General features: G+C 48.5%; 232 protein-coding genes, 2 tRNA genes, 1 other RNA gene, 3 pseudogenes and 1 riboswitch. Of the genes and pseudogenes, 190 read left to right on the forward strand and 48 right to left on the reverse strand.

Annotated elements, in window-relative coordinates; genetic code table 11:
- Nucleotides 1-49: 49 nt before the first annotated feature.
- Nucleotides 50-583, reverse strand: coding sequence for a 3'-5' exonuclease (locus AC2JF8_RS00870; RefSeq protein WP_500760317.1), 534 nt, complete (start codon nt 581-583; stop codon nt 50-52).
- 101 nt (nt 584-684) lie between these two features.
- Between AC2JF8_RS00870 and murB the strand changes: the two genes are divergently transcribed.
- From murB to AC2JF8_RS00910, 8 genes are all read left to right on the forward strand, one after another.
- Nucleotides 685-1,596: a UDP-N-acetylmuramate dehydrogenase gene (gene murB, locus AC2JF8_RS00875; protein WP_500760319.1), complete on the forward strand. Its 912-nt coding sequence runs from the start codon at nt 685-687 to the stop codon at nt 1,594-1,596.
- 5 nt (nt 1,597-1,601) lie between these two features.
- A complete protein-coding gene (gene cdaA, locus AC2JF8_RS00880) occupies nt 1,602-2,462 on the forward strand; it encodes a diadenylate cyclase CdaA (protein WP_500760321.1) in 861 nt (286 codons plus the stop codon).
- A complete protein-coding gene (locus AC2JF8_RS00885; RefSeq protein WP_500760324.1) occupies nt 2,459-3,439 on the forward strand; it encodes a CdaR family protein in 981 nt (326 codons plus the stop codon). Before cdaA ends, AC2JF8_RS00885 begins: the two co-directional genes overlap by 4 nt.
- Nucleotides 3,440-3,461: 22 nt before the next feature.
- Nucleotides 3,462-4,814: a phosphoglucosamine mutase gene (gene glmM / locus AC2JF8_RS00890; protein WP_500760327.1), complete on the forward strand. Its 1,353-nt coding sequence runs from the start codon at nt 3,462-3,464 to the stop codon at nt 4,812-4,814.
- A 636-nt stretch (nt 4,815-5,450) separates the two neighbouring features.
- The gene (locus AC2JF8_RS00895) at nt 5,451-5,627 is read left to right on the forward strand and encodes a hypothetical protein (protein ID WP_500760329.1); all 177 of its coding nucleotides are present in this window, start codon (nt 5,451-5,453) and stop codon (nt 5,625-5,627) included.
- Nucleotides 5,624-6,253 carry an ATPase gene (locus AC2JF8_RS00900; RefSeq protein ID WP_500760331.1) on the forward strand — a complete coding sequence of 210 codons (630 nt, stop codon included), beginning with the start codon at nt 5,624-5,626 and terminating at the stop codon, nt 6,251-6,253. The genes AC2JF8_RS00895 and AC2JF8_RS00900 overlap by 4 nt, the downstream gene beginning before the upstream one ends.
- A gap of 503 nt (nt 6,254-6,756) precedes the next feature.
- Entirely contained in the window at nt 6,757-8,187 is a 1,431-nt protein-coding gene (locus AC2JF8_RS00905; RefSeq protein ID WP_500760334.1) for an SLAP domain-containing protein, read from the forward strand.
- 174 nt (nt 8,188-8,361) lie between these two features.
- Nucleotides 8,362-9,321, forward strand: a complete 960-nt coding sequence (locus AC2JF8_RS00910; RefSeq protein WP_500760337.1) for a helveticin J family class III bacteriocin — start codon at nt 8,362-8,364, stop codon at nt 9,319-9,321.
- Nucleotides 9,322-9,494: 173 nt separating this feature from the next.
- Here the strand turns inward: AC2JF8_RS00910 and AC2JF8_RS00915 are convergent.
- Nucleotides 9,495-9,779 (reverse strand): annotated as a pseudogene (locus AC2JF8_RS00915) (IS3 family transposase); the annotation flags it as partial.
- A gap of 3 nt (nt 9,780-9,782) precedes the next feature.
- Nucleotides 9,783-10,001, reverse strand: a complete 219-nt coding sequence (locus tag AC2JF8_RS00920) for a hypothetical protein (RefSeq protein ID WP_500760339.1) — start codon at nt 9,999-10,001, stop codon at nt 9,783-9,785.
- 307 nt (nt 10,002-10,308) lie between these two features.
- Here AC2JF8_RS00920 and AC2JF8_RS00925 point away from each other — a divergent pair, with 307 nt between their 5' ends.
- A complete protein-coding gene (locus tag AC2JF8_RS00925) occupies nt 10,309-10,890 on the forward strand; it encodes an aggregation-promoting factor C-terminal-like domain-containing protein (RefSeq protein WP_500760342.1) in 582 nt (193 codons plus the stop codon).
- A gap of 3 nt (nt 10,891-10,893) precedes the next feature.
- Nucleotides 10,894-11,562 (forward strand): hypothetical protein, encoded by a 669-nt coding sequence (locus AC2JF8_RS00930; RefSeq protein ID WP_500760344.1) that lies wholly within the window; start codon nt 10,894-10,896, stop codon nt 11,560-11,562.
- 858 nt (nt 11,563-12,420) lie between these two features.
- Here AC2JF8_RS00930 and AC2JF8_RS00935 read toward each other — a convergent pair.
- Complete coding sequence (locus AC2JF8_RS00935) at nt 12,421-13,395, reverse strand: helveticin J family class III bacteriocin (RefSeq protein ID WP_500760345.1); 975 nt, start codon at nt 13,393-13,395, stop codon at nt 12,421-12,423.
- A 164-nt stretch (nt 13,396-13,559) separates the two neighbouring features.
- Nucleotides 13,560-14,855, reverse strand: coding sequence for an SLAP domain-containing protein (locus tag AC2JF8_RS00940; protein ID WP_500760348.1), 1,296 nt, complete (start codon nt 14,853-14,855; stop codon nt 13,560-13,562).
- A 333-nt stretch (nt 14,856-15,188) separates the two neighbouring features.
- On the opposite strand from AC2JF8_RS00940, the gene AC2JF8_RS00945 reads away from it, so the two are divergent.
- The 4 genes from AC2JF8_RS00945 to AC2JF8_RS00960 all read left to right on the forward strand — a co-directional run bounded on the left by AC2JF8_RS00945 (nt 15,189) and on the right by AC2JF8_RS00960 (nt 17,162).
- Nucleotides 15,189-15,380 carry a hypothetical protein gene (locus AC2JF8_RS00945; protein ID WP_500760350.1) on the forward strand — a complete coding sequence of 64 codons (192 nt, stop codon included), beginning with the start codon at nt 15,189-15,191 and terminating at the stop codon, nt 15,378-15,380.
- 350 nt (nt 15,381-15,730) lie between these two features.
- Nucleotides 15,731-16,342, forward strand: a complete 612-nt coding sequence (locus tag AC2JF8_RS00950; RefSeq protein ID WP_500760353.1) for a tyrosine-type recombinase/integrase — start codon at nt 15,731-15,733, stop codon at nt 16,340-16,342.
- A 200-nt stretch (nt 16,343-16,542) separates the two neighbouring features.
- Entirely contained in the window at nt 16,543-16,800 is a 258-nt protein-coding gene (locus AC2JF8_RS00955; protein ID WP_500760356.1) for a hypothetical protein, read from the forward strand.
- Nucleotides 16,794-17,162 carry a type II toxin-antitoxin system PemK/MazF family toxin gene (locus AC2JF8_RS00960; protein WP_500760359.1) on the forward strand — a complete coding sequence of 123 codons (369 nt, stop codon included), beginning with the start codon at nt 16,794-16,796 and terminating at the stop codon, nt 17,160-17,162. Before AC2JF8_RS00955 ends, AC2JF8_RS00960 begins: the two co-directional genes overlap by 7 nt.
- 137 nt (nt 17,163-17,299) lie before the next feature.
- On the opposite strand, the gene AC2JF8_RS00965 is transcribed toward AC2JF8_RS00960, so the two are convergent.
- Both AC2JF8_RS00965 and AC2JF8_RS00970 read right to left on the reverse strand, forming a co-directional pair.
- Nucleotides 17,300-17,512 carry a type II toxin-antitoxin system RelB/DinJ family antitoxin gene (locus tag AC2JF8_RS00965; protein WP_500760841.1) on the reverse strand — a complete coding sequence of 71 codons (213 nt, stop codon included), beginning with the start codon at nt 17,510-17,512 and terminating at the stop codon, nt 17,300-17,302.
- A gap of 2 nt (nt 17,513-17,514) precedes the next feature.
- Complete coding sequence (locus AC2JF8_RS00970) at nt 17,515-17,898, reverse strand: hypothetical protein (protein ID WP_500760361.1); 384 nt, start codon at nt 17,896-17,898, stop codon at nt 17,515-17,517.
- 152 nt (nt 17,899-18,050) lie between these two features.
- Between AC2JF8_RS00970 and AC2JF8_RS00975 the strand changes: the two are divergent.
- The 14 genes and pseudogenes from AC2JF8_RS00975 (at nt 18,051) to AC2JF8_RS01040 (ending at nt 29,177) form a co-directional block, all read left to right on the forward strand.
- Nucleotides 18,051-18,670: pseudogene (locus tag AC2JF8_RS00975) on the forward strand (helveticin J family class III bacteriocin).
- Nucleotides 18,671-18,829: 159 nt separating this feature from the next.
- On the forward strand, nt 18,830-19,519 hold the full coding sequence (locus AC2JF8_RS00980) for a CPBP family intramembrane glutamic endopeptidase (RefSeq protein WP_500760364.1): 690 nt from the start codon (nt 18,830-18,832) through the stop codon (nt 19,517-19,519).
- Nucleotides 19,520-19,990: 471 nt separating this feature from the next.
- Nucleotides 19,991-20,749, forward strand: coding sequence for a hypothetical protein (locus AC2JF8_RS00985; RefSeq protein WP_500729363.1), 759 nt, complete (start codon nt 19,991-19,993; stop codon nt 20,747-20,749).
- A 15-nt stretch (nt 20,750-20,764) separates the two neighbouring features.
- Nucleotides 20,765-21,460 carry an ATP-binding cassette domain-containing protein gene (locus AC2JF8_RS00990; RefSeq protein WP_500729364.1) on the forward strand — a complete coding sequence of 232 codons (696 nt, stop codon included), beginning with the start codon at nt 20,765-20,767 and terminating at the stop codon, nt 21,458-21,460.
- Nucleotides 21,461-21,562: 102 nt separating this feature from the next.
- The gene (locus AC2JF8_RS00995) at nt 21,563-21,829 is read left to right on the forward strand and encodes a type II toxin-antitoxin system RelB/DinJ family antitoxin (protein WP_500729365.1); all 267 of its coding nucleotides are present in this window, start codon (nt 21,563-21,565) and stop codon (nt 21,827-21,829) included.
- Between the two features lie 17 nt (nt 21,830-21,846).
- A complete protein-coding gene (locus tag AC2JF8_RS01000) occupies nt 21,847-22,086 on the forward strand; it encodes a type II toxin-antitoxin system RelE/ParE family toxin (RefSeq protein ID WP_500729366.1) in 240 nt (79 codons plus the stop codon).
- Nucleotides 22,087-22,542: 456 nt separating this feature from the next.
- Nucleotides 22,543-24,354, forward strand: a complete 1,812-nt coding sequence (gene glmS / locus AC2JF8_RS01005; protein ID WP_500729367.1) for a glutamine--fructose-6-phosphate transaminase (isomerizing) — start codon at nt 22,543-22,545, stop codon at nt 24,352-24,354.
- Nucleotides 24,347-24,496: a hypothetical protein gene (locus tag AC2JF8_RS01010; protein ID WP_500729368.1), complete on the forward strand. Its 150-nt coding sequence runs from the start codon at nt 24,347-24,349 to the stop codon at nt 24,494-24,496. Before glmS ends, AC2JF8_RS01010 begins: the two co-directional genes overlap by 8 nt.
- Before the next feature lie 20 nt (nt 24,497-24,516).
- Nucleotides 24,517-25,332 carry a Cof-type HAD-IIB family hydrolase gene (locus AC2JF8_RS01015; protein ID WP_500729369.1) on the forward strand — a complete coding sequence of 272 codons (816 nt, stop codon included), beginning with the start codon at nt 24,517-24,519 and terminating at the stop codon, nt 25,330-25,332.
- A gap of 18 nt (nt 25,333-25,350) precedes the next feature.
- Nucleotides 25,351-25,791: a CopY/TcrY family copper transport repressor gene (locus AC2JF8_RS01020; protein ID WP_500729370.1), complete on the forward strand. Its 441-nt coding sequence runs from the start codon at nt 25,351-25,353 to the stop codon at nt 25,789-25,791.
- Between the two features lie 21 nt (nt 25,792-25,812).
- Nucleotides 25,813-26,526: a hypothetical protein gene (locus AC2JF8_RS01025; RefSeq protein ID WP_500729371.1), complete on the forward strand. Its 714-nt coding sequence runs from the start codon at nt 25,813-25,815 to the stop codon at nt 26,524-26,526.
- A gap of 373 nt (nt 26,527-26,899) precedes the next feature.
- Nucleotides 26,900-27,164: pseudogene (locus AC2JF8_RS01030) on the forward strand (IS3 family transposase); the annotation flags it as partial.
- A 186-nt stretch (nt 27,165-27,350) separates the two neighbouring features.
- Complete coding sequence (locus tag AC2JF8_RS01035) at nt 27,351-28,748, forward strand: DHA2 family efflux MFS transporter permease subunit (RefSeq protein ID WP_500729372.1); 1,398 nt, start codon at nt 27,351-27,353, stop codon at nt 28,746-28,748.
- A 3-nt stretch (nt 28,749-28,751) separates the two neighbouring features.
- Entirely contained in the window at nt 28,752-29,177 is a 426-nt protein-coding gene (locus AC2JF8_RS01040; RefSeq protein WP_500729373.1) for a MarR family winged helix-turn-helix transcriptional regulator, read from the forward strand.
- Between the two features lie 66 nt (nt 29,178-29,243).
- Here the strand turns inward: AC2JF8_RS01040 and guaB are convergent, their stop codons facing one another.
- Nucleotides 29,244-30,389 (reverse strand): IMP dehydrogenase, encoded by a 1,146-nt coding sequence (gene guaB / locus AC2JF8_RS01045; RefSeq protein WP_500729374.1) that lies wholly within the window; start codon nt 30,387-30,389, stop codon nt 29,244-29,246.
- A 338-nt stretch (nt 30,390-30,727) separates the two neighbouring features.
- Between guaB and AC2JF8_RS01050 the strand changes: the two genes are divergently transcribed.
- The 3 genes from AC2JF8_RS01050 (at nt 30,728) to AC2JF8_RS01060 (ending at nt 34,078) form a co-directional block, all read left to right on the forward strand.
- On the forward strand, nt 30,728-31,597 hold the full coding sequence (locus tag AC2JF8_RS01050; RefSeq protein WP_500760367.1) for an adenosine deaminase family protein: 870 nt from the start codon (nt 30,728-30,730) through the stop codon (nt 31,595-31,597).
- Between the two features lie 166 nt (nt 31,598-31,763).
- A complete protein-coding gene (locus AC2JF8_RS01055; protein WP_500760370.1) occupies nt 31,764-32,135 on the forward strand; it encodes a cupredoxin domain-containing protein in 372 nt (123 codons plus the stop codon).
- Nucleotides 32,136-32,167: 32 nt separating this feature from the next.
- Entirely contained in the window at nt 32,168-34,078 is a 1,911-nt protein-coding gene (locus tag AC2JF8_RS01060) for a copper-translocating P-type ATPase (RefSeq protein ID WP_500760372.1), read from the forward strand.
- Nucleotides 34,079-34,308: 230 nt separating this feature from the next.
- Here AC2JF8_RS01060 and AC2JF8_RS01065 read toward each other — a convergent pair whose 3' ends face one another.
- Genes AC2JF8_RS01065 through AC2JF8_RS01075 form a run of 3 tightly spaced genes read right to left on the reverse strand, consistent with a single transcriptional unit; the run spans nt 34,309 to nt 36,532 of the window.
- The gene (locus AC2JF8_RS01065; protein WP_500729379.1) at nt 34,309-35,031 is read right to left on the reverse strand and encodes an antibiotic transporter permease; all 723 of its coding nucleotides are present in this window, start codon (nt 35,029-35,031) and stop codon (nt 34,309-34,311) included.
- On the reverse strand, nt 35,031-35,765 hold the full coding sequence (locus AC2JF8_RS01070) for a multidrug ABC transporter permease (RefSeq protein ID WP_500760375.1): 735 nt from the start codon (nt 35,763-35,765) through the stop codon (nt 35,031-35,033). Before AC2JF8_RS01070 ends, AC2JF8_RS01065 begins: the two co-directional genes overlap by 1 nt.
- Before the next feature lie 2 nt (nt 35,766-35,767).
- A complete protein-coding gene (locus AC2JF8_RS01075) occupies nt 35,768-36,532 on the reverse strand; it encodes an ABC transporter ATP-binding protein (protein ID WP_500760378.1) in 765 nt (254 codons plus the stop codon).
- Between the two features lie 188 nt (nt 36,533-36,720).
- Here AC2JF8_RS01075 and AC2JF8_RS01080 point away from each other — a divergent pair, with 188 nt between their 5' ends.
- From AC2JF8_RS01080 to AC2JF8_RS01090, 3 genes are all read left to right on the forward strand, one after another.
- The gene (locus AC2JF8_RS01080) at nt 36,721-37,287 is read left to right on the forward strand and encodes a GrpB family protein (protein WP_500760380.1); all 567 of its coding nucleotides are present in this window, start codon (nt 36,721-36,723) and stop codon (nt 37,285-37,287) included.
- 96 nt (nt 37,288-37,383) lie between these two features.
- Nucleotides 37,384-37,596: a hypothetical protein gene (locus AC2JF8_RS01085; protein ID WP_500760382.1), complete on the forward strand. Its 213-nt coding sequence runs from the start codon at nt 37,384-37,386 to the stop codon at nt 37,594-37,596.
- Between the two features lie 198 nt (nt 37,597-37,794).
- Nucleotides 37,795-37,977: a hypothetical protein gene (locus AC2JF8_RS01090; RefSeq protein ID WP_500760384.1), complete on the forward strand. Its 183-nt coding sequence runs from the start codon at nt 37,795-37,797 to the stop codon at nt 37,975-37,977.
- Between the two features lie 122 nt (nt 37,978-38,099).
- Here the strand turns inward: AC2JF8_RS01090 and AC2JF8_RS01095 are convergent, their stop codons facing one another.
- The 4 genes from AC2JF8_RS01095 to AC2JF8_RS01110 form a co-directional block, all read right to left on the reverse strand.
- Nucleotides 38,100-40,877, reverse strand: a complete 2,778-nt coding sequence (locus tag AC2JF8_RS01095; RefSeq protein ID WP_500760386.1) for an FtsX-like permease family protein — start codon at nt 40,875-40,877, stop codon at nt 38,100-38,102.
- 14 nt (nt 40,878-40,891) lie between these two features.
- Nucleotides 40,892-41,593 carry an ABC transporter ATP-binding protein gene (locus AC2JF8_RS01100; RefSeq protein WP_500729387.1) on the reverse strand — a complete coding sequence of 234 codons (702 nt, stop codon included), beginning with the start codon at nt 41,591-41,593 and terminating at the stop codon, nt 40,892-40,894.
- A gap of 37 nt (nt 41,594-41,630) precedes the next feature.
- The gene (locus tag AC2JF8_RS01105; RefSeq protein WP_500729388.1) at nt 41,631-42,443 is read right to left on the reverse strand and encodes a Cof-type HAD-IIB family hydrolase; all 813 of its coding nucleotides are present in this window, start codon (nt 42,441-42,443) and stop codon (nt 41,631-41,633) included.
- Nucleotides 42,444-42,552: 109 nt separating this feature from the next.
- On the reverse strand, nt 42,553-44,214 hold the full coding sequence (locus AC2JF8_RS01110; protein WP_500760389.1) for an APC family permease: 1,662 nt from the start codon (nt 44,212-44,214) through the stop codon (nt 42,553-42,555).
- A 218-nt stretch (nt 44,215-44,432) separates the two neighbouring features.
- Here AC2JF8_RS01110 and AC2JF8_RS01115 point away from each other — a divergent pair, with 218 nt between their 5' ends.
- The 14 genes from AC2JF8_RS01115 to ssrA all read left to right on the forward strand — a co-directional run bounded on the left by AC2JF8_RS01115 (nt 44,433) and on the right by ssrA (nt 52,944).
- On the forward strand, nt 44,433-45,161 hold the full coding sequence (locus tag AC2JF8_RS01115; RefSeq protein ID WP_500729390.1) for a YebC/PmpR family DNA-binding transcriptional regulator: 729 nt from the start codon (nt 44,433-44,435) through the stop codon (nt 45,159-45,161).
- Nucleotides 45,162-45,353: 192 nt separating this feature from the next.
- The gene (gene comGA, locus AC2JF8_RS01120) at nt 45,354-46,328 is read left to right on the forward strand and encodes a competence type IV pilus ATPase ComGA (protein ID WP_500760391.1); all 975 of its coding nucleotides are present in this window, start codon (nt 45,354-45,356) and stop codon (nt 46,326-46,328) included.
- A complete protein-coding gene (locus AC2JF8_RS01125) occupies nt 46,294-47,298 on the forward strand; it encodes a type II secretion system F family protein (RefSeq protein ID WP_500760393.1) in 1,005 nt (334 codons plus the stop codon). Before comGA ends, AC2JF8_RS01125 begins: the two co-directional genes overlap by 35 nt.
- Before the next feature lie 29 nt (nt 47,299-47,327).
- Complete coding sequence (gene comGC / locus AC2JF8_RS01130; protein WP_500760396.1) at nt 47,328-47,678, forward strand: competence type IV pilus major pilin ComGC; 351 nt, start codon at nt 47,328-47,330, stop codon at nt 47,676-47,678.
- Nucleotides 47,659-48,090, forward strand: coding sequence for a Prepilin-type cleavage/methylation protein (locus AC2JF8_RS01135; protein ID WP_500729394.1), 432 nt, complete (start codon nt 47,659-47,661; stop codon nt 48,088-48,090). The genes comGC and AC2JF8_RS01135 overlap by 20 nt, the downstream gene beginning before the upstream one ends.
- Nucleotides 48,080-48,355, forward strand: a complete 276-nt coding sequence (locus AC2JF8_RS01140) for a hypothetical protein (protein WP_500760398.1) — start codon at nt 48,080-48,082, stop codon at nt 48,353-48,355. Before AC2JF8_RS01135 ends, AC2JF8_RS01140 begins: the two co-directional genes overlap by 11 nt.
- Entirely contained in the window at nt 48,315-48,839 is a 525-nt protein-coding gene (locus AC2JF8_RS01145) for a competence type IV pilus minor pilin ComGF (RefSeq protein WP_500760399.1), read from the forward strand. Before AC2JF8_RS01140 ends, AC2JF8_RS01145 begins: the two co-directional genes overlap by 41 nt.
- A complete protein-coding gene (locus AC2JF8_RS01150) occupies nt 48,805-48,963 on the forward strand; it encodes a hypothetical protein (protein ID WP_500729397.1) in 159 nt (52 codons plus the stop codon). Before AC2JF8_RS01145 ends, AC2JF8_RS01150 begins: the two co-directional genes overlap by 35 nt.
- Before the next feature lie 61 nt (nt 48,964-49,024).
- Nucleotides 49,025-50,026, forward strand: a complete 1,002-nt coding sequence (locus tag AC2JF8_RS01155; protein WP_500760401.1) for a class I SAM-dependent methyltransferase — start codon at nt 49,025-49,027, stop codon at nt 50,024-50,026.
- Nucleotides 50,027-50,069: 43 nt separating this feature from the next.
- A complete protein-coding gene (locus tag AC2JF8_RS01160; RefSeq protein ID WP_500729399.1) occupies nt 50,070-51,254 on the forward strand; it encodes an acetate/propionate family kinase in 1,185 nt (394 codons plus the stop codon).
- A gap of 72 nt (nt 51,255-51,326) precedes the next feature.
- Nucleotides 51,327-51,785, forward strand: a complete 459-nt coding sequence (locus AC2JF8_RS01165) for an HIT family protein (protein ID WP_500760403.1) — start codon at nt 51,327-51,329, stop codon at nt 51,783-51,785.
- A gap of 146 nt (nt 51,786-51,931) precedes the next feature.
- Nucleotides 51,932-52,192, forward strand: coding sequence for a hypothetical protein (locus AC2JF8_RS01170; RefSeq protein WP_500760407.1), 261 nt, complete (start codon nt 51,932-51,934; stop codon nt 52,190-52,192).
- Nucleotides 52,193-52,345: 153 nt separating this feature from the next.
- Entirely contained in the window at nt 52,346-52,510 is a 165-nt protein-coding gene (locus AC2JF8_RS01175; RefSeq protein ID WP_500729402.1) for an HAD hydrolase family protein, read from the forward strand.
- Between the two features lie 68 nt (nt 52,511-52,578).
- Nucleotides 52,579-52,944, forward strand: a transfer-messenger RNA (tmRNA) gene (gene ssrA / locus AC2JF8_RS01180).
- Nucleotides 52,945-53,469: 525 nt separating this feature from the next.
- Here ssrA and AC2JF8_RS01185 read toward each other — a convergent pair.
- Entirely contained in the window at nt 53,470-54,312 is an 843-nt protein-coding gene (locus AC2JF8_RS01185) for a LysR family transcriptional regulator (RefSeq protein WP_500760409.1), read from the reverse strand.
- Nucleotides 54,313-54,492: 180 nt separating this feature from the next.
- Here AC2JF8_RS01185 and glpK point away from each other — a divergent pair, with 180 nt between their 5' ends.
- From glpK to AC2JF8_RS01205, 4 genes are all read left to right on the forward strand, one after another.
- A complete protein-coding gene (gene glpK, locus AC2JF8_RS01190; RefSeq protein WP_500760412.1) occupies nt 54,493-56,004 on the forward strand; it encodes a glycerol kinase GlpK in 1,512 nt (503 codons plus the stop codon).
- Between the two features lie 28 nt (nt 56,005-56,032).
- Complete coding sequence (locus AC2JF8_RS01195; protein WP_500760414.1) at nt 56,033-57,775, forward strand: FAD-dependent oxidoreductase; 1,743 nt, start codon at nt 56,033-56,035, stop codon at nt 57,773-57,775.
- 198 nt (nt 57,776-57,973) lie between these two features.
- A complete protein-coding gene (gene manA / locus AC2JF8_RS01200; protein ID WP_500760416.1) occupies nt 57,974-58,942 on the forward strand; it encodes a mannose-6-phosphate isomerase, class I in 969 nt (322 codons plus the stop codon).
- 23 nt (nt 58,943-58,965) lie between these two features.
- Nucleotides 58,966-59,361: an SdpI family protein gene (locus AC2JF8_RS01205; protein WP_500729462.1), complete on the forward strand. Its 396-nt coding sequence runs from the start codon at nt 58,966-58,968 to the stop codon at nt 59,359-59,361.
- Between the two features lie 83 nt (nt 59,362-59,444).
- Here AC2JF8_RS01205 and AC2JF8_RS01210 read toward each other — a convergent pair whose 3' ends face one another.
- Complete coding sequence (locus AC2JF8_RS01210; RefSeq protein ID WP_500760419.1) at nt 59,445-60,311, reverse strand: SPFH domain-containing protein; 867 nt, start codon at nt 60,309-60,311, stop codon at nt 59,445-59,447.
- 46 nt (nt 60,312-60,357) lie between these two features.
- Nucleotides 60,358-62,550 carry an LTA synthase family protein gene (locus AC2JF8_RS01215; protein WP_500760422.1) on the reverse strand — a complete coding sequence of 731 codons (2,193 nt, stop codon included), beginning with the start codon at nt 62,548-62,550 and terminating at the stop codon, nt 60,358-60,360.
- Between the two features lie 142 nt (nt 62,551-62,692).
- Between AC2JF8_RS01215 and AC2JF8_RS01220 the strand changes: the two genes are divergently transcribed.
- From AC2JF8_RS01220 to AC2JF8_RS01235, 4 genes are all read left to right on the forward strand, one after another.
- Complete coding sequence (locus tag AC2JF8_RS01220; RefSeq protein WP_500760424.1) at nt 62,693-63,307, forward strand: VanZ family protein; 615 nt, start codon at nt 62,693-62,695, stop codon at nt 63,305-63,307.
- A gap of 90 nt (nt 63,308-63,397) precedes the next feature.
- Nucleotides 63,398-64,741 (forward strand): glucose-6-phosphate isomerase, encoded by a 1,344-nt coding sequence (locus tag AC2JF8_RS01225; protein ID WP_500760427.1) that lies wholly within the window; start codon nt 63,398-63,400, stop codon nt 64,739-64,741.
- Nucleotides 64,742-64,920: 179 nt separating this feature from the next.
- Nucleotides 64,921-66,318, forward strand: coding sequence for an MFS transporter (locus tag AC2JF8_RS01230; RefSeq protein ID WP_500729467.1), 1,398 nt, complete (start codon nt 64,921-64,923; stop codon nt 66,316-66,318).
- Between the two features lie 229 nt (nt 66,319-66,547).
- A complete protein-coding gene (locus AC2JF8_RS01235; RefSeq protein ID WP_500760429.1) occupies nt 66,548-66,724 on the forward strand; it encodes a hypothetical protein in 177 nt (58 codons plus the stop codon).
- A gap of 29 nt (nt 66,725-66,753) precedes the next feature.
- On the opposite strand, the gene AC2JF8_RS01240 is transcribed toward AC2JF8_RS01235, so the two are convergent.
- The 3 genes from AC2JF8_RS01240 to AC2JF8_RS01250 form a co-directional block, all read right to left on the reverse strand.
- A complete protein-coding gene (locus AC2JF8_RS01240; RefSeq protein ID WP_500760431.1) occupies nt 66,754-67,764 on the reverse strand; it encodes a serine hydrolase domain-containing protein in 1,011 nt (336 codons plus the stop codon).
- Between the two features lie 162 nt (nt 67,765-67,926).
- Nucleotides 67,927-68,382 carry a DUF3021 domain-containing protein gene (locus AC2JF8_RS01245; RefSeq protein WP_500760433.1) on the reverse strand — a complete coding sequence of 152 codons (456 nt, stop codon included), beginning with the start codon at nt 68,380-68,382 and terminating at the stop codon, nt 67,927-67,929.
- Complete coding sequence (locus AC2JF8_RS01250; RefSeq protein ID WP_500760436.1) at nt 68,379-68,822, reverse strand: LytTR family DNA-binding domain-containing protein; 444 nt, start codon at nt 68,820-68,822, stop codon at nt 68,379-68,381. The genes AC2JF8_RS01245 and AC2JF8_RS01250 overlap by 4 nt, the downstream gene beginning before the upstream one ends.
- Before the next feature lie 273 nt (nt 68,823-69,095).
- On the opposite strand from AC2JF8_RS01250, the gene AC2JF8_RS01255 reads away from it, so the two are divergent.
- The 12 genes from AC2JF8_RS01255 (at nt 69,096) to AC2JF8_RS01310 (ending at nt 78,183) form a co-directional block, all read left to right on the forward strand.
- Nucleotides 69,096-69,167: transfer RNA gene (locus AC2JF8_RS01255), tRNA-Glu, on the forward strand.
- 10 nt (nt 69,168-69,177) lie between these two features.
- A tRNA-Gln gene (locus AC2JF8_RS01260) sits at nt 69,178-69,249 on the forward strand.
- A 567-nt stretch (nt 69,250-69,816) separates the two neighbouring features.
- A complete protein-coding gene (locus AC2JF8_RS01265) occupies nt 69,817-70,113 on the forward strand; it encodes a type II toxin-antitoxin system HicB family antitoxin (protein WP_500729474.1) in 297 nt (98 codons plus the stop codon).
- A gap of 366 nt (nt 70,114-70,479) precedes the next feature.
- Nucleotides 70,480-71,100, forward strand: a complete 621-nt coding sequence (locus tag AC2JF8_RS01270; protein WP_500729476.1) for a TetR/AcrR family transcriptional regulator — start codon at nt 70,480-70,482, stop codon at nt 71,098-71,100.
- Nucleotides 71,101-71,140: 40 nt separating this feature from the next.
- On the forward strand, nt 71,141-71,485 hold the full coding sequence (locus tag AC2JF8_RS01275) for a DUF2568 domain-containing protein (RefSeq protein ID WP_500760438.1): 345 nt from the start codon (nt 71,141-71,143) through the stop codon (nt 71,483-71,485).
- Between the two features lie 607 nt (nt 71,486-72,092).
- A complete protein-coding gene (locus AC2JF8_RS01280; RefSeq protein ID WP_500760441.1) occupies nt 72,093-74,144 on the forward strand; it encodes a BglG family transcription antiterminator in 2,052 nt (683 codons plus the stop codon).
- Nucleotides 74,135-74,596, forward strand: coding sequence for a PTS sugar transporter subunit IIA (locus AC2JF8_RS01285; RefSeq protein ID WP_500760445.1), 462 nt, complete (start codon nt 74,135-74,137; stop codon nt 74,594-74,596). Before AC2JF8_RS01280 ends, AC2JF8_RS01285 begins: the two co-directional genes overlap by 10 nt.
- 20 nt (nt 74,597-74,616) lie before the next feature.
- Nucleotides 74,617-74,925: a PTS sugar transporter subunit IIB gene (locus tag AC2JF8_RS01290; protein ID WP_500760448.1), complete on the forward strand. Its 309-nt coding sequence runs from the start codon at nt 74,617-74,619 to the stop codon at nt 74,923-74,925.
- A 4-nt stretch (nt 74,926-74,929) separates the two neighbouring features.
- A complete protein-coding gene (locus AC2JF8_RS01295; RefSeq protein WP_500760451.1) occupies nt 74,930-76,180 on the forward strand; it encodes a PTS transporter subunit IIC in 1,251 nt (416 codons plus the stop codon).
- Between the two features lie 23 nt (nt 76,181-76,203).
- Complete coding sequence (gene rpe, locus AC2JF8_RS01300) at nt 76,204-76,851, forward strand: ribulose-phosphate 3-epimerase (RefSeq protein WP_500760453.1); 648 nt, start codon at nt 76,204-76,206, stop codon at nt 76,849-76,851.
- A gap of 18 nt (nt 76,852-76,869) precedes the next feature.
- A complete protein-coding gene (gene hxlB / locus AC2JF8_RS01305; RefSeq protein WP_500760456.1) occupies nt 76,870-77,421 on the forward strand; it encodes a 6-phospho-3-hexuloisomerase in 552 nt (183 codons plus the stop codon).
- Between the two features lie 12 nt (nt 77,422-77,433).
- Complete coding sequence (locus tag AC2JF8_RS01310) at nt 77,434-78,183, forward strand: SDR family NAD(P)-dependent oxidoreductase (protein ID WP_500760458.1); 750 nt, start codon at nt 77,434-77,436, stop codon at nt 78,181-78,183.
- A gap of 184 nt (nt 78,184-78,367) precedes the next feature.
- Here AC2JF8_RS01310 and AC2JF8_RS01315 read toward each other — a convergent pair whose 3' ends face one another.
- A complete protein-coding gene (locus AC2JF8_RS01315) occupies nt 78,368-78,667 on the reverse strand; it encodes a bacteriocin immunity family protein (protein WP_500760460.1) in 300 nt (99 codons plus the stop codon).
- A 263-nt stretch (nt 78,668-78,930) separates the two neighbouring features.
- Between AC2JF8_RS01315 and AC2JF8_RS01320 the strand changes: the two genes are divergently transcribed.
- From AC2JF8_RS01320 to AC2JF8_RS01330, 3 genes are read left to right on the forward strand one after another with little or no spacing between them, the layout of a single operon-like run.
- On the forward strand, nt 78,931-79,899 hold the full coding sequence (locus AC2JF8_RS01320) for an ABC transporter ATP-binding protein (RefSeq protein ID WP_500760462.1): 969 nt from the start codon (nt 78,931-78,933) through the stop codon (nt 79,897-79,899).
- 2 nt (nt 79,900-79,901) lie between these two features.
- On the forward strand, nt 79,902-80,696 hold the full coding sequence (locus AC2JF8_RS01325; RefSeq protein ID WP_500729480.1) for an ABC transporter permease: 795 nt from the start codon (nt 79,902-79,904) through the stop codon (nt 80,694-80,696).
- Nucleotides 80,697-80,704: 8 nt separating this feature from the next.
- On the forward strand, nt 80,705-81,484 hold the full coding sequence (locus AC2JF8_RS01330) for an ABC transporter permease (RefSeq protein ID WP_500729481.1): 780 nt from the start codon (nt 80,705-80,707) through the stop codon (nt 81,482-81,484).
- Nucleotides 81,485-81,552: 68 nt separating this feature from the next.
- Here AC2JF8_RS01330 and AC2JF8_RS01335 read toward each other — a convergent pair whose 3' ends face one another.
- Nucleotides 81,553-82,905: a MurT ligase domain-containing protein gene (locus AC2JF8_RS01335; protein ID WP_500729482.1), complete on the reverse strand. Its 1,353-nt coding sequence runs from the start codon at nt 82,903-82,905 to the stop codon at nt 81,553-81,555.
- Between the two features lie 146 nt (nt 82,906-83,051).
- Here AC2JF8_RS01335 and AC2JF8_RS01340 point away from each other — a divergent pair, with 146 nt between their 5' ends.
- The 18 genes from AC2JF8_RS01340 (at nt 83,052) to AC2JF8_RS01425 (ending at nt 97,033) form a co-directional block, all read left to right on the forward strand.
- Entirely contained in the window at nt 83,052-83,651 is a 600-nt protein-coding gene (locus tag AC2JF8_RS01340; RefSeq protein ID WP_500760465.1) for a thymidine kinase, read from the forward strand.
- A 17-nt stretch (nt 83,652-83,668) separates the two neighbouring features.
- Complete coding sequence (gene prfA, locus AC2JF8_RS01345; protein ID WP_500760467.1) at nt 83,669-84,757, forward strand: peptide chain release factor 1; 1,089 nt, start codon at nt 83,669-83,671, stop codon at nt 84,755-84,757.
- Nucleotides 84,750-85,598: a peptide chain release factor N(5)-glutamine methyltransferase gene (gene prmC, locus AC2JF8_RS01350; protein ID WP_500729485.1), complete on the forward strand. Its 849-nt coding sequence runs from the start codon at nt 84,750-84,752 to the stop codon at nt 85,596-85,598. The genes prfA and prmC overlap by 8 nt, the downstream gene beginning before the upstream one ends.
- Nucleotides 85,598-86,602 carry an L-threonylcarbamoyladenylate synthase gene (locus tag AC2JF8_RS01355; protein WP_500760470.1) on the forward strand — a complete coding sequence of 335 codons (1,005 nt, stop codon included), beginning with the start codon at nt 85,598-85,600 and terminating at the stop codon, nt 86,600-86,602. Before prmC ends, AC2JF8_RS01355 begins: the two co-directional genes overlap by 1 nt.
- 81 nt (nt 86,603-86,683) lie before the next feature.
- Complete coding sequence (gene upp, locus AC2JF8_RS01360) at nt 86,684-87,313, forward strand: uracil phosphoribosyltransferase (protein WP_500729487.1); 630 nt, start codon at nt 86,684-86,686, stop codon at nt 87,311-87,313.
- A gap of 115 nt (nt 87,314-87,428) precedes the next feature.
- Entirely contained in the window at nt 87,429-88,142 is a 714-nt protein-coding gene (gene atpB / locus AC2JF8_RS01365) for a F0F1 ATP synthase subunit A (protein WP_500729488.1), read from the forward strand.
- A gap of 19 nt (nt 88,143-88,161) precedes the next feature.
- Nucleotides 88,162-88,389 (forward strand): F0F1 ATP synthase subunit C, encoded by a 228-nt coding sequence (gene atpE / locus AC2JF8_RS01370; RefSeq protein ID WP_500729489.1) that lies wholly within the window; start codon nt 88,162-88,164, stop codon nt 88,387-88,389.
- 40 nt (nt 88,390-88,429) lie between these two features.
- Nucleotides 88,430-88,942 (forward strand): F0F1 ATP synthase subunit B, encoded by a 513-nt coding sequence (gene atpF / locus AC2JF8_RS01375; protein ID WP_500729490.1) that lies wholly within the window; start codon nt 88,430-88,432, stop codon nt 88,940-88,942.
- Entirely contained in the window at nt 88,942-89,490 is a 549-nt protein-coding gene (atpH, locus tag AC2JF8_RS01380; protein ID WP_500729491.1) for an ATP synthase F1 subunit delta, read from the forward strand. The genes atpF and atpH overlap by 1 nt, the downstream gene beginning before the upstream one ends.
- Before the next feature lie 14 nt (nt 89,491-89,504).
- Nucleotides 89,505-91,016 carry a F0F1 ATP synthase subunit alpha gene (atpA, locus tag AC2JF8_RS01385; protein WP_500760472.1) on the forward strand — a complete coding sequence of 504 codons (1,512 nt, stop codon included), beginning with the start codon at nt 89,505-89,507 and terminating at the stop codon, nt 91,014-91,016.
- A gap of 10 nt (nt 91,017-91,026) precedes the next feature.
- Complete coding sequence (locus AC2JF8_RS01390; protein WP_500729493.1) at nt 91,027-91,989, forward strand: F0F1 ATP synthase subunit gamma; 963 nt, start codon at nt 91,027-91,029, stop codon at nt 91,987-91,989.
- A 23-nt stretch (nt 91,990-92,012) separates the two neighbouring features.
- Nucleotides 92,013-93,452: a F0F1 ATP synthase subunit beta gene (gene atpD, locus AC2JF8_RS01395; protein ID WP_500760843.1), complete on the forward strand. Its 1,440-nt coding sequence runs from the start codon at nt 92,013-92,015 to the stop codon at nt 93,450-93,452.
- Between the two features lie 11 nt (nt 93,453-93,463).
- On the forward strand, nt 93,464-93,901 hold the full coding sequence (locus AC2JF8_RS01400) for a F0F1 ATP synthase subunit epsilon (RefSeq protein ID WP_500729495.1): 438 nt from the start codon (nt 93,464-93,466) through the stop codon (nt 93,899-93,901).
- Between the two features lie 72 nt (nt 93,902-93,973).
- Complete coding sequence (locus AC2JF8_RS01405; RefSeq protein ID WP_500760475.1) at nt 93,974-94,204, forward strand: DUF1146 family protein; 231 nt, start codon at nt 93,974-93,976, stop codon at nt 94,202-94,204.
- An 83-nt stretch (nt 94,205-94,287) separates the two neighbouring features.
- Nucleotides 94,288-95,277 (forward strand): rod shape-determining protein, encoded by a 990-nt coding sequence (locus tag AC2JF8_RS01410; RefSeq protein WP_500729497.1) that lies wholly within the window; start codon nt 94,288-94,290, stop codon nt 95,275-95,277.
- Between the two features lie 16 nt (nt 95,278-95,293).
- Nucleotides 95,294-95,587, forward strand: coding sequence for a membrane protein insertion efficiency factor YidD (gene yidD, locus AC2JF8_RS01415; RefSeq protein ID WP_500729498.1), 294 nt, complete (start codon nt 95,294-95,296; stop codon nt 95,585-95,587).
- Between the two features lie 8 nt (nt 95,588-95,595).
- Nucleotides 95,596-95,823, forward strand: a complete 228-nt coding sequence (locus tag AC2JF8_RS01420) for a DUF2969 domain-containing protein (RefSeq protein ID WP_500729499.1) — start codon at nt 95,596-95,598, stop codon at nt 95,821-95,823.
- Nucleotides 95,824-95,839: 16 nt separating this feature from the next.
- Entirely contained in the window at nt 95,840-97,033 is a 1,194-nt protein-coding gene (locus AC2JF8_RS01425) for an FtsW/RodA/SpoVE family cell cycle protein (protein ID WP_500760477.1), read from the forward strand.
- 68 nt (nt 97,034-97,101) lie between these two features.
- Here AC2JF8_RS01425 and AC2JF8_RS01430 read toward each other — a convergent pair whose 3' ends face one another.
- The 5 genes from AC2JF8_RS01430 to rpsD all read right to left on the reverse strand — a co-directional run bounded on the left by AC2JF8_RS01430 (nt 97,102) and on the right by rpsD (nt 100,674).
- On the reverse strand, nt 97,102-97,554 hold the full coding sequence (locus AC2JF8_RS01430) for a universal stress protein (RefSeq protein ID WP_500729501.1): 453 nt from the start codon (nt 97,552-97,554) through the stop codon (nt 97,102-97,104).
- Nucleotides 97,555-97,599: 45 nt separating this feature from the next.
- Nucleotides 97,600-97,881: a hypothetical protein gene (locus AC2JF8_RS01435; RefSeq protein WP_500729502.1), complete on the reverse strand. Its 282-nt coding sequence runs from the start codon at nt 97,879-97,881 to the stop codon at nt 97,600-97,602.
- A gap of 319 nt (nt 97,882-98,200) precedes the next feature.
- Nucleotides 98,201-99,523 (reverse strand): replication-associated recombination protein A, encoded by a 1,323-nt coding sequence (locus tag AC2JF8_RS01440; RefSeq protein ID WP_500760480.1) that lies wholly within the window; start codon nt 99,521-99,523, stop codon nt 98,201-98,203.
- Nucleotides 99,523-99,993 carry a DUF1694 domain-containing protein gene (locus AC2JF8_RS01445; RefSeq protein WP_500760483.1) on the reverse strand — a complete coding sequence of 157 codons (471 nt, stop codon included), beginning with the start codon at nt 99,991-99,993 and terminating at the stop codon, nt 99,523-99,525. The genes AC2JF8_RS01440 and AC2JF8_RS01445 overlap by 1 nt, the downstream gene beginning before the upstream one ends.
- A 69-nt stretch (nt 99,994-100,062) precedes the next feature.
- A complete protein-coding gene (gene rpsD / locus AC2JF8_RS01450; protein ID WP_500729505.1) occupies nt 100,063-100,674 on the reverse strand; it encodes a 30S ribosomal protein S4 in 612 nt (203 codons plus the stop codon).
- A 350-nt stretch (nt 100,675-101,024) separates the two neighbouring features.
- On the opposite strand from rpsD, the gene ezrA reads away from it, so the two are divergent.
- The 11 genes from ezrA (at nt 101,025) to mreD (ending at nt 114,221) form a co-directional block, all read left to right on the forward strand.
- The gene (ezrA, locus tag AC2JF8_RS01455; protein WP_500760485.1) at nt 101,025-102,740 is read left to right on the forward strand and encodes a septation ring formation regulator EzrA; all 1,716 of its coding nucleotides are present in this window, start codon (nt 101,025-101,027) and stop codon (nt 102,738-102,740) included.
- A gap of 430 nt (nt 102,741-103,170) precedes the next feature.
- Entirely contained in the window at nt 103,171-103,317 is a 147-nt protein-coding gene (locus AC2JF8_RS01460) for a hypothetical protein (protein WP_500729507.1), read from the forward strand.
- A gap of 487 nt (nt 103,318-103,804) precedes the next feature.
- Nucleotides 103,805-104,968, forward strand: a complete 1,164-nt coding sequence (locus AC2JF8_RS01465; RefSeq protein WP_500760487.1) for a cysteine desulfurase family protein — start codon at nt 103,805-103,807, stop codon at nt 104,966-104,968.
- The gene (gene thiI, locus AC2JF8_RS01470; protein ID WP_500760488.1) at nt 104,968-106,185 is read left to right on the forward strand and encodes a tRNA uracil 4-sulfurtransferase ThiI; all 1,218 of its coding nucleotides are present in this window, start codon (nt 104,968-104,970) and stop codon (nt 106,183-106,185) included. Before AC2JF8_RS01465 ends, thiI begins: the two co-directional genes overlap by 1 nt.
- 266 nt (nt 106,186-106,451) lie before the next feature.
- Entirely contained in the window at nt 106,452-109,091 is a 2,640-nt protein-coding gene (locus AC2JF8_RS01475; RefSeq protein ID WP_500760490.1) for a valine--tRNA ligase, read from the forward strand.
- 1 nt (nt 109,092) lies between these two features.
- Entirely contained in the window at nt 109,093-110,373 is a 1,281-nt protein-coding gene (locus AC2JF8_RS01480; protein ID WP_500760493.1) for a bifunctional folylpolyglutamate synthase/dihydrofolate synthase, read from the forward strand.
- Nucleotides 110,351-111,028, forward strand: a complete 678-nt coding sequence (locus tag AC2JF8_RS01485) for an HAD family hydrolase (protein ID WP_500729512.1) — start codon at nt 110,351-110,353, stop codon at nt 111,026-111,028. The genes AC2JF8_RS01480 and AC2JF8_RS01485 overlap by 23 nt, the downstream gene beginning before the upstream one ends.
- Nucleotides 111,029-111,068: 40 nt before the next feature.
- Nucleotides 111,069-111,692, forward strand: coding sequence for a JAB domain-containing protein (locus AC2JF8_RS01490; protein WP_500729513.1), 624 nt, complete (start codon nt 111,069-111,071; stop codon nt 111,690-111,692).
- A 97-nt stretch (nt 111,693-111,789) separates the two neighbouring features.
- Nucleotides 111,790-112,794, forward strand: a complete 1,005-nt coding sequence (locus tag AC2JF8_RS01495) for a rod shape-determining protein (RefSeq protein WP_500729514.1) — start codon at nt 111,790-111,792, stop codon at nt 112,792-112,794.
- Nucleotides 112,795-112,839: 45 nt separating this feature from the next.
- Nucleotides 112,840-113,691: a rod shape-determining protein MreC gene (mreC, locus tag AC2JF8_RS01500; protein ID WP_500760494.1), complete on the forward strand. Its 852-nt coding sequence runs from the start codon at nt 112,840-112,842 to the stop codon at nt 113,689-113,691.
- Nucleotides 113,691-114,221, forward strand: coding sequence for a rod shape-determining protein MreD (gene mreD, locus AC2JF8_RS01505; RefSeq protein WP_500760496.1), 531 nt, complete (start codon nt 113,691-113,693; stop codon nt 114,219-114,221). The genes mreC and mreD overlap by 1 nt, the downstream gene beginning before the upstream one ends.
- 32 nt (nt 114,222-114,253) lie before the next feature.
- Here the strand turns inward: mreD and AC2JF8_RS01510 are convergent, their stop codons facing one another.
- A complete protein-coding gene (locus tag AC2JF8_RS01510) occupies nt 114,254-114,394 on the reverse strand; it encodes a DUF4044 domain-containing protein (RefSeq protein WP_500729517.1) in 141 nt (46 codons plus the stop codon).
- 94 nt (nt 114,395-114,488) lie between these two features.
- Between AC2JF8_RS01510 and AC2JF8_RS01515 the strand changes: the two genes are divergently transcribed.
- From AC2JF8_RS01515 to AC2JF8_RS01665, 31 genes are all read left to right on the forward strand, one after another.
- Nucleotides 114,489-114,815, forward strand: coding sequence for a DUF3397 domain-containing protein (locus tag AC2JF8_RS01515; protein WP_500760498.1), 327 nt, complete (start codon nt 114,489-114,491; stop codon nt 114,813-114,815).
- Between the two features lie 165 nt (nt 114,816-114,980).
- Nucleotides 114,981-115,412, forward strand: a complete 432-nt coding sequence (gene mraZ / locus AC2JF8_RS01520; RefSeq protein ID WP_500760500.1) for a division/cell wall cluster transcriptional repressor MraZ — start codon at nt 114,981-114,983, stop codon at nt 115,410-115,412.
- 4 nt (nt 115,413-115,416) lie between these two features.
- The gene (gene rsmH, locus AC2JF8_RS01525; RefSeq protein ID WP_500760502.1) at nt 115,417-116,364 is read left to right on the forward strand and encodes a 16S rRNA (cytosine(1402)-N(4))-methyltransferase RsmH; all 948 of its coding nucleotides are present in this window, start codon (nt 115,417-115,419) and stop codon (nt 116,362-116,364) included.
- A gap of 13 nt (nt 116,365-116,377) precedes the next feature.
- Nucleotides 116,378-116,740: a cell division protein FtsL gene (gene ftsL, locus AC2JF8_RS01530; RefSeq protein WP_500760504.1), complete on the forward strand. Its 363-nt coding sequence runs from the start codon at nt 116,378-116,380 to the stop codon at nt 116,738-116,740.
- Entirely contained in the window at nt 116,740-118,914 is a 2,175-nt protein-coding gene (locus AC2JF8_RS01535) for a penicillin-binding protein (protein ID WP_500760506.1), read from the forward strand. The genes ftsL and AC2JF8_RS01535 overlap by 1 nt, the downstream gene beginning before the upstream one ends.
- A gap of 7 nt (nt 118,915-118,921) precedes the next feature.
- Entirely contained in the window at nt 118,922-119,884 is a 963-nt protein-coding gene (gene mraY, locus AC2JF8_RS01540) for a phospho-N-acetylmuramoyl-pentapeptide-transferase (RefSeq protein ID WP_500760509.1), read from the forward strand.
- 9 nt (nt 119,885-119,893) lie between these two features.
- On the forward strand, nt 119,894-121,273 hold the full coding sequence (gene murD / locus AC2JF8_RS01545) for a UDP-N-acetylmuramoyl-L-alanine--D-glutamate ligase (protein WP_500760511.1): 1,380 nt from the start codon (nt 119,894-119,896) through the stop codon (nt 121,271-121,273).
- A 1-nt stretch (nt 121,274) separates the two neighbouring features.
- Nucleotides 121,275-122,381 (forward strand): undecaprenyldiphospho-muramoylpentapeptide beta-N-acetylglucosaminyltransferase, encoded by a 1,107-nt coding sequence (gene murG, locus AC2JF8_RS01550; RefSeq protein ID WP_500760513.1) that lies wholly within the window; start codon nt 121,275-121,277, stop codon nt 122,379-122,381.
- 21 nt (nt 122,382-122,402) lie between these two features.
- On the forward strand, nt 122,403-123,254 hold the full coding sequence (locus tag AC2JF8_RS01555; protein ID WP_500760515.1) for a cell division protein FtsQ/DivIB: 852 nt from the start codon (nt 122,403-122,405) through the stop codon (nt 123,252-123,254).
- Nucleotides 123,255-123,317: 63 nt separating this feature from the next.
- Nucleotides 123,318-124,676: a cell division protein FtsA gene (gene ftsA / locus AC2JF8_RS01560; protein ID WP_500760517.1), complete on the forward strand. Its 1,359-nt coding sequence runs from the start codon at nt 123,318-123,320 to the stop codon at nt 124,674-124,676.
- Between the two features lie 14 nt (nt 124,677-124,690).
- A complete protein-coding gene (gene ftsZ, locus AC2JF8_RS01565) occupies nt 124,691-126,031 on the forward strand; it encodes a cell division protein FtsZ (protein ID WP_500728700.1) in 1,341 nt (446 codons plus the stop codon).
- A gap of 66 nt (nt 126,032-126,097) precedes the next feature.
- Nucleotides 126,098-126,487 carry a cell division protein SepF gene (locus tag AC2JF8_RS01570; protein ID WP_500729087.1) on the forward strand — a complete coding sequence of 130 codons (390 nt, stop codon included), beginning with the start codon at nt 126,098-126,100 and terminating at the stop codon, nt 126,485-126,487.
- Complete coding sequence (locus AC2JF8_RS01575) at nt 126,487-126,792, forward strand: YggT family protein (RefSeq protein WP_500760519.1); 306 nt, start codon at nt 126,487-126,489, stop codon at nt 126,790-126,792. Before AC2JF8_RS01570 ends, AC2JF8_RS01575 begins: the two co-directional genes overlap by 1 nt.
- Entirely contained in the window at nt 126,792-127,601 is an 810-nt protein-coding gene (locus tag AC2JF8_RS01580; protein WP_500760521.1) for a YlmH family RNA-binding protein, read from the forward strand. The genes AC2JF8_RS01575 and AC2JF8_RS01580 overlap by 1 nt, the downstream gene beginning before the upstream one ends.
- A 5-nt stretch (nt 127,602-127,606) precedes the next feature.
- Nucleotides 127,607-128,296 carry a DivIVA domain-containing protein gene (locus AC2JF8_RS01585; RefSeq protein WP_500760522.1) on the forward strand — a complete coding sequence of 230 codons (690 nt, stop codon included), beginning with the start codon at nt 127,607-127,609 and terminating at the stop codon, nt 128,294-128,296.
- A 220-nt stretch (nt 128,297-128,516) separates the two neighbouring features.
- Nucleotides 128,517-131,306, forward strand: a complete 2,790-nt coding sequence (gene ileS / locus AC2JF8_RS01590; protein WP_500760524.1) for an isoleucine--tRNA ligase — start codon at nt 128,517-128,519, stop codon at nt 131,304-131,306.
- Nucleotides 131,306-131,527, forward strand: coding sequence for a cold-shock protein (locus AC2JF8_RS01595; RefSeq protein ID WP_500728705.1), 222 nt, complete (start codon nt 131,306-131,308; stop codon nt 131,525-131,527). Before ileS ends, AC2JF8_RS01595 begins: the two co-directional genes overlap by 1 nt.
- Entirely contained in the window at nt 131,528-132,091 is a 564-nt protein-coding gene (locus tag AC2JF8_RS01600; RefSeq protein ID WP_500728706.1) for an NUDIX hydrolase, read from the forward strand. It begins immediately after the preceding gene.
- Nucleotides 132,092-132,097: 6 nt separating this feature from the next.
- Entirely contained in the window at nt 132,098-132,412 is a 315-nt protein-coding gene (locus AC2JF8_RS01605) for a hypothetical protein (protein ID WP_500728707.1), read from the forward strand.
- An 18-nt stretch (nt 132,413-132,430) separates the two neighbouring features.
- On the forward strand, nt 132,431-133,126 hold the full coding sequence (locus AC2JF8_RS01610) for a 5'-methylthioadenosine/adenosylhomocysteine nucleosidase (RefSeq protein WP_500760526.1): 696 nt from the start codon (nt 132,431-132,433) through the stop codon (nt 133,124-133,126).
- A 3-nt stretch (nt 133,127-133,129) separates the two neighbouring features.
- Nucleotides 133,130-134,287: a cysteine desulfurase family protein gene (locus AC2JF8_RS01615; protein WP_500760528.1), complete on the forward strand. Its 1,158-nt coding sequence runs from the start codon at nt 133,130-133,132 to the stop codon at nt 134,285-134,287.
- A gap of 48 nt (nt 134,288-134,335) precedes the next feature.
- Nucleotides 134,336-134,677, forward strand: a complete 342-nt coding sequence (locus AC2JF8_RS01620; RefSeq protein ID WP_500760530.1) for a DUF1831 domain-containing protein — start codon at nt 134,336-134,338, stop codon at nt 134,675-134,677.
- Entirely contained in the window at nt 134,677-135,804 is a 1,128-nt protein-coding gene (gene mnmA / locus AC2JF8_RS01625) for a tRNA 2-thiouridine(34) synthase MnmA (protein WP_500760845.1), read from the forward strand. The genes AC2JF8_RS01620 and mnmA overlap by 1 nt, the downstream gene beginning before the upstream one ends.
- Before the next feature lie 149 nt (nt 135,805-135,953).
- Nucleotides 135,954-136,613, forward strand: a complete 660-nt coding sequence (locus AC2JF8_RS01630; protein WP_500760532.1) for a histidine phosphatase family protein — start codon at nt 135,954-135,956, stop codon at nt 136,611-136,613.
- Nucleotides 136,610-137,263, forward strand: a complete 654-nt coding sequence (locus tag AC2JF8_RS01635; protein WP_500760535.1) for a tetratricopeptide repeat protein — start codon at nt 136,610-136,612, stop codon at nt 137,261-137,263. Before AC2JF8_RS01630 ends, AC2JF8_RS01635 begins: the two co-directional genes overlap by 4 nt.
- Nucleotides 137,256-139,673, forward strand: a complete 2,418-nt coding sequence (gene recD2 / locus AC2JF8_RS01640) for an SF1B family DNA helicase RecD2 (protein ID WP_500760537.1) — start codon at nt 137,256-137,258, stop codon at nt 139,671-139,673. Before AC2JF8_RS01635 ends, recD2 begins: the two co-directional genes overlap by 8 nt.
- Before the next feature lie 10 nt (nt 139,674-139,683).
- Nucleotides 139,684-140,070 carry a DUF1828 domain-containing protein gene (locus tag AC2JF8_RS01645; RefSeq protein ID WP_500728714.1) on the forward strand — a complete coding sequence of 129 codons (387 nt, stop codon included), beginning with the start codon at nt 139,684-139,686 and terminating at the stop codon, nt 140,068-140,070.
- Nucleotides 140,071-140,185: 115 nt separating this feature from the next.
- Entirely contained in the window at nt 140,186-140,899 is a 714-nt protein-coding gene (locus tag AC2JF8_RS01650) for an ATP-binding cassette domain-containing protein (protein WP_500728715.1), read from the forward strand.
- A gap of 10 nt (nt 140,900-140,909) precedes the next feature.
- Nucleotides 140,910-141,701: an ABC transporter permease gene (locus AC2JF8_RS01655; RefSeq protein WP_500760540.1), complete on the forward strand. Its 792-nt coding sequence runs from the start codon at nt 140,910-140,912 to the stop codon at nt 141,699-141,701.
- A gap of 131 nt (nt 141,702-141,832) precedes the next feature.
- Entirely contained in the window at nt 141,833-142,306 is a 474-nt protein-coding gene (locus AC2JF8_RS01660; RefSeq protein ID WP_500760848.1) for a GNAT family N-acetyltransferase, read from the forward strand.
- 32 nt (nt 142,307-142,338) lie between these two features.
- Entirely contained in the window at nt 142,339-142,467 is a 129-nt protein-coding gene (locus tag AC2JF8_RS01665) for a hypothetical protein (protein ID WP_500760542.1), read from the forward strand.
- A gap of 83 nt (nt 142,468-142,550) precedes the next feature.
- Here the strand turns inward: AC2JF8_RS01665 and AC2JF8_RS01670 are convergent, their stop codons facing one another.
- From AC2JF8_RS01670 to def, 4 genes are all read right to left on the reverse strand, one after another.
- The gene (locus AC2JF8_RS01670; protein WP_500760544.1) at nt 142,551-143,498 is read right to left on the reverse strand and encodes a diacylglycerol/lipid kinase family protein; all 948 of its coding nucleotides are present in this window, start codon (nt 143,496-143,498) and stop codon (nt 142,551-142,553) included.
- Nucleotides 143,499-143,541: 43 nt separating this feature from the next.
- Nucleotides 143,542-145,221 carry a ribonuclease J1 gene (gene rnjA, locus AC2JF8_RS01675; RefSeq protein ID WP_500760547.1) on the reverse strand — a complete coding sequence of 560 codons (1,680 nt, stop codon included), beginning with the start codon at nt 145,219-145,221 and terminating at the stop codon, nt 143,542-143,544.
- Nucleotides 145,222-145,452, reverse strand: a complete 231-nt coding sequence (locus tag AC2JF8_RS01680) for a DNA-dependent RNA polymerase subunit epsilon (RefSeq protein ID WP_500728720.1) — start codon at nt 145,450-145,452, stop codon at nt 145,222-145,224. It lies immediately after the preceding gene.
- 164 nt (nt 145,453-145,616) lie between these two features.
- On the reverse strand, nt 145,617-146,171 hold the full coding sequence (gene def, locus AC2JF8_RS01685; RefSeq protein WP_500728721.1) for a peptide deformylase: 555 nt from the start codon (nt 146,169-146,171) through the stop codon (nt 145,617-145,619).
- Nucleotides 146,172-146,426: 255 nt separating this feature from the next.
- Here def and typA point away from each other — a divergent pair, with 255 nt between their 5' ends.
- The 10 genes from typA (at nt 146,427) to holA (ending at nt 158,324) form a co-directional block, all read left to right on the forward strand.
- On the forward strand, nt 146,427-148,268 hold the full coding sequence (gene typA / locus AC2JF8_RS01690) for a translational GTPase TypA (protein WP_500728722.1): 1,842 nt from the start codon (nt 146,427-146,429) through the stop codon (nt 148,266-148,268).
- 91 nt (nt 148,269-148,359) lie between these two features.
- Nucleotides 148,360-149,535 (forward strand): FtsW/RodA/SpoVE family cell cycle protein, encoded by a 1,176-nt coding sequence (locus tag AC2JF8_RS01695; protein ID WP_500760549.1) that lies wholly within the window; start codon nt 148,360-148,362, stop codon nt 149,533-149,535.
- A complete protein-coding gene (locus AC2JF8_RS01700) occupies nt 149,536-149,877 on the forward strand; it encodes a YlbG family protein (protein WP_500728724.1) in 342 nt (113 codons plus the stop codon). It begins immediately after the preceding gene.
- Entirely contained in the window at nt 149,874-150,425 is a 552-nt protein-coding gene (gene rsmD, locus AC2JF8_RS01705) for a 16S rRNA (guanine(966)-N(2))-methyltransferase RsmD (protein ID WP_500728725.1), read from the forward strand. Before AC2JF8_RS01700 ends, rsmD begins: the two co-directional genes overlap by 4 nt.
- On the forward strand, nt 150,425-150,916 hold the full coding sequence (coaD, locus tag AC2JF8_RS01710; RefSeq protein WP_500728726.1) for a pantetheine-phosphate adenylyltransferase: 492 nt from the start codon (nt 150,425-150,427) through the stop codon (nt 150,914-150,916). Before rsmD ends, coaD begins: the two co-directional genes overlap by 1 nt.
- Nucleotides 150,909-151,958: a SepM family pheromone-processing serine protease gene (locus tag AC2JF8_RS01715; RefSeq protein WP_500760551.1), complete on the forward strand. Its 1,050-nt coding sequence runs from the start codon at nt 150,909-150,911 to the stop codon at nt 151,956-151,958. The genes coaD and AC2JF8_RS01715 overlap by 8 nt, the downstream gene beginning before the upstream one ends.
- A gap of 74 nt (nt 151,959-152,032) precedes the next feature.
- Nucleotides 152,033-152,734, forward strand: a complete 702-nt coding sequence (locus AC2JF8_RS01720; protein WP_500760553.1) for a helix-hairpin-helix domain-containing protein — start codon at nt 152,033-152,035, stop codon at nt 152,732-152,734.
- Nucleotides 152,703-154,991, forward strand: a complete 2,289-nt coding sequence (locus AC2JF8_RS01725; protein WP_500760555.1) for a DNA internalization-related competence protein ComEC/Rec2 — start codon at nt 152,703-152,705, stop codon at nt 154,989-154,991. The genes AC2JF8_RS01720 and AC2JF8_RS01725 overlap by 32 nt, the downstream gene beginning before the upstream one ends.
- A 155-nt stretch (nt 154,992-155,146) precedes the next feature.
- Nucleotides 155,147-157,129: a S53 family peptidase gene (locus AC2JF8_RS01730; protein WP_500760558.1), complete on the forward strand. Its 1,983-nt coding sequence runs from the start codon at nt 155,147-155,149 to the stop codon at nt 157,127-157,129.
- Nucleotides 157,130-157,337: 208 nt separating this feature from the next.
- Nucleotides 157,338-158,324 carry a DNA polymerase III subunit delta gene (gene holA / locus AC2JF8_RS01735; RefSeq protein WP_500760560.1) on the forward strand — a complete coding sequence of 329 codons (987 nt, stop codon included), beginning with the start codon at nt 157,338-157,340 and terminating at the stop codon, nt 158,322-158,324.
- A gap of 45 nt (nt 158,325-158,369) precedes the next feature.
- On the opposite strand, the gene rpsT is transcribed toward holA, so the two are convergent.
- Nucleotides 158,370-158,621: a 30S ribosomal protein S20 gene (gene rpsT, locus AC2JF8_RS01740; RefSeq protein ID WP_500728732.1), complete on the reverse strand. Its 252-nt coding sequence runs from the start codon at nt 158,619-158,621 to the stop codon at nt 158,370-158,372.
- Between the two features lie 201 nt (nt 158,622-158,822).
- Here rpsT and rpsO point away from each other — a divergent pair, with 201 nt between their 5' ends.
- The 7 genes from rpsO (at nt 158,823) to yihA (ending at nt 166,685) form a co-directional block, all read left to right on the forward strand.
- Nucleotides 158,823-159,092 carry a 30S ribosomal protein S15 gene (gene rpsO / locus AC2JF8_RS01745; RefSeq protein WP_500727019.1) on the forward strand — a complete coding sequence of 90 codons (270 nt, stop codon included), beginning with the start codon at nt 158,823-158,825 and terminating at the stop codon, nt 159,090-159,092.
- Between the two features lie 163 nt (nt 159,093-159,255).
- On the forward strand, nt 159,256-161,031 hold the full coding sequence (locus tag AC2JF8_RS01750) for a ribonuclease J (protein WP_500728733.1): 1,776 nt from the start codon (nt 159,256-159,258) through the stop codon (nt 161,029-161,031).
- Complete coding sequence (locus AC2JF8_RS01755; RefSeq protein WP_500760562.1) at nt 161,028-161,861, forward strand: tetratricopeptide repeat protein; 834 nt, start codon at nt 161,028-161,030, stop codon at nt 161,859-161,861. Before AC2JF8_RS01750 ends, AC2JF8_RS01755 begins: the two co-directional genes overlap by 4 nt.
- 184 nt (nt 161,862-162,045) lie before the next feature.
- Nucleotides 162,046-163,236: an elongation factor Tu gene (gene tuf / locus AC2JF8_RS01760; protein ID WP_500728735.1), complete on the forward strand. Its 1,191-nt coding sequence runs from the start codon at nt 162,046-162,048 to the stop codon at nt 163,234-163,236.
- Between the two features lie 143 nt (nt 163,237-163,379).
- On the forward strand, nt 163,380-164,711 hold the full coding sequence (tig, locus tag AC2JF8_RS01765; protein ID WP_500728736.1) for a trigger factor: 1,332 nt from the start codon (nt 163,380-163,382) through the stop codon (nt 164,709-164,711).
- 122 nt (nt 164,712-164,833) lie between these two features.
- Nucleotides 164,834-166,111 carry an ATP-dependent Clp protease ATP-binding subunit ClpX gene (gene clpX, locus AC2JF8_RS01770; protein WP_500760564.1) on the forward strand — a complete coding sequence of 426 codons (1,278 nt, stop codon included), beginning with the start codon at nt 164,834-164,836 and terminating at the stop codon, nt 166,109-166,111.
- Entirely contained in the window at nt 166,101-166,685 is a 585-nt protein-coding gene (gene yihA / locus AC2JF8_RS01775) for a ribosome biogenesis GTP-binding protein YihA/YsxC (protein WP_500728738.1), read from the forward strand. Before clpX ends, yihA begins: the two co-directional genes overlap by 11 nt.
- A gap of 31 nt (nt 166,686-166,716) precedes the next feature.
- Here the strand turns inward: yihA and AC2JF8_RS01780 are convergent, their stop codons facing one another.
- Nucleotides 166,717-166,845 carry an SPJ_0845 family protein gene (locus AC2JF8_RS01780; RefSeq protein ID WP_500728739.1) on the reverse strand — a complete coding sequence of 43 codons (129 nt, stop codon included), beginning with the start codon at nt 166,843-166,845 and terminating at the stop codon, nt 166,717-166,719.
- Nucleotides 166,846-167,044: 199 nt separating this feature from the next.
- On the opposite strand from AC2JF8_RS01780, the gene uvrC reads away from it, so the two are divergent.
- The 8 genes from uvrC to AC2JF8_RS01820 all read left to right on the forward strand — a co-directional run bounded on the left by uvrC (nt 167,045) and on the right by AC2JF8_RS01820 (nt 176,051).
- Nucleotides 167,045-168,847: an excinuclease ABC subunit UvrC gene (gene uvrC / locus AC2JF8_RS01785; RefSeq protein WP_500760566.1), complete on the forward strand. Its 1,803-nt coding sequence runs from the start codon at nt 167,045-167,047 to the stop codon at nt 168,845-168,847.
- Between the two features lie 75 nt (nt 168,848-168,922).
- Nucleotides 168,923-170,227 carry a GTPase ObgE gene (gene obgE / locus AC2JF8_RS01790; RefSeq protein WP_500760568.1) on the forward strand — a complete coding sequence of 435 codons (1,305 nt, stop codon included), beginning with the start codon at nt 168,923-168,925 and terminating at the stop codon, nt 170,225-170,227.
- Between the two features lie 16 nt (nt 170,228-170,243).
- Complete coding sequence (locus tag AC2JF8_RS01795) at nt 170,244-172,163, forward strand: acyltransferase family protein (protein ID WP_500760570.1); 1,920 nt, start codon at nt 170,244-170,246, stop codon at nt 172,161-172,163.
- A 12-nt stretch (nt 172,164-172,175) separates the two neighbouring features.
- Nucleotides 172,176-173,117 (forward strand): ribonuclease Z, encoded by a 942-nt coding sequence (rnz, locus tag AC2JF8_RS01800; protein ID WP_500760572.1) that lies wholly within the window; start codon nt 172,176-172,178, stop codon nt 173,115-173,117.
- Nucleotides 173,110-173,904 carry an SDR family NAD(P)-dependent oxidoreductase gene (locus tag AC2JF8_RS01805; RefSeq protein ID WP_500760574.1) on the forward strand — a complete coding sequence of 265 codons (795 nt, stop codon included), beginning with the start codon at nt 173,110-173,112 and terminating at the stop codon, nt 173,902-173,904. The genes rnz and AC2JF8_RS01805 overlap by 8 nt, the downstream gene beginning before the upstream one ends.
- A gap of 9 nt (nt 173,905-173,913) precedes the next feature.
- Nucleotides 173,914-174,126 (forward strand): lipopolysaccharide assembly protein LapA domain-containing protein, encoded by a 213-nt coding sequence (locus AC2JF8_RS01810; RefSeq protein ID WP_500728745.1) that lies wholly within the window; start codon nt 173,914-173,916, stop codon nt 174,124-174,126.
- Between the two features lie 120 nt (nt 174,127-174,246).
- Nucleotides 174,247-174,438: a 50S ribosomal protein L32 gene (gene rpmF, locus AC2JF8_RS01815; RefSeq protein WP_500728746.1), complete on the forward strand. Its 192-nt coding sequence runs from the start codon at nt 174,247-174,249 to the stop codon at nt 174,436-174,438.
- A 65-nt stretch (nt 174,439-174,503) separates the two neighbouring features.
- Nucleotides 174,504-176,051: a bifunctional metallophosphatase/5'-nucleotidase gene (locus AC2JF8_RS01820; RefSeq protein WP_500760577.1), complete on the forward strand. Its 1,548-nt coding sequence runs from the start codon at nt 174,504-174,506 to the stop codon at nt 176,049-176,051.
- Between the two features lie 51 nt (nt 176,052-176,102).
- On the opposite strand, the gene AC2JF8_RS01825 is transcribed toward AC2JF8_RS01820, so the two are convergent.
- A complete protein-coding gene (locus AC2JF8_RS01825) occupies nt 176,103-176,309 on the reverse strand; it encodes a DUF2929 family protein (protein ID WP_500728748.1) in 207 nt (68 codons plus the stop codon).
- 109 nt (nt 176,310-176,418) lie between these two features.
- On the opposite strand from AC2JF8_RS01825, the gene AC2JF8_RS01830 reads away from it, so the two are divergent.
- The 16 genes from AC2JF8_RS01830 to AC2JF8_RS01905 all read left to right on the forward strand — a co-directional run bounded on the left by AC2JF8_RS01830 (nt 176,419) and on the right by AC2JF8_RS01905 (nt 193,582).
- Nucleotides 176,419-179,547: a DNA polymerase III subunit alpha gene (locus tag AC2JF8_RS01830; protein ID WP_500760579.1), complete on the forward strand. Its 3,129-nt coding sequence runs from the start codon at nt 176,419-176,421 to the stop codon at nt 179,545-179,547.
- Between the two features lie 165 nt (nt 179,548-179,712).
- The gene (gene pfkA, locus AC2JF8_RS01835) at nt 179,713-180,672 is read left to right on the forward strand and encodes a 6-phosphofructokinase (RefSeq protein ID WP_500728750.1); all 960 of its coding nucleotides are present in this window, start codon (nt 179,713-179,715) and stop codon (nt 180,670-180,672) included.
- 30 nt (nt 180,673-180,702) lie between these two features.
- Nucleotides 180,703-182,472: a pyruvate kinase gene (pyk, locus tag AC2JF8_RS01840; protein WP_500728751.1), complete on the forward strand. Its 1,770-nt coding sequence runs from the start codon at nt 180,703-180,705 to the stop codon at nt 182,470-182,472.
- 174 nt (nt 182,473-182,646) lie between these two features.
- Complete coding sequence (locus tag AC2JF8_RS01845) at nt 182,647-183,534, forward strand: CvfB family protein (RefSeq protein WP_500760581.1); 888 nt, start codon at nt 182,647-182,649, stop codon at nt 183,532-183,534.
- Complete coding sequence (xerD, locus tag AC2JF8_RS01850) at nt 183,527-184,426, forward strand: site-specific tyrosine recombinase XerD (RefSeq protein ID WP_500728753.1); 900 nt, start codon at nt 183,527-183,529, stop codon at nt 184,424-184,426. The genes AC2JF8_RS01845 and xerD overlap by 8 nt, the downstream gene beginning before the upstream one ends.
- An 8-nt stretch (nt 184,427-184,434) precedes the next feature.
- Entirely contained in the window at nt 184,435-184,794 is a 360-nt protein-coding gene (locus AC2JF8_RS01855; protein WP_500728754.1) for a reductase, read from the forward strand.
- The gene (locus tag AC2JF8_RS01860; RefSeq protein WP_500760851.1) at nt 184,788-185,528 is read left to right on the forward strand and encodes a segregation and condensation protein A; all 741 of its coding nucleotides are present in this window, start codon (nt 184,788-184,790) and stop codon (nt 185,526-185,528) included. The genes AC2JF8_RS01855 and AC2JF8_RS01860 overlap by 7 nt, the downstream gene beginning before the upstream one ends.
- Nucleotides 185,518-186,162, forward strand: a complete 645-nt coding sequence (gene scpB, locus AC2JF8_RS01865) for an SMC-Scp complex subunit ScpB (RefSeq protein ID WP_500760583.1) — start codon at nt 185,518-185,520, stop codon at nt 186,160-186,162. The genes AC2JF8_RS01860 and scpB overlap by 11 nt, the downstream gene beginning before the upstream one ends.
- Nucleotides 186,128-186,847, forward strand: coding sequence for a pseudouridine synthase (locus AC2JF8_RS01870; protein WP_500728756.1), 720 nt, complete (start codon nt 186,128-186,130; stop codon nt 186,845-186,847). Before scpB ends, AC2JF8_RS01870 begins: the two co-directional genes overlap by 35 nt.
- A 30-nt stretch (nt 186,848-186,877) precedes the next feature.
- A riboswitch (FMN riboswitch) is annotated at nt 186,878-186,992 on the forward strand.
- A gap of 85 nt (nt 186,993-187,077) precedes the next feature.
- Nucleotides 187,078-187,776, forward strand: a complete 699-nt coding sequence (locus tag AC2JF8_RS01875; protein ID WP_500728757.1) for an ECF transporter S component — start codon at nt 187,078-187,080, stop codon at nt 187,774-187,776.
- A gap of 108 nt (nt 187,777-187,884) precedes the next feature.
- On the forward strand, nt 187,885-188,385 hold the full coding sequence (locus AC2JF8_RS01880) for a LysM peptidoglycan-binding domain-containing protein (RefSeq protein ID WP_500760586.1): 501 nt from the start codon (nt 187,885-187,887) through the stop codon (nt 188,383-188,385).
- A gap of 41 nt (nt 188,386-188,426) precedes the next feature.
- Entirely contained in the window at nt 188,427-189,113 is a 687-nt protein-coding gene (gene cmk / locus AC2JF8_RS01885; RefSeq protein WP_500728759.1) for a (d)CMP kinase, read from the forward strand.
- Nucleotides 189,114-189,173: 60 nt separating this feature from the next.
- Complete coding sequence (gene rpsA / locus AC2JF8_RS01890; RefSeq protein WP_500728760.1) at nt 189,174-190,379, forward strand: 30S ribosomal protein S1; 1,206 nt, start codon at nt 189,174-189,176, stop codon at nt 190,377-190,379.
- A gap of 60 nt (nt 190,380-190,439) precedes the next feature.
- Nucleotides 190,440-191,747: a ribosome biogenesis GTPase Der gene (gene der, locus AC2JF8_RS01895; RefSeq protein WP_500760589.1), complete on the forward strand. Its 1,308-nt coding sequence runs from the start codon at nt 190,440-190,442 to the stop codon at nt 191,745-191,747.
- A gap of 182 nt (nt 191,748-191,929) precedes the next feature.
- The gene (hbs, locus tag AC2JF8_RS01900; protein ID WP_500728762.1) at nt 191,930-192,205 is read left to right on the forward strand and encodes a non-specific DNA-binding protein Hbs; all 276 of its coding nucleotides are present in this window, start codon (nt 191,930-191,932) and stop codon (nt 192,203-192,205) included.
- Nucleotides 192,206-192,325: 120 nt separating this feature from the next.
- Entirely contained in the window at nt 192,326-193,582 is a 1,257-nt protein-coding gene (locus AC2JF8_RS01905; protein WP_500760591.1) for a tetratricopeptide repeat protein, read from the forward strand.
- 36 nt (nt 193,583-193,618) lie between these two features.
- Here AC2JF8_RS01905 and AC2JF8_RS01910 read toward each other — a convergent pair whose 3' ends face one another.
- Nucleotides 193,619-194,506, reverse strand: coding sequence for a YitT family protein (locus AC2JF8_RS01910; RefSeq protein WP_500760594.1), 888 nt, complete (start codon nt 194,504-194,506; stop codon nt 193,619-193,621).
- 100 nt (nt 194,507-194,606) lie between these two features.
- Here AC2JF8_RS01910 and AC2JF8_RS01915 point away from each other — a divergent pair, with 100 nt between their 5' ends.
- Nucleotides 194,607-195,815, forward strand: coding sequence for a CCA tRNA nucleotidyltransferase (locus tag AC2JF8_RS01915; protein WP_500760597.1), 1,209 nt, complete (start codon nt 194,607-194,609; stop codon nt 195,813-195,815).
- Between the two features lies 1 nt (nt 195,816).
- Here the strand turns inward: AC2JF8_RS01915 and trhA are convergent, their stop codons facing one another.
- Nucleotides 195,817-196,482 carry a PAQR family membrane homeostasis protein TrhA gene (gene trhA / locus AC2JF8_RS01920; protein WP_500728766.1) on the reverse strand — a complete coding sequence of 222 codons (666 nt, stop codon included), beginning with the start codon at nt 196,480-196,482 and terminating at the stop codon, nt 195,817-195,819.
- A 121-nt stretch (nt 196,483-196,603) separates the two neighbouring features.
- On the opposite strand from trhA, the gene AC2JF8_RS01925 reads away from it, so the two are divergent.
- The 11 genes from AC2JF8_RS01925 (at nt 196,604) to AC2JF8_RS01975 (ending at nt 207,613) form a co-directional block, all read left to right on the forward strand.
- Nucleotides 196,604-197,464, forward strand: coding sequence for a DegV family protein (locus tag AC2JF8_RS01925; protein ID WP_500728767.1), 861 nt, complete (start codon nt 196,604-196,606; stop codon nt 197,462-197,464).
- Nucleotides 197,465-197,468: 4 nt separating this feature from the next.
- Complete coding sequence (locus AC2JF8_RS01930) at nt 197,469-197,699, forward strand: YozE family protein (protein WP_500728768.1); 231 nt, start codon at nt 197,469-197,471, stop codon at nt 197,697-197,699.
- A 52-nt stretch (nt 197,700-197,751) separates the two neighbouring features.
- A complete protein-coding gene (ylqF, locus tag AC2JF8_RS01935) occupies nt 197,752-198,591 on the forward strand; it encodes a ribosome biogenesis GTPase YlqF (RefSeq protein ID WP_500728769.1) in 840 nt (279 codons plus the stop codon).
- Nucleotides 198,588-199,349: a ribonuclease HII gene (gene rnhB, locus AC2JF8_RS01940; RefSeq protein WP_500728770.1), complete on the forward strand. Its 762-nt coding sequence runs from the start codon at nt 198,588-198,590 to the stop codon at nt 199,347-199,349. Before ylqF ends, rnhB begins: the two co-directional genes overlap by 4 nt.
- A gap of 46 nt (nt 199,350-199,395) precedes the next feature.
- Nucleotides 199,396-200,247: a DNA-processing protein DprA gene (dprA, locus tag AC2JF8_RS01945; RefSeq protein ID WP_500760600.1), complete on the forward strand. Its 852-nt coding sequence runs from the start codon at nt 199,396-199,398 to the stop codon at nt 200,245-200,247.
- Nucleotides 200,248-200,318: 71 nt separating this feature from the next.
- The gene (gene topA, locus AC2JF8_RS01950; protein ID WP_500760603.1) at nt 200,319-202,424 is read left to right on the forward strand and encodes a type I DNA topoisomerase; all 2,106 of its coding nucleotides are present in this window, start codon (nt 200,319-200,321) and stop codon (nt 202,422-202,424) included.
- Between the two features lie 92 nt (nt 202,425-202,516).
- Nucleotides 202,517-203,833, forward strand: coding sequence for a methylenetetrahydrofolate--tRNA-(uracil(54)-C(5))-methyltransferase (FADH(2)-oxidizing) TrmFO (trmFO, locus tag AC2JF8_RS01955; RefSeq protein ID WP_500728773.1), 1,317 nt, complete (start codon nt 202,517-202,519; stop codon nt 203,831-203,833).
- On the forward strand, nt 203,833-204,759 hold the full coding sequence (xerA, locus tag AC2JF8_RS01960; RefSeq protein WP_500728774.1) for a site-specific tyrosine recombinase/integron integrase: 927 nt from the start codon (nt 203,833-203,835) through the stop codon (nt 204,757-204,759). The genes trmFO and xerA overlap by 1 nt, the downstream gene beginning before the upstream one ends.
- The gene (gene hslV / locus AC2JF8_RS01965) at nt 204,759-205,283 is read left to right on the forward strand and encodes an ATP-dependent protease subunit HslV (RefSeq protein WP_500728775.1); all 525 of its coding nucleotides are present in this window, start codon (nt 204,759-204,761) and stop codon (nt 205,281-205,283) included. The genes xerA and hslV overlap by 1 nt, the downstream gene beginning before the upstream one ends.
- A 15-nt stretch (nt 205,284-205,298) precedes the next feature.
- Complete coding sequence (gene hslU / locus AC2JF8_RS01970) at nt 205,299-206,708, forward strand: ATP-dependent protease ATPase subunit HslU (protein WP_500760606.1); 1,410 nt, start codon at nt 205,299-205,301, stop codon at nt 206,706-206,708.
- A 17-nt stretch (nt 206,709-206,725) separates the two neighbouring features.
- A complete protein-coding gene (locus AC2JF8_RS01975) occupies nt 206,726-207,613 on the forward strand; it encodes an aldose 1-epimerase family protein (RefSeq protein ID WP_500728778.1) in 888 nt (295 codons plus the stop codon).
- Nucleotides 207,614-207,738: 125 nt separating this feature from the next.
- Here AC2JF8_RS01975 and plsY read toward each other — a convergent pair whose 3' ends face one another.
- Nucleotides 207,739-208,374 carry a glycerol-3-phosphate 1-O-acyltransferase PlsY gene (gene plsY, locus AC2JF8_RS01980; protein WP_500728779.1) on the reverse strand — a complete coding sequence of 212 codons (636 nt, stop codon included), beginning with the start codon at nt 208,372-208,374 and terminating at the stop codon, nt 207,739-207,741.
- A 97-nt stretch (nt 208,375-208,471) separates the two neighbouring features.
- Between plsY and parE the strand changes: the two genes are divergently transcribed.
- From parE to AC2JF8_RS02000, 4 genes are all read left to right on the forward strand, one after another.
- Nucleotides 208,472-210,430 (forward strand): DNA topoisomerase IV subunit B, encoded by a 1,959-nt coding sequence (gene parE / locus AC2JF8_RS01985; RefSeq protein WP_500760608.1) that lies wholly within the window; start codon nt 208,472-208,474, stop codon nt 210,428-210,430.
- 14 nt (nt 210,431-210,444) lie between these two features.
- The gene (parC, locus tag AC2JF8_RS01990; RefSeq protein WP_500760611.1) at nt 210,445-212,898 is read left to right on the forward strand and encodes a DNA topoisomerase IV subunit A; all 2,454 of its coding nucleotides are present in this window, start codon (nt 210,445-210,447) and stop codon (nt 212,896-212,898) included.
- Between the two features lie 180 nt (nt 212,899-213,078).
- The gene (locus AC2JF8_RS01995; protein WP_500760613.1) at nt 213,079-214,014 is read left to right on the forward strand and encodes a LysR family transcriptional regulator; all 936 of its coding nucleotides are present in this window, start codon (nt 213,079-213,081) and stop codon (nt 214,012-214,014) included.
- A 64-nt stretch (nt 214,015-214,078) separates the two neighbouring features.
- A complete protein-coding gene (locus tag AC2JF8_RS02000) occupies nt 214,079-215,008 on the forward strand; it encodes a manganese-dependent inorganic pyrophosphatase (RefSeq protein WP_500728783.1) in 930 nt (309 codons plus the stop codon).
- Between the two features lie 52 nt (nt 215,009-215,060).
- On the opposite strand, the gene AC2JF8_RS02005 is transcribed toward AC2JF8_RS02000, so the two are convergent.
- A complete protein-coding gene (locus AC2JF8_RS02005) occupies nt 215,061-215,420 on the reverse strand; it encodes a helix-turn-helix domain-containing protein (RefSeq protein ID WP_500728784.1) in 360 nt (119 codons plus the stop codon).
- Nucleotides 215,421-217,064: 1,644 nt separating this feature from the next.
- Between AC2JF8_RS02005 and xerS the strand changes: the two genes are divergently transcribed.
- Complete coding sequence (gene xerS, locus AC2JF8_RS02010) at nt 217,065-218,156, forward strand: tyrosine recombinase XerS (RefSeq protein ID WP_500728785.1); 1,092 nt, start codon at nt 217,065-217,067, stop codon at nt 218,154-218,156.
- Nucleotides 218,157-218,240: 84 nt separating this feature from the next.
- On the opposite strand, the gene AC2JF8_RS02015 is transcribed toward xerS, so the two are convergent.
- The 3 genes from AC2JF8_RS02015 to AC2JF8_RS02025 form a co-directional block, all read right to left on the reverse strand.
- Nucleotides 218,241-218,876: an NUDIX hydrolase gene (locus AC2JF8_RS02015; protein WP_500760616.1), complete on the reverse strand. Its 636-nt coding sequence runs from the start codon at nt 218,874-218,876 to the stop codon at nt 218,241-218,243.
- 27 nt (nt 218,877-218,903) lie between these two features.
- Complete coding sequence (locus tag AC2JF8_RS02020; RefSeq protein ID WP_500760619.1) at nt 218,904-219,797, reverse strand: DegV family protein; 894 nt, start codon at nt 219,795-219,797, stop codon at nt 218,904-218,906.
- A 75-nt stretch (nt 219,798-219,872) separates the two neighbouring features.
- Entirely contained in the window at nt 219,873-220,286 is a 414-nt protein-coding gene (locus AC2JF8_RS02025; RefSeq protein WP_500728788.1) for a MarR family winged helix-turn-helix transcriptional regulator, read from the reverse strand.
- A gap of 264 nt (nt 220,287-220,550) precedes the next feature.
- Between AC2JF8_RS02025 and AC2JF8_RS02030 the strand changes: the two genes are divergently transcribed.
- Nucleotides 220,551-222,239: an Rqc2 family fibronectin-binding protein gene (locus AC2JF8_RS02030; protein WP_500760622.1), complete on the forward strand. Its 1,689-nt coding sequence runs from the start codon at nt 220,551-220,553 to the stop codon at nt 222,237-222,239.
- 50 nt (nt 222,240-222,289) lie between these two features.
- Here the strand turns inward: AC2JF8_RS02030 and carB are convergent, their stop codons facing one another.
- The 5 genes from carB to AC2JF8_RS02055 are packed head-to-tail and all read right to left on the reverse strand — an operon-like array spanning nt 222,290 to nt 229,583.
- Complete coding sequence (carB, locus tag AC2JF8_RS02035) at nt 222,290-225,469, reverse strand: carbamoyl-phosphate synthase large subunit (RefSeq protein WP_500760625.1); 3,180 nt, start codon at nt 225,467-225,469, stop codon at nt 222,290-222,292.
- A gap of 3 nt (nt 225,470-225,472) precedes the next feature.
- Nucleotides 225,473-226,528 carry a carbamoyl phosphate synthase small subunit gene (locus AC2JF8_RS02040; RefSeq protein WP_500760627.1) on the reverse strand — a complete coding sequence of 352 codons (1,056 nt, stop codon included), beginning with the start codon at nt 226,526-226,528 and terminating at the stop codon, nt 225,473-225,475.
- Between the two features lie 4 nt (nt 226,529-226,532).
- The gene (locus AC2JF8_RS02045; protein ID WP_500760629.1) at nt 226,533-227,441 is read right to left on the reverse strand and encodes an RluA family pseudouridine synthase; all 909 of its coding nucleotides are present in this window, start codon (nt 227,439-227,441) and stop codon (nt 226,533-226,535) included.
- Nucleotides 227,431-227,898 carry a signal peptidase II gene (lspA, locus tag AC2JF8_RS02050; protein WP_500760632.1) on the reverse strand — a complete coding sequence of 156 codons (468 nt, stop codon included), beginning with the start codon at nt 227,896-227,898 and terminating at the stop codon, nt 227,431-227,433. Before lspA ends, AC2JF8_RS02045 begins: the two co-directional genes overlap by 11 nt.
- Nucleotides 227,899-227,906: 8 nt before the next feature.
- Complete coding sequence (locus AC2JF8_RS02055) at nt 227,907-229,583, reverse strand: formate--tetrahydrofolate ligase (RefSeq protein ID WP_500760635.1); 1,677 nt, start codon at nt 229,581-229,583, stop codon at nt 227,907-227,909.
- Nucleotides 229,584-229,608: the final 25 nt, after the last annotated feature.

Consider the following 229,608-nt stretch of genomic DNA (forward strand, 5'->3'; position numbering starts at 1 on the left):
CAAAAAAGGGTCTGGAATTTTTTCCAGACCCTTTTTGCATACATCAAGCTTAAACTTGGTAGACCAGGTTCTTCAGCGCCTCATCGCCGAACTGCTCGTCCTGGGAAATCAAGATGCCGGCGCAGGCCTCGCTGTCGCTTAGAGCGTTGTGGTGGTGCCACAGGTCAACACCAAGTGCTTGCGAAACGGTGTCGAGCTTATGGTTGCGTAACTTGGGCTGAAACAGCTTGCTGGTCTGCAGGGTATCGAGCACGAAATAATGCGGTTCCTGGATGTCGTAGCGGGCCAAGCTTTGGCGCATGACGTTGGTGTCGAAACGCGCGTTGTGGGCGCACACCAGCATCCCGGGCTGAAACAGCTCCTTGATTTGGGGCCAGACTTCCGCCATGGTGGGTGCATCACGCACGTCGCTCGCCGTAATGTCATGGATCTTGATGTTTTGCGCGTCAAAGGGCATCTGCGGGTTGATCACCGTGTAGAAACGGTCGACTATCTGGTTGTCCCGCACCATTACCAGGGCCAGCGAACACGCACTTTCGGGGTGGCGGTTCGCGGTTTCAAAGTCCATTGCAGTAAAGTTCATTTTTTCTCCTTCAAAACTTAATTTTAGTATAACATAGGATGAAGCAAGTAGCCGAATGCGGTAAAATAGAACAAGACGTGTCAGTAAGGGGGACTTAAACTTTGGAACTATGTAACCTTGCAAAAGCAGGAATAGAGGTAAAAAGGCAGGTTCCGCTCAGTCGCTACTCATTTACTGAAACGGGCGGACCGGCGGAATACCTGGCTTTTCCCCGTGATCAGACGGAACTGGAAAAGCTGGTGAATGCGGCGCAGAGCGCGCAAATCCCCTTGACGGTGATTGGCAATGCGTCTAACTTGATTATTCGCGACGGCGGGGTCAGCGGCCTCGTGCTCATTTTAACCAAAATGAAGCAGATTAAAGTCAAAAACAATACGGTAACGGCGCAGGCCGGTGCCCGCATCATCGACACGGCGTTTACGGCCGCGCGCCACGGCCTCAGTGGCCTGGAATTCGCGGCGGGCATTCCCGGAAGCGTGGGCGGCGCTGTCTTCATGAACGCCGGTGCGTACGGCGGGGAGACGTCAGAAGTTTTTCAGAGCGTTAATGTTGTCACCCGTGCCGGCGAGTTCAAGACCTACACTGCAAGGGACATGGACTTTTCCTACCGTCATTCGCTGCTGCAGGAGAATGGCGACGTCGTGATTGCGGCGACCTTTGCACTCAAGCCTGGACCCAAGCGCAAGATTTTGGCTGACATGAACTACCTGAATGCGCTGCGGCGCTACAAACAGCCCCTGGAGTACCCGTCCTGCGGCAGCGTCTTTAAGCGTCCCGCCGGCCACTTCGTCGGTCCGATGATTATTCAGGCGGGCCTGCAGGGCAAGCAGATTGGCGGTGCCCAGGATTCAACCAAGCACGCGGGTTTCATCGTCAACAAGGGTGGTGCGACCGCAACGGACTACCTGGACCTGATTCACCTGATTCAGCACAAGATCCGGGCAAAATTCAACCTGGACCTGCAGACTGAGGTAAGAATCATCGGCAATCCGGATGACCAGGAGGCGAATTAACAAGCATGAAAACAATACCTACACATTTTAACTTTACAAATATTTTTACGTGGGACCACCTGTCGATTATCCTCGACATACTAATCATCTGGTTTTTGGTTTATCACCTGGTCGTGCTCATCAGGGGAACTAAGGCCGTTCAGCTTGCAAAGGGCATCGTGCTCATCTTCGTAGTGCGCATCATCGCGGGCTTTTTGCAATTACACACCACGACCTGGCTGATTGACCAGATTGTTTCGTGGTCAGTGGTCGGCATCATTATCATTTTTCAGCCGGAAATCAGACGAGGCTTGGAGCACCTAGGCCGTCTGCCGATTTTTGGCGGGCGCGAGGATAGTGAACGCGATGAATCAATCAGGTTCATCAAGGAACTGGACAAGGCGATCCAGTACATGTCCAAGCGCCGGATTGGGGCATTGATCACGATTCAGCAGGAAACCGGACTCGATGATTACATTGAAACCGGGATTAAGCTGAATGCTCACGTGACGGGGGAATTGCTGATCAATATCTTCATTCCGAACACCCCGCTGCACGACGGCGCCGTTATCATCGACAAGGACCACAAGATTGCCGTTGCGGCCGCTTACCTGCCACTGTCGGACAGCACGATGATTCCCAAGCGCCTGGGCACTAGGCACCGTGCTGCCGTGGGCGTTTCCGAGGTGACCGATGCCCTTACGATTGTCGTTTCCGAAGAGACCGGTGGCGTAACAATCACACGCAACGGCCGCTTCCTGCTGGATATGACGCGTGACGAATACATGAAGTACCTGACCGCTGAACTGGTGCCGAAGAAGAACCAGAACGACAAGTGGTACCAGAAGATTATCCGCAAGATTTGGAAGTGGGGTGCTGATCGATGAAGAGTTTTTGGAAACAGTCCTGGTTTGTCCGCCTCGTTTCGCTTCTGATAGCCGTTTTGCTTGTAATCTACGTTAACTATACGCAAGAAGGCTTTCTAACGCAGGGGCAGAGCGACCGTACCAAGCAAACCGCCAATAAGAAGCAAACAATCAAGGTGCCCTTGCAGGTTTCGGTTGATACCGATAAGTACTACGTCATCGGTTACCCGGAAAAGGTCAGCATCACGCTGGAGGGCTCGACGGCCTTGGTTACCTCGACGGTCAATACGCAGAATTTTCGGGCATATATTGATTTAACAAATAAAAGCATTGGTGAACACAACGTCAAAGTGCGTCTGACCGGAATGAGCAAACAAATTGCTTATTCCATCAATCCTAAGAGCGTTCACGTTAACATCCAGCGGCGAAAATCAACAACAATGCCTGTTCAAATAGAGTATAATAAGAGTGCTGTGGCCCAGGGCTACAAGTTGGGGCACAGCAGCGTCTACCCGCAGCAGGTTGAGGTGACCGGCGCCCGCAGCGAGGTTGAACAGATTGATCAGATTGTTGCCAAGGTTGTTCTGCCCAATGGAATCGACCATTCGTACGAGCGTCAGGTCAACCTGATTGCGGAAGACAACAAGGGCCGGCAGCTTAACGTGGTAATTGAGCCGGCAACTGCCAAAGTGACGATTCCTATTACCATTGCCAAGAAAACGGTCAAGGTGGAATTGGAACCTGAACATGAAAAGACGAGTAAAATATATTCACTGACAACCAAAAACAGTCATGTAACCTTATATGGCAGTGAGGATGCACTTGCTAAAATCAAAACTTTGAAAGTGCCAGTGGACCTGAGCGCCGTCGCTTCGTCGACCACCAAGGCGGTAGACGTTGATTTGTCAGATGGGGTTGTCAAGTCAAACCCAGGTCAGCTCAATGTGGATATCAAAGTTGAAAATGTCAATAACTCTAAAAAAGTACGTGAAAATTAAAAAGGAAGGTTGTTATTTAATAATGTTAAAATATTTTGGCACGGACGGAGTTCGTGGGGTTGCTAATCAGGATTTATCCCCTGAAATGGCGTTTAAGTTAGGCCGTGATGGCGGCTACGTTTTGACTAAAAGCAAAGCAAAGGAGGGGCAGGCACGGGTTCTGGTGTCACGGGATACCAGGATTTCCGGACAAATGCTGGAATATGCGCTGATCTCGGGGCTGCTCTCTGTGGGGATTGAGGTCTTGGAATGCGGCGTAATCACGACGCCCGGACTGTCCTACCTGGTTCGCGCCCAGGGCGCCGATGCCGGGGTGCAAATCTCTGCTTCCCATAATCCGGTGGAGGATAATGGGATCAAGTTCTTCGGCAGCGATGGCTTGAAACTGTCGGATGAAATGGAAGGCGAAATCGAGAGGCTGATTGACGCCACGGAGGACACGCTGCCGCGGCCATCGGCTGAGGGACTCGGCTCTGTGACGGACTTTCATGAAGGCAGTGCCAAGTACCTGCAGTTCATTGAAAACACTATTCCCGAAGACCTTGATGGCATCAAGGTGGTTATCGATGGTGCAAACGGTGCGGCCAGCAGCCTGATTTCACGCTTGTTTGCGGATTGCGGCGTCGACTTCACGACCATTGCCACGCACCCCAACGGCCTGAACATCAACGATCATGTCGGTGCAACGCATACCAAGAAGCTGCAGGAAGAAGTTGTCAAGCAGGGCGCACAGTTGGGGCTGGCCTTTGACGGTGATGCCGACCGCTGCATTGCGGTCGATGAGAACGGCAATGAGGTCGATGGCGACCACATCATGTACATCCTGGGCAGCTACATGGAAGCAGGCGGCCGCCTGAAGAAGAACACCATTGTTACCACCGTGATGAGCAACCTGGGCTTTACCAAGGCCTTAGAAAGACGGGGCATCAAGAACGTGCGCACGCAGGTGGGCGACCGCTATGTTTCCGAGGAAATGCGGGCCCAGGGCTACAATTTAGGGGGCGAGCAGTCCGGACACGTGATTATGAGCGACTACCACAACACGGGCGACGGCATGCTGACCGGTCTGCACCTGATGCTGGTAATGAAGAAGACGGGCAAGACACTGAGCGAGCTGCTTGCGGACTTTAAGGAGTACCCGCAGTGCCTGGTCAATGTCCCCGTCAAGGATAAAAGTGGCTGGAAGAAGCACCAGGCCATCCTGGACGTAATTAAGGAAGTCGAAGCAGACATGAACGGGGACGGGCGCGTGTTGGTGCGTCCGTCTGGCACCCAGTCGCTCTTGCGGGTGATGGCGGAAGGCCCGACCCAGGAAGAGACCGACGTGTACGTCAAACGCATTACGGACGTGGTTGAAAGGGAAATGGGCATTTAACCGGCCTAAGTTATGAAGATAATCAAAATAATTTCTGGCCTTTTAGAAGTTTATTGCAATATTAATGTTGGGATTACCACTTTTTATTAGTGAGGTTGGGGTTCTGCGCTTTCCTAATAGTGGAAATAGAACGTATGGTTAAGTATATTTAATTGGTGCAACACTATTAATTATTGGCAGTATTCTGTATGCAATTGATATTTTTACCAATCTAAAAGTGAGATTCTTAGTAATCGTTTGTTTCAGTTGTGTCATTTACAATTTGCTAGTAGATCATTTACTTTTACTTAATATGTTTAAGGTTGAGCTTCCATTGGTGGTGGAAACGTTGATAGTGGCAATAGCAGTGCTAGTGCTGGACCTCCTGAAACATAAACTGATGTTAAAACATGCTCAGTAACAGTTTGCCATATAAAATTATACTTATATTTTTTAAGTGTTTGCAAAGCAATCAATAAAAAGAGTGGGGAATTACCCGCTCTTTTTAATGTCTAAAAATTCTTGATGCTGCAAACCGAACCGGACAGTTTAATATTATGAATTTTCTCCAGATGCTATAATAAGCTTGATAAATAAAGGGAGCACTTTCATCATTACAACCATTGAATTTGGTTCACTACAGAAGAGGTAAAAATTATGATTGATCCAAAACAGTTAGATAATGATATTAAAAACATGAGTTATGATGAGATTGACAAAATGATCGACAATTCTGCTAATCAAGCCGACACCAGATTTTGGCTAGCAATTCGTGACCGGGCACTTCAATTGCGTCAAAGGCAAATAATTAATAGAAAAGACTTTAGCAGATGACTTTAGATTTTTTCATGTTTGCAGGAGTCAATGGGGCTGGAAAATCAACTTTGTATGATTCTATATTGGGTACTGATCGCCCGAAAATTAAAAATAGTAAGCGCGCTAACGCAGATGAAATTGCGCGCGACAATCACTGGGACTGGCGAAGTCCTGTAAGTAATTTGCGGGCAATGAAAATTGAAGTTAAAAACATTCGTTCTTTCATTGCTAAAAAACAAAGCTTCAACATGGAAACAACTTTAGCAGCTTCGAGAAAGACATATGTAAATATCTTAAATTCGGCCAAAACGCAGGGCTATACTACCCATCTCCTATATGTTGGAGTTAACAGTCCTGAATTAGCCAAGGAAAGAGTTAAGGCCAGAGTGGCTAAAGGTGGCCACGGAATACCTAATGAGGTCATTGTTAAGCGCTATTCGAAGTCATTAAAAAATCTGGAATTACTGGCTCCATTATTTGATAGTGTAGAACTTTATGATAATACAGATGAATTCCAAACCATTTATAAAAGAAACAACTTTAAAATAGCGATATCTGGAGCTTCGATAGAATGGGCCCAACCAAGTATCCAAGCGGATATACATGCAAATAAAGTTAAGCAACTGACTTTACACCGAAAGTAGTTAAAAAAGCACTTGGAGAGGGCAGTAAAAAAGAAACAATGTAAGTATGTGAGCTATTTAAAATGTAAAGTAATTTGATTATGCACGGGCCGTACCCCGATATTTGATTGGGGTACGGCCTACTCACGCTGCTAGCAGCGATGCTGTATAACATTGTCAATGGAATATAAAAATAACACTGTTTAAGATTACTGGACTTTTTATCACTGGTATTTTACTGCTTAATCCTTGTTTATGATCACTAACTTATCATGGGAATGCAAGGGAAATATTGGCTTCATATATTTTAAAACACAGAAAAAGTGATGAATCGTTTAATCCGTCAAATAATGAACCATCACTTTTTAGAATGTTTAGCTTAGTTGATTTCCTAAATGAATAAGCCAATCATATATCCTAGTTGTCAAATGATTGCTCTTTCTAGTTTTAACTGTCTATGCAAAGTTAATATTAATGTTCTATAATTAACGTGAAAACGTTATTTTTGTTTTTGAGGTGATTATATGAATTTAAATAAAAAAATTATTTTGGGCTCAATTGCGGGTGTTCTTGCCTTTGGCCCAGTAGTGCCGGCAGTACTGGGCTCGGGCTCTATTGTACAGGCGGCTGAAGTTGCAAACCTGAAGCTTAACCATAATTCTTATGTGTATACTGCACAAGGTCAACGTACCTATTATAACGGCAAAAAGACGTTAAAAATGGGTACGGTCGTTAGTGGTACAAACAAAACCACTACGATTAAGGGGAGTAGTTATTATCCATTGACTGGCGGAGCCTACGTTAAAGCAGGTAATGTTGGTGCTATCAATGATCAGGTACAGCCAGGCAACCTAGAATTAAACTATAATTCTATTGTGTATGATAAAAACGGGCGGCGCCTGGCCAAGTTCCGCGGCAGTAAAAAGAATACGCACTTGCGTAAGGGCACGCCGGTGAAGTATTCAGGTACAGTTGAAAAGACCGAGCGCAACAGCAAACAGTACTTCTTACTTGATGACGATAATTATAATCAGTCGTGGTTGCCGTATGAAGAAATCGGCGGCAAATATTACTACAATATTGGTGGTGGCGGCTACATTAACGCTGCCAACGTTGGTCAGATTGACAATAAGCCGCTCTACACGGCTGAAGCAACGGTAACAATTGTTGCACCTAATACTATCCAGGTTGGCTATGGCAAGGAACAAAGAGCTGTTAAGATAGGCCAAAAGGTTAAGGTAGATCGGGTTTCTTTAATACAGTACGATCCGGCGAAGGTTGCTTGCTTTCGCTTGAGTGGAACCAAAACTGGCTTCTTTGCTAAATCACTTGTACAGAAGCAGCCACGGCAAAAACTGTTAACCTATACGTATTATAATTATATTTTAAATACTGGTAATACAGATGTTTATGATATAAATGGTCAAGTTCGAACTAATTTAGGTGTAAATTTTGCCAAAGGGGATAAAATACCGGTAGATGAAGCACTTTATGTTTGGCAACCAAAGGAAAATAAGGCGGAATTATTCTACCATATAGCAAGAAATGGTGCTACGATTGATTCAGTTCAGTATGGTAAAATAACAGAAGATTATCGGAGTTATATCAAAGTAACAGGAACTAGCCATATTTCTGGTCCTCAATTAACGCCAATTAATACAGCAGAAGAGGCTAAAGCAGACGCTAAAGTGGCTACGAAGGCTGATAAGACTGAATTGCAAAAGCAAATTGATCAGGATAAAATCGTTAAGGCTAATGAAAATTACCAAAAATACGACTCTAGGGCCTATGATATGGTATTAAAAAATGCTAAAGAAATTAATGATTCACCTACTGCAAGCATTGCGGAAGTAAAGCAAGCTACCAGGCTGTTAAAGCAACAGCAGGAAAGGGTATTATTACCGCATGATCAGTTAGATTTTAATGAGACACAGGAAGATGCAATGCCAGAATAAAGGATAATTGATAATTTTAGAAAGTCCTTGGAGCAATCTGAGGATTTTTTTTAGCTTAAGCACGAACATGTGTTTGCATTAAGCGAACATATGTGCTATATTAATAGTGACTTCGAAGTCAGATTAACTTGTTCTATTACTATTTTTATTATTTTTACAGGAAGGGAAATAATTATGAGTAAAATTTATAATCCATTTATATCACAAAAATATAAATTAACTACAGGCCTAGTAAACGGACGTGGACTGTATAACAATGTTGTTCAAAAAGGGAATGTTGGTTCGGGCTATATCTATGCCTTGCAGCACCACAAAACCGATAACTATGTTTTTCGGGCACGACCACAAGATCATATTACGTATGGTGACGAGATTGTCAAGTTCTCAGGTGATTTAGCCGGGGGCCACACGCAGACTTGGGAATATGCCAATAAACCAGGCTGTTGGTTCATTGGTACTAAGGGCAAGTCAGGTTCAGGTGGCTATATGTGGGATACTCAAATTGCCCGGGTTCATATTCCATCTTTACCTAACTACACCTCAAATACACAACTGCCCCGTTTATCTCACCTAAACTTGGCTGGTGGTTTTGGCCTTGCAGGGACAGATCTTGATCGGTCAGAGGCGGCAGTATCACCAAATTACCTCTATTTCTTAGTCTCTGTCATTGACAAAGCTGGGAATGGCTACTTCTCCTTGTATTACCTAAATGATATAAATAATGCACTGGACGCAGCTGGCACCACTAACGTTAATATTGGTACTCTGCCTGTACTTAGGAGCTTTATGATTCCTGATATGACAAAATCTAATATTATTGGTTCAATTCAAGGAATTGATTTGGACGATAACCTTAACCTTTATATTTCTAGTGAGCATTCACCTAACGATGGCGCTACGCATTCAGAGCCGCGCGATATTTATAAGATTCCGTGGGGAACAACAACTCCAAGCATGTGGGAAGATGTAGATTTGAGCAATAATTACACCATTGATTTCGGTGGGTACATAACAGAACTTGAAAGTGTTCAGGTTATTGGTGAAAATCACCTTTATCTAACTGTTGCTTATCATGGATATTTAAGTGGCAAGTGGCGTACAGTAGCAAACCGCATTTATGAAGTTCAATGGTAATTTAAAGTAAGTATAGTTTCTAAATTCAGCTTTACCAATTTAATTTATTACTTTTAAATTTGACTCCGTACGGTAAAAGAAAGATTGAAAATTCAATCTTTCTTTTTTGTTGAGTAAATTATAACTAAGTATGTCGGATAAGAAGGATAGTTTGTAGATTATGATCGGGCACTTTAATTTAAGATGAATGTGGAATGATTCATATGGACATTACAAGGAGGCAGTCCTTTTAGTTTGCTTTTGATTCTTTTGGTGTTGTATTAGTCAATGTAGATGCTGATTGCTTCTTCTAGTGCAGTTAAGTCCTTGAAGTTCTGTTCAAAGCCGTAGAACATTTCCCGCTTTAAGATGCCAAAGAAGCCTTCCATCAAGTTGTCGTCCAGCGAGTTGCCCTTGCGTGACATCGACTGGTCGATGCCATGATTTCTTAGCCAGGCTTGGAATTGCAGGTGCTGGTACTATTAGCCTTGGTCTAAGAGTGCGCCATGCATGCGCCGGTAGCCATAAGTCTCGTCGCTTTCCTGGTAGAAGATGGACTTAATTGTGGCTTTAACAGCGGCGTATTTATCTGGCTGGTTCAGTCGGTGCTTGCGGGTGTCGTAATAATTTTTGCGGTTAAGGTGTAGCTTAGTAAGCAAGAGCTTTAACGGCACCTTTGGCCGCTCAGCCCGAATCTCCACGGCTGTTCTGGTTTTTTACCGGTTGGTAAGCGCGGATAGCAAGCAGCCACTTTTTTAGGGTCCAGTTGTCCAGTTCTAGGTCGGCTTTTTGCGCTTCTAGCTCAGCGACCTGACGACGCAATTGTTCTACTTCGGTTAGCTTCTTTTGACGCTTCTTTTAGTCATGGTTGGTGGTCTCTGGTCTCCCTTTAGGTTTAGGGAACAGCTCAGAATAGCCTTCAGCTTGATAAGCCATAAGCCAGTGTCTTACTACTGACCGCAAAAGATTAAAAACTGCGGCTACTTTGAGTATTCCCATGTGATGTTCATGAATGACGTGTCATATTCTATTTCCAAGGAAAATATAAGTCCAGTAGCAAATAGAAATAATGAATCACTACGGCAAATTGCTAAAGCAAATGGCGTGGATTTATCAGTAGTAGAGAGACTTAATGATGGTTTTGACCCGGACGAGTCTATTCCTAGTGGAACACCCATTTATTTGCCACAAAACGTTAGAAATGAAAACGATTTTAATGAAGGAACTATTAATGATAATACCAGTTTAGATTATGACGATGAATCATCAAATGATCTATTAAGACTTTTTGGAAATCCACCGGTAGGAAACCCTTACGCAAATGTTCCCGCAAGGATTAAGTCAAAATATTATGATAATTTAAGTAGTACCGAAAGAGCAACTAAAGTTTGGATTGCATACAATGAATCAAGATATAATTACACGGTAAGCAATGGAAATGTTTATGGTCGTTTTCAATTAACTAGATCTTATCTTAATGGCGATTATAGCAAGGAAAACCAAGAAAAGACTGCTGATCGGTATGTGAAAAATCGTTATGGGTCTTGGGCACAAGCTAAAATCTTTTGGCAACATAATAGGTGGTATTAAAGAATGAAAATATCCATGAAAAGAGTATTTAAGTTAATAATGGCCCTAATGCTGGCAGCAGTCCCGGCAACCGTAATGGCGACTCATAGTGAAATCAAGGCTGCACAAGTGTCATGGCCTAAAGATGTAACTGCTAAAGCTTGGACCAAGCGTTTAGCCAAGGCTGGTTATGTTTTCAAACTCCCCAATGCTAACAAAGGAGTTTTGTATAAAAACACTGCGGCTAAAGGCGGTAATTCATACAGTAAAAAAGTACTCCAAAAAATTGTTCGACAGAATACCCTCTTCAAAGTAACGCGGGTATCAACGGTAAAAAATTCTGTAACTGTTGATTTGGTCTCACAAGATGGCAAGTATAAGGGTTATACGAACTATGTGAATGGTATTTATAATAAAAACTTGCTTAACAAAGATCTCCAGCCGCTAATCAAGGCGGAAATAAAAGTGATTAGAGCTAAAGGTAAGAAAGCTAAAGCTAATGAACTGAAAATAGTAAATGGTTTAGCAGCTGCTTTAACTGGCGAAAATCAAAAAATAGCTCTTGCTTCAATTAAAGAGCTAAAGCAGCTCATCAGGCATAACAATGACCTTTCAAAGGTTCCAGTTCTTTTAATTGGTCGTTATCCTGGCAACTTGCTAGAATTTAATCAGATTGGCCCGGTAAAAGAATAGCCGACTATGATAAAAAATTAGCCCTTAGAGTTGGAGCTTAACTTTAGGGGCTAATTTTTTCGGTTGACTATATTTAAAACTTTATGTAACCTGTTCTGGTGTTTTAATTATCGATTTAACCGTCGTTCAATGGATTCATCAGGATACGGCACATTAAAGCCTTGCGTGGCAAGATATTGCACTATCTTTAATGCCGTAGATTTGCGCTAAGTCATAACCCTTGATGGACTAACGAACTAAACTTTGGATAAGAAGTGCTTAATTAACCAGATTGTGTTGCTCTATCCCACCTTTCTTGCATGACATGTACAGGTGTGTGCGTGGTAGATCATACCTGAGCCAAATCAACAAATACAGAAGCATTGTCCACGGTGCTAGTCTTAAAGACCTTTAACTAGTGTTCCTGATATTTGTTTGCACAAGTTTTTAAAATCGTTAGGCCACGGAACTAGTGGCACACAAAACTGAATTAGAACTTGGATAACCTAATCCTCAAAAAGATAAAGTTAACCCCTAGAGTTGGACGTTAACATTAATTTATATTCGCTAAGGCCGTATTCTGATATTCAATCGGAATACGGTATTTTTATGCAAAATTAAGCAACTAAGCTTTTAAAAATCAGAAGGCTGCATGGCTGGATAAAATGGGGCAAAAGCGCCAAAATATATCAATTGGTCTAATTGTGAAAATGGCCAGCAAGCAAAAAAGGAAAGGCTGAACTGACAGTCTTTCCTTTTGCTATACGGGTTAAAATTTACAAGGTATTTTAACTAATGTTTTCCAGCCTGCCGCGGCTGGCTTTTGGCATTACGGCATTTAATGTACATTATGTTAAGTTGCTTTCGTATAGTTAAAATTTACCATTGCACTTCAAAGATTCGGTTACGCGTTGTGGCTTTATCTGAGTTTCTGTGATAAGCAACTGTTAAATAAAGATCATTTTCACTGATTGTTTGAACACTTTCAAGTTCAGTATAATAACCTGGTATATTTAAAGCGGTTTCACCGGTTAATGCTATCTGATCCCAAGATCCCTTTTCGCTGCTTCCCCAAGGAATCTTATAAATATTTCGATCTAATTCACCTGATTTTTGACTAGAAATATAGATGTTGTTTCGATCATCTAAGTCATACCCTTGGATCGAGCCAATACCAACTTTGCTTTTTGTAATATTAGGAATAGCAAAGTAACCTAAGCAAGGAATATTGCCAATATTAACATCGGAATTTCCAGCCTGATTTAATTCACGATTAATAGTAGCTAAATTATACAGGAAGAAATAACCATTTCCCGCAGTGTCAATAGTTGCTAACAAAAATTTAGTGTGATCAGGTGAGACAGCAGCTTCTGACCGGAACAAATCTTCCCCAGTAAAAGTTTCGTTTGTAAAAACTCCCTGTGCACCAGCTTTTTTTCCAATACCTGCACGATTCAGGTAAGAAAGACGTGGCAGATTGGTATTAGTTGTATGTGTCGTTTTATCTGGAATTTGTACGCGGGCTATTTGTGAAGCCCAGGAGCGGTTTCTATTATCTCCAATTGATGTTTTCCCCTTAGTACCAACAAACCAAGCACCTTTTTGTCCAGCATACTCAAAGGTTTGAGTATGACCACCGGCAATACCAGTTAAAGTTAAAACCGTGTTCTTATTAAAGTTCATATCGCTTTGTAAGGGGGCTTTAAATACATAAGTTGTCCCCTTATATAATTGTAAAGCATAACAATTACTTTTAGTTACGTTGCCCTTTTGGACAACTCTCTGGTAAAGTCCATTATTATATTCATCTAATGTATATCTTAAGCTAACTGAAGCGAGTGATTTTGTAGTCATTTTAAAGTCCTTTCGAATAAAAAATATAGTTTATAAAACAAGTTAATAAGATCTCGAGATCACATTTATTGTACAGCTAACTTTTATTTTTTGCAAACATATGTTCGTAAAAAATAAAAAATAAAACAGAAGACCTTTCTTCTGTTTTATTGTCTAACATAAATCTATTTTCTGTTCTTGGTATAAAAGCCAGGGGCTGCATTGAAGTACGGATTGGTTTCATCTAGTATGTTATCAATTTTATCTTGCTCATCCGTGGTGTTAATGACATCATTTTGTGCCTGGTTTAATAGGGAGGTAACTTCTTTTACTGCAGAAATACTTGCTGTAGTAGACTTAACCGTATCTTTGGCAAATTGTAAAGTATATTTATAATCGTAATTACGATCAGTAGCTGCTCTCAGCTTTTCAGCAGGAATAGTTTTGGCTTGATCAATTAATTTTTGTAATTCTTCCTTGTCCGCTGCAGTGGCGGTTTTTGCTTCAATTTGTGCTTGCTTGGGCGTATTGTCTGGCTTTAGGAATGGTCCAGACAGATACTTAGTGTTGTCTGCTTTAACATAGACAAGACCATCGCCATAACGTGGATTACCAACGTAGTTTGCCGGTGAAGAGAGTGTAAATGGTTCCCAAGAATATTTCAATAAATAAAACAATTCTGCTTTATTTTCACTGGGGACCCATAGATAAGTCAATTCTTCAACGGGATACATATCCCCTGGTAAAAAGGTAGAGTGTATAAGCGCGGTAGACCTTTTAGCGCCAGAATTGTCATAAGTACCAGCTGCTTCTAAAAATGAAATATAAGTGTACTTAGTGTAGACTTTTAAATTTTGCCGTGGTTTGGCTTTTACACTCTTTTTGATGATAAAAGCACTTGTTGTCCCACTAACCCGGTATACTATGAGATCTTCAGGATCGCTTGATAATGTAGTAATACGATCAACTTTAAGGGTTTTACCATTTTTGATTGTGGTTTTATCTTTACCAATGCCAGTAGTAAAAGGACTTTTAGTAAAATTATCCTTGATTTTAACGGTTGCTTCAGCAGCATACAGCGGCTTGCCAGCAATTTGGCTGACGTTGCCAGCTTTAATGTAGCCGCCAGCACCGATGCCATAGTAATATTGCCCCTTTATTTGTTTATAAGGAAGCCAGGACTGGTTGTAGTTGTCATCATCGAGCAAGAAGAAGCGCTTGCTGTCGCGCTCGGTGGGTTCGATTGTACCAGTAAATTTGACGGTGGCACCTTTTTTGAGGTGGGTCTTCCACGTACTGCCGCGATAAGTACGCAGGCGCTTGCCAGCCTTGTTATAGACATAGGCACCATGGGCTAGTTTCAATTTATTAGTTGAAGTGGCAGCAGTGACTGTCTTACTGGTGGTTGCCAATGGAATAGCAGCACTGAGAGCCAGGGTGCCGGCAACTGTTCCTAGGATGAGTTTTTTACTAATTTTCATAATAATACCTCGAATATAAAATAAATAACTATATTTATTGTAATACATTTAAGGGAATATCTATAATTGGACGCTGGTTTAATTACTTATAATGCATGATTTTACTAATGTTTTTTAGCATTTATAAACGTATCCTCGATAAGGAATAAAAAAATGTTATATTAATTCTGCTTTTTGATTTAAAGCAATAAAGAACGGTCTCGACAGTTAAAACAAGTTTAAATACAATTCAAAAAATTTGCAGGAAGGTCTGGTAAAAATCTATTGATTTTGTTAACTTCAACTGCCTTTGGTGAACTTGTTTCAATATTGATTAGCTTCTATCAATGACGTGTGAAGCTAAAGCATGACATTGATGAAGAAGAACGTAATAAACTTTCTGAGAAAATAAAATATTATCGCGTTAAATTTCATAATGATGAAAATGAGATTGATCGGTTAAAAGAAGAAATCCGTAAATTAAAAGCAACAAAAAAAGGTGGCGATTTTGATGATGTGAATCCCAAAATTAGGATAGTCTTATAAATTCTAGCTGAGGACTAGCTCCCGATATTCAGAAGGAGGCAGTCCTTTTAGTTTGCTTTTGATTTTGATTTTTTTGCTGGTGAGATTGCAATTCTAACGACAAACTTTTTACTTTAACTGAGACGCTATAATAATTAATCTTTAAACGTAGAACTTTGATTAATTGATTTTGTCTAAAGATGAAACCTTTTTTAATTAGCTAGTGTTATTTCTATGTTATAACACTAGCTGAAAATACAATGAAGGCTGGTAATTCAACGTTCTGTGCAGCATGTCTGATTTTCTAATGTTATAATTAAGTATATAATATAAATAACACTAGAAAATCTAAGATAAAAAGGCCCATTTTTATGAAGCAAATAGTCAAACCGATTAAAGATTCAAACGTGCTTGAACAAGTAAAAAATTGTCTTCTGGAAAGATTCGATACTGGAAGACGCAATTACACAATTTTTCAAGTTGGTAAGGCAACGCTGCTCAGAGTGAGCGATGTGCTGCGCTTAAAAAAATCAGATGTCTACGATCGTCACGGCCGGGTTAAGAGAAATGCTTATACCGTAGACAAAAAAACTCAAAAACATAATGTCTTGTACCTGCGGCCAATTGAACGTGACCTGGAAGATTATTATGATTGGCTTGAACAATATGAATTAAAACACCCTAGCCAAGCTGTTTTTCAGAGTGAATGGCTATTTCCGTCAATGAGTCGTCCAGGAAAGCACATTGATGAACGACGGTATTATATGATAATGCACCGAGTCGGAGAGATTCTAAATATTAACTATCTTGGGACTCATACTATGCGCAAGACTGGTGCTTACCGGGTATACGAACAATCCCACCATAATATAGCGCTGGTAATGAAGCTGCTGAACCATTCTTCAGAAAAAATGACGCTTGAGTACCTGGGCCTGGATCAGGAGGCTAGGGAGCATATTTTAGATTCGATTGATTTTGGTTAAATGGGCAAAGGTATAAAACATGCAAAACAAATCAAAAAAGAATTGGAAGATGGACACCATTGAAACAGATAGATGGGCAGAAAACTTTGCGCGTTTACTAAAACAAAAGCCCGGCAAAACATGTTTTTGTAGAGGTATAATTGAAATCCCCTTAGGAAGGGTGTATACTTGTACTAACGTAAATTAGGGAGTTGATATTAATGGAAAAGAAATTAGGTAACTTTGTTGCTAGAAAAGTCGGTAATTCTACAGCTCTCACGGTTCCGAGTAAGGCTGGTGTTAAACTTGGTCAACGATTTGAATTGATTCAAGAAGATAATAACACTTTAATCTATAAGGCTATTGACTCTAATCCGTGGTTTAATGGAGAATATGACGATATTGACTTTAAAAAAGAAATTGAAAAAGTAGGTAATCCTGATGCTATGCAGGTTGGTAAGGAGAACATTCCGTGGTAGCCCCCAAACAAGGAGATATTATTTGGATAGATGCTGAACCTCATGCAGGACGAGAAGAAGGCGGGCATAGTTTCCAATCTGGTAATATTCAAAGACCAGCGATAGTTATATCAAATAGTGCATATAATCAAAAAACGGGATTAGTTATCTGTATGCCTCTTACGCATGATCTTAATAAAGATAATGGTGAGCTTTACTATCATGTTGCTGACATCAACAGTGGAGTATCTGGTAGTGTAATTACTTTTTACATGCCTAATTATGATTTTTTTGGTCGACACGGTAAAATTGTTGGGCATGTTAGTGACAAAGATTTGGATAACTTGCTATCTAAAGCATATCAAATTTTAGATAAGCGTTAATTTTTAGCAAAATATTGCTTAACCTAAAACAAAGCCCTGAAATTTAAGTGCAACTAAAAAGTTAGACACTTATTATTAAGCAAGACATTAAGCAAGACCGAACGCACAACTGCGATATTTAATCGGAGTCGTGTGTTTTAGTTTGTTTGATTTTCTAATTCTGCAAAACTGTGAGCCTCCGGCAGTTTTTCTTTTCCAGACAAATCATCGGCCACTTCTTGCAGTGAGCTGCTTAATTCTTGATTAGGCAAAGAATAATATTTGGGCAACCCCTGGTTAGCGACAGTAGTTATCGTCATGCGAGCAAATTCTGAAATGGTTAAGCCATGATTAGCAAGTACGACTTTTATTTTTACTTAATGGTAGTAGTTTGTTCAACAACTATTATTTTTTCTTTCAATTTAGGATAATACAAGTATGATTTTTTATTTGTAATTATCAAAATTCCATTAGCTCCAGTTTTAGGCTTCAATATATATGTATTATCCGCAGATTTTTTAAAGATTCCACGGTCAAACGGCCTGGATTGGAAATAAATTCGGTAAGCGTTTTCTTGTTGCATTGCAAAAGCAATATCTACCCTATCTGGCTGAGCTATTTTATCAGAGGCTGTTATACTAGAAAAGGATCCCTTAATACCTGGTGGATTTTTTGTTGCATCCAACAGAAAAAATAGTGTAATAATAAGTAGTGCGCCCAAAATATAAGTAATAATCTTATATGGCTTTTTTTTCATATTTTCTTTCCTCAAACTGCTCTAGCAGATGTAGTAATAGATTTATGGGCTTCAATATAACCGTAGTATAGTGCTTTCATGATTAAGTCTCCCATCATTCTAAGCATTGATATATTAAAAAATATTATAATATTTTTTAATAATAAGTCAATATGTTTTTTATTTATTTTTTAATCAGTGCAAGTGTTCAACTTCATTTTACAATTTACCAAAAGTTTTTAATTGCAACGGTTGAATACAATGGTACAGGCCATTTTGCGATTTATGATATGGGACTTATTAATCGAGCTCTAGACAATGTTGGCAATGGCTTTATCAATCTTGGAGAATTCCAGTGCGAGGAAAGTTTTACTATTCCTGGTTTAACTGGTGCTGGTGGATTAATGAATTCAATCCAAGGCTATGATTTAGACGATTTAGGGAATATTTACATTACCAGCCAGAAGTCGCCTTGTTTTAATAAGAAAACAGGGAAATATACAGCGTATCATAAAGAAATCGTTAAGATACCAGTGAACGAACAAATACTTCTGAGTGGGGCAATGTAAACTTATCTGCTTGGAAGGGCATTGATCTTCCTGGCAAGCATAGCGAAGTTGAGGGGCTACAAATTTTAGATACGGATCATGCTTATGCTTATGTAACTGTTGCTTATCGTGCAAAGTCGAAAATAAAGAAACCGACGAAAAAGGATGAAAACTATAAAAATAAAACAGTCTTAAATATGATTTATGAGTTGTCATGGACAACGTTCCCTATTTTGTTTCACTGACTTAAAAAATATAATTTTCCAATATTGTAGGCATGTTGATTTAAAATTAAATTAGAATTATAATATTTTTAATTAAAAGCATATACGATTGGCATGAATTCAGGTAATCGGTGAATAGCGCTAGCTAGTTTGAATTTATTATGGATGGGGCATAATAGCATGGATGATTTTTCACAAAAAATGACAAAGTTTTTAATTTTACTTATAAAAGGCATTAGCTTTTTATTCATTACGATTGTGGTTTTTTTGCTTATGCAATTGCCAGCATTAACTGAAAGACCTTTCAACCATGAATCAATACACAATATTAATTTTTTTGAACATATATTAGTATTGGCAATTGGCGCGATTGTGGGTTACGCATCAATTAGTTTACTTTGTAAATTAGTGCAGAGCAATATAAGAGCTAAGATATTAACTAAATTTTCTCTAAAAAATATTGTGTTTGCATTAATATTTTCAACTGTAGCAGTGGGTTTAGAGTCTCTTTTGGCTGCGGTAGTGCCAGTTGGCCCAAATGATGAGGATCTTATTCCACTATTAAAAACTGGTTTAGCACCCTTTTTGATAGTAATGTTAGTTATAATCTCGCCTGTTTTAGAAAATTTTTTCTTTCAAGGAGTTTTCCAAGACGGTATTTTCAAAAGATTATCACCTTTTTTTTCAATTACTTTAACTGGTGTGGTTTTTGCGTTTGCCCACGGAATTGTGCCCACCTGGTCAACACTTCAAATATCTATAAGTGGAATTATTTTTGCAATTGTCTATTATTTGACCAAAGATTTTAAAATGTCAGTTTTAAGTCATAGTTTTTTTAATTTCATTATTTTGTTAGTGCGCATTATCTAATAGTTATTATTAAAAATAATAAAAATATGAAATTTGTTTGATTTATATATAAAAACAACATATAATTCTTATATGATTATAGGGCAGTGATAACTATTAGCAAACTGGTTGACGTTGCGAAACTGAGAATCTAATTGAAATGAAAATCACCTGCGTTTTGATTCTTAGTTAGAATTTGAGTACACCATACCTAATAAGTTATAGCTATTGATAGAAGGTCCATAAAGCGCCCCTAATAATTTAAATAGATTATTGCGAAGTCTTAACATGTACATAGTTAAAGATAATTTAGGGAATCTTGTGGTACCGGGCACACTGGGCTTGTTCTATGAATGTTACGGGTGCTGCGGGCGCATTAATGAATCTTTGTGATACTAGAGCTAAAGATAAATGGAATTCGTGGTTTCCTGTTTTAGGCGATAAGTTTAAACTATTTCAAAAATGTTAGGCAATATTCACGGAGATTTTCATATGAAAGAAAAGTTTTATTCACTATACAAGATTTTCCTTATTAACTCTTTTAGCAACAAGGTTGCATTAATGTTTAACATTATATTTCCGGTCATCTATTTTGCTATGTCTAATGCTCCAGTCTTGACTAATAACTATACTGTCGGCAAGAATCAGCTAATTAGCGGAAGTGCATATTACTTTGCCTACATTGCTTTAACAACCATTCTAAATTCAGTGATTATGGCAATGATTGAGTATCGTGATTATGGCTATTATAAAATCATTTACATGGTATCTAATTCCAAGTATTTGGTATTAATCAGTCAATTTTTGTCTCAATGGACGTTTTTAATAGTAGAATTGGTCCTTTTCAATTTAATTGTTACACTATTTTTCAAGTCTTTTTCTTATCTAGGTTATTTGCTGTTGACCACAACAATAGCAGCACTTGTATTAGTTTTGCCTTTAACTATGGGTTTGTATTTTTTGCTGACGGTAAAGTTAAAGTTACAGACTTACAGTATTGTTAATACATTAATTGTTTTTGGATCATTCATGTTAGTAACTGTTGAAACGAAAAATAAATTGTTGAATTTATTATTGCTGTGTACACCGATTAAATACCTAATGACGGGGTATGAAGTAATAATGCAATTCCTGTTTTATAAAGTAGATTGGACTACTCTTATTAACCTGTTGATTGTTATTGTATTTTATGTCTTGCTGGGAGTGATTTTTATTGCAAAACAAAACATTTCGACAATTTTTGCAAAATAGTTTTAAGGAGACAATATGGAAATTAAGCATTTGGACTTTTCTTATAAAAACAAGGAAATCTTTGCTGATTTTAACGCAAAATTTGCTGACGATCAGTTAAATGTAATTATTGGAAGCAATGGTGCTGGTAAGACGACCTTGCTTAATATTATTTATGGCTTTACTAAGGCCAGCTCTGATTCAGCTATGACTGATTTCCCTGCTATGCCTAATATTATTTATAAATTTCAAAATATGACTTTCTTTGCTGAATTGACGGTAAAACAAGCAATAAGTTTTTTTAAATCAATGAATGATCATGCTGTTGCAAGCACTGATGCGCAAATGCGCTTTTATAATGAGATAATAAAAGAATTGCTGAATACCAAACTAAGGCTGTTATCAGGTGGCGAATACCAGGCTGTTATGGTTTATTGCACTTCCATAATGGAGCGGGAATTATATCTGTTCGATGAACCCCTTAGCGGAATTGATAGCTATATTGAAAATTTGCTTTTAGAATTAATTGTGTCTCTGGTCGTCGAAAAAAAGAAAAAAGTTATTATGACCTTGCATCAATTGACTAAATTAAAATCATTGCAGGCACACATTGTATTCGTTGGCAACAAAAAATGTGTGTTTCAAGGCAATTTCAGCCAAATGCTGCATGCAACAGATACAGATGATATTGAGATTGCGTTTAAAAAAATGCATCAGGCCATATCTTGTTAAATCAAGGATATTACGCTCATACCTATCCCACCAAGAAGAACATTATATAATGTATTTTGTGTGGCAACCGGCGTACAATAACAGTAAGGATAGGTGAAAAATATGGATAGAATTGAAGCTAGAATCGATTCAGCAACTAAAAATAAAGCAAAAGAAATCCTTGCTAATCATGGTTTGACCATTTCAGAATTTGTTCGAATGACGATAACTACAGTGGCTAACAATGGTTTACCTAAATATTATTCTTTACCTAACCAAGAATTAAGCGTCTCTTTACAGGAAGTGGCTGATGATTTGTCTGGAAAAGAAAAGCTGCCGGAGGCTCATAGTTTTGAGGAATTAGAAGAAATGCTCAACTCGGATGAGTAGCCGGAGCTACAAGATAAATGAAGAAAACAATCAAATACACTAAAGGATTTAAAAAACAACTAAAAAAGCGAAGACAGGATCCGAAATGGCATTCAGTATTTAATGGGACACTTCCCCAGGAACTCGATAATCAAGAACGAAGCCCTTGGGAATTCATTATTCAATGTTTAATTGAAAATCATAAAATACCCGATTATTTTCACCCGCATGCTTTAGAAGGTTTAAACAGCATAAAAAAGCAAGTCAAAAGCAGCTAAATGATGCCAAAGCAACGGTAATTGTTCTGGAGCTTCATTTTGATGGTCACAGTGGTAATCATTTATTAGTTTACGTGCCCACACAAGAAACAGTTTTTTTAACTGGAATAGGTACGCATAGTGAATTATTTAAATAAATTATTTGCAAAAAGATATGCAATTGAAATGAGTCCCGAAAGTTAGACAACTTTCGGGGCTCATTTCACAAAGAAGCCAGTCTTTTTGTTCATAACAATTGCTGGTCGATTCAAAATGAGGCCAATTCATTCGAGCCGCTTTTTTAAAAAACTTTTGCCCCGCTGCTTGGGTTAGCATCAGGCATTCCTTTTATTCGTATATACCAATTTTGACAATTTAACTTGACCAATTATTATTAATAGCATATTATTTCCTGTATGATTGTAAAAATAATTTAGCCCAGTTAAATTTAATTTAGCTATACCAAAGGAGAAAAATATGTGTGGAATTGTTGGAATTGTTGGTAAATCTGCCCGGGAGATTGTCCTCAGCGGCCTGTCTAACCTTGAATACCGCGGGTATGATTCTGCCGGTATTTATCTGAATGACCTGCAAGGCAAAGAATATTTGACTAAGACCGCGGGTCGCATCCAGAACCTGCGCGCCAAGATGACGCCCGACGAGCAGGGAATGGTGGGTATCGGGCATACCCGCTGGGCCACTCACGGCAAGCCCACTGAGAACAACGCGCACCCGCAGTTTGACGAGACGAACCGCTTCTACCTCGTTCACAACGGCGTGATTGAAAACTACCAGGAAGTAAAAAATGAGTACCTGCAGGGCGCGCATTTTAAGTCCGATACCGATACGGAAGTAATCGTTCAGCTAATCAGCAAGATTGCCCGGGAAGAAAATGTTGATGCGTTTGCCGCCTTAAAGAAGGCCCTGACCCTGATCAGGGGGTCGTATGCACTCCTGCTGGTCGATAACACGGCGCCCGCGCACATCTACGTGGCCAAGAATAAGTCGCCGCTAATGCTTGGAATCGGCGACGGCTTCAACGTTGTCGCCTCGGACGCACTCTCTGTTCTGGATCAGACCAAGCTTTTCGTGGACCTCAAGGACGGTGAGGTTGGCGATATCACCAAAAATGACTTTAAACTTGAAACGCTTAGCGGCGAAAAAATTGACCGCAAGGCGCATAAGGTCGACGTTGACCCGAGTGCCGTGTCTAAGGGGACGTATGAATTCTACATGCTCAAAGAAATCTGTGAACAGCCAACGGTGCTGCGGCACTTGGACCAATTTTATTTGGATGACAACGGCGAGCCGCAAGTTGACCAGAAGATTATTGATGCACTGGTGCAAGCCGACCGGCTCTACATTTTTGCGGCCGGAACCAGCTATCACGCCGGCTTGGTTGGCAAGGTGCTGTTTGAGCACTTGAGTGGTATTCCAACCGAGGTGGGTTTTGCGTCAGAAGCCGGCTACCACTTTCCGATGATGTCGGCCCACCCCTTCTTTATTTTTCTGTCACAGTCGGGAGAAACCGCCGATTCCCGCGTGGTTTTGCAAGAGGCAATCAAGCGTGGCGTTCCGAGCCTGACCCTGACCAATGTGCCCGGGTCTACGCTGGCCCGCGAGGCCGACTATGCACTGGCGCTTGAGGCCGGACCGGAGATAGCGGTGGCCTCAACCAAGGCCTACACGGCGCAGGTTGCACTTGAAGCGATTTTGGCCAAGGCACTGGGTGAAAAAGCGGGCAGAAAAGCAGCAAGCGACTTTAAGCTGCGGGAAAATCTGGCACTGGCGGCCGAAGGAATTGAACAGGTGATTTCAAATCAGGACACAATTGCGCAACTGACACAAAAATATTTGGTTCCTTCGCGCAACGCCTTTTACATTGGCCGCGGACTTGACTATCCGCTGGCACTTGAGGCCTCGCTTAAACTAAAGGAAGTTTCTTATATTCAGACCGAGGGCTTTGCCGCAGCCGAACTTAAGCATGGCACCATTTCCCTGATTGAAAAGGGCACGCCCGTTATCGCGCTAATCAATGATCCCACAACCAGTGACCTATTGCGCGGCAACATCCAGGAGGTGGCTGCCCGTGGTGCCAGCGTGATTACAATTGCACGCAAGGACTTGGCCTGGGAGGGTGACGATATCGTCCTTCCCCAGATTGATTATTACCTCACGCCGCTAATTAGCGTTGTTGTGGCCCAGTTATTTGCTTATTTTGCATCTAAAAACAAGGGCCTTGATGTTGATAAGCCCCGCAACCTGGCCAAGAGCGTGACGGTTGAATGATTTTTTAGCAGGAGACCTCAGGCAGGCTGGGGCAGAGCAGTTTGCTTGTGCATTAATTCACCGTTATGCTGCCTATAATAAAATAATTAGTGAAAAAGTCGTATCTTATTACGACTTTTTGTATAATAAAGAAGTGAGGTAGCAAACTAGGGGGGAAATATTTTGGCAATCAAATTAATCGCAGTTGACCTGGACGGAACCTTGCTCACCAGTTCAAACCAAATTCTGCCGGAAACAGAAAAATTATTAAAGCAGGCCAGCAGCCAGGGCATTCAGGTAGTCTTAGCCACCGGGCGTCCATTGTCGGGCGTGATGCCGTTTAATGAACAACTGGGTTTAACGGGCGCGAAACAATATAATATTGTTTTTAATGGTGCCGTGATTCAGAACGTTGCGGGCAATGTCCTGATGAACCAGGAAATGGGTTACCGTGATTTTACCAGTATGAGGCGGCTACAGCGGCTTGCACACGTGAACCTGCACTTTGAGACGCCCGAATGCTTTTGGACCTGTGACCGTGACCTGGCAACCAATCTTTGCGTGAATGCTGCGGTAAACAACAGCATGATTAAGGCCCGCAAGTTCGAGGAGATTCCGCAGGACTTTTCATTCAACAAGGTAGGTTTCAGCGTGATGCGTGATCTGCAGGAAGTGGACAAGTTTTGGAACAATATTCCAGAATGGGCCTTTGCCAAGTATGATATTGTGCGCAGTTTTCCTGAAATTATTGAAATAAACATCATGGACGCCTCCAAGGGCAATGCACTCGTGCAGCTAGCCGACCGGCTCGGGATTGCACAGAACCAGGTGATGGTTTTTGGCGACCAGGGCAACGACGTCTCCATGTTTGCCAATCCTGATTTTAAAAAAGTTGCGATGGGCAACGCCATCGGCATGATTAAAGAGAGCGCAGACTATGTGACTGATGACAATGATCACGACGGCATTGCCAAGGCACTGAAGAAATTTGTGCTCTGAGGAAATGAGTTGAATATTATGACCAATAAAGTTAAGGACCAGAATATTTCTGACGCCGAATGGGAAGTAATGCGCATTGTCTGGACGCTGGGCGAAATCCATGCGGGGGACGTGATCGACCAGCTCCAGGCCAAGATGGGGTGGTCCGAATCGACCATCAAGACCCTGATGGGGCGCTTAGTTAAGAAGGGCCTGCTAAAAACACGCAAGGATGGGCGTCGTTTTGTTTACACGGCTACTGTCAATCAAGTGCAGATGATGATTCAGGTCACCAGTGAAATGATGGGCCACATGTGTGACATGCACAAGGGCCAAGTGATGATTGAAATCTTGAAGGAGATGCCCCTATCAAAGGGCGATATCACGACGATTGAAGCTGAGCTTGACCAAAAGAAGGCGGATGCACCGGCAATGGTTGACTGCAACTGCTTGCTAGCAAAACAACACGAGTGTAAGTAATAGTTATTGGGGGGATTATTGATGAAGAAGTTTGCTAGTTTTTTATTGCGGCTTATTTTTGTTGCGCTGGTCTTGTTGTCCGGCTTTTTGCTGCTGAAGAGTCCGGTAACCATTAGCCAGCCCAACGTGCACAAGATGGCCCGGACAACGCTCAAGGAGAATATTGCCAAGAGCGGGGATGTGCGCCTGAAGGCTTCGCTGGAACTGGCCCAGAGCCTGGGTCTGGTCAGCAAATTGGTTGACCAGCTGCCGGCGGAGTACCACTATGATGCGTCCTATGCCAGTCTGTACGACCTTAGCACTAGCTACCAGGAAAACGGCGAGGTAACGGCTAAGAACTTGAAATTACCGGAAAAAAATGCGGTTCAAAAGGCAGTTGCCACCGGGATGCTGGAGAAGATGAATGACACCCTGAAGCAAAATTCCGCCAAGATCAAGAAGAGCATTGATATTTTTCACTACTTCTGTTTCGGTGCACTAGTCGTCTTTGTCCTAGCTGCCCTCTTGGGCCTGTTTGGCAAGTACCTGGCTGCGGCCTTTCTTATTCTGGGATCTATCGGCACGTTTGGCGCCCTGCAGTTTTATGCGCACAACTACGTCCGCTACCTGCAAGAAGAGCTCGGACACGGTACCGTTTTAACCACTTCGCCGCTTCTCTGGGTGGGCCTGGCGATTGGCGTGTTGACGGCGCTGACCTGGGTGCTGTACTTGAAGCAGACCAAAAAGAATAATTAAGCGCTTTGAAGTGCTCCATAATAGTTAGACATTAATCTGACTATTAGGAGCACTTTTTTCATGACTAAATATTCAAGTGATTACAAAATTGAAATTTGCAGTAAATACTTATCTAATATCTAACCAAGAAACTTTAGCTAGTCTAGACCGGGAATATGGCGTTGATTATACTTGAATCAAGGCCTGGGCAGAACGAGCCTGCGAATACGGCTTAATCGCTTTGAAGGTTAAACAGGCCTGGCCAACTTATCCTCCTGAATTCAAGCTGACTTCAGGCAAAAAAGTTTATATTTCGCCGGTCATCGATGAAACTGGATTATGACATGCTGGCAGAGCTCAAGCACAAGCTGCCTGAGACGCTCAACCTATTTTGCACTCGGACCAAGGCTTGCAATACTGCCATTGCGGCTATCAATCTAAATTAAGGCAGATGAAGATTAGACAGAGCATGTCGCGCAAGGGCAACTGTCACGATAATGCATCGGGAGAAACTCAACCGCATTAAGATTAATTCACTAGCAGAAATGCGAGTAGTACTGCGCGATTACGTGTACTGGTTCAACCACATCAGACGATCAAACAAACTAAAATACGCGACTCCAAGCAAATATCGGAATTGTGCATTGGGTCCTGCTTAATGATAAAATATCTAACTTTTTAGTTGCGCCTCACTTTTTATCTATAGTTTGATAGGAGGGCTTTTTTATGCTTTTTATGTAGGATCTTAAGTAAATTAAGCTTATATGCCAATATTTTTTGCATTTTCAAACCAATTGGTTTAATATGTTTAATTGGTTAGCTTACTAACTAATTGGAGGTTCAAAATGGAAAGAAAAATAGATGCAAAGCTGATATGCTCAATCTTTGCAGCCGGATTAATGTCCTTTTCGGGTGTTTTGATTGAAACTGCGGGCAACATTACTTTCCCCGTGTTGATGAAGGAATTCGGCGTTAACATGACGGCGGTACAGTGGATGACCACGGGCTACCTCTTGATTGCATCAATCGTGATGCCACTTTCGGCCTACCTCAAGAAGAACTTCAACTCACGCCAGCTATTCATTACGGCGGCCGGCTTCTTCATCTTAGGGCTGATGATTGATGCTGTGGCCAAGTCATTTGTGGTCCTGGTAATTGGTCGTATTGTGCAGGGTGCGGGTGCCGGAATTGCGATTCCACTGATGTTCAATATTATCTTGGAACGGACGCCGTTGGATAAAATTGGCTTGCTCATGGGCATTGGGACGATGATTACGGCGGTGGCACCCGCATTGGGACCGACGTTTGGCGGTCTGATCGTCAACCTGCTGGGCTGGCGCTACATTTTTATTTTTATGCTTCCGGTCATGATCGTTTCGCTTATCATGGGGCTGGTTTCAATTACCAAAGATGCTGACCAAAAGCAGCGTATGAAATTGGATGCAACAGGCTTTATCTGCATTGCTATTGCCTTCATTGGGCTGATTCTGGCTTTCAGCAATCTGGCCGCCGTCCTGCAAAAGCCATTAGCTTTCTGTATGCCCTTGGCTGTTGGTGTGCTTGCGCTGGTGTTCTTCATCAAGCATTCGCTGAAAGTAGAAAACCCACTGATTAATATCCGTGTGCTTAAGATTAGCAAATTTACCTTGGGCCTGTGCGCCTACTTCTTGTTCCAGATTAACACGCTTGGCTTGTCCTTCATTTTGCCAAACTACGTGCAGATTATTAACAAGTCGACCGCAATGACGGCGGGTCTGCTGCTTCTTGCCGGGGGACTAATCGGTGCGATTGCATCACCAATTGGGGGCCGGCTGCTCGATAATTACGGTGCACGCAAGCCAATCATGACGGGGGCGGTCTTGGAAATAAGCGGAGGCTTCCTGTTCTGCAGCTTTGCCTCATCCTTGACTTCAGGGAAAATTATTTTATTCTACATCATTACGATGCTGGGGATTGGCCTCATCATGGGCGATACGATGACCGCTTCCATTAACGAACTCGACCCAAGCGAAAATACGGATGGCAATGGCCTGTTCAACATGGCCCAGCAGTTTGCCGGAGCCGTGGGAACCGCAATTGTGTCCGCAATTATGCAGTTCACGCAGCAGATTAGTACAAGGGCTACTGCCGCCGGCAAACTAATTGATGGTGCCCGGAGCGGATTGATTTTTTTGCTGATTTTGGTGATTATTGGTGTATACTTGCTCTATAGGGCAACAAAGCCAGTAGCAAAGAAGGACTAGTGAATGGACAGGTTAGGGTTGGTTCTGCAGCGGGTGCAAAATACGTTCAACCGCAACGTCGACCGGTACGCAAGGAGTCTCGGCTTGACGGGGACGCAGATGCTGATAATCGAATATTTCAACTCGTTTGCATCCAAGGGTTCAATCTATCAAAAGGACATCGAGCGCGAGTTTAACATCAGGAAGTCAACCGCAACCAACATCCTGCGCTTGATGGAACAAAATGGGCTGATTGTCAGGAAGGTTGATGCGCGCGACTCGCGCTTGAAGAAGATATTGCTGACGGATAGGGCTAAGGAGCTTGAACAAGAGATTACTACGTATTTTGTTAATTCGGAAGAAATGACGGCCCGCATCTTGGGTCAAACGATCAAAAACGAATTAATGGCCAACCTGCAGAAGCTTAACGAGGCCTTAGCCGAAAAGTAGATTGATAAAAAACGCCAGTTGCCGCTTTGGTTAGCGGAACTGGCGCTTTTGCTGTGCATTAAATTATTATCTCTCGTAGTTCGGTGCCTTTTTGGTGATCTGAACGTCGTGCGGGTGGGATTCGCGCAGACCCGCATTCGTGATCCGGACGAATTGCGCTTTTTCGATTAATTCGGCGATTGTGGCTGCACCGACGTAGCCCATGCCGGAGCGCAGGCCGCCGATAATCTGGAAAATGATGTCGGAAACATCGCCCTTGTACTCAACCCGGGCCTCGACGCCCTCCGGTACCAGCTTGTTGGCCTCGTTCACGCCGCCCTGGAAGTAGCGGTCTGATGAACCGTGGGCCTGTGCCATTGCGCCCACCGAGCCCATGCCGCGGTACGTCTTGTACTTTTGACCGGCACTTTCGAAGATTTCACCCGGCGCTTCGGTCGTACCCGAGAGCATGCTGCCGAGCATCACGGCGTTGCCACCGGCGCCGAGGGCCTTGACGATGTCGCCTGAGTACTTCATCCCGCCGTCGGCGATGATGGGCTTGTGGTATTCACGGGCAGCCGTGGCGGCATCATAGATGGCTGTGATCTGGGGCACGCCCACGCCGGCCACCACCCGTGTCGTGCAGATTGACCCGGGACCGATGCCGACCTTGACCACGTCAACGCCGCTGTCAAAGAGGGCGCGGGCCGCGTCGCCCGTGGCAATATTGCCAGCGATTAGCGTGACGTGGGGGAAGTGTGCGCGGATCTCCTTGATCTTGCGCAGGACGCCCGCAGAGTGGCCGTGAGCCGTGTCGATGACGATTGCGTCGGCACCCTTTTCAAGAAGGGCTTCCGCACGCTCGAAGGTATCGCTCGTGACGCCCACAGCGGCTGCGACTAACAGGCGGTTCTGGTCATCGACTGCCGCCCGGGCAATATTTGTGGGCACGACAACGCTCTTAACGTTGGCCACTTCGCCGGCCTGCGCGCTAATCGACATGTTCTTGTGAATCACGCCGAGGCCCCCCTGCAGGGCCATGGCGATTGCCATCGAACTTTCGGTGACCGTGTCCATGCCCGCACTGATCAGCGGAATATTCAGTTTGAGGTTTGGCGCCAACTCCGTCTGCAGGTCAACCTCATTGGGTAAAACGTGACTCTCAGCGGGAATTAACAAAACGTCATCGAAGGTCAATCCTTCTTTAGAAAACTTCGTTGTCCAACTTGCCATCTAATGCACTCTCCTTGCTAAAACATCTGACGATAAATTTATTCCACTTTACTAGTGATTGGGCCGGTGGTCAAGGGTAAAATATATCATATTTTTCTGGAGGGGATAAAAAAGCTGTGGCAGCGGCAGCTAAAATACACGAACTATTTTTGATTTAAAATAAAATATTGTCAAGATTAATAAAACTCGCTATTATTTATTTAAGCACTAAAGCGGCGCACTGGTTAAGCAATCAATGAATAATGTTCGTGTTTATCCAAAAGGATAGTAAAGCGGTTTTCTGGTGCCACTTAGCATTTGCGATCTGAGGAAACCTGAATTAAGTGAAGGAGTACGTGATGACAGAAAAGTCCCTACATCAATTTATCGCCGGCCTGCCCAAGGCCGAATTGCACGTGCACGTTGAGGGCACGCTCGAAGCAGAATTGGAATTTGCCTGCGCGCAGAGAAACAACATCGACATTGGTGCCAATTCGCCGGCGGATGTTGACCACAGCTACGGGTTTGGCCTGACGGAATTTTTGAAGGCCTATTACAAGGGGATGAGGGTTCTGCGGACCGAGCGCGCCCTGGGCGTTGATGCGCAGCTGATTATGTGCTTCTTGCGTGAGTTTTCCCAGGAAGCGGCCCGAAAGACGCTGCTTGCGGCTCAGCCGTATTATGAAAAGGGCTGGATCTTGGGCGTCGGTTTGGATTCGGCCGAGCACCACAACCCCCCGCTCAAGTTCATGCAGGTTTTTGCAGAAGCCAGAAGTCAGGGCTACTACCTGACGATGCACTGCGATCCCCAGCAGGTTGATTCGGTGGAGCATATCAAGCAGGCGCTTGAGGTGATCGACGTTGACCGCCTGGACCACGGCATGAATATCATTGATAATAATGATCTGCTGGATTACTTGGTTGACCAAAAAATCGGCATCACGGCCTGTCCCATTGCCTACTACTACACCCGCAAGGACATGGAGCAGGATGCAATCACCCAGCTGTTCGACCGGGGCGCACTGGTCAGCCTTAATTCGGATGACCCAGCTTATAAGGGAAATACCTACATTAATGATGTTTACTATCAGTTCGCCTTGAAGTGTGGCTGGGGTGAAAAAGAACTGACGCAAATCGCGCGCAACTCTTTTGCCACTTCCTGGATCAGTGCAAACGCCAAACGGGCTTACCTCGAGCAAATAGATGATTATGTGACTAATTTCAAATAATTGGTGGGCGACCTTTAAAAAGCACAGCTGCTGAATTTGCGTCTAGTACGCAGATTTAGCAGCTTTTTTGAGCTTTAATGTTTACAAAAGTAAACAAAGACGGTATACTGACTTTGTTTACAGATGTAGACGTAGACTGAACTTGTTTAAAAAGGAGCTTGCGGTTATGACTAAAATTATTGTTTTGCTGGCTGGAGTAGTTGCTATTGCCTTTATTGCTTGGTGGTTCTTTACTAAGCACGAGGTGCGGGCGGCGCGTGCGGATGTAAAGTCCAGCGGCCAATCCGTTGACATCAAGGTCAAGGGCGGCTACCTGCCCGAAAAGGTTGTCTTAAAGAAGGGCGTTCCGGCCACGCTGAATTTCAAGCGGGTCGATTCTTCCACCTGTCTTGACCACGTCATTTTTTCTGACCTGGGCGTCAATGAAAAGCTGCCGCTGAACCAAACGGAGCAAATCAAGATTGATACCAGCAAGCCGGGTGAGTACGACTGGGCCTGTGGCATGAACATGTTCCACGGCAAGGTTATTGTTAAGTAGTTGGGCAGAGGGAGAACGGGGACAAGACTAGAATGAAAACTGCTACGCGTTTTTGGATATCACTACTGTTATCTCTGCCGATGCTGGTCGAGATGGTCGTTCACCCGTTTACGGGCTGGATGCTGCCCGGTGGTGCACGGACAATGTTTGTTTTAACCACGATCATCATGCTAACGTCGGCCGGTCCCTTCTTGACCAGCTCGTGGTCCGCATTTTTAAAGCACCATTCCAACATGGACACCCTGGTGGCCCTGGGCACCTTGACGGCTTACCTATATAGCATTTACGCAATGTTTGCGGGCAAGCCGGTCTTCTTTGAGAGTGCGGCCTTTGTCATTACCTTCGTGCTTTTGGGACAAGTATTAGAAGAAAAAATGCGCAGCAACGCCTCGAGCGCCATGAGCAAATTGCTCAATCTGGGCGCGAAGAATGCACTGGTCAAGCGGGGCAACGATTTTTTCGAAGTGCCAATTGACCAGGTGGTCGCAGGCGATCTGATTCAAGTTAGGCCCGGCCAGAAAATCCCGGTCGACGGCAAGATTGTCTCTGGCACTACCGCTATCGACGAATCGATGGTCACGGGCGAAAGCCTGCCGGCAACGAAGCGGGCCGGCGACCAGGTGATTGGCGCGACCATCAACCGGTCGGGTTCAATCGTTTTTGAAGCCGAAAAGGTGGGCAGCGACACGATGCTTTCCCAAATTATTGCGATTGTCAAAAAGGCCCAGAGCAGCCACGCCCCGATTCAGAAGCTGACCGATAAGGTTGCTGATATCTTCGTGCCGACCGTCCTGATTATTGCGATTATTACATTTCTGGTGTGGTATATTGTCCTGGGTAAGAGCCTGCCCGGCGCTCTGATTTTTGCGGTTTCTGTGATGGTGATCGCGTGTCCGTGTGCACTAGGCCTGGCCACGCCGACCGCACTGATGGTCGGGACGGGCCTCGGTGCCAAGAAGGGCATCTTGATCAAGAACGGTGAAATTCTCGAGGCCGCAAATAATCTTGATACCATTGTTTTTGACAAAACGGGTACAATCACTGCAGGCAAGCCGCAGGTAACGGATGTAGTCGGCGAAAAGCAGCAAGTTCTGCAATTGGCTGCCAGCCTGGAAAGCCTGTCTGAACACCCGCTAGCGCCCGCCATTCTGGCTGCTGCCAAAAGGGCAGGGGTTAAGAATCTGCCAGCGGCCGACTTTAAGGCGGTTGAAGGCCAGGGCATTCAGGGCAAGATTAACGGCAAAGAGGTCTTTGTCGGCAAGCCTAAGCAGAATTTAGCGGATGATGCTGATTCTGAACTGCAGGCGAAAGTTGCAGCCTTGCAAAAAGAAGCCAAGACCGTTGTGCTTGTAACGGTTGGACAATCGGTTGCGGGCGCAATTGCCATTCAAGATGCGCCCAAAGCGGATGCACGCAAGGCCCTGGCCGATCTTAAGCGCCGCGGACTGGAAACCGTGATGCTGACGGGCGACAACAAGCAGGTTGCCCAGTCAATTGCCGCGCAGGTCGGCATCGACCGGGTGATTGCGGAAGTCTTGCCGATTGACAAGGCCAACGCGATCAAGGATTTGCAGAAGGACAAGCATGTTGCCTTTGTCGGTGACGGCATCAACGATGCGCCCGCCCTGACCCAGGCCGACGTCGGGATTGCAATGGGCTCGGGCACCGACGTTGCCATCGATGCCGGGGGTATTGTCCTCATCAAAAACAACCTGGAAGACGTGGTGCGGGCACTGGACCTGAGTCAAAAGACCTTCAAGCGGATAAAGCTGAACCTGTTCTGGGCGTTCATCTATAATGTCCTCGGCATTCCGGTAGCTGCCGGCCTCTTTGCCGGCATTGGTCTGATACTAAGTCCCGAGATTGCGGGCCTAGCCATGGCCTTCAGTTCGCTGTCGGTCGTAACCAGCTCAGTGCTGCTCGGCAAGGCGAAGATTAACTAAAGTTTACCAACAAGAAAAGACAGCCGCACTGCGACTGCCTTTTTGTTTTGCCTAAACCCGTGCCAAATTTTTGAGTGGCCTAAAATTTAGTTGCTGCTTATCCTTATAGTGGTTAGCAATAATTATTAACATGAGTAGGCAAAAGCTGACGACAAATCTGATCTCGATTTTGGACGTCCTACTGTGTGAGCTCATTTTTGATAAATTAAATGCGGTTTTATCAATTGTAGTTAGTTGTACTTGTGCTGCCTGGTCTGCAGGACGTGCTTGATCTGCAGAACGTAAGCGGCGATCCCGACGATCAGCCAGACTGCGGTAACGAAAACGCCGCTGGTCAAGTCGGCGTGGCCGAACTTGATCAGGTTGATGGGACCGTAAAACGGGAAGAGCAGCGCAATCTTTTCCAGCCAGCTCGGGTAGGCCGTGATAACGACCAGGACGCCGGCTGCGAGGCTCATCACCGCCTCGACGATGTTCGACAGGAAGTAGGGGTCGTTCATCTCCCAGCTAACCGCCCAGGAGGTGAAGCCCAGGACGAGACCGAACAGGCACAACAGGGGCAGGACGATGATCACGCGCCCGATAATTGCAATGGGTGCACCGAAGAGCAGGGCCAGAAACAGGTTGGTTGCTGCCAAGGTCAGTCCGGCCAGGAGTGCGACGAAGACCTTGTCGAGCCAGTAGCGGGGGCTGAAGGGCCGCTTGGCGATCAGCTCGTAGTCAACGCCGAGCGCAGCGTCGTTGATTAGCGACTGCGTCATTGTGCTCAAGGAGAGACGGGCAGCGTCAATAGCGATTGACGCGAGGACCACGTACCAGTCGAAGCGGCCGGTGTACTGGGCATCGATCAAAACGAGCAGTGCCATGTCGACCACGGGCGTAATGAAAAAGTAGACCAGGATCGTACGCCAGTTGGATAAGAACGATAGTGAAGAAAATTGTGTTTTAAGCATCAGATTAAGTTTAATTCTCCCTTCTTGCGTGCCAGCTGGTTGATTTTTTTGACCATTAAGGTAATTAATAAAAACCAGAGCAATAAGCTGCACAGGTAGGCCGGCCAGTGAAACGTTGGGTTGCTTCCCGTTAGGTAGGTAATCGGAGTCGTCATCGGAATAAGCCACTGCGCAACGGCAATCAGCGGTCTTAAAAGGCTGGGGCTGCCAAACAGTCCCGAGAGCAGGACAATCGGCGTTCCGATCAGTGCCTCGTAGGTAATCGCGTTCGGCGTCAGCGTGAAGAATGACGCAATGAAGATCCCCATCGTCGCCATGGCCAGCCAGAGCAGGACGGTTATCAGCACGAACTGAGCGCTAATGGGGCCGGTGGCGACCCCCAGAATCTTGGCCAGCAGCCAAGCCAGGGGAAAGGCGGCCAGGCCGTAGGTGGAGGCGGGCAATAGGAGCGCAATCAGCGATAGGCGTTCGTCGTAGGCGTTGTTGATCAAGTAGGGCAGGGTGCCCTTTAAGCGCTCAAAGCCAATGCAGCCAGCCGCGGTGGTACACGAAGACCACATGCCAAAGATGGCGCTCTGAATCCAGATGCTGGGGTTCGATAGACTGTGATTGGCGTAGGCCAGCGTGTACTGCACCAAGAAGATGGACAGCGTGCTGGATAGCGTTAGCACGACAAAATACTGATCGGAGAGGTATTCTTTAAAGTGAAACCAGAAGAGACGGAGAAAGGTCATGGTTATTTCCTCCGCAATTCTGGGGCGAGCGCCAGGTACGACTCCTCCAGCGTGGCTGGGCGGTCAATGTGAGTCACTTGCGACTTCTGGACAATATCCTTGACCGTACCGGACGAATAGACCCGACCGGCACCGATCAGGATGATGTTGTCGGCCAGGACCTCGACTTCGGACATTGTGTGGCTGGTCAGCAAAATACTGATGCCGAGGTCTGAGAGGTTTTTAATGGTATCGCGAATGCTCTTGGCAATCTCAACGTCAAGCCCACTGGTTGGTTCATCCAGTAAAAGCAGCTTGGGCTTGCCGAGCAGGGCGCGTGCAATGTGCAGCCGCTGCTTCATGCCCTTGGAAAACTGGCCGACTCGTTTGCCAGCGACGTTGCTCAAACTAACAACATCAAGCACGCGATCGATCTCGGCCTTCTGCTTGCGGTAGGGGACACGGGCCAGGTCAGCGAAGAAGGCCAGGTTCTGCCTGGCCGTTGCCCGCTGGTAGAAGCCAAGGTCGCCGCCAAAAGAAACGCCCATTTGCGGGTGCTTGGCGCTACCCACGATGTCTTGTCCGTTGAGCAGAACATGACCCGTGTCGGGCAAGAGGTAGCCGCCAATAATTGAAACAATCGTCGTTTTGCCGGCACCGTTGGGGCCGAGCAAGGAGACAATCTGTCCCTGCTTAATACTAAAAGAGATATCATCGAGGGCGTGAAATTCCGTATCCTTACTGTGATAGGTCTTTTTAATGTGTTTTACTTCTAAAATATTTTCCAAATTAATTCTCCAAAATTAAGTGTAAGTGGTGCCACTAAAAAGGAAGGTGTGGCTGAAATTATTACAGGTTAATTTGAAGATCTGGTTAACGTTGGACATTAAATCTATGAAAGTAATATATCATATTTTTATTATTATGTTAATATTTATTTAAGTAATTTACTGAACATTTTGAGAAGGGAAAAATTATGACTTCATTTGAGCACTTGCAAAAAGTGACGCTTGGCCCTGTAAGCCAAAACCAGCCGATCAAGCTGGCTGGATATGATCCGCGGTGGCCGCAGCTTTTTCAAAAAGAGCGGGCGAAGATTGAGCAGGCACTGGGAAAAACGGCGCTAAAAATTGAACACGTGGGGTCGACCGCGATTCCCGGCCTCAGTGCAAAGCCAATCATTGATATCCTGCTGGTTGTCCCGCAGCCCGCAGACGAGCGGGCGTACGTGTCCCAGCTTGAGGCGGCGGGCTACGTCCTGCGGATTCGCGAGCCCGACGAGGAAGAGCACCGGATGTTTATTGGCAGTCAGCGGCAGCTGCATATCCACGTTTATGGTCCCGCAAGCCGCGAGGCCCGCGACCTGGTTCTCTTTCGCGACTGGCTGCGCGCAAATGAACCAGACCGGGTAAAATACCAGGAATTAAAAAAGCAGCTGGCCGCAAAATCCTGGCGCACGGTCCAGGACTACGCGGACGCCAAGGGGCCGCTGGTTGCGGAGATTAAGGCGCGTGCCCGGGGCGCTTCTGCCAATAAAAAGTAGCCGATTGACGCGCACTGAAAAGATGGCTAAACTAATTGGATAGAATAACTTGACCTTGAATTATAGGAAGAAGTGAAGACTTTGTTTTTGGCATTGATGGTTGTACTTTTTATCAGTGGCGTGGTTTGCCTGGTGCTTGGTTTTAAAGCGCGCTTTGCCCCTAAGACTAACAGCCTGCTCATCTGGGGCGGTCTGATTGTGGCAATTGGGGCGCTCTTCGTGATTACCGGGCTGGGGAAAGACCTGGCAAGCTCGGTTGCTGACTTCATCAGCGGCTTTCAGCACGGTCTCAATGCCCGTAATAGGTAAGCGGGGAACCTTAGTGCATGAGGTCTTAATCCGTAAAGCCTAGTTGCTGTCTCAATCCTCTTAGGCACTTGTTTAAATTTGTTTAAAAAAGCGCTATCTTTAGTTTTAGTCAATGGTCTACAGGTTAGACTAGGTGGTAAATAAGTTAGCCGTGTATTTGCTTTAGCTGGAGGAAATGACGCCATGGGGTTTGTTATCATGATTTTAAGTTTGCTGGTTGGTCTCGTGCTCCTGGTTGTGGGGTATGAAAACAAAAGTAGGCGCCTGCTTTTGGGTCTGGGTCTGGTCCTCTATTGTTCGCCGTTTTCCTGGCAAGCCCGCAGGGTTCTGACGTTGCCCACGGCGTTTACGATGGCCTGTGCGCATTCACGGCCACACTAAGGTAAGTTATTAAATAGCAAAAGCTCAACTTTAGGCGTCGGGGCAAATCAAAAAGGCTGCCTTGGAGATTGATTCTTCAAGGCAGCCTTTTAACGTGGGCTGGAAATTGTCCAGCGGCTGTTTTAATCAACGGACTTGAGTGCCTCCAGCATGTCCAAGTCGCGCAGCTTCTTATTGACGATGAAACCGAGCACGATGGTGATGAGCCCGATTACGCCAAGCGGCCACAGGAAGCTGGACGCTGACAAGGCCGGATTGAACATGACGTTGTCCGGCGGCACAACGTACAGGATATAGCGGTAGAGCAGATCACCGGTCAGGTAACCAACCAGAATTCCGAGTCCGGTTAATAAGATTGTCTCGCGGTAGATATACATTGTGACCTCCCCATCATAAAAACCGAGCACCTTAATTGTCGACAGTTCACGAATCCGCTCCGCAATGTTGATGTTGGTGAGATTGTAGAGAATAACGATGGCGAGCAGGCCCGCAACAACAATCAAGACAACCATAATCAAGTTGAGCGACTGGACAACCACGTCAAGTTCCTGGCTGATTGCCGTGTTTTGAACCACGCCCGCAACCCCGCTCAGCTTCATGTATTGCGCAGCTGCCTTCTTGGTATTCTGGGCGCTGCCGTCTGCTAGGTTGACCAGGTGGGCGTTCGTCCTGTATTTGCGGTGAAAGACACGCCGGTACTGGTTGCTAGTCATGAAGGCGAAGTGCCCCATGTACATTTCGGTGACGCCGGCAACTTTCATTGAACGCCTGTGGTTGTTTTGGTCAGTCAAAGTAATCTGTCCGCCTGCTTGGACGTTTAACAGCGTGGCCAGCCGCTCTGAGATCACGACGCCGTCATTGTGCAGGGCAATTGCATGCTTAGTCCTGCGGTCGTTCAGGTGAACATAGTGATCAAGCTGCTTGCTTGAACTAGGGACGATCAGGGTAATGTCTTGGGTATCGCCGGTTTTGCCCACCGTCTTGGTCATCGATTCATAGTAAACGGGCATTGTCTGCTTGACATCATCCCGGTGCAAGTTAGTGGCAAGCGCCTTTTTTTGTTTAGCCGAAATTGGCGTCTTTTGGGCAACAATTAGGTTGTAGTGGATCAAATCGGAAAATTGCCGGTTGTTCATCGTGCTAATGGAGTTCTTAACGGCAAAGCCTGCAAAGAGCAGGGTCGCGGCGCCGCAAACACCGAAGATGGTCATCAGCATTCGTTTCTTGTAGCGGAAAAGGTTGCGGGCAGTAACCTTGTGGGTAAAGCTCAGGTGATTCCAAATAAAGGGGATTTTTTCGAGCATGATTTTTGAACCCGCTGCTGGAGGCTTGGGCAGAAGCAGGGCCGCGGGCTTTTCCCTGAATTCGCTCTTGGCAGTGAGGTAGGCCGGCAGAACGGAGCTGACCCAAGACAAGACCAGGGCTGCCAGGCTAATCTGCCACTGGAAGTGTTCTTCAATCGGCGGGATGGTCAAGGACTGGTAATAGGCGTGGTAGACAATCTGCGGCATTAAGGTATGCCCCAGGAAGATGCCGATAATAGTGCCGATGGTGCCCGACAGAAAACCGTAGAAAATAAACTTGTTGATAACAACAAAGTCATCATATCCGAGTGCCTTGAGCGTTCCGGAATTGATCCGCTCTTCATCGATAAAGCGGTTCATGGTGGTAAAGGTAACCAAAGCGGCAACAAAGTACAAGAAGATGGGAAAGACCTTGGCAAGGTCTTCAACCACTTGCGCGACCGTGGTATAAACCAGGTTGCCTTCGCCGCCGGGTACTTCGCGCCGGTTATAGACGCTGTAAGAAGGGCGGGGCATTTTTTGAACCTGCTTTTTAATCCGGGCAATCTTGCGCTCGCCGGCACTGATTTTGGCCTCGGTTTTAACCGCTTTTTGCCCTAAAAGCTCTTTTTTACCCTGCAAAATCTTTTCCTGGCGCGCAAGTTCTGCTTGGGCCTGCTGCAGCTGAGCGTTAAGTTCAGGAGACGTGCCTGCAGCCTGCGCTTTTTGGGCAAGCTCTTCCTGCTTATTTGCCAGTTGACGTGCGGCTTTTGTCAGGTCCTGCTTACCACGCTGCAGTCTCCGTTTGGCCTGTCTCAGCTTTTCTTCTTGCGGGTGCAATTTCCGGTTGACCGCCTGGTTGATCCGCTCCTGACGGTGCCGAACGTTTTTCTTCAGCAAATCCTGCAGGTCTTTTTTGTGGCTGCTGACCCTTGCGGTATACGTTGACCCATAAGAATCGAGTCCGCGTAAGTTGCGGTAGGTCAAATTGGCTGCGGTATAGACCGTCTGGTTGAACGCACGGGATGCGACGACCGCATAGCCCTTGAGCTCACCGGTACCGCTATTGCTTTGGCCTAAGTTGACGCTGGACAGTATCTGACTGGAGCGGACAAAACCGACCACCCTAAACTTCTTGCGCTTGAGCAGGGTGGAGCCAAGCACGTTTTTCTTTTCGGTAAAACTAAGGTGCTGGCCCAGTTGATACCACTTATGGTAATGATCAGCCAGGGCAATTTCATTTTCGCGCTGGGGCAAGCGTCCCCGTCTGAGTTCATACTTCCCGATAGTCTTCGGTTTTGAAAAGATCCGCACGCTTTCATGGCTGTTTTTGAAAACCGTGTCGGTCATATAGCCGAACTCGACCTTCTGCAGCCCCTTGGCCTGCCTGATCAGCTTAACGTCCTGCTTGTCAAAGCCATAATTGCCAATGACAGTCAGGTCAGCCGTGTTCAGCCGCTCAGCATAGTGGTTGCCCGTGGCGCGCATATCTGGTCCGGTAACCATTAAACCGACCAGGGCAAACGCGCCAATCATCATCAAACCAAGGATGGATAAGAACTGCCCCTTAGTGTGCCTGATTGATTGCCAAAAGTCTTTCCAAATTATCTTATTCATTTGTCCGACCTTCTTTACCACTTAATGCTGGTGATGTCTTCGGGGTGGTCATTGTGCTCGATCTTCGTTACCTGACCGTCATGAAAATGAATTACGCGGTCGGCGATGGGGGCAAGTGCGCCGTTATGGGTAACAATGACCACGGTCGTACCATTATTGCGGCTGCGGTTTACAATGGTCTGCAAAACGCTTTTGCCCGTTTGGTAGTCGAGGGCGCCGGTGGGCTCGTCGCAGAGCAGGATCTTGGGATTTTTGGCAACTGCGCGCGCAATTGCGACCCGCTGCTGCTCACCGCCCGATAGTTCGGCGGGAAAATTATTGATGCGGTTTTTCAGCCCGACGTCAATCAGTGTCTGTTCGGGATCAAGGGCATCGGAAACAATTTCCGCTGCCAATTCCACGTTCTCTTTTGCCGTCAGATTTTGGATTAAATTGTAAAACTGGAACACAAACCCGATATCATAACGGCGGAAACGCGTCAGCTGGCGCTTGTCGTATTTGGCAATATTTTTGCCATCAATGATGACATCGCCGGAAGTGTTGGTGTCCATGCCCCCCAGAATATTCAAAATAGTCGACTTTCCCGCCCCCGAAGCGCCGAGAATAATGGCTAATTCACCTTTTTCAATCGTAAAATTAACGTCATTGTTGGCCAGAACCTCGGTCTCGCCCGTGCGGTAGCGCTTAAAATTATGCCGTACTTCAATATAACTCATAAATGTCCCCCTGCAATTTGTTTTGTTCATGGCTGTTCTAAGCCAGATAGCGCTCCAGCACCGTCAATACTCCCATGTCATTGTTGCTGGGTGCTTCGTACCTGGCAATCTTTTTTAACCGGTCATCACCGTTTTTCATCGCGTAGCTATAGCCGGCCAGCTCAATCATTTCCTGGTCGTTCATGCCGTCGCCAAAGGCAATCAGCTCTTTCGGCTTAACGTCAAAATAGCGCAAGAAATACTTGATGCCCTGGCCCTTGTTGACCCCGGCGGGCATTACGTCAATATTGTCGAAGCCGCTGGTTGTGCAGTGAATGCTTTCGCCGTTGTTCTGGTTAAATTTGCGCTCGATTTCCTTGGCGAGGTCAGCTGAGCAGTTGAGCGTCAGCTTCGTGAGGCTATCGCTGGTCGGAATGTCAACAAGGTTGGCGATCTCAACCATATCGGGGTAGAAGAAGTGCATGGTGTTCTTGAACTGTGCCGGAGCCCGCTTGCTGACGTAGGAGCGGTCGAGTCCGCTTGCAGCAATCCTGGTTTCAGGGTAATTGTTCTGAATAAAGCTGATCAGCTTGATGCCGGTCTTGTAGGTGAAGACGTGGCGCACAATAATCTTGTTGTCCTTGGTCAAAATGGAGCCGTTGTCAGCAACGATGTCGATGCGGTCCAAAAAGTCATAAAAGTCCTGACGCAGCCGGGATAAGGGCCGCCCGCTAGAAACGATGAAGTGAACGTGCTGCCTGCGCAGTGCGGTTAAGACGTGCTCAAAACGCTGGTGGTCAAATTTTTTGTCGTCATTTTCAAACGTGCCGTCCATGTCAATGGCGACTGCTTTAAAAGGAATAGGTTTCATTTTGTTCTCCTTTGCAATCTACTATTATCATTATATAGTACTGGACCTTTTGGGGCCAAAAACAAAAACAGACTCATGCTAAGCATGAATCTGTTTTGCCTTGACGCCGCTAATTTGCCCCTTGCACCGGCTTCTTTCTGCCGACTAGCCAGCAGACCAGCATGGCAATCAGGGTCTCAAGCAGAATTAAAACGATGTTCAGTCCCAAGTGGACCTGACCGAGATTAACCATTTGGTTATGGAAAAGCTGGTTCTGTTCGCCCAGATACAGGTCAAAGATGATCGAACCGATCACCAGGGTAAACATGACGGCCCACTGTCCGCGGCTGAATGCGATGCCGTATTTTTCCTCGCGCCGTCTGATGCTTGGCAGAATTACGCCAAGGCCGATCAATACGACCACCGCGACGATATTGATGATTAATTCGTACCACCAGTAGCCGCTAAACGGCTTAATATCCTGGGGCGCAATCCCCAGGATTGTTGCGGCGGCGGTGACAAGCAGTAAAACGAGTCCGGCAAAGTAGCCGACGCGGTCGTTTTTCAGGAAAACATAATCGGAATGGAATTTTTGGGGATTCTTTCTGATCTGCATGAAGGAGAAGAAAATCCAACACGTTACGCCGGGTGAGATGATGCCGTTCAAATTTAACAGCCAGTTGAAGATGTCGTTCATGTCCGGCAGGAAAATTCCTAGCAGCATGATGAACGCCGAGAGGGCAACGGTCAAAATGTAGCCGTTGATTGGCAGCCCGTTTTTGTCCTTCTTTTGCAGAAAACGCGGCATGTACTTGTCGCCCGTGTCGGAAATCAGCATCCTCGTCATGGCATCCAGCAGGACCGCCAGCAGCGCAGCATTGTAAAAGACCGACGTCCAGGCCCAGACGTACAGCAGGGTCTTGCCCCAGCCGTACTGGTGCCCGACCATGTCAAAAACGTAGTAGGCGCCGTTCATCTTAAGGTCATTCGGGATGTGGTAGCTGTTAAAGTAGATTCCAAGTGCGAAGGAGCCAAAAACAGTCAGAAAAATGGTCATTACGGCCAGTGCGACCATTGCTTTGGGGAAGTCAGACTTGGGCTTTTTCATTTGGGTTACGTACGGCGCGACAAGCTCACAACCGTTCAGGGCGAAGATCAGCATGGCAATCGTCGTCCAGTAGTGCATGTTGAAGTCAGGCACTAGCGTGTGCCACGTAAATGGCTGGGTGGCCATGTGCCCGCCTGATTTTGCCAGGCCCAAAAAAGCCAAGAAGACAAACATTAAGGTCATGATCAGCATTAAGCCGCCACCAATGGTCGACAGCACTTCCATCGAGTGTGAGAAGTAGTGTTCAATAATAATGAAAAGGATGAACATGGTAAAAGTCAGGAGTGCAAACTTAGTGTTGGAAATCTGACTCTGGAATTTTTCCGAACCGGTCAAGGCCCACCCAATGTCAACGATGATTTCGTTAGCCGAATCGACTGCATAGGGAATAGAAGCCGCCCAGTACGTCCAGGCGGTGAAGTAGCCCAGAAACTCACCGTTGGTTCCGCGCACCCAGGATGAAAGGCCACCGCCGTCATCATTAAAGACGGAGCCCAGTTGGCCCACCATTAACGAATAAGGGATCACGTAGAAAAGACACATGATGATCCATGACGTGACGACGGGCATGCCCTGATTCTGGAAGTTGTACATAATATCATCGAGCCCGATGACTGTGCAGAAAGCCATCAGGGTCAACACGGGCCACGAAAGATACTTTTTCTTCGAATTCAATTCTTCCACTAAATTTCTCTCCTTTAAAAAATAATTGCAATATACATTTTACTAATTTACCGGGTCCATGACTAGGGGAAAGACCAATTTGTTTTGCTCGTGCATTAAGTAACGGCCCGGTCGGTTTCACAATCATAGGCGCTAAATGTTGATGAGTATTGAATTTTTTGTACCTGTGCGGTAAGATTAATGCGTTAATATCTTAAACTAGAGAAAGAAGGATTCTTATGTCAGGACATTCAAAATGGCACAATATTCAAGGCCGCAAGAATGCGCAAGACGCAAAAAGGGGTAAAATTTTCCAAAAGTTATCTCGTGAAATATACATGGCTGCAAAAAATGGTGGTCCTGACCCCTCTGGGAATCCTAACTTACGAATGGTAATGGACAAGGCGCACGCCAACAACATGCCGAAGTCAAACATTGACCGGGCAATCAAAAAGGCCGACGGCAATTCCGAAGAACACTACGATGAGATTACTTACGAGGGTTATGCACCTGGAGGCGTTGCGGTTTTTGTGGAGGCCTTAACCGATAACAAGAACCGCACAGCGTCGGCCGTGCGCGTTGCTTTCACCCGCAACGGCGGCTCACTGGGCGCAACCGGTTCTGTTGCTTACATGTTCAACCGGCGCGGTTATATCGTTATCGACCGGGCAACGACCGATGCCGATGAGGATCAGATGCTGCTTGACGTCATGGACGCAGGCGGCGATGACTTGCAGACCAGTGATGATGCCTTTGAAATTTATACTGACCCCAAGCAGTTTGCGCAGGTGCGCGACGCTTTGGAAAAGGCCGGCTATAAACTCGCAAACGCTGAGTTGACCATGATTCCGGAGAACACCACGCCGGTTCCTGAAGACAAGAAGGAGCAATTTGCCAACTTAGTGGATGCGCTTGAAGATGATGATGACGTGCAGAACGTCTACACGGCTGCAGCCGACGAAGACTAGATTAATTAAAAAGAATCACCCAAATTATTTTGGGTGATTTTTTTATGCGCAAATTTGCTGTGAAAGGCCCGGTTTGGGGCAACCGCGGGGAGGACACGGGGCGTTTTTTAGAAACCAACTGATACTTTTCAAAAAAACCGCCCCTTTTTTGCGTACTTAATATTGGCAGCAAAAAAACAAAGGAGGGGTTTTATGCGAATCAAAGATGTGGTTGGTTCCCTAATTGAAGATGCAATTGCCGCGCGTGCGAGCGATATCTTCTTTTTGATGCAGGGTTCTGTAGTAATTGTGAACCTGCGTGTGTTGAGCGGTGTTGTCAAGCGGACCGAGTTTAGCAGCAACGAAGGTAAAGAAATCATCAATTACTTGAAGTTTGCGGCGCAGATGGACATTGCAGAACACCGGCGGCCGCAGGTGGGCGCGTTTGAATACCGCTACGAAGATGAGAATTATTACCTGCGCCTGTCCAGCATCGGTGATTTTACCGACAGCGAGTCCCTGGTGATCAGGATTATTTACCGGGTGGAGACGGGCACCTACTTTTTTAGCGAGCAGGTAGAAAAAATGCGCCGGCTGACGAACAAGCGCGGACTAATCATTACCAGTGGCCCAACCGGTTCCGGCAAGACGACGACCATGTACAAGCTTGCCAAGCGCGTCGGCCGCAAGCAGGTGGTGATGACGATTGAAGATCCGGTTGAAATTCACGAGGCGGAATTTTTGCAGACCCAGGTCAATCTGGAGGCTGACATCACGTATTCGCGCTTGCTTGAGGCGGCGCTGCGCCATCGTCCCGATATTTTGATTATCGGTGAGATTAGGAATGAATCGACTGCGCGGCTGGCCGTTGACGCTGCCCTAAGCGGCCATCTGGTGTTTGCAACCGTGCACGCGAAGAGCACGCTGCAGACAATATCGCGGCTTGAGAGCCTGCACGTGAATGCCAATGAACTGAGTAACTGCCTGACCGCGATCTGCTACCAGCGGCTCTTGCCCTCCAATGGGGAACTTTCCTGCCTCATGGATATTGCCAGCGGCACGCTGCTGCAGGACAATATTGCCCAAAAAATACGGGGCAATTACGTTGATTGGGTTGATAACTTGGTTGCTTTAAGGAAGAGGGGTGCAATCAGTGCGCAAGTATTTGAACAGTTCCAGGAAGGGTAAGTTTACAAGTCAAGAGCAGCTGAATTTTCTTGACTACCTACAGAACAGTCTGGCTAACGGCTTTTCCCTCAACGCCAGCCTGGAATTAATGCCAATCCTGTGGCCCAAGCGCAGACACTTGATTGCAAGGCTCAGTGCGGGCGTTCAGACCGGGAGGAGCCTGGGTGGCGCAATGCTCAAGTTGGGTTTTGCCAGGACCATCACCACGCAGATTGACCTGGCTATGGAGCAGGGCAGCTTGGTCGAATGCTTGGCGCAGCTGGCCACCTTGATTCGGCTGAAGAACGAGCAGATCAAGAAGCTGAAGGCAGAAATGTCTTACCCAATTGTTTTGGCGGTTATGATGATGGTGCTGCTGCTTTTTATGCAGTCCTTCGTCTCCAACCAGTTCGCGGGAACGGGTGAACACAGCGGCGATATCATGCTGCTCGGCTTGCTTCTGCTGGCCTTTTTAATCACGTACTACTTGGTGCGCGTGCTTGGTCTGCTCAAGAAACAGGACTACCAGTCGCTCAAAAGGCTCGCCCGTTATCCCTTGGTGGGGCCGCTCATTAAGCTGTACGTCAAGTACTTGCTGGTTTATGACGTGGGCCTCCTTCTTGCCAGTGGCTTCTCGCTGCAGAAGATGTGCGAGTATGCTTCCCGCCAGGAAGAGGGCTCGCTGCAGCAGTTTATCGGTGCAATGGTGGGTAGGAAGCTGGCCGCGGGCCAAAACTTGACCGCAATAATCAAGGGGGAGGCTTTTCTTCCCGATGAATTGCTGCTTTTGCTCCAAGCGGGTTCAAAGAAGGCCGACCTCAGCACGCGCTGCCTGCTTTTAGGCAAAACTTTGTTTTCGACCCTGGCCGGCAGAATTGAAAAGTTAATCGTCAACGTGCAGCCGTTCTGCTTCATTTTAATTGGACTGGGAATCGTGGGGATGTACCTGAAGCTGCTGCTGCCAATGTACGCGATGATGCAAAGTATTTAAGTCAAAGTATTTAAGTGAGGTATTTCTAAATGAAAAAGAGAATTAAAAGATATTTGGTCAAGATAATTGCTAAGACAAGGAAGGCACAGGGCTTTACCCTGATTGAGATGGTTGTCGTTGTTGCAATTGTTGTGATGCTGCTGCTTATTATTGCGCCTAACCTGACCAAGCAGAAGCAGAGTGCCGGCGAAAAGACCGACAACGCCTTTCAGACGACCCTGCAGACGCAGGTCAGCCTGTACGAAGATGACAAGGATCGAAAGGGCAAAGAGGTCAACTTTAAGAACATGTTTGACGACGGCTACCTGACCAAGCGGCAACTGGACAAGTCTAAGAAATATATGGTAAATAAAGGTGTGGTTGAAAAGGGCACGAATTAGACCGCGCGTGGCCGGATTCACCGTGCTGGAGATGGTAATTACGCTGGCGATTGCGACTGGGTTGCTGTTGTTGGGTTCAGTCCAGCTTGGTACTTATAAGGAAAAATTGATTCTGAACAACACGACCCAGCAAATAAAGAGTTCGCTTGAACAGGCGGCTAGAATCTCAACGATTCGTCACAGGGCGGCACTGGTCAGGTACTATCCGGTGTCGAAGAGAATCACGATCATTGGCAACGGCTATTCACGGACGCTCAAGATTGATTCCGGGTTAGAAATTTACAATCTGGAAAACCTGAAAATTTCGGCTAGCGGCTCCATGCCGCCACATACAATCGTAATTACCAACCATAAGAATACTAAGAGGGTTAAACTGCAAATGACCTGGGGGCGTGCAATCGATGGTACTTAACAAATTGAGGGGCTTTTTAATGGCGGAAAGCCTGACCGCGCTGGTCATAGCGCTATTCGGGGTGCTGGTGATGGCACTGGTTGTCGGCGAGAGTCGGGCAACGGAACGAACAATTGAACTGAAGACCGACCGTGCATACGCCTGGCACGTGCTGAAGAAGAACAGCCTCAGCGAGGTCAAGGTTCACGATCGAATTTACCAACCGCGAGGTGAGAAGGGGGTGTATGATGCGACGGCTAAAGAAGCCTACCGCGTTAAAAACTAGCGGATTTATGATTGCCGAGGCAGTTTTTGCGGTTTTCATTACCCTCCTGGTGGTCCTGATTTTACAGGGGCTGCTGAAGAGTCTGACTACGGCAGACAAGGCGGGGCACCGAACCGATGACGTTGTCTTTGCGTACGTTCAGTTCAACCGCTTCTTAAAAAATGACGCGGCTAAGGCTTACGTTTTTCCCAAGGCATCCAACTCCAGACAGGCGGCCATAATTAAGGTTGACAAGGATGACAACGAGAAGATGTACCTTTTAAATTTTTACAAGAATATGATCCGCGTAACCACGCCGGAGGGTGGGCACATGCCCCTTCTGCTCAATGTTGCCAGGGCAAGTTTTGTCACTAAAAAGTGCCAGGTTAAAATTGCGGTAACGGAAAAGGACGGGCGTGCCTCGGAAATTTGCTTTAAGCTGGATCCCAGACCGAAGGAGAAGAAAAAGAATGAAGCCAAAAAAACCGTTAAGGCTGAAAGCTAGTGCATTGCTAAGCAGCGTTTTGGTTCTGATGACCTGCTTAATCTTTCTGCAGTTTTACCAGACAATCTACCGGGACAGCATGCAGAATGACTTTTTGCTGATTGAGTACCTGGTTAACAACTGATTTTCTTGCGTTGACTGCCTTACTTCTATTAAAATGTCTAAGAAGATAAGGGAGATAAGCGATGGATAAAATTGTAGAATTGTTTAACAAATTTCTGGACTGTGTTACTTGCCTGCAGGATGCCTTGAACGTGTCCTTTGGCGAAGCGCTGACCGAAACGTTTGATAACCTTGAAAAGGGACAGATAAAGGTTGAGTTGGGGGCCCCCGATAAGAAAACCGTTGGCAAATTAAGTCAAAAATACGCGGGCTTGAACTACGCTGAGCTGGCACCAAAAACCAAAGTGCAAATTTATACTTACCTGACCCTCAAGGCTGTTACTGAGGATGGCTTGGATGTCAACAAGATGCCGACACCGTCGGTTGTAGCAACCATTATTGCCATGTTTATGCAGAAATTGCTCCCAACTGACCGGGTCGCAATTGCTGATCCGGCAATTGGTACAGGCGGCTTGCTATATACAGTTGTCGACCAGCTAAAAAAGGCCAATCACTCTAAGGGTGACTATCGGCTAGTGGGAATTGATAACGATGAGGAAATGCTCAATTTTGCCGACGTTGGCGCGTACCTGAACGGGCTGGACGTTGACTTGTACTGCCAGGATGCACTGACCCCCTGGCTGTTTTCCAGTCCGGATGCGGTGGTTGCCGATTTGCCGGTCGGATACTATCCGCTCGATGAAAATGCGGCTAACTTTGCCACCAGGGCCGTGAAGGGGCACTCCTTTGCACACCTTTTGTTTATTGAGCAAATAATTAAAAACCTGCAGCCGGCTGGGTACGCCTTCTTAGTCGTGCCCCGGGCGATACTTGCGGGTAAAGCCGGAAGCGACATCATGCCCTGGATATCAGAAAAAGTTTTCCTCCGTGCAATCGTTGAGCTGCCTGATAATTTGTTTCAGAACAAGTTTAATCAAAAAGCCATTTTGGTATTCCAAAATCACGGCGAGAATATCGGCAGCAGTGAGGTCTTGCTCACAAAGTTGGATACTTTTAAAAAAGAAGAAGATCTAATTGAGCTTAATGTTAAACTGAATGAGTGGTATACTAAAAACATTCATTAATTTGTGAAAAAATAAAAATCATGTGTACGGAGGAAACTAATTTATGAAAAAAGTTTTAGCGATTAACTCGGGGAGTTCTTCTTTTAAGTATAAGCTTTTTGCCTTGCCGGAAGAGAAAGTCTTGGCAGAGGGGATTGCAGACCGGGTTGGCATCGATGGTTCTTCTTTTGAAATCAAACTGGCTAACGGTGAAAAGCATTCCCAAGAAATTGCCATTCCCGACCAAGAAACTGCGGTCAACTTATTGCTCGAAGCTCTTAAGAAATACAAGGTTATTGATGATCTGGGCGAAATTGTTGGTGTTGGACACAGAATCGTTGCCGGTGGGGAAGACTTTGCTGATTCGGCCATCATCGACCGGGACAAGTTGCAAAAAATCTATGACCTGAAGGAATACGCACCCCTTCATAACCCGGCTGAGGGCAAGGGCATTGAAGCCTTCATGAAACTGCTGCCTGACGTTCCAGAAGTAGGCGTTTTCGATACTTCCTTTCATCAGTCCTTGGATCCTGTACACTACATGTACTCGATTCCTTATAAGTACTATAAGGAATACGGTGTGCGCAAGTATGGTGCGCATGGTACTTCGGTGCGCTACATTGTTGGTCGTGCTGCCGAAATGCTGGGCAAGGACGCTAAGGACTTGAAACTGGTTGTTTGTCACTTGGGTTCGGGTGCTTCGGTGACTGCTGTTAAAGGCGGTAAGTCATACGATACGTCAATGGGCTTCACGCCCCTTGCTGGTATCACCATGGGCACCCGTTCAGGTGATGTTGACCCATCCGTATTGCAATACATTATGAACAAGGATAACCTTGACATCAACCAGATGATTGAAATCCTGAATGACAAGTCCGGCCTTTTGGGCATTTCAGAAATTTCCTCCGACATGCGTGATTTGGAAAATAACTCCGATAAGAAGGCCGACTTGGCACGGGCCATTTTTGTCAACCGCGTGAGACAGTACGTGGGCTCTTACGTTGTTGAGATGGAGGGTGTTGACGCCATTGTCTTTACGGCTGGTGTTGGTGAACACGATGCTGATGTCCGTGAAAAGATCATGAAGTCATTTGAGTTCATGGGCTTAGAAGCTGACTATGAGGCGAACAAGTCAAATGGTGAAAAGTTCGTTTCAAAGCCTGATTCCAAGATCAAGGCAATGATTATCCCAACTGATGAAGAATTGATGATTGAGCGTGACGTTGTGCGTCTGGCTCATTTGAACTAAAGTAAATTTTAAATTTAGACTGTTAAGGCATGGCTCTTAGCAGTCTTTTCTTGTCTAAAAAAGGATTGAAATATGAAGGATTGGCGAACTGATCGGATTGGTGCTGCAACTGCTGGTAATAATCCATTGGTAATAGCAGAATTAAGTGGTGGCTATGCTGTTATCGGTGACACACAATTTTTGCCAGGATATTGTGTACTATTGCCTAAAAGAAAGGTTGCTACTTTAAACGATTTAGAGCTAGCAGAAAGAGTAAAATTTTTAAAAGATATGACTTTGCTGGGGGATGCGATATTATCAGCATGTAGCCCGGCAAGAATCAATTATGATATTTTAGGTAATACAGATCACTTCTTGCATGCGCATATCTTTCCGCGATACCAAGCGGAAGCACCAGAAAGATTGGTTAAGCCAGTTTGGTTATATGATTCTCATTTTTGGACAGACGCAAAATATCAATATGATGAAAAGAAGCATGGCGCGATCAGGAAGGCCATTATGGAAAATTTGAAGAGCAGAATGAGTGATTAAATTGGTAGCAATTGGTGTTGTTGATACTTTATTAAACGGCATAAAATCCTGCTTGAGACAACTAAACGCGTAATCAAACAGGCGATTGCGCAAAAAAGCGAAGTGGTCTTGTGTTCTGATTGCCCGCTAGCTGGCGGTAAACATTTTTGCAGGAGCTGGCAATCGAAGACGCTGACCAGTATGTGATTACCTTTAACGGAGCAGTAAGTAAGCCAGTGTTTGGTCAGGTACTGAAGAAAAACGAATTGAGTCGGTCAACTTACGAAAAAGTTGAACGATGTGCTAATGACCACCGGCTGGCATTTAACTTTGTTGATTCTATAAGTCGCATTATCACGAGCAATCACAATATTGGCTGGATTACGGTAGTACAGGCTTGGCAGAATAGTGCTGGCCTTTTTGTGTGAAAAGCCCAAGAGTTGGTCGAAGATAAACCTGCTATCAAGGTGGTCTTTGCCGACGAAAAGGAAAAGTCAGATGCCCTTAAAAGTGAAAAATATCAATAAGAGGGTAGCGTTAGAATTTTTGGCAAAAAATTAGCGAATGTGCCTGGCGTAGTAATGGCAATCGGCGATGAACAAAATGATGTTCCGCTGTTTAAATTTGTCGGCACTGCCGTGGTAATGGATAATGGCTCTGATTTGGCTAAGGAACATGCGAACTATGTCACGGCAGGCAAAGATGCTGTCGACATTGAGCAATCCTTTAAATTTACTTTTAACTAAGTGGCTTTGGGGTGAGATCTGGTTTGTAGTAAGTGAATCTCAAATATGTTATAATTATATTGTCTTAAGGGGATGTTTTGGGATTCGACAGGCGTAGATTCGCATTGACTGCAATTTGTAGGTCACGTCTACATAAAAACGTCACAGTTTTTCTAACTGCAAATAAAGAAAATTCATACGCATTAGCTGCCTAATTTAGGCCTTGCGTTGCTTGCTACCGGATTGCTCACGTCTAGCAGCAAGTATCAACTTAGTGAGCTACGTTTAACTACCTCACCTGAATAGTTAAAAAGAGTCATTTCAGGTTAGCTAGTCCATCCTAGCCCTGTTATATGGCGTTTTGGACTAGTGAAGTTCAAATAGTATAACTATGATTGTAGATGTCAGTGACGGAATGCGTCTGGACAGGGGTTCAATTCCCCTCATCTCCATATTAAAAAGCTCTTAACCATTGTGGTTGAGGGCTTTTTGCTTGTCTATGATCGCCAAATGTTCGCCGACTAGTTAAATTTCGTCAAGTATTTTGACGATTTGGTTATCTGATTTTTGCTTTAATTCATCCAACATGTAAGCGTAAGTATTAGCTGTTATGCTCATATTTACGTGGCCCATGACTGCCTGAACGTCTTTAATGCTTTGACTCTTATTGAGAGTGGCGGAGGCGTGGCAAAAGCCGTGGACGGTTAATTCGCGCAGACCTTGCTTGTAAATATTTTTTTGTCACCGATTGGATTTTAAAATTGTGACGTGCTTTGTTGCCAGGCCCCCTGAAAGGCAAGAGGTCATTGTTTTTGACAACTCCGCACTATTTCACTGGGAACAAAGAATGCCGCACAAAATTTCTCACGCGGAAAACAAACTTATTAGTTTGCAATTTTCCTGGTTGTCCGTTTGATTCCGTCTTCAACTTATAACTAAATGTTATTAAAATTTAAAATAATTTCATAATACTTATATAACTAATTTGATAGTCCTTTATCTAAAATATGGGCGATGGCCGGATTTTTGTAGATGGCCACAACGTCATATTTTAATGATGGCAATTCAGGCATGTAGACCAGGTGATCCGCATATATCTGGGGAATCGGCAATTCGCGGGGGTAAATTGCCATTCCCTGCCCCAATACAACATTTGCAAGTGCCGCATCAAAACTGTCCCGGTAGCTGACATTCTGATAGTCGATTTTCATATTGTGCAAAACGCTTCTGATTTTTGTTTGAACGTCATTGCTATCGGTCGCAGACCATTTTTGCAAAAACAGGGGTTGCTGGGCAAGCGCGCACTTATTAACCCGGCCGTCTTCTTCAAGCATATCCGGATTAAGCAGGATGCCAAAATTGGCGGTATCGATTTTCTTTTTATGGATGCTTTTGATTTTACTGACTGCAGTTGAAAAGCCAATCAAGACATCGTAATCACCCACATCAAGTTTGGGGATGCTATCGGAAAACTTTTCGGTGTCCAAATGCAGGTGTAGGTCCGGATTTGCTTCTTTTAAGCAGTGTGCAAACTTGATCGTCCAGTACCCGAATCCCCGCAGGTAGCGGATGCGCAAGATGCGGTGCGCGTTATCTAACTGGCCCACCTTTTGACTAAATTCATAATATTGCTTCATCAAAGGCACCGCATAATGGTAAAGGTTGATGCCGGCGACTGTTACCCTAAAGTGAGAAGTAGACCGTTCAATCAACTGAACGTTTAACTCCTTTTCCAAATTTTTGATGGCGTTGCTGATCGCCGTTTGGGAAACAAAATTTCTCTTGGCCGCTGGGGTGAAGCCTTGCGTTTCGACTACATCCATAAAGTATTTGAATGTTAGCAGGTTATATTTCATATTAGTTTGTCCTTTGCTTATAACTTTACCTAATAAGTTATTACCATTATATGTTAGCGCTTAACTGAAAGCGAGCGTAAAATCAGGTGTGTAAGAAATATTGCGGTTACTTTAAATCTAAATCAAAACCAAAAAGGAGAAATAGAAATGCTTGAAAAGTATATTTTAGCGATTGATGAGGGTACAACTAGTACGCGTGCAATCATTCTCGACCACTCTGGGAAGAAAGTAATTGATTCGCGTAAGGAGTTCAACCAATATTTTCCTAAGCCAGGTTGGGTAGAACATGATGCCAATGAAATTTGGAATTCAGTTCTGTCGACCATTGCCAATTCGTTTATTAATTCGGGCATTAAGCCGGAGCAAATTTCTGCAATCGGAATCACTAACCAGCGTGAGACAACGGTTATTTGGGATAAAAACACGGGCCTGCCGATTTACCACGCGATTGTGTGGCAGTCGCGTCAGACTTCAGACTTAGCTGATAAGCTGATTGCGGACGGGCACCAGCAGCTAATCCACGAGAGAACGGGCCTGATTCCCGATGCATACTTTTCTGCAACTAAGATTAGGTGGATTCTAGATCACGTGCCTGGTTCGCAAGAACGCGCTGAAAAAGGTGAGTTGTTGTTTGGAACAATTGATTCATGGCTGGTGTGGAAACTTACTGGTGGTAAGGTTCACGTGACTGATTATTCCAATGCCAGCCGGACCATGCTCTTCAACATTACCAAGCTGGACTGGGACAATGATATTCTCAAACTTTTGAACATTCCGCGGCAAATGCTGCCCGAGGTTAAATCGAACTCGGAAGTCTACGGTAAGACCGCTGAATACCACTTCTACGGCAGCCAGGTTCCGATTGCTGGCATGGCCGGTGACCAGCAGGCCGCACTCTTTGGGCAATTGGCTTTTGAACCGGGGATGATTAAGAATACCTATGGCACGGGTGCCTTTACCGTGATGAACACGGGAAAAAATCCGAAGTTCTCGGCTAACAACTTGTTGACGACAATTGCTTATGGCATTAACGGAAAAGTCAACTATGCCCTTGAGGGCAGTATTTACGTGGCTGGGTCCGCAATTCAGTGGTTGCGCGACCAGTTAAAGCTGATTGATGATGCACCGCAGTCGGAAGAAGCAGCCAAGCGGTCTAAGGATAGCAACGAGGTCTTTGTGGTTCCGGCCTTTACCGGTTTAGGCGCACCGTACTGGGACTCAAACGTGCGTGGTGCAGTCTTCGGACTGTCCCGTGGTACTTCCAGCGACGACTTTACTAAGTCGACGCTGCAGTCGCTTGCTTACCAGAGTCGCGACGTAATTGATACCATGTACAAGGATACCAATATCAAAATTCCGAAGCTCAAGGTTGACGGTGGGGCTGCTAACAATGACTACCTGATGCAGTTCCAGGCCGATATTCTTGGCATTGACATTGAACGGGCAGCAAATCTTGAGACAACAGCGATGGGTGCAGCCTTTTTAGCTGGACTGGCGACGGGCTTTTGGAAGAATGTTGATGAGATTAAGAAGATTCAAAAGGTGGGCAAGACCTTCAAGCCAAAGATGAGCGCCAAGGAGCGTGACCACTTGTATGAAGGGTGGAAGTCTGCGGTTAAGGCAGCCCAAAGCTTTGCATACAAGCCTTATCAAAAGTAAATTGTGTATTATAGAAAGAGTGTAAACAATGGCATTCTCAATTAAAAGCCGTAAAGATGAAATAAAGCGCTTGAAAATGGAAAAATTAGATGTGCTCGTTATTGGGGGTGGCATTACCGGGGCGGGAATTGCCCTGCAGGCCAGTGTTGCCAATATGAAGACGGGGTTAATCGACATGCAGGACTTCGGTGGTGGAACTTCATCCCGGTCGACGCGACTGGTTCACGGCGGCATTCGCTACCTGAAGACTTTTGATGTTCAGGTGGTTTCGGATACCGTCAAGGAACGTGCGGTTATCCAGCACATTGCGCCGCACATGACACAGCCGGATCCGATGATTTTGCCCATTTATGACGAGCCGGGAACGACATTCACGATGTTTTCGGTTAAGGTTGCCATGGATCTCTACGACCACTTAGCTGGTATCGAGGGCGATTCGCCGCTGATGAAGTATGCCAACTACACCATTGATAGGGACAAGGTCCTAAAGTGGGAGCCACAGTTAAATCCGCATAACCTGAAGGGGGCCGGGGTTTATCTTGATTACCAGAATAATGACTCGCGTCTGGTTTTGGAAAATATCAAGAAGGCCCATGACTTTGGCTGCCTTACCGTTAGCCGCCTGAAGAGCATTAAGATTTTGCACGACGACAATAAACAAGTTAACGGCGTGCGCGTTCACGATAACTTGACTGGTGAAGAGTTTGACATCCACGCCAATCTTGTTATCAATGCTTCTGGTCCGTGGTCTGACATCGTCCGTGAAGAAGATGACACGATCTACAAAAAGCCGCGTTTGCGTCCGACTAAGGGGGTTCATCTGGTTGTTGACCAGTCTCGCTTAAAGGTCCCGCAACCGACCTATTTTGGCTCAGGTACCGCCGATGGCCGGATGATCTTTACCATTCCGCGCGAGGGCAAGACGTACTTTGGAACGACTGATACCGATTTTACGGGTGATTATGCACACCCAACAGTTGAGCAGTCCGACGTAGACTACCTCTTGAACATCATTAATAAAAAATATCCGAGTGCTCACCTCACGATTAATGATATTGAAGCCAGCTGGGCCGGGGTTCGTCCGTTGATCGAGCTGGAGATTGAAGATAACACGGCCGCGGATGCGACTTCAGGCGCCAGCGTATCGGACAGTACCTCGGCTCCTTCAGCCGTATCGCGTGGCAGCTCGCTGACCAAAGCCGATGACGGCCTGATTACGCTAGCGGGTGGCAAACTGACCGATTACCGGATTATGGCCAACGGAGCGATGGCTATGATTAAGCAGGACCTGCATGATAAATTTGGCAAGGACTTTACACTTAGGGATTCAGCCAAGATAAAGGTTGCTGGTGGTGACTTTGATTCTGACAACGCCGAGGAAGAACTGGCAAATATTGCTAAGCGCGGCGTTGATGCTGGCTTAAGTGCGGATGACGCTAAGGAAATTGCCAACTTGTTCGGCTCAGAAGCAGATCAGATTTATGATCATGCAAGAAAGATTAACCCGGCCAATGGTTTAAGCCTGGGCGAAACCGCAGCATTAGACTACTCGTTAGCTGAAGAAATGGCTCTAACTCCGGTTGATTATCTACTGCGCAGGACCTACCACGTCTTGTTTAAGAGTGATACCCTGGACCGGGTTAAAACTGGCGTTATTAACCACATGGCGGATTACTATGGTTGGGACAAGGTCCAGACTGAAGAATACGAACATGATTTAGAAAACGAGATTGCGGAATCACGTCTGGATAAATTGAAGAAGCAACAGTAATTGTAGAAGTAAGTAGTAAACTATCTCCCCTAAAAGCCTGCCAGATCTCTGGCAGGCTTTTAATGGGGGAATTTATAGAGCACAAAGCAGCTGAAATTGCAACCAAAATAATATTATGATTATTCAAAGTCAGTTGGCAAAAAATCGTTTTAATTTTTGCCGGCAAAAGTTTAAACTTAATGTGAGGTGAGATACAATATGGAACCAATTTTTTTGACACCCTACTTTAGAAACAAGATCTGGGGTGGCCGCAAGTTAAAGACGATTTTTGACTATGATATTCCCGATGGCAAGGTGGGCGAGGCCTGGGTCATCTCGGGCTACAAGGACGATGCGTCAACCGTTAAGGCGGGGGCCTGGAAGGGGAAGAGCCTGCGGGAGGTTTACCAGGAGCACCCGGAATTATTTGGCAATCCCAAGAGCAAGGAATTCCCGCTTCTGGTCAAGTTTCTCGATGCCAACGACAACCTGTCCGTCCAGGTTCATCCGGATGATGACTACGCCCGCAGTGTTGAAAACGATAGCGGTAAGACCGAAAGCTGGTACGTCTTGCAGGCGGATCCGGGTTCTTACCTGATTTACGGCCACACGGCCAAGACGCGGTCTGAACTTGCGGATATGATTCACAGCGGCGACTGGGACAATCTTCTGCGCAAGGTTCCGGTCAAGGCAGGCGACTTTTTCTATGTTCCTTCGGGCACGATTCACGCACTGACCAAGGGAATCCTCGTGATTGAAACCCAACAGTCGAGCGATGTTACTTACCGTTTGTACGACTACGACCGCGTCGACCAGAAGACGGGTAAGACGCGCGAACTGCACACGCAAAAGTCGATTGACGTAACGACGGTGCCCCACGTTGACCCTAAGATTGCCATTCAGTCAAGAAGAGAGCAGGATGCAAGCATCAAGACCCTGGTCAAGCCGCCACTGTCACCGCACTTTTACCTGTGGCAGGTTGACCTAGACGGAACGTGGAAGACGGGGCTAAAAGAGCACCCGTACCTGCTAGTCACGGTCATTGCCGGTTCAGGGCAGCTCGTTGCGGGTTCGCAAACGTATGAATTATCCCTAGGAAGCAATTTGATTGTTCCAAATATGATGAAGAATTTTGCGTTCACTGGTAAAATGAAAATAATAATTTCTGCACCGGGAAATGAGGACTAGTTCCCAGGAGAAAGGAAGGACGCATGATTTATATTGCTTGTGGTTCGGTTATTGCGGTTGTTGGGCTATTGTGGGTAATTTCGCCGGCTAAGAAGCCCAATCCCTTTTACGGCTACTATTCGTACCTGGCCCGGGTCAACCACGCCAGCTTTCGCTTTGCACAAAAAAGGGGCAGTTTATACTTTATTCTGTTCGGCGTGCTTCAGCTTGTGATAGGGGTTATGGTTCACCTGCTAGACTGGGACCGGTACTTCTTGCTCTGGCTTCTGACGTTTTACCTCTTCATTATTTTTCCCATTATGACAACCGAAAAAAGTTTGAAGAAGTTTCTGCTGGACCGCCACGAATTGCCGGTCGATTACGTTGATCCCGACCAGGTAAAGCATGAAAAGACCAGGGGATTCAGAGACCATAAGTAGCCATAAGCAAGAATAAGGCCAATGACGCGTAAATAAAAAGCACTTCACTAGTGAAGTGCTTTTTTGTGTACCGTTATTATAGGCTAGTCTGTTTCTTCTGTGGCCTTATGCCAGACCTTGGAAGCAGCCGGAAGCGTTCCTAAGCTGGTCATTTCATCCTTGCCGACAACAATCATGTTATTGGGGCCTGCCGCCAGCTTGTTGAAGCTGTCCAGGCTTTGGTTTTTGAAGTAGCCTTCGCCAGCCTGGGAGAGGGAGTTTTGCAATTGGTTAATACGGTATGCCTCGGCATCCGCCTCTGTTTTTACCGCCGCGGCTTTGGCCTTAGCAGTAGCAATAAGTGCATCGTTCTTGGCCTTGGTCGTCAATTCAATGTTTTTGGCTTCACCTTCAGCTTTTTCAATGGCCGCAATTTTTTCCCGGTCGGCAGTTAGCTGCTTGTCCATTGCCCGTTGAATCTCGACGCTCGGCAACAGTTCATCGATGTTGACCCGGACCACACGGATACCGTAGAGGTCAGTTAGATCTCCGATGGCTTCGGCAAGCTGGGTATTAATACTGCTGGTTGAACCCAATGCGTCGTTCAAGTCCATGCGACCGATAATGTCGCGTAAGTGGCCACGAATCAGCTCTACCATGGACTTAACGGAATCAGTATTGTTGTAGAAGTACTTGTAGGAGTCCGTCACCAGGTAATTTAGCGTCAGGCTCGTGGTGATCTCGGCGTTATCCTTGGTAATGATTGAGTACTTGGAAATCTCGGCCGGAAACATCGCTAGAGAAACGCGGCGCATTTTCTGGACCACCGGGATAACCAAGACCAGACCAGCCTTCACGGTCCGGGAGTATTTACCCAGTGTTTCAATCAGGCCCTCATTGTTTTGCGGTACGACGCGGCAGCAAGACAAAAATATTAGGATAGCGAGAACAAAAATAATCAGATAAAGCATCAAAAACAACCTCCAGTGCAAATTATTATTTTAATAAAGTTATTTGCTAATTATAGGACGTTTTTTTATTTTTGCCAGCTTTATTTTTCTTTTCGCTTAAATGATTTCCAGCAACTGATTCTGGTATGGCGGTTATTTCATCGCGGCGCCCCTTCAATTCGGGCGCGTCGGTTCTGTAAAGTGCGGTCGTGGACTTGCGGTACCTATTGATCAGTGCGCTTGACCTGCCTTTGAGCGTGCTGCGCAGGTCTTCCATTTGCTGGAAGTTGGTCAGGTAGTCAAACTGATCCGGATCAACCGGCTTAAAGCCAGTTGGCGTATAGAAGCGCAGGAGGTTGTGGTTGTTGAGCAAGTCAGAATACTTGAGCTGCTTTTTCCCCTCCCGGGCTAGCTGGGCGATTTCCACCTTTTCGCGTTTAGTATAGTTAACAATCTCCTTGCCACTTTGCCGGTCGTAGACGATGCCTTTTCTGCCCTTGCCACCAATAATAACGTATTTCTGGCTGACGATTGTGCCGTTGCGAAATACGACCCAGGGCTGATAGCGCGGCGACAACAGATCGGTGCCAAACTGAATGTAGTTGTGGTTGTCAATGCCCAGAAGGTGCAACAGGGTGGGCAGGACATCAATTTCTCCGGCCACGTCCTGCCTGATTCCGCCTTTTAGCTTGGGCGAATATATCATGAACGGGACCCGCTGCATCTGGGCGTTGTTGAAGTTGTTCCAGGTATCTGAACTTTCGCCAACAACTGGTGCCAGGATTTCATTTTCAGAATTGGTCAATCCGTAGTGGTCGCCATAGATGACCACCATCGTGTCGTTGATCAGGCCAGATTTTTTTAGGTAGGAAAAGAACTCGCGGACGGCCTGGTCGAGGTAGTGGGCCGTTTCAAAGTAATTGTTGATGGACTTGTCAGGGGTGGTCGTTGTCTTAAAGCTGGGATCAAGGTCCTCATCGTCCATGTCGAAGGGCGTGTGATTGGTCACCGTAATGAATTTTGCATAAAACGGCTGCTGCATCCGTTCCAGATACTTGATGCTTTCAGCGAATAGCAGCTTATCCTTGATGCCGTACCCAATGCGGTCGTTCTTATTGGCGCTGAAGTAGTTCTGATCAAAAAAGTAATTGTAGCCCATGTTCTTGTAAACTTCGTCGCGGTTCCAGAATGAGGCGACGTTGCCGTGAAAAACGGCAGAGGTGTAGTGGCCCTTTTCCCTTAGGATCTGGGGCGCCGCCTGGAAGGTGTTGGAACTGCCCAGCGCGGTAAAAAGGGAACCGTCCGAGATGCCGTAAGTACTTGTTTCCAGCATGTTTTCGGCATCGCTGGTACGGCCAATCCCCACCTGGTGGTAGAAGTTGGCAAAGCTCAGGGTGTGGCGATCGTGGTAAAGCGAGTTGAGGAAGGGCGTGACTTCCTTGCCGTTGACTTTTAGGTTGATAATGAACTGCTGGAAGCTTTCCAGGTGAATCACAATCACGTTTTTGCCCTTGGCGACGCCGAAGTATCTGGTGTTTTTAGGCAGCTTGTTTTTCTTAGTGTAGGCTAGGATCTTATTGAGGTCAGCCGTGTTGGCATTGCGATTTACTTGTTCGGTCTGTTCATTTTTAATGCCATCGTAGACCGTGTAGGCATCGATGCCGAGATACTTGACGATATAGGAGCGATCGAAGGTGGTACCGAGCAGACGGGGACGGGATGTTTCGGCGAGAAAGACGTTTAGCACTAAAACAAGCATGCCAAAAGAAATGACCGCAAACGGGGTGAGCAAGCCGTACGCCTTCGGATCAATCGTGATCTTACGGGCAATAAGCAGGGCAATAACAATGATCAGATCCAACCAGATAATCATGTCGGTTGGCTGGAGCATGGCTACGGCACTTTTGCCTAATCCCGGTGCGACCTTGCTGGTGTTGGCGATGGTCTTAACCGTAATGAAATCGGCAAACTGGCGGTAATACAGGACGTTGGCGAAGAGCAAGCCGGTGTTGACAAAGTCCATGAAGAGCATCACGCAGTAGGACACGATGGGCTTCGGAAAATAAAAGCCGATGCCAAAAAGAAGCAGGGCACTTCCAATGGGGCTGATCCACATAATCAGGTGCTGGTAGGGGTCTGAGAGCCCCAGGTTAAAGTCGTGGTAGGCAACAAAAACATACTTCAATGTAAATAACAAAACTAGAAGGCAAAGAAAGCCTGTGCGGGTCTGAATGAACTTGGTCAGATTCTTTTTATTCAAAGTGAACGCTCCTTAGTCTTTTATTTTAAAAGTTTAAGGTGGCTTAGACAATCTTTTCGGTATTGTTAGTCATTTTTTAAGAATTAAGCGGGCAACATTGAGTATAATTTAGGTAAATACTATTTTAGGAATTGAATAAGACATGATTTTTTTAGGACCGCTTTATAATTTGCTCGCGCAGCTTTATGCAACCAGGATAAACCACTTTGCACTTATCAAGCTCGTAATGCTGGCGCTCGACAAAACAATTTTTTACTTCTTGGTTTTCATGGTGCTGCGCCTCTTTTGGCTGCTGGCGATTAGGCGGCGCCGAACGGTTAAGTCCGAGGCCATGGTTTGGATGTTTGCCTTCTACCTGCTTCTGCTGCTCATGCTGACGACCTTCCGCAGCGCATACTTCCCGTGGGCCCTCAATTTCAACTGGCATCGGCCCCTGAGTGATATCAACCTGGTTTTCTTAAAGGAAACCTGGAAAATGATTTACGCCCAGAGCAGGCTTGACTTTATTTACAACTCGTTTGGCAATGTTCTCTGTTTCATACCGTTTGGCTTCTTGGCACCGTTTGTTTTCTCTAAGAAGCAAAACTTTTTCCGCATCATCCTGGCAGGTGCCGTCTTTTCGGCTTTCATTGAGGGGATGCAATTTTTGCTGGAGACCGGGATCAGCGATATTGATGATGTTTTCTTCAATGTTTGCGGCGCAGCTTTAGGCTACCTGCTTTTTTGGGCGTGCCAGCGGGTTCGGGGTAGGTTATAATACAGTGAACGGGCACTGGTATTTGTGCCGTAAGATTGCTAAAATGGTCTTGTGAAATAAATATTTAATTCTGTAAAGGGAGCGTATTATATGAGTTTAATTAAGTTTGACAGCACGAAGTTGACGCCGTTTGTTCACGATAATGAACTAGGCGAAATGCAGGCCATGGTTGATGCTGCAAACAAAGAATTGCGGGACGGAAGCGGCGCTGGGAGCGACTTTCTGGGCTGGATTGACTTGCCGGTTGATTATGATCAGGATGAATTTGCCCGTATCAAGAAGGCCGCCAAGAAGATCCAGAGCGACTCTGAGGTTTTGGTGTGCATCGGTATTGGGGGCTCATACCTCGGTGCCCAGGCGGCCATTGAGTTCTTGAACGGGGCCTTTTATGGCAAGGGCACAGAAAAGTACCCCACCGTTGTTTTCTGTGGCAACTCGCTTTCTGGTTCATACCTGCATGACCTGGTTGAATGGCTGGGTGACAAGGACTTCAGCGTCAATGTTATTTCCAAGTCGGGGACGACGACCGAACCGGCCGTTGCCTTCAGAATTTTCAAGGAAAAGCTGATCCAAAAATATGGTGCAGAAGAAGCGCAAAAACGCATTTTTGCGACTACCGACCGGGCCAAGGGGGCACTGAAGACCGAGGCCGACGCCGAGGGCTACGAGGAGTTCGTTGTGCCTGACGATATTGGTGGCCGCTATAGCGTCTTATCCGCCGTTGGCCTTCTGCCAATCGCTGCAGCTGGTGCAGACATCGATCAGTTGATGAAGGGTGCAGCCGATGCCCGGAGCGACTACCGTGACACCGACTTAAAGAAGGCAACGCCATACCAGTATGCAGCTCTGCGCAATATTCTTTACCGCAAGGGCTACACGACCGAAATTGTCGAAAACTACGAACCAACTTTAAGGATGTTTAGTGAGTGGTGCAAGCAGCTGATGGGTGAGTCGGAAGGCAAGGACAACAAGGGCATTTGGCCAGCCAGCGCCAACTTTACCACCGACCTGCATTCCCTCGGCCAATACATCCAAGAGGGCATGCGCAACCTGTTTGAGACCGTGATTAGAGTCGAAAATCCTGCACATGACGTCAAAATTCCGGCCGATGACCGCAACTTAGACCAACTGAACTTTTTGGCTGGCAAGAGCCTGAATTACGTCAACGAGCGGGCCTATGAAGGCGTTGTCTTGGCCCACACGGACGGCGGCGTGCCCGTTATGACGGTCAACATTCCCGACCAAACGGAACATACGCTGGGTTACCTCATCTACTTCTTTGAGCTTGCAATTGCCATTTCTGGTTACCTGAACGGAATCAACCCGTTCAACCAGCCTGGTGTTGAGGAGTACAAGCGGAACATGTTCGGCCTGCTTAACAAGCCGGGCTATGAAGAATTGCACGATGACCTGACGAGCAGGTTTGGCAAGTAGGCAATGTATTATAGGCCATGCTGCTTTCGAAGAGTGTATCTGCTTGAATTTTGGTTCGATAATCTTAGAATATTAGAAAAATATAGCACGCTATCGTGATAAAATGTGCATGATAGTTATACAATTAAAAGGGTAAAAGTTAATTAAACTTTTTGCTCTTTTTTTATCAAGGTGATTTTATGAGAAATAAAAGTGTTAATACAAAATATATCTTAGCAATCATTAGCTGTGCGTTGATGGCCTTCGTGTCAATCCTAACCGAGACTAGTTTGAACGTTACTTTCCCCGTTCTGATGAAGCAGTTTCACATTGGACTAGGATTGGTCCAGTGGACAACTACAGGATATCTTTTGATGATTGCGATTATCATGGTTTCAAGCTCATACCTCAATGAGCGCTGGTCAGCGCGACAACTATTTTTGACCGCTGCGCTTTCGTTCATTGTTGGTTCCGTTGTCGCCGGCTTGGCGGTAAATTTTTGGGCTTTGCTTGCTGGTCGTCTAATTTCTTCAATCGGTGCAGGTCTGTCAATTCCGTTAATGTTTAACCTGGTAGTCGAATTAATGCCGCAGGAAAAATGGGGCTTTTACATGGGCCTGACCGGACTCGTTATCATTCTTGCACCTTCGCTTGGACCAACGTTTGGCGGAATGGTGGTTTATTACTTTAGCTGGCCGCTAATCTTTTTTAGCGTGGGACTATTGGCCCTAATAATTCTAATTATGGGTTTCTTGACGATTGAACAGTACCATGAAAAAACGCACCCGCAATTTGACTGGGTAAGTTACGGCGTGCTTGCAGCCGCAATGGTGATTTTTAATCTCGGGTTTAACCGCGTCAGCAATGGGTTAAATGACTGGGGCTTTTGGATTAGCATGATAATGGTAGCAATACTAGTGACGGTCTTCATTAGATTAGGGCGTTCTAGCCAAAAAAAGCTAATTAACCTCAAAGTCTTTAAAAATAAACCGTTCATTTTTGCCATGATCTCGTATTTGCTACTGCAGTTTATTAACATTGGTACCAGCTTTGTGGTACCTAACTACGTTCAGATTGTTAATCATGCTAGTTCCCTTGCTGGCGGATTAGTATTGCTGCCGGGATGTGTTTTGAGTGGGGTTTTAAATCCTTGGTTTGGTCACATCTATGATAAAAAGGGTGCAAAATTGCCGTTGCTGACCGGAACAATTTTCTGTTTAACAGCATGCATACTGTTTGCTATTTTTAGCTTGCACATCCCTACTGTAATAGTTGGGTTTGTATACGGCATCATGATTATTGGCCGCCAACTGGCCTTCAACAACACGATGGCTGAGGCCTCTAAGCTCCAACCCGTGGAATTGCACACGGATGCAACCGCCATTTTTCAGACGGGTCAGCAGTATGCAGGTTCTATGGGCACAACCGTAACGGCTGCAATTATTTCAGCCTGGCAAAAGCACCCCGGCAATTATGTGTTGCATACTGCACAGGGTACAAGAGTAGCATATCTTTTTTTGAGTATCATCAGTGTGGTGATCTTGGTCAGTTACCTGAATTTATTTAGACTTGAAAAAAAGGCACGGAATAGTGAGTAGAGGTGTCAATAAATTACATAACACGCAATTTGCTTGCAATTCTTTCTTGCCTTCAAAAAAGTTTGCAAAAAATTTAGCAATGCTTACGAATGTAAACATTTTGCCATGACGGTTTTTATAATAATTATCTTTAATGCAATGCATCCTGCCTGATTAAATAACCAAAAAAGTACCCCATTTTGCCCCTAAAAACGGTATAATTTGGGTAATTGAAGGGAGTTTTACTACAATGATGTGTGACAACTTGTTTTTTAAGATTTTATGGGTAATTGTTTATGGCATAACCGCTTATTACACCTTTACCGGCAACATGATGATGGGAATGTACTGGATGGCAGGCGGCATGCTTGCTCAAGCTGTGGTCGACTTGGTTTACCACTTCATGCCCGGACATAAGAAATGTTAAAAAGAGCAGCTTCACGTGAAGCTGCTTTTTTAATGGTCGTTTTCAGCCAGGAAACTCTGGATTATTTTTTCACGGACAGTCAGAAAGATTTGGTTGTGGCCGGTCGGGTGAATGCGGTTGGTTAGGAGAATTAGGCCGGACTTCTTGATACGGTCAAAGAGAAGCAAGACGCCCGTGTAGCCGGTATGAAGAATAAGCGGGTAGTGGAACTCGGGGTCAAAGCGCAGATCCCAACCCCAGGACCGGGGCTTAACGCCGGCCGGATTTTTGTTGTCAAAGAGCCTGGTGACGACATCTTGACCGTAGGGCAGGATATGCTGGTTGAGGCCCAGATAGCCCCGCGCAATCTTAATCAGGTCTTCCATAGTTGAAAAAAGCCCCGCTGAACCGCAATCGCTGCCCAGCTGGCGCGCCTTCGGGTCGTGGGGGATGCCCTGGAGCACCCCGCCTGAGTTTGCCGTTGTGGGAACGCAGCGCGCTTTTTCAGGTGTGAAGGTCGTATCTTGGAGGCCCATCGGCGTGATGATCTCGGTTAAGCCGACGTCCTGAACGGGGCGGCCGTAGATGGCCTTGACCACCAGCCCCAGCAGGATAAAGTTGGTGTCGGCGTAGCGCATCCGGTGCTCGAATTCGTTTGTCACGGGCAGGTGAATGATGGCGTCAAGCAGCTCGTCGTGGTTCAGCTGGTCACGGTGGTCAATCCAGCCGCGGATGCCGGATGTGTGCGTGAGCAGGTGGAAGAGGCGCACGCGCTCGTCCTTAAAGTCGGGAATAAAATCGTGGACCGGTTCGGTAAAGTTGATCTTGCCCTCACCGTAAAGCTTGAGCAAAATGTTCTCAGTGATGAGCACCTTGGTCAAGCTGGCCAGGTCGTATTCGGCGAAGGGACTGAGCTGCGTGACCTCCGGGTAGCTGCTGGCGAAGCCGACGGTCGACGTGAAGACCTGCTCGCCCTTGATGAAAGTATAGTTGACGCCCGGAACGATGCGCTCGGAGACCATGGCCTCAATTAAATTTTGGGTATTTGAATAAGCAATCATGAATTTTTCCTTGGTAAAAAACTGTCTAGCTATATTATATCCGAATGGGACGTGCTTTGGCCCTTGAAGTGATTTTGCCGGCAAAAAAAAGCCCTGCTAGTCGTTTGCCCTGCGGGGCTGAAAATGGGCTTGAAATTTAGTTTTTAGGGAAAGCTGATGGGCTTACTTGCGTATCTTCTTGTTCATCTGCGCAACCGTTTTGCGGGCAAGAATCATGGAAACAGTCCAAGTAATTAAGTAAATAAAACAGTAGGTGATGGTAAAATCCGGGAGGAATTTAAGGCTTAAAGGCATCCAGCCCGCAATTATGGCTAACAGTGTATACGAGATGTAAGTAATGAAGAAGTGGGTAACGGTTTGCCTGGTAATGCTCCACCTTTCCTGGGCAAAGCACACGCTGCTGCCGCCATAAAGCATGCCAATCAGCGCCCACAGGAACATGGAGGCAAGAAACGCTTGGACGGGGGTGGCAAACTGGCGGATGAACTGCTCGGTGGAGGGTTGAACGTGCTCTGAATGGCTGGCCAGACTATAAATAATTGCAATTGCCAATCCGATTGTGACACCGATTGGTGCACTTATAAGGGAACGGGTGATAATGTCCTTAAAATTTTTCATGATAAGTATTCCTTTCTGATTTCTTGCATGTAACGGCGCGAGGTGTAGGTCGTCTTGCCGCTTTTGAGGATGACCTGGTAGATGCCGTTGCGCGTCAGTGCAAATTCCTGAATGCAGCTGAAGTTGACGATTTCAGAACTGGAAATCTGCACGAACAGGTGGCTGGGCAATAGTTTTTTGAGCTCGTAGAGCCGCTTCTTGAGCCGGTAGGTGCCGTTTTGCGTCTCACAGACAACCTCTTTGCCTTGGGTATGAATTGAGACAATTTCATAATAAGCGATAATTTTCTTGCGCCCCTCGCGGTAACCGATTATGGTCTGCTTGTTTAAGAAGTAGTCCAGATTGTCCCGCAGGTTGGTGCTGCTCTCATCAATCTCCGGCGTGTTGACGGTGACGAAAAGCTCCTTGAGGCGGGCAAGCGCTTTTTGGTTTACTAGCATAAGCATAACTTCCTTTCTTTGAAACTAAGATAGCAGAGCGACCTTAGTTTGCCAATAAAATTTGGATAACTGGTCGTTTTGCGGTCCTAAATGGCAAAAGGCAATTTTTTTTGCTAAGCAAGAGAAATTTACCGTTGCATTAAAAATGCAGGTTATGCTATAATAATTTTTGCTTAACCGGTTAGCGGAAAGCACACAGTAAAAATTAAAAAACCAGGGGAAAAAGCACTTGACATTATCTGCTCTTTCCGGCATAATAATTACTGTTGATTTTGCCCGTTGGTCAAATGGTTAAGACGCCACCCTCTCAAGGTGGAGTTACGAGTTCAATTCTCGTACGGGTGATTTTTAACACTGGGATATAGCCAAATGGTAAGGCACAGGTTTCTGGTTCCTGCATGTTTCGGTTCGAGCCCGGATATCCCAATTTTTGTGATTTGTCTTAGTTTCAACTAGCTTCAAACGTTGATACTAAGGCATTTTTATTTTTTCTGATTTTCTGAAACTAACTGAAATTAGCCTAATAGGTTACAACATTCGGTTACAACATTTTCGCAAGGATGAATCTATTCTCTTAAATAACCGTGCACTTATTATATAATTGTCTGAGCAAGCTCATATTTGCAATACTAGCTCGCTTAAACAGGCCTAGCTTGCCTTTGCGTTTTAGTTACAAGTGTTTATGGCATAAATAATTAAAATGTCGAGAGGACGAAGTATGACGCATCTGGTGGGGCATAACTTGGAAGCTGATGAAGTTTTATAAATTCTTAGAGCTACGGTCGATTATCCTAAGATATTCGGATTTCGGATGTAGTTAGTGCGGTGCCAGCATAGACTAAAATTAACCACTATAGCAGTCTAAGTGTTAACTATTACATTTAAATAAAACCTACAAGAGGGTGTTTTCATTCAAGAAAGCAGACAGAAAATTTCTAGGGAAGTGAGGCACAGATTAGCCTTTATTTCTTATATTCCCAAAGGAGGTTGAAGCATGAAAAAAGTTGTCGCGTATCCGGTTATTCTGCACCCTGAGGAAAGAGGCTATACCGTCGAAATTCCCGATATTGAAGGTGGTTGGACTCAGGGCGAAGACATGAAAGGCGCCTTGCTAATGGCTAAGGATTTAATTAGCCTGGCTCTTGAAGATCAAACAGAGTACCCATCAGCGTCTGATCTGGATTCCATTAAAAGCGGTAAAAATGATATTAAAACGGTTGTCAGTGTTGACATGGAAAAGTATCAGCACAAAATTCAAAAAGCCGAAACAAATGATAGCAAAAGGAGGTAATTAACATGTTAATAGATCCTAAGGGACTTAGGTATTGGCGTGACACAGATGATGAAACTTTCATCGACCCTAAAGCACCGCAATGAGCCAAAGATGAATTTAAAGAATATATGAAAAAATTGGAGCAGTATGGCAGACCTGATAAAGAGGGCAGAGCAACTTATTTTTAAAGCAGCACGACCGGCTGCTTTTTTGTTTTGCTAGGGACATGGCTAAAAATTATAAGGGCACAAAAAGGCAAAAGATTGACTGCTTTATTGCTTTGCTTAGAGCACAGCGTAAAAATTTGGCACTACCGAATAAAGAATTGTTTTTATTAATAAAAAGCAGTACACTTATAACCACCGGTTAGTAACCGCTGGTTATATGAACGAAGGTGAAAATATGTCAACCGCAAAAGAAAAAATTATTGATGCCGCAAGAAAGCTGTTTTCGGAAAAAGGGGTAAAAGACACGTCCATACGCGATATCGCAAAAGAAGCTGGATACTCTCACACCATGATTTACTCTTATTTTGATAGCAAACAAGAACTATTTGCTTTGATAGCGATAGAACCGCTAAATATTCTTTATGATCAGTTTAGGGCAATTTACGACTTAGACGTAACGTATAAAGAAAAGTTAAGCTTGCTTTGCAACGAGTACATCCGCTTCGGGATTGAGCACCGCAGCATTTATCCGCTGATAAGCGTGTATGAGGGCGAAAGAATCGATCAAAACAAATTTAGCAATGAAGTAAACACCGTAAGAATGAAAAGCCTCAATATTTTAGAAGAAGTATTAGACCGAGTTTCGGAAAAAGGCCTTGCAAAAGAGGTTAAGACGAATTTGGACAGGGGAATTTTTTACCTCTTACACGGGGCTATCTCGACCTATGTTACGTCCTCTGAACCAAATGAGTCACTGATACCGCGGGTTCAAAAAATTGTTGATGATATTATTGATTACACGATTTTACGAGGAAGCGAAGTTAACGGCAGGGCTTAGTTCAACTGAGTTTAATTTTTAAATTAACAAGAGGAAAATTATGTCGCAATTTTTGATAGCAGTAAATACAATATTGAGGTTTTTGATCGAAGTATTTACAGTAATATTATTTGTTTCAATTGGATTTATGAAATTTAAATTTCCGGTGAATCTATTAGTTGGGCTGGTTTTGCCGGCCATAATTGCCGTCGTGTGGTCGATTTTCGTTGCGCCCATGTCCACTAGGAGGGCATCCGTAACCGTGCGCATACTGATTGAGCTCATTATCTTTGCAGCGGCAACCTTAATGATTGCGAATAGAGTATCGTCAAGGCCTGCAATTGTTTACGGGGTGATTGTTCTTGTAAATACTATTTTTACACACATGTATATTCCGGAAATATAAGGTGACCTGAATTCTGGCCTTGCCGGTGTGCGGCATAAGCGTTATGACAATTAAAATGTCTTAGTTCCAATTAGTTGGAGCTAAGGCATTTTTTGCTTTTCAAATAAAGGGCCCGTTAATTTGGCCATGAGAAAAACCGCGGAATTGTCTTAACTCCGCAGTTCGGTTTATTTTGCTATTTATATAAATATGCTAAAACATAGCGCACATTATAATCACGCAGCCGATGTACGCCCTTTAATGTACTAGTATCAAAAGCAAAATTCACATTGTGGGATTCTTATGACATTGAATCAATTAGCTAACTCGTAATGGGTATTTTTTGCTTCGATCAGTTCAGCTTTATTAGTGGGGGAGGTCACCGAAAATTCTTCTCATAGTTGTATGAAAAAATATTCATATTAATTGTAGTATAACACGGATAAATCCGAGTTTTCGATTAGACTAGTGAGCCTCTATTTAAGGATTAATTATTTATTGAACACTATATTCAGTAAGTCAAACACAAGTTAATAACTGAGCATTACATAAATTGGACCCAATCCTCGCCCCAGTAGTCAATGATAGCGCTTATAATTTAGATATTAACGAAAGGAGGTGAGAATAGTTGAGTAATCGGGATAAAGAAATTTTACTAAAAATAGTAAAGGATGGGATTATTTCGCAAGCAGAGTTAAGGAAAGAGTTTAACCTAACTGATAGACAAGTTGATTATGCAATTAAAAGTATTAATGATTATCTTAAAGCCGCGAAGCTTCCACAAATTATTTTAAAAAATAAAACATATTCTGCTAAAAGGGAACTATCAAATCATTTTACCTATAGTGTAAGAAAAAATAACCAGCATACCTTTTCACCCAAAGAACGTTGCTTACTTATAGTAACAATGATTTTGAGTAGAATTGAACCAATATTCCTAAGTGATTTTATTGTAAAATTTCGTGTAAGTAAAAATACAGTATTAGCAGATTTTAAAAAAATACGCTTAGAATTGCAAGAGACTAATTTGAAAGTTCATTTCACAAGAAAAAATGGTTACACAATTACGGGTAGTGAATGGAATAAAAGAATAATTCTTTATCAATACGTTTTGCAATTATATACAGCATTTGGTTTTGAAAGATGCTTGCAATTACTTCCTAGTATTGAAAATAATTGTTTAAAGATAGAAAAAGAATTGATGACCATTGAGAAAGAGTTGTCTAGAAAATATACTGATGATGATTTTTTCCTACTAATTTTATTTTTGACAGCAATTACAAATCGAATCCGCCAAAACAAATTATTAGTTGCAACTGATTTAGTTAATTCTCAAGAAATTAAGCAAACTGCTGAATATCGATCTCTAAAAAAGACAAACTTTGTAAAGCTTAATTCTCAAGAAAAAAAGTTTATATCTTTATTTATCTTAGGGGCCAACGTCAAGTGGCAGGATAGCATATCAGTCTCTGTGCAATCGCAGCTGATAAATGCTTTATGGGAATTTTTGAATGAATTTGAGTTAAAGTCGTTTATTGTTTTACCAGATAAGAAGGAGTTACTTGAAAAATTAATTGATCATTTTAGACCAGCTTATTATCGGATCAAATATAAATTGCCGGACAATAATCCAATGGGTGAAGAAATCATTGACAAATATCGTAACCTGTACGAGTTTGTTGCACAATCCATGAGCCCTCTAAATGATTTCTTTGGCACGACTATTTCTGCTGATGAAATAGCATATGTCACTATTTTCATAGGCGGACATTTAATGCAAAACAAGGTTAATAATTATAAAAGGAAAATTGGACGTGCCATTCCAGTTTGCCCTAACGGTATATCAGCTTCGAAATTACTCGAAAATAATCTCCGCATTGCCTTTCCGGAATTATCTTTTTACTCGGCTTGTTCTATTAGGGAATATAAAAATTTTGTGTTGCCATATGATTTAGTTTTTTCAACTGTTCCACTTGAGTCGAATAAGACAGTATTTGTAGTTAACGAAATACTAAATAGGCAAAGTATTACAAAATTAAGAAATGATGTTTTCAAAAAATTATTTAACTTAAATTTTGTTAATGTTGATATTCAGCAAATTATCACCTGTGTTGAAGAATTTGCAAAAATTAAAGATAAAAAAGGTCTTGAAAAGGGGTTAATGCAACTTCTGATTCCCGAAAGCGATTTATTCGAAAACAATTTGAAAGTGTGTCCTCATCAAAAGCTATATAAGAGGGTAATCTTTTCTTCACAGCGAATGTCATGGAGCATGATGATGGAAAAGGTTGCAGCCCCTGTAATCAAAGATGAAATTGTTGAAAAGAGTTTTTGGATTGCTTTGAAAAAAGAATATTTTGGGCAGCCAGAGTATATTTTGTTAAATAGGCAAGTAGTCTTATTGCATTTGAATCCAGATATGTATAAACAAAAGCTTGGCCTAGTTTTGCTAGTATCAAAAAAGGGCATTGCTTATCACGGGGTCAAGGTACACATTATTGCTTTGTTGACTACACCCAATAAAACGGAACATTTACAGATATTATATGAACTTATACATTTAGCAGATAATAAAGATTTTATTCACAATTTAACTAAACTCTCAAATAGTGAGGAAGCAACAGAAAAATTAGAACAATTTTTAGATGGAGAGAGAGGGACGGAAAAATTTTGCAATTAGCAGACTATGTAAAAGAAGATGCGATTTATTTGAATTATCGGTCTAAAAATCGGGCTGAGCTCTTTTCGAAAGTGGCAAAAGACCTTTTAAATAAAGGATACGTTAAAAAGGGCTTCTTAAACTTTATTAATACAAGAGAAGATAATTATCCGACGGCCTTGCAACTAAAAGATTATGCGGTTGCCATTCCGCACGGTGATCCCAAGTATATTAGCAAACCGTTTGTAGCAATAATTACATTATCGAGAGCGATAAGCATGAACCGGATGGATAATCCAGCGGTGGAAATACCGGTCGATACGTTTTTTATGTTAGGCCTTAGTGACGGGGAGAACCACTTGAGTTTGCTTAAAGATATGATGAAATTACTGCAAACTGGTTCTTTTGTTCAGCGAATTAAGAAGTGTAAAACGGCAGATGAAATTAAAATCGTGATTGATACAACAGAATAAGTATAGAAAGAGGTTTATCTATGGATAAAAAGATAAGTATTTTAGTAGCTTGCGGAAGTGGGGTAGCTACTTCAACTATTGCAGCAGCTGAGATTGAAGATGTTTGTAAGCAATGTGGTATTAAAAATTACACTATAGGTAAATGTAGTATGACTGAAATGCCTAATCTGAGTAAAAATTACGACGTTGTTTTTACAACAAATAACTACCGTGGAAAAATTGATAAACCACTGGTGAGCGTAACGGGATTTATTACGGGAATAAATACTGATGCACTAAGAGAGAAGGTAGGCAATGAATTATTATCGTTAAATAAAGATAGGGGATAATGGTATGCAAATATTAGAACAAGTCTTTAAAACAATTATTAATATTGGGGCTACCGCACTATTGCCAATTATCATCTTTATTTTAGGATTGATTTTTAGAATGAAGATAGGTGATGCAATCAAGTCAGGATTAACTGTAGGAATTGGCTTTACTGGGTTAACGTTAGTGGTTAATCTTTTAACCGCCTCTCTAAAACCAGCTGTTAGTTATTATTCTAAGTTGGGCTCTGGATATACTGTTACGGATATTGGCTGGCCAGCTGTTGGTGCCGCATCTTGGGTTGCACCCTTTGCAGGACTAGCAATTTTACTTGGAATTATATTGAATATCATTTTGGTCCGATTTGGCTGGACTAAGACGATGAATGTTGATATTTGGAATTACATGCATTTCTTAATTCCAGGTGCATTAGCATATGTTTTATTTAATAATTTTTGGATTGGATTGCTGGTAACTGTTGGAATGTCAATTGCAGCACTATTTATTGGTGATAAATTGGCTCCAAAATGGCAAGATTACTTTGGTCTCGATGGTACTACCTGTACAACAATTATTTATACAGCCTGGGTTATGCCTTTTGCCTGGTTGATTAACAAAATAATTGATTTGATCCCAGGTCTAAACAAGGTTGACATCAGTCTTGACAAAGTTAACCAGAAATTAGGTGTTTTCGGGGAATCATCAGTTATTGGAACAATTGTAGGAATACTTTTAGCACTGTTAACACATCAGAATTTGGCTAATGCAATTACCATGGCTATTGGAATAGCCAGTGTTATGGTTTTGATGCCAAAAATGGTTGGGGTCCTAATGGAAGGAATATCACCAGTTGGGAAAGCCGCCCGCGCAACAATGTCGAAACAAATGGGTAAAAAAACCAACCTTAACATAGGTATGGATATTGCCCTTGGACTGGGAGATCCAGCTACAGAGACGGCAACAGTTATCACAATACCACTGGTTATTGTTTGCGCATTGTTTTTACCTAATATCAAACTATTTCCTGTAGGTTTATTGATGTCAATTATCTATATTTCTGTTGCTGGAACATTAATGACTAAGGGCAATTTATTTAGGACTATTTTGATTGGTGTAATTTTCTGTAGCGTTTCACTATACCTTGAATCATACGTCGCTCCTGGTGCAACCAAGATGATTCAAACCGGTGGTGTTCATGTTAGCGGTTTGTCGTCAGACTTAACTCTATCGGAACCATGGAATGCATTCATATACTGGCTAAGTACAATTTTTTAGATTAATTTTTGGAGGTTTTCGTATTGAGTGAAATTCTACCATCAATTTTTGGAGCAGATATTCTTAACCTGCAAACTGAAATTGATATTTTACAAAAAGAAAAAGTAAATAAGCTACATGTTGATATGATGGATGGCAACTATGTGTCTAACATTGCTTTTGGTCCTAATCAAATAAAGGCAATGAAGGATTATAGCAATATGACGTTTGATATACACATGATGGTGGCTAATCCGCTAGCTCATATAGACGATGCTATTGCCACAGGTGCAGAAATGATATGTGTCCACTATGAGTCGACGCCGCATATTCACTATGTTATGCAAAGAATCAAACAGGCGGGGCTTAAAGCCGGTGTAGCGTTAAATCCCGGGACACCAGAAAGCGTTTTAAAGTATCTGCTGAAGGAAATTGATTACGTATTGGTTATGTCAATTAACCCGGGTCAACCAGGGCAAAAATTTATACCAGAGACAATCGAAAAAATAAAAAAAGTGCGAAAAATTATTGCAAACCGAGACATTAAAATTGAAGTTGATGGTGGAATTAACGAGCAATTTGCCAGTGACTGTGCAGTTGCTGGTGCGGATATGCTTGTGGTGGGCGGATGCTTATTTAATGGAAATCAAATACAACGTCAATTAGCTAAATTGCGATCTGCAATTAAGTAATCGGAAGAAGTGGTAAAAATGAAAAATTACACTTTGGATATCTTGAATCAATTAAGAAATTATGCCAAAAATGAAAATTCTGCAGAATTAGCTGAGGTGGTTGAACAAGTCAATCTAGCAAAACATATTTTCTTGGCTGGTGCAGGTCGTTCTGGGATTGCTATTCAAGCTTTTGCAAATCGTCTTGTTCACCTTGGCTATTCCGTCAGTTTAGTTGGTGAAATAAGCTCACCGCATTCGCATTCAGGTGATTTATTAATCATTTGTTCGGGATCTGGTGAAACAGATAGCTTAAAAGTTTTAGCTCGGAAGGCACTCAAAGCTAAGGTAAAAATCGTATTGTTCACAACCGTACGAGATTCAACTATTGCTCGCTTCGCAGATACGATTGTTAATGTGCCTGGCAAGGCAAAGACCAGCAATTTTCAAACAGCTGAATTTACACAGCCAATGGGTTCTACTTTTGAACAATTAGCTTTCCTGACTTTTGATGGTTTGGTTATGAATTTAATGGACAAAACTGGAGAAAGTTCAGCTTCAATGTTTAAACGTCATGCAGATTTTGAATAAAGGGAGAATAAGATGAAAAAATTTGAAGGACAGGTAGTATTGGTGACTGGCGCAGCAAATGGTATTGGTAAGGGTATAGCAGAAAAATTTGCTCAAAATGGTGCTAATACGGTTATCGTTGACTATGACGATAAAAAGGGGCAGAAGACTGCCGATGAAATAACGTCAATGTATCAAAAGTCTCTTTTTATTAAGACAGATGTGTCTAGCTATAAGGATCTAGAACATGTACATGATGAAGTAATTAAAACATTCAAAAGAATAGACGTGCTAGTCTTAGATGCAGGAATTGCGTACGCTGATACAGTTGATGAAATTTCTCCAGAAGAATGGCAGAGAGTGATTAACATTAATTTAAGTGGCTACTTCTATACAGTTAAAGCTTTTTACAAAGAATTTTTGGAAAACAAAGGTAGTATAGTCTTTATTAGCTCCGGCTCGGCATTAAGTGGAACAGGTGGTGGGGTAGCTTACCCCGCATCAAAGGCTGGTGGAGAAGGTTTGATGAGGGGATTAGCTAAAGAATTGGGACCTAAGGGTGTAACCGTCAACGCAATTGCTCCTCGTGTGATTGACTCTGGTCTGTTAAGTGTGCATTATCCTACAAAAGAGAGCTTGGAGCCATTATTGAAACAAATTGCTGTCAGAAGAATTGGCAAAGTGGATGACGTGGCTAATTTAGCATACTTTTTAGCTAGCCCTGAGAATTCATACATACAGGGACAAACCATTATGCTCGACGGCAACAGAACAGTTAGATAAAGACTAAATTGATATAATTTTTGGAAAAAGTCAGATAAAAAATGATACGAACCTCGAAGTTAAGACAACTTCGAGGTTCGTATCATTTTGAGTTTACATTATATTTTCACAAACTTGAAAGGGATGCTAATATTGCTTAACGAAAACATTTTGGATTTTTGCTTTTTATTGTTAAGCGTGTAAGTTAATTATTATGTCCACCGAAAATAAACATCAGGCCGGCGCCAAAGCCGCGGTTTGCGAACTTGGGGTCGAGCATCTCGCGATAAATTTTCTTGCCGTTGGCCGATAGCTGCTGCCTGATTGCCAGCGGGTTCAGGCCAAACTTAAGGTCGCTCGCAATCCTGGGCAGGTACACCTTCTTTTCCAGCTGCTGTTTGGCATAAGCAAAAATTTCCCTTTCGGCGGGCGTGATTTGATCACCCTGCAGCATTTTCGTCAGTTCTTGCAGGAGGATGTCTTCCTTCTTTTCTCTTTTTCTCATTGCAATCACCTAATTTAATTTTAAATAGCTACATTATAAATGTTTTTTAATAAAAAGCAAGCGGACTTATTATTTTTTGCTAATATTGGTGCGAGCAACAATATCGCATAAGTAAAAGCTCTTTTGGCTGTCTGATGGTTGACTCAAGACAAAAATTAAGCTTTAATGAAATATACTATAAAAAGTTGATTAAATATGCGCTTTAAAACTAATCTGGTTGGTTTGAAGCCGGAGAGGTAACGGGTGATAAGGTAAATAGGCAAGTGATTGAAGCCCACCAGCTCACGAAGGAGTACAAGGTGGTTGACCGTAAAAGCACGTTGGGCTCGGCGATCAAAACGCTTTTTAGCCCTAAGACGGTGACGGTCAGGGCGGTTGACCGGTTGAACGTCACCATTGATGAGGGTGAAGCCGTTGGTTTCATCGGTCAGAATGGTGCCGGCAAAACGACGACGATCAAGATGCTCACGGGCACGCTGTTTCCGACGTCGGGCTACAGTCGGGTCACTGGTTTTGATCCGGTTAAAAGGCAGAAGGACTTCAAGCGGTCAATTTCCGTTGTGATGGGGAACCGCTCGCAGTTGTTTAGCGACCTGACGCCCCGCGACTACCTGGACTTCCTGCAGGCGGTTTATGACCGGGATGCAGCTGAATTCACCGCGACGGTTGATCGGGTTGCACGGGTGCTCAAAGTTGAGGACAAGCTGGACCTGCAGACTCGCAAGCTTTCCTTGGGGGAACGGATGAAGATCGAGTTCCTGGCTGCGGTATCCATCAGGCCCAAAGTGCTTTTCCTGGATGAACCGACGATTGGCTTAGACGTTCTTGCCAAGCGGGACATCCGGCAATTCTTGACAAGGCTGAACAAGGAATCCGGCCTCACGATATTTTTGACCTCCCATGACATGGAGGACATCGCGGCCATCTGTGACCGACTGATAATTGTTAACCGGGGCAAGCTTATCTGGGACGGCCAGACGGCGGACCTGATCGAAAAATTTCAGCAGAACAAGTACATTACCTTTAATAAGACGGCCGACTTTCGAGCGTCTCGTTTGGGTGCCACCGTTGTCAGCCAGGACGAAGTCAGGGTCACCATCAAGGTTCCGGCCAATCGGGTTGACCAAAAGCTAGGCGAGCTGACCGAACTTAAGCAGGGGACGGACTACCGCATTCAGGACCTCAAGCTTGATGACATCATCTACGAGTTGTTTTCAGGAAGGCAGCGGTAGCCATGCGTGCTTATTTTGCAATTATGAAGACGGCGCTGAAATCGATTGTCAATAATAAAAGCAGCGTGGTCATCCTGCTGCTGCAGTCGCTCGTGCCAATTGTCGTGATGGGCTACCTGTGGTCAAGCATCCTGGCACCCGGGCAAACAATTGGTGGGTTGACGCGAAACCAAATGATTGTTTACTACTGCGGCGTCAACTTCATCAACTTTTTCGTGTGGTATGCGATCGACTGGGACCTGAACAACGACATCCACTCGGGTGAATTATCCAATATTTTGCACCGACCGGTTTCAATTCAGACGTATTACTTCTGCCGCATGCTGGGCGACCGTGTAGCCAATTTCCTCCTGCTGGCACCGCTGCTCTTAATCGACCTAGGCTGCCTGCTAACGCACAACGCCATGGACATTTCCCTTGCAGCGGTCGCTAAGTTCGTGGTCAACATAATTTTGACGGCAGTTTTATGGTTTCTTTTTTCCTATCTTGTGGGCAGCCTGGCGTACTGGTTCGAAAACCTCTTTTTCGTCTTGCTGGTCAAGGAAGTGGTCGTTTCGCTGCTTGCTGGCTATTATTTTCCCTTGTCAATCTTGCCGGCGGCTTGGCGCAGGGTGCTAGGGTGGCTGCCGTTTCAATATTTTGGCGATTTTCCGGTTACTTCGCTAATCAAAGGCAGCACAACCGCCTTTTGGCTGCAGAACATCCTGCTTGAACTGGTTTGGCTGGTTATTTTCTATTTATTGGTGCTGGTGGTTAACCGCCGTGGGCTGCGCCGGTATTCGGATGTGCAGGGGTGAAGTTTAGCATGAAGCAAAATTTGTTGATGATTAAGTCACTGGTTAAGGTCTCATTTCTAAAGACGATGTCATACCGCCTGGACGTCCTGTTTGGACTGCTCTCGTCAGCCATCTGGCTGGGCGTGCCGATTATTTTTTTCAAGGTGCTCTACCTAAACGTCGACCAAATCGCGGGCTGGACGTTCAGGGCAACGCTGTTATTGGTTGGCGTTTATACCCTAATTGACGGCATCATGATGGCCTTCCTGGTCAGCTCGATGCCCAGCTTGGAACAAGATATTCGCGAGGGGACGCTTGACAACATTCTGCTTAAGCCGATTAACCCGCAGCTTTATTATTTTTTTCATTCGATTGATTTTACCCAGTTTTTAAATGCGCTGCTGGGCCTAGCTGTGATTATTTATGCTTCACGGGGGTACAGTTTTTCGCTTGCGCAAATTGGCCTCTTCGTTATTTCGTGCCTGGCTGGCGGCACCCTGTACTACTCACTCTGGTTTTTATGGACCATCTCGGCCTTTTGGTTTCCGACTAACTTTGGCCGCTCCGACCTCTTCCTCAGCATGGTTCAGATTGGCCGCTACCCCGCCAGCATTTTCCGGGGTGCCGGCAGCATCCTGTTTAATTTTTTGCTGCCCTTTGGGATGGTGGCAACACCGGCAAGTGTCGTTCTACTAGAGCACAACACGAGCGTTCTGCTGGTGCAGCTTCTGGTGGCGGCTGTTTTCGTGCTGCTGGACGTTGTCTTCTGGAAGTTGGGCGTTAGGAAGTACGATGGTGCAGGTCGCTAGCGCGCATAATTTAAAATTGAGTGCAAAAAACGCACAAGTCATTTTGATAACTTGTGCGTTTTTGGTTTCTACATTCCTGCTTGAATAATGTTCTTTTCGGCCATTGCCTTGCGCAAAGCGAGCATGGCGGTGTAGGTCGATAAAATATAGACCTTCCTCGTGGGCAGCTCTGCCACCTGGGCAATCACCTGGTCGTAGTCGCTGCATGAAGACATTTGCCCCGGATCAAAGCCCGCAACTTCCAGCCGAAAGCCCATGTCGTGTTTACGTTCGCCGCCGACCACAACCTTCTTGATTTGATCATGGTTCAACGCTTCGAATTGCCCGTCCCAGATCCAGGACGTATCGATGCCGTCCGCGTGGTTGGCGTTGAGCAAGGTAACGAGAGAATAGTCCTCCCGCTCAGTGCCCAGCATGTGCAAGACTTCGTCTAAGCCGACCGGGTTTTTAACCAAAATCAAGTTGATTTCTTTTCCGCCATAGTTAATCAATTCCTGCCGGCCAAAGACGCGCTTGTTCTTGGCGAATGCACGGGCAACCTCATCATCGCTCAAGCCGAAGTGGCGGGCAACTGCATAAGCGGTCAGCGCGTTATAGATGTTGTAGGTGCCGCCAATGTTGATGCGGTAGGTTCTGGAGCCCATTTGAAATTCCAGCTGATTGGGCGTCTCACGGATAATCTGGTTGACGGAATATGACAAGTGGGGGCGCTGGTAGCCACAGTTGGGACAGAAAAAATCGCCCAGGTTGGCATAGATTCGCTCGTGATAGTGCAAGATATGGTTGCAGCGCGGGCAGAGCACGCCGTCCGTGTTGACGGGTGCCACGCCGTCGTTTTCGGGGCGGTCGTCTGGCAAGGTGAAGCCGTAAAAAAGCTTGGGGTTAGGCAAGTTGATTGAGGAAAAGATGCTGGCGTCGCCGTTGGCAATAACGGTTGCCTTAGGTGCAAGCTTGATGCCGTCGACAATCTTTTCGTACGTGGTGTAGATCTCGCCGTAGCGGTCCATCTGGTCGCGGAAGATGTTGGTCAAGACAAAGCAGCTGGGGTGGAGCAGCTGGGTGACCATCTTCACGTTGGCCTCATCAACTTCTAAAACAGCGATATGCCGCTTGGCCGTGCCGTTTTTATGCGCCAAAAAGGCCGTGACAATGCCCTGCTGCATGTTGGAACCGGATGGGTTGGTCAGCACGTCGCCGTACTTTTCGCGCAGTGCTTCGACAATCAGGGCCGTGGTCATGGTCTTGCCGTTGGTTCCCGTAACGATCACGGTTTCGTAGTCGGCAGCCAGGAAAGACAAGATTTCCGGGTCAATTTTCATTGCCAGTTTGCCCGGAAAACTGGTCCCGCCCTTGAGGACGTTATGAAGGAAGCGGTAGCTTGCTTTTCCGGCAAAATTGGCGATTCTAGATTTTAGGTTCATATTTTTCCCTCGCTTTAAAATCACTAACAACTATAGCATAGCCGGCAAACGAAAACGAGTTTTTGATGACGATTTAACTGCACAGATTTTGATTTTCATCTATACTAGATAAGTTAGGTGAATTTATTTAAAATAAAGGAGCAAAAATGGCACAGTTATTTTTTCATTATGGTGCGATGAATAGCGGCAAAACCATTGAAATTTTAAAGGTAGCGCATAACTACGAGGCCCAGGGCCGCAAGTTTGCCCTCATGACGAGCAGCGTTGACGACCGCAGCGGCGTCGGCACCGTTGCTTCCCGGATTGGCCTGCAGCGCAAGGCCGTGCCGATTGAACAAGATATGGACATTTTCGCTTACATCATGGAGCTCAACGCTCAGGACCAGGCGCGCGGCGCGGGTCCGATTGCATGCGTATTAATCGATGAGGCCCAATTTTTGGCGCGGCACCACGTCATTGAGTGCGCTAAAATTGTTGATGAGCTGAAAATTCCGGTGATGGCGTTCGGTCTCAAGAATGATTTTCAGAACAACTTGTTTGAGGGCAGCAAGAACTTGCTGATTTTTGCCGATAAAATATATGAAATCAAAACAATCTGCCATTATTGCGGGCGCAAGGCCACGATGAACCTGCGGGTTCATAACGGCAAGCCCGTATATGAAGGTGAACAGGTTCAAATTGGCGGCAACGAGAGTTATTACCCGGTCTGCCGTTTTCATTATTTTCACCCGAACCAAGCACGATAGAAGGGAACAAAAACAAAATGGATAAAATTATGGCACAACTTGAGGGTCTAGTGGCTCACTACGATGAACTGCAGGAAATGATGGCTGACCCGGAAGTTATTAATGATACCAAGCGCTACATGGAGATTTCCAAGGAGGAAGCGGACCTGCGCGAGGTGGTCGAAAAGTACCGTAAGTACAAGGCCGATAAAAAGGAAATTGCGGATAATAAGGAAATGATGGCGGGCGAAGATGATACTGATCTCGTCAACATGGCAAAAGAGGAAAATAATGAACTAGAGCACGAGATTGTGGACCTGGAAGATGAGATCAAGATTCTGATGTTGCCCAAGGATCCCAACGATGACAAGGACATTATCATGGAAATCCGGGGTGCAGCGGGCGGCGACGAAGCTTCGCTGTTTGCCGGTGATCTGCTTAGAATGTACGAAAAATACGCTGAGCGGCAAAACTGGCAGGTGTCGGTGATTGACAGCGAACCGACTGAAGTCGGAGGCTACAAGCGGGTCGCCGTCATGATCACGGGCAGCAAGGTTTATTCCAAGCTGAAGTACGAAAACGGTGCGCACCGCGTGCAGCGCGTGCCGGTAACCGAGTCACAGGGACGCGTGCACACGTCAACCGCAACGGTGGCAGTAATGCCCGAGTACGAACAGGTTGACCTTGAACTTGATCCCAAGGATATTAGGGTCGACGTGTACCGGTCAAGCGGTGCCGGCGGGCAGCACATCAACAAGACGTCCAGTGCGGTGCGCATGACCCACCTGCCGACTGGCATTGTGGTTGCCATGCAGGATCAGCGCAGCCAGCAGCAGAACCGGGAAAAGGCAATGCAAATCTTGACGTCACGGGTCTACGATTATTATGAAAGCCAGAACCGAGACAAGTATGACGCAAAGCGCAAAAATGCGGTGGGGACTGGTGACCGCTCCGAGCGGATCAGGACTTATAACTACCCCCAGAACCGGGTAACTGATCACCGTATCGGCCTGACACTCAACAAGCTCGACCGCGTGATGAACGGGGAATTGGACGAGGTCATTGACGCGCTGATCGTATACTTCCAGACCAAACAGTTAGAGGAGTTGGCAGGACAAAATGACTAAGATTGCTAATTTAAGGGACTTAACTATTTGGGCAGCTGACTACGCACCGGCTGCGCGTCCCGAAGATATTGCTTTCCTGCTGTCCGAACGACTGCAGCTTACCCCGAGCGAGTTCCAGCTCAAACAAGATTTGAAGCTGTCACCAGAAGAGATCAAAACGGCGCAAAAAGATATCCGGCAGCTCGCTAAGGGGACTTCGCCGCAATACATTCTGGGCTACTCCTGGTTCTTGGGCTACAAAATCATGGTTCAGCGCGGCGTTTTGATCCCGCGTTTTGAAACCGAGGAACTGGTTGACTGGACACTCGCCCACCTCAAAACAGGCGACAAGGTGCTGGATCTTGGTACCGGGTCAGGCTGCATCACGGTGGCCTTGGCAAAAGAAGCCGCTAAGAGGGGAATTGGCAGCCTTGATTTGTATGCTTCGGATATCACCGATGCTGCCTTGAGGACCAGTGAAGAAAACTTTTTAACCTATAATATTGATGTGACCGTGCGCAAGGCCAACGTGCTGATTGGTCTTGAAAAATTTGACAAGATCGTTTCTAATCCACCGTATATTAAGGAAACGGAAAAAGAATTAATGGACCAAAATGTTTTGCAGAACGAACCTAAAGAAGCATTGTTTGGGGGCCAGGATGGTCTGGGTTTCTATCACAAGTTCGTCAAACAGGTGCACGAACACCTAAATCCTGGCGGCGAGTTCTTTTTAGAATATGGATTTAGCGAAAAAGAGCAGCTGCAGGAGCTGTTTGCAGCGCAGCTGCCCGACTTTACGGTTGAGTTTAGAAATGATTTAGCCGGCAAACCACGCATGGTAAGGGGGAAGTGGAACAAGTAATGGAAACAAGAATCTATACGCGTGAGCAAATAGGCGATGCAGTCAGGTTGTTGGCTGCCGGTGAGCTGGTTGCGTTTCCCACCGAAACGGTATACGGGCTTGGTGCGCTGGCAACTAGCGAAGAGGCCGTCAAAAACGTATATGCGGCTAAGGGGCGACCGAGTGATAACCCGTTGATTGTGACCGTTGCTGATGAAGCGATGGCGGCACGGTATGCACGGGCAATTCCTGACCGTGCGCAAAAACTAATCAAGCATTTTTGGCCGGGTCCGTTGACTATTTTATTGTACGTGAAGACCGGGAGCCTGCCCCCAGCCGTCACGGGTGGACTGGACACCGTGGCCTTTCGCTGCCCTAAGGATAAGCTAACGCATGAGTTGATTGCCCGCCTCGGCTACCCGATTGTTGGTCCGTCAGCCAACACATCGACCAAGCCCAGCCCAACAACGGCCCAGCACGTCTACCATGACCTGAAGGGCAAGATTGCGGGAATAATCGATGGCGGTGAGGCCCAGGTTGGACTTGAATCGACGATCATCGATTTGTCAGTTGAAACGCCGGTCGTTTTACGGCCGGGTGCAATTACCCCCCAGCAGCTCAGCGAGGTTCTGGACGAAGAGGTCCTGCTCAACAGTGGCAAGGTGGCCGACAAGGATATCCCCAAGGCACCCGGAATGAAGTACAGGCACTACGCGCCCAGTAGCCCGGTGACTGTCGTCGATGATGCCCGCGACTTTGCCCAGATCGACTTCGATAACGAGACGGGCGTAGCTGCGCTGGGGACAGAATTGGCTGCACTGGACCTGCCCGATTGTAACAAGTTTGATTTAGGCAAAAGCCTCGCGGATGCGGATCATAACCTCTTTGCTGGGCTGCGCTACTTCGATGACAGACCGGACATTAAGCAAATTTTTGTCCAGGGCTTTCACGGCAGCGAGGAGACGCTGGCCTACATGAACCGCCTCAACAAGGCGGCAGCGGGGCACCATTTTACCGCAAAATAAAAAATTGCTTGCAAAGGACTTTAAACCCTTTGCTTTTTTGATTAGAATAGCACTAAGCACATTTGTATTAGGAGGAAGATAATGGGCAAATTTACGGTATTGAATCACCCGTTGATTCAACACAAGTTAACGATCATCAGACGCAAGGAAACAAGCTCGAACGAGTTTAGGCGGATTGTTGGAGAAATCGGTGGGCTCATGACCTACGAGATTACCAGGGACCTCCCGCTGCAGGACGTTGAGATTGAGACGCCGATCGGCAAGACCACCCAGAAGGAAATCGCGGGCAAGAAAATGACCATTGTGCCTATTCTGCGCGCTGGCATTGGGATGCTCAACGGCGTAATGGAAATGATTCCATCGGCCAAGGTCGGCGTGATTGGGATGTACCGCGATGAGGAGACGCTGCAGCCGCACGAGTACTTCTGCAAGATGCCTAAGGACGTGGCGGAGCGCAATTGCTTGATCGTTGACCCGATGCTTGCTACCGGGGGCTCAGCCAATATGACGATCAGCGCACTGAAAAAGCGCGGCGTCAAGAACATCCAGCTGGCCGTCTTGGTTGCCGCACCGGAAGGCGTTAAAGCGGTGCAAAAGGAGAATCCCGATGTGGACATTTTTGCGGCGGCAGAAGACGATGAATTGCTGCCCAACGGCTACATTGTCCCCGGCCTGGGCGACGCTGGCGACCGTTTATTTGGCACTAAATAAGTCCGTGAGAAAATTAATTGCAGAATTCGCTTACAATCTTACACAAAATTATTGAAAGGTGTTAATATTGTATGAGTGTTCGATAATTGGGCACAAGAAGGGAGGTCACGGAGTATTGGAGAAACCATTTGTTTTTAAATTTTTAGGTTTAAATTTTGATCTTGCCGGGGTCATCGGCTCAACATTGATGGCAGCTGCTGTGTTATTCATCTGTATTTGGCTATCACGCACGGTTGAAATGAAACCGAACAAGAAGCAAAACGTATTGGAATACCTGCTCGACTTCACTGACGGTATTGTCAAAGACAACGTCGCAGATGTCGATGCACGGAAGCACCTTTCGCTTTACGCGTTTGTTCTCTTTCTTTTCATCTGGTTTATGAACCAACTGGGCTTGTTTTTGGAAGTCAAGGTCGGCGACTTTATGGTTATTAAGTCGCCAACAGCTGACCCAGTAACGACAATGTCGTTTGCAATGATGACCTTGCTTCTATCATTCACGTTTGGAATGCAAAAATTTGGCACTGGTGGTTATTGGCGCAATTATGCTGAGCCAGTCAGCTTCTTATTTCCCATCAATATGATTGAGGAAGTAACCAACTTTCTGACGCTGTCTTTGCGTTTATATGGTAATATCTATGCGGGTGAAGTTTTGTTGACATTAATTGGGAATAGCTTTGCACCTAGTTTCGGCGTTCCAACACTGATTCTGGCTGCGCCGCTTGCCATGATCTGGCAAGGTTTCTCTGTCTTCATTGGCTCTATCCAGGCATATGTTTTCGTAACTTTATCGATGGTTTACATTGGTAAAAAGGTTACAAAAGAATAATTTTTTTGGAGGTTTAAATATGTCACAGGCTTTTAAGTATCTTTCTGCAGCACTCGTTGCTGGTATTGCAGCGCTCGCTGCTTCTTGGGGTAATGGTAAGGTTATCACTAAGACGGTCGAAAGCATGGCTCGTCAACCGGAAAGTGCTGGTAATTTAAGATCAACCATGTTTATCGGCGTTGGTCTGATTGAAGCTGTCCCGATTTTGGCGATTGTCGTTGCTTTCCTGATTCTCTTCTTAAAATAATTTGCTAAGAAGTATTGTTAAAAAGAGAGAAGGGCAGTAAATGACATTTCAAACTTTATTTGCAGCCTCGTCCAATCATATATATCTTGGAAATACCCTCTGGTATTTGATTGTTTTTGCAATTTTGCTTCTCTTGATTAAGCATTATGCCTGGGGACCAGTCTCCGACATGATGGAAAAAAGACGGCAAAAAGTAATCAATGACTTAGATTCGGCTGCGGATAACCGCAAAAAAGCCGAGGTTTTGGCTAATGAACGCGAAGCGGCCTTGAAAAATTCACGGCAAGAAGCAGTGCAAATTCTCTCTGGTGCCAAGGCTAACGCCCAAAAGACGAGCGACCAGATTGTGGCCCAGGCCAACACGAGTGCCGCTGAAATTCATGAAAAGGCTAAGGCGGAGGCTGCACAAGCAAAGGCTGATGCGTTAAACGAAGCCCGTGCACAGGTAGCCGATATTTCGGTAACAATTGCGGAAAAGGTAATTGCACGGAATTTATCTGCTGATGACCAAAAAGATTTGGTTGATCAATTTATTAAGGGGCTGAACAAGTAATGGCCTTAAGTAAAGAAGAAATTGCTGCACGTTACGGTACTGCGCTGTTTGATTATGCACAGGACATGAAGGCTTTAGATGCTGTTCATGCGGATCTGGGGGAATTGGGCAAGGCTCTTGCTGAATACCCGCAGATCCTCAAAGTTTTTAGTGATCCGATTCTTGACAGTAATGAAAAGAAAGCGTCCCTGTCCGCTATTGAACGGGGACTGATTAAGGAAGTTCAAACCTTTTTGAACCTGCTTTTGGACTATAACCATTTTGGGGAACTGCCTGGCATTATTGATCACTTTAATTATTTATATAATAAGAATAAAAAAATCATGGTAGGGACCGCAATTACTTCGATCAAACTTGATGAATCACAATTGTCTGCCCTAAGTGCAAGTTATGCGCAGAAGTACGGGCTAAGTGCTGTCAACCTTGTGAATAAGGTTGACAAGAGCATTATCGGCGGCGTGATTTTACGGGTAGGCGATTGGGTAATCGACGGCTCCGTTAAAAACAAGCTAAAAAAGATTCGTGCGCAATTAATTAGTAAAGATTAAAAGAGGTGAAACCATTGAGCATAAAAGCAGAAGAGATTAGCTCTTTGATCAAGCAGCAGCTTGAACACTATGATGACAAGCTCGACATTAATGAAGTCGGGGTTGTGACTTACATAGGTGATGGTATCGCCCGGGCTCACGGATTGAACAATGTTTTGGCTAATGAACTATTGGAATTTGACAATGGTTCTTATGGTATTGCTCAAAACCTTGAATCAAATGATGTTGGTATCATTATTCTGGGCAATTTTGATGATATTCGTGAAGGTGACCAAGTCAAGCGTACTGGTCAGATTATGCGTGTGCCAGTTGGTGACGAGTTAATCGGCCGGGTTGTTAATCCTTTGGGTCAACCCGTTGATGGTTTGGGCGAAATTAAGACAAGCAAAACGCGTCCAATTGAGGATAATGCGCCAGGCGTAATGGAACGCCAGTCCGTTAACCAGCCCCTGCAAACGGGAATCAAGGCGATCGATGCCTTGGTTCCAATCGGTCGTGGTCAGCGTGAGCTGATCATCGGTGACCGTAAAACAGGCAAGACCAGTCTGGCAATTGATACAATCTTGAACCAAAAGGGACAAGACGTAATTTGTATTTATGTCTTCATTGGACAAAAGGAATCAACGGTTAGGACGCAGGTAGAGACGCTGAAGCGCTTCGGCGCAATGGACTATACCATCGTCGTTGAGGCGGGACCAAGCGAACCGGCCCCGATGCTGTATATTGCACCGTATGCGGGTACCGCAATGGGTGAGGAGTTCATGTACAATGGCAAGGATGTGTTGGTGATCTTCGATGACCTATCCAAACAGGCCGTGGCTTACCGTGAACTTTCCTTGCTTCTTCGTCGTCCGCCTGGTCGTGAAGCGTATCCCGGCGACGTCTTCTACCTGCACTCACGCCTGTTAGAGCGTAGTGCGAAGTTGAGCGACAAGCTGGGTGGCGGTTCGATGACGGCTTTGCCGTTTATTCAAACCGAGGCCGGGGATATTTCGGCTTACATCCCAACGAACGTGATTTCAATCACGGATGGCCAAATTTTCCTGCAGAGCGATCTGTTCTTTGCCGGGACACGGCCGGCAATCGACGCGGGCAACTCCGTTTCTCGTGTTGGTGGTAGTGCCCAGATCAAGGCAATGAAGAAGGTTGCTGGTACCTTGCGTACTGACCTCGCCGCCTTCCATGAACTGGAGAGTTTTGCGCAGTTCGGCAGTGATTTGGACCAAGCAACACAGGCTAAATTGAACCGGGGTCGCAGGGTTGTCGAAGTTTTGAAGCAGCCTTTGCACGATCCCATTCCGGTTGAAAAACAGGTTATTGTTTTATACGCCCTGACTCACGGCTATTTGGATGCTGTTCCGGTTGAAGATATTGCACGCTTTGAAAAGGAACTATACGATAACTTTGATAATGCTCATGCGGACCTTTTGGAGCATATCCAAAAGACGGGCGAGCTGCCTGATGAAAAAGAGTTACAAGCTGCAATTGCGCAATTTGCAGATAGTTTTTCACCAAGTAATAATTAGGAGGTAGTTTATGCCTGCATCGTTACTTGAGTTGAAGAAAAAAATTGCTTCGGTTAAGCAGACTGGCAAGATCACGGAAGCCATGCGGATGGTTTCCGCGTCAAAATTAAATCAAACGGAAAAACGCGACAAGGGCTACACGGTTTATAATGAGCACGTGCGCAAGACCCTCTCGCGTCTGATGAGTGCTGAGGTTGTCAACCACCTGCATAAGGAAAATGTTAAAGTTGACGAGGAGAGCATCGGCAAGCTCGATTACGAAAACGTATTTGGCTTGGGCATTGTTTCCGATATGGTGCAGGCACGCAAGGAAATCAAGTCAACTGGTTACCTGGTTGTCACCGGTGACCGGGGCCTGGTCGGTTCCTACAACAGTGCCGTCATCAAAAACATGATGGGCCTGGTTGAGGATTCAAGAGCGCAGCACAAAGACATCAAAATTTTGGCGGTCGGGTCTGTCGGCGCAGACTTTTTCAAGAAAAATCGCCTTAACGTGGTTTATGAAAATGATGCAATCAGCGATGTTCCCACTTTCGATGAGGTTTTGCCCATTGTTTCAACGGCAATTAAGATGTATCTGAATGGCGTATACGATGAACTGTATGTCTGTTATACGCACCACGTCAACTCGCTCTCATCTGCGTTTCGGGTTGAAAAGATGCTGCCAATTGTCGGGATTGACATTGGCGTCAAAGAAGCCGAAGCCCACAAAGATTTAGAATATGACATTGAACCGGATGTTAACGCCGTTTTAACCACTCTGGTGCCGCAGTATGCCCGTTCGGCAATCTATGGTGCAATCCTAGACGCCAAGACCGCTGAACATGCAAGTTCGATGACGGCAATGCAGAGTGCGACGGACAACGTTAATGATTTGGTTTCTAGTCTTACTACGAAGTTAAACCGTGCAAGACAAGCAGAAATCACTACTGAAATCACTGAAATTGTCAGTGGTGCAAATGCTTTGAAATGATTAAAGAAAAGGAGGTAGATATTTTGAGTGAAGGTGAAGTTGTTCAAGTAATCGGCCCCGTGGTCGATGTGAAATTCCCGCTTGATAAAAGCCTACCTGATATTAATAATGCTTTGCGTGTAATTAAGTCAGAGGATGAGGCTGTCGTCCTTGAAGTCACGCTTGAACTTGGTGATGGTGTCCTAAGGACAATCGCCATGGAATCTACCAATGGTCTGATGCGCGGAATGAAGGTCCAGGATACTGGCGGACCAATTTCAGTACCCGTTGGCAACGATACCCTTGGACGTGTTTTTAACGTTCTGGGCAACACAATTGATAACGGTCCCAAGTTTGATCAGGATCATGCCCGCGAAAGCATTCATAAGGAAGCACCTAAGTATGACGAACTGACCACGAGTCAGGAAATACTTGAAACGGGGATCAAGGTTATCGACCTGCTTGAGCCCTACGTTCGGGGCGGCAAGGTTGGTCTGTTCGGTGGTGCCGGAGTCGGCAAAACCACGATCATCCAGGAATTGATTCACAACATTGCCCAGGAACACGGCGGCATCTCTGTTTTTACCGGTGTTGGTGAAAGAACGCGTGAGGGTAACGACCTGTACTTTGAAATGAAGGCTTCAGGCGTCTTGAGCAAGACCGCCATGGTCTTCGGACAGATGAATGAGCCGCCTGGTGCCAGAATGCGGGTTGCGTTGACCGGCTTGACGCTAGCGGAGTACTTCCGTGACGTTGAGGGCCAGGACGTGTTGCTCTTCATTGATAATATTTTCCGGTTCACGCAGGCGGGATCAGAAGTTTCCGCGCTGCTTGGCCGGATGCCAAGTGCCGTTGGTTACCAGCCCACGCTGGCAACGGAAATGGGTCAACTGCAGGAACGGATTACTTCGACCAAGAAGGGTTCAATTACTTCAATTCAGGCCGTTTACGTGCCCGCCGATGACTATACTGACCCGGCACCAGCCACAACCTTTGCCCACCTTGATGCTACGACCAACCTGGAGCGTAGCCTGGTGGAACAGGGAATCTATCCGGCGGTTGACCCGCTCCAGTCGACGTCTAGCGCGCTGGACCCAGAAGTCGTTGGCAGCGAGCACTACCAAGTCGCTACGCAGGTGCAGCATGTCCTGCAGCGTTACCATGAGTTGCAGGATATTATTTCTGTGCTGGGCATGGATGAATTATCCGATGAAGAGAAGGTTATTGTTAGCCGTGCTCGTAAGATTCAGTTCTTCTTATCGCAGAACTTCTTTGTTGCTGAGCAGTTTACTGGCGTTCCTGGTTCATATGTTCCAATCAAGGAAACCATTAAGGGCTTTAAGATGATTCTAGAGGGTCACCTTGATGACCTGCCAGAAGATGCTTTCCGGAGTGTTGGTCCAATTGAAGACGTCTTGAAGAAGGCGCAAGAGATGGGTGTAACCGCTAGTGATCCGGAAGCTCAAGCATTGTTGGAAAAGTAGGGTGATGTCAAATGGCAGAACCAGAAAAACTTTTTAAGGTCAATGTGGTAACTCCAGACGGTTTGGTTTTTTCCCACCGCTGCAGCTTGGTTGAGATGCGGGCGATTGATGGTCAGCGTTCGGTGATGTATAATCACTTGCCAATCTTAACGCCGCTCGCAATTGGTGAGATTAGGGTCAAGCGTGGCCGCGAGGCAAACAATGTGGTGAATCACATTGCCGTCAGCGGCGGCTACTTCGAATTTTCTGACAACGTTGCCACGGTTATTGCTGATAGTGCTGAACAATCGAGCAATATCGACGTTTCGCGGGCCGAAGCCGCCAGAAGGCGCGCGCAAAAGGCCATGGAAGAGGCCAAGGCCTCACATGACGAGCGTTCCTTAGAGCGGGCTCAGGTTGCATTAAGAAGAGCCGTCAACAGGATCAGTGTTTATAATTCAAGTAATTAAGTCGAGCTTAAACGGATGCACATAAGTGTGTCCGTTTTTGGTTAACAGTAAAAAAGAAAAGCGAGAGATAAAATGTTTCAACTCGGTGTTCATGCTCTAATCAGTATTGTGATCTACCTGATTACGATTGGCCTGTCGTTTCAGATAATGAAAAGCGTGCAGGTCGAAAAGATCATTCGCAAGAATAGGACGTTTGAGGCCCAGCTGCTGCTGATTTTTACGGCCATTGCCCTGGGCTACCTGGTCGGCAATTTCTTCATCGCCCTAATCGATACGTCCCTGCAACTGAGCAATTTCTTTTAAAACTTGGTAAAGTGGGCGAAATGGGCGGCAAACCAGAGACCCTTTATGGTAAAATATACAATGAATATTTATGGAGGATTATCGTGGCACGAGATATAGGAATTGATCTAGGAACAGCAAATGTGCTCATCAACGTCTCTGGCAAAGGGATTGTGCTGAATGAACCGTCAGTAGTTGCTGTTAACACTAGCACAAACAAAGTAGTAGCAGTTGGCACCGAAGCATATAGGATGGTTGGACGCACGCCCGGCAATATCCGCGTAATTCGTCCCCTGAAGAATGGCGTCATTGCCGATTTTGATATCACCGAGGCGATGCTGTCGTACTTTATCCAGAAGTTAAACGTCAAGGGGCTCATGTCGAAACCCAATATCCTGATATGTGCACCGACCGGCGTTACGTCAATCGAGCAGAAAGCCATCATCCAGGCCGCCGAAAAATCTGGCGGCGGCAAGGTCTACCTGGACTTCGAGCCCAAGGTTGCGGCTGTTGGTGCGGGTCTTGATATTTTTAAGCCGCAGGGCAACATCGTGATTGACATTGGTGGCGGCACCACTGATATTGCAGTCTTGTCCATGGGCGAAATTGTGACCAGTCAGTCGCTGCGCTACGCCGGCGACCACATGAACCAGGCAGTCGTGTCTTACATCAAAAACAAGCACAACCTGCTGATTGGCTCACGGACGGCCGAACAGATCAAGATTGAAATCGGCAGCGCATTTGAACCGGATGAGGAGCAAACGATTACGGTCCGGGGACGCGACATGGTTGACGGCTTGCCCAAGCAGGTAACAGTCTCGGCGTCTGAGATTCAGGAGGCGCTGCACGATGGGCTGATGACGATCATTGCTTCAACCAAGGAAGTACTGGAAAAAACGCCACCCGAATTGTCCGCAGACATCATTGACCGGGGCATTATGCTGACCGGTGGGGGCGCACTGCTTAAGAATATCGACAAGCTGATTTCTTACTACCTGAAGGTGCCGGTTTTAACGGCCGACCAGCCGCTTGAAGCCGTAGCACTTGGTACGGGCATATTGCTCAACAACATCGAGAAACATCAGGTTCACTAATTACCAGGAGATTGCTTTGCGTAAAATTTTGATTTTTTTAGTTAGAATTTATCAGCGGTTCATTTCCCCGGCCCTGCCCAAGAGCTGCCGGTACTATCCGACGTGCTCGGCTTACATGGTTGATGCGTTGACCAGGTTTGGCCCGGTCAAGGGGCTCGTTATGGGCATATGCCGGATTTTGCGCTGCAATCCTTTTGTGCGCGGCGGTGTTGACCCTGTGCCTGATAAATTTACTATTTTCCGTAATCCTCACCCGGAAAAATACGAGGATGAAATTATCGCCAAGAAGTTTCATCCGTATGCAAAGTAGGAGATATTATGTCAAAAAAGCCAGTAAATATTAACGTTGAAATTAATGAAGTAAAGGGCAGGGAAAATCCGACCTGGGAGGTAATTATCCCGAATAAGAAGCCGATTGGAACAATTGAAAAAGTTTCGGGGCGCTACCGCGCCACGACGGGCAAGACCCAAAGCGTGCTATACGCGAAGAGCCTTGAAAGCAGCATCAATGACCTGCTCTCATATTTTGCCCTGCACGAGAAATAACGGGCAGTGATAATTAATGGTAAAAGTAGAAAACAAAACAAGCCTTTACGACCGGATTGCCTGGAACATCGTTGTTCCCATTCTGATCCTTGCAGCGGTTGGACTTTATTCAATTTATTTTGCGGCTATCGATGATCCCAGCCACATGGGCAGTCCGGCGAAGGCCGTCCTAATGCAGGGCCTATGGTACGTCATTTCGGTGGCGATTGTAGTCTTCGTTATTCAGTTTGACGCGGAGCAGCTCTTCCGCATTGCGCCCTATGTGTATGCCTTTGGCATTGTCCTGCTGATTCTGGTTTTGTTCTTTTACAACCGTGGGGTTGCTGGAGATACGGGTGCTAAGAGCTGGTTCAAGCTGGGGCCGATTTCCTTTCAGCCGTCCGAGGTGATGAAGCCGGCCTTTATCCTGATGCTGGCCCGGGTCGTTCATGACCACAACCAAAAGCTGATGCACACGATTAAGAACGACTGGCTGCTGATTGGCAAGGTCGTTGCGTGGCTCTTGCCGGTTGCCGTCCTGCTCAAGCTGCAGAATGACTTCGGGACGATGCTGGTTTTTATTGCAATTGTCGGTGGCGTTCTCCTCGTGTCGGGTATTTCCTGGAAGATTATCACGCCCATGTTCATCGCGCTTTTTGTCCTTGGGGCCACCGTGATCTTCATGGTCACGACGGCGGGGGGGCAGTCCTTTTTAAGCCACTTCTTCCAGCCCTACCAGTTTAAGCGGATCATGTCGTGGCTGAACCCGGCGACCGACACCTCCAAGGATGCGTACCAGTTGTGGCTCAGCATGCAGGCGATTGGATCGGGGCAGCTGTTTGGCAATGGCTTTGGCAAGTTGAGCGTCTACGTTCCGGTCCGGGGTTCCGATATGGTCTATTCGGTCATCGGCGAATCCTTTGGCTTTGTCGGCAGCGTGGCGGTTATCCTGCTTTACCTCTACCTGATTATCCAGATGGTGCGCATCACCTTTGACACGCGGAACGCATTTTATTCCTACGTTTCGACCGGGGTCATCATGATGATTTTGTTCCATGTCTTTGAAAACATTGGCATGAGCATTGACCTGCTGCCGCTGACCGGGATTCCCTTGCCCTTTATCTCGCAGGGGGGCTCGGCTCTGATCGGCAACATGATTGGAATTGGGATGATTCTTTCGATGAAGTTTCATAACAAGGACTACATGTTCAGCCAGGCCGGTGACTTTTAAAAATGCAAGACAAACTAAAAAACACTTCTTTTCTATTGAAGTGTTTTTTTAGTTTAGTGCGGTTTGTGTTAAAGCCGTAATTCTTTAGTCGTGCGGCACACCAAGACGTCGCAGTCAGCAGTGCGCGTGACGTATTCGGTCACGCTGCCAATCAATATTCTTTCCACTGCGTTGAGTCCCGTTGCACCGACAATGATCAAATCAATGTCATGCTTCTGCGGAAATTCGTGTGCGATGATCGCCTTGGGAGAACCAAATTCAATTGAGAAATGAACGTCCTGGACTCCGGCACGAGTAGCGTCGTCATAGCACTTCTTACATTTTTTCCGCGCATCGTTAGAGACCTGTTCCACCATTTCGGAATCGAAGCTCGACACGTTTTGAAAAGAACGGGTATCGATGACGTGCAGGATTTCTAGCGTGGCCCCATTGCGTTTAGCCGCCGCAACCGCCTTTTTAAAGGCGAGGTCGGCCTCCATGGAACCGTCAATAGCAACTTGAATACGGTGATATTGTTTCATAGTTAAATACCTCTCTCACCATATTTTACCAAATTTTCGGCCGAATTATTCATTCTTTTGGTTAATTAATAGGCTAAAAATCAAAATGGTGCAGGAACTAAGGACAAGGGTGATCAGGTTGAGGTACTTGTTATCCTGAAGCACAAGAAAGAGACCGAGCAGGCTTTCCAAAGTGAGAATAATCGCGGTCCACGTCATGATTGACCTAAAGTTGGCATTGTTCTTGCTGTTGAAGATGAGGAAGTGGCTGCCGCGGTTATGCCAAAGGTAGTATGCGGTTGCCAGCATTATTATTAGGTAAACGGTGATGATAGCTTTAAGAATCATAAAAATCTCCACGTAAAAAACGGTCGTCAGACCGTTTCCTCTAATTTCGAAAAAAATCCGAGTTGACCAAACATAGCAAAACGGTGCTTGTTGAACCCGCAGTGTTCAAAGAAATGAGAAGTAGCGCAACGAATGTGGATCCTATGCTGATAGATCAGATAGTATTCCGATTCTATTGTTATTTACTGTCTCGCACGTAATATGTTTGACCGGTCAACTTTATACAATTTAGCTAATCAGTCAACCCAGATCAACTATTATATTAGCTAAAATAATGCTATTTGTCAACTTTTCTTCGGCAGCACACGGATCAACACGCTTAATTTTTCCCGTCAGACGTGGTTTTCAGGCCCTCTTTTTGCATGTTGTGCAAAACTTGGTACTGCTTGAGCAGCCCTTTTTCAATTTTGGAGTTGCCTTTAGGGGTAAAGTACTGCGTGCCCAGGAGCTTGTCGGGCAAATACTGCTGGGGAATCCAGTCGCCCGGATAGGAGTGCGGATATACGTAGCTGGTCCCGTGTCCCAATTTTTCAGCGCCGGAATAGTGCGCATCCTTGAGGCTGTCAGGGATTGATCCGGTGTCTTTGTTTTGGACATCGCTCAAGGCCTGGTCGATTGCGCTGATTGCACTGTTGCTCTTGGGCGAAAGTGCCAGCTCGATTACGGCGTTCGCAAGCGGTATGCGCGCTTCGGGCAAGCCGAGACTCTGCGCAGCCTGAATTGCAATTATTGTGTGCTGGGCCGCGGCCGGGTTGGCCAGGCCAACGTCTTCGTAGGCGATGACGCTCAAGCGGCGACAGATTGACACGAGGTCGCCGGATTCAATCAGGCGCGCCAGATAATGCAGTGCGGCGTCTGTATCCGAGCCCCGGATTGACTTTTGAAAAGCCGAAACGAGGTCATAGTGACCGTCTCCGGACGCATCAAAGTTTTGGGCACGCACCTGAATGGAATTAGCCATCGTCTGCTGGTCAATTTTAAAGCCCGAGCTGGTGTCTGTCCCGTCGGCTTTAAGTTCCTGCTTGGTTGAGCGCACGGCCAATTCCAGGCCGTTCAGTGTTGCGCGCAGGTCGCCGTTGCCCTTCTCAACGAGCAATTTTTGGGCTTCGGCAGTGAGTTCAACGTGATAGCTGCCTAAACCGTTTTCCTCATCGTGAAGGGCACGATCGATGGCCTTGTTAACGTCGCCTGCGTCCAGCGGCTTAAGCTCAAATATTTGGCAGCGCGAACGAATGGCGGGGGAGATTGAGATGTAGGGATTCTCCGTAGTGGCGCCGATAAGAATAATCTGGCCACTTTCGAGCAGGGGCAGGAGAAAGTCCTGCTTGGTCTTGTCTAAGCGGTGAATCTCATCGAGCAGGAGGATCACCGTACCGCTCATTTTGCCTTCAAGTGCAACTTGCTGCAGCTGCTTCTTGCCATCGGTTGCGGCGTTAAGCTTGCGAAAAGCATACTTAGTCGAGCCCGCAATCGCACTCGCGATGCTGGTTTTACCGATGCCGGGCGGGCCGTAGAGGATCATTGAGGATAAAAGCTTGGCCTCAACCATGCGCCGGATAATTTTGCCCGGACCAATCAAGTGTTGCTGGCCAACCACCTCATCCAAATTGTGCGGGCGCATTCTGTAGGCGAGTGGTTTCATTATTTGTCTCCGTGGAAGAGGCGGTGCCAGAAGCCCGCCTTTTTGCTAGGGGCGGCCGCAGTCAACTTGTCTTGGGGCATTTCGGGTGGGTAGACCTGGCCGATTTCAACCCGCAGCTTGTTGATCGCAGTGGGGGCAACAACCAAAATTGCGGTGTCCTCCGGTCCCGTTTGGGCGGTTTCATTGTTGACTAGGGTAAATGAAATATTGTACTTGCCACAGTTTGTTTCAACTTGGTTCAAAAAATTCCCGTCCAGATTGCCATTGATCAGAATGGAGTAACCAACAAAGTCAGGGAAGTGCAGCAGAAATAAGTTGGTCAACTTGGCATCCGCTGTTTCGGCATTCGTCATCCGCACCAAGACCCGCTCGCGCAAAGAACCCAAAAATCGTCTGCGCTCATCGGGCCTTGTCTGGGGCGTAATCCCCTGGGCCGCATTTGCGACCCTCGTATTTAAATCGTCGGACATTGTTTTGGCCTTCCTTTCGCGTAGCAAAAACCCCTCTCCAAGCAGGAAAGGGGTTTGGTAATGAAAAAATTAAAGCAATTTGTTGTAGTATTCAACAACCAGGGCTTCATTAATTTCTGGTTCCATTTCATCACGTTCTGGAAGACGTACAAGAGAACCTTCCAACTTGTTGTCATCAAATGAAACGAATGATGGGCGAGCCACAACTGCTTCAAGCGCATCTTTGACTTGCTGCAAGTTCTTTGACTTCTCCCTCAGACTGATGGTTTGGCCAACGCTAACCTCGTATGAAGGAATGTCGACCCGCTTGCCATCAACGGTAACATGACCGTGGTTGACCAGCTGTCTAGCTTGTTCCCTAGTGGTAGCCAAGCCTAAGCGGTAAACCAGACTGTCCAAACGGCACTCAAGCAAAACCATGAAGTTGGTACCGTGCTCACCTTCACGAATCTTACCAGCGCGCTTGAACAAAGTTCTAAATTGACGCTCGTTTAAGCCGTACATCCAGCGCAGCTTCTGCTTTTCATGCAGCTGCTCGCCGTATTCCGACAAGCGCCCGCGTGCGTTGGGACCGTGCTGACCGGGGGCGTAGTTGCGCCGGCTAAGCTCCTTGCCCGTGCCTGAAAGGGAAATCCCTAATCTTCTTGACCGTTTCCAACTTGGACCTGTATATCTTGACATAAAATCCTCCAATAAAATCTGCTAACAGTTTTTGGAGTAAAATAATCACGTATAAGTTCAACATTCGTGCATCTTAATTTTCATTTTCGCCTGTTGCAGCGTCGGTTACTCGTTCACTAAAACGTATTAAGATGTTGACGTTCTTGTCACTTATAGCTGCAAATATTTTACACTTCCCCTATTATAGCGGCCGCACGCGGCTAAAGCAAGAGAATTTGCCAACTTGGTCTAAATTATGAATGATTCGTTAACGTTTTTTTATTTAGTGTCCGGGTGTGCTATTTATTATAAACTCATGCTCACAGCATAAGATAAATTTGGTATAATTAGGGTAGTTTTGGAGGAAAATTATGTCACCAGCCCAGGCCATAGTTGTGGTAATTGTAGTTTTAATCATTATTCTTGCGATTGCATTTATGCTAATTATGAATCATAAGCAGCTGCGGGAAATTATTGAACTTGACGACCTAATCACTAAAATTGACAAAATGAATTTGGAAGCCGATATTGTCAAGCTTAATAAAATGGAATTGGCGGGTGAGAGTCTGATCACGTTGACGACCTGGCGCGAGAGCTACCAGCAGGCAACTACCAAAAAAATTCCTCAAGTCCAGGCCCTGTTGGACCAGGCCGCGGAGCAGAACGCCCACTACCTGCTGTTTAAGGCCCGCAAGAACATTAAGCAGGCCCAGGGAATCATGCGGCCTACATATGATGATGCGAAGAACACGCAAGAGGTTTTTACGGAATTACTTGAGTCTCACCGTGAGAACCAGATGCAGTATGATGAACTCAATAAAAACTACCTGGAGCTGCGTAAGAAGGTCTTGGCCGACTCTTTTGAGTATGGCGTAGCGCTTGACCGGATTGAGGACGAACTGGCTGCAATCGAGAAGGATTTTTCCGAAGCAAAGAGCCTGACCGCTCAGGGCGATCAAGTTGAAGCCAAGCGGGTTTTGTCCAAGATCAAGGCAGCACTAGATTTAGTTGAAACGGTTCTGCCCAAGGTTAGGGACGCGCGTCGCCAGCTGGACCAGGTTTTTCGGGCACAGTTGGGTGAGTTGTCCGATACTTACAAGAAGATGATGTCTTCTAAGTATTACATCACTCAGATTGACGTGCTGGGTGAAATAAAAAAGATCCGCGGCCAGGTCAATGAAGCCAGCCGCACGCTGGCGGACTTGAAGATTGCGGAGCTGGACAAGCAAATTAGCGAGATCAAAAGTGCAATTGCTGATCTCTATGAGGTTTTGACCAGGGAGTACAAGGCGCGGCCCTTCGTTGAAGAAAATCAGGACAAAATTAAGCGGCTGCTTGCGCACGCGCTGGTTGAATCCCGTAACCTGGTCAAGAAGCTGCGTCACATTGATGAAAGTTACGAACTGACGCACGGCGAACTCGCCCAGAGCCGTAAATTTGAGCAGGAAGTTACCGACATGAACCGGCAGTACACGGTTGACACGCAAAACGTGGCTGATGGCAAGGGCGTTTATTCTGCAATCAAGGCCAGGTGGCTAAGCATGCTCGAGCGCCTGCGCGAAATAGGCACGGAGCAAAACAATATGGCGCGGGACGTTGACGGACTCTTTGATTCGGAAAACGTTGCCAATAATTCGGTTAACCAGTTTAAGCAGGAGGTAGCGCTTGTTTACCGCCGCTTGGAGCGCAAAAAATTGCCGGGCAACCCCGACAGCTTCGTTCAGATGTATACGCTGGTTGTTAACGAAATTGGGCACGTGGCCAAGGAACTGGGGCAGGTCCGGATCAATATGGAAAAGATCTCGAACGAATTAATTCAGATTTCTGATGACGTCGAACGGCTCAAGCGTGAGGCAGACGACATCATTAACTCGGCCAACCTGGTGGAACTGACGCTGCAGTATTCTAACAAGTATTCGGACAATAGCGCGATGAAAAGTGCCCAAAAGAAGACGATGGAGCTTTATAGTCAGGAGTTTGACTATAAGGACGCGCTAGACACGATTGCAACGGCGCTTGAAAAAGCGGAGCCGGGATCGTACCAGCGCCTTGAGAACGCGTATTATTCTAACAAGAGCAGCAATTGACAAACTAGGGCCAGAAGGTAGGTTGACGGGGGTGTCCCGCCTTGTAATTAGCTGGCCGTTTGGGAATCGGTGTTTTTTGTAGTTAACGTCCCTATTCTGAACATTAATTCCCAAGCAGCGCAAAAAAGGCAAGCCCCGAAAACTTGACGGCCTTGGGGTTGATTTATACAAAAAGTTAAGTTGAATTGCAAATATTGTTGGCGGTGGACGTTTAAACAAGCAGCAGGTACGCGGAAGACGGCGCGGGACTTGAAAAACGAGGGTAGAAAAAGCAATCTAAAGCCGAAACTTTAGAACGTATCGGCGCAATATCAACAATCATTGCCACGCTGATAACACTGCGCGCATGCCTAGGATTTACGCCCCGGCAATTTTGAGGAACCGTGAAGTTCCTTTTGGTCGTATCATAAACTATAATGAGGGGAAAGCAATGAACAAAATTCACAATTATCAAATGAAAAAGGGCAATCTGACAATCAACGCTAAAATCGATTTGAGGACAAAGACCATCGTCAAAACTGTAGTGGCTGCAGCGGCCGTTGTTGTAATTATCGCCATGGCAAAAAGGCTGGGCTAGCAGACATACGCAGTCGTGCGAATAAGTGGAAGCCTATTAAGGGGCACAAGCGGGGGCGTGTTGCAGGCGGCATTGTCTATAACTTAGGAAATTTCATGAAACTGCTTTATAAAGAGCGGTTTTTATGTTGCGCGGAATAATTGGCCAGAAGCAGTGGCAGCGGAATATTGCCAGCATCTGCCCCCAAGCAGGACAATTAGTCGCGGCCGTAAAGAAGCAGGCAGGCTAGGTTGCATGCGATCCGAGCACTCTGAAGTTGTAAAAGGGTGCGAAGATGATAGAATATCTATTGGCAAAGAATCCGTTGAACTCAAAATAGCAGTTTTGCTGAGTCCTGAGTAGGCCGTTCCTAATGATTGAGAGGGACGCAAAAGGGGTAAAAACAGCAAATTTTCATGAATTCAAGCGAATTTTAACGAGGTAGGCACGCCGCAAAACGCTGCTGTTGAGCGTAGAGTGCAGATGTACATGGGGATGATTTTATTAAATGATTTACTTTGATAATAGTGCGACAACGAAGGTTGACCCGGCGGTGCTGGCAACTTATGATCAGGTCGCCCAAAACATTTGGGCCAACCCGTCGAGCCTGCACAAGTTAGGCGACCGGGCGTATCAGCTGCTGGAAAGCGCACGCAAGCAGATTGCTGGACTGCTGGGGACGAAGCAGGATGAAATCTTCTTCACATCCGGCGGCACGGAATCCAATAACTGGGCGATTAAGGGCACGGCGCTGCAGAAGCGTGAGTTTGGCAGGCATTTGATTACGTCGAGCGTGGAACACGCATCCGTTGCCAACAGCTTTAACGCCCTAGAACGCCTCGGCTTTAACGTTACCCGCTTGCCGGTCGACAAAAGGGGGCGGGTCAATGTCAATGATTTGCGCAGCACGCTTGATTCCGATACCACGCTCGTCTCAATTATGGGCGTTAACAACGAAATTGGATCGATTCAGCCGATTGAAGAAATTAGCGACCTTTTGTCAAACTACCCGACCGTTAATTTCCACGTTGACAATGTCCAAGCCCTCGGCAAGAATATTTGGCCGCGGGTCTTCACTCCGCGTGTCGACTTCTCTAGCTTCTCCGCCCACAAGTTTCATGCCCCCAGGGGAACGGGCATCCTGTATAAAAAAGAGGGCAAGATGCTGCCGCCCCTGCACGACGGTGGCGGCCAGGAGAAGGGGCTGCGCTCCGGCACGGAAAATTTGCCGGCGATTGCCGGCATGGCCAAAGCCATGCGCTTGCTGCTGGCCGGTGAGGCCGAAAAGGCAGGGCGCGAGTCAGCAATTAAGCGCAAAATTGTCGACTACCTGCAGGATAAGCCGGGAATTGAAATTTTTTCACCGGTAAGTGATGATTTTACACCGCATATTTTGTGTTTTGCCCTTGAGGGAATCCGCGGCGAAACGTTAGTCCACACGCTGGAAGAATACGACATCTACACGTCGACGACGTCCGCCTGCGCTTCGACCAAGACGGATGAGGCCAGTACCCTGGTGGCAATGCACGTAGAGGACAAGATTGCAACGAGCGCAATCCGGCTCAGTTTTGACGAAACCAACACGCTGGCAGAAGCGGATGAATTTATCAGGGTCTTTGATAAGATTTACCGGCACTTTGCTCCGATTAATCATTTAGGAGAAGAGAAATAATGAAATACACTGAAATAATGGTTCGCTACGGTGAACTTTCGACTAAGGGCAAGAACCGCAAGGACTTCATCGGGCGCTTGGCCGGCAACGTAACCAAGGTGTTACGCGACTTCCCCGCGGTTGAAATTCACGCGCGTCACGACCGGATGCACATCGTGCTTAACGGTGCGCCATTCGAGGAAGTTGACCAGCGCTTAAGAAAAGTGTTTGGCATTCAAACGTATTCGCCAACCGTGAAGGTTGCCAAAACGCTCGAAGCGGTTGAAACGACCGCACTGGCCCTAATGACCGCAGCCTTTGAAGAGGGCATGACCTTCAAGGTTAACACCAGGCGCAGCGACCACCATTTTGCATACGATACCAATGAATTGAATCAGCTGGTTGGCGACTACCTGTTTGCACATATGGATAATTTAAGGGTGGAAATGAAGCATCCTGATATTGTGCTGCGCATCGAGGTTCGCCCGGATGCAATCTACCTTTCCAACCAGTTGCTGCACGGTGCGGGCGGCATGCCCGTTGGCACCGGCGGGCGTGCGGTCATGATGCTGTCCGGTGGAATCGATTCACCCGTTGCCTCATACCTGGCCCTCAAGCGCGGGGTCGATATCGACATGGTGCACTTCTATAGTCCGCCTTACACCACCGAAAAGGCGCTGAACAAGGCCAAGGAATTAACCGGGATCCTGGCTAATTATTCCGGTCGCATCAACTTTATTGCGGTTCCCTTTGCAGAAATTCAGGAAACAATCAAGGAGAAGGTACCTGAGGGCTACCTGATGACCGTGCAGCGCCGCTTTATGCTGCAGCTTGCTGACCTGATTCGGGCCCAGCGCAAAGGACTGGCTATTTTTAACGGTGAATCGGTTGGTCAGGTGGCATCGCAAACGCTGGAATCAATGGCGGCAATTAACGACGTCACGACAACCCCGGTAGTAAGGCCCGTAGCCACGATGGACAAGACGGAAATTATTGCTTTGGCCGAAAAGATCGGCACTTTTGATTTATCGATTCAGCCGTTTGAGGATTGCTGCACGATCTTTGCGCCGCCCCGCCCCAAGACGAAGCCGCGGCTTGACAAAGCGCGTGCGTACGAGGAACGGCTTGATGTCGATGGTCTGATTCAGCGGGCCCTTGCGGGAATACAAATCACGCCAATACACCCGAATGATAAATTCCTGGCGGATAAGGCTGAAGAAGATGCACAAATTTTGTAAAAATATGCTATAATACCTGCAAAGCAATAACCAAGAGGTACTAACCCTAAATAACTAGAGAATGACCCGTAGTGCTGAAAGGTCAGTTGGGGTTGGTTGGTAGCTTGGTTGGACTGGTTGGCTGAACCAATAGTAGGCTGATCCGGCATTTCGCCGTTATCGCAATGTAAGAGAAGCGGATTTAATCTGCTTAACTTAGGTGGTACCGCGGTAATTACATCGTCCTAGACAATTTTGTCTAGGACTTTTTTATTGGGAGGAATATTATGACAGATTTAGCACCTAAATACGACCCACAAGCAGTCGAACAGGGCAGATACCAGGAGTGGCTTGATCAGGACTTATTTAAGCCGTCCGGCGATAGTCAAGCGCACCCGTATTCAATCGTGATCCCGCCGCCAAACGTCACGGGCAAGCTGCACTTAGGACATGCATGGGATACGGCAATTCAGGATACCCTGATTCGTTTTAAGCGGATGCAGGGGTTTGATACCCTGTACCTGCCAGGAATGGATCACGCCGGGATTGCAACGCAGGCCAAGGTTGAAGCAAAATTGCGTGAGCAGGGCAAAAACCGGCACGAGATGGGCCGCAAGGCTTTTGTCAAGCAAGTTTGGGACTGGAAGGATGAGTACGCCAGCATTATCAAGAGCCAATGGGCTAAAATGGGTCTGTCGCTTGATTATTCGCGTGAGCGTTTTACCTTGGACGAAGGCCTGTCAAAGGCGGTGCGCCGCGTCTTCGTGCAGCTCTACAATGAGGGCTTAATCTATCGCGGCGAGTACATCATCAACTGGGATCCTGAACTGCAGACTGCCCTGAGCGATATTGAGGTTATTCACCAAGATGACGAGGGTGCCTTTTATCATATCAAGTATCCCTTTGCCGATGGGTCAGGCTTTGTTGAGATTGCTACGACACGGCCGGAAACCATGTTTGGCGATACTGCAGTTGCGGTTGCGCACGGGGATGAACGATACCGGGATATTGTCGGCAAGGAATTGATTTTGCCCCTTGTCGGACGCCGCATTCCCATCATTGAGGACCAACACGTTGATCCCGACTTTGGCACCGGTTTAGTTAAAATCACGCCGGCACATGACCCCAACGACTTTGCCGTCGGCAACCGGCACAACCTCGAACGGATCAACGTTATGAACGATGATGGCACAATGAACGAGCAAGCGGGCAAGTATGCCGGCATGGATCGTTTCGAGTGTCGCAAAGAACTGGTTAAGGATTTGAAAGAGCAGGGCTATCTGATCAAAGTCAAGCCAATTGTGCACTCGGTTGGACACTCAGAACGCTCCGGCGTCCAGGTTGAGCCGCGTCTGTCTACGCAGTGGTTTGTTAAGATGAAGCCGCTGGCCGAAAAAGCCTTGGCTAACCAAGAGACAGCAGACAAGGTTAACTTTGTACCCGAGCGTTTTGAGCATACCTTTAAGCAGTGGATGGAAAATATTCATGATTGGGTAATCTCCCGCCAGCTATGGTGGGGGCACCGGATTCCTGCATGGTACAACAAGAAAACAGGTAAGGTCTACGTGGGCGAAGAGGCCCCGCAGGACATTGAAAATTGGGAGCAGGATCCCGATGTGCTTGATACCTGGTTCTCCAGTGCGCTCTGGCCGTTTTCAACCATGGGCTGGCCGGATGAAGATTCTGCAGACTATCAACGCTACTTCCCGACGGATGCGCTGGTGACTGGTTATGACATCCTGCCATTCTGGGTTGCGCGCATGATTTTTCAAAGTTTGCACTTTACGCATAAGAGGCCCTTTAGGGATACGGTTCTGCACGGACTTATTCGTGATGAACAGGGGCGCAAAATGAGCAAGTCGCTGGGCAACGGGGTTGATCCTATGGATGTTGTCGACCAGTATGGTGCGGATGCCTTGCGGTGGTTCCTGCTGAACGGGACAGCGCCCGGACAGGACACCCGTTATAATCCTAAAAAGTTGGCCTCTGCTTGGAACTTTATCAATAAGGTCTGGAATGCCTCACGGTTTGTGATTATGAACCTGCCCAAAGGTGCAGAGCCGGCGCACATGCCGGACGTTGCCGGCTTTGATTTGGCTGACGGGTGGATCTTTGACCGCTTGAATCACACGGTCGGCGAAGTTATTCGCCTGTTCGATGAGTACAAGTTCGGCGAAGCCGGCCGCGAAATGTACAACTTTGTTTGGAATGACTTCTGTGACTGGTACATTGAAATGTCTAAGGTGACCCTAAATGGCGATGACCAGGAGCTAAAGGCGAAGAAGCAGGACAATTTGATTTGGATTTTGGACCAGATTTTGCGCCTGCTGCATCCAATTATGCCGTTTGTGACCGAAAAGCTCTGGCTGTCAATGCCGCACAATGGGAAATCAATCATGGTGGCCAAGTATCCGGAAACGCATAGTGAATTTGTCAACGACCAAGCCCGCAATGATATGGACTTTTTGATTGAAACAATCAAGGCTGTCCGCAACATCCGCATGGAAGTCAATGCGCCCCTGTCTTCACCAATCGACATCATGATTCAGATTGAGGATAAGAATAGTGAACGGGTTTTAACGGCAAATGCTGAGTACGTGAAAAACTTCTTGCACCCGAAGAAGTTGACCATTGCAACCACCATTGATGCGCCTAAGTTGGCCAAAACGGCGGTGATCTCGGGGGCACAGATCTTCGTTCCGCTAGTTGACTTGGTTAATGTGGATGACGAAATCAGCCGCATGGAAAAAGAGGAAAAAGAGCTTGCTGGTGAAGTCGAACGTGCAGCTAAGAAGCTAAGCAACCAGGGCTTTGTTGCCCATGCGCCCCAAGCTGTGATCGATAAGGAAAAAGCCAAGAAAATTGACTATGAGCGTCAGCTTGAAAGTGTGCGGCAAAGAATTCAGGAATTGCGGAAGGGAGAATAGCGTGAATTTTACCAGTAGCCAAGAGTTGATCTCCTACATCTACGCACTGCCCAAGCGGCACGAAAAAGCCGATTTGTCATCCATCAAAAAGGTTTTGGCAATTCTGGGCAATCCGCAGGACCAGGTTAAGACAATCCATATCACGGGCACTAATGGTAAAGGTTCAACGTCGTATTACTTGAATAGCTTGCTGCAAAAGGCCGGTCAGAAGACTGGCCTTTTTGTTTCGCCGTACGTATATGAATTCAACGAACGAATTCAGTTGAACGGTCAGAATATTGCGGAGCAAGACCTTCTTGTGGCAGCCAGTCGGGTGGAAGAAGCGCTTCAACGCATTCGTCAAAAGGATCCGCTTTTTACCCTGGTTACCTTTGAGTATGAAGTGGCCATGGCCTTCGTCTACTTTGCTCAAGAACGCTGCGACTACGCCGTGATTGAAGTGGGAATTGGCGGAGAACACGACAAAACCAACGTCATCACCCCCGAGGTGAGCGTAATTACCACGGTGGGACTCGACCACGAAGAAGTGATTGGACCCACCATTCAGGATATTGCCCGGGAAAAAAGCGGCGTGATTAAAAAGCGGCGACCGGTGGTGCTGGGCAATGTGCCCCGCGCGGTGCTGCCAATCATCCGTAAAAAAGCGCATGCAGAACAAGCGCCAATCAGCCAGTTGGGCCGTGACTTTGCCCTGGCCGGCGAGCATAAAGATACATACGTTGACCGGGTGCGCCGGGTGCCTTTTAAGGCGATGCCGGACGTTGAAAAGAAAGATGCGGCAATCGCAATCAGGGCCTTTTACCTGCTTGGTTTGGACCTGGAAGCAGGACAAGCGGCAGCCGCAATTAACGAAACGATCGTTCCGGGCCGCTACCAGATTTTAAAGGAAAGGCCGCTCATTATTCTGGATGGGGCCCACAACGTGCAGGCGGTAAAAAACCTGCTGGCCTTTGTCCACCAGCAGCAAGAGTGGCGGGGCGGCAGGGTGCGCATCCTGATAATGATGATGAAAGACAAGGATATGGCACAGGTCTTCTCCTTATTTAGTGCGACGGATGAAGTTGCGTTGACCACGATTGACTATCCGCGCGCCGCGCAAAAGGGTGACTTCCCCGCATGGGTTGAGCAAAAATACCCCTTTTATCCCCAATGGCGTGCGGCCCTCAAAGAAATATACCGTGATAGCCAGCCGAATGATATACTGCTGGTGACAGGTTCATTTTATTTAGTGGGAGCCATTTTACAAAGCGAGGCAAAAAATGTACGTTCAAGGCATCGATAATGAAATTAAGGGTATTTTGTTTGATATGGATGGTCTGCTGGTCAATTCGGAAAACTTGTATTGGAAGGCCAATATTCAAGCAGCAAAAGAAATAAATTTAGGCATACCTGACGATACCTACCTGAAGCTGGTGGGTTCAACCGCAGCCGACATGACCGCGTTTTATCACCGCTATTTTCAATCGGTAGAGCAGCGTGACCAGTTTATTAGGCGCACTGATGAATTGGTGTGGCAGTGGACGGATGAGGGCAAGCTGAAACTGCGCCCGGGGGTACAGGAGGCCCTTGATGCTTTTCAAGAAGCGGGCGTGGCCATGGCAATTGTTTCGAGCAATACCGAAGACGTCGTTGAGCATACGCTCTGGGCAACGGGTGCACGGAATTACTTCCTTTTTCACCTGAACGCCGATGAAGTCCAGAAACACAACATTAAGCCCAAGCCGGCCCCTGACATTTACCTCCTGGGGGCGGAAAAACTGGGGATTCCGCGTGCAAATATTTTGGCGTTCGAGGACTCGCCGACAGGCGTGCAGGCTGCCGCTAATGCGGGCATTAAGTGCGTGATGATCCCAGACCTTATCCCCGCAAGCACCACAGACCGGGCCAATGCCGTTTTAGTCTGCCGCGATTTTACCGCATTCCTGCAAAAAATTTAGCCAGCCTTTTTGCGTACTTAATGGTGAAAGGAGTAATTAAATGAAAATTATCAAGTCTGATCATTATTTAGTACACACCGATGTTGAACTTTTGGCGGTTTTGGTTGCTGAGCTGAAAAAGCGGGGCGTAACGAGTTTGGGGCAGCTGACAAAAGAATTTGACCGGCTGAATATCAGCAGTTTTGACGGCCTGCTCAACTACCTTTCGGGGGGCGAATGCGACGATGACCTGGCAATTCTGGGTGAAAACTTGCTGGAGCGGCTGCGTGCCGCGGTGCCCAACCATCCGGTTGTGCTCACCTCCAGCAGCGAGGTGGGCATGTACCTAACGGACAAGCTCGCCAGCCGCAAGCAGGAGGAACTGTGGGCAATCTACATCGACAATAGCAATCACATTGTTGCTGAGAAGCGTCTCTTCCTGGGCACGCTGGACAAGGCGACTGCGCATCCCCGGGAAATCTTCCGCTGGGCGGTACTCTATGCGTGTGCCGGCATCTTTGTCGTCCACAATCACCCCAGCGGCAAACTGATACCATCAGAGAGCGACATCGAACTGACCAAGATTATGCATTCATCCGCCGACATGCTGCACATTGATTTTTTGGACCACTTTATCGTCGGCAGGGGGCATTACCTCAGCATGCGCGAACAGCAATTGTTTTAAATTCATCTTAAAGTTCTACCGGAAATCTTTTTTCAATTGCACTTTATGCTATAATTATTCAAGATTTAGAGACTGCAGTAATTAAGGAGAGATTTTCGTGTTTGGATTAGGAGCAAAAAATATTGGCATCGATTTGGGTACGGCCAATACGCTTGTTTATATGGAAGGCAAAGGCATCGTACTTAGAGAACCGTCCGTTGTAGCGAAAAACACCCATACCGGCAAGGTGATTGCGGTCGGCACGGAAGCCAGGGAAATGATTGGCAGGACGCCGTCCAGTATTGTTGCCATCCGTCCGATGAAGGATGGTGTAATTGCGGACTATGACACAACTGCATCAATGCTCAAATACTTTATTGAAAAGACCGTTGGCAATTCAAAACCATCGGCGATGATTTGCGTACCATCGGGCGTTACCGAGGTCGAAAAGCGTGCCGTCATTGACGCTGCGCGCGTTGCTGGTGCGCGGGAGGCCTTTGTTATCGAGGAACCGTTTGCTGCAGCTATTGGGGCCGGACTTCCGGTAATGGATCCAACCGGATCGATGGTTGTTGATATTGGTGGGGGAACGACCGATGTTGCCACGATTTCGCTGGGCGGGATCGTCTCCTCTACGTCGATTCGGCAGGCAGGCGACAAGTTCAACGCGGCAATCGTCAACTACGTTCACTCCAACTTCAACCTGCTGATCGGTGAGCGCACGGCTGAGGACATCAAGATTCAGATTGGTTCCGCGTCGGTCGAAAAGGCGCACGGAATCGAGGCGGTCAACATTCGGGGCCGTGACCTGGTTACAGGGCTGCCGAAGTCTGTTGATGTCGAGGCTGTTGACGTTGCCAAGGCGATTCAAGACGTCGTTCAGGACATCATCGTCGCAATTAAGGAAACGCTTGAACAGACCTCGCCGGAAATCGCAGCAGACGTCATTGATCACGGGATTGTTTTGACCGGTGGGGGCGCACTGCTCAAGAATCTGCCTGACGTCATCTCAGATGCCACCAAGGTTCCCGTCTTTATCGCTCAGGATCCACTCGACTGCGTTGCAGCCGGTACCGGCGAATCGCTTAAAAACATTGAAGTAATGCGCCATAGTCGCAGATAATAAGGGCCGGCTGATATTGCCGGCTTTTTTAGGAATCAGTTCTAGATGAAGAAATTTCTACAAAACAAAAAATTATTGGTGGTGTGTGTTGGCGTTATCGTGCTTTTTTCCGTAGTGGGAATTAGTGTAAATTTGCGCAATAAGAGGGATACGCCGCTGGTTATCCAAAGCTTTGGCAATGATATCGTAGCGGTGGGCGTAAGAATGGTTAATTTTCCCATTAGCCTGGTCTCGGGCAGCATGAACAGTGTCCATGACCTGATTAACACGCAAGATGAAAATAATTACCTTAAAAGTCGGGTTACCGAACTGGAACAGACCAAGGCCCGCAATTCGAGCCTTGAGGACGAAAATAAGCAGTTAAAGTCTGCTCTGAAGATTAAGAAGACACTGACCGATTTTGATATGGTTCAGGCTTCGGTTATCTCTCGTTCGCCTGATAGCTGGACGGCTCTGTTGGTCATAAACAAGGGGGCCACGGCGGGGCTGCGCAAGAATATGGCAGTAATGGCCGGCGGTGGCCTTATTGGGCGCGTTATTGAGGTTAGTGCCGCGTCGGCCAAAGTGGAATTGATCACCACCACGGATCAATCTGCCAATCGCTTCGCCGTCCAAGCGGAGTCTGCTGATGGGAAAAGGGTGCACGGCATCATTACCGTGATTGGCAACGGGTCCCTTGCCTTTACCCAGGCAATCGATTCACACAAGCTCAGGAAGGGCACGAGGGTTTACACCAGCGGCATGGGCGGCAATTCGCCTAAGGGGCTGCTGGTGGGCACGGTTGCCGCAACGACGCGTGATTCTTTCGGCCTGTCCGATCTCATCAAAATTGTTCCGGCCGGTGAATTAAACGATCCGAGCGTGGTGACTGTGATTAAGAGAAAGGTGGCTGGCTAATGCGTTCTTTGCGGAAGTTTATCCTGGTACCAGCCCTCTACCTTGCGCTTGCCCTCAACAGCAGCCTCTCGTTTTTCATGCACCAGTTTTTTGCATACAGCAGCGGCGTAAACCTGTTATTGCCGGTTGGCGTGATGCTCATTGCGCTCTTTGATGATACAAATAATAAGGAAGTCTGGCTTGCGTTGGGTGCTGGCGTCGTCAGCGACATTTATTTTTATGGCTTTCTGGGCATCTATACGGTCAGCCTGCCCTGTATTTGCTGGCTCCTCCAGAAGGCGGCGCGCTTTCTCCCCGAAGTTTTCTGGGTCAGGATAATCACGGTTGTTGTTGCCAGTGCGCTAGTGGGCGCATATAGCTGGCTCATGTTGAACGTCACGGGAATTGCTAGTGTACCGCTGTCTGAATTGCTGGCCAGCCTCCTTGCAACAATGGTCTGGTCGTTCATTTTTGCGGTGCTGACCTATCACGTTTGGGGCTTATTGGCAACTAGCTTTCCGTTTTTGGTTAACCTCCATAATTACCGTTAATAAAAAGCGTGAGAAGCTTCTTCTCACGCTTTTTATTCAAAAACACCAAAACTGGATAATGCACCGACAACCTGCATCACTACAGCTGCCAGTGTGATGATGGCCATGAGCCAGGCCATCGCAATTGTTAATTTTTGAAATCCTGATTTTTTCTTCTTATGTTTTCGTGCCATTAGTAGACCTCCTGCTTGAACAATATTTTATTCTACTTAGTGGCTTTTTTCAAATAACGCATGGGCTAAAATAAAAGTAATTTAAGGAAGTAGTATGTTTTCAATATTTATTGTGCCTGTAATGGGTTTGGCTGTAGCATTTATCTTGAACAAGGTGTTTCCGAAGGCAAAGTTTCGCGGATACGATGTCCTACCCTTCTTTTTTATCATTGCCTGTCACTTGATCGTCGTTCGGCAAGACAAGCCGGAATTTTTGCCGTACGGCTTTTTTGTCTTTTTTATCCTGGTGATCCTCTTGGCTCTTGCAGAGGCCGTTAAAAATAAAAATATTGCTCTGGGCAAAATAATGCGCGAGGCTTGGGACTACTTGACGCTCAACAGCGTGTTCTGGTACGTGGGACTATTATTCATGATGATTTAGCCCGTTAACGGGGGCTTTTTGAACCTAGTATAAGCGCGCAAAAATTCAGTGCGAATTTGTGCGTCCTTTTTTTCGCTTAAATTAAATAATTTCCCAATTTATTCCAAAATGAGTGGTAGGAAGTGGTGAATTGTGGTAAATTAAATTGTGGAAGGGGGCTAGGCTATGTTCATGGGTGAATATCATCACAATCTTGACAGCAAGGGGCGACTGATTATTCCAGCACGCTTGCGCAGTCAGATTGGTGACAAGATGGTTTTTACCCGCGGAATGGAGGGCTGTATTTTCGGCTATACTATAGAAGCATGGGAGAAAATTGAAGCCAAGTTAGCGCAACTTCCGTTGACTAAGAGGAATGCACGTAGTTTTACGCGTTTGTTCTACTCTGGTGCGATGGAATGTGAATTCGATAAGCAGGGGCGTGTTAATCTGACCACAACACTAAAGAAGCACGCGGCCCTGGTTAAAGAATGCGTCATAGTTGGCGTTTCCGACCGGATTGAAATTTGGTCGAAGGAAAGTTGGGAAGATTTTAGCAGTCAAGCCAATGAAAACTATGACGACATCGCGGAAGATTTAGATGATATAGAACTGTAAAATTATGAAATTCAAACACACCAGTGTACTCTTACATGAAACAATTGAAAATTTAGAACCCCAAAATGGTGGCCTGTACGTTGACGCGACTTTCGGCGGTGGCGGGCACGCACGGTATTTGCTAAGTCTGATTGACCGTGGAACACTAGTTGGTTTTGATCAGGACAAGTATGCAATAAAATCGGCGGAGTTAAACTTTGCCGCTTTACTAAAGGAGGACAGTGACCCCCGGTTGCAGCTGGTACACGACAACTTTAGTCATTTAAAGGTTGACCTGGTTAAGCTGGGTCACGCGGATGGCATTGACGGTATCTACTACGACCTGGGTGTCTCGTCCCCACAATTTGATCAGGCGCAACGCGGTTTTTCATACCGCTTCGACGCCAGACTCGACATGAGGATGGACCAAAGGCAAAGTCTTGATGCATACCAGCTGGTCAATTCGGCGAGTCAAAGAGAGCTAGCGGATATCCTGTATAAATTTGGTGGTGAAAAATTTTCACGTCAAATTGCCCGCAAAATCGTTGCAAAAAGGCAAAACAAGCCAATTGAAACAACTTTTGAATTGGTGGAAGTTGTCAAGGAGGCGATTCCTGCGTTTGCGCGACGCACGGGAGGACACCCTGCAAAGAAGACCTTCCAGGCGCTCAGAGTGGCTGTTAACCACGAACTTGACGTTTTACGTGAATCACTTGAGGTGGCAATTGCACTGCTTAGGCCTGGTGGCAGAATCAGCGTGATTACCTTTCAATCTGATGAAGATAAAATTGTTAAGGATATTTTTAAAAAATATTCGGAGGTTGAAGTTCCCCGCGGTATGCCGATGGTTCCAGACAGCATGAAGCCAACGCTTTGCCTGGTCAATCGCAAGCCAATCGTGGCCTCAAGTGAAGAACTTAAGAACAATAACCGCTCACACAGTGCAAAATTGCGCGTTGCGGAAAAATTGTGAAGAGGAAAAGATAATGGCTGATAGTTTAGCAAGAAAAATAGAATTTAATCCTGGAGAACAACCAGAGCACCAAGAGCGCCAAAGACAAGTTCTTGATCCTCGTCATGTTGCCTGGTCCGGCTTTGAAAAAGCAATGCTGGCTGTGGGTGTGACAATCACGATTGGCTTAATGACGCTCCTAGTTTCTTCTAGTATTTCAGCTACTTCAGCTCAGCATGAACTTACCAGCGTGCAGCGCTCAGTTGTAAAGACGCGAAATCAAGTTAGCGACTTGCATCAAGAACTAGGCGAGTTGACTTCGAGTGCGCGAATGAATAAAATCGCACGCAGCAAGGGGTTAACGTTAATTGAAAAAAATATCAGGACCATTCACTAATGAGAAAATACAAAAAATACATTAGTAATTTAAATTCACAAAAATCCAAAGCTCACAGGTACCGTTTCACAGTGGGGAGATTCCTCCAGGTAGCTGTAGCTTTGGTTTTTCTTGTATTTACGGGCAGAATTCTGTATATTGGCATTTCGAAGACGGTAAACGGGCAGGACTTGCAAAAACGGACGGAGCAGCTCTACATGCGCAACCAGGTGCTGAAGGCAGCACGGGGCACCATTTACGACCGCAATGGTCTGGCGGTGGCACAGGACACGCACCAGTACACCGTCTATGCGATCCTGGACAAGTCTTCCATTAATTATAAGAGCAAGCCCGAATACGTGGTTGATAAGGAAAAGACTGCGCAGCAGCTGGCCCGGGTCCTGCCGCTTTCGGCCAAACAAATCCTGGCCTACCTGAGTCCTAAGCACCCTGCCTTCCAAGTTCAGTTTGGGGCTGCTGGCAACGGCCTCTCCAAGTGGCAAAAGGACAAGATTGTCAAAATGAAGCTGCCGGGCATCAAGTTTTTTGAAACTCAGGCCCGCCTGTACCCAGGCGGCAATTTTGCGTCCCACGTGATTGGTCTTGCCATGCCCAAATACAATAAAAAAACGCGGACGCAGGACCTGGAGGGTACGATGGGGCTTGAAGCATGGTATGACGATGTGCTTGGCGGCAAGGATGGCTACCAGGTTTCTTCTGTTGATGCCTCCAATTACCAGACGCCTAACAGTGTTCAGACTTACAAGGCACCAACGGACGGCAACAACCTTTATTTAACCATCGATTCCCAATTGCAGGAATACCTTGAGTCCCGCATGACGTACGTCCAAAGAACCTACAACCCCGTTTCAATGACCGCAATTGTGGAGGATATGAAAACGGGCAAGGTGATGGCAGCTTCGCAGCGACCTACCTTTAACCCGCAAACCAAGAAGGGCTTGGAAAATTCCTACCGTGATATTTTGGTTCAGGACACCTTCGAGCCGGGCTCGGTCTTCAAGGTTCTGACCTTGGCTGCTGCGGTCAACAGTGGCAACTACCACCCCAACCAATATTATAATTCCGGATCCGTGGCAGTCGGGGGTTCCGTTATCCACGACTGGCTGCCGCAGGGCTGGGGCAGCATTCCATTTTCACAGGCCTTTCCGCGCTCGTCCAATACCGGATTCGTTCACATTGAGCAGCAGATGGGGGCTAAGACGTGGCGCAGGTACCTCAGGCGCTTCCGCATCGGTCAAAAAACGGGTGTATCCCTGCCGGGTGAACAAGCGGGCCTTTTGGCCTTTCAGTCGCCGGTCGACCAGGCGGTTACGAGCTTCGGGCAGGGCGTTAACGTTAACGTGATGCAGATGATGCAGGCCTTCAGCAGCCTGGCCAATAACGGGCAAATGGTAAAGCCCCAGTTTGTTGATAAAGTCACAAGTCCGACCGGCAAGACGATTAGCGGCTACCAGATTAAGAACGTGGGGCGGCCCGTCTATTCAAAGGCAACGGCCCAAGTCGTTTTAGCGAATATGAGGCAGGTCCTCAATAAGCGCATCGGAACCGGGTCGGCTTACCAGATTGGACAAAAGAGCATTGCCATAAAAACGGGAACGGCCCAGATAGCCAACCTGAAACACGGCGGCTACCTTAAGGGCAATAACAATTACATCTTTTCGGTTGTTGGCGTAACGCCGGCAAAACACCCGCGCTACTGCATTTACATCACGGTTAAACAGCCGCGACTAATGAACAAGCCGGCCGAGGTGATTCTGTCATCCATTTTTAAGCCGATCATGTCACGCGTCATTCTGATGTCCAAGAATGACCGGGATGATTCGACAACGGTCAAAACGCCTAAACTCAAGGGACTGACCTACGATGAGGCCAAGAAGGAGGCCCGCCGGGTCGGATTGAAGCTCATAAAGATTGGCAGCGGTGCTAAGGTAACGGCGCAATCACGTGCTGGGGGACAAAGGCAGCGCTCGGGCAGGCACATGTTTGTCTTGACGTCTGGAAAGGTCAAGTGTCCCCAAATGAAGGGCTGGACGCTGGCCGACCTGCATCATTTTGCCGACCTGACCGGGATTAAGCTAAAGGTAACCGGCAGCGGCACCGTGCAAAGGCAGGACGTTTCGCCGGGCGCAACGCTCAAGTCGGGAACAAAAGTAAAAGTAAAATTAAAGGAGTAGCATTTTCATGCTTATTGTCAGCATTATTGCATTAGTTAGTTCGCTCGCGTTGACGGGAATATTTCTGCCCTGGATGATTATTTTTATGCGGATGCACCACGAAGGTCAGGAAATCCGCGAAGAGGGCCCCAAGTGGCACCAGAAGAAGTCGGGCACGCCGACGATGGGGGGAACGATTTTTGTCCTTTCCGCCACTGTTTCTACTATCTGGGTGGCAGTTTGGCAACACGCAATGAGCAGGTTGGTCTGGATACTGCTCATCAGCTTATTGGGCTACGGCCTTATCGGCTTTTTGGATGATGGAATCAAACTCTTTTTTAAGCGCAACTTGGGCCTGAAGGCCTGGCAGAAACTAGCGCTGCAGATTCTGATAGCGGTGGTCATTGTCGGTATCGCGGGTGCAAGCAGCTTCAAGTTTAGCCTATTTGTTCCCTTTTTTGGCCTAGTTAACAGCACGGTCTTATTTACGGTTTTCGTTATTATCTGGTTGGTCGGCTTTTCCAATGCCGTCAACTTGTCGGATGGGCTGGACGGACTTGCGACCGGTTTAACCATTATTGCGTACGGTACATACGCATACCTTGCGTTCAAGCAAAAGAACTTGGCGATTTTGCTCTTTTGCATGAGCGTAATCGGCGGCCTGATTTCCTTTTTCATTTTTAACCATAAACCCGCTAAAATCTTCATGGGTGATGCCGGATCGCTTGCTCTTGGCGGCGGCCTGGCGGCCGTCAGCATCTTTTTGAACAGACCGTGGTCGCTCCTGCTAGTCGGAATCGTCTTCGTCTGCGAGACCGCAAGCGTTATTCTGCAGGTAATATCCTTTCAGACAACGGGCAAGCGGATTTTTAAGATGACGCCGATTCACCACCACTTCGAAATGTTGGGTTATTCCGAGTGGAAGGTTGATTTCATCTTCTGGTTTGTTGGCCTGGTTGGCAGTATTCTGTATTTAATGATTTGGGGATAAAAATTAACGATGAAGCAGATTGATACGTATCAGAATAAGAATATCTTGGTGTTGGGCCTAGGCAAAAGCGGTTTTGCGGTAAGCAAGCTGCTTCTTCAACTCGGTGCGAAGGTGACCCTGAACGACAAGAACGACTTGAATAAGGATGATCGGGCCGCCGCGTTGGCCGCAAAGGGCGTGCACGTGATTGGGGGCAGCCACCCGCTCGACCTGTTCACTAGGGCGCACTTCGACTATCTGGTCAAGAATCCGGGCATCCCGTATGAGAACCCGATGGTGCAACGGGCCCAGGAACTTCAAATACCGGTTATCACGGAACCCGAAATCGCATTAAGCGCAAGCAGCGCACCCTACGTCTGTGTGACCGGTTCGAACGGGAAAACGACAACGGTGATGCTGACCCAGCGGATCTTAGAGCGTCATTTGGCGCCTAGCGGCCACCACGCTTATGCGGTTGGCAATATTGGCGTTCCGATTTCGGAAGTGGTGCCAAAGGCAACCAAGGACGACATTCTGGTCGTCGAAATGTCCAGCTTTCAGCTGCTCGGCGTGACCGACATTGATCCGATTGTTGCAGCTATTGTCGACGTTTACGACAATGTCCACCTGGACTACCACAAGACCTTTGCCAATTACGTAAACGCCAAGCTGAACGTCACACGGACGCAGTCTCCGCGGTCCTACTTTTTGGCCAACTTTGACCAAAAAGAGATTTTGGCAAGGGAAGAGGAAGCAACAAAGGCCCAAATCCTCACTTTCTCCGAGAATGACCGCGCCGCAGACTACTTTATTGCGGACGGATTCTTGCAAAGACAGGGGGAAAAGATTATCGCGACCAGCGAAATGAAGCTTCCCGGGCTGCATAACCAGCAAAATGCCCTGGTTGCAAGCGCAATTGCTTTCCTGATGGGGGCAAATAGCGATGACGTGCGTGCGGTTTTGACCACCTTTGCTGGTGCCAAGCACCGCCTGCAGTACGTCATGACGCTCGCCGGACGCAGGGTCTACAATGATTCCAAGTCGACCAACATCGAGGCGGCTTCGGTTGCCATCCCGTCTTTTACGGAACCGGAGGTCCTGATTGCCGGCGGTTTGGACCGGGGCTTTAGCTTTGATGCGCTTGTGCCCTTATTAAAAAAGCACGTCAAGGCGGTCGTTCTTTACGGTGAAACACGCTACCTGCTGGCGGATGCTGCGCGCAAGGCTGGCATCGCACAGATTGTGATTGAAAAAACTTTGCAGGAAGCCGTGCCCAAGGCGTACGAGCTGACTGCACCCGGCGACATACTGCTGTTTTCGCCCGCCTGTGCATCATGGGACCAATTTAGGACCTTTGAGGACCGCGGCGACTACTTTATAAATTTTGTTAAGGAATTGAAAACGAAATAAAATGAGAGTTATTTTTACCGGTGGCGGAACTGGCGGCCACATATATCCGATTATGGCAATCATCGAGCAGCTCAAAAGACGTAAGCTTGCAACTGCCGACGAAATTCTGTTTGTGGGAACGAAAAAGGGCCTGGAGGCCAAGATTGTTCCCGCGGCTGGTGTTGACTTTAAGACCATCGAGGTCCAGGGCTTCACCCGCAAGCACCCTTTGAACAACTTCACCACCATCAGCATGTTCATCAAGGCGGTTAAAAGCGCAAAAAAAATCATTAGCACCTTCAAGCCCGACGTCGTGGTTGGTACCGGTGGCTACGTCAGCGGTGCAATCGTCTACGCGGCGGCCAAGGCGGGGATTCCCACGATGATCCACGAATCAAATTCGGTGGTGGGCGTTGCTAACAAGTTTTTGGGCCACTACGTTGACAAGATTTGCTACACGTTTGATGACGCTGCAAAGCAGTTTACGGAAAAGAAAAAACTGGTTAAGACGGGCAATCCGCGCTCGCAGCAGGTTTTGAATCTCTCCTCTGCTTCGCTTGACATGCAGAGCAAGTGGAATTTGAACCCCAAGGTTCCGACCGTGCTCGTCTTTGGCGGCTCCCGCGGCGCGTTGGCCATCAACCGGATAATGCTCAAGTCTTTGACAAAGCTCAAAAAGAAGCCGTATCAGATCATTTGGGTGACGGGAACGTACTATTACAAGGAAATTGCCCAGAAACTGACCGGCGTTGATTACGGCGAAAATATTAAGGTTTTGCCCTACGTCAAGGACATGCCCGCACTATTGCCCCAGGTCACGTGTGTTGTAGCCCGCTCGGGGGCAACCAGCATTGCCGAATTTACGGCGCTAGGCGTTCCAGCAATTTTGATTCCGAGTCCGAACGTGACCCACAACCACCAGATGAAAAATGCACTCGACCTCGAGAAGGCAGGTGCAGCCACGGTAATTGCGGAAGCAGATCTGAACACCAATAATTTTATTTCTTCGATTGACCATATTTTGCTTGACTGCAAGTACGCCGATGAAATGAGCGCTGCGTCCAAGCGCTTAGGCGTTCCCGACGCGGCGGACCAGGTGATCAGGGTGATGGAAGAAATCGCTAAGTAAAAGCAGGAAGGAGGCGTGGCAGTGCCTAAAAAGCGTGTAACTAAAATTGATCCAAACGAAAAGTTGGCGCGTTACCTAAATTACCAATCTAACCAGGGTAAAAAAAGAACTCAAACTAAGGTTTCTGCCTCGCTTTCACGGCTGCATGGCGAACGAAAAAAGGCCCTGGCTAAGCGACTGGGGCTTATCCTGTCAATCTCACTATTTTTTCTTGCCTGTCTGGGCTATTATATTTCCCCCCTTGCCAACGTTTCCAGCATTGGGATTGAAGGCGAAAATGATCTGCCTATGAAGGAAGTAGTCCAATATTCCGGTATCAAGGCCAGCGACAAGGTTGTCGACTACTTAATAAGTTCACGTGCCGTTAATCAAAGATTAACCAGCAAGTATAACGAAATCAAGACAGTAGAGGTTAAGGTCAAGCACTTTAACCAGCTAGTGTTGAAGGTCAACGAGTACCCCACGATTGGCTACATCAAGCAGGAAGATGGCTATTACAAGATTTTGGCTCAAGACAAGCTGGGCACGCAGCTATTGCCCTGGAATAAGGTGGATGCGGACAAGCCCGTGTTTGTGGGCTATAGCCACGTGGCGTCGTTGCAGAAGAGCCTGCAGCTGTTTGATAGTCTGCCGAGCAGCTTTCAAAGTCAAATCAAGTTGTTGAGCGGAAACGCCCGACGCAAGTCACAGGTCATTTTTTTGATGAAGGACGGCAACGTTGTTATCGGCAACTTCTCCAGCGTGAAGAGCAGGGTAAAGTATTATGATCAGATAAAGACAAAGGCCAAAGGTAAGTGCTTAATAGACTTAGAAGTTGGAGCTTATAGCAGGCCGCTGACTTCTGCTGAAAAGCGTACTTATGGCTTAAAGTAAGCTGAAATTATGCATCTGTTATGTTAAAATTTTTAAGAGAAGAGTATTGACGGGGGGTTAATTTTGGACAATAAAAATCTTTTGGTGGGACTGGATCTCGGTTCTACCAGTGTTAAGGCGGTAGTTGCGGATAGTGGCAAGGTGATCGGGGCAGTTGCGGTTCCCAACCGGGGAATGCGGCACGGCAACATCGTTGATATCGATGAGACGGCTGATGCAATCAGCCGGGCGTTAAAGGAAATCGCGCGGAAGATTAACGCCAAAATATATCGTGTTGTGACCGGCATTCCGGTGGGAATGCTCCAATTGGAAACAGCAAGCGATTTGATTAACATTGACGATAACGGCCAGGAGGTTGGCAATAAGGACGTCAGGCGGGTTACGCGTGCCGCTATCAAGTCCGCGGTCAAAAAGGAGCGTGAACCAATCGCCTTTCTGCCTAGTCGCTTCTTAATTGATGGCAAGACCGAAGTTGATGATCCCCGTAAGATGATTGCCCATTCTTTGGCCGTGCAGGGCATTATGCTGACCGCCCCGACCAGCTCCCTGCACAACATTAAAAAAGCAATCGAGCGCGCCGGCTACCAAAACAATTTCTTTGTTCCTACCCCGTTAGCCATCGCCAGCGTTGCCCTTACCGAGGGCGAACGCACCTTTGGCTCGATCATTGTCGACTCTGGTGGCGGCGTTACCACTGCGACCGTAATTCATAACGGCCAGATTAAGTATGCCAACATCGACTTCGAAGGTGGCGGCGATATCAGCAGGGACGTCTCCGTTGTACTCAGCACGTCCAAGAAAGATGCGGAACAAATTAAGCTTGATTACGGTTATGCCGACCCGGCGCTAGCGTCTAGCAAAAACAAGTTTGCGGCCAATAGCGTTGGCACGAATGGTCAGCAAATGGTGGACGAAGTCTACCTGAGCAAAATCATTAACGCTCGGATTACGCAGACAATTAGCAGGATTGAGAAGGGGCTAGTCAAGCACGATGCCCTGAAACTGCCCGGCGGCATTATCATCACGGGGGGCAACAGCCTGCTGCAGGGTTTCGACAATCTTGTTGCCAATACCCTGCACGTGAAGACCCGCGTATATCAGCCCGACCAAATAGGGATGCGCAACCCGGTTTACTCGGCGGCATACGGCATAGTCAACTACGCGTATAAAATGTCTGATATTGATTTTTTAGTGATCAGTGCAATTTACGGTAATAACAAATTGAACCTGGCTGGCGAACCCGCCCAAAAAATTGCCAAAAACGCAAAAAGACCGGTTAGTCTTGATGAAACAAAAGCAAAAGAAGAATATAATAGACGTGAGTTGCTAAAGCGAGAAAAAAGTTCGCAGGGTAAATCAACAAGTAAAACGCAAAACAACAAGAAGGGCATAAAGAGTTTTTTTAAAAAGTTCTTTGATTAAAGGTGGTTAATTAGATGGATTTCACATTCGATTCGGATGAAAACAAGAATGCTGTCATCAAGGTGATTGGTGTCGGCGGCGCGGGCGGCAATGCTGTTAACAGGATGATTGATGACGGCGTGCAGGGCGTGTCCTTTGTTGCCGCCAACACCGACGTGCAGGCGCTCAACAGCAACAAGGCGGAAACCAAGATTCAGCTGGGGCCTAAGCTGACCAGGGGTCTTGGCGCCGGCTCACATCCGGAGGTTGGTCAAAAGGCCGCTGAGGAAAGCGAGCAGACGATTGAAGATGCGCTTAAAGGCGCGGACATGATTTTTATCACCGCCGGAATGGGCGGTGGCACCGGTACGGGTGCGGCACCAATCGTGGCAAAGATTGCGCGTGAAACAGGCGCTCTAACGGTTGGCGTGGTTACCCGTCCGTTCACGTTTGAGGGACCTAAGCGCTCCAAGAATGCGGCCGAAGGAATTGCGCAACTCAAGCAGTACGTGGATACGCTGGTTATAATTGCCAACAACCGCCTGCTTGAGATGGTCGACAAGAAGACGCCGATGATGGATGCGTTTAAGGAAGCAGACAACGTGTTGAAGCAGGGGGTTCAGGGCATCTCGGACCTGATCACCTCGACCGACTACGTCAACCTGGACTTTGCCGACGTCAAAACGGTCATGGCCAACCAGGGCGCTGCCCTGATGGGAATTGGCCGTGCCAGCGGTGAAAACAGAACGGTTGAAGCCACCAAGCTGGCCATCTCTTCACCCCTGCTTGAAGTTTCAATCGACGGCGCCCGGCAGGTGCTGCTCAACATCACGGGCGGTCCCGACCTGACCCTGTTTGAAGCACAGGATGCCTCCGAAATTGTCTCCAAGGCGGCCGGCGATGACGTCAACATTATCTTCGGTACCTCAATCAACCCTAACCTGGGCGATGAGGTCGTTGTGACGGTAATTGCAACCGGGATTAGCTCACAGGCTGAAGAAGAAGCCTCAAAGCAGCTTCCTGGCCGCAGTCACCAGGTCAAGGCCCAACCAAGCAGCAAGGTCCAGGAAGGCATGCATGCTGTTAGTCAGCAGGCGGCACCTGCACCAAAAGAGGAGCCTAGCCAACAAGTGACGGCCCAGGCTGCGCCTAAGCACAAGACAATGGTTGATCCTACCACCGTGTGGGGGTTAAACAATGATGACGATGAAGCAAGACGTCCAAACCAGCTCAATTTTGACCAGGATGACGAACCCCATAGTCTGTTTGACGAAGATGACCAGGGCAGCATTTCGCAAATTGAAACTAGCGCGTTGGACGATGACGATGATGATACGGAGGACATTCCCTTTTTTAGACACCGTGGTGAAAACTGATAGGAGGTAAAAGCAATGGCTTTTAGTAAATTAGGCAAATTTTTCGGCGTTTCTGATGATGATGAAATGTTAGACGGCGATGATTACCTAGACGATCAAAGAATGGAAGATGAGGACAGCGTGCCCACCAACAGCGTTGATCGTGACAAGGTAGTCTCTATTAAGTCCGGAATGAACTCTGCTAAAAGCAAGATTGTTCTCTACGAGCCCCGTGTCTATTCCGATGCTAAGGATGTTGCGCAAAACCTGCTGAACAACAAGGCAGTGATCATTAATTTTAGCAGGATGGAAGATGCCTCGGCGAGAAGGATTGTTGACTTCATTACCGGTACCGTTTACGCACTTAACGGTGAAATTCAGCGCATTGGCGACCGGATTTTCCTGGCGACGCCACCGAAGTTCGTCACCAACGGCAAAATCAGCGACTTGGTTGATAAAAAGGATAATTTGAGTTAATGACAATGATGATTTATACCGTAATAAGCGTTATTAGCTGGGTTATCTGGCTTTACAGCATCATCATGGTTATTGATGCCATCATGAGTTGGGTTCCCTTCCTGCGGGATTCAGCCGTGGGCCGGCTGTTTGACTGTATAATTGATCCCTACCTGAATATTTTTCGCAAAGGGCCGATTGAGCGGCTGTCAAATTCGATTGGTTTAGATTTGTCCTTTATCATTGGTCTGCTGCTGCTATATTTTGTGCAGGACTATGTACTTGTATGGATAGCCAATATCCTGACGAGGCTGTTTGTATTATAATGAATAAAAAGCAGGCAAGCATGTTTTATCCGTATTTTGACTCAGAAGAAAAATCGACTGTTGACAAAATGGTCGGTTTTTTAAATGAGGCTATTTACCGGCACGAAACGGTTTTGACCGATTTTTTGGATCCGCGGCAACGCACTATCCTCAAGACCGTTGCGGGCAAGGACGCTTCTGTAGAGGAATTTGGCGGCTATGCGGGTGCTGAGAAAAAACGCGTTTGCATTGCAGCTGATAGCATCAACATCGAGCCGGCCGACTTTGGGGTTACCGCCTGCATCATCGCGTACCCAAGCAAGTTTGCCCGCTTGACGCACAGCTCAATTCTGGGCAGTTTAGCGAATTCAGGCGTTGAAGTGAGCGCCTTTGGCGATATTATCACCGACGGAAAGGGACAATGGCAATTTTTTGCAAAGAGTGAGCTGGTTTCCTTTTTTCAGCAGGAAATCACGCGGATCGGCCGCACCCGTGTGCACGTCAATCCGGTTGCCCAAAAAGATGTCCTCAAGCCTGAAGATGATAGTTCGAACATTGTGATTGTCGCTGCATCGCTTCGATTGGATGCAATTTTGGCGAAAGCGAGCAGGCTCAGTCGGCAAAAATGCAAAGACGCAATCACAAATAATGCGGTAAAATTAAATTGGCACATTGTGCGCGATTCTAATATAATAGTAAAAGAAAAGGATGTCCTCAGTCTGAGGTATTTTGGGCGGTGCCAGATTACGAACATTGAGACAACAAGGAAAAATAAGTTTAAGGTGGTGCTGAGACTTTGGCAGACAAAGAAAAACGGACAAAGTGGTTAACTCCCATGGATATCCATAACAAAAAGTTTAGGATGAGGTACTTTAACGGCTATGACCGCTACGAAGTTGATAATTTTCTAGATCAAATTGGTAATGATTATGGGGATGCTTTAGACGAAACAGCAGATTTAAAAAATGAGAATTTGACCCTTAACGAGCAGCTAAAGGACTTGCAAGCGCAACTAAATGAATACCACAGGACCGAGCAATCAATGAGGGACATCGTTTCTCTTGCTCAGGAAAAAGCTAAGCAGATTGTTGACAACGCCACTGCCGAAGCAAACAAGGTGACCGCGCAGGCAAAGGTTGACACAGACTACCAGCGCCAGCAGCTTGAAACGATTAAGTCGGATTATGATCGCGTGAAGCGTGAGGTTGCGGGCTACCGGAGCTACATTCAGGAACTTTTGCAGCGGGTAATTGACAAGCTGAATGATGAGAAGTGGCAGAAGGCACTTGATAAGTACTTTGGAACGGAGCGCTTTTATCCGCCCGATGGAACCGAGCCCATTACCTTAGGCGATGAAGATGACGACCTGGATGTTGACATTGACGAAGATGATGAAGTAAAATCTAATGGTATTGAGGTTGAAAATCTTCAATCGTCAATGGAAGACAGCAATCCGGATGTTAACATCTCGAATGATGCGGGAGCAACAGTCGTTTTTCCGGATGATTACAAAAATCATAATTAATAAACCGACAGTAAAACTGACGGGCAATTTAGCGAACTAGTGCTGGTGGAAGACTAGTATAAGAGCCCCACGGTTGATCGGCTGCCCGATTGGTTTATTGCGTTCATTGCACGATACGCAATCTATAAGTGGAGCTTAACAGCTCAATTTAGGTGGTACCACGATTATTAAACCTCGCCCTAAGATTAGGACGAGGTTTTTTAACAGAAAGGAAATAACAATGAGAGTAAAAGACACGCTGAATTTGGGGAAGACCAAGTTCAAGATGCGGGGGAACCTGCCCGTTAGAGAAGCCCAATGGGAAAAAGAATGGGCGGATAACAAGTTGTATGAACAGCGACTGAAGCTTAACGAGGGCAAGCCGCGCTTTGACCTCCATGACGGCCCGCCCTTTGCCAACGGCAACATTCACATGGGGCATGCACTGAATAAGATCTCGAAGGATATTATCGTTCGTTTCAAAAACATGAGCGGCAAATATGCACCATTTGTACCGGGATGGGATACGCACGGCCTCCCCATTGAGCAGCAGCTTGCCAAACAGGGGATTGACCGCAAGAAGATGGACCGGGCCGAGTACCGCAAGTTTTGTGCCGATTTTGCTAAAAAAGAGATTAGCAAGCAGATGGCGGACTTTAAGCGGCTTGGCGTTATGGCAGACTGGGACCACCCGTATGTTACCCTGCAGCCCGAGTATGAAGCCGCGGAAATCCGGGTGTTTGGCAAGATGTACGAACAAGGCTACATCTACAAGGGCAAGAAACCGGTTTACTGGTCGCCATCTAGTGAGTCAACCCTGGCTGAAGCTGAAGTTGAATATCATGATGTGAAGTCGCCGTCAATCTACGTTGCCTTTCCCGTCAAGGATGGCAAGGGCAAGCTGGACGCTCAAAATACGTACTTCTTAATCTGGACGACCACGCCGTGGACCATTCCCGCTAACCAGGGAATCACCGTTAACCCGGCCTTCGATTATTCAGTCGTGCAGGTAGGTGCTAAGCGCTATGTCGTGGGCACGGACCGCCTGGCCGCTGTGGCCAAAGACCTGGATTGGGAAGATTACACGGTTGTGCAGCACCTTGCGGGCAGCGACATGGACCGGATGATTGCCCGCCACCCGCTTTATGACCAAGACGCCTTGCTTATGAATGCGATGCATGTCACCGCAAGCGATGGTACGGGGCTGGTTCATACGGCTTCTGGCTTCGGTGAGGACGACTATAACGTGGCCCAAAAGTACGGACTGCCCGTCTTTAGTCCGATGGACAACAAGGGCTGCTTCACAGCCGAAGTGCCGGATCCCGACCTAGTAGGTTTGTACTATGACGACGCCAATAAGATTGTGAGCGCAAAGCTGAAGAAGTCGGGCAATTTGCTCAAGTTAAGCTTCTTTACCCACTCGTATCCGCATGATTGGCGTACCAAAAAGCCCGTGATCTACCGGGCGACTACGCAGTGGTTTGCTTCGATCGCTAAGTGCCGTGAGCAAATTCTGGACCAAATCGATCACGTCGACTTTATTCCGGAATGGGGCAAACTGCGTCTGCACAACATGATCAAGGACCGCGGCGACTGGGTCATTTCCCGTCAGCGTGCCTGGGGCGTGCCGCTGCCAATCTTTTATGCCGAAGATGGCACCCCAATTGTTACCTCTGAAACGATTGAGCACATTGCGCAGATTTTTGCCAAAGAGGGTTCCAATGCATGGTATGAGCATACCGCGCAGGAATTATTGCCAGAGGGCTTTTCTTCTGAGCACTCGCCAAACGGCAAATTTACCAAGGAAACCGATATTTTGGACGTTTGGTTTGATTCGGGGTCTTCCCACCAGGCCGTCATGGCCCAGAGACCCGACCTGCGGTTTCCGGCCGACCTGTACCTTGAGGGCAGCGACCAGTACCGGGGCTGGTTCAACTCAAGTCTGATTACTGCGGTTGCGACTACCGGCAAGGCACCGTACCGGGGCATTCTGTCCCAGGGTTTTGTTTTGGATGCCAAGGGGCACAAGATGTCCAAGTCACTGGGCAATGTGATCGCACCAAACGATATTATCAAACAGATGGGTGCCGAAATTATCCGTCTGTGGGTCGCTTCGGTTGATGCTACGTCGGATGTGGCCGTATCCGAAGACATTTTGCGCCAGACGTCCGAAAGCTACCGCAAGATCAGAAACACTTTCCGGTATATGCTTGCCAACACCAGCGACTTTGACCCAAGCGCAAACAAAGTGGCGTATAATGAACTCAATTCAATCGACCAGTATATGGAAGTGCGGTTCAACGACCTGGTAGAGGACTGCCTGGCAAGCTACGAGCACTATGACTTCAACCTGGTCTACAAGAAGGTATTTGCTTTCATTTCCAACGACTTGTCGGCCTTTTACCTCGACTTTGCCAAGGATGTTTTGTATATTGAAGGCAAGGAAAGCCACGCACGGCGTTCCATGCAAACCGTCATCTACGATGCAGCGGTCAAAATCGCCAAGGTCCTGACCCCAATCTTGCCGCACACGATGGAAGAAGTATGGTCATTCTTGAAGGAAAAGGAAGACTACGTCCAGCTTGCCGACATGCCTGCGGTTGAGTCGTATGCTAATCGCACGGAGCTATTGCAAAACTGGGAACAGTTCATGAAGCTGCGCGATGATGTCCTCAAGGTTTTAGAAACGGCGCGTGATCAAAAGCTGATTGGCAAGTCCTTTGAAGCCGCAGTGACCATCTATCCGTCTGCGGAGCTGAAGCCGGTTTTGGAACACCTGGATGCTGATTTTAGGCAGATTCTGATTGTTTCTAAGTTGAATATTGAAAACGGCGCGGCTCCCGCTAATGCTAAACAATTGGCCACCGGCGCGTTTGTTGTTGAACGGGCTGAAGGCGAGGTTTGTCCGCGGTGCCGGATGATTAGGACGGACGTGGGCGCAGACCAAGAATTGCCGCTAATTTGCGGGCGCTGTGCTGCGATCGTTAAGAAAAACTACCCTGAGGTAGTGCAAGAAGGTTTGGAAGAATAATGCGGTTAGGAACAGTAAAACAATTTGATCAAAATAGCAGTTTTGGTTTTATCGAGGACGAGCAGAACCATAAATCATATTTCGTTTTTTATACAGCGATTAAAGAGGAGGGCTACCGCCGTCTTCGAGTTGGTCAAAAAGTTGAGTACCAGTTGGCACAGGGCAAGAACGGCTTGCAGTGCGTGAATGTCTACTTGGCTGATTTACAGGAAAGTGAATAAATGGATTTAAGAGAAACTGAAATTTCTTCAAAGCAGATTTTTACGGGCAGGATAGTTGACCTTGCAGTAAGGACAATTAAGCTGCCCAACGGCGAGACTGCCGCTAGGGAGGTGGTCAAGCACCAGCCTGCGGCGGCCGCAATTGCAGTAAATGACCGGCAGGAAATGCTGCTGGTCGAGCAGTGGCGCGAGCCGATTAAGAAGTTGACACTGGAAATTCCAGCTGGCTTAATTGATGAAACCGATGCCAGCCCCCTGGATGCGATGAAGCGCGAGCTGAATGAAGAGGGCGGCTACCATGCAGACTATTGGGAAAAGATTACTGAATTCTACTCTTCGCCGGGGTTCACGGATGAAAAATTGTACTTGTTTTATTGTGATACGCTGGAAAAACTGACCGAAAAGCGTCCACTTGATTCCGATGAGTTTCTTGTCAGCCACTGGTACAACCTGGAGGATCTAAAGAAGCTGTCCGCACAGGGGAAAATTGTGGACGCCAAAACGCTCTACGCCATGAGTGTGTGGGAAAATATGCTTTTGACGGGTGCAAACGCAGAGGAATAATACTATATGACTGAAAAACGATCAGACTACCGCAAGAAAATCAAACAGAAGAAGGGCAAGAACTTTTTGGACACGATCAAGTCCGCCTTTGATGATGACGGGGTTGACGTTAACCCCGAATTCACCCGGGACGAAACGGATAATGCCGCGGCAAAAGACGACGAGCGCAGGACGAAGCGGCACCACCCGCATTCACAGGACCAGCCTGCTCAGTCAGCGGGCGCCGAGAAGGCAAGCAGGCTGAAGAAAAAGCTCAACCGGGCGATTTTATTAGTGTCTATTTTGATTGTTGTGGTACTGGTAGCGTTATTTCACTTATAAAATTGATGGGGAGAAAAGATGAAGATTGCAATTATTGTCCCTATGGCAATTGAGGCAGAATATTACCGCAAGTATTTTCGCTCAGGCAAGAAGGAAATGTTCGGATCGACGGTATTCGAGCATTTTTGCGTTAAAAATAATGATGTTTACCTGGGCCTTAGCGGAATTGGCAAGGTGCAGGCAGCAATGAACCTGGCCAGCCTGCTCAGTCAAATCGACGTTGACCTGATCTTTATGACCGGGACCGCCGGCGCGCTGAAGCCGGATGTGCACAGGGGCGACCTGGTTTTGGCAAGCGCGTTTGCTTACCATGATGCGCACAATACCCTGGCTGGTGACTACGTGGAAGGGCAGATTCCGGGTGAACCGGCCGCTTTTGACCTCAATTCACCAGCGCGGACCAAGTTTGCGCGCTTTCTCAGGGAGCAAAACGTTGAGTATCGTGAAGGGCTGGTTGTTACGGGCGATTCCTTTATCGGGTCGACGGACCAAAAGTTGGTTATTAAAGGCAATTTCCCCAGTGCCCTGGGAGTTGAGATGGAGGGTGCAGCCTTTGCCCAGGTTGCGGGTCACTTTGGCAAGCAGCTCGTTGCAATGCGGGCCATTTCCGACAACGGCGATCAGGATGCCAATGAAGATTTCGACCTCTTTGCCCAAAAAGTGGGTGCCAAGGCTGCTAAATTGATTTGTACTTATTTAGAGAAGATGAATTAGTCGATGAAGGAAGTATATTTAGACAATGCGGCGACGACCCCGCTGGCGCCAAAAGTTATCGACGTGATTACGGCCGAAATGAAGAGCGATTTTGGCAATGCTTCCAGCACTTATGAGCTGGGCCGTACGGCCCGGCACACGATTGACGTGGCCCGAGGCCAAATTGCTAGCGCGATTGGCGCCAAGGCAGGCGAAATAATTTTTACGTCGGGGGGCTCCGAAAGCAACAACACGGCCATCCTGGGTACGGCCCGCAGTAGACGGGCGTGCGGCCGCAAAATCATTACGACCAAGATTGAACACCCGTCGGTTTTGCAGCCGATGAAGCAGCTGGAGCGTGAGGGCTACGAGGTGGTCTACCTGGATGTGGACGAAAACGGCATGATAGCGCTCTCCGACTTGAAACAGGCCTTAACGCCGGATACGATCCTGGTATCGGTGATGGCCGTCAATAATGAATTGGGCACCATCAACCCGCTGGCGGCCATTGGCGACATTGTTGCCGCCAGCAACGCCTACTTTCACGTGGATGCGGTCCAGGGGCTGGGCAACATTGACCTGGACGTTAAGCAGATGAAGATCGACCTCTTGTCCACGTCGGCCCACAAAATCAATGGGCCCAAGTTCTTGGGCTTCTTATATGAAAATGCGGCAATTAAGCTGCCCCCGTTGATTTTAGGCGGGGAACAAGAAACCAAGCGTCGCGCCGGTACCGAAAATGTGCCGGGCATTGCCGGCTTTGGCGAAGCCGTGCGCGAGATTGCCGCGGTTGACAAGCAAGGGCTGCAAGCTAAATACCAGCACTTTCAGGATATTATCAGGAGTGAGCTTGCCGCAGACGAGGTGCGCTACGAGGTTAATGGGGGCACGGGCACGCACTGTTCGCACCACATCCTAAATCTGCATATAAAGGGGGTATCCACTACCCTTATGCAGGCTAACCTTGACCTGGCGGGCTTTGCGGTTTCAGGCGGGTCGGCCTGCACGGCTGGGTCCCTTGAGCCCTCGCACGTGCTCGTGGCGTGCTATGGCAAAAACTCGCCCCGGGTGGACGAATCGATCCGCGTCTCCTTTGGGCGTTTCACCACTAGCGCGGAAGTGCGTCTTTTTGCTAGGCAGTTGGTCAAGATTGCCGGTAAAATTCAGCCCAAAGAAAATTAGTTGCTTTTTTAGACAAAAACACTTATCATTTGTAAGCGAGGTAAAATTATGGCAAATACAGTTGTAATTAATGGGGATAACCGCAAGTTCACGCTTAGTCCGGAGTTAAAGCTCTATGCGCTCATTGATGCCGGCTTCGTTAAGACGGCCAGGGGGAATTATAATTATGAGCATCCGCTCTATAATGATTCGCCCTACAATGCGCCCACCAAGTTAAAGCTAACGATTGACCAGGCGCTGACGCGTTTGACGATGGTTGTGACCGATCGCAACGGACTGAAAAAGGTGAACATTTTTAAAAACAAGCAGTTGGCGCCAACCGTTGAACTCTTGGACTACATCTTGAAGGACCTCGAAGAGCGTAAAATTATTGTTGCTGTAAAGGATTGATTAAATTGGCAAAGAAGACCAGGGTAGTTGTCGGGATGAGCGGCGGGGTTGATTCCTCCGTGTCGGCTCTGCTGCTCAAGGAGCAGGGCTACGATGTCATCGGCGTCTTTATGAAGAATTGGGATGATACCGATGACGCGGGCGTTTGCACCGCAACCGAAGATTACGAAGACGTTAAGCGCGTAGCGGATCAGATTGGTATTCCGTACTATTCGATCAACTTTGAAAAGGAGTACTGGCACCGCGTCTTTGAGTATTTTTTAAATGAATACAAGAAGGGGCGGACGCCCAATCCAGACGTGATGTGCAACAGCCAGATTAAGTTCAAGTCCTTCCTGGAGTTTGCCCTTAATCTGGATGCCGATTACATTGCGATGGGGCACTATGCTAAGACGATAACAGACGCGGATGGCATCACGCATATGATGCGGCCCAAAGATGGCAACAAGGATCAGACCTACTTTTTGAGTCAATTGAGTCAGGAGCAGATTAGCCGGGTTATTTTCCCGCTGGCCAACTTAACCAAGCCGCAGGTGCGCGAAATTGCCATCAAGAATGGCTTGGCAACGGCCAAGAAGAAGGATTCGACCGGTATTTGCTTTATCGGCGAACGCAACTTCCGCAAGTTTCTGAGTGAATTCCTCCCTGCTAAGTCCGGTCAGATGGTAACGCCTGACGGCACGGTGGTCGGAAAGCACGCAGGACTCATGTACTATACAATAGGTCAGCGCTCTGGCCTGGGCTTGGGTTCAACCAAGGAGTCTACGGCGCCATGGTTTGTCGTGGGCAAGGACCTTAAGAAGAACGAATTGATTGTTGAGCAGGGCTATGACAGTGAGCTGCTCTACGCAACGAGTCTTGAGGCTAGCGACATGTCCTTCTTCACGGGCAAGCCGCAGCGTGACTTCAAGGTGCATTGCAGTGCGAAGTTCCGCTATCGTCAGGCTGACGTAGGCGTGACCGTGCATTACCACGCCCAGACGAATACGGCCACGGTCTACTTCGATGATCCCGCTAGGGCAGTAACGCCCGGACAGGCCCTCGTATTATACAATGGTGAGGAGTGTCTAGGCGGCGGCAACATTGATAGTGCTGCCCAGAATGAGCGTAAGCTGCAATTAGTATAGGGCAAGGTCCAAAACCCGGCTGCAGCTAGCAAGGCTAATTAAAAGTTTTAATATTGAAGAATTTGCACCAAGATCTCTTGATGCTTTTTTCTTTTAGTGAAATTAAATGATAAACTAGAAGGAAACAATGGAAAAGGGACAGTTGATCAATGCAATTTTATTTTGTCAGGCACGGCAAGACCGAATGGAATTTGGCCCGGCGCTTTCAGGGTGCACACGGAGATTCACCGCTGCTGCCCCAGAGCCTGGTCGATATTGCAAAGTTGGGCGTGCACTTGAAGAACACAGACTTTAGGACAATCTATTCCAGTCCCCTAAGGCGCGCACGGGAAACGGCGCAGGGACTCAAGAGAAGCATGGGGGTGAATTTGCCAGTCCAGCTTGATGGCCAGCTGCGCGAATTCGACCTGGGCAAGATGGAGGGACTCACTTTTGCGGAGGCCGTTGCCCGCTTTCCGCATCATGTGCACAATATGTGGCACCAACCTGCCCTGTATGACGGGCACGGTATTGGCGGGGAAGACTACGCCGACGTAATTGCACGCGGGCGCAGGTTTGCCCGGATGGCAGCCCGAAAATATCCCGGCAGCAGGGACCGGGTCCTGGTTGTGAGCCATGGTGCTGCCCTGAGCGCGATAATGGGTGGACTTTTAGGCTACCCGCTTAGGAATATCAGACAAAATGGTGGCCTGAGCAATACAAGCCTAACTATTTTAGAAACAACTGACCAGGGGCGGACTTTTCAGCTCGTGGCCTGGAATGAGACGGACTTTTTGGGGAGAAAGATGGAAGGAACGGATTCGCTGTGAGTGACAAGCAAAATAAAAGAGGCGGCAGAGGCGGCGACCAAGTTAGCCGCGAGGTGCATGAATTAGTTAAGCAAATCGATGCTGATCCGCGTGCTGCGGACAACTACTTGAAGCTGGCCACGCTGCTCACTGAAGAGGGCAGTTTCGACCAGGCAGCGCAGCTTTTGGAAAAAGCAAAACGCATAGTGCCTAAGCCCCAGGACTTGGATTATGACCTGGCGGTGTGCTACTACATGCAGGGCGATTTTGCCAAGTCCATGGACCTATTGAACCAGATTCCTAATGACGATCTGGTTTTATTTCAAAAAGCGCTGGTTTTGCTTAAAACGGGGCAAAAGCAAAAGGCCCTGGCCTACGCGCTCACCATCAAGCATGCTGATGCCAAGGTCGCGGAATTGCTTGGTGACATTTGGCTGGCTTTGGGCAACTTAAAAGAGGCACAGGCGAGCTTTGAGCAGATTGAACCGACTCACAGAAGCGCCAAGGTCAACTTCATGCTGGGCGTTGCCACGCTATCAAGCGACCGGGCGCAGGCCCTGGACTATTTTCACCGCGCACAGGCCCTGGACAATGACTATTATCAAAACGCCCGCAAGCAGTACGAGGCGGTTCTAAAGTTGGTTAGGGATGCAGGCAGCAATAATGATTGAATTTACCGGAAGAATAAATCACGTCGTTTTTGAAAACGACCAGGACTTGTACAAGATCATTGACGTGACGATTATTGGTCAGCTAGCTGACTATAACCGTGAGGACATCAAGGTAACGGGCAATTTTGGCGACATTCAGGTGGGCGGAACCTACAAGTTCACGGGCCAGCTGGTGGTTCACAATAAATTTGGCCTCCAATTCAAGTGCGAGAGCTACAAGCAGGCCCTGCCGCATGAAAAAGGCAGCTTGACCCGCTATTTGAGCTCCAGCCAATTTCCCGGAATTGGGCAGAAGGCCGCTGGTACCATCATTTCCGTCTTGGGAGTCGATGCGCTCTCAATTCTCAAGGAGAAGCCGGACAAGGTAGCGACGCTGCCACTAACGAAAAAGCAAAAAGACAGCCTCCTGAACGGGGTAAATACGATGGACTCCTATTCGGAAATCGTCCTGCGCCTGGCTCAGTTTGGTTTGAATAAAAAGGTTGCGGGGCGGCTTTACCAGATTTACCATGGTGAGACACTGGCCAAGCTGCAGAAGGACCCGTACTCTGCGATTGCCGATGTTACCGGCTATGCTTTCAAGAGTGCGGACCAGATCGGCAGCAGGCTGGGGGTAAGCCGGGATGACCCCAGGAGAATCAACGGTGCAATTTTTCAGGTCCTGCTCGATGAATTAAGCAAAAACGGCAACACTTACGTTAAACTAGCCCAGCTGCTCACCGCCGTGGGGACGCTCCTGCAGCTTAACGAGTTTGATCCGATTGCCACCTGCGTCAACCACCTCCAGCATGCGGGCAAGGTCGTGGTTGACGGTGAAAATGCGGCCCTGCAGAGTATTTTTCAAACCGAAAACGATATTGCGCTGACCATGAAAAACTTAGTCGACCGGCAGGATGAAGCCGCTTATGCTGGGGAGGCGGTTAAAAAGGCAATCAAAAAGGCCGAGCGGCAGCTGCACATCACTTACGATGAGACGCAAAGGGCCGCTATTAAGAACGCCCTGACCAACCCGATTTCGATTTTAACCGGTGGCCCCGGCACGGGTAAGACAACGATTATTAACGGGATTCTGCTGGCACTGCGGGACCTGGCAGAGATCCCGGCTTCAGCGCTCTATAGCACCGATCCGCCGTTTTTGCTGGCGGCACCGACGGGGCGCGCAGCCAAGCGGATGGAGGAAATAACCGGCATTACGGCCAAAACAATTCACCGGCTGCTGGGGCTTGGTATTGGAGAGACGGCTGACAGTGATCTGAATGAGCTGAACGGTGAGATCTTAATCATCGATGAGATGTCGATGGTTGACATGAACCTGTTTAAGCAGCTTGTTTCAAGCATTAACGAAACTAAGCACGTTGTTTTTGTGGGCGATAAGGACCAGCTGCCATCGGTAGGACCGGGCAATGTGTTTAGCGACTTGATTTCAGCGGGGGCCTTTCCGACCACGGTGCTCAAGCAGATTCACCGGCAGGGCGATGACTCCAGTATTATCACCTTGGCCCACTGCATTAATGAGGGGCAGGATCAAGCGGCCCTCTTTAAAAAGACCAAGAATTACTCTTTTATCACTTGTCCGCCCCGTGAAGTCGCCCACGTTGTCAGCCAAATTGTGGAACGGGCCTTGGCGCGCGGCTTTAATCCCGATGACGTGCAGGTGCTGGGGGCGATGTACCAGGGTGAGGGCGGCGTAACCAACCTGAACAACGTTATCCAGGAAATTATCAACCCGCTAAAACCTAACAGCAAGGTGCTTGAAGCACATGATGAAACCTTTCGGATTGGCGATCGCATCTTGCAGCTGCAGAACAACCCCGAAAAAGACATCTATAATGGTCAGGTTGGTAAAATTGTGGCGATTGACGAGCGTATTCCCCAGAAGTGCATGACTGCAGACTTTGATGGGCGCGAGGTTACCTTTAGCAAGAAGGATCTTTTTGATCTGACAAGGGCCTATGCGATTACGATCCATAAGGCCCAGGGCTCTGAATTTCCCCTGGTTATTCTCAGCCTGACCATGCAAAATTACGTCATGCTTAAGCGCAATCTGCTCTACACGGCCGTTACGCGCGCCGAGAAAAATTTGGTGCTGATCGGAGATCCGCGGGCCTACGAAATGGCCTTGAGCACATCGGGCAACGACCGGCAGACAGACCTCAGTGCTAAATTGCAGAAGCAGCTGAGCATGAATGATGAGGAAAAGGCGCCCAGCACTGCGGCTGCCCCAGCCGCTGTTTCCGCAAGCCCCACAGGCACCAGCGCTGCCCGTAATAACGCGGAAACTACGCTTGACCTTGGGGTTAACGAGGATGTGCACCCCCAAGACTACATTTTGACGCCCGAACTAATTTATTCCGGCCAGATTGACCCGATGATCGGGATGCAGGACGTACGGCCAGCGGCCCGTTCCTAAGGAGAAGAAAATGACAAAAGAAACAGCAGAAATTCAGGCCTTGAAAAAGGCAATCGGCAACTGGATGGCCACTAATACGCACGTGATTCCGTTTGGCCCCAATACTCTGGAAGTGGCAACGCCCGTGCGCGACGCCCTGGGCGAAGCGGTTTATTGCTTCATTGAAAAAGACGAGGAAGGTTACCTGGTCAGTGATGACGGGCGCACCCTCTTTAAACTCGACCCCAGTGCTAGTGATGGTGAGCTGGCAGAAATGGCCGCCAGGCTGGCGCGTGTTGCGGATTGCGAATTCAACCAGGAAAATGGCGTGCTTGCCGCTAGGACGAAGCGGGGCGGTTTGGTCGACAGGGTAATGACGCTTACGCAGCTCCAAGTGGCGGTCTCCTACCTGGCCTAGACTGAAAAAAGTGGTAAGTATTTACCACTTTTTTATTGTTTATCGGGGGGGTAATGGTATAATTTAATGAGTTAATTTAATTATTTGTTAATCATAATGTAAGGCAGTGGTGAATTTGGCAATCGTTTTTAAAGATTTAAGCAAGAATTACAAAAAGAACCCCGTCCTGCGCAATATCAACCTGACCATTCCCCTGAAGCCCGCAGTTATCGGCCTGGTTGGCCCTAATGGCGTTGGGAAGTCAACCATGCTCCGGCTCCTGGCCGGTGTTTTGGAACCGACCACCGGCAGGCTGATCAATGACCAGGCAGACGCAGGCTACACCAAGTGGGCCAGCCTGCACACCGACTTTGTTGCCTCGGGTGAACGCGGACTGCGCAACAAGCTGAACACGCTGGAGAACGGCATGTACTTTTCGTCGCTAAAGGGCATCAGCCTCAAAAAAACCGCGCGGAACATCGAAGAGATGGCGGCCACGCTGGATTTTGCACCTAGGCTGAACACGCTTTTCCAGGAACTGTCAACGGGGCTCAAGAAAAAGGCGGCGGTCCTGGTCGGTGCGGCCATGGAAACCGACGTCTTGCTGCTGGATGAGCCGTCCAACGGACTAGACATAGCCGCCCAGGAAGAACTGGCGCAGTTCATTCTGACCTTGAAAAACGACTACCACAAGGTGATTGTTCTCTCCTCGCACGATACGCAGATGCTGTCCGGCGTGGTCGACCGCTACCTGTTTCTTAAGGACGGTCAGATTGCGCGGGAAACCGGCCACAAGCTGGGCGAAGAGGAGTTAATCGCTGACTACCACGCGCTCTACGCTAATAACTAGGAGGTCCACCATGCCAAAAATCAAAAAACTCTGGACGATGCTCTTCGTGCAGCTATACCTGGAACTAAAAATCAAGCTGAGGTACCTCAACGCAACAATCAGTGAGCTCGTTCTCTATGCGGGTGCGCTCTTCGTCGTGCTGTTTGCGACTGATTCCGGCCAACTGGGCCGCTCGTACGGTACAAAAGATGGCGTTTTGATCACGCTCATCGGCTTTCTCTTCTGGAGCATCGGCATTTCCGCCATGGGTGCCTGCAGCAACAAGGTAGAAGTAGACGAGCGGACGGGCCTGCTTGAAAGCGAGGCCCAGTCGGTCTTTCCGCTGTGGCTGCTGTACTTTATCCAGACGCTGGCCACGGAAATCTTCGTCTGGGTCTACCTCATCATTCTTGGCGTTGGCGTGTCCTTTTTTTCGCAGTTCACCGTGGGCGAGCTGCTGTGGGCCATCGTCTTGACGATGCTCTTTGCGCTTGTTTCCAACCTCGGCATGTTCGGCATCGGCATGATCTTTGCCGCCGGCTCGATTCGCTTCAAGCAGATGGGGCAGTGGGCAACCGTCTTGCAAGCACTCCTGCTCATGTTTTCCAACGTCGCCCTGCCGGTTTACAACAACTTCCAGGAGCTGATTCCGTACGTGGGCGGGGTGGAGATTGTCCGTCAATTATACCTGGGCCGCAGCGTTTCCTTTGGCAAGGTCCTGCTCTTCCTGCTGGTCAACGTGGTCTGGCTGCTGGTTGGCATTCTCTTCTTCACCTACAGCATCAGGAAGGAACGCCGGAACGGCTCGTTTGAAGCATTTTAAAATACGGCCAATTTTGTTATACTGGTGTTAACAAACGGAATTATTGATGATTTAACAAGAAAGTTAGGATATTTATTTTACGATTTAATAATGTTAAGTGGGGAACGGCCGACTACCGCGCAGTCAAAAGGCTGTACAAGTCCGCATTCCCCAAGGAAGAACGCTTCTTACTCCCGCAGCTGCTATTCATGGCGCTGCGCAAGAACGTAGCCCTGCAGGCCGTGCATGACGGTGACCACTTTGTGGGCATGGTCTTCATGGCCGAGGATGAGGATGCGGTGTATCTGGGCTACATTGCGATTGTGCCGGGCAAGCGCGGTCACGGCTATGGCAGCCGGGTCTTGGACCAATTGAAGGAGCAGTTTCGGGGCAAGCCGATTATCCTGGATATTGAACCGGTGACCACTAAGGCCCGGAATTACCAGCAGCGCGTCAGCCGCCTCGAATTTTATGAGCACAACGGCTTCAGGACGACCAAGAAAAAACTGGTTGACGACGGCGGCCGGTACGCCATCCTCACGACCGGGAAGAACTTTCGGCCCACGTCCCTGGATAGCCTGCTGCACTACATGGACTTTGGCCTGTACAAGTTCAAGATCGAATAGCAATTTCTGGGGCCGGTGAGGCTTTAAGCCACGTGCCGGCGAAATTCAGCCTAGTGATTGACCTGGTCGAGCGGGCCTACGACGGGCAAAGTGTTCCTTCCTGGCCCGCTGCCGCCAGCAAATTTGCGGATTGCATGCTGCAAAGAATGGCCTTTAATTAGGGAGATAGCTATATTAGTTGCCAGGTTCATTGCATAACAAAAAACCCATTCTTTAAGGAATGGGGTTTTTTGGTCGTTTAATTTTACCTTAGAAGGTTAAACTGGTCCACGGTGAACTCAACGTCAAAGCGGCTGCGCTTGATCTCTTCGCCGTCAACCTGGGCGAATTCCTTCTTGGTGGTCTTGACCCTGATTTGTTCGGCCTCGACGTAGTGAAATTCGGGGCAGCCAACGTGTGAACCATCCCTTAGCAGTCTGACAAACAGCTTGATTAAGCCCCTCAAGGTGAATTTTTCCACGATAACGGTATCGAGCTTGTGGCTGTTGATGCTGGCAGCCGGCAGCAGGGGGATGCCACCACCAAGATACGGATGATTAGTAGTTGTCACCAAAAAAGCATCCTGGTAAATCTTTGTCTTGCCCCTGCTCTCAATCTCGACTTTGAAGGTGTCCTGCTTGCGCAGGCAGGTAAGGATATGGAGACCATAAATCAAGTTGCCCTCATTTATTTTATTGAGCACCTTTTTTAGCTGGGAGATATTGCTCAGGTGGTTGACGTAGGCGTCGAAGCCCATGCCAAAGCTATTAGCAAAGTAGAATGTGTTTTGGCTGAAGCCGGGCAGCCTAAAGGTTCCGCAGTCTACTTCAAAAGGTTCTAAATTTGCCTTGAGGTGACCGAGCAAGACCCTGGGATCGGTGGTCAATCCGGCGGCGCGCCCAAAGTCGTTGCCCGTTCCGGCGGGCAGGTAGGCAAAGGGCGTTAGCGGGTTGCGCGACCGCTTGATCCCGTTCAAAACTTCATTGAGTGAGCCGTCGCCGCCAATCACAATAAGGACTTCGCTTGCGGCGTGTCTTTTATCGCCATAGTGCTCGGCCAGCGCAATGGCCTCACCGGGGTAGGTGCTCTTCATGATGTCGAACGTGATGTCCTCGCCGACAAGGAGCAAGACGGTCTGATCCAATATTTTCTGACTCCGGCCGTTTCCGGCCGTTTCGTTTACGAGGAGGTGTATGTGCAACTTATCGTTCATCTTTCTTAACGTCTAAAATAAAAAGCCCGTTAAGGGGCTTTTTTTATTTCTTTTCAACTAACATCGGCAAAACCATCGGTCGCCTCTTAGTTTTAGAATATAAAAAGTCGGAGAGGTTCTCAACGATTGCCTTGCGAATAACGCTGTCTTTGGGATTGGCGGTTTTATCCATCTCGGTTTTAATGACGTGGTAAATGTGCTTTTGTGCTTGGTTGATCAGCTCGGTCGACTCACGCATATAGACGAAGCCGCGGCTGAGCACATCCGGTCCGGCCAAAACGCGCTTGTGCTTGTAATCAACCGTTGCAACGATGACCACAAGTCCGTCTTCCGACAGCACCTGCCGGTCGTGAACGACCACGTTGCCCACGTCGGCGGTACCAGAAGTGTCAACGTAAACATCATCGGCCGGCACGTGACCCGCAATCCGGGCGCCTTCAGGACCAAAGCAGATCACCTCGCCGTTTTCCAAAACAAAGGTGTGGTCGGCCGGAACGCCGGCAGCCTGCGCGAGTTCGGTGTGGATGACCTGCATGCGGTACTCGCCGTGCACGGGGATCATGTACTTCGGCTTGGTCAGCCGGACCATCATCTTCAGCTCTTCCTGGCCGCCGTGTCCGGAGGTGTGGACGTTGTTGACGCGTCCGTGGATGACATGGGCACCGCCCTCCATTAATTTGTTAATGACGTGGTTGACGCTCAGGGTGTTGCCCGGAATCGGGTTCGACGAGAAGATCACCGTGTCGTTGGGCTGCAAGCTGATCTGCCGGTGCGTGCCGTTCGCAATCCGGGAGAGGGCGGCCAGCGGCTCGCCCTGTGAACCGGTACACAGGATCATGACTTGGTCAGGTGGGGTGTGGTTGATCTCGTTAGCATCAACAATCAGACCCTCAGGGACATTGAGGTAGCCCAGGTCGATGCCGTTCTGAACGCCGTTTTCCATGCTTCGTCCGAAGATGGCTACCTTCCTGCCGGTATCGATTGCGGCCTGAATCGCCGTTGACACCCGGTAGAGGTTGGAGGCAAAAGTCGCAAAGATAATCCGGCCGTGAATGCCCGTAATGATGTCGTGCAGCGACTTGGCGACAAAGCGCTCGGACTTGGTGAACTGGGGTACCTCGGCATTGGTTGAATCGGATAGCAGCGCGAGGACGCCCTCATCGCCCAGCCTGGCAATGCGCTGAAAGTTGGGTGACGGCTGATTCATGACCGGGGTCAGGTCAAACTTGAAGTCGCCCGTGAAAACAACGGCGCCAAGCGGCGTGTGGACGGCGATTCCCAGCGTGTCGGGAATCGAGTGGGTCGTTCTGAAGAAGGTAACTGTCAGCTTCTTAAATTTCAAAACCGTGTCTTCGTGTTCTTCGTGCAGTTCACTCGTCCGCAGGATGCCGTGCTCATCGAGCTTGCCTTTGATCAGTGCCAGGGCAAAGGGCGTGGCGTAAACGGGAATTTCCGGAATCTTTTCCAGCAAGAAGGGGATGCCGCCGATGTGGTCTTCGTGCCCGTGGCTAACCACCAGGGCCTTAATTTTGCTCCGATTCTTGATCAGGTATGAATAGTCGGAAATCACGTAATTGATGCCGAGCAGGTCATCCTCGGGGAACTTGATTCCACAATCCATGATGATGATTTCGTCTTGGTATTGGACACAGTACATATTTCTGCCGATCTCGTGCAACCCCCCGATTGCAACAACGGCTACTTCGTTATTTTTAATTCGCACTTAATTTACTTCTTTACTGTTAAAAGTTGTTAATTTAAAATCGCCGTGGTCTTTTTCATATTGCAATGAATTTCCGACCAGTTCCTGGATGAGTTCAATATTATAGGGGGTATTGTTCTCAACCAAAGTTCTGGCATCGACCATGTTTTCTGCCTCTAGGTACAGAGTCTGGGTTGTTTCCCGCCGGGGATTGACAACCTTGTCTTTTTGATACAAAACTTTGTAGATCATATTTGTATTCTCCTTATTCAGTTATAAAAACGTTCTTTGTGGACACCAAAAAATGTCCAACAGTTATTTTCATTCTACCATATTTGTTATTTCAAGTATAGAAACACGTTGATCGCCCAACAAAAGAGCCGTCAAACGGGGCTGGCGGCTCTTTTGTTGGGGGGTTAGTAAATGATGACGGTATCGTCATCTAGCTTGAAGGGATCATCCTTATTGATGCGGTCGTAGAAGAGGTGACCGCGCAGGTGTTCGATTTCGTGTGAGGCAACGATGGCCGGGTAGTCCTTCAGCCGGATGGTTTTTTCTTCCCCTGCAGTTGTGAAGTAGTGGATCTTCAGCTTGTCCGGGCGCAAAACGTAGCCGTCAATCACTTTGTCAACGCTCAGGCAGCCCTCGCCCTCGCTCAAGCAGGCCTGGCGGACCGATTCCGACAAGATTTCCGGGTTGACGAAGGTTTCCTTGAAGATGATTTCCCCCTTGTCGTTGGGCACAAGCAGGGAAGCCATCTGCACGCTTTCACCCACCTGGGGTGCAGCGAGACCGACGCCGGCCCGCAACTGGTGTTTTTCCGCAATCTTGGGGTCCTGGGAATTAATCAGGTACTCCATCATGGCGCGTGCCAGCTCTTGGTAGTGCGCGCTTAACGGGAAGGTCAGGGGCTGGGCCACCTGGCGCAGTACTGGATTGCCGTCGCGGGTAATGTCTTTCATTAATATCACTTAAAATCACTCTTTCATTAAAAGGTACACCTATATTTTTACCATAAGCAAGGCTTGCTTGTCTGCTTTTTATTCTATACTAAATTTTTAATTTGAAAAAGAGGGATAAACGTTGACCAGTAGATGCTCATGGTGGTAAAATCAATGAGCGTAAATATACAGATATGAAACACTTCGATTAGCATGTTTTTGACGTGCCGCCGAAACTGTGACAACGTCACAGTTTTTTTATTGAGGAGTGGAGGAGGAATACTTTTGTCAGAAAAAAGAAGAGACGATATTAGGAATATAGCTATCATAGCACACGTTGACCACGGTAAAACCACCCTGGTTAACCAGCTGTTGAAGCAATCCGACACTCTGCCTGAGCACATGGCTTTGGAAGACCGGGCGATGGACTCAAACGATATCGAACGTGAACGTGGTATCACTATTCTTTCTAAGAACACTGCGGTTAAGTACGGCGATACGACCATCAACATCCTGGATACACCGGGCCACGCCGACTTCGGTGGTGAGGTTGAGCGCATCATGCACATGGTTGACGGCGCCCTGCTTTTGGTCGATGCATACGAAGGCACAATGCCACAGACTCGTTTCGTTCTGAAAAAAGCGTTAGAAGCCGGGGTTAAACCGATCGTGGTAATCAACAAGATTGATCGTCCCGGTGCCCGCCCGAAGGAAGTTCTTGATGAAGTATTGGAATTATTCATCGAGCTGGGTGCAAATGACGAACAGCTGGACTTCCCCGTTGTCTATGCGTCCGCTTTGAACGGTACCTCTTCCTATGATGCGGATCCCGCCAAGCAGGAAGAGACGATGGCGCCAATCTTTGACACAATCATCAAGGCGATTCCTGCCCCAATCGATAACATCGACCAGCCGCTGCAGTTCCAGATTACGATGCTGGACTGGGATGACTACGTTGGCCGGATCGGTGTCGGCCGGGTCTACCGGGGCCAGGTCAAGGTCGGTGACAACATCACCGTCATGAAGCAGAACGGCTCCACCCAAAACTTCCGCGTGACCAAGCTGTTTGGCTTCTTTGGACTGAAGCGCAATGAGATCACCGTTGCCAAGGCCGGCGACATTATCGCAATCAGCGGAATCAACGACATTTTTGTCGGTGACACCATCGCTTCTGCCGAAAATCCGGAAGCCCTGCCGCTGCTCAAGATTGATCCACCGACGCTGCAGATGGACTTCGTGGCTAATGACTCGCCGTTTGCCGGTCGTGAAGGGGACAAGGTGACCCCTAAGAAGCTGGAAGATCGCTTGATCAAGCAAACGCGGACCGACGTTTCGCTCAAGGTTGAGCCAACAGACCAGTTGAACGCATGGACCGTTTCTGGCCGTGGCGAATTGCACCTGTCAATCTTGGTTGAAGAGATGCGCCGCGAGGGCTTTGAGATTCAACTGTCCCGCCCTAAGGTTATCTACCGCGAAATCGACGGCAAGATGTGCGAGCCCTTTGAAGCGGTGCAGGTTGATACGCCGGACCAGTATGTTGGTTCCGTCATCGATGCGTTGTCGCAGCGCAAGGGCGAGATGAAGAACATGGCGTCAACGGGCAACAACCAGACGCGTTTGGACTTTATTGTCCCGTCCCGTGGCCTTATTGGCTACAACAACGAATTCATGTCCCAAACCGGGGGCTACGGCATTATGAACCACAGCTTCGACTCCTACAAGCCGGTTGTCAAGAATTGGGAACCCGGTCGCCAAAACGGTGCTCTGGTTTCAATCAGTCAGGGCAAGTCGACCACGTACTCGCTGCAGACGGTTGAACAGCGGGGCGAGTTATTTATCGGTGCCGGCGTTGAGGTTTACGAAGGAATGATCGTTGGACAGTCCTCACGTGACCGTGATATTGCCGTCAACGTTATTAAGGGCAAGAACCTGACCAACACGCGTGCTGCCGGCAAGGACCACGCCGCTGCAATCAGGACGCCGAAGAACATGACGCTTGAAGAAGCAATTGAGTTCCTGAACGATGACGAATATTGTGAGGTAACGCCCGAATCTATTCGCCTGCGCAAGAAGATTCTGAATACTTCAGAGCGGCAGAAGGCAGACAAGAAGCGCAACCGTAAATAGGCAATTATTACTAAAAAGGCTCTCACTAATGAAGTGGGGTCTTTTTTGTTTTATAATAGGAGTATGTTTTACTCAAAAGGGAGAGCTACGCGTGCGACAGAAATTACACCATCTGAATTATAAAATCCTTGTTCCGTACCTGCTGCTGGTCGTTTTTGGGGTAATCATGGTCTACTCGGCAAGTTCGGATATTCTGCTGGTCAACGGCTTCAAGCCCGGGACCTACGGGATTAGACAGGCGGTTTACGTCCTGGCTGCACTCTTGTTTGTCTTTTTGACCTTCGCTTTGAAACTGAAAGTTTACCAAAACACCAGGTTTGTTGCCTGGTTCTTGGGTGTCAGCATGGCCATGCTGTTTTACCTAATTATCCTCAAGGCCTTTAAGGGCTCAGACGCTGCCGTTAACGGCTCGGTCGGCTGGATCGACCTTAAGGTCATCAATATTCAACCGCTCGAAATCGCCAAACTTGCACTGGTTATTTACCTGGCCTACTTTCTCGACCGGCACGCTGCGTCCCTGCGGCCGGGCAATATCGTGAGCATCTTGGCGAGACCCGCAATGCTTGCAGCGGTCATGATGTTTTTGGTTATCATTGAACCCGATTTGGGCGGAACGGCCATCTTGGCGATGATCGTGGTCGTGATGTTTTCGGTTTCCGGCGTTCCCGCCAAAAACGCGCTGCTTTGTCTGATTGGGATCGGGCTGGCCCTGTTTTTCATGATTTATCTGCTTATTCAGTGGAACCCTAAGTTCTTGCAGGATAGCTACCAGTACCGGCGGCTGTTGTCCTTCATGCACCCCTTTGAGCTTGAGCAAAAGGAGGGCGCACAACTGGTCAATTCATACTACGCCATCCATAACGGCGGCCTGTTCGGCGTTGGACTGGGCAACAGCATGCAGAAGAGGGGCTACTTGCCCGAGCCATACACCGACTTTATTCTGGCGGTCGCCGCCGAAGAGATTGGGGTGATCGGTGCCGCCCTGGTTCTCGGCCTGCTGTTTTACCTGATGTGGAGCATCATGGACGTTGGGGTTCATGCCATCTCGCAGTTCAATGCCCTGGCCTGCTTTGGCGTTGCAACCATCATTTTTACGGAAACGCTCTTCAATGTTGGCGCGGTCCTGGGACTGCTGCCGATTACGGGCGTGACGCTGCCTTTCATCTCATACGGTGGGTCGTCACTGATTGTCCTGTCCGCTGCGGTGGGGCTGGTACTAAATATTTCTGCAAACGAACGCATAACAATTGAACGGGAGCGTGATTAGATGAGCGTAAACATAGACATAGACGACACGCCGTTAACCAAAAGGCAGGGGCTCATTGTCTACCTCGATTCGGCTAGCAGCCAGTACAAGCTGCGTCGCTACGGCGACATCGTCTATTTTTCCAAAAAAATGGGCTACTGCGTCTTGTACGTTGACCAGGATCAGGCCGAGCAGACGGTCACGCGACTCAGCGGGCTTGACTTTGTCAAGGGCGTTGAGCAGTCTAGCGGAGACCAGATAGACTTGTCCAGCGGCCACATCGAGCAGCAGATAGCTGACATGGCCCAGGAAGCCGAAGAAAAACTACTGGAAAATCAGGAAAAGAACACGGACATATCATGAGAATTATTTCAGGCAAGTACGCCAAGCGCAATTTGTTTACGCTGAAGAGCCAGAAGACGAGGCCAACGAGCGACAAGGTTAAGGAATCACTCTTTAATAGTCTGGGCCAGTTTTTTGCGGGCGGCGCGGTTTTGGATTTATACGGTGGCAGCGGTGCCCTGGCGATTGAGGCCGTTTCGCGCGGCTGTGATTGCGCGGCGATTGTCGACGTTAATTACCAGGCGGTCGAGGTTATCCGCAAGAACGTTGCCTTGACTAAAGAAGAGGAGCGCTTTGCTGTATACAAGATGCCGGCTGCCGCCGCACTAAAAAAGTTTGCCCAAGGTACCCAGAAGTTTGACTTGGTATTTTTGGATCCGCCGTATGCCAAGCAGCAGATTGCTAAGGACATGGAAAAACTGCGCGCAATGGACCTGCTTAATGCGGGGGCAACTATTGTTGCCGAGACCGACGACCAAACTGATCTGGGCGCAATCGCCGGCTTTATTCTGACCAGCGAGCACCACTTGGGCAAGACAATTGTCCGCTTTTACCGAAAGGAAAATTAATGAGTATTGCACTTTTCCCGGGTAGTTTTGACCCGATTACAAACGGCCACGTTGACGTGGCCAAGCAGGCCGTCAGGCTTTTTGACCAGGTTTACGTGGTTGTCATGACCAATACGTCCAAAAAATACCTGTTTGGCGTTGACGAACGGGTTGAGTTCGTGCGTGATGCGCTGAAGGGCATCCCCCGCATTGAGGTTTTGAAGCGGCCCGATGAACTGACGGTTAGGGCAGCACGCGAATTAAACGCAGCCGCAATTGTCCGCGGGGTCCGCAATAATGCGGATTTCCTGTACGAACAGCAGATTGCTGCCATGAATAAGGTGATGGCCGGCGACGTGGCAACGGTTCTACTCTTCACGCAGCCGCAAAACAGCTTTGTCGCCTCGAGCATTATTAAGGAAGTGGCGCGGTTTGGGGGCAACGTGCGGAAATTTCTGCCGGAAAAAGCGGCGGCCGCACTAGAAGAAAAGCTGGGCAGTATTAATGGCTAAAAAACTAAAACCGCAAGAAAAAGGGAAACACCGGGCCCGCAACTGGCTGCTTGTCATTTTGACAATCGTCCTGGTAGCGGTCGGGTTAAGCTGGCCGACCAACTACTACATTGAGATGCCGGGTGCGGCCGTTCCCACTGACCAGTTCGTCAAGACCAAGAATTCGGTTCCGAATAACCTTTACCTGGTAACCGTCAGCCAGACGAGTGAGCCCGCGGCCGTCCTGCAGCTGCTTTGGAGCTACACGCAAAAATTTGCGACCCGGGTGCCCAAGTCCCAGCTGCTGGGCGGTGCAACGAGCAGCCAATACGAGGAGCTGCAAAACTGGTATATGGAAACCAGCCAGCAGAATGCCATCTACCATGCTGCTAAGAAGGCGGGGCTGAAGCCTAAATTGAACTACGAGGGCGTGTACGTGATGCAGGTCCAAAAGCATTCGAGTTTTAGGGGAAAGCTGCAGATTGGCGACACCGTCCTGGGGGCTGACGGACACAGGTTCCACTCGACCCGGGAAATGATGGACTACTTCCAAAAAAAGCAGATCGGCGCACGGGTCAGGATTGCGGTCCTGCGGGACAAAAAGCAGCGCACCTTCGCCGGCCGCATCGTCAAGGTGGCCGGGACAAACAAACCCGGCATCGGTATTCAACTCGTTGAGCACGTCAAAGTCATCACGCGGCCCAAATTGACGATTGACGCGGGTGCAATCGGCGGGCCTTCCGCCGGCCTCATGTTTACGTTAACCAGCTATGAAGCTTTTACCCACCAAAAGCTCGCCCGTGGGCATAAGATTGCCGGCACCGGGACCATCACGGCGGACGGCAAGGTTGGCGTTATCGGGGGCGTTGACAAGAAGGTGGTGGCGGCCGATAAGGCGGGCGCCGAGGTTTTCTTTGCCCCGACGGACGCGACGGTCGTGAAGAAGTCGGACAATAACTACGTGGTGGCCAAAAAGACGGCCAAGCAGATCGGCAGCAAGATGAAGGTTGTGCCCGTTGGCACCTTCGGGGATGCCCTCAGCTACCTCAAGCGGCATTATTAAAAATTAACCACCAGCAAACATAAGCCCAGAAGTTTTTCTGGGCTTTTTTGCGTACTTAATAGTGGGTGATAAAAATGAATTGGGAAAAGGTTAAGCGGTTTATCGCAGACCATAAGCAGTATGTGCTTGCCGGCCTGCTTATCGGCGGTATTTTTCTGTGGTTCGGTTTTGACAACAAGGAAGATAACGGCGGCAGTTTGGTTGCTGAAACGCAGCAAGACGCAGAGACCAAGAAGTCAGCCGCTGCAAAACCACAGGAAAAAGGGGCGGCAGCGGATAAAACAGCGCGCCCAAAGGCGGAGGACGTGACCTGCGACGTCGCGGGCGCCGTCAAGCACCAGGGTGTTTACACGCTAAAAAGCGGTGCCCGGCTCCAGCAGCTGATCGACGCCGCCGGGGGCACCACAAGCAGGGCGAACCTCAAGAACGTCAACCGGGCGCTGATTCTTAGGGACCAGGACAAAGTCCACATTCCCTACACCGGTGAGAAGGTAAAGGCGAGCGAGGTGGTTATTTCCGTTGGCGGACCAAGCGCAAGCGGTGAAACGACGGCGTCTGGGGGCGAAACGGAGGAGCCGGCTGGCGGCAAAGTGAACATCAATACTGCCAGCACGCAGGAACTGCAAAAGCTAAACGGCATCGGTGAAAAAAAGGCGGCCCAAATTGTGGCCTACCGGCAAAAGAACGGAGAGTTCAAGAATATTGCGGACCTAAAGCAGGTTTCCGGGATTGGGGACAAGACCTTTGCGGCGCTTAAAGACCAGTTGGACGTCTGACGTCCTCAGTCCCGGCTTCTTTCTCTTAGTGGCGCTTTTGCTGGTTGACCTGAGTCTACTGACTTACCGCTGCGAAAAACCGGCAGAAGGGCTCACGTGTATTTTGCTCGGGCTTTATCTGTTCTGCCTGCTAGTGCACAAGTACGCCCGCCTGCGCTGGCTTGTTGGACTTTTTCTGCTGCTTGCACTGGCGACTGCCGGCATGCACAAAAAAAGCGCTGACCGCACCGACACCATGCCTGCAACCATCAGGCTCTATCCCGACCAGGTCAAGGTTGACGGCGACTGGCTAGCAGGAGAGGGCGCCACTTCAAGGGGCAAGGTCTTGGTCTCGGGCACGGTGACCAAAAAGCAGCTCCACCAGGTCGACCGCGGGCACCAGCTTATCCTGACGGAGCCCAGCGGACGGGTGGAAGCGATTGCTCCGGCCTCTAATTACGGTCAGTTTGACTCAAAGCAGTATTACGCGAGCAAGAATATTTGGCGCCAGGTTAAACTAAGCAGCTGCCGGCTGCTGGTTAAAGGGGGCGGAATTGCAGACTTCTTTCACCACCTCCGCTTTAACGTGCAAAAATACTTCGAGCGGATGCCGCGCATCCTGCGTTTTTTTAGCAGCGAGCTAATTCTGGGGGAAAATCCGGACCGTGACAACCAAGAGCTTTTAGACAACTACCGCGACCTGGGCGTCATCCACATCCTCAGCATCTCCGGGCTGCACGTGGGCATTTACACCCTGGTCATCAGCACCATCTGCTTCTGCCTGAAGCGCACGGAAGAAGAGACGTTTGTTTACTGCCTGGCTTTTTTGCTGCTGGGCGTCTTTTTGAGTGCGGGGCAGGCCGGGTTCGTCCGCGCCAGTCTGACCTATATTCTGGGGCAATTATTCAAATTCAAAAAGGTCAAAATTGCCAGGTACGATTTGTTGGGGTTGACCTGCCTGTTCCACTTATTGCTTGAGCCCCGCCTCATGACGGGGACCGGCGCCGTGTTAAGCTACCTGCTCGCACTGGGACTAGAAATGACTAGCAAAATGTCTGCAATTAAGCGCTCGCTTGCGCTCAATTGCCTCTTGACGCCGCTTCTGCTGTTCTACTTTTTTCAGTTTAACTTTCTGACGGTTGTCTTCAACATGGTGGTGGTGCCGTACTTCAACGGGGTTGTTTTGCCGCTGACGTTTGCCAACCTGGTTCTCTTTGCATTTATACCCGGCGTTAGCACCGTCTTTGAGCGCTTTTTGCAAACGTGTGAGGCCCTGATTGGCAAATTGGCGCTAACCAAGGCGGGCCTACTGACCTTTGGCAAGATCAACTGGTGGCAGTGCCTGCTGCTAATGCTCCTCACTTCTGCCGTGCTGCTGTGCATCAACGACCACGTGCTGCGCCCCCGCGCGCGGCACCGCTTTGTGCTCGGCGTAACGTTTTTGTACGGCCTGCTGTTTTCCGTGATCCACTTTCCACTGCGGGGCCAGGTGACGATTATCGACGTGGGCCAGGGCGACAGCATACTGGTGACGACGCCATTTCCGCGGCGCGTTTACATGATCGACGTGGGCGGGCGGCTCAACTTTGGCGGCAAAAAAATCACGCCGCAGGTCAACAAGATCACGGTCCCGCTGTTAAAGGCCCAGGGCATAAGTCGCATTGACGGTCTTTTTGTCACGCACCAGGACGCGGACCACGTGGGTGACCTTGCCCCGCTGCTCGAGCAGGTCCCGGTGGGCAAGCTTTATACGGCAAAAGGACTGCTCGCCAACCCCTCTTTTCGGCGCCGCGTAGCCGGCCGGCTGCACGATAAGCAGGTGGTCGAATTGCTGGCGGGCCAGCAAGTGCGTGAGCCGCAGATCAGGTTCAATGTGCTTTATCCGTTTGTGCCGGGCTTAGGCAAAAACGAGGACTCGCTGACGCTGGCGTTTAAAGTAGCCGGCAAAAGCTGGCTCTTCACCGGCGATCTCGGGCAGGACCAGGAAGAAGAAATTGCCACGCACTACAACCTGGCTGTTGACTACTTTAAGCTTGGCCACCACGGAAGTCGGACGGCATCAAGCCCGCACTTCTTGCAGACGCTGCACCCCAAATTGGTGTTTGTTTCGGCCGGGCGCAACAACCGCTTCAACCACCCGCACCCGGAAACCGTTGCTACGCTGAAAAGGCAGCACATCCCGTGGGCGTCAACGCAGGACTGCGGGATGATCACCTGGTCTTACGGCGGCTTTGCCAGACCGCGGTTCGGCCGCTACTTGCCCAAGAAGCGAAAGTGATGCCGCTTTTTGGGGTTGTTAGCGACCGGGGCATTTTTGAGTATAAAAGAGGCAGTGACGGAGGCGACTGAATAATTTATTAAAAAGTTATTTTCAAGGCAATGTTATACATGATATAATACTAAAAACATCATTAATATTGTGGAGGAAAAATTTTGAAGAAAAAAAGTTATTGGGCGCTGGCCACGCTGGGCGCGCTTATCTTAATGCTGAGCGCGCCAACCGCCGCCTTGGCCAGCAGGCAAAGTTTGCCCGTCAAGGCGCAGCGCGTGCGGCTGATGCGGCCCTTGAAGGTACGACGTAGCGATCAAATCACGTTCATGATTTTTTTGAAGCCGCGCAAGCAAGAAGACTATTTTAAGGAGGCCAGGGCCGTTAATGAACCGGGGAATACTGATTTTAAGCACTTCATGACTCCAGACCAAATCCGCCAAGAATACGGTCAGCCCCAGAGTCTTACCGCACGTTGGCAAAAACTGCTGCAGGACCACCACCTAACGGCCGAGTCAGCGCCAAGCGGCTTGAGCATCACGGCATCAGGTAAAGCTGCAGACGTTAACAAGCTGTTTAACGTCAAGGTTGACCGGGCACGATACCACCACGAGCCGCTGCAGTTTGGCAAGACCGCACCAAGTTTTCCGCAGGATCTGGCCCGGTCGGTACTAGCCGTTGTTGGTCTGACGGAACATAATTCTGCCTATCTTTGCAACATGGGCGATGAAAGCGGCCGGCAGCACGCAGCGGCTGAAGAATCAAATGCGGCCAGCAAAAACAACATGAAGTCCGGCTTTACTAGCAAGTTTACCGACCACTACCATGTCGATGACCTCTACCAGCAGGGCTTGAGCGGACAGGGGCAAACGATCGGCATTATCTCCTTTGGCGGCGTTAGGAAGTCCGATGCGCTCACTTTCTGGCACCACGAACGGGCCGCAACCGCTCCAAGCCGCCTGCAGTCAACGAAGACACCGATCAACCGGTGGTATGAGCTTAAAAAGCTGTACAGCGACCATGACCGCGAGACGACGATGGACGTTGAGTATGCCGGTTCGGTTGCGCCCCAAGCGGATATCCACGTCTATAACGGCGAGGTTTCTTCATTAACCAACGTTCTGTCAACATACACCCGGGCGATTAACGACAATCGCAGCTCTGTCTTGTCCTGCAGCTGGGGGCTTGCAGAACAGGGCACGCTGGCGTACCTGCTGAAGCACAAGCTGGTTGCGCCGAACTATGGCCTAGTGCTCAATACGGTGATGGCCCAGGCTGCGCTGCAGGGCATTACTAATTTGGTTATTTCGGGTGACCACGCTGCCTTCTGGCCGAAGATTAGCCGAATCAGGGGCCAATACGGCACACTGAACTACACGCATAAGACGAGCGATCCATTGGCCACCAATCCCTGGATGACCTGTGTCGGTGGCACGTCGCTGCCGGCGGACATGGACTTTCCCAAGCTGGTTAAGGACAGGGCCAAGGGGATTCCCACTTGGGCCAAGAACCTGGGCCACCTTCAGCTGCCGGAAACGGCCTGGTGGCAGGGCAACACGTTAAGCAACTTGAAGTCGCTTAAAAAAGCACGTGCTGCGGCCCTGCTTAAAAAGTATCCTGCTTTGCTAACAAGCTTTCTGACGGGCACGAGCGGCGGCTTTAGCAGCCACTATGAGACGCCGTACTACCAAGCCGGTATTCCGGGCGTCAACACCTTCAAGGCGCGCAATTATTTAAAGGAATACAGCAAATATAACTTTAATCCACCACTGCTAACGGGCACCGGCACGGGGCGCAACTATCCCGATCTCTCCGCTAACTCTTCGGGTTCAACGGGTTATACCGTCTACCAGTATGAGAAGGGGCATTCACCGTGGCAGCCCAATAACGGTGGCGTCAGCATCGTTGCCCCACAGTTTGCCGGGGTGGCGGCACTGATTAATAGTCAAGTGGGCCGGCAGCGGATGGGCTTTTGGAACCCGCAGCTATACCAGCTGGCAGAACAAAAAAACAGCCCGCTATCGCCGCTGAATTCTACCGTGAACAACACCAACGGCTATTACACGGGCCAGTCGGGCACAATTTACAACCAGGCAACGGGGCTGGGCATACCGAACTTCGGTCTGCTGTCCAAGCTCTATAAATGATTAGCTAGTTAATGAAATAAATACCCCGTTTCTGGAAGTGAAAATCCAGTGAGACGGGGTGTTTGACGTAGGTTTTAAACTTTTTCTTGCGGCTTTCATGCTTGCCTTTTGGGCCGTGGGCATCAAGGGGGGCAATGTGGTATGATTATTGGGACTTATGGCAAGACGATTGAGATCTTTTAGACCCGATATTCATAGGAGAAGCGAAATGACGCTACTTTCTTTATTTAAAAATTCTAACAGCAATAATCCGCAAACCTTGATCACGGGCGGCGACGACTTTCTTAATGATTATCTCGCCCGCTCCTACACCCATGAGGCAACTTTTGCGGATAAAGAACGGGTGACGGTGGATTGCGCAAGCGACAGCCTGGACGAGCTAATCGCCGAATTGACTGAGTCGAGTCTGTTTAGCCAGCAAAAGGTCATCACGGTCAAAAATCCCTTCTTTCTGACGTCCAAGGTTCCCAAAAAGTTCCAGAAGCAAGTGCAGCAGCTGCAGGGCATCTTTGAGCAAATTGACCAGCTTGACGACGTCGTTGTCCTGGTGGCATCATATGATAAGCTGGACCGGCGCAAGAAGCTGACCAAAACCGCATTGAAGCAGTTCAACGTGGTCGACGCCCACGTCAAGGCGTATGAAGCGGGCAAGGTGGTTCGGGGGATAATCGCGGCAGAGGGCTACCAGATTGCTAATGCGGACTTGCAGCTGCTGCTGGAGCGCAGCGACCAGGTGCTCGACCAGGCGCTTGCCAACTACAAAAAGCTGAAGGTGGTGGCCGCCGACGGCAAGATCAGCACGGAAGCAATCAAGAGAAACATCGACCTCTCCCTGGCACAGAACGTCTTCGCGATTCTTGAGGCTGCCCTGAATTACAGGTACCGCGAGGCGATAAAGCGGCTCAAAAACCAGCTGCGTGAGGGCAATAGTCCCATCCAGCTGCTGGCTGTCTTCGAGAACCAGCTGGAACTGCTGCTTGTGGTCAAGGTCCTCAAAAGCCGGGGCAGGAGCGAGGCGCAAATCGTCAAGGAGTTAGGCGTGCACCCGTACCGGGTGAAGCTAAGCCTCAAAAATGGCCTGGCCGTTCCTAAATTGGCCCAGCTGCTGGAGCAAGCAATTGAGTTGGACTTTAACTATAAGAGGGGCTGCTACCACGACGATAATTTTCTGGTGCTCTTTATTTTGGGCATATAAAAAGACAGGAACCTGAATTCCTGTCTTTTTCGTTTTTAGTCAATTTTATTTAACTAACTTAGCTAAGCGGCTCTTGTCACGGCTGGCCTTGTTCTTGTGGATCAGGCCCTTAGAAGCGGCCTTGTCCAGTGCACGAGCAGCAGCAACATGTAATTCGGAGGCGTTTTCAGCACCAGCAGCCTGAGCCGTCTTGAACTTCTTAATTGTAGTCCGTAACTGGTTCATTTGAGCAGCATTGCGCTTTCTAGCAGCATCTTGAGTCTTAACACGCTTAATCGCTGATTTGATTTGTGGCATAAAATTCACCTCCAATGATTGTAAATTCACTTAATTGATTATACTGAAGAATAATTGGAGATGCAAGGTAATTTGCGCTTGCTTTTTAAAAAAATAATCTGTATCATACTATTGTTGTGAACCGTTAACGCTGTTTGCGCGCTCACACCTGACGGTTAACGTTGTTAACGGCAATTATTTTAGCGAAAGGTGAAAAACATTATGGCAATTTCAAAAGCAGAAAAAGATGAGATCATCAAGAATTTTGCGACCCACGAGGGTGACACTGGTTCAACCGAGGTTCAGGTTGCAATCCTGACCACGGACATCAACAACTTGACTGAGCACATGCGGAATCATTCCCATGACCACCACTCATACGTTGGTTTATTAAAGAAGATTGGTCACCGTCGTAACTTGCTTCGTTATTTACAGGACAACGACATCAATCGTTACCGTGAACTAATCAAGAAGCTCGGTCTGCGTCGTTAAGCGCAAGCCGCAATTATTTCAAGCCGGCCCCAGTTAAGGGGTTGGCTTTTTTTGTTTTTACCACCGTGTTTTTTATGCTAAAATAATAAAAGATACTTTTTTGCGTTGTGATCGTAATGATCCTAAATAACAATTGAATAGCAAATATAGAAAAGGAAATATTATGACTGATCAAGTTAAAGTAATGATTTTGAGCGGCGTCCGTGAACAAGGAAAGAACATGTATGCCGTTCAGGTTAATGATGAAATTTTTGTCTTGGACGCGGGCCTCAAGTATCCCGACAGCTCTTTGTACGGCATCGACCTGGTGATTCCGGACCTCGACTTCTTCGAGCAGTACGGCGACCAGGTTGTCGGCATCTTTTTGACCCACGGACACGCCGATTCGCTGGGTGCGCTGCCGTATATCCTGCGGCAGTACGATATTCCGATCTTCGGTTCGCGTTTGACCGTTGAACTGGCCAAGATAATGGTCAAGCGTGAGAACAAGCGCCTGCAGAGTAGCCTGTTCCACGTCATTGACGCGGATACTGAGATTGATTTTAAGAATGCAAGCATATCATTCTTCTGTACCACGCACTCGATTCCTGATTCACTGGGTATTGATGTTCATACGCCGGCAGGCGAGGTGGTCTACACGGGGGACTTCAAGTTCGACCCGTCGGCTGCACCGGGCTACCAAACGGATATAGACCGTTTGGCCAAGATTGCGCCCAAGGGCGTTTTAGCCCTTTTGAGCGATTCGTCAAACGCTGAGGCCGCCTTGCCTAATGTTTCCGAACAGGAGATTGGTGAATATGTTACCAACGTTTTTCGCAATGCGGAGGGCCGGGTAATTGTTGCGTCCAAGGCCTCTAATCTGATCAGAATCCAGGAAGTCCTCAATGCAGCCTATAACACGGGCCGGCGGGTGCTGCTGACGGGCCGCGATGTTGCCAAAATCGTGCGTACGGCAATGGAATTAGGCTACCTTAAGGTACCCAAGGGCCTGCTAATGCGGGTTAAGGATCAAAAGGAAACACCTGATAATAAGACGGTTATCCTCGAAACGGGCCAGATGGGCGAGCCGCTGAATTCACTGCAGAAGATGGCCAAAAATCGCCACAGCATGATCACCATCCACAAGGGCGATCTCGTCTTCATTGCGACGACACCATCGCATGCGGTTGAAACGATGGTGGCGCAGACCAGTGATGCAGTCTATAGCGCGGACGGCACGGTCATTCAGCTCGGTAAGGCCAAGCACACGAGTGGACACGCAACGGGGCGCGATTTGCAGATGCTCATCGACATTTTGAAACCCCAGTTCCTGATTCCGGTGATTGGGGAATACCGTTTGCTCGAGGTTCACAGGGACCTGGCGGTTCGTGCCGGAATCAAGCCGGACCACATTTTTATTTCCAAAAATGGGGACTGCCTGAGTTACGACTTCAAGCAGAAGCGTTTCCACCTGAGCGACCCGGTTCCGGGTGAGGACACGATGATTGATGGATCGGGCATCGGGGATGTTGGCAACATCGTGCTGCGCGATCGTGAAGTCTTGTCCGACGACGGCATCTTTATTGCCGTGGTCACGATTGACCGGCGCAAGAAGAAGATCATTGCCCAACCGCAGGTTACCAGTCGCGGCTTTGTCTACATCAAGGCCAACCGGCAATTAATGGCGGACAGCGTTGAGCTCATCAAGAAGACGATCATGAACAACTTTGAGCACAAGAAGTTTGACTGGTCCGAAATCAAGCAGGACGTGCGCAACGACTTGGAGCGCTTTTTATACAAAAAAACCAACCGGCGTCCGGTGGTCCTGCCGGTCGTTATGGAGGTTAACCAGAATCGCCACCGTGCGATGCAGAAGCGTAGCGACAAGGCTGAGGAGGGCAAGCAGCTTAGAACCATGAACAAGTCCAGGCAGCAAATCGTCGAGAAGAACCAGCGATGACGACCCTGAGTCAACAAAACCTGCTTGCACTGGCACGTCAAAATGCGGCGCGCGGCGACCTTGACCGGGCAATTGAAAACGCGGAGGAGGCTTTGCAGGGCGGTGCAAGTTCCGAGGTCGTCACGCAGCTTTGCGCATTGTACCTCAAGAACGATGAGGCTTACGCCGCGTATGCGCTGATTAAGGAAGAAAGGGACCTATTTTCTAACCAGGAAATTTTGGCTGTGTATAAAAAAGTTCTGCAGGCCAACCACTTTGTCATTGAAGCGTTGGAGGTGGCAAACCTCAGCAGGCAAGAAATCGCAATTGCGGTAGCGCCGCTTGCAAAAGAGCGCCAGCAGGCAATCATGAGTGCGTTTAGGCAAAAAGTCCAGCCCACACAGCAAGACTACCAGCAGCTGTTAAAGCTTGATTTAACAACCTTTGAGAATTTTGCGCAGAGCCTGCTGTTGGATCCAAGCCTTAACTTTGCCGTGCGGATTGCGCTGTGCGAGGACCTCACGCGCCTGGGCATCAGCGACAGGATCAAGGTGATGGTGCTGGGCGTGCAGGAAGAGTTTATCCCCGCGCAAAGTAGCCTCCTGAAACAAAATCCGGTCTACCGCGAAGTGGTGTCGGGCATCGGGTCGCGCTATTACCACCGTCCCAGTCAGTTGCCCGCTGTTTTGGGCGAGGTCAACCTGATTTTGGGTAGCCTCTACCCTAAAATCAGCCGCTACGTCGACGAACCGGACAGCTTCGCCCGCGACATTGCTTCCTACGTTGAAAAAGGCGACGGGCGGGGCAATCATGCACTGTTTAAGGCGATTGACGCGCATCTGGCCAAATAATTTGGGCAAAGGGGCTTTACTTTTTAATGGTATTTAGTATAATAGCAAAGGACGTTTTCATTGGGCATGGCTCTATGCATTAAAATACTAGGCATTTGCCCGTGAAAGTAGTACAATATTCAACAGAGAACTATCCGTTACTTACTCAACGGACTTCTTGCAAATTCACAGGAGGGTCATTTTAATGGCAGAAAAAGAACATTACGTTAGAACGAAGCCACACGTAAACATTGGTACTATCGGTCACGTTGACCACGGTAAGACCACTTTAACTGCGGCTATTACTAAAGTTTTATCAGAAAAAGGCTTGGCTAAGGCTGAAGACTATTCAGAAATCGATGCTGCGCCTGAAGAAAAGGAACGTGGTATTACTATCAATACCGCCCACGTGGAGTACGAAACTGAAAAGCGTCACTACGCCCACATGGATGCTCCAGGTCACGCCGACTACATCAAGAACATGATCACCGGTGCTGCCCAGATGGATGGTGCGATTTTGGTTGTTGCTGCAACTGATGGTCCAATGCCACAAACGCGTGAGCACATCTTGCTTGCTCGCCAAGTTGGGGTTGACTACATCGTTGTCTTCTTGAACAAGACAGACCTAGTTGACGACCCAGAGTTGATTGATTTGGTTGAAATGGAAGTTCGCGACCTGTTGACTGAATACGATTACCCTGGTGATGATATTCCAGTTATCCGCGGTTCAGCCCTGAAGGCACTGCAAGGCGACAAGGAACAACAGGACGTTATCATGAAGTTGATGGATACGGTTGACGAATACATCCCAACTCCAGAACGTGAAACTGACAAGCCATTCTTAATGCCAGTTGAAGACGTCTTCACTATTACCGGTCGTGGTACCGTTGCTTCTGGTCGTATCGACCGTGGTACGATCAAGGTCGGTGACGAAGTTGAAATCGTTGGTCTTGTAGACAAGGTTCTTAAGTCAGTTGTTACTGGTTTGGAAATGTTCCACAAGACTCTGGACTTGGGTGAAGCCGGCGACAACGTTGGTGTCTTGCTTCGTGGTATCGACCGCGACCAAGTTACGCGTGGACAAGTTTTGGCCGCACCGGGCTCAATTCAAACCCACAACAAGTTCAAGGGTCAAGTTTATATCCTGAAGAAGGAAGAAGGCGGACGTCACACTCCATTCTTCTCAGATTACCGTCCACAATTCTATTTCCACACTACTGATATCACTGGTGAAATTGAATTGCCAGAAGGTACTGAAATGGTTATGCCTGGCGATAATACAGAATTTACTGTTGACTTGATTAAACCAGCCGCCATTGAAAAGGGTACTAAGTTCACTATCCGTGAAGGTGGTCGTACTGTTGGTGCTGGTCAGGTTACTGAAATCCTCGACTAGTTCACGTTAAACAGTTAAAAAAGATGTACTTCTTCATAGAAGTACATCTTTTTTTGCCTAAATTTGTTTTTTGCGCGTGTTTAATGTAAGATAATTTAGTATGCAAAGATGCAGTCAAACTTGACATTGGAGGTATTTAATTAATGTCTGTAAAATGGAATAAAACGGCTAAAACAACCGGTGAACTCACTTTTGATATTTCCCAGGCGGAAGTTAAGCGTGGGTTAGACCAAGCTTTTAAGCGGGTAAAAAATAGTCTGCGGGTTCCTGGCTTTAGAAAGGGTCACGTATCACGCATTATCTTTGACCAGTACTACGGTGAAGAGTCGTTATACGAGGATGCTCTGAACATTGCCTTGCCCGGCGCATATTCTGCAGCACTCAAGGAATCTGGAATTGCCGCTGTTGGTCAGCCCCAGATTATGCCCGTATCAATGGAAAAGGGCAAGGACTGGACCATGAAGGCCACCGTCAGTGTTGAACCAGAAGTTAAATTGGGCGACTACAAGGGAATTGAAGTGCCTAAGCAGAACACCCGTGTTTACGCTAAGGACGTTGATGCGGAAGTAGAAAAAGAGCGCGAAAAGAACGCTGAACTTGTGCTGAAGAAGGATGCCGCCGTTAAGGGCGACACCGTTACGATCGACTACAAGGGTACCGTAGACGGTGAGGCGTTCGACGGTGGCTCTGCCGACGACTATGCGCTCGAACTGGGCTCTAACACGTTCATTCCCGGCTTTGAAGACCAGTTGATTGGTCACAAGGCGGGCGATGACGTTGACGTCACCGTAACTTTCCCGGAAGACTACGGCGCAAAAGACCTGGCCGGCAAGGAAGCCCACTTTGCAACCAAGGTCCACGAAGTTAAGTCAAAGCAGCTGCCTGAACTTGATGATGAGTTTGCCAAGGACGTTGACGATTCAGTCGAGACCCTTGACGAGTTAAAGGAAAAGATCAAGAAGGACCTGAAGACCAAGAAGGAAGACGCCGCCAAGGAAGCTATCGAGCAGGCCGCAATCGAGGGTGCCGTAGCCAACGCGACGATCGACGAAATCCCTGACGCGATGATTCAGGAGGATGTTACAACCCAAATGAACCAGTACCTGGGCAACATGCAGCGTCAAGGCATCAGCCCTGAAACCTACTACAAGTTGACCAACACGACGGAAGACCAACTGCGTGCCCAGTTCAGTCAGGACGCAGCCGAGCGGGTTAAGACCAACCTGGTGCTTGAAGCAATCGTCAAGAAGGAAGATATCAAGGCTTCCAAGGAAGAAATTGACGACGAGATCAAGAATTTGGCAAGTGAATACAACATGGATGAGAAGACCGTCCGCAGCACCCTGACCGATGACATGCTGTCGCATGACATCAACGTGCGCAAGGCGATTGAACTTGTAGCAGATAGTGCAAAGCAAGTTGCTAAAGCCAAGATTAAAGACGACGACAAAGAAGCTGAAAAAACTGACAAGTAAAAGATGAAAATTTGAGTAAAAAGGCGGCTCTTTTAGCCGCTTTTTTATTTTATAAGCAAATAATGTAGGTGTGGCTTGCGATTTATGATAATCTTAGACTTGTAAATACGAGGAGGAATAGAATGGCATCACAGTTTACTGCTCAAGAGGAGATTAAGTGTTCCTTTTGTGACAAAACGCAAGATCAAGTTAAAAAAATGATCGCTGGCAATGGCGTCTATATTTGCAATGAATGTGTCGCTTTATCCAAAAAGATCATAGATGACGAACTGCGCTCTGACTCATTAAAGAAGGCGCAGGACTTGCCCAAGCCAATGGAAATCAAGCAGGAGCTTGACCAGTACGTGATTGGCCAGGAACGTGCAAAAAAGATCCTGGCGGTTGCGGTATACAACCACTATAAGCGCATCAGCCAGATGGACGTGGATTCTTCGACGGAACTGCAGAAGTCCAACATCGCGCTGATTGGGCCCACTGGTTCGGGCAAGACGTACCTGGCCCAGACGCTGGCGCGCATCCTTGACGTCCCGTTCGCAATCGCGGATGCAACGACGCTGACCGAAGCGGGCTACGTTGGTGAAGACGTTGAGAACATTTTACTGAAACTACTGCAGAACGCCGACTACGACATCGAGCGGGCCGAGCGGGGCATCGTCTACATTGACGAGATTGATAAAATTTCCAAGAAGGCTGAGAACGTTTCAATTACCCGTGATGTCTCCGGCGAAGGCGTCCAGCAGTCGCTTCTAAAGATTCTGGAAGGCACGGTTGCTTCAGTTCCGCCCCAGGGCGGCCGCAAGCACCCGCAGCAGGAGCTGATCCAGATAGACACCACCAATATTTTGTTTATTGTTGGCGGTGCGTTTGACGGCATTGAGCAGATTGTCAAGACCCGCCTGGGCAAGAAGGTAATCGGCTTTAGTGCCGCGCACGAATTAAGCAAGGTGCAGTCCGATGACTGGATGAAGCACCTGACGACCGGCGACCTGGTCAAGTTCGGCCTCATCCCGGAATTCATCGGTCGTATTCCGATTATCGCCACGCTGAACAAGCTGAGCCGCAATGACCTGGTCAGGATACTGACCGAGCCCAAGAACGCACTGGTCAAGCAGTACAAAAAGCTGCTGGCACTTGATCAGGTCAAGCTCAACTTTTCGCCGGACGCACTCAATGCGATTGCTGATCTGGCCATTGACCGGGACATGGGTGCCCGCGGACTGCGGACGATTATTGAAAACGCAATGATGGGCATCATGTACAAAACGCCGAGCGACCCAGACATCGAGGAGGTCGAGGTTACCAAGGACGTAATTGACGACCTGGCAGAACCCAAGGTAACTTACCGCGAACCGACCGAAGACGAGCTAGGAGAAGAAGTAAAGACCGCAAATGATCATTAAAAACAGCGATTACGCAATCAGTGCCGTTAAAGAGGAACAGTACCCCAAGGACAACCTGCCGGAGATTGCCCTGGCGGGCCGCTCCAACGTGGGCAAGTCGAGCCTAATCAACTCACTGCTGGGTCGCAAGAACCTGGCCCGAACGTCCTCCCAGCCCGGAAAGACGCAAACGCTCAACTTCTACATCATCAACCAGGACTTCTACCTGGTTGACGTTCCGGGCTACGGCTACGCCAAGGTCTCACAGGTGCAGCGGCAGCGGTTTGGCGAAATGATTCAGGACTACCTCGAATCACGGCCAGACCTGCAGGGCCTGATAATCCTGATGGATGCCCGGCACGAACCGACTAAGGACGACGTGACGATGTACAACTACGCACTCAGCCTGAACCTGCCCATCCTGGTCGTTTGCACGAAGATCGACAAGGTGAAGAAGAACCAGGTCAACAAGGTCCTGGCCAACTTAAAGAAGCACCTCGACCTGTCTTACGACAACGTTGAGGTGCTCACTTACAGTGCAGTCAAAAAGACGCACGTCGCTGAAGTGTGGCAGTGGATTGAACAGTACCTATAATCAACAAAAATGACTCCCAACGGGAGCCATTTTACTTATCCTTATCTTTTTTGGTGCTGTTTTCCTTCTTGCCCAGCTTCTTTTTCTTGTCTTCCGGAACCGTGGCAAATTTGTCAAACAGCTTTTCCAGTTCGTCTTGTTTTTTAAAAGTTAAGCCCATAGTCAAATTCCTTTCTTTTTGTTAATTATAGCAAATTTGCGCCCGTTCACCAGGGGATAGTTAATTATTTTCCAGTCAAATTTAAATAATAAAAATTATGTTAATTAAATTCGGGAAGGGCGCGCAAAACGAGCACGGCTGCAATTACGCGCACGCATTTATGGTAAAATTGATAAAGCAAAAATGGGGGAGTGATTTTTTGGCAACCGAATTAATCGAAAACAAGTTAAAGCTTCTGCCCGCGAAGCCGGGCTGCTACCTGATGAAGGACGTTAACGGCAAGGTTATATACGTGGGCAAGTCCAAGAACCTCAAGAGTCGGGTTCGGTCTTACTTTAAGAGCAAGCAGGTCGGCCGACGGGCTGAACTGGTTAAAGAAATCCGCGATTATGACATCATCACCGTTTCAACGGATAAAGAGTCCTTCCTGCTTGAAGTCACGCTGATTAAGAAGTACCAGCCTTATTACAACGTGCAGCTCAAGCAGGGAACCGGCTACCCCTACATCGAGATTACAAACGAGCGCGACCCCCAGACTAAGCTGACCAGCATCGTCCGCAAGGACGGGGGCTACTACTTCGGCCCGTACCCCAATGTTTACGCAGCCCAGGCAACTTTAAAGTTTATCCAGAAGATTTTTCCGCTGCGGCGCTGCAACGGCAAGCAGGGACGACCGTGCCTGTACTACCACATGGGGCAGTGCCTGGGTGCCTGCTTCCGCTCCGTGCCCAAATCGGAATACGCGGCGCAGATTAAGCGGATCAAGGGCTTTTTAAACGGGGACATTGCAGAGGTCAAGCAGGACCTGACCGCACGGATGACGGCTGCCGCCCAGGCGATGGAGTTTGAGCGGGCAGCAGAAATTCGGGACCAGCTCAAGTACATTGAGGAAACGGTCGAAAAACAAAAGATCATTTCTAACGACAATACCCAGCGCGATATTTTTAACTTTTACGTGGACAAGTCATGGCTTTCCGTGCAGATTTTCTTTCTGCGGCAGGCCAAGCTGCTGCGGCGGGAGACAAGAATGTACCCGCTGACTGATACTAGCGAGCCGGAGGATGCCTTTGCTTCTTTTATCGTCCAGTTTTACGGGCAAAAAAACCGGGTACTGCCCAAGGAAGTACTCGTGCCCGCGGGGATCGACAACGAGGCGCTGAGCGAGGTGTTGAAGGTGCCGGTCAGGACGCCGCAGCGGGGGCAGAAGCGGTCCCTTTTGGAAATGGCCAGGGAAAACGCCAAGCTCAAGCTGGATGACAAGTTCCGCCTCCTTGAACTGGACAACCGCAAGACCACGGGGGCACAACAGGAAATCTTTGCTGCACTGGGTCTTCCGTACGGGCACGTCATCGAAAGTTTTGACCACTCGCACATTCAGGGGGCAGACCCCGTTTCGGCACTAGTGGTTTTTAAGGATGGCAAACCGGATAAGAATTCCTATCGCAAGTACAAACTGAAGGGCGAGGTCGAACACCAAAACGGCGGCGATGAGGTCAAAAACACGCGGGAGGTTGTCCGGCGGCGCTACAGTCGCCTCTTGCGCGAACACCAGAAGATGCCCGACCTGATATTGATGGACGGGGGCCAGATTCAGGTGGATGCGTGCGAGGACATACTGCGCAATGAACTGAACCTCAACATTCCCGTGGCTGGAATGGTTAAGGATGACAAGCACCGGACCAACCACCTGCTATACGGAGACCCGATCAACGGTGTTCCAATGAAACTGATTCCGCTTGACCCGAAGTCACAGGGCTTCTACCTCATGACGCGGATTCAGGATGAGGTCCACCGCTTTGCCATCACCTTTCACAGGCGCACGCACGCCAAGAATGCACTGTCAAGCAAGCTTGATTCGATCAAGGGGATTGGACCCAAGAGCAGAAACAAGCTGCTGCGGCAGTTTGGTTCGCTCAAAAAAATCAAGGAAGCATCTGTCGATGAATTGCGCGCGGTCGGATTGACCCTGCCGCAGGCCCAGACCGTCAAGTTGATGCTGTAAAGTTATCTTTACTGCGATTATCAGCCCCGTTTGTGGTATAGTATTATGGTTAGAGAAGACGGAAGGAGAATGCATATGCCGACATTTGTCGATCAAACGAAGATTGAGGTCCAAGCCGGAAAGGGTGGCGACGGCATAGTTGCTTTCCGCCATGAAAAGTACGTTCCAAATGGCGGTCCCGCCGGCGGTGACGGCGGCCGTGGCGGCAGCATTGTTTTTGTTGCGGATAGTGGGCTCAGAACCCTGATGGACTTCCGCTACCGGCGCAAGTTTAAGGCCGCTAACGGTGAAAACGGCCGGATTAAGTCGCAGTATGGCCGCGGGGCCAAGGACCTATACTTGCGCGTGCCCGTTGGCACTACGGTCTATGATTTCGACACTAATGAAGAAATAGGCGACCTTACTGAAAATAAGCAGGAATTAGTTGTTGCCCGCGGTGGTCGTGGCGGTCGCGGCAACATTCACTTTGCAACGAGCGTCAACACCGCCCCCGAGATTGCCGAAAACGGCGAACCGGGAGAAGATCGGGTCTTGCGTCTTGAATTGAAGGTTATTGCGGACGTCGGACTGGTTGGTTTTCCCTCGGTGGGCAAATCGACGCTTCTGTCCGTTGTGACCAAGGCCAAGCCGAAGATTGCGGCATACTCCTTCACCACGTTGACGCCCAACCTGGGGATGGTTATCCTGCCCGATGGCCGCGACTTTTCGATGGCCGACCTGCCGGGTCTGATTGAGGGTGCGAGCCAGGGCGTTGGGTTGGGCATCCAATTTTTGCGCCACATTGAACGGACCAAGGTCATCCTGCACCTGGTGTCAATGGATCCCGCAAACCGGCGAGAGGCACTCAGCGACTACCAGACCATCCGCAAGGAACTGCTTGAGTACGATCAGAACTTGAAAAACAGGCGGGAGCTGATTGTGGCAACGCAGGTGGATCTGCCCGGTTCCGCGGAAAAATTGGCTGGCTTTAAGGATGACCTGCAGCAGGCGGGGATAGACCGGCCGGTATACGCGATTTCCAGCGTGACTCACGAGGGCGTCGACCAGTTGATGCGGGATACGGCCACCGTTGTCGAGCAGGTTGAAAAAGAGCAGGTGGTCAAGGAAACCGCGACTAGTCAAACGGTTAAAGAATACAAGTACGCGGGACCGAAGAAAAACGAGTTCACGATTACGAAACTTGAGGATCACGTCTTTGAAATCAAGGGTGCGAGTCTCGAACGGTTAGTGCAGCGCACCAACCTGGACTACCACGATGGTGTTATCCGCCTTGCCCGCAAGCTTAAGAACCTGGGCGTAGACGAGGTGCTGCGCGAAAAGGGCGCTGTCGATGGCGATGACGTTATAATTGGCACATTCAACTTTGAATTCGTGCAGTAAAAAGAAAAGTTTAAAAATGGCAAAAAATCGGTTTATTACAGGATATTCTGGACTCAGAGCATTGGCAGTTATCGGGGTGATTTTATACCACCTTGACCCCAATACTTTTGTTGGCGGTTATCTGGGTGTCCCGATTTTTTTTGTCTTATCGGGCTACCTGGTGACGGGCCAGATGCTGCGCGCGTACCGGAACAATGGTTTTTTTGATTATAAAAAATTCTACTGGGGGCGGCTAAAGAAACTGTACCCGCAGATGATTGCTGTTCTATGGCTGGCAGCGGCCTATATCCTGCTATTCCAGCGCAATTTGCTGGTTAAGCTGGACCAGATAGTCTGCACCAACCTGCTCAGTGTTTATAATTTCTGGCAGATTGCGAACGGGCAGAGCTACTTTGAACGCTTTGCCACCAACGAGTCGCCCTTCACCCACCTGTGGACGATGGCAATCAACGGGCAGTTCTACCTGCTGTGGCCGTTAGTGGTCTTCCTGCTGGTGAAGTACGGCAAGAAGAGGGAAAACATTGCGCGGATCCTGCTGGGCCTATCACTTGTTTCGGCGGCTGAAATGGCGCTGATGTACCTGTGCAAGGTTGATATTAACCGGATATACTACGGCAGCGATACGCGCTTCTTTTCTTTGGGCTTTGGCGCCGTGCTTGCCGTTTTGTGGCCGCTTGATAAGCTGCGGACGCACATCACGCAGCACGATGCGCGTTTGTTGGACGCAGGCGGATTGTTGGCCCTAGGCGGGATGCTCGTGCTGTTTTTCAGTTCGAGCATGAATCCAGAAGGGGCGTTTCCATACTACGGCGGGATGCTGCTTTTTACCCTGCTGACGGCGATCCTGGTGGGCGTGATTGCCCACCCCTGCAGCCACTGGAACGGGTGGCTGACCAACCCCGTGTTCAACTGGATTGGTTCACGGAGCTACGGGATCTACCTCTACCAGTTTCCCGTGATGATTTTCTTTGAGGATAAGGTGGCTGACCTGGCCGACCATGTGCTTTTGTACCGGACAATCGAGGTTGTCCTGATTCTCGGGCTCAGTGAACTGGCTTACCGTTTTGTTGAAAGGCCACTGAGCAGAATCACGTGGGCCAAGACCAAGAAGTATGTGGCCAGAGTTTTCGACGGCAAAACCAAAAACTACTTTCTTAAGGGGCAGGCCGTCCTTGCCGTATTGGTCATTGCAACCGGGAGCTGTGCGATACTGGCATCGCCGGCGGCCAAGGCGGAAGACTTTAACAAGTCGCAGCTGGCCCGCAGAATCAGCTCTAACAGCAGGCAGCAGGAGAAAAAGAACCGGAAATTAATTTTAAAGTTAAAAAAAGACAAGATAAAAGCGCAAAAAAAGGCTAAACTAATTAAAGAGGCAAAACGCACCGCCAAAACGCACGCCGTTAACAAGGAGTTTTTGAGGTATGGGATCTCGCAGGTTGACCTGCAGCTGGCCCGCAAAATCAGGCTCACAGCCATCGGTGATTCCGTTTTGGCCGGGTCGAGCAGCGATTTGACCCGCCTGATGCCCAAGGCGATTATCGACGCGGCCATTTCACGACAGGTGACTGCCGCCCTTGCCTCAATTACGGGGTATAAAAAGCAGCATGCGCTGGCACAGAATGTTTTGGTTGAACTGGGCACCAACGGGCCGTTTCCACTTTCCGATTTGGAGCACGTGATGGCTCAACTCGGGCCGAAAAGACGCGTGTTTTGGATTAATACGCGCGTGCCCACCCGGTCATGGCAGAACCAGGTTAACGCCCTCTTAGAGCAAGCGGCCAAGAAGTACCCTAACCTGGTTATCATTGATTGGTATGATTATTCCAAAAACCACCCCGAGTGGTTTTATAAGGATCAGACGCACCCGACGCCGGTCGGATCGAAGTATTACAGTGCATTGATCGTAAGAACGATTGTTGCGCACGCTAAGTATTAGAACAGGAGTCATATGGAGTTACAGTTTTTAGGCACAGGAGCAGGCCAACCATCAAAAAAGCGCAACGTTTCAAGCATTGCACTAAAGATGCTCGATGAGATCAATGAAATCTGGCTGTTCGATGTGGGTGAGGCCACGCAACACCAGATTTTGCGGACAAACATCAGGCTGCGCAAGGTGACCAAGATTTTCATCTCCCATAACCACGGTGACCATATCTTTGGCCTTCCGGGGCTCTTGGCAACAAGGTCGTTTCAGGGCGACGTCGGCCCCTTAACGATATATGGACCGCCCGGCCTGGAGCAGTTTGTGTGGACCGCATTAAAGGTTTCGCGGACGCAGGTTTCGTACCCGATCAGGTTTGTTAAGCTTGAAGAAAACGGCATCATCTTCCAGGGGCAGGGGTTCAAGGTCTACGCCGAAAAATTGGCGCACCGTGTCCCTAGCTTTGGCTTTCGCGTAGTCGAGGAGCCGCACCAGGGCGAGCTGTTAATGGATAAATTGGCACGGTATAATGTACCTAACGGGCCGCTTCTGGGCAAATTGAAGAACGGTGAGCGGGTCGAGCTGGCCGATGGCACGATCCTAGATGGAAATGATTTTTTGGGGCCGAACAAGGCGGGACGGATCGTAACGATTATCTACGATACCCGGTCTACGCCGGCGATTGCCGAACTGGCACGCGATGCGGACGTGCTCGTCCACGAGTCGACCTTTGCGGGCGACGAGGCGGACATGGCGCACTCTTACTATCATTCCACGGCCCTGGAGGCCGCGAAGGTGGCACGTGCTAGCGGCGTCAAGCGCCTGTATTTGAACCACATTTCGGCCCGGTACCTCGGGTCCAAGGCCAAAAAACTGGAAGAGCAGGCAGAAAAAGTTTTCCCCCATACAAAATTAGCAAATGATTTTGACCGGGTCGTAATTCCAATGGAAGGTGAAAAAAATGAGTGATTCTTTAAGGGACAAGGTTGTTGTTGTAACGGGTGCATCTAGCGGCATCGGCCGTTCCATTGCCCTGGAAAGCGCCGGCCGGGGCGCTACCGTTATTCTGGTTGCAAGGAGCCGGGACAAGCTTGAGCGCATTGCGGCCGAGGCGCACGAAATGTCTGGTGCGCCGACCCACGTTTTTGCGGCTGACATGAGCGACAGCGAAACAATCGAGGCAACCTTCAATGGCATTGTCAAGGTGACCAAGCACGTCGATTACCTGGTCAACTGTGCCGGTTTTGGCAAGTTTGGCAGCTTTGTCGAAATGGACCGGCGCCTGGTTACGGCGATGTTTCAGGTCAACGTCTTGGGGCTTATGTACTTCACGCGGCTGATCGGTCGCCTCATGATGGACCAAAAACACGGCCAGATTATTAACTTCGGCTCGATTGCAGGCAAGGTGCCGACCGCCAAGTCGGCCGCGTACAGTGCCTCCAAGGCCGCTGTCATCCAGTTCTCCAACGTTCTGCGCCTAGAACTCAAGCCCTTTGGCATCAAGGTGATGACCGTCAACCCGGGCCCCGTTTACACCAACTTTTTCAATATTGCGGATAAGAGCGGCACCTACGTTGAAAACGTCCAAAGGTTCATGCTGGATCCGGACGACGTTGCCTGGCAGGTTGTGCACTCCTTCGGCAGCAGTCGGCGTGAACTCAACTTGCCGCTCAGTCTGGCCTTTCTGGCTAAACTGTATAATTTGTTCCCAACAATCGGCGATCAAGTGTCACTCAAGTTTGCGTCAAGAAAGTAGGAAAGTGCAATGAAGAATAAAGCAAGTCAAGCAAAACTGGTGGTCACGCTGCTTCTTACCCTGCTGGCGGTGATTTTTGTCGTCCTCAACACCGACACCGTGGCAATCAACTTCGGTCTCTTCAAGTTTAAGCTGCCACTGATTATTATTTTGGTTTTGATGCTCATTATCGGCGTTTTGATTGGCTGGTTCTGGGGGTCAAGCAGACACAATCAGGAATAAGAATGACTATAGAGCTTGATTTATTCGCAATCAAATAGTATCATTAACAAGCGTGAAGTGTTTACGGGGCATTTTTATGCCTCCCAGAAACACAATTCTACAATAAAGGAGATCAAGTAAATGGCAGTTCCTAAGAGACATACTTCTAAGCAAAAGAAACGTTCACGTCGTGGTCATATCAAACTAGCTGTCCCAGCAATGCACTATGATGCAACTACTGGCGAATATCGTTTGAGCCACCGTGTATCACCAAAGGGTTATTACAAGGGTCGTCAAGTTGTTAGTGAAACTAATGGCAGCGACAACAATTAATTAAGAGGCACCACGTTTGGTGTCTTTTTTTTGCCAAAATAAGTTTTACCAGGGGAAAAGCAATAATGAAACTAGTCTTTTTGAGTACCAGCGATATTCACGGTTACATCATGCCCACCACCTACGAGGATAATTCCAGCTATAATGCGCCGTTTGGTCTGAGCCGGGTCAGCAGCATAATCCAGGCTCAGCGTGCCGAGTATGGGGCGGACCACGTTGTGGTAACCGATAGCGGCGACTGCCTGCAGGGTTCCCCGCTGGCCGAATACGTTCACGCTACGGGCGAGCGGGGAAATTTGCGGGCGTACACGGACCTTTATAATGCCGTTGGCTATGACGCACGCTGCTTGGGCAACCATGATTTTAATTTTGGCCTCAGCTACCTGAACTACTACGTCAAACACAGCAGTGCCCCGATTTTAACCGCTAATATCCTGGATGGTGCGACTGGCCGGCCGGCCCTGGGCCAGGCGTACCGGATAATTACCAGGAGCGGAATCAGGATAGGGCTTCTGGGGCTTACCACGCAGCGTGTGCCCGTGTGGGAGCCCGCTGAGAATGTTGCGGGGCTGAAGTTTGCCTCCGCTTTTGCACGGGCAAAATACTACGCCAAGGTGCTGCGCCCGCGGGTTGACATCCTGGCCGTCATCTACCACGGCGGTTTTGAAGCCGACATTGAGAGCGCGCTCGAAACGGAGCCGCCCACCGGTGAAAACGAGGGTTACCGCATTTTAACGGAGATTCCTGAAGTCGACGTCATGCTAACCGGTCACCAGCACCGCAGGCTTAGCGCGGTCAAGCGGGGCACGGCCATTGTCCAGCCCGGTTACCGCGGCGAGGCGGTCGGCAAGGTTGTGGTGGACATTGACGAGACGACCAAGAAAATCCGCTCAATGTCGACCGCGCTGCTTGATGCCAGTGGCAGCAAGCCCGATGAGGGGATTGCACGTCTGGGCACGGGCCTGAATCAGGCAACGCAAAAGTGGCTCGACCAGCCAATTGCCCGTCTGGATAAACCCGCACCAATCGGAAGGCCGAACCAGGCACGCATTGAGGGTGCCTCCTTCATCAACCTCCTGCAGCAAATGCAGCTCTTTTTCACGGGCGCAGACATTTCGGCGACCGCGGTCATGAGCGAGACGGCCCCGGGGTTTAAGACGACGGTCACGATGCGCGATCTTATACTTAACTACCCGTACTCTAACCAACTGTGCGTGGTAAGTGTGACGGGCAGTGAACTGCGGCGCATTATTGAGCACAGCCTGGCTTTTTTGGAAAAAAACGAGCGGGGCGGGGTGGACTTTGCGCCTAAGTGGCGTGACCAGCTCTTTAACTTCGACGTTTTTTACCCGCTGGCCTATGAGGCCGACGTCGCGCGGCCCGTAGGGCAGCGCCTGACCCGGCTGGAATTAAACGGGCGGGGGCTAGAGGATAGCCGCACCTACCGCCTGGCCGTCAACAGCTACCGCGCTTGCGGCGGGGGCTTTTACCCCGTATACGGTCCCAGTCGGATTGAAAACATCATCGACAAGGACTACATTCAGATGTTTAAAGAATACCTGACCGCGCCCCACGTCAAAGTTGACGAACGCCGGAACTACCATTTTGAATAACAAAAAAACCGCTAGCAGGAGACCCGTTAGCGGTTTTAATTTGCTTTTTATTTACTTGAGTTTGGCATACTTGCTGTCGTCCTTAACCGAATGAGCGGTAATCGTTGGAATAATGGCCGCGAACACAACGCCAAAGACCACCCCAACAATCGCAGCTTCACCCAGGTTAAAAACGTTTTGCGTTAACGGTGCGGCGATAAAGCCCACAATCAACATGTAAACAACACTCCAGCCAACAGTCACAATATAACGACCCATAGCAGTTCCCTCTTTCATACATAGGAGAATTTTACCAAAGTTTATGCACGTTTTCAAACTAAAAGTGCGGTTTTTGGTATACTAATTTTATGGGAAAGGTGGCTTTAAAATGAAAATAGCTGCATTGCAAAACATAAGCGCGTTTACGCTGCTTGAGAGTCCCGTAAAAATCCGGGACCTCCTGACGGCCGCCAAGAGCCAGGGCTATGGTGCCGTCGCTTTAACCGACGTAAACGTTACCTACGGGTTGGTGAATTTTTACGAACAGGCTAGAGAGGTGGGCATCAAGCCCCTTTTGGGAATGCAGGTGCGCCTGAACGGCCTGATTGACACTGCGAGTCAGTATGACCTGATTGCGCTCGCCCGAACCGACGCGGGCTACCGCAATCTGCTGCGGCTTTCGAGCAGCATCAACCTGTTGACCGCGAACGGAACGAATAAGAAGGTGCTGACGCTTGCAAAATTAACCAAGTACCTTGAAGACATGGTGCTGATCGTTCCGGCAAACACGCACAGCGAACTGGTGAACCTGCAGGTGCAGGACGAACAGCTGGGGAATGATTTTGTGCGCCGGCTCGCCGGTCTAGTTCCGGGGTCCAGCAGTCTCTACCTGGGCGTTTACGCTGCTGACCGGCAGAAAAACTACATTGCCTACGTCAGGGCGCTGGCCAAGCAATTCGACCTGCCCGTTGTCTGTGTAGAGGATACCTGCTACCTGAAGCCCCAAGACCAGTTTCTGCGCAAGACGCTTTTGGCGGTTAAAGACGGCAGTCTTGTGGAAGATGCAGCGGACCTGGCCAAACAGAAGGGGTCGCATTACCTGGCCTCCGTGGCGGAGCTGAGTGCACGCGCCCATGACCTAGGCCTGGACGACGCGGTCGACAACACGTGGAAAATAGCCCAGGAATGCGATGCCCACGTGCGTTTTCAAACGCCCGTCTTGCCCAAGTACAAGCAAAACAAGTTTGCTACCTCCAAAGAGTACCTCGGCTTCTTGGCTCAGCGCGGCTTGCAGGAGCGCTTTAGCAACCAACGGATACCGGCCCGCTACCAAAAGCAGCTTGACTATGAACTCGGCGTGATCGATCAGATGGGCTTCGACGATTATTTCCTGATCGTGTGGGACGTCATCAATTACTGCCACCGGGTGCGCATCGCGACTGGCCCCGGGCGGGGTTCAGCGTGCGGGTCGCTCGTTTCATACGCACTGCGCATTACCGAGGTTGATCCGCTGGAGTACAACCTGCTGTTTGAGCGCTTCCTCAACCCGGCAAGGCATGAAATGCCTGATATTGACCTGGATATTCCGGACAACCGCCGCGATGACGTGATTAAGTACATGTTCACCAAGTACGGCATGGACCACGTGGCCCAGATTCTGACCTTCGGGACCCTGGCTGCTAAGCAGGTGCTGCGGGACACAGGCCGCGTTTTTGGCTTGAGCGAGGCTGAACTGGGCGAGTGGTCGCGCAGCGTGCCTTTTTCCAAGGGCAAGATTACCCTGGCCCAGTCCTACGAGGAGTCAGGCGCAATGCGGATGCTGTGCGGCGCGAGTGCGAAGAATGAGTTGCTGTTTAAGACTGCCAAAAGCCTGGAGGGGCTGCCCCGGCACTATTCGATTCATGCTGCTGGCCTGGTCCTCAGCGATAATTCGATTGCGGCCATTGCGGGGCTGCAGTCGGGCCAGCTCGGCATCCCCATTACCCAGCAGACCAAGAAGTACGTTGAGGCCCTGGGCCTGCTCAAGATTGACTTTTTGGGCCTGCGCAACCTGACCATTTTGGGCAACACGGTGGAAATAATCGCAGAGCAGGGGAAAAATATTGTCCTCAACCAGATTCCGCTCGATGACCCCAAGACGATTAAGCTGTTTCAGCAGGGCGCAACGGACCTGGTCTTCCAGTTCGAATCGGGGGGAATAAGGGACGTCTTGCGCGAACTGCACCCCGATAACTTTGAGGATCTGGTTGCGGTCAACGCGCTTTACAGGCCGGGCCCGATGCAGAACATTCGCTCCTTCATCGCCCGCAAAAAGGGCAAGCAGAAGGTGACGTACCCGGACCCGAGCCTGAAGGAAATACTTGCGCCCACCTATGGCATACTGGTTTACCAGGAACAGGTCATGAAGACGGCCCAGGTTTTAGCCGGTTTCTCTTTAGGAGAAGCCGATATCCTGCGCCGCGCAATATCCAAAAAGGACCCCCAGGTCATCGAGCAGGAACGCGTGAAGTTTGTCTCCGGGGCGGTAAACAAGGGGCGTTCCCGCGAAGTAGCAGAGCGCGTTTACAGCTACATCGAGCAGTTTGCCAATTACGGTTTTAACCGGTCCCACGCCGTTGCGTATACCATGATTGCCTTTTGGCTGGCCTACCTGCAGGTTCACTACCCGGCCGCATTTTATGCGGCAATGCTTAATTCTAACAGCGGCAATCGCCTCAAGGTTAACGACTACGTAATGCGGGCCCAGGGGGCAGGGGTTAAGATCCTGCCGCCGGACATTAATAAGAGCGGTATGGACTACCAGGTGGTCGACGGCCAGCTCTTGGTGAGCCTGCGCGCCATCAAGGGGCTGCGCATCGATTTTCTCAAACAAATAATTGCAGTGCGGGTCGACAAGCCCTTCACGTCCCTCAGCAACTTTTTGCGCCGGATCAGTCCCAACTTTATCCAGGTAAAGGTCATTGAATTGATGATTAAGGCGGGCTGCTTTGATCATACCGGTGCTAGCCGCAGCGTGCTGCTTGAAAACTGCCAGGAAATCGTCGAGAACGTCGAGTTGACGGGGCAAAACCTTGCGCTTTCCGAAAGTCTCGGCGGCGTGCCGCTTAAGCCGGCTAAAGAAGCAACAAAGCAGGAAAAGGCGGCGATGGAAGAGGAGGCACTGGGCTTTTCGACCATGACTTCGCCGCTTGTGGCCGCCCAAAAATACGCGGAAAAGTTTAACGCGCGGCTGTTGAGCCAGTTTGATATTGGTGACAGTGGGGTTGCCGTGGGCAAGCTGATGACTTTGAAGCTAATCAGAACCAAGAAGGGCACGACGATGGCTTTCGGCAGCTTTGCCGATTCGACCAGCAGGCAGGATGTGACGATTTTCCCTAGCGTCTATGAGCACGACCAGGCAATCCTTAAGGAGGGCGGCATTTACCTTCTTGGCATCAAGGTCCAGGCCGACCGCTTTGATCCGGGCAAAAAGCAGTATATATTAACTAACCTGAAGGCAGTCAATTTTAAGGGCTAGGACAGAGTGGACGTGAGTTTGCGTAAGGTTTGTTCTGGTAGCGCTAACATTAAAAAGACTGCTAAATAAAGAAAATATATTGTTTTTGTGAGATTTTTTTCGGAAAGAATGTTAAAATTTAGGGGATGTGAGAAATTACACAATAAAATCTTGATGAGGTGAATTATGAAACGAATTGGTATTTTAACGAGTGGTGGCGACGCCCCCGGCATGAATGCAGCCGTTAGGGCGGTCACTAAAACTGCTATTCACAACGGTCTCGGCGTTGTCGGCATCCGTTACGGCTATGCGGGCTTGGTTGCTGGCGATTTTGTTCCGTTGACTGCTGAAAGCGTTGACCACTTGATTAACCTGGGCGGCACATTTCTCTACAGCGCGCGTTACCCGGAGTTTGCGCAGGACGAGATCCAAGAAAAGGGCGTCGAGCAGCTGAAGAAGCACGGAATCGACACGGTTATCGTCATTGGCGGCGATGGTTCATATCACGGCGCACTTGCTCTAACCCGGCGGGGCATTAACTCGATCGGCCTTCCTGGAACCATTGACAATGATATTCCGTGCACCGATTATACGATTGGCCTGGACACGGCGTGCAACACGGCGATGCAGGCAATCGACCGCATTCGCGATACCGCTAGTAGCCACCACCGTGTGTTCGTTGTCAACGTGATGGGCCGCAACTGCGGCGATATTGCAATGCGGGTTGGTCTTGCCAGCGGCGCGGATGCAATTGTCGTTCCGGAGCGGGAGTACAATGTTAAAGAAATTGCCAAGACACTGAAGCGCGGCTTCCAAGACGGTAAGGACCATGGTATCATCGTATTGGCTGAGGGCGTGATGAACGCGGCCGACTTTAGGAGCGAACTGCTCAAGTATGGTGACTTTGACGTTCGGGCCAACGTTATCGGACACATGCAGCGCGGCGGCGCACCTACGGTCATGGACCGGATGAACGCCACCAAAATGGGCAATTATGCGGTTAAGCTGCTTCTTGACGGCAAGGGCGGCCTGGCCGTCGGAATGAAGAACGGCCAGCTTGAAACCCATGATATCCTTGACCTGTTTGAAGAAAAGCACAATAGTGAAGAAGTGCTGATTGATATAAATGAAGAAATGACTAAGTAGTTAGTCAATTTTGAGGAGATTTTTTAAATAATGAAGAAAACTAAAATTATTAGTACATTAGGGCCAGCTTCTAACGATATTGAGACAATTACTGCTTTGGCAAAGGCTGGCGCAAATGTCTTTCGTTTTAACTTTTCACACGGCGACCACGCGGAACACTTGTCAAGAATGAAAATGGTGCGTCAGGTTGAAAAGGAAACGGGGCTGGTTCTCGGCATCGACCTCGATACCAAGGGTGCTGAGATTAGAACCACCGACCAAGAGGGCGGCAAGTTCACCATCAACACGGGTGATGAGATTCGGGTTTCAATGGATGACTCGCAGGCGGGCAACAAGGACAGGATCCACGTCACTTACCCAGGCCTGTACGATGACACCCACATTGGCGGCCACGTTTTAATCGATGACGGTTTAGTTGATTTATTAATTAAGAAAAAGGACGAGCAAAACCGGGAATTGGTCTGTGAAGCCCAAAATACCGGCGTAATCGGTTCTAAGAAGGGTGTCAACGCGCCGGGCGTGGAAATTCGCCTTCCGGGTATTACCGCAAAGGATACGGAAGACATCAAGTTTGGCCTTGCGCATGGCATTAACTTTATTACCGCTTCCTTTGCGCGCAAGGCGCAGGACATCTTAGACATCCGCAAGCTTTGTGAGGATGCCGATTGTGACTACGTCAAGATCTACCCTAAGATCGAGTCTCAAGAGGGAATTGACAACGCCGACGAAATCCTGCAGGTTTCGGACGGATTGATGGTTGCCCGCGGCGACATGGGCGTTGAAATCCCGTTCATCGACGTTCCGTTCGTTCAAAAAGACCTGATCAAGAAGGCCAATGCACTCGGCAAGCCGGTTATTACCGCAACGCAGATGCTGGACTCGATGCAGGAAAACCCACGTCCAACCCGTGCTGAGGTTTCCGACGTTGCCAACGCGGTCCTGGACGGCACGGACGCAACCATGCTGTCCGGCGAGTCTGCTAACGGACTTTACCCGGTTAAGGCGGTTAAGGCAATGGCCGAGATCGACGAGCGGACCGAACAGGACCTGCTCAAGCGCAATACATTGGCACTGCAGCGGTTTGAAGAGTACAAGGGTTCTAACGTTACCGAGGCAATCGGTGAATCCGTTGTCCGGACCGCTCAGGAGCTAGGCGTCAAGACCATTATCACGGCCACGAACTCCGGCTACACGGCGCGGATGATCTCGAAGTACCGGCCAAACGCCGACATCCTGGCTCTGACCTTTGACGAAAAGATTCAGCACTCGCTTGGTATTACCTGGGGCGTTCAACCGTTATTGACCGAAAAACCAGCCTCAACCGACGACATGTTTGAACTGGCAGCCAAGGTTGCCAAGGAACAGGGCTACGTCAAGGACGGTGACCTGGTGATCATCGTGGCCGGCGTTCCTGTGGGTGACTCGGGCACAACCAACCTGATGAAGCTGCAGATCATCGGCAGCAAGCTTGCCCAGGGCCTCGGCGTTGGCAACGGCTCCGTAGTCGGCAAGACCGTTGTCGTAAATAGTGCTGAAGAGGCCAACAGCAAGGCCAAGGAGGGCGACATTATCGTTGCCCAGACCACGGACCCTGACTACATGCCTGCAATTAAGAAGGCCTCCGGCCTGGTTGTAGAGGCCTCCGGGTTGACCTCGCACGCAGCCGTTGTTGGTCTGTCGCTCGGCATTCCGGTTGTTGTCGGGGTGACCGGCGCAACCACAAAGATTGTCGGCGGCACGACGATTACGGTTGATGCGCGGCGCGGTGCAATTTACCAGGGCGAGATTGCCAACCTTTAATTAACGTGATTTAACAATAGCCAGTACATGCTGGCTATTTGTTTGCCCGTAAATTGGCTGCGTGCCCGGCCGGAATAGCGCAGTCGGGGGAAATTTAAATTGACTTATGTTAACTTAACCGGGTAAAATGTTATACTTATTAAAAGAATTAAACTAATTTAGGAGAATAGCATAATGCTGGGCATAATTTCGACGGGTAAAATAATTGATCAAAATGAAAATTCATATTATGTTCAGGTGGATGGCGTTACTTATGAGTTGAAACGCAAAGAAATAACGCAGGAAGAAAAGCCTGAACTGGGCGATGAAATCCGGGGCTTTTTATACGATGACAAGCAGCACAGACGTGAAATGACTCAATTCTTGCCGTTTGCCCAGGCCGACCAGTACGGCTGGAGCAAGGTTACCGACGTTAAACCGGACCTCGGCGTTTTTCTCGATGTCGGTCTGCCCGACAAGGACGTGGTCTTGTCAGTTGACGACCTGCCCTTCAACAAGGCACTTTGGCCGCGTGAGGATGACCAGCTGCTGGTTCACCTGGAAACCGACCAGAAGGACCGGATATGGGCCAAGATGGCCGATGAAAACATCTTTGAGCAGCTGGCGGCGCATTTTCCGAGTGACATGAAGAACAAGGACGTGTTCGGCACGGTCTATTCAAGCCGTGAGGTTGGTGCGTTCGTAATCACGAGCGACTACTACTTGAGCTTTGTGCACGCTACGCAAATGATTCGCCCCCTGCGCTTGGGCGAACAGTTCAATGGCCGCGTAATAGGCGTAAGCCAGTATGGGCGCCTGAACCTGAGCTGCTTGCCGCGTGCCTTTGAGGAAATTGACGACGACGCCCAGATGATTTTGATGAGTCTGCGGCGCAAGCGCACCAAGTCCCTGCCGTTTTACGATAAGTCCGATGCCGCGGAAATCAAGAATTACTTCGGCATCTCGAAATCGGCCTTTAAGCGGGCGCTGGGCCACCTGCTCAAGGCTAAGTACATCGCCGAGGACAAAGAAGAGGGCACAATTACCCTGATTAATGATCCCGAAGCCGCCGAAAATGAGTAATTTGCGCCGGGACGTTGAAGATTATTTGCGTTATAGTCAAATTGAGCGCGGCCTGAGCAACAATACGATTGCGGCTTACCGCCAGGACTTGACCACCTTTTTGGCGTTTTTAAAAGAGGAAGGCATCAATTCATGGCCGACCAAGGCGGTCGACATTGACGCCTTCTTGGCGCAGCTGCGTGACGAGGGCAAGGCCAGCAGTTCGATTAGCCGCATGATTTCGAGTCTGCGCAAGCTCTACCAGTGGCTGGTTCGGCAGGATATCCAGAAGCTGAACCCGATGCTGGAAATTGATTCGCCGAAAAAAGACCACCGGCTGCCCGTTACCCTAAGTGTTGATGAGGTGACAAAGCTGCTGGAGCAGCCCGACGTCACGCAGCAACTCGGTCTGCGCGACCGTTCACTGCTTGAAACGCTGTATGCGACGGGCATCAGGGTGAGTGAACTGATCGGCCTCAAGTTTACCGACCTCCATGAGGAACTGAAATTACTGAAGGTTTTGGGCAAGGGCGCAAAGGAACGCCTGATCCCAATCAGCGACGTGGCCATTTCCTGGATCAAAAAGTACCAGGAGGAGGTGCGCGAACCCCTTCTTCTCCGGGTGGGTAAGGACAACGACTTCATCTTTCTCAACAGCCGCGGTGGCGCCTTGAGCCGGCAGGCGGTCTGGCAGATCATTAAGCATTACTGCCTGCTTGCTGGCATTCAGAAGAACGTCACCCCGCACACCCTGCGGCATACCTTTGCCACCCACCTCCTTGAGAATGGGGCCGATCTGCGGGTGGTGCAGGAGATATTGGGGCACTCAGACATCAGCACCACGCAGATTTACACCAACCTGTCACAGAAACATATTTTGGATGTGTATGCCAATACGCATCCGCGCATATAGGTAATAGAATGTTAATCGAATGTAAAAATGATAAAGAAAAGGTGGCCATGGGCTTATTGTCCTACCTGCCCGACTTTAAGAGTCTGGATAATCTTCAAGATGAGATCAGGCTGAACAAAAACAGTGCGGAATTCAAGCTCTACCTCTACCGCGTTAAGGCCCCCAACTTTATTGGCCTGGTCGGGACGCAGACAAGCAGCCACTTCATTGTTATTCGCTACCTCTCACTCGCACCGGACTACAGGTCGACCAAGTATGAGGCGCAGATTGTCCGGGAGATGGCGGCCGTCAATCCGCAAAAAAGGCTGACGGCGGTGCCCGAATACATCTATTTAATGAAATATGCAGTTAAAAACAAGAAATCATGACGAGCAATTTAACTTTAGAATTACCAAATTTCGAAGGCCCGCTTGACCTGCTGCTGCACCTGATCAAGTCGCAAAAAATCGATATCTACGATATTCCCATCGCGCAGATCACCAGCCAGTACTTGGCGTATCTGCACGAAATGCAGCGGTTGAATCTAACCATTGCCGGGGAATACTTCGTCATGTCGTCAATGCTTTTGCGGATCAAGTCCCAATCGCTTTTGCCCCAAAACGATTTTGCCAATGCAGATGAAGCTGAGGAAGACCCCCGTGACGAATTGGTCCAGCAGCTTATTCAGTATTCTGTCTTTAAGAAGATTGCGGCTTACTTGAAACAGCGCGGCGATGAGGTGCCGATTACCGCGGCCAAGGAGGAAAGCGCACCCCAAACCAAGGAAATCCAGCCGCTTCCGCCTGGTCAGGCAACGTCCGCCGAATTGGCCCGCGCTTTTGTCCTGGTTCTGCACCGGCAAAAGATAAGGAATCCCGAGGTTATGGCGGTTGAGGCTAGTGAAACGCCAATCGCCGCGATGACTGATTACCTGCACAAGAAGCTCGCTCACAGCAAGAAGGTTAGCTTCTTTGCCTGCAGCGCGCAGATGAAGAACATGTCCGACGTGATTGGCCTGTTTCTGGCACTCCTTGAACTCTGCAAAAAGCGTGAGGTCAGGGTCGTGCAGGCGCGGATTTTTGGTGACCTAGAACTGGAGGGAATTGATAATAATGGCGAGTAAATTAGCGCAATTGGGGGCCTTGCTGTACCTTGCCGGCGATAGCGGCATTAGCAAGACAGACCTATGCGCAGTGCTTGAGATCGAAGCGCCGGCCCTGCGGGAACTGGCCCAGAGACTGACGGAAAAACTGGCTCAAGACCAGGACGCGGGCTTGCAGGTGCTGCACCTTAACCATAAGTACAAACTGACGACAAGACCGGAAGTGGGGGAGGTCGTAGCCAGTTACTTTCAAAAGGACGTGTCAAAGACCCTCAGTCAGTCGGCCCTGGAAATTCTGGCGATTATTGCATACCGGCAGCCGATCACGCGGGTTGAAGTTGATGCAATCAGGGGCGTCAACTCGTCTGGCGCACTGCAGACACTGATCTGGCGCGGCCTAATCAAGGTTAACGGCAAGAAGGAGGCACCCGGTCACCCCAATTTATACGTGACCAGCGACTATTTTCTGCAATACTTTGGTTACGAAAGCCTGAGCGACCTGCCCCTGATTGAAGACTTTGAAGACGGTGACATTAACGAAGCCGGTGAAATAAACTTGTTTGCGGCCAAGGGCCGTGCAGACAAGGGGTTAGCGCAGGCGCATGAAGGAGAGAACAATAATGGTTTTACAACGTTTACAAAAGGTAATTGCTGAGGCGGGGGTCGCATCGCGACGCAGTGCAGAAAAAATGATTACACAGGGACGCGTGACGGTCGATGGCAGAGTTGTCACCAAGCTGGGCACCAAGGTTGAAACCTTTAGCAACATCACGGTCGACGGTGAACCCATTGAGCGTGAGAGCCACCACACGTACCTGTTTTACAAGCCGCGCGGCGTGGTCTCAACGGCCAGCGATAATAAGGGGCGCAAGACGGTGGTAGACTACTTTTTAGACGTGCCGTACCGTTTATACCCGGTGGGGCGTCTGGACTATGACACGTCAGGACTGCTGCTCATGACCAACGACGGCGAGTTGGCCAACCAGCTGATGCACCCGCGCAACAATGTGGCTAAGGTCTATGTGGCCAAGATTGAAGGTCAGCTTCTGCCGGAAGAGATTGCCCGGCTGACGCACGGCGTGGAAATCGATCACCGCAAAACGGCCCCGGCAAGGGTGAAGGTTGTCCGGACTGATCGCAAGAAGAAAATCCAGATTGTGCAGCTCACGATTCATGAGGGCCACTATCACCAGGTGAAGAAGATGTTCAAGGCGGTTAACCACCCGGTACAAAAACTAGCCCGGGAAAAATATGCTTTCTTGACGCTGGATTCGCTTGTTTCGGGCAAGTACCGCGAATTGACACACGCCGAGGTTGACAGATTAAAGCACGTGGACTAGTATATAAATTGTTAATTGAATATTTAAGTTTGTTGTCTTCATGGCAGGGTGCAAGTCCCGACCGGTGGTGCAAGTCCACGACCCACGCAAGTGGTGGAATCTTTTGAGATACCGATAGTTACAGTCTAGATGAAAGAAGACAGGCTAAACTAAAATAAGTTTATTAAGCTTACTTTTAATCGGTCTGTTGCTAGAAGCAACAGACCGATTATTTTTTGGAGGTAAGTATTGTGAAGAGGAAAAATGCTAGTAATTTGGCTAACATTATTGCTTATGCACTGATCGGAACGATTGCGTTTATCTTAATGGAGATAGCCTTTCCACTTCCGGTAGCGAGTTTTTTAAAGTTTGACTTTTCGGACGTAATCATCACTATTGGGACATTTTTATTCGGCCCACTCCCGGGTATTTTTATTGCCCTGATTAGAATGCTGATCGACCTGATCTACAAGGGTTTTGCCCTGCCGAGCGTCGTTGGTCAGCTGGCAGCCTTGCTTGCATCGATATCCTTTGCGCTACCATTCTACTATGCCACAAAGAACGTCACCGCAAATACGGAGAATACGCCCAAGAGCAGTGCGGCTAAGCGCTACTTGAAGCCGCTTTTGGGAATTGTTCTCGGCATCATCGCCATGACGATTGTGCTGGCAACATTGAACGCCCTGGTTTTAACCCCGTTTTACGCCGTCACAACGGTGCCTAACTTGCCAGCCATCCACGGCTACGCGGGCCTGCTCGGCTTTACCGAAAAGGTCTACCTGGGGCAGTTGCTCCACATCCCGTCCATGAGCGCCTACATCTTTGGCATCATCGTGCCGTTCAACCTGCTTAAGGGCGCAATCAATGGCACAGTGGTCTACCTCTTGTTTGAAACGGTGCTGCGCAATTTAAAGCCGTTTGTCCGCAAGTACTTCAAACTGAAAAATTGATTTTTTAGCACATAAAGAATAATCGACCGTCACTTGGTCGATTTTTTTGTCCAATTTAAGGCTTAAATATGCTAGAATTAAACAAGTTAGTTGAGGGAGGTTTTTTAGATGAGGCAGAAACAGAAGGGGCCATATCAGCATTACCAGCGCCCAACGGTCCCGCGGACGGTGACGTACAGGTCTACGAGGCGAAAATGGTTTGTTCTCGAGGTTGCAATTGTGCTTGTACTGGTGGCCCTGGTACCGGTCGGGTATTACTTGGCTTCTAATCTAATAACTGACAAGCAGGTGGTTAACGTGCAGAAGAAGGTTAAGAAACACGCCCCTGCAAAAAGCGCTTCGTCTGCAAGGGGCCAGACTAAAACGAAGGCCAAAGCCAAAGCCCCAAGCAAGCCTAAGACCAAGATTAAGACTGCGGCCCAGCCCCAAAAGGGGCCTCAGTCCAAGGCCAAAAAGACGGCCGGCGCTAAAAAATATACGGTTAAGGTGGGAGAATCCCTAACCGGAATTGCACAAGACCACCATATGACGGTGAGCAAGCTTGCGCAGCTTAACGATCTTGATGTCAACAGCCGGGTCGAAATCGGTCAGGTTCTTAAATTAAAATAACTAGAGAAAGGGTAGGGACGTGGTGTCCCTTTTTTATTGGAATGCAGGTAGCAATTGATGGGCCAGCTTCAGCTGGCAAAAGTACGGTCGCAAAAATTATTGCACAAAAGTTATCGTTTATCTACGTCGACACGGGGGCAATGTACCGTGCCTGCACGGTTATTGCACGTGCTAACGGGCTGGATTACGGTGATGAAGCGGGGATTTTGGCGGCAATTGACCGCACGGGCATTGAGCTCAAGGTTGTCGACGGCGAGCAGAAAGTTTACGTTGGCGACCGGGACGTCTCCCGGGAAATTCGCACCCCCGAAATATCGGATAATGTTTCGGAAGTTTCCGCCCTCAGCGGCATCCGGCAAAAAATGGTGGCCCTGCAGCGGCAGATGGCTGGCAAAATGAACGTTGTGATGGACGGTCGGGACATCGGCACCACCGTTCTGCCGCACGCCCAGGTCAAAATCTTCCTGGTGGCTTCCGCGCATTCGCGCGCCGTGCGCCGGATGCTTGACTTTAAGGAACGCGGAATCAAGACGGATAAAACGGTTGCCGAAATCGAGGAAGACATTGCAAGCCGGGATTATAAAGATTCTCACCGGGCAGTTTCGCCGTTAAAAAAGGCAGCCGATGCCATCGAAATTGACACGACTTCTATGACAATTGATGAGGTAGTCGCACAAATTATGGCCCAAATCGCAAAAAGTCAAAAAAAACTGCAAAAAAGGGGCTAAAAGAGTAGAAAAAAATCTAACTTTCATTTAAAATTAGGTTATGATATTGGGAGGTAAATAATGTCAGAAAACAGTAATCAATTTTTAGATGCACTAAAGCAAATGCAAGGAGTTGAGGTCGGCGATATTGTAGATGTTGAAGTCCTGGACGTTGAAGAAGGTCAAATCGATGTTGGCGTAACCAATGCCGGTATCGAAGGCGTGATTCCACGTCGTGAATTCACGACAGACCGCAACCTTGATTTACGCGAGGCAGTTAAGCCCGAAGACAAGTTCAAGGCTCTGGTTTTGAGAAAGGCCGGCGGCGACAAGGAGAACGGTGAATTCTTCTTCTCAGTTACCCGCTTGAAGGAAAGAGAAGCTTACGACGAACTGCAAAAGGACTTTGAAGCGGGCAACACCATCGAAGGTACTGTAACTTCATCAGTACGGGGCGGTTTGCTTGTTGATGTTGGTACGAGGGGCTTCTTGCCAGCATCACTCATTTCCAACCGCTACGTTTCAGATCTTAAGCCGTTCATTGGCAAGACAATGAAGCTCAAGATCACCGAGATCGATCCTAGCAAGAACCGTCTGATTCTTTCCCACAAGGACCTGATCGAGGAAGAACGTGAAGAGGCCTTTGATAAAGTTTCATCACAACTGGTTGTTGGTGATGTAGTTGAAGGAAAAGTTTCGCGCTTGACTAACTTTGGTGCGTTTGTTGATGTCGGTGGTGTAGACGGTTTGGTTCACATCTCTGAGATTTCGTACAAGCACGTTGATAAGCCTAGCGACGTTTTAAAGACTGGTCAAGATGTTAAAGTCAAGGTAATTGGTATTGACGATGACAGACATCGCATCTCCCTTTCAATTAAACAGACTGAACCTTCTCCATTTGAACAAGCAACGACAGACTTGCACGAAGGCGACATTTTTGAAGGCGAAGTTAAGTCTTTGACCAATTTTGGTGCTTTTGTCGAAGTTGCTGATGGTATTCAAGGTTTAGTCCACGTTTCAGAAATATCATACAAACACGTAGATAAGCCTAGTGACGTTTTAGAGATTGGCCAAACAGTTAAAGTTAAGGTCTTGAACATTGATCCTAGCGAACGCAGAATTTCTCTTTCAATGAAAGCAGTAGATTCTAAGGGTTCAAGCAATGAAGGCTCTCATTCACACGGTTCATACAACAGAAATTCGGTTAATAAGAAATATATGAACAATGATGACAGTGGTTTTGCTTTAGGTGACATTATTGGTGACCAATTAAAAGATCGTCGTTAATTGTAATAAAAGAGCCGACTTGTTTAAGTCGGCTCTTTTTATTTTAAGGAGGCTGAAAATATGGTTTTACCCGTAGTGGCAATCGTAGGACAACCAAATGTTGGTAAATCGACGCTTTTCAACCGGATTATCAATGAACGCCTGGCAATCGTCGAGGACAAGCCCGGCGTCACCCGTGACCGCAATTACGCTCAGGCGGAGTGGCTGGGGCACAAGTTCGAACTGATTGACACGGGCGGCATCACCTGGGAAGATGGTCGGATTGAGGACGAAATCCGGGCCCAGGCGGAGATTGCGATCGATGAGGCCGACGTAATCGTCGTCTTGACGAGCGTTACCAACCACCTGACGGACCTAGACGAGCGGATTGCGCAGATGCTTTACCGGACCAAGAAGCCCGTAATCATAGCGGTCAACAAGGCGGACAACCCCGAGCAGCGGCAAGACATCTATGATTTTTACAGCATGGGCTTTGGCGACCCCATCCCCATCTCCAGTGTTCACGGAACGGGCATCGGCGACCTGCTTGACCGTATTGTCGCAGAGCTGCCCAAGGACCTGGATATAAAAGACGAGGAGCAGATCTCCTTTAGCGTTATCGGGCGGCCGAACGTCGGCAAGTCATCGATCGTCAACAGCCTGGTCGGGACCGACCGCGTGATTGTCAACAACGAGGAGGGCACGACGCGGGATGCCGTTGATACGCCCTTTAGCGGTGAAGACGGCACCAAGTATCGGATAGTCGATACGGCCGGCATTCGGCGGCGGGGCAAGGTTTATGAAAAGACCGAGAAGTATTCCGTGATGCGCGCCCAGAGTGCCATCGAGCACTCCGACGTGGTCTGCATGGTTCTGGATGCAAGTACCGGCATTAGGGAACAGGACAAGCACGTTGCCGGCTACGCCCACGAAGCCGGCCGCGGCATCGTTATCGTGGTCAATAAGTGGGACCTGACCAAAAAAACATCCAGCAGCAAAGACTTTGAACAAACTATCCGTGATGAGTTTCAGTACCTAGACTATGCACCGATCTTGTTTGTTTCCGCCAAGACGGGGCAGGGGATTGCGGATCTGCCCGAAGCGGTCAAGCGGGTCTACCATAACCAGACCCAGCGCATTAAGTCGAGCGTTTTGAACGACCTTCTGCTTGAGGCAAGCAAGCTCGTGCCCACGCCGATGATTAAGGGCAAGCGGCTCCGGGTCTACTACATGACCCAGGTTGCGGTTAAGCCCCCGGCATTCGTTGTTTTTGTCAACGATCCGGAACTGATGCATTTTTCGTATCAGCGTTTTTTGATCAACCAGTTGCGCGCTAATTTCGACTTTCGGGGAACCCCAATCAAGATTATTGCCCGCAAGAGAAAATAATTTTATCCTGGTCCTGGCATAAAACGATGATTTTTGCAGAAAGTGCTTGTTGTACCGCGTGATTTGTGCTATTTTGAAAACAAGGAAGCGATGATTCGTCATGGTCATTTATTCCTCGTTCCTCTTTTGGGGAATAGGCTCTGAACCGCAACATGAGGTTCATTTTGGGAGGTGAATTACAGATGGCAAATAAGGCTGAATTAATTACTGAGGTTGCATCAAAAACCGAATTGACAAAAAAAGATGCAGCTATTGCTGTTGATGCAATTTTTAGTTCAATTCAAGAGGAACTTGCTAAAGGCGAAAAAGTTCAACTAATTGGATTTGGTACTTTTGAAGTGCGTCAGCGTGCAGCCAGGAAGGGTCGCAACCCGCAGACTGGCAAGGAAATCAAAATTCCTGCAAGCGTAGTCCCTGCGTTTAGACCGGGCAAGGCACTCAAGGAAGCTGTTAAGTAATTTTAATAGTTTGCTAAAAAAGATGGCGGCATCGCGCTGCCATCTTTTTTGTGATATCATTTTCAGGTTGGGCTGCTGTTATAAGCAGGACCATACGATCTAGCCAACGGAGGAATAAACATGAGTTATTCAAAACAACTGCTTGATGCGATTGAACAGCAGGACTTTTCCCAGGAAAAAATCCTGCTGAAAAAGGCGCTGGACAACGACCAGCCAGAAATTTTGGCATCACTGGCCGAAAGCCTAACGGGACTTGGCTTTACCGACCTTGCAAAGGAGGTCTACCGGAGCCTGATTGCCCGTTTCCCGCACGAGGACCTGTTCAAGATCTACCTGGCTGAAATCCTCCTCAACGACGGCGAGGAGGACGACGGCCTGGCGCTTCTCTATGCTATTCCCGTGACGTCCGCGGACTACCTGGACAGCCTTTTGGTGCAGGCCGACTACTACCAGACTAACGGCCTGCTTGAGACCGCTTACAACAAGCTGCTTGAGGCGACCAAAATCGCCCCCCAAGAGGATGCCGTTAAGTTTGGCCTGGCCGAACTGGACTACCTTACGGGGAACTATGACCGGGCGCTATCCCGCTACGAGGACCTGCTCAAGCGCCAAAAGAACTTTGGCGAAGTTAATTTGAATGACCGGCTCTTTCAGACGCTGGCCAAATTGGGCCGCTACGAGGAAGCCAGCCGGGTAATTGCGCAAAACGGCAGCGATATCCTTGATATCGATACGAAGTACCAGGCGGCGCTCGTCTTAATCGCCGTGGGTAAAGACGATCAGGCGATCAGGTACCTAAACGAGGTGCTCGATCAGAGTCCCGACTACGCTAACGCATACCGGCTCCTGGCTGCTGCCTACGAGCACAAGAATAATGACGACCAGGTCCTGCGGTCAGCCCAGGCGGGCATTGCTTACAACGAGCTGGACCCGGTCCTGTACGAGAAGGGGGCACGGGCCGCCCTGAAGCTCAATGATGCCAAGACCGCCGAAGAGCTGCTGAAAAGGGGCCTCAAGTGCTTGCCGGAAAACATGGCGCTGCGCATGCAGCTGTCCAACCTGTACGTGCATGAAAACAGGAATACAGACAACCTGAACTTGATCAAGGGCATCGCCAGTGAGGACCTTGAACCCCAATTCCACTGGAATGCGGCACTTTCTCACCAGGCACTTGAACAAAATGACCAGGCCAAGAGCGAGTTTCTGCTTGCATACCCGTCGTTTAGGAATGATGCGGCCTTTTTGAAGCAGATGATCCGCTTTTTCACTGCCGAGGCTGATTCAACGGCCATCGTGAAGCAGCTCCTGGAGGAATACTTAGAATTAGAACCCGAGGATACGGAAATGCAGGACATGTACAATGACCTGCAATTATGATCAATAAAAAAGGGGCCGCACTGCTGCGGCTCCTTTTTACTTGCGGATGAAGAAATGGTTGTGCTTCTGCTTGTAGGTAAAGCCCTCGCCCAGGACCTCATGGACCTCAATTACGCTCACAAACGCCTGGGGATCCTCGGCGGCAATCAGCTCTTTAACGGCCGGGACCTCGCGGGGCGACACGACCAGATAAATTACCGGGCGGTCGGCCTGGCTGTAACCCCCACTGGATTTGAGGTAGGTGAAGCCCCGTTCTAGTTTGAGGTCGATCATCTGGGCAATTTTTTCGTAGCGCTCGGAGATGATCAGCAGGCCCCGGGCAGAAGAGGCCCCCTGCTGAACGGCATCCATGACGCGTGAGAGGATGAAGGACGCAACAAGCGTGTACATAATGTGCGTGATGTCCAGGTAGGACAGAGAAGCAAGGAGGACAAGCGTATCGAAGAACAAAAGCGCCTTGCCGGAGGAGACCCCGTAGCGCATCTGGAGGATGCGTGCGATAATGTCGGTGCCGCCGGAGGTGCCGTTATAGCGGAAGACAAGGCCCAATCCTATGCCTGAAAGCGTGCCGGCAAGGGCCGCCGACAAGAAGAGGTCGTCTTTCAAGTTCAATTGGTCTATAATAGGGACTGAACGCCAGAACCAGAGGAAAAAGGACAGCCACAGGGTGCCCCAGATGGTGTAGGCCAAGAGCCGCTTGCCCAAGAAGCGGTAGCCCAATATAATCAGGGGAATGTTTAGTAAAAGGGAAGACAGCCCCAGGTTGATGCCCCAAAAGTGCCTGATGAGCAGCGTGATGCCGCTTATGCCGCCGTCGGTTAGGCGGTTGGGCACTGAGATCATGTCGAGGCTGAAGCCGTAGATGGCGCATCCAAGCACAATCATGGCCAGTTCAAGAACGTTTCGCTTACTAATTTTTGGCATAATATCATCCTCTCGAGAAATAGAACTTGAGTAAAGCTTGCTATTTTAACCCTAACATAAATTTGAAAAGATAAACACTAACAAAAGAGCTGATTAACTAATGATGAAGATAACCAATTTACCCGCAATTTTTGGGGAAGCCCTGCCCGTGCTAGAAAAGCTTGAGCGGGCTGGCTTTGAGGCCTACTTCGTGGGGGGCTCAATCCGTGACTTGCTGCTGAAGCGCCACATTCACGACATTGATATTGCAACCAGCGCTTACCCCCAAGAGGTCAAGAAGATATTTGCCAAAACAATCGATACGGGGATCAAGCACGGCACGGTGACCGTTCTGTACAACCGGTCAAGTTATGAAATCACAACCTTCAGAACCGAGTCGGGCTACCAGGACTTCCGCAGGCCCGATCACGTGACCTTTGTGCGCAACTTGAGCGAAGACCTCAAGCGGCGCGACTTTACCGTCAACGCGCTGGCAATGGATACCCAGGGCAATATTATCGACCTGTTCAACGGTCTCGGCGACCTGCACCGCCACCTTATCAAGGCGGTCGGTGACCCCAAGGAGCGTTTTCACGAAGACGCGCTGCGGATGATGCGCGCCGTCCGCTTCATGAGCCAATTGAAGTTCAGGCTCGAGGAGCAGACGGAACGCGCCGTTAGTGACCTGCACCACTTGCTGCCCAAAATCTCGGTCGAGCGGATTCGCGATGAATTCGTTAAGATGGGGATTGGTCCAAACTCGCGGGCGGCCTTCCAGGTTTTCTTGAAAACCAGGTTGAGTGAAGGGGCTCCCGATTTTGGCGGCAAGGGTGACCTGCTGGCAGTCTACCCCCGTTTGCGGTTCAGCCCGACGGTGGAAACCAGCTTGTGGGCCGTCATTATCATCCTCTTAAAAGTGCCAACGGCGGAAATTGGCCAGTTTATGCGCGACTGGAAAAACTCCAACGCGATGACTTCCCAAGTAGAGAAAATCGTTGCGTTTTTTGACTTAGTTTCCGCAGTCTCACCTTCAAATTACGAGCTGTTTGAAGCGGGCAAAGAGACCCTGCTCAATACGATTGACGTTGCTCATATTCTGGGTCAGCCGGTTGACGCCAAGGCCCTCGTGGACCGCTACATGGCACTGCCGATCAAATCGGCTGACGAGTTAGCGGTCGACGGGCGGTTTTTGATTCAGGCGGGGATTAAGCCCGGCCCCGGCCTGGGCCAATTGCTTGCGATCATTAAGGAACGGGTGCTGGCGGGTCAGCTGGAAAATACTGAGGACGCGATTGGTAAATTTTTGGCGGATGAAGGGGCATTAGGCTAGCCTATACGTAGAAGAGAATTGAGAAATACATCAGGGCAGAACCCAAAATGACAAAGAGGTGCCAGACAACGTGGATGTAAGGGATTCGCTTCATGGTGTAAAAGAACGCACCAACGGTGTACGCAACGCCACCGCCTGCGAGCAGCCAGAGGCCAGTGGGAGCGAGCTTGACGGCTAACTCCCGGCCGACGAGGACGACGAGCCAGCCCATCCCGATGTAGAGGATGGTATCCAAGATCACGTGCTTGCCGCGGTTGAAGATGTAGTAGAGAATGCCAAAAATTGCCAGCAGCCAGACTAAAATCAGCAGCATCCAGCCGGACGTGCCCCCAATCGTAACCAGGGAATAGGGGGTATAGGAGCCGGCAATCAGGAGAAAGATCGAGGAGTGGTCGAATATTTGGAAGACGTTCCGTGCCCGGGTGAAGATCAGACTATGAAAAAGGGTGGAAAACAGGTATAGTAGCAGTAGGCAGACACCATAGATGGTGAAGGTAGTAAGTCTTAGCACGCTGTGGGTAGAGATGGCCTTGTTAATTAATAGGACAAAGCCGATAACCGCAAAGCAAAATCCAATACCATGAACAATGGCACTGAGAGTGTTGTCTAGAACATAATAATTTTTGGGTCTTTTTGGGGGTTCTTGCAAAATATCCTTTAATTTCATTATGAAACTACTCATTCGCTTTCTTTTTTTACTAGTTTTTTTGCTATAATAATTTATAATTGATACAGCTCACATTCTATCATAAAATGTAAGCAGCAATTCAGAATTGAGGGCGAATACGTTGGCAAATATCAAAATTTTAACCGATTCTTCGGCACAGTTAACGCCGGAAGAAATAGAAAAATATCACATCACCGTTGTGCCGTTGTCAATTACGATTGATGGTCAGACGTACGTCGATGGCGTCGACATTACCAGGCAGGAATTTGTTCAAAAAATGAGTGAATCCGTTGAACTACCTAAGACCAGCCAGCCGCCTATTGGCCGTTTTGTTGAAACAATCAATGAATTGACGGCCGATGGCAGCGAAGTCGTCGGTATTTTTCTTGCTAAAGCGCTGAGTGGCACGGTCGATGCCGCGCGGCAGGCAGCAGCTATCTCTGCCAAGTCAGGTATGGTCCATATTATTGATTCGGAACTAACCGACCGCGCTGAGGGCTTTCAGGTCTTAGCTGCGGCGCGTGATGCAGAGGCCGGGTGCACGGTTGAAGAGATCACCGCCCATATTGACCGCATCAAGAAGTCGCAGTGTCTGCGCATGATGATTGTCAACTTGGAAAACATCATCAAGGGGGGCAGGCTAGGCGCTATTTCCGGCAAGATTGCCAGCCTGCTCAATATACGGATTGAGCTTCAGATGCCCAACGGGCAGTTGAAGGTGGCCAAGAAGGGCCGCGGCAAAAAGTTTTCGCTTGCTTTCGACAGCAATGTTTTAGAAGATATTGAAGCCAACAAGGATAAGATTAAAGAAGTGGGTATTTCGTACGTTGCACTGGACGGCGTGCCGCAAAAGCTAGTTGAGTTTGCGGATAAAATCAAGGCAATCAATTCTGAAATTGACGTCCTCGTGCGCGAAACCAGCCCGATTATTGCTACGCATGCCGGCATGGGCGCGTATGCAATACTATATTATACGGAGTAAGCAAGTGAAGTACCGCGAAAGTTTTTACCGCTATTTAATGACGCAGCGTAATGCCGATTCGAATAGCGAGGTCGCACAATTTGCAAATAACGCACAGAACGATCAGTCTTTTCCCAAGCAAGAAGAAGATTACGAAAAATTATCGAATTATCTGGAGTTAAATGCGGGTTACCTGTCTAGCATGAGCATCTTTGACGCTGCATACCAGATGTACCAGGAAAAGATGTCATATTAAGGTAGTGTTCTCATTATTTTGAGAATTTTTTAGTGTACAAGAAGGCAAAACAATGGTGAATATCCAGTGGTATCCGGGCCACATGAACAAGGCCCGCAACCAGCTTGAAGACAAGATGGGTCTGATTGATGTGCTCGTAGAAGTTTTGGATGCACGCATCCCGCAGTCGTCACGCAATCCGATGATTGAGGAGCTAGTTGCTGATAAGCCCCACTTGATTATATTGAACAAGGCGGATCTGGCTGACCCCGTGTTGACCAAAAGGTGGCAGAAGCACTTGGCCGGCAAGGGCAAGTTTGTGATGGCCCTAGATTCGCTGCACGCAAACGATATGCAAATTTTGGTTCACATGATTAAGAAGGCGGCAGCGGAGAAGATTAGCGCGTTGGAATCCAAGGGCGCGTCTAATCCGGTAATCAGAATCGCCCTGGCCGGGGTTCCAAACTGTGGCAAGTCGACCATCATTAACCGGTTAGTGGGACGCAATGTGGCGGCAGTCGGCAACAAGCCGGGCGTGACCAAGGGGCAAAGCTGGCTGAGAACGCAGTCCAACATTCAAATTTTAGACACGCCGGGCATTTTGTGGCCTAAATTTGAGGATCAGGATGTGGGCTATAAGTTGGCGGCATTCGGATCAATCAAGGACAGCATCTTTAGCGGCGATGATGTTGCCCTCTATGTGCTGGCGCGGCTGCGCAAGTATTACCTTGCGGACCTGGTCAAGTTCAGCCGTTCACCGCGCGACGAGGTGGAACGGGTCAATGATACGGACCTGCTTTTGGCGTTGACCGCGGAATACGGCATGCGGGACGATTATGACCGCTTTTCCCTTTATTTTTTGCAGCGGCTGCGCAAGGGCAAGGTGGGCAGAATCACCTTGGACCGCGTATGACGATTGCAGAGATTAGGCAGCTGCTAGCCAGCAACCGGGTCAGTCCAAATGAGCTGGCCGAATTGGCCCAGGATGATAGGGCCGGGGTTCAGAACCTTCTGGCTAGCTATCAAAGGCGTCAGGTCAAGCTGGACCAAAAAAAGGCTGCGTTTGCCCAACGCTTTGCCTATGAACAAGATTTTTGGCGGCGGGGGCAAATCGTTGCTGGGGTTGACGAAGTGGGCAGGGGCCCGCTTGCCGGTCCAGTGGTGACTGCAGCTGTCATTATTGACCAGGACTTCGACCTAGTCGATGTCAATGACTCCAAAAAATTGAGTGCACGTAGACGGCTGCAGCTGTACCCGCAAATCCTGCAGGAGGCAGTCAGCGTTGCCGTCGGCGTCAAGAGCGCCGAGGTGATCGACCGGATTAATATTTACGAAGCAGACCGCCTGGCAATGAAGCAGGCGGTGAATAACCTGGACCAGAGGCCCGATGCCCTGCTGGTTGACGCGATGAACGTTCCCGTCGACTTGCCCCAGGTGCGTTTGATTAAGGGGGATGCGAAGTCGAACTCGATTGCGGCCGCCTCAATCGTTGCGAAGGTTTTCCGGGACAAGCTCATGGAAGACTACGGCCGGCTGTATCCCGAATACCGCTTCGATAAGAACGCGGGTTACGGCACTAAGGCGCACTTGGCCGCGCTTAAGCAATTGGGGCCAACGCCGATTCACCGCAGGACCTTTGCGCCCGTGAATACATTCTTCACTAACAAATAAAAATGTTCCTCTCTTTTTACGTACATGTAAGTAGGAGGATTTTTTTATGAACGTGACAGACTTTCTTTTGCGGCTGAAATTACAAAAAGGCACCGGGTATGTTAAGATGTTACAAATTGCCGGGCAGCTGGACGCCGGCGGTATCGACAGGCAGGACATTGAGAACATGGATCTTCCCGGCAGTTTGACAAGAGTTGCGCGGGCGGCTTACGATGACCCCGACGCAGAAAAAGTGATTGCGCGGATCAGGCGCCAGTGCCGGGTGGTGGACTTTTTTGACGAGGCCTACCCGGAAAAACTGCGCCAGATCTACCGGCCGCCCCTCGTTTTGTTTGTCCGGGGCAACACTGCTTTGCTAAAGGAAAAAACCGTGACGATAGTCGGCGCACGGCTGGCCACGTCATACAGTCAAATGGTCCTGGATAAATTGGTGCCCAACCTGATCAAAAACGATTGGGTGATTGCCAGCGGCCTGGCCAAGGGCGTCGACGTGATAGCACACAAGGCCGCGCTGAAAAACAGGGGCGAGACGATTGCGGTCGTCGGCAACGGACTGAATTATTTTTATCCGGTCGAAAATTACCACGTGCAGGAACAGATTGCGCGCCGCGGGCTCATAGTGAGCGAATACCTGCCGGATACGCCGCCGCGGCCCTTTCGTTTTCCGGAACGCAACCGCATTCTAGCGGGACTGGCCCGCAGTGTGATCGTGACCGAGGCCAAAGAAAAGTCCGGTTCGCTGATCACCGCCAACCTGGCATTGCAGGAAAACCGCAATGTTTACGCGGTTCCGGGACCAATTACCAGTGCCTTGTCTGCCGGCACTAATAAGTTGATCGAAGCCGGCGCCAACCCGATCACCGATTTTGAGATGCAGCTTGAAAGATTTGACAATTAGCTGGTAAATATTCTATTCTCAGTCTAGTATTTAAAAATAAGAACAAATAAATTTAATTGAGGAGGCTTTTGATGCCTACGAAGTCAAAGCCAAAAAAACGCAAGAAAACATTAGTAATAGTCGAGTCGCCGGCGAAGGCGAAGACGATTGAAAAGTACCTTGGACGCAACTACCACGTCATTGCATCCAAGGGCCACATTCGTGATTTGCCGAAATCGCAGATGGGAATTGATTTCGACAATAATTACAAGCCTAAGTATATTTCGATTCGGGGCAAGGGCGACACCATCAAGGAACTGAAGAAGGAGGCCAAGAAGGCCAAGGACGTCTACCTGGCGTCTGACCCCGACCGTGAGGGCGAGGCGATTGCCTGGCACGTTGCCCACGCTTTGAATCTGGATGACACGGCCAAAAACCGGGTTACCTTCAACGAGGTCACCAAGGATGCCGTTAAAAACAGCTTTAAGCATCCGCGTGCGATTGACATGGACACGGTTAACGCGCAGCAGGCCCGCCGCATTCTCGACCGGATTGTCGGCTATTCCTTGTCGCCAATTTTGTGGGATAAAGTTAAAAAGGGGCTGAGTGCGGGCCGGGTCCAGTCCGTTGCACTTAAGCTCGTGATTGACCGTGAAAAAGAAATTACGAATTTCAAGCCCCAGGAATACTGGTCCATTGACGCCGAGTTTAAGCATAAAACCAAGCTGTTCAAGGCCCAGTTTTGGGGCCTCAACGGCAAAAAACAGGATTTGCCCAACAACGAGGCGGTTCAAGCGGTTTTAGCCAAAATCGCCAAAAAAGAGGATTTTGAGATAGCTAGCGTCAACAAGCGGGAGCGGCGCAGGCAGGCGGCTGCGCCCTTTACGACGTCGACGCTGCAGCAGGAAGCAAACAAGCGGCTGAATTACCGGACGAGACGAACGATGAGCATTGCCCAGCAGCTGTATGAGGGCATCAGCTTAGGCAAGCAGGGGACAGTGGGACTCATCACCTACATGAGAACCGACTCCAAGCGGACCTCTCCCCTTGCCCAGGCTGAAGCCTCCAAGTTTATCAATGAAGAATACGGCAAGGAATACGCGGCCAAGGGTGCAAGACACTTCAAAAACCAGGGTGATGCCCAAGATGCCCACGAGGCAATCCGGCCGACTAGCGTCTACCGGACGCCGGAAATGCTCAAGGACGCTTTGACCACTGAGCAGTACCGGCTGTACAAGCTGATTTGGTCACGCTTTGTGGCCAGTGAAATGACCCCGGCCGTCTACGATACGGTGCGCGCGGATGTTGTTCAAAATGGCGTCATTTTCCGGACAACCGGTTCTAAAATGAAATTTGCCGGCTTTACCAAGGTCTATGACAATCAGCAGGAAAAGACCGTTGAATTGCCCGACCTAAACGACGGCGACCAGGTCAAGATGACCAAGTCAGACAACAAGCAGCACTTTACGCAGCCCCCGGCACGCTATACGGAAGCAAGCCTGGTCCATAGCCTGGAAGAAAATGGGGTTGGGCGGCCGTCCACCTACGCGCCCACAATCGATACCATTCAGCGCCGGTATTACGTCAAGCTCGAAGGCAAGGCAATTGTGCCCACCGAGCTGGGGACAATTGTCGATGACCTGATCGAAAAGTTTTTCCCGGACATCGTGAACGTTGACTTTACCGCCCAGTTGGAAAGTGACCTCGACCGCGTGGAAGAGGGCAAGAAAAATTGGGTAAAGGTGATTGACGAATACTACCACCCCTTCAAAAAGGAACTAGACAAGGCCGATGCGGACATTAAAAAAGTCCAGATCAAAGATGAACCGGCCGGATTTAACTGTGATATTTGTGGCGCGCCAATGGTCATTAAGATGGGGCGCTACGGCAAGTTCTACGCGTGTTCGCGCTTTCCGGACTGCCGCAACACCAAGGCCATTGTCAAAAAAGTTGGGGTCACTTGTCCCAAGTGCGGCAAGGGCGATGTGGTTGAAAAGAAATCGAAGCGCAACCGGAAGTTTTACGGCTGCTCACGCTACCCGGAATGCGACTTTGTTTCCTGGGATAAGCCGATCGGCCGCTCCTGTCCCAATGATGAGCATTTTCTCGTTGAGAAGCGCTATAAAAAGGGGCTCGTCATCCAATGTCCAAATGGTGACTATAAGGAAGAGCCTAAGGAAACAGAGCCTATAAAATAAAGTTAAATTTGTGTAAATATCATCAAATCGATGCGGATTTGATGATATTCTTTGATATAAGCAATTATTTTTTTAGTAAAGGAATACCGGATATGCCAAAAAGTGTAACTGTAGTGGGGGGCGGCCTGGCCGGCAGCGAGGCCGCGTGGCAATTGGCCAAGCGCGGCGTGCCCGTTGACCTATATGAAATGCGGCCGCAGAAGATGACCCCGGCCCACCAAACGGGCAATTTAGCCGAATTGGTCTGCACGAATTCGATGCGGTCCAATCAGTTAGCAAACGCGGTGGGCCTGTTGAAAGAGGAGATGCGCCAGCTTGATTCCATCATCTTGGCGGCTGCGGATCAGACGCAAGTACCGGCCGGAGGGGCTTTGGCAGTGGACCGTGACAACTTTAGCGCGTACGTCACCCAGAAATTGCGTTCCCTGCCCAATGTGACTTTTCACGGGGAAGAAATCCAGCAATTGCCCCAAGAGGGCATTGCGATTGTCGCTACTGGTCCCTTAACCAGTGCGGCCCTGGCGGACCAGATTCAGCAATTTGCGGGTGCGCACAGCCTCCACTTTTTCGATGCGGCTGCGCCAATCATCGCTGCGGACTCAATTGACCAGGATATTATCTACAAAAAATCCCGCTATGATCGCGGCGATGCAGCCTACCTCAACTGCCCCATGAATCAAGAGGAGTATGAGCGCTTTGCTAACGAACTGGTGCACGCTGAAACGGCCGAGCTGCATGACTTTGAAAGTGCAGACGTCTTCGAAGGCTGCATGCCCATTGAGGTGATGGCCGCCCGCGGTGCCCAGACCATGCTGTTTGGACCGCTTAAGCCCGTGGGACTGGAGAATCCGCGTACTGGTAAAACGCCCTACGCCGTGGTGCAATTGCGCCAGGACAATGCGGCGGCTTCCATGTACAACATTGTTGGCTTCCAGACGCACCTCAAGTATGGTGAGCAAAAGCGGGTGTTTTCACTGATTCCCGGGTTGGCACACGCGCGCTTTATCCGTTACGGCAAGATGCACCGCAATACGTACATGGCATCGCCAGAAGTGTTAAACAACTGCTATGAGGCCAAGAAACAACCGGGGCTCTTTTTTGCCGGACAGGTAACGGGCGTAGAGGGCTACGTTGAAAGCGCCGGGAGCGGGATAGTAGCCGGCATTAATGCGGCTAGGGAATTTGCGGGCAAAGCACCTGTTGCCTTCCCCAAGATTACGGCGCTGGGGTCAATGGCCAATTATGTCACAACGACCAGCGTCAAGCACTTTCAGCCCATGAATGCCAGCTTTGCGTTGATTCCAGGACTCGAGGGCAAAAAGGTTCGCAACAAGCGCGAGCGCCACGTAAAAATCAGCGAGCGCAGCTTGGTGGAGCTTGCCCGCTTCAAAGAAGAAGAGTTAGACTAATGACAGCCGGTGAAAATGATGCGCTGCAGCTCTTCGTTTCGTACTTGCAAAACGAGCGCCGCTATAGCACGAATACAATCAGGGCCTACCAAACCGACCTGCTCGAGGCAAGGACGTTTTGGCAAGACAATGGCGACTTTAGGGGCTGGGTGAACGTGACCCGCCGCGACGTTGAGGTCTTTTTACAAGACCTTGCGCAAAGGCAGCTAACGCGAACTACGCAGGCACGCAAGATGTCGAGCTTGCGGTCTTTTTACCGCTTTTTAACCAGACGCAAGATCGTGCTTGTTGATCCAACGCAGACGATTACGCTGCGGACTAGGGAACACAGACTGCCGCAATTTTTCTACCCGACGGAGGTCAAGCAGGTCATCGCATCCCTGCAAGGCAGCAATCCGCTAACAATGCGCAACCTGGCAATGCTGGCCCTGTTTTATACGACCGGCATGCGGGTGAGCGAAGTGAGCGGGCTGCAGATCAGCCAGGTTGATCTGACTCTCAAGGTGATTCTGGTGCACGGCAAGGGCGGCAAGGACCGCTATGTGGCCTTCGATGCGCTGACGTCTACGGCGCTCAACAACTACCTTGACGGGGCGCGGGGGCAGCTTTTGGCTGACCGCGAGGATCCGGGAACGGTATTTTTGAATAGCCGCGGGGAGCCGTTGACGCCCCGGGGGATCGAATACATCACGCAGCGCGTGTTTACCAAGGCTGGTATCAACGGCAAGGTCCACCCGCACGAACTGCGGCACTCATTTGCGACCGCAATGCTCAACAACGGGGCCGACCTGCGCAGTGTCCAGGAGCTATTAGGACACAGCAACCTGTCGACGACACAGATCTACACGCACGTGACCATGAGTCACTTGCAGCAAAATTATGATCAGTTTTTTGCACGTAATGATAAGAAAGACGAGGCAACGTAATGACAACAATATGTTCAGTAAAGTTTAACGGCAAGACCGCAATCGCGGGGGACGGCCAGGTTACCCTGGGCGAAAAGGTAATCGCCAAGGCAAGTGCCAAGAAGATCCGCCGGATTTATCACGATCAGGTGGTTATCGGTTTTGCGGGTGGCGTGGCCGATGCCGTAAGCCTGCAGGAAATGCTTGAGGGCAAGCTCGAGGCCTTTAGCGGCGACCTGCGCCGTGCGGCCGTGGAGATGGCCCAGGCGTGGCGCAAGGACGCAACGCTGCAAAAATTAAACGCGATGCTGATTGCCTTTAACGAGCGGGACCTGCTGCTTATTTCCGGCAACGGCGAGGTGCTTGAACCCGATGAAAACGTTGTTGCAATCGGTTCGGGCGGCAACTTTGCCCAGGCGGCAGCAATCGCAATGACACGGCATTCCACGGGAATGGCGGCCGGGGAGATTGCCCGCGAGGCGGTTGAAATCGCATCGGGTATCGACGTCTTCACCGACAACCAAATAAACGTTGATGAACTTTAAAAGCAGGTGAAATTAATGGAAACAAAAACACCGAAACAAATCGTCAGTCTACTCAACGAGTACATCATTGGTCAGGATGAGGCCAAGAAGGCCGTGGCCGTTGCGCTCTACAACCGTTACCGCCGCATGCAGCTGCCACAGAAGATGCAAGAAGACATTACGCCCAAGAATCTGCTCATGGCGGGGCCAACCGGTGTGGGCAAAACCGAAATAGCGCGCAGGCTGGCACTAATTGTTAAGGCACCATTCGTCAAGGTCGAGGCAACCAAGTTTACCGAGGTGGGCTACGTCGGCCGGGACGTGGAGTCGATGGTGCGGGATTTGGTTAATGAGGCCGTCCGCATGGAAGAAAAGGACCAGTTTGACCGAATCCGCCCCCAGGCCGCGAAGGAGGCCAACAAGATTTTGGTGCGCCTGCTGGTTCCAGGCATCAAGCGCGAAAAGCGGGCCAATCAGATGCAGGAGCTGCAGGACATGATGTCGATGATGATGTCCGGCAAGCCCGAGGCCGATAACGGGCAGGAATCTGACCAGGAAGAGGTAACCGATGAGATTCGCAACGAACGGCTGTCCGTTTCTGAACAGCTGAACAAGGGGCTCCTGGAAGAGCGTGAGGTAACGGTTGAAGTCGAACAGGCGCCCAAGGTAAACCCGATGGAAAACGCGATGAGCCAGATGGGCGTCGACATGAGTTCGCTGCTTAACGGACTGGTTCCGAAGAAGCGCGTCAAAAGAACGCTGACGGTCAGGGATGCGCGTGAGCTCTTGATTCATGAAGAGTCACGCAAAATGGTCGACTACGATGCCATCTACCAAAAGGCAATCGAGCGCACGGCCAACAACGGCATCATTTTTATTGATGAAATCGATAAGATTGCTGCGGGCAGCAAAAAGACTTCTGGCGAGGTGTCCCGTGAGGGGGTACAACGCGATATTCTGCCGATTGTTGAGGGTTCAACCGTGCAAACCAAGTACGGCCCGGTTTCCACCGACCACATCCTCTTCATCGCTGCCGGTGCATTCTCCGAATCCAAGCCCAGCGACCTCATTCCCGAACTACAGGGGCGCTTCCCAATTAGGGTCGAGCTAAACGCCCTGACCAAGGACGACTTTGTCAGGGTGCTGAAGGATCCGGCCGATTCGCTGCTTGAGCAGTACGTTGCCCTCATGCACGCCGACGGCATCAAGTTAGTATTTACACAAGAAGCCGTTGAGCGCATTGCCCAGATCGCGTACGACGTTAACCAGGGAACGGACAATATTGGGGCAAGAAGACTGTCCACAATCTTGGAAAAATTGCTTGAGGACGTGCTCTACGAGGGGCCCGATATGACAATGGGCGAAATAACGGTAACGGAATCATATGTTAATGAAAAACTTAGTGATATAATAACGAATAAAGATTTAACTAAGTTTATCCTTTAACAAAGGCGATGAAAAACATGGATTATACTATTAAGAATAGTTTCTTGCGGGTGGTCGTTTCAAGCAGGGGTGCCGAAGTCCAGAGCGTGAAAAGCCGGCACAGCGATTACGAATATATTTGGCAGGCCGACCCCGCTGTTTGGGGCAGACACGCACCGGTTTTATTTCCGATTGTGGGCAGGCTCAAAAATGACCAGTACACTTACCGGGGGAAGACCTACCACATGACGCAGCACGGGTTTGCGCGGGATATGGACTTTACGGTTGAACATCAAACTGATGAAAGCATTACCTTTCTGTTAACCGATACCGCGCAAACGAGGGCGGTCTACCCCTTCAAGTTTGAACTGCGCGTGAACTACAACCTGCTCAACAACCTGCTGGAAGAAAATTTCAGCGTCACCAACGCTTCCGCAGACACAATGATTTTTGGCATTGGTGGACATCCGGGCTTTAACCTCCCGGTCGATGACACCATTACCAAGGAGGACTTCTACTTTGCCACGCAGCCGTCGCTTGCCCGGGTGCAGATCCCCCTCAGTGGCGCGTTCTTGGATTGGTCCAACCGCTCGCTGGCATCGACCAACAGCCTGATTACGCTGAGCGACCACCTGTTTAAGAATGATGCGCTCATCTTCCAGATGAGGGGCCACGATAACCGCGTTTCGCTCCGGACGGACACCAGCAACTTTCACGTTAACGTCTGGCTGCGGGATGCCCCGTTTGTGGGCGTGTGGTCGCAGTATCCTAAGACCGCTGACTACGTCTGCATTGAACCCTGGTGGGGGATTGCCGACCGCAGCGATACCAGCGGCAAGCTGGAAGAAAAATACGGCATGAATCACCTCGAAGCCGGCCAAACCTTCACGGGCGGCTTCAGCATGGCCTTTCACGACCAGGATTAAAAAAAGCACGTTATGTGCTTTTTTTACTAGCCGCTTAATTAAGCAAGTCAGCACTTGCGAACTAATGTTCATATGACCTATAATATAAAAGCCAGCATTTGATTGCTGGCTGTATTTATTCTAGCTTACAATTTGTTGTGCTTCTTCTTGTACCAGTACCAGAGTCCGAACGGGATAATGTTTTCCTGGTGGTGGATGAGGCGCTTAATATTGCTGCGGTGCCTGGTGTAAAGAACAACCATGATGCAGCCGAGGATCACCTCAAGGTAAACGTCGTGAAAGAAAAAAGTCACGATAAAGATGAGGACAACTGAAATCAGGCTGGCAAGGCTGACGTACGAAGTGATGAAGACCAGGGGCAGAAAAATCAGGGCACAGATGCCGAAAAACTGCAGGTTGTAGCCCAAAAAGACCCCGGCACTGGTCGCAACGGCTTTGCCCCCCTTAAACTTGAGGAAGATGGAACACGTGTGCCCTAAGATTGCCAACCCGCCGCAGACCAGAAGCAGGTACTTGGGGCCGGGCAGGTGCAATAGGCGGGGCAGACTAGTGGCCAGGGTTCCCTTGAGAACGTCAACAACCAGGACAAAGCTGCCCGCAAAGGGACCAAACACCCGAAACGAGTTCGTGGTGCCAATGTTGCCCGAGCCGTGATTGCGAATGTCTTCGGCAAAAAATATTTTGCCGATCACAACGCCCGTCGGGAACGATCCGATTAAGTATGCTAGAATAAATACCAGTATTAATTTTAGGTTGATCATTTGTATCCTACTCTCTTCATATCTAAGGCTATTTTAGCAAAGATTGGATGGGTTGAGGATTAAATTAAGTAAATGTTTCAAAACTGGAGGAGTTTATTTGGCTAAAGCAAATCAAAAAGAAAATTCTTATGATGACTCATCGATCCAGATTCTTCATGGCCTGGAAGCTGTCCGCAAGCGGCCAGGGATGTACATCGGGTCAACGGATATCCACGGACTGAACCAGCTGGTCTACGAGATTGTCGATAATTCGGTTGACGAGGCAATGGCTGGATTCGGTCAGGAGATTGACGTGACGATTCACAAGGATAACTCCGTGACCGTGCGTGACTTTGGGCGGGGTATCCCGACGGGCATGCACAAGTCGGGCCGACCGACAATTGAAGTCATCCTCACGGTTCTGCACGCCGGCGGCAAGTTTACCGAGCAGAACTACAAGACTTCCGGTGGCCTGCACGGCGTTGGTTCGTCCGTTGTCAACGCTCTGTCCAGTTACATGGACGTCAAGGTTGTGCGTGACGGCATCCTTTACGAAGAAGAGTTTAAAGACGGCGGCCATCCCGTTGACACGTTAAAGCGCTTGGGCAAGACCAAGGATGCGACCGGTACAACGATTACCTTTAAGCCGGACGAGAAGATTTTTTCTACGACCAAGTACAAGTATGAAACCATCCAGGAGCGCATTCGCGAGTCTGCCTTCCTCCTGAAGGGTGTCTGTTTTGAACTGACCGACGAGCGCGAACCGGGCCACCACGATACCTTCAAGTACGATGACGGAATCGAGTCCTTCGTGTCCTACCTCAACGAGGGCAAGGACACCCTGAGCGATGTCTTCTATTTTAACGGCAAGCAGGATGAGATTGAGGTTGAATTTAGCGGTCAGTACAGCGACGGCTATTCGGAAAACCTTGTCTCATTCGTCAACAACGTGCGTACTTCCGATGGGGGCACGCACGAGGTGGGGGCGCGAAGCGGATTTACCCGGGCCTTCAATGATTACGCCAAAAAGCAGGGCCTGCTGGGGAAAAAGGACAAGAACATTGACGGTTCCGACTACCGTGAGGGGCTCAGCGCCGTCCTATCCGTTAAAATTCCCGAAGAGCTGCTCGAGTTTGAGGGGCAGACCAAGGGCAAGCTGGGTACGCCGCAGGCGCGGTCGATCGTGGATGCAATCGTCTACGAGCAGATGTCCTATTACCTGCTGGAAAATGGCGAACTGGCCCAGGAACTGGTAAAGAAGGCCCAGAGGGCGCGGGATGCACGTGAAGCCGCCAAAAAGGCCCGCAATGAGACCCGCAACGGCAAAAAACGGCACAAGAAGGAAGTGCTGTCCGGAAAACTAACGCCGGCCCAGTCACGCAATCCCAAGAAAAACGAATTGTTCCTGGTGGAGGGCGATTCTGCCGGAGGCTCCGCCAAGCAGGGACGCGACCGTCGTTTCCAGGCGATTTTGCCCTTGCGGGGCAAGGTCTTGAACACCCAAAAGGCCAAACTGCAGGACATCTTTAAAAATGAAGAAATCAACACGATGATCTACACGATTGGTGCAGGTGTCGGTGCTGAATTCAAGGTTGCAGATGCTAATTACGACAAGGTAATCATCATGACGGACGCCGATGACGACGGTGCCCACATCCAGATTTTGCTGCTGACGTTTTTCTACCGCTACATGCGGCCGATGATTGAAGAGGGCAAGGTCTACATTGCACTGCCGCCGCTCTACCGCCTGCAGAAGGGCCGGAATAAGAAGGTCCAGGTCAAGTACTCCTGGACCGACGAGGAACTGGCAGACGACGAAAAGAAAATAGGACCGGGCTACAGTCTGCAGCGCTTCAAGGGTCTGGGCGAAATGAACGCCGAGCAACTATGGCAGACGACGATGAACCCCGAGTCCAGGATGCTGATCCGCGTCAAAATTGATGATGCGGCACTGGCCGAGCGGCGCGTAACCACGCTCATGGGCGACAAGGTTGCCGTCAGGAGAAAGTGGATTGAAGAAAACGTTAAGTTCAGAATGGGCGAGAACGCATCGATTTTGGAAGAAGAAAACGAGTAAAGGGGTCTTAGTTAATGGCTACAAATGAACGAATTCGTGAAATGCCGCTTGAACAGGTCATGGGTGAACGGTTCGGACGGTACTCAAAGTACATCATCCAAGAACGTGCCCTGCCGGACATTCGGGACGGGCTGAAGCCGGTGCAGCGCCGGATTCTTTACGCAATGTACCGGGACAACAACACCTATGACAAGCCCTTTAAGAAGGCGGCTAAGGCTGTCGGCAACATCATGGGTAACTTTCACCCCCACGGCGACAGCTCAATATACGGTGCACTGGTTCACCTTTCACAGAACTGGAAGATGCGCGAAACGCTGGTCGAGATGCACGGCAACAACGGCTCGATGGACGGGGATGGTCCGGCCGCCATGCGGTATACCGAGTCACGACTCAGCAAAATCTCCAACATGCTTCTGACGGACATTGACAAAGAAACCGTCAACATGGTGCTCAACTTCGATGACACCGAAAACGAACCGACGGTTTTGCCCGTTCGCTTCCCCAACCTGCTGGTTAACGGCTCGACGGGTATCTCCGCCGGTTACGCTACGGAAATCCCGCCCCACAACCTGTCCGAGGTTATCGATGCAACAATCTACTTGCTCAAGAATCCGGATGCGACGCTTGAAGAATTGATGGGCTTCGTTAAGGGCCCAGACTTTCCTACCGGAGCAATCGTTATGGGTAAGGAAGGGCTGAAAGAGGCTTACCAGACCGGGCGGGGACGCATTCAGGTCCGGGCTAAGTCTGCGATTCAGGAAATCCGGGGCCACCGCGAGGAGATTGTTATTACCGAGATTCCCTATGCGGTCAACAAGGCCTTACTAGTCAAAAAAATGGACGAAATTCGCCTGAATAAGGAGATTGACGGCATTGCGGAAGTGCGCGACGAAACGGACCGACACGGCTTGTCAATTGTGGTTGAACTGAAGAAGGGTGCCGATGCGCAGAACATTTTAAACTACTTGTTTAAAAATACCGAGCTTCAGGTGTCGTATAACTTTAACATGGTTGCAATCGACCACATGACGCCAATGCAGGTCGGCTTGAAGCACATTTTGTCCGCTTACTTAGAACATGAAACGGATGTGGTTACCAGGCGAACCAAGTTTGACCTGAACAAGGCCCAGAATCGTCTGGAAATAATTCAGGGTCTGATTCACGCAATGGACGTTCTTGACCAGGTAATTAAGGTCATCCGGGCATCCAAGAACAAGATGGAAGCCAAGAAAAACTTGGCGACTGAGTTTGACTTTACGGCCCGTCAGGCTGAAGCAATCGTGTCCCTGCAGCTGTACAGATTGACGAACACAGACGTGGATGCACTGGTTGCGGAGCAGGCCGAATTAAATAAAAAAGTTGCGCGGTACCAGGAATTGTTAGCAAATCCCAAAGCCCTGGAAAAGGAAATCATCGCGGAGTTGTCGGCAGTCAAGCGGGCGTTTGGCAATCCGCGGCGAACGGAAATATCGGGCAAAACCGCAAAGATTAAAATCAATGAAAAGGCACTGGTGGCGGACGAACAGGTGCGCGTTTTGATTAGTCGCGACGGGTACCTGAAGCGTTCTTCCTTGCGTTCCTGGCAGTCTAGCGATGACGCGGATAATGGGTTGCCGGACGGCGACGAGGTCGTTTACGAGCAGACCCTGTCTACTTTGTCTAACCTATATCTGTTTACCAACCAGGGCAATGTCATCTATCGGCCAGTTAACGAACTGGTAGAAGCCAAGTGGAAGGAAACCGGGCAGCACTTGTCGCAAGAGATTGGCTTGAGCGGTGAGGAACAGATCATTCGCGTATTTACGTTTGACCGACTGGACACCGACCTTGACTTCCTTTTGGCAAGTAGCGACGGCTACATCAAGCGGCTTAAGCTGGCCAACTTGCAGCCGACACGAACATACCGCTCCCGCGCAATCACTGCAATGAAGATGAAGACGCAAGACAGCAGGGTAATTCGGGTTGATCAGGCTGCTGTCGATTCGAAGGCCGAAATCATCTTGTTTACCCGTAATGCATACGCGGTTCGCTATGACCTGAGTGAAGTGCCAGAATTGGGGGCCAAGGCTGTCGGCGTTAAGTCAGTCAACCTCAAGTCCGGCGATGCGGTTGTGTCCTACGTCTTAGTTGAACCTGCCTATGTTGACGTGCTGCACGTGGGCCTGGTTACGCAGCGGGGAGCATTCAAGCAGCTTAAGGCCAGCATCATCAACAAGGTTTCGCGCGCTAAGCGGGGCGTCCTCGTGCTGCGCGAACTGAAGTCTAAGCCGCATAGGATTGCCGCCTTGAGTGCATACGGGCAGGAACACGCATTGACGATAATTACCAGCAGCCGGAGGAGGATCAAGCTGCAAACCAGCGAGTACCCGCTGGGCGATCGTTATTCTAACGGGTCGTTCGTCGTTGACGTGACTAGCGACGGCCAACCGGTTGATTTAAAACTGGGTAGGCCGTTACCTTCAAAATAAAACAATATTTTATATAGTATTAGTGTGATTTAACTCTTAAAAATTATGAAAACGTTATATTAAAAACTGAAGTAAGCTTTGACACAGAGAGTTTTTTGATCAATAATAGCAAGTAAGTGAGGACATATTAGTGCTAAGGTAAGTGGGGCCATATTACTGCTAAGGATAGAAGGGGTTTTTATGCCTAAAACAAATACAATACTCTCAACAAAGTCTTTACATTATTTTTTGCAGCTGATTGACACGATGAACTATACCCAAGCGGCCCAAATTTTGGGGATTACGCAGCCGGCGCTGACGCAGCAGATCAAAAAACTGGAGCATGCAATCGGAACGCCCTTATTCGATCAAATGGGGAAAAAACTCTATCTGACCGAGGCCGGCAAGCAACTGCAAACGGGAGCAATTAAGCTCATCGGCACAATCAACGCGGTTGTCAATGACATCCAGGAGTTTACCCAAGCGGATAAGGGCAATATTGCCATCGGCGTGCTGGAAAGCGTTGATTCTGAGTTGCTCCGGCGTTTCCTGGTTGACTTTAACCGTCAAACAGTGGGGATAACGATTAGCGTCAACTATTTCAACCACAAGGACTTGTGGTACAACCTTGATAACAATTTAATCGACCTGGCCCTTCTGTATATTCCTAAAGACACTAAAAAGAGCCAAATTAATTTACATAACCAGTACGAACACATGGAAGTCTGTGCAGATCAGTTGACCATTCTGACTCATGACACCACGCTGGAAGCCGGTGCGTCCTATCCGGCCGCAAAACTGATGGACAGAAAATGGGTTGCGTACCCGGATAGTTTCTACCTGACCCAATTAATGAAAGAAAAATTCGGCAGCAAGATTAACGCCAAGGATGGCCTCAAGGTACCACTGAGCTTTTCATCCAGTAGGCAGGTTGTAGCGACGGCCGAAGAGACTGACTACGACACATTTGTCAGCTACTCATACTACCGGCGCCACCGCGCCAAGATAAGCTTGACGCCGGTTCACCTGCAGGGCGACAGGAAGTTTTCGGTGTCGTTAATCTACCGGAAAGGCAAGGAAGACGTCCCCCGCATAAAAAAAATCCTAACTGAATTCAAAAAATTCTTGGAGAAATAAGCGCTATTCGTTAAACTAGATTTAGATTGATTTTATGGCATAAAAAGAAAGAGGAAAAATTTTAATGGAAAAAGAGTTAGTTTTTGGTCACCAGAACCCTGATACTGACGCAATTGGTACTGCGATTGCATACTCATACCTCCAAAACAAGCTGGGCTACAATACGGAGGCGGTCGCACTGGGCAAACCTAACGATGAAACCGCATTTGCCCTAAAGAAGTTTGGTTTTGAAGCCCCCCGGGTTATAAAAACTGCTGCTAACGAAGTAGCAAAAGTGATGCTGGTTGACCACAACGAACCACAGCAAAGCGTTGCCGACATCGACAAGGTTGAAGTAACGCACGTTGTTGACCACCACCGGATTATGAACTTTGATACAAGCATGCCGCTGTTCTATCTTGCCGAGCCGGTAGGCTGCACGAGCACGATTATGTGGAAATTGTACAGGCAGTTCGGCGTAGAAATTCCCCAAAATATTGCTGGAATTATGCTTTCTGCAATTATATCGGACACGCTGCTGCTGAAGTCGCCGACCACCACGAATGACGACAGAAAAGCCGTCGAGGCGCTGGCCCAAATCGCCAGGGTTGATTACCAAAAGTACGGGCTGGAAGAACTGAAGGCCGGTACCAATATCGCAGGCAAGTCGGAAGAAGAGCTGATTGACCTTGACGCCAAGAGCTTTGATTTAAACGGCCAGAAGGCCCGCGTAGCCCAGATTAACGTCGTTGACCTACCGGAGGCAATGGAGCGCAAAAAAGCCTTCTTGAAGGCCATGAATGCCGCTTCTGAGGCCGAAGGATATGACTTGTTTATGCTCCTTATAACCAACGTCCTGGACTCCAACTCAACTGCATTGGTTGTGGGAACAAGCGCAGCCCAGTCTGCGTTTGAGCGGGCCTTCGGCACGATAAAAGATGCGGAAATCAGCTTACCGGGCGTGGTATCGCGCAAGAAACAGGTAGTGCCACAACTGACCGATGCATTTAACTAGCAGATAACAAAAAACGAGGAAGCTAACTAAGCTTCCTCGTTTTTTGTTGAAATTAGTCTTTATTGATTTCCTTGGTCAGTATAATGAAAGATTTGCAGACGCGCTCGGCCTTTTCGGCAGGCATCTTTCTTAATTCATTAACAACCTTCTTAATGAATACAGGCGTATTATCCTGGTGACCCTCAACCTTGACTTCCTTGAAGCGGTATGCGTTCATGATAATATCTGGCGTAGTAGTGTTAAGGGCCCTTGCAATCGAGTCAAGCTTTTGAATACTGATGTTCTGATTTTTTGTCCGCTCAAGACGCGAAATAAAGTTCACGGACAAGTCACTCAGTTCAGCAAGATCCTCCTGGGTCAGCTTTTGCTCACGACGACGACGGCATATTTCTTTTCCTAAATTTATACTCATGGAATAAATTCAACCTTTCTAAAAATAACCTTAACCCTATAAACTGACGGAAACAGTCATAGTGTCAAATAATAAAAATAGCGTATAAAACAATTAATTTCAACTAAAACTTAAAAGAAAGACAGAAATCGGAAGAATTGTTTTAAATATATACCCCATGGATAGTATTGTAAGCTAAATACACAAAAAATTAAATAAAAATGCACTAAAAAAATAAGACTAAAATAAAAATATAAAAATTGGCAAATATTATTTTGAGCGGTGTAAGTACCTGTTATGATTGCTAATACAAAGCAGGCCTACAAAACGATTAATAAAATATTACCAATATATAAATTTAGGTTAAAAAATACACTTATTTAAATTATTACTGAAATTAATTTAAATAGTCAATTAATAAATCATTTTCATTTGATTAGCTAAAGTTAATAAATAATTTAATTGTGGGCTCAATTAGCCGAATTCTCTTGAGAGCCCCCAAAGACTAAAAGAATACTTGCCAGGTGATTAATAAATTATAGCTAGCTGTGCAATCTTTTCATTGCGCGCCAGCGGAAAGGGATAGGATAGGCGGTAGTGACAAGCATTCCTCAATAACTTCGTATAATATATATTATGTAAAGTTAAGCTGTAACCAATCGTATTGCTGCCGCGGCAAGGCATGGGTTGCCAGTGAACAATCCACGTTAAGCAGCAATCCGGTTCAGCGTAAACACGCACAGTTTTGCTCTTCTATTGCATTTTATTGCATTGGACCGGTCCCAGGTGCGGGTAGTTATATGCCCATCCGCGGTTAAATTCACGCCAGATGACACTGCCAGGCACTAAATACAGTTCATCACAATAACTGGACACGGACAGCTGACGTGGACTTTTTGGCGGCGTTAAATTATTTTTAGGTGTAAAGGTGTCCCATGGTCGCATCTAACACGCCAACCGGATTTGCAGCGTGCGTTGGCGGGATTCATCACCACATAACACATCAAAGTTATGTCGCCAGCAGCCAATTGCACGCTAAGTCGTGTGGCTGGGACAGGCACAGGCAGAAAGCACAAGCAACTGAATTTGATCTGGCAACTAAAGAAATTCTGACTAGAAATCGGCTGTATTGCGCACGGCCGATTATAATTTTATAACGGGTGCTCAACCAGGTTTAAGTCTTTTTCTATCATTAAAACTATAATTTTAATGATAGGTAAATGTAAGGCCCTGCATGGATTTGCGAGCTTTCTTGCCGTGATTTCATGCTTGGGTTTATCGTTTAACTTTTAAATTTTTTGCCGTAATTTTAATAATTCATAATCTTATCAATTCATGTCGATGCTAGTCCCAATAATTCTGTATGCTGGCAGAGCTCATGTGTCCAAATTTGGGAGCAGCAATTGTGCTTGGAGCAAAAGCAAACTTGGTCGCTGTGCCATTGTTCGCTATTCAGCAGCCATAACCGGCATGCCTGCCGCTCGCTTGGCTTCACTGCTTATAAATTTATTTTAACTTACGCCAAATGCTGCTGCTTTAGACCGCGGGTGACTGGTCCCCCTCTTCGTCCCCTCCTGCTCTTTTATAAAGCAAATCCAAACATACATTCTATTTTTACTTTATAATTAATAAGACAGCAACATTGCAGTTAGGAGAATGATAAACATGGAAACCAAAAAGTACCTTGATCTTATTGAAGAAGAATTGCGCAAAATGCCGGATTTTGTTAAGGAATACAACTTCGGGTCTAACCTTTCCCTCACCACCTCCTACCAGTACCTGACTGAAATAAGGCGCTTTTTTGACTGGCTGCGCCAGGAGTCGATTTCCCCTGCCCCAGATAACAAGCACATCGAGACAGCAACGCTGGCCAACCTGCACCGCAACGATATTATGCTCTATATCAACTACCTGGGTCACGTCAAGAACCAGCAGGGCCACCTCAACGCGCCAACGACAATCAACCGCTCGATCAACGCACTGCGTTCGCTCTTCAAGTTTTTGACCATCACAGCCGACAACAATGAGGGTCAGCCCTACTTTGAACGGAATGTGATGCTGAAGATTGATTCGCTTAACAATACGAAGACGCTCAACTACCGTGCGCACATCCTCGAATCGCACATGTATGTTGGAAAACTGAAGTACCAGTTCTTGGACTTTATTACCAATGATTATGAAAAAAGCTGCAACAAACATGCCCTGCCGGCGTTTAGGGTCAACAAGGAGCGTGACCTGGCAATCGTTGCACTGATTCTCGGGACGGGCATCCGGGTTTCTGAATGCGCCGGGGTCAACGTGGCCGACCTTAACTTGAAAAAGGCGCTGCTTGACGTGACCCGCAAGGGCGGACAGCGTGACAGCGTGCCGATTGCTGAATGGACGCTGGATTACATTCGGGACTACCAAAAAGTCCGCAGGCAGCGCTATGCGGCTTCTAAAAAAGAAACGGCCTTTTTTCTCACTAGGTGGCACGACCAGACCAAACGAATGACCACCAACGCAATCGAAAAAATGGTTAACAAGTATTCCGCTGCCTTCGGTCATCCGCTCACGCCCCATAAGCTGCGGCACACGCTTGCCTCTGAGCTCTACAGCGTGACCAAGGACCAGGTGCTGGTTGCGCAGCAGCTCGGTCAAAAAGGCACTTCAGCAACCGATCTCTACACGCACGTTGACCAGAGCAAGCAGCGTGCGGCCTTGAACGAAATTGCGGCAAGTGACGGCGATGATGCAGCAAACCTAAAAAGCAAATAAAAAACACTGGCTTTTGATGTAAACCCCAAGATTAAACAAATTTTGAGGCCATATCATTCGCCGGTGTTTTTATTTACAATTCTTTCAGTCAAACCTGGTCTGCCAGTTAGGATCGTTACTGGCATCAAAGCACATCCTAATTTCCTCTTTGCTGTTTCGTTGAAGGGAAAGCGGGGGTAAGTGGTCATAATCGAAGTAGCGGCACGCGCTGGTTTCGCTGTTTTGGCCAAAAGTACCACCCAAATCGCGGCACAAAAAGAAAATATTGCAGACGTTGATTGCCCGTGTAACCCTATTTTCGTTGTGAATATTAGTGTTGTGATTGCATATTGCAACCACGCGGTCTACCGCAATATCATGGCCGGATTCTTCGCGGGCTTCCTTAACGCAATTATCCTTGACAGACACGTTGGGCTCGCACCAGCCGCCGGGCAACGACCACCGCTCATCCGTCGTTTCGCGGACCAGTAGAATCTTCTGGTCTCTAAAAATCGCGGCTCTGGTTCCTAACTTGGGCGTCTGGTAGCCGTCTTCGCTGCTAAAAAGGTGCCTGACCTGCTTTAGTGGCAAGCCCGTCTTTAATGCCATCATTTCCGTTGCGATTGCCCTAATACGGGCATAGCGCTCACGGTCGAAGCGATCATGGCCATACTCAAGTCCGTTTTGCGCCAGACTTTGCAATTCAACTGCCCAGTTAGTAAGGCGATCCTGTTCTTTCATTAATATCCTCCCTAACCCTTTTACGTACTAAAAGCCCTTGCCGTTTTGGGTCAGGTCAATCTTGTCGATGTCAATCATCCAGCCAATGGCCAGCGCTTTTTCGCCTAAGTGTGTGGCAATTACGGGGCTGAATTGCGTGAGCGAAATATTCTGCTCCGGGAAATTTTCCTGCAGAAAGGCCTTGGCCTCTTCAACCTGGCTGCTGTCATTGGAATCAATGATGAACAGCTTTATCTTATCCTTGTACGGGAGCGCAGTGATTTTATCAAGGGTGAGACTCTTGATTTTGGTGAAGGCCCGTTTCATCGACCGAATTTTGTCGAACGCAACGATATTGCCGTCTTTGAACGTCAGGAGCGGCTTAATGTTCAGCATGGAACCGATAAAGGCGCTTGCATTGCTCAAACGGCCGCCGCGACTCAAGTTTTTGAGGTCATTGACAACAAAGATTTCATCGATTGTCGACCTGATTTGTTCGAGGCGTTTAAGTATATCGTCCAGCGCAACCCCATTCTCAATCATCCGGGCAGCGGCTAGCACCAAATTCCCCTGCAAGCGGACGGTCATCTGCGTGTCGATCGGGTGCAGGTTGTACTTAGGCGTATTCTGGGCGATATTGCATAAGGTCTGGTAGAAGCCGGAGATTCCGCTCGATAGGGTAATTGCGATGATGGCTTCGTACCCTTCATCGTGCAGCCCATCAAAAAGATGAATCAGATCGCCCATGCTCGGCTGCGAGGTTTTGGGAAAAGCCGCCCCCTGCCGTTGTATCTCAAAAAGCCGCTCGGAAGTAATGTTAACGCCCTCTAAGTATTCCTTGTTTCCGATGATGATTGGAATCGGCACAACAATAATGTTATTATCCGCTGCCTCTTGTTCGCTTATAACGCTAGTACTATCCGTAACTAATGCAATTTTCATCTAATTAACCTTTCGCTTGTACGTGCAATATAGGGAAAATTATAGCATAAAAAAACAAGCGATTCGACTACTTGCTTAAATTGAGTTTTCCTCTTTGATTTTTTGAATTAGTTTATCAAATACACGGTTAAAGCCGCCGATCTCCTGCTGGGAAAAGTCACCCATCATTTTTTCTTCGATGGCTGCAAGAACCAGTCTCAATTCTGCTGCCTTCATAAGACCCTCGGGGCTTAGTGCAACCGACTTGCTCGAATCGGTTGCAGAACGGGTGACGCAGATGAGGCTGCGCGTCTTTTTCTGCTGGAGCTGTCTGCTTAACGTTGACAACGATATCTTCAAATCACCGGCTAGGTTGCCCATTTTGAGGGCGGTGTTTTTGGTCTGATAAAAGTAAAGCAGAATCCGCGTTTGGGACATGTTAAGTCCACACCTGCGGGCAATTTCCTTTTTGATATTTTCTGCAACTAGGTTAAAAGATAAAATATTCATTTTGCTACCTTTTCTCGCTTTGGCGTGAAACAATCGCTTGCGCCAATACCTTGATTATTAATTTTTGCTTATGAAAAATTGCATCAATAACCATTAATCTATATTATCAGTATAACAGCTTTAACCGGTTGTTTGTCAATAAAATCTTGCTTAATTAATATATGAATAATGGTACTCTTTTTTAAGGTCATAGGGGCAAGAGTCTCCTTATACTTATTGCCTAATAATTGCTATAATAGAAGTTATTAGTTGAGGTGATTATTTATGGCATTTGATGGATTATTCATTCATAGCCTTTTAAACAGTATTAAACCAATTGTAGTAGACGGACGTCTTGCTAAAATTTACCAGCCCTTCGAGTATGACTTAGTGTTGACGTTTAGAAAGGAACGCAAGAACTACCAGCTGCTTATTTCTGCTAATCCGCAGTCGCCCAAGTTATACATAACCAAGCAGGCAATCAGCAATCCAGACAAGGCTCCGACCTTCGTCATGGTGCTGCGCAAGTACCTCGAGGGGGCGGTCTTACAGTCAATCAGGCAAGTTGGCGTCGACCGAATCGTCAACTTTTACTTTAAAACCCGCAACGAGTTGGGGGATCAGGTCCAGCTGGTGCTGTCCGTAGAGTTAATGGGCCGGCACAGCAACGTTATCCTTTATGATAAAACCAGCGGCCACATCATTGATTTGCTCAAGCGAATCAATCCGGAGGAAAACCGCGTGCGGCTTCTCCTGCCTAAGGCCAAGTATGAGCTTCCCCCCCTTACGCCGGGAATCAACGGCTTTGAATTGAGCCAAACAGAATTTGACCAGCGGCGGCGTTCTAATAGTCCGGGTGAATTTGCACGCGCAGTGAACGGCCTTGACCGCGACGACCGCGACGAGCTGTTGGGCTACTTAAAAGACGATTATTCTTACGCCTCGTTTAAGACTTTTATGGGTCAGTTTAACAAGGACGGTGCCTTTGTTTTAAGAACGCCTGATAACAAACGCAAGATTTTCCCCTACCTGCCCTACCACCTCGACTTGGTCAAGGAAAGTGCCGACCCCAACATCAACCATGCACTGGAACAGTTTTACCTCGAACAGTCAAATAGCGCTTGGGTAAAGCAAAAGGCGGGTTTAATCGAGCGTGTGGTCAAGAACGAACAAAAGAAGCTGTCCCGCAAGGTGGTCAAGCTTCAAAAACAGCTCGATCAGGCAGAAAATTCGGAAAGCTATCGTGTCTGCGGCGAATTAATCAACGCCAACTTGGCGCAGATTAAGCCGGGGATGACGGAAGTGAAGCTGCCCAATTATTACGAGGACAACAAGCTGATGACAATCAAGCTCGATTCAGCCCTGTCCCCCGCCCGCAACGGACAAAAGTATTTCACCAAGTACAAAAAGCTGCGCGATTCGATCAAGCACGTCAAGGAGCAGATTGAACTTGCTAAGTCCTCCCTGGACTACTTTGATTCAATCCAGACGGCGATTGATAACGCGGATCCCCAGGACATTGACCAAATTAATGATGAGTTGGTCAATCAGGGCTATCTTGGGCGGCCGCAAAAGCAAAAGCGCCGCAAGAAAATTACGGAACGAAATCTCAACAAGTTCCGCTTATCCACGGGCAAAATCGTCCTGGTTGGCAAAAATAATTATCAAAATGATTGGCTGACGCTGAAAAAGGCCAATAAAACCGATATGTGGTTTCACGTCAAGAACATACCCGGTTCACACGTAATCCTGCAAGACCCCCAGCCAACGCCGGCAGAAATTGCTGAAGCAGCCGAAATCGCGGCCTATTTTTCCAAGGCCAGGAATTCCGCGCACGTGCAGGTCGATTACATCCAAGCCAAACGGGTCAAAAAGCCGGGCGGCGCCAAGCCGGGCTTCGTGATATATACCGGGCAAAACTCGATTGAAGTTACGCCAGAAAAGGAACGTGTTCTGAACAAAAAAGTAGAATAAAAAGAGGATGCACTTCAACGTGCATCCTCTTTTTTTGCAGAAATTAAATTTTAAACCGGCTGGGTTGTCAGCGAAAGTGATTCCAAAACCGCCAAGATCAGTTCCGTTGTTTCAACGCTGGAAAAGACCGGCACGTGAATGCTCAGGGCCTCGTCCCTGATTCGAATCGCATCGCCACTCGCCGTATCAGACAGGTCGGTAATGTTGATGACCATGACAACCTTGCGCTGGCGAATTTTTTCGAGCAGGTTGCTGGAACCGCTGTGGACCTTGGTTACTACACCCGTTGTAATCCCCGCTTCCGCCAGAACGTTGGCTGTTCCTTCCGTTGCAACAATCTTAAATCCCAGCCGGTAGAAGCGCTGGGCCAGTTCCGTAGCCCTTTTTTTGTCTTTGTCACGAACAGAAATAAAGATTGTTCCGTAGCTGGGGATCAAAAGGCCGCTTGCCTCGTATCCCTTGTACAGCGCCTTGGTCAGTTCGGTGTCGCGACCCATAACGGAGCCGGAGGACTTCATCTTCGAGTCAAAGGTATTGTCGCTGTTGTAATTGACGTAGGAAAAGACCGGCATCTTGACGTAAATAAAGCCGCTGGAATGCCACAACCCGGTCTTATAACCGAGACTAGCCAGGTTGTTGCCCATCAAGACTTCCGTGGCACACCTTGTGATGTCCTTGTCCAGCGCCTTGGACAGAAATGCAACGTTGTGCCCCGCGTAGGGCTTGATCTGGAGCAGGTAAATATTCTTGTTGACGGTTAAAAAGTGTAGCGTAAAAATTCCCCGCATTTGAACCCGTTTGATCAATGCGACCGCGTACTCGGTGAGGAGCTTCTTGCCCGCCTTAGAAAGGTTCTGCGGCTTAAAAACGGCGATCGAATCCGACGCGTGGGAGCCGGTCTGTTCTAGGTGTTCGATAATTCCGGGAAGTGCCACGTCCTTGCCATCGGAAATCGCCGTAATTTCATACTTGTTGCCCTCGATAAAGTGTGACAAGGAAACTTTTGATAATTGATTTTCCTCAAGGTACTTCTCTAAAGCGGGCTTATCATAAACAACGGCTGACTTCTGCTTGACCCCCTGGTTGTTGAAGCCGCCGACCAAAATGGGAAAACCGTGCTGGGTGATAAAGTCCTGGAGTTCCTTTTGGTCGACAGTCGTCAGGAGGGGATTTTGCTTGAGCGCCTTGAGCGGCGACGATAACACCTGGTCAATCTTGTCCTTGGCGTTGACGCCCTGGTTACCGAAGACGTTGAGCCCGTTTTCGATCAGTTTCTTGCTCAGTGCATTGACCTCCTTGCCCGAAAACTGTACTAAAACGTCCCTTATTCCCTCTTTTGCGGCAATATCAAGGATATTCTCAAGCGTGATGGGCTCAAAGTATACCTTGTCGGCACGGCGGTAGCTGGTGGCAACAGATTCATCATTATTGGACAGCAGCACAGTGGCATAATTATTATTATGTAAAGTATCCAGTGCGTGGCTAATCATATAGTCAAATTCATTGGTTACAGATACCTGGAGCGGCAGCATGCCGATGACCAGGACCTTTTTGCTATTGGCGGCCAGTCCGACAGATTCGTCCTGGACGCCAAACGCGGAGTAATAAGCGTGCACCTGCGGCTGAACCGTGCCCGCCGAGCCGTCAATTTGCAGGTAAGCCGGCTTAAGGTGGGCTTTTTCAAGCTGCTTCTTCAATGCCACCATATTTATTTTGGTCATGCCTGAAATCAGCTGGTTGCTAAAGCCGCGTGCCTTGGCTTCCGCGAGCAGGCCATCGTCGGCCTCGCCTTCACTCAGCCGCGTGCCAATCTTGACGATGTGCTCAAGCTTTTGGTAGTACACCGGATTGATGTTGATTAGCCGCTGCAGTTCGTGGTAGTCAAACCCAGCGGAAATTGCAGCCAAAAGTCTGACCAGGTGCAACTCGTCGGGGTGCAGAAGGTCCGCAGCGATTTCCGCTTTTTCCTTGACCTCTTCATTCCTAAAGGCGGTCAATCCCATCTTAATGTTCACCGTTGAGCTGATGCCCTTTAAGAAGGCGGCCTCGAAGTTGCGTCCCACTCCGATTGCTTCGCCGCTTGCCTGTACCCTGCTGCTTAAGTCGTAGTGGTTGCTGCCGGACTGAATCAATGACCAAAATGGCATCCTGATTGCAACCTTGTCAAAGGTTGGTTCGATCGCGGCCGATAGGCCCGACATCGGATCCTTGATCTCGTTTAGCCCGTACCCCACGGCCACCTTGCTGACAATATAGCCCGCACTGTAGAGGCCAATTCGCTGCGCCCAGATTGCGCTCCTGGTCAGGCGCGGCTGAATAGTTAAGATTTTTACCGCAAACTTCGTTCCCTGGTGCTTGACTGCGAAGTGAATATTTAGGATGCCCACTATTTTGAGACTGGCAGCAATTTTTTGGGCAACTTCACGAATCATCTGCACCTGATCGTTGTTCAGCGTTAAGGCCGGAATCACGGCCGCGGAATCACCGGAATTAACGGCAACGGATTCAATCGTGTCCGCCAGGTTGGTGAGGACAACGTTGCCGTTATTATCACGGATAACATTGACAATAACTTCGCCCCAAGCGGACAAGTCTTCGGTCAAGTGGTAGCGCGTGGGAACAAAGTCTTCGCTCTGCCGTTCCTTTTTGATGTAGTCGACCACGTCTTGGGCGTGATCGAAGACCTGCTGCTCGTTATGCAGGTAGCGTCTCTCCTTGATCACAAGAACAGGAAAAGCGACTTGCGCAGTCAGCTGCTCTTTTAGGTTTGCCGGCGCGAAGTCGGACAGATTCCAGTAGCGGTTGATGTTAATGTCGTTTTGCTCCAAAAAAGCGGTCATTTTCTGGTGCGTGTTAATCATGAGCGTCTGCTCGTTTAGGGTTAAAAGACGAATGCCCATCTGCTGCAGAATGCCATCGCGCACTAGTTCGCGGGTGACCTTCAGCCCCATGGTTGACCCGTAGGCCGGAATAATCGCATTGGGTTCCTCCATGCGGATTATTCGCTTAAGAAAGTCAAGCGTCATGGGTTCCAGGTAAACGGTCACTCCCGGCTGCTTGTCGGTTGAAATAGTTGCCGGATTGGGGTTGACCAGGATGACTTGAATATCTTCTTCAAGGAGGGCCTTGATCGCGTCCACGGTTAGTACATCAGTTTCAGAGACGTTGCCGATGAGGGTCGGTCCCGAACCGATGAGCAGCACTTTATCCAAATCTTTTTCTAAGGGCATTTTTTACACCATCATCTTTATAAAATCATCAAAAATACTGAGGGCATCGAGGCTGCCAGGAGCCCCCTCGGCGTTAAACGCCGTCGCAATCAGCTTGTTTTTCTTGTTGCTGAAGCCGGCGAGGAGCTCGCTATGCATGTCGTAATAAGCCCGCTCCATTTCCAGGTGGACGCTATTGGGCAGCACCAGGCGGTCAATATTCATCGCCACCTGCCATATTTGGTTTGAATTCTGTTCAATCACCGGGTAGTTGGTGCCGTTAAAGGCTGCAGGCAGGCCCACCAGTTCGAGGTGCAGGTAATCACTGAGTGCCAGAAAGCCCAGACCAATACCCCAGATGGGGTACTGCTTGTAAAAGGCATCCAAAATAGGCTTAAGGTCATCCCTTACTTCCTCGACTTTTCCGGGACCGCCGGAGATAATTATGCCTTCCGGCCGCAGGTTCTTGATATCGGGAACGGCGACGTTATATGGCAGCACAGTCGCATTAATCTTTCTTAGCGACAATTCGCGCAGCATCGAATGCTTGAGTCCCAGGTCAATGATCGCGACAGTCTTGCCCACGTTGGGGGCAGCGTAGGCATTTTTGGTAGAAATGGCCGCCGACTTGTTTTTGGGCAAGACGAGCGCCCTGATCTGGTCAAAGGCGTGTTCATCGTTTGTATCCATGATTGACGCCTTGATCACCCTGTTTTCGGTCAGGCAGTGAACCAGCGCACGCGTGTCAACATTATATATTGCCGGAATCCTTTTTTCCTGCAGGAAGGAGTCCAGGTCCTGAAAACTGTTGCTGTCCGAAATGTTTCTGGCCACATCGTTGGCAATTATCCCCTTGACCGCCGGGGTTATGCTCTCATAATCGATTGCATTAATTCCGTTGCCCCCAATCATCGGGGTGGTAAAGACAAGAATCTTGCCCGCGTTGGTCGGATCGGTCAATGCCTCCTGGTAGCCAAAATTGCCCGTTTGGACCGCCAATTCGCCCGTCGAAATAATCGAGGAGCCGAGCCCCTCACCGGCATAAGAGCTGCCGTTTTCAAGAATCAAATATCGTTTCATTTCTTCACTTTTTTCCCCTTAATTCGGCTAGCCGCTGCGCAAAAATGGCGGGTGGAGCAACCTTGAATTCACACCACTCGCCCGTACGCGGCTGGGTGAAGCCCAGGACCTGGGCGTGCAAAAACTGCCCGTTGCCCCTGAGGGTGCGGTGGGGACCGTACAACGGGTCGCCCGCAACGGGATGACCGATATAGGCCAGATGAACCCTGATTTGGTGCGTGCGGCCGGTTTCCAGCTGGCAGCGAATCAAGCTATAGCCGGCAAATTGCTCCAGCACCGTGAAGTGGGTGACCGCCTCCTTGCCGTTTTCAACCACCGCCATTTTCTTGCGGTTATGGTGATTGCGACCAATCGGAGCGTCAACCACGCCCGACTCTTCGCTAAAATGGCCGTGCACGATTGCCAGGTACTGCCTCTTGTTTCTTTTGTGCGCCAGCTGCGACTCCAGGCTAACCCGTGCCTGTGCATTTTTGGCAACCATTAATAAGCCCGAAGTATCCTTATCAATCCGGTGGACTATTCCGGGGCGAAAGCCCTCGGGACTTTCCGCGAGACTTTTCGTATGGTAGAGCAGTGCGTTGACGAGGGTATGGTCCGGGTGCCCCGCAGCCGGATGAACGACCATGCCCTGGGGCTTATTGACTACGAGGACATCATCGTCTTCGTACACAATATCGAGCGGGATGTCTTCCGGAACCACGGCCAGGGACTTAAGCGCGGGCACAGTAACAAAAACGTGATCGCCCTTTTGCACCTTGTACGAAACCTTCGTGCTCTGACCGTTTACCAGAATATTCTGCTCCTTGACCAGTTCCTTAATGCGTGTGCGCGATAGTGAACTGACCAGCGCGGCCAGCACCTTGTCCAGCCTGCCCTCTTCGTCATTGATGATAAATTCGTATTTAGTGGCCATCTGTTTCTTTACCCTCGTCAAATAAAAGCAGGTACACAAAGACAAGGACAATGCCCACGCTGATGGCTGCATCCGCTATGTTGAAAATATTGAAACGGACAAAGTCGACCTGAACCATGTCAATGACATACTTAAGGTGGATGCGGTCGATCAAGTTGCCGATAATTCCACCCAAAACAAGGGACAGGCCAAAGTTGAACAGCCTGCTCCCGTATTTTTTATTAAATAAGTAATAGAGGCACGCAAAAATGGCCACTGCACTGATAATGTAGAAAAACCACATCTGCCCCGTGAGTATGTTCCAGGCCGCCCCGTCATTTTGCACATATGTAAACGAAAAAACGTGCGGGATAACCGGGTGTACTTCGCCCAGGCTGTAATTGTGCGCAATGAAATTCTTCAGCGCTTGGTCTGCGGTTACAACTGCCAGTGAAATAATTAAGTATAAAATCTGCATAGTAAAATTTAGAATAGACCGCTGATCTTGCCGTTGTTATCGATGTCGATGTCGAGTGCTGCTGGGTGCTTAGGTAATCCCGGCATGTCTAAAACACTGCCAGTTGTAATTACGATAAAGCCCGCACCATTCTTTAGGCTGGCACCCTTAACGTGCAAGCAAAAATCGGTCGGTGCTCCCAGCTGCTTTTTATCATCGGTAAACGAATACTGCGTCTTGGCGATGATGACGGGCAGCTTATCCTTTCCCATCTTCTCTAGTTCGTGAATGTCTTCCTCTGCCTGGGCAGAATATTCAACGCTTGCGGCGTGATAGATCTTTTCTGCCACCTTTTCAATCTTGGTCTTAACTGAATCCTGCTCGTGGTAAATGGGAGTCAGGCTTGCTTGACCTGAATCGGCCAGGTCGACCACGGCTTGTGCAGCGGCGACGCCACCCTCTGAGCCCTCTTCGTGGTAGCCAACAACAAAGGCGTTAAGTCCCTGCTCTTTGACTAGCTCCTGCAGGAGGTTGAGTTCCTTGGCCGTATCGGTTGCAAAGTGATTGATTAGGACGATGACGGGCACACCGTAGTTGCGCATGTTGTTCATGTGCCGCTCCAGGTTTTTGAAACCCGTCCGCAGTGCCGCGAGATTTTCCTGGTCGAGGTGGGCGGTTGTGCCTTCCGCCTGGTACTTGAGTGCCCGGACGGTTGCAACGATAACGCTTGCATCCGGTTTCTTTTCCAGGTGCTTTGAAACAAAGTCCATAAACTTTTGTCCGCCCAAGTCACTGCCAAAACCGGCTTCCGTCAGCACGTAGTCACCCAGGTGCAGGGCCAGGTTGGTGGCCATGACAGAGTTAGCGCCGTGCGCAATATTGGCAAAGGGGCCGCCGTGAACCAGCGCGGGCGTATGCTCAATCGTCTGAACCAAGTTGGGCTTGAGCGCATTGCCCAGAAGCGTTGCAATCGCACCTTCAAAGCCGAGATCCTTAACGTAAACCGGTTGGTCGTCCCTCGTGTAGCCGACTAGCATGAGGCCAATCCGCTTCTTGAGGTCATCGATATCGCGGGCCAGACAGAGAATCGCCATCAATTCGTTTGCTACCGTAATTGCAAAGCTTGACTGGTGCTCAACGCCGTTGAACTTGGAGCCCTGGCCAACTGTAACGCTGCGCAAGCTGCGATCGTTAACGTCGATTCCGCGTTTTAGCAAAATCCGCTCTGGATCAAGGTCGAGCTCGTTGTCCTGGTAGATATAATTATCGACCAAGGCGGCCAGCGTATCAATAGCGGCGGTTAACGCGTGCATATCGCCCGTAAAGTGCAGGTTGATGTCTTCCATCGGAATCACCTGCGCCCGTCCGCCACCGGTGGCGCCCCCCTTTAGTCCAAAGACCGGACCCATCGAGGGTTCACGCAAGGCAATCACCGTTTTATGGTGGAGCCGGTTATTAATCGCATCCCCAAGACCAATTGTCATCGTTGATTTGCCCTCGCCGGCCGGAGTGGGTGAGATTGACGTGACCAGGATCAGCTTGCCTAAGTGCCCGTTGGCAAGGGTCGACTTGATCGCTTGCCAGTTCACCTTGGCCTTGTCCCGGCCATAGGGTTCGATGTCGCTTTCACTCAAACCCACCGCTTTTGCTATTTCATTAATCGGTAATGCGTGTGCTTTCTGTGCAATTTTAATATCTGTTTTCATTGCGCATGCCTCTTTCTGTATAAAT

It is taken from the genome of Lactobacillus sp. CA30L (assembly GCF_059900845.1).

Bases quoted from the DNA above. Each gene is read 5' to 3' on its own strand.
- der (WP_500760589.1), top strand. From the start codon at position 190,440: ATGGTTTTACCCGTAGTGGCAATCGTAGGACAACCAAATGTTGGTAAA.
- AC2JF8_RS01145 (WP_500760399.1), top strand. From the start codon at position 48,315: ATGATGCGACGGCTAAAGAAGCCTACCGCGTTAAAAACTAGCGGATTT.
- guaB (WP_500729374.1), bottom strand. From the start codon at position 30,389: ATGGCAAGTTGGACAACGAAGTTTTCTAAAGAAGGATTGACCTTCGAT.
- AC2JF8_RS01910 (WP_500760594.1), bottom strand. From the start codon at position 194,506: ATGCCAAAAATTAGTAAGCGAAACGTTCTTGAACTGGCCATGATTGTG.
- AC2JF8_RS00895 (WP_500760329.1), top strand. From the start codon at position 5,451: ATGATTGATCCAAAACAGTTAGATAATGATATTAAAAACATGAGTTAT.
- clpX (WP_500760564.1), top strand. From the start codon at position 164,834: ATGGCATCACAGTTTACTGCTCAAGAGGAGATTAAGTGTTCCTTTTGT.
- rsmD (WP_500728725.1), top strand. From the start codon at position 149,874: ATGAGAATTATTTCAGGCAAGTACGCCAAGCGCAATTTGTTTACGCTG.
- AC2JF8_RS01810 (WP_500728745.1), top strand. From the start codon at position 173,914: ATGAAGAATAAAGCAAGTCAAGCAAAACTGGTGGTCACGCTGCTTCTT.
- AC2JF8_RS01195 (WP_500760414.1), top strand. From the start codon at position 56,033: ATGGCATTCTCAATTAAAAGCCGTAAAGATGAAATAAAGCGCTTGAAA.
- prmC (WP_500729485.1), top strand. From the start codon at position 84,750: ATGACTAAGATTGCTAATTTAAGGGACTTAACTATTTGGGCAGCTGAC.
- AC2JF8_RS00910 (WP_500760337.1), top strand. From the start codon at position 8,362: ATGAGTAAAATTTATAATCCATTTATATCACAAAAATATAAATTAACT.
- mreD (WP_500760496.1), top strand. From the start codon at position 113,691: ATGCGTTCTTTGCGGAAGTTTATCCTGGTACCAGCCCTCTACCTTGCG.
- AC2JF8_RS01070 (WP_500760375.1), bottom strand. From the start codon at position 35,765: ATGACCTTTCTCCGTCTCTTCTGGTTTCACTTTAAAGAATACCTCTCC.
- AC2JF8_RS02055 (WP_500760635.1), bottom strand. From the start codon at position 229,583: ATGAAAACAGATATTAAAATTGCACAGAAAGCACACGCATTACCGATT.
- AC2JF8_RS01390 (WP_500729493.1), top strand. From the start codon at position 91,027: ATGCCTGCATCGTTACTTGAGTTGAAGAAAAAAATTGCTTCGGTTAAG.
- plsY (WP_500728779.1), bottom strand. From the start codon at position 208,374: ATGATCAACCTAAAATTAATACTGGTATTTATTCTAGCATACTTAATC.
- AC2JF8_RS01225 (WP_500760427.1), top strand. From the start codon at position 63,398: ATGAGTTTAATTAAGTTTGACAGCACGAAGTTGACGCCGTTTGTTCAC.
- AC2JF8_RS01325 (WP_500729480.1), top strand. From the start codon at position 79,902: ATGCGTGCTTATTTTGCAATTATGAAGACGGCGCTGAAATCGATTGTC.
- AC2JF8_RS01405 (WP_500760475.1), top strand. From the start codon at position 93,974: ATGTTTCAACTCGGTGTTCATGCTCTAATCAGTATTGTGATCTACCTG.
- AC2JF8_RS01270 (WP_500729476.1), top strand. From the start codon at position 70,480: ATGAACGAAGGTGAAAATATGTCAACCGCAAAAGAAAAAATTATTGAT.
- topA (WP_500760603.1), top strand. From the start codon at position 200,319: ATGCCTACGAAGTCAAAGCCAAAAAAACGCAAGAAAACATTAGTAATA.
- scpB (WP_500760583.1), top strand. From the start codon at position 185,518: ATGGCGAGTAAATTAGCGCAATTGGGGGCCTTGCTGTACCTTGCCGGC.
- cmk (WP_500728759.1), top strand. From the start codon at position 188,427: ATGCAGGTAGCAATTGATGGGCCAGCTTCAGCTGGCAAAAGTACGGTC.
- AC2JF8_RS01475 (WP_500760490.1), top strand. From the start codon at position 106,452: ATGACAGATTTAGCACCTAAATACGACCCACAAGCAGTCGAACAGGGC.
- AC2JF8_RS01310 (WP_500760458.1), top strand. From the start codon at position 77,434: ATGAAAAAATTTGAAGGACAGGTAGTATTGGTGACTGGCGCAGCAAAT.
- AC2JF8_RS00985 (WP_500729363.1), top strand. From the start codon at position 19,991: ATGAAAGAAAAGTTTTATTCACTATACAAGATTTTCCTTATTAACTCT.
- AC2JF8_RS01820 (WP_500760577.1), top strand. From the start codon at position 174,504: ATGAAACTAGTCTTTTTGAGTACCAGCGATATTCACGGTTACATCATG.
- AC2JF8_RS01750 (WP_500728733.1), top strand. From the start codon at position 159,256: ATGACTGATCAAGTTAAAGTAATGATTTTGAGCGGCGTCCGTGAACAA.
- AC2JF8_RS01155 (WP_500760401.1), top strand. From the start codon at position 49,025: ATGGATAAAATTGTAGAATTGTTTAACAAATTTCTGGACTGTGTTACT.
- AC2JF8_RS01240 (WP_500760431.1), bottom strand. From the start codon at position 67,764: ATGATTGCTTATTCAAATACCCAAAATTTAATTGAGGCCATGGTCTCC.
- AC2JF8_RS01755 (WP_500760562.1), top strand. From the start codon at position 161,028: ATGACGACCCTGAGTCAACAAAACCTGCTTGCACTGGCACGTCAAAAT.
- recD2 (WP_500760537.1), top strand. From the start codon at position 137,256: ATGATTGAATTTACCGGAAGAATAAATCACGTCGTTTTTGAAAACGAC.
- AC2JF8_RS01065 (WP_500729379.1), bottom strand. From the start codon at position 35,031: ATGCTTAAAACACAATTTTCTTCACTATCGTTCTTATCCAACTGGCGT.
- AC2JF8_RS01440 (WP_500760480.1), bottom strand. From the start codon at position 99,523: ATGAAACCACTCGCCTACAGAATGCGCCCGCACAATTTGGATGAGGTG.
- xerD (WP_500728753.1), top strand. From the start codon at position 183,527: ATGAGTAATTTGCGCCGGGACGTTGAAGATTATTTGCGTTATAGTCAA.
- AC2JF8_RS01825 (WP_500728748.1), bottom strand. From the start codon at position 176,309: ATGGGTCGTTATATTGTGACTGTTGGCTGGAGTGTTGTTTACATGTTG.
- glpK (WP_500760412.1), top strand. From the start codon at position 54,493: ATGCTTGAAAAGTATATTTTAGCGATTGATGAGGGTACAACTAGTACG.
- AC2JF8_RS00955 (WP_500760356.1), top strand. From the start codon at position 16,543: ATGGAAAAGAAATTAGGTAACTTTGTTGCTAGAAAAGTCGGTAATTCT.
- upp (WP_500729487.1), top strand. From the start codon at position 86,684: ATGGGCAAATTTACGGTATTGAATCACCCGTTGATTCAACACAAGTTA.
- AC2JF8_RS01105 (WP_500729388.1), bottom strand. From the start codon at position 42,443: ATGAAACCTATTCCTTTTAAAGCAGTCGCCATTGACATGGACGGCACG.
- AC2JF8_RS01595 (WP_500728705.1), top strand. From the start codon at position 131,306: ATGCGGTTAGGAACAGTAAAACAATTTGATCAAAATAGCAGTTTTGGT.
- AC2JF8_RS01050 (WP_500760367.1), top strand. From the start codon at position 30,728: ATGACAGAAAAGTCCCTACATCAATTTATCGCCGGCCTGCCCAAGGCC.
- rsmH (WP_500760502.1), top strand. From the start codon at position 115,417: ATGAAATTCAAACACACCAGTGTACTCTTACATGAAACAATTGAAAAT.
- ylqF (WP_500728769.1), top strand. From the start codon at position 197,752: ATGGTGAATATCCAGTGGTATCCGGGCCACATGAACAAGGCCCGCAAC.
- AC2JF8_RS01275 (WP_500760438.1), top strand. From the start codon at position 71,141: ATGTCGCAATTTTTGATAGCAGTAAATACAATATTGAGGTTTTTGATC.
- AC2JF8_RS01445 (WP_500760483.1), bottom strand. From the start codon at position 99,993: ATGTCCGACGATTTAAATACGAGGGTCGCAAATGCGGCCCAGGGGATT.
- atpH (WP_500729491.1), top strand. From the start codon at position 88,942: ATGGCCTTAAGTAAAGAAGAAATTGCTGCACGTTACGGTACTGCGCTG.
- tuf (WP_500728735.1), top strand. From the start codon at position 162,046: ATGGCAGAAAAAGAACATTACGTTAGAACGAAGCCACACGTAAACATT.
- hslU (WP_500760606.1), top strand. From the start codon at position 205,299: ATGGAAACAAAAACACCGAAACAAATCGTCAGTCTACTCAACGAGTAC.
- AC2JF8_RS01645 (WP_500728714.1), top strand. From the start codon at position 139,684: ATGACAAAAGAAACAGCAGAAATTCAGGCCTTGAAAAAGGCAATCGGC.
- rpsD (WP_500729505.1), bottom strand. From the start codon at position 100,674: ATGTCAAGATATACAGGTCCAAGTTGGAAACGGTCAAGAAGATTAGGG.
- AC2JF8_RS01205 (WP_500729462.1), top strand. From the start codon at position 58,966: ATGATTTATATTGCTTGTGGTTCGGTTATTGCGGTTGTTGGGCTATTG.
- atpF (WP_500729490.1), top strand. From the start codon at position 88,430: ATGACATTTCAAACTTTATTTGCAGCCTCGTCCAATCATATATATCTT.
- AC2JF8_RS01905 (WP_500760591.1), top strand. From the start codon at position 192,326: ATGAGTTATTCAAAACAACTGCTTGATGCGATTGAACAGCAGGACTTT.
- AC2JF8_RS00925 (WP_500760342.1), top strand. From the start codon at position 10,309: ATGAATGACGTGTCATATTCTATTTCCAAGGAAAATATAAGTCCAGTA.
- AC2JF8_RS01035 (WP_500729372.1), top strand. From the start codon at position 27,351: ATGGAAAGAAAAATAGATGCAAAGCTGATATGCTCAATCTTTGCAGCC.
- AC2JF8_RS01175 (WP_500729402.1), top strand. From the start codon at position 52,346: ATGGCAATCGGCGATGAACAAAATGATGTTCCGCTGTTTAAATTTGTC.
- AC2JF8_RS01080 (WP_500760380.1), top strand. From the start codon at position 36,721: ATGACTTCATTTGAGCACTTGCAAAAAGTGACGCTTGGCCCTGTAAGC.
- AC2JF8_RS01515 (WP_500760498.1), top strand. From the start codon at position 114,489: ATGTTTTCAATATTTATTGTGCCTGTAATGGGTTTGGCTGTAGCATTT.
- AC2JF8_RS01060 (WP_500760372.1), top strand. From the start codon at position 32,168: ATGAAAACTGCTACGCGTTTTTGGATATCACTACTGTTATCTCTGCCG.
- hxlB (WP_500760456.1), top strand. From the start codon at position 76,870: ATGAAAAATTACACTTTGGATATCTTGAATCAATTAAGAAATTATGCC.
- AC2JF8_RS01995 (WP_500760613.1), top strand. From the start codon at position 213,079: ATGCCTAAAACAAATACAATACTCTCAACAAAGTCTTTACATTATTTT.
- AC2JF8_RS01055 (WP_500760370.1), top strand. From the start codon at position 31,764: ATGACTAAAATTATTGTTTTGCTGGCTGGAGTAGTTGCTATTGCCTTT.
- AC2JF8_RS01165 (WP_500760403.1), top strand. From the start codon at position 51,327: ATGAAGGATTGGCGAACTGATCGGATTGGTGCTGCAACTGCTGGTAAT.
- AC2JF8_RS01115 (WP_500729390.1), top strand. From the start codon at position 44,433: ATGTCAGGACATTCAAAATGGCACAATATTCAAGGCCGCAAGAATGCG.
- atpE (WP_500729489.1), top strand. From the start codon at position 88,162: ATGTCACAGGCTTTTAAGTATCTTTCTGCAGCACTCGTTGCTGGTATT.
- AC2JF8_RS01880 (WP_500760586.1), top strand. From the start codon at position 187,885: ATGAGGCAGAAACAGAAGGGGCCATATCAGCATTACCAGCGCCCAACG.
- AC2JF8_RS01915 (WP_500760597.1), top strand. From the start codon at position 194,607: ATGATGAAGATAACCAATTTACCCGCAATTTTTGGGGAAGCCCTGCCC.
- AC2JF8_RS01290 (WP_500760448.1), top strand. From the start codon at position 74,617: ATGGATAAAAAGATAAGTATTTTAGTAGCTTGCGGAAGTGGGGTAGCT.
- AC2JF8_RS01575 (WP_500760519.1), top strand. From the start codon at position 126,487: ATGACAATGATGATTTATACCGTAATAAGCGTTATTAGCTGGGTTATC.
- pfkA (WP_500728750.1), top strand. From the start codon at position 179,713: ATGAAACGAATTGGTATTTTAACGAGTGGTGGCGACGCCCCCGGCATG.
- mraY (WP_500760509.1), top strand. From the start codon at position 118,922: ATGCTTATTGTCAGCATTATTGCATTAGTTAGTTCGCTCGCGTTGACG.
- AC2JF8_RS01585 (WP_500760522.1), top strand. From the start codon at position 127,607: ATGGATATCCATAACAAAAAGTTTAGGATGAGGTACTTTAACGGCTAT.
- AC2JF8_RS00935 (WP_500760345.1), bottom strand. From the start codon at position 13,395: ATGACTACAAAATCACTCGCTTCAGTTAGCTTAAGATATACATTAGAT.
- AC2JF8_RS01460 (WP_500729507.1), top strand. From the start codon at position 103,171: ATGAACAAAATTCACAATTATCAAATGAAAAAGGGCAATCTGACAATC.
- comGA (WP_500760391.1), top strand. From the start codon at position 45,354: ATGCGAATCAAAGATGTGGTTGGTTCCCTAATTGAAGATGCAATTGCC.
- AC2JF8_RS01250 (WP_500760436.1), bottom strand. From the start codon at position 68,822: ATGCTAGTAAACCAAAAAGCGCTTGCCCGCCTCAAGGAGCTTTTCGTC.
- ftsZ (WP_500728700.1), top strand. From the start codon at position 124,691: ATGGATTTCACATTCGATTCGGATGAAAACAAGAATGCTGTCATCAAG.
- ftsL (WP_500760504.1), top strand. From the start codon at position 116,378: ATGGCTGATAGTTTAGCAAGAAAAATAGAATTTAATCCTGGAGAACAA.
- AC2JF8_RS01620 (WP_500760530.1), top strand. From the start codon at position 134,336: ATGGCAAATACAGTTGTAATTAATGGGGATAACCGCAAGTTCACGCTT.
- AC2JF8_RS02045 (WP_500760629.1), bottom strand. From the start codon at position 227,441: ATGGCCACTAAATACGAATTTATCATCAATGACGAAGAGGGCAGGCTG.
- AC2JF8_RS01830 (WP_500760579.1), top strand. From the start codon at position 176,419: ATGAAAATAGCTGCATTGCAAAACATAAGCGCGTTTACGCTGCTTGAG.
- rpmF (WP_500728746.1), top strand. From the start codon at position 174,247: ATGGCAGTTCCTAAGAGACATACTTCTAAGCAAAAGAAACGTTCACGT.
- AC2JF8_RS02005 (WP_500728784.1), bottom strand. From the start codon at position 215,420: ATGAGTATAAATTTAGGAAAAGAAATATGCCGTCGTCGTCGTGAGCAA.
- AC2JF8_RS01720 (WP_500760553.1), top strand. From the start codon at position 152,033: ATGAATTGGGAAAAGGTTAAGCGGTTTATCGCAGACCATAAGCAGTAT.
- xerS (WP_500728785.1), top strand. From the start codon at position 217,065: ATGGAAACCAAAAAGTACCTTGATCTTATTGAAGAAGAATTGCGCAAA.
- AC2JF8_RS01315 (WP_500760460.1), bottom strand. From the start codon at position 78,667: ATGAGAAAAAGAGAAAAGAAGGAAGACATCCTCCTGCAAGAACTGACG.
- xerA (WP_500728774.1), top strand. From the start codon at position 203,833: ATGACAGCCGGTGAAAATGATGCGCTGCAGCTCTTCGTTTCGTACTTG.
- AC2JF8_RS01095 (WP_500760386.1), bottom strand. From the start codon at position 40,877: ATGAATAAGATAATTTGGAAAGACTTTTGGCAATCAATCAGGCACACT.
- AC2JF8_RS00970 (WP_500760361.1), bottom strand. From the start codon at position 17,898: ATGAAAAAAAAGCCATATAAGATTATTACTTATATTTTGGGCGCACTA.
- trhA (WP_500728766.1), bottom strand. From the start codon at position 196,482: ATGAAATTAAAGGATATTTTGCAAGAACCCCCAAAAAGACCCAAAAAT.
- AC2JF8_RS01805 (WP_500760574.1), top strand. From the start codon at position 173,110: ATGAGTGATTCTTTAAGGGACAAGGTTGTTGTTGTAACGGGTGCATCT.
- AC2JF8_RS01870 (WP_500728756.1), top strand. From the start codon at position 186,128: ATGGTTTTACAACGTTTACAAAAGGTAATTGCTGAGGCGGGGGTCGCA.
- AC2JF8_RS01780 (WP_500728739.1), bottom strand. From the start codon at position 166,845: ATGGGCTTAACTTTTAAAAAACAAGACGAACTGGAAAAGCTGTTTGAC.
- AC2JF8_RS02040 (WP_500760627.1), bottom strand. From the start codon at position 226,528: ATGAAACGATATTTGATTCTTGAAAACGGCAGCTCTTATGCCGGTGAG.
- AC2JF8_RS01510 (WP_500729517.1), bottom strand. From the start codon at position 114,394: ATGGCACGAAAACATAAGAAGAAAAAATCAGGATTTCAAAAATTAACA.
- AC2JF8_RS01465 (WP_500760487.1), top strand. From the start codon at position 103,805: ATGATTTACTTTGATAATAGTGCGACAACGAAGGTTGACCCGGCGGTG.
- AC2JF8_RS01150 (WP_500729397.1), top strand. From the start codon at position 48,805: ATGAAGCCAAAAAAACCGTTAAGGCTGAAAGCTAGTGCATTGCTAAGC.
- AC2JF8_RS01615 (WP_500760528.1), top strand. From the start codon at position 133,130: ATGAAGGAAGTATATTTAGACAATGCGGCGACGACCCCGCTGGCGCCA.
- AC2JF8_RS01000 (WP_500729366.1), top strand. From the start codon at position 21,847: ATGAAGAAAACAATCAAATACACTAAAGGATTTAAAAAACAACTAAAA.
- AC2JF8_RS01425 (WP_500760477.1), top strand. From the start codon at position 95,840: ATGGTAAAAGTAGAAAACAAAACAAGCCTTTACGACCGGATTGCCTGG.
- comGC (WP_500760396.1), top strand. From the start codon at position 47,328: ATGAAAAAGAGAATTAAAAGATATTTGGTCAAGATAATTGCTAAGACA.
- tig (WP_500728736.1), top strand. From the start codon at position 163,380: ATGTCTGTAAAATGGAATAAAACGGCTAAAACAACCGGTGAACTCACT.
- AC2JF8_RS00950 (WP_500760353.1), top strand. From the start codon at position 15,731: ATGAAGCAAATAGTCAAACCGATTAAAGATTCAAACGTGCTTGAACAA.
- dprA (WP_500760600.1), top strand. From the start codon at position 199,396: ATGAACGTGACAGACTTTCTTTTGCGGCTGAAATTACAAAAAGGCACC.
- AC2JF8_RS01655 (WP_500760540.1), top strand. From the start codon at position 140,910: ATGCCAAAAATCAAAAAACTCTGGACGATGCTCTTCGTGCAGCTATAC.
- AC2JF8_RS01160 (WP_500729399.1), top strand. From the start codon at position 50,070: ATGAAAAAAGTTTTAGCGATTAACTCGGGGAGTTCTTCTTTTAAGTAT.
- AC2JF8_RS00930 (WP_500760344.1), top strand. From the start codon at position 10,894: ATGAAAATATCCATGAAAAGAGTATTTAAGTTAATAATGGCCCTAATG.
- obgE (WP_500760568.1), top strand. From the start codon at position 168,923: ATGCCGACATTTGTCGATCAAACGAAGATTGAGGTCCAAGCCGGAAAG.
- ileS (WP_500760524.1), top strand. From the start codon at position 128,517: ATGAGAGTAAAAGACACGCTGAATTTGGGGAAGACCAAGTTCAAGATG.
- AC2JF8_RS01400 (WP_500729495.1), top strand. From the start codon at position 93,464: ATGGCAGAACCAGAAAAACTTTTTAAGGTCAATGTGGTAACTCCAGAC.
- AC2JF8_RS00940 (WP_500760348.1), bottom strand. From the start codon at position 14,855: ATGAAAATTAGTAAAAAACTCATCCTAGGAACAGTTGCCGGCACCCTG.
- AC2JF8_RS01680 (WP_500728720.1), bottom strand. From the start codon at position 145,452: ATGATCTACAAAGTTTTGTATCAAAAAGACAAGGTTGTCAATCCCCGG.
- AC2JF8_RS01185 (WP_500760409.1), bottom strand. From the start codon at position 54,312: ATGGATGTAGTCGAAACGCAAGGCTTCACCCCAGCGGCCAAGAGAAAT.
- prfA (WP_500760467.1), top strand. From the start codon at position 83,669: ATGGATAAAATTATGGCACAACTTGAGGGTCTAGTGGCTCACTACGAT.
- AC2JF8_RS02015 (WP_500760616.1), bottom strand. From the start codon at position 218,876: ATGAAAGAACAGGATCGCCTTACTAACTGGGCAGTTGAATTGCAAAGT.
- AC2JF8_RS01265 (WP_500729474.1), top strand. From the start codon at position 69,817: ATGAAAAAAGTTGTCGCGTATCCGGTTATTCTGCACCCTGAGGAAAGA.
- AC2JF8_RS01335 (WP_500729482.1), bottom strand. From the start codon at position 82,905: ATGAACCTAAAATCTAGAATCGCCAATTTTGCCGGAAAAGCAAGCTAC.
- AC2JF8_RS02000 (WP_500728783.1), top strand. From the start codon at position 214,079: ATGGAAAAAGAGTTAGTTTTTGGTCACCAGAACCCTGATACTGACGCA.
- mreC (WP_500760494.1), top strand. From the start codon at position 112,840: ATGAAGAAATTTCTACAAAACAAAAAATTATTGGTGGTGTGTGTTGGC.
- AC2JF8_RS01490 (WP_500729513.1), top strand. From the start codon at position 111,069: ATGAAAATTATCAAGTCTGATCATTATTTAGTACACACCGATGTTGAA.
- coaD (WP_500728726.1), top strand. From the start codon at position 150,425: ATGAGTATTGCACTTTTCCCGGGTAGTTTTGACCCGATTACAAACGGC.
- cdaA (WP_500760321.1), top strand. From the start codon at position 1,602: ATGAAAACAATACCTACACATTTTAACTTTACAAATATTTTTACGTGG.
- lspA (WP_500760632.1), bottom strand. From the start codon at position 227,898: ATGCAGATTTTATACTTAATTATTTCACTGGCAGTTGTAACCGCAGAC.
- AC2JF8_RS01085 (WP_500760382.1), top strand. From the start codon at position 37,384: ATGGTTGTACTTTTTATCAGTGGCGTGGTTTGCCTGGTGCTTGGTTTT.
- AC2JF8_RS01795 (WP_500760570.1), top strand. From the start codon at position 170,244: ATGGCAAAAAATCGGTTTATTACAGGATATTCTGGACTCAGAGCATTG.
- AC2JF8_RS01715 (WP_500760551.1), top strand. From the start codon at position 150,909: ATGGCTAAAAAACTAAAACCGCAAGAAAAAGGGAAACACCGGGCCCGC.
- AC2JF8_RS01235 (WP_500760429.1), top strand. From the start codon at position 66,548: ATGATGTGTGACAACTTGTTTTTTAAGATTTTATGGGTAATTGTTTAT.
- AC2JF8_RS01600 (WP_500728706.1), top strand. From the start codon at position 131,528: ATGGATTTAAGAGAAACTGAAATTTCTTCAAAGCAGATTTTTACGGGC.
- AC2JF8_RS01340 (WP_500760465.1), top strand. From the start codon at position 83,052: ATGGCACAGTTATTTTTTCATTATGGTGCGATGAATAGCGGCAAAACC.
- yihA (WP_500728738.1), top strand. From the start codon at position 166,101: ATGATCATTAAAAACAGCGATTACGCAATCAGTGCCGTTAAAGAGGAA.
- AC2JF8_RS02025 (WP_500728788.1), bottom strand. From the start codon at position 220,286: ATGAATATTTTATCTTTTAACCTAGTTGCAGAAAATATCAAAAAGGAA.
- AC2JF8_RS01630 (WP_500760532.1), top strand. From the start codon at position 135,954: ATGCAATTTTATTTTGTCAGGCACGGCAAGACCGAATGGAATTTGGCC.
- rpsO (WP_500727019.1), top strand. From the start codon at position 158,823: ATGGCAATTTCAAAAGCAGAAAAAGATGAGATCATCAAGAATTTTGCG.
- AC2JF8_RS01430 (WP_500729501.1), bottom strand. From the start codon at position 97,554: ATGAAACAATATCACCGTATTCAAGTTGCTATTGACGGTTCCATGGAG.
- thiI (WP_500760488.1), top strand. From the start codon at position 104,968: ATGAAATACACTGAAATAATGGTTCGCTACGGTGAACTTTCGACTAAG.
- AC2JF8_RS01090 (WP_500760384.1), top strand. From the start codon at position 37,795: ATGATTTTAAGTTTGCTGGTTGGTCTCGTGCTCCTGGTTGTGGGGTAT.
- AC2JF8_RS02020 (WP_500760619.1), bottom strand. From the start codon at position 219,797: ATGAAAATTGCATTAGTTACGGATAGTACTAGCGTTATAAGCGAACAA.
- AC2JF8_RS01845 (WP_500760581.1), top strand. From the start codon at position 182,647: ATGCTGGGCATAATTTCGACGGGTAAAATAATTGATCAAAATGAAAAT.
- parC (WP_500760611.1), top strand. From the start codon at position 210,445: ATGGCTACAAATGAACGAATTCGTGAAATGCCGCTTGAACAGGTCATG.
- AC2JF8_RS01605 (WP_500728707.1), top strand. From the start codon at position 132,098: ATGACTGAAAAACGATCAGACTACCGCAAGAAAATCAAACAGAAGAAG.
- AC2JF8_RS01435 (WP_500729502.1), bottom strand. From the start codon at position 97,881: ATGATTCTTAAAGCTATCATCACCGTTTACCTAATAATAATGCTGGCA.
- AC2JF8_RS01025 (WP_500729371.1), top strand. From the start codon at position 25,813: ATGAAGAAGTTTGCTAGTTTTTTATTGCGGCTTATTTTTGTTGCGCTG.
- AC2JF8_RS01700 (WP_500728724.1), top strand. From the start codon at position 149,536: ATGAGCGTAAACATAGACATAGACGACACGCCGTTAACCAAAAGGCAG.
- AC2JF8_RS00885 (WP_500760324.1), top strand. From the start codon at position 2,459: ATGAAGAGTTTTTGGAAACAGTCCTGGTTTGTCCGCCTCGTTTCGCTT.
- AC2JF8_RS01140 (WP_500760398.1), top strand. From the start codon at position 48,080: ATGGTACTTAACAAATTGAGGGGCTTTTTAATGGCGGAAAGCCTGACC.
- AC2JF8_RS00995 (WP_500729365.1), top strand. From the start codon at position 21,563: ATGGATAGAATTGAAGCTAGAATCGATTCAGCAACTAAAAATAAAGCA.
- rpsA (WP_500728760.1), top strand. From the start codon at position 189,174: ATGTCAGAAAACAGTAATCAATTTTTAGATGCACTAAAGCAAATGCAA.
- rnhB (WP_500728770.1), top strand. From the start codon at position 198,588: ATGACGATTGCAGAGATTAGGCAGCTGCTAGCCAGCAACCGGGTCAGT.
- AC2JF8_RS01245 (WP_500760433.1), bottom strand. From the start codon at position 68,382: ATGAAAAATTTTAAGGACATTATCACCCGTTCCCTTATAAGTGCACCA.
- hslV (WP_500728775.1), top strand. From the start codon at position 204,759: ATGACAACAATATGTTCAGTAAAGTTTAACGGCAAGACCGCAATCGCG.
- AC2JF8_RS00870 (WP_500760317.1), bottom strand. From the start codon at position 583: ATGAACTTTACTGCAATGGACTTTGAAACCGCGAACCGCCACCCCGAA.
- AC2JF8_RS01485 (WP_500729512.1), top strand. From the start codon at position 110,351: ATGTACGTTCAAGGCATCGATAATGAAATTAAGGGTATTTTGTTTGAT.
- AC2JF8_RS01670 (WP_500760544.1), bottom strand. From the start codon at position 143,498: ATGAACGATAAGTTGCACATACACCTCCTCGTAAACGAAACGGCCGGA.
- AC2JF8_RS01330 (WP_500729481.1), top strand. From the start codon at position 80,705: ATGAAGCAAAATTTGTTGATGATTAAGTCACTGGTTAAGGTCTCATTT.
- AC2JF8_RS01975 (WP_500728778.1), top strand. From the start codon at position 206,726: ATGGATTATACTATTAAGAATAGTTTCTTGCGGGTGGTCGTTTCAAGC.
- AC2JF8_RS01210 (WP_500760419.1), bottom strand. From the start codon at position 60,311: ATGCTTTATCTGATTATTTTTGTTCTCGCTATCCTAATATTTTTGTCT.
- murD (WP_500760511.1), top strand. From the start codon at position 119,894: ATGAAGCAGATTGATACGTATCAGAATAAGAATATCTTGGTGTTGGGC.
- glmM (WP_500760327.1), top strand. From the start codon at position 3,462: ATGTTAAAATATTTTGGCACGGACGGAGTTCGTGGGGTTGCTAATCAG.
- mraZ (WP_500760500.1), top strand. From the start codon at position 114,981: ATGTTCATGGGTGAATATCATCACAATCTTGACAGCAAGGGGCGACTG.
- AC2JF8_RS01100 (WP_500729387.1), bottom strand. From the start codon at position 41,593: ATGAGTTATATTGAAGTACGGCATAATTTTAAGCGCTACCGCACGGGC.
- carB (WP_500760625.1), bottom strand. From the start codon at position 225,469: ATGCCCTTAGAAAAAGATTTGGATAAAGTGCTGCTCATCGGTTCGGGA.
- AC2JF8_RS01570 (WP_500729087.1), top strand. From the start codon at position 126,098: ATGTTAGACGGCGATGATTACCTAGACGATCAAAGAATGGAAGATGAG.
- AC2JF8_RS01040 (WP_500729373.1), top strand. From the start codon at position 28,752: ATGGACAGGTTAGGGTTGGTTCTGCAGCGGGTGCAAAATACGTTCAAC.
- hbs (WP_500728762.1), top strand. From the start codon at position 191,930: ATGGCAAATAAGGCTGAATTAATTACTGAGGTTGCATCAAAAACCGAA.
- pyk (WP_500728751.1), top strand. From the start codon at position 180,703: ATGAAGAAAACTAAAATTATTAGTACATTAGGGCCAGCTTCTAACGAT.
- AC2JF8_RS01295 (WP_500760451.1), top strand. From the start codon at position 74,930: ATGCAAATATTAGAACAAGTCTTTAAAACAATTATTAATATTGGGGCT.
- AC2JF8_RS01220 (WP_500760424.1), top strand. From the start codon at position 62,693: ATGATTTTTTTAGGACCGCTTTATAATTTGCTCGCGCAGCTTTATGCA.
- AC2JF8_RS01535 (WP_500760506.1), top strand. From the start codon at position 116,740: ATGAGAAAATACAAAAAATACATTAGTAATTTAAATTCACAAAAATCC.
- holA (WP_500760560.1), top strand. From the start codon at position 157,338: ATGACGCTACTTTCTTTATTTAAAAATTCTAACAGCAATAATCCGCAA.
- rpsT (WP_500728732.1), bottom strand. From the start codon at position 158,621: ATGCCACAAATCAAATCAGCGATTAAGCGTGTTAAGACTCAAGATGCT.
- AC2JF8_RS01610 (WP_500760526.1), top strand. From the start codon at position 132,431: ATGAAGATTGCAATTATTGTCCCTATGGCAATTGAGGCAGAATATTAC.
- AC2JF8_RS00905 (WP_500760334.1), top strand. From the start codon at position 6,757: ATGAATTTAAATAAAAAAATTATTTTGGGCTCAATTGCGGGTGTTCTT.
- glmS (WP_500729367.1), top strand. From the start codon at position 22,543: ATGTGTGGAATTGTTGGAATTGTTGGTAAATCTGCCCGGGAGATTGTC.
- trmFO (WP_500728773.1), top strand. From the start codon at position 202,517: ATGCCAAAAAGTGTAACTGTAGTGGGGGGCGGCCTGGCCGGCAGCGAG.
- AC2JF8_RS01420 (WP_500729499.1), top strand. From the start codon at position 95,596: ATGTCAAAAAAGCCAGTAAATATTAACGTTGAAATTAATGAAGTAAAG.
- AC2JF8_RS01020 (WP_500729370.1), top strand. From the start codon at position 25,351: ATGACCAATAAAGTTAAGGACCAGAATATTTCTGACGCCGAATGGGAA.
- AC2JF8_RS00980 (WP_500760364.1), top strand. From the start codon at position 18,830: ATGGATGATTTTTCACAAAAAATGACAAAGTTTTTAATTTTACTTATA.
- murG (WP_500760513.1), top strand. From the start codon at position 121,275: ATGAGAGTTATTTTTACCGGTGGCGGAACTGGCGGCCACATATATCCG.
- ezrA (WP_500760485.1), top strand. From the start codon at position 101,025: ATGTCACCAGCCCAGGCCATAGTTGTGGTAATTGTAGTTTTAATCATT.
- AC2JF8_RS02030 (WP_500760622.1), top strand. From the start codon at position 220,551: ATGGCATTTGATGGATTATTCATTCATAGCCTTTTAAACAGTATTAAA.
- AC2JF8_RS01355 (WP_500760470.1), top strand. From the start codon at position 85,598: ATGGAAACAAGAATCTATACGCGTGAGCAAATAGGCGATGCAGTCAGG.
- AC2JF8_RS01855 (WP_500728754.1), top strand. From the start codon at position 184,435: ATGTTAATCGAATGTAAAAATGATAAAGAAAAGGTGGCCATGGGCTTA.
- AC2JF8_RS00990 (WP_500729364.1), top strand. From the start codon at position 20,765: ATGGAAATTAAGCATTTGGACTTTTCTTATAAAAACAAGGAAATCTTT.
- AC2JF8_RS00900 (WP_500760331.1), top strand. From the start codon at position 5,624: ATGACTTTAGATTTTTTCATGTTTGCAGGAGTCAATGGGGCTGGAAAA.
- AC2JF8_RS01580 (WP_500760521.1), top strand. From the start codon at position 126,792: ATGAATAAAAAGCAGGCAAGCATGTTTTATCCGTATTTTGACTCAGAA.
- AC2JF8_RS01230 (WP_500729467.1), top strand. From the start codon at position 64,921: ATGAGAAATAAAAGTGTTAATACAAAATATATCTTAGCAATCATTAGC.
- manA (WP_500760416.1), top strand. From the start codon at position 57,974: ATGGAACCAATTTTTTTGACACCCTACTTTAGAAACAAGATCTGGGGT.
- rnz (WP_500760572.1), top strand. From the start codon at position 172,176: ATGGAGTTACAGTTTTTAGGCACAGGAGCAGGCCAACCATCAAAAAAG.